This window comes from Streptomyces sp. NBC_00012 (assembly GCF_045040875.1).
Lineage (GTDB): Bacteria > Actinomycetota > Actinomycetes > Streptomycetales > Streptomycetaceae > Streptomyces.
In genome coordinates this window covers 1-228,281 of the sequence record NZ_CP108309.1, presented here as the reverse complement: position 1 = coordinate 228,281, position 228,281 = coordinate 1, and the positions used below count along the sequence as shown (strand labels likewise).

Annotated in this window: 210 protein-coding genes and 28 pseudogenes (1 of these 238 running past the window's edge); 127 read left to right on the top strand and 111 right to left on the bottom strand. The window is 68.0% G+C overall.

All coding sequences use genetic code 11. The annotated features are described in order from the left end of the window. From OHA19_RS01190 to OHA19_RS01170, 5 genes are all read left to right on the top strand, one after another. Positions 1-194, top strand: partial view of an integrase gene (locus OHA19_RS01190; protein WP_405749044.1) — the 3' portion only. The gene continues 811 nt to the left of window position 1, outside the view; the window shows 194 of its 1,005 coding nt (coding positions 812-1,005); its start codon lies beyond the left edge, outside the window; its stop codon occupies positions 192-194. 594 nt (positions 195-788) lie between these two features. Continuing rightward, positions 789-953 (top strand): hypothetical protein, encoded by a 165-nt coding sequence (locus OHA19_RS01185; RefSeq protein WP_157840951.1) that lies wholly within the window; start codon positions 789-791, stop codon positions 951-953. A 1,033-nt stretch (positions 954-1,986) separates the two neighbouring features. Beyond that, positions 1,987-2,910 (top strand): recombinase family protein, encoded by a 924-nt coding sequence (locus tag OHA19_RS01180; RefSeq protein ID WP_405749041.1) that lies wholly within the window; start codon positions 1,987-1,989, stop codon positions 2,908-2,910. 314 nt (positions 2,911-3,224) lie between these two features. Beyond that, positions 3,225-4,463 carry an MFS transporter gene (locus OHA19_RS01175; RefSeq protein ID WP_405749038.1) on the top strand — a complete coding sequence of 413 codons (1,239 nt, stop codon included), beginning with the start codon at positions 3,225-3,227 and terminating at the stop codon, positions 4,461-4,463. 225 nt (positions 4,464-4,688) lie between these two features. Next, positions 4,689-4,838 carry a DUF4158 domain-containing protein gene (locus OHA19_RS01170; RefSeq protein ID WP_405749035.1) on the top strand — a complete coding sequence of 50 codons (150 nt, stop codon included), beginning with the start codon at positions 4,689-4,691 and terminating at the stop codon, positions 4,836-4,838. Between the two features lie 23 nt (positions 4,839-4,861). On the opposite strand, the gene OHA19_RS01165 is transcribed toward OHA19_RS01170, so the two are convergent. Then, positions 4,862-5,809, bottom strand: coding sequence for a recombinase family protein (locus OHA19_RS01165; protein ID WP_405749033.1), 948 nt, complete (start codon positions 5,807-5,809; stop codon positions 4,862-4,864). A gap of 304 nt (positions 5,810-6,113) precedes the next feature. Here OHA19_RS01165 and OHA19_RS01160 point away from each other — a divergent pair, with 304 nt between their 5' ends. Next, entirely contained in the window at positions 6,114-7,616 is a 1,503-nt protein-coding gene (locus tag OHA19_RS01160) for a carboxylesterase/lipase family protein (RefSeq protein WP_405749030.1), read from the top strand. Positions 7,617-7,756: 140 nt separating this feature from the next. Here the strand turns inward: OHA19_RS01160 and OHA19_RS01155 are convergent, their stop codons facing one another. Continuing rightward, complete coding sequence (locus OHA19_RS01155) at positions 7,757-8,050, bottom strand: Tn3 family transposase (RefSeq protein WP_405749027.1); 294 nt, start codon at positions 8,048-8,050, stop codon at positions 7,757-7,759. A gap of 216 nt (positions 8,051-8,266) precedes the next feature. Here OHA19_RS01155 and OHA19_RS01150 point away from each other — a divergent pair, with 216 nt between their 5' ends. Next, entirely contained in the window at positions 8,267-8,833 is a 567-nt protein-coding gene (locus OHA19_RS01150; RefSeq protein ID WP_405749024.1) for a hypothetical protein, read from the top strand. A gap of 45 nt (positions 8,834-8,878) precedes the next feature. Next, positions 8,879-9,253, top strand: coding sequence for a PIN domain-containing protein (locus OHA19_RS01145; RefSeq protein ID WP_405749021.1), 375 nt, complete (start codon positions 8,879-8,881; stop codon positions 9,251-9,253). A 37-nt stretch (positions 9,254-9,290) separates the two neighbouring features. Here the strand turns inward: OHA19_RS01145 and OHA19_RS01140 are convergent, their stop codons facing one another. The 3 genes from OHA19_RS01140 to OHA19_RS01130 all read right to left on the bottom strand — a co-directional run bounded on the left by OHA19_RS01140 (position 9,291) and on the right by OHA19_RS01130 (position 11,734). Next, on the bottom strand, positions 9,291-9,563 hold the full coding sequence (locus OHA19_RS01140) for a DUF6225 family protein (protein ID WP_405749019.1): 273 nt from the start codon (positions 9,561-9,563) through the stop codon (positions 9,291-9,293). Between the two features lie 826 nt (positions 9,564-10,389). After that, a complete protein-coding gene (locus OHA19_RS01135; protein ID WP_405749016.1) occupies positions 10,390-11,139 on the bottom strand; it encodes a hypothetical protein in 750 nt (249 codons plus the stop codon). 97 nt (positions 11,140-11,236) lie between these two features. Next, positions 11,237-11,734 carry a hypothetical protein gene (locus OHA19_RS01130; protein WP_405749014.1) on the bottom strand — a complete coding sequence of 166 codons (498 nt, stop codon included), beginning with the start codon at positions 11,732-11,734 and terminating at the stop codon, positions 11,237-11,239. Positions 11,735-11,873: 139 nt separating this feature from the next. On the opposite strand from OHA19_RS01130, the gene OHA19_RS01125 reads away from it, so the two are divergent. Beyond that, positions 11,874-12,317, top strand: a complete 444-nt coding sequence (locus OHA19_RS01125) for a hypothetical protein (protein ID WP_405749011.1) — start codon at positions 11,874-11,876, stop codon at positions 12,315-12,317. Between the two features lie 168 nt (positions 12,318-12,485). Here OHA19_RS01125 and OHA19_RS01120 read toward each other — a convergent pair whose 3' ends face one another. From OHA19_RS01120 to OHA19_RS01110, 3 genes are all read right to left on the bottom strand, one after another. Continuing rightward, positions 12,486-12,710 carry a hypothetical protein gene (locus OHA19_RS01120; RefSeq protein WP_405749009.1) on the bottom strand — a complete coding sequence of 75 codons (225 nt, stop codon included), beginning with the start codon at positions 12,708-12,710 and terminating at the stop codon, positions 12,486-12,488. A 451-nt stretch (positions 12,711-13,161) separates the two neighbouring features. Further along, positions 13,162-14,366 (bottom strand): IS3 family transposase gene (locus OHA19_RS01115; protein WP_331734386.1). Its coding sequence is split into 2 segments (ribosomal slippage): positions 13,162-14,075 and positions 14,075-14,366, totalling 1,206 coding nucleotides; the frame shifts between segments, so codons are not numbered across the junction. A gap of 14 nt (positions 14,367-14,380) precedes the next feature. Beyond that, complete coding sequence (locus OHA19_RS01110; protein WP_405720860.1) at positions 14,381-14,926, bottom strand: hypothetical protein; 546 nt, start codon at positions 14,924-14,926, stop codon at positions 14,381-14,383. 482 nt (positions 14,927-15,408) lie between these two features. Here OHA19_RS01110 and OHA19_RS01105 point away from each other — a divergent pair, with 482 nt between their 5' ends. Further along, on the top strand, positions 15,409-16,386 hold the full coding sequence (locus OHA19_RS01105) for a tyrosine-type recombinase/integrase (RefSeq protein ID WP_405720862.1): 978 nt from the start codon (positions 15,409-15,411) through the stop codon (positions 16,384-16,386). 142 nt (positions 16,387-16,528) lie between these two features. Here the strand turns inward: OHA19_RS01105 and OHA19_RS01100 are convergent, their stop codons facing one another. Beyond that, positions 16,529-17,503: a DMT family transporter gene (locus tag OHA19_RS01100; protein WP_405720864.1), complete on the bottom strand. Its 975-nt coding sequence runs from the start codon at positions 17,501-17,503 to the stop codon at positions 16,529-16,531. On the opposite strand from OHA19_RS01100, the gene OHA19_RS01095 reads away from it, so the two are divergent. After that, a complete protein-coding gene (locus OHA19_RS01095) occupies positions 17,502-18,026 on the top strand; it encodes a MarR family winged helix-turn-helix transcriptional regulator (RefSeq protein ID WP_266773049.1) in 525 nt (174 codons plus the stop codon). The two genes, OHA19_RS01100 and OHA19_RS01095, sit on opposite strands and share 2 nt — an antisense overlap. A gap of 111 nt (positions 18,027-18,137) precedes the next feature. Here OHA19_RS01095 and OHA19_RS01090 read toward each other — a convergent pair whose 3' ends face one another. After that, on the bottom strand, positions 18,138-18,905 hold the full coding sequence (locus tag OHA19_RS01090) for an IS6 family transposase (RefSeq protein ID WP_405720868.1): 768 nt from the start codon (positions 18,903-18,905) through the stop codon (positions 18,138-18,140). A gap of 18 nt (positions 18,906-18,923) precedes the next feature. Between OHA19_RS01090 and OHA19_RS01085 the strand changes: the two are divergent. From OHA19_RS01085 to OHA19_RS01055, 7 genes and pseudogenes are all read left to right on the top strand, one after another. Further along, a pseudogene (locus OHA19_RS01085) lies at positions 18,924-19,181 on the top strand (IS701 family transposase); the annotation flags it as partial. 451 nt (positions 19,182-19,632) lie between these two features. Next, positions 19,633-20,076, top strand: coding sequence for a hypothetical protein (locus tag OHA19_RS01080; protein WP_405720871.1), 444 nt, complete (start codon positions 19,633-19,635; stop codon positions 20,074-20,076). A gap of 256 nt (positions 20,077-20,332) precedes the next feature. Then, positions 20,333-21,051 (top strand): annotated as a pseudogene (locus OHA19_RS01075) (IS6 family transposase). Positions 21,052-21,168: 117 nt separating this feature from the next. Next, positions 21,169-21,510, top strand: a complete 342-nt coding sequence (locus tag OHA19_RS01070) for a DEAD/DEAH box helicase family protein (RefSeq protein ID WP_405720874.1) — start codon at positions 21,169-21,171, stop codon at positions 21,508-21,510. A gap of 636 nt (positions 21,511-22,146) precedes the next feature. Then, the gene (locus OHA19_RS01065; RefSeq protein ID WP_405749007.1) at positions 22,147-22,716 is read left to right on the top strand and encodes a transcriptional regulator; all 570 of its coding nucleotides are present in this window, start codon (positions 22,147-22,149) and stop codon (positions 22,714-22,716) included. A 762-nt stretch (positions 22,717-23,478) separates the two neighbouring features. Then, positions 23,479-24,003 (top strand): ricin-type beta-trefoil lectin domain protein, encoded by a 525-nt coding sequence (locus OHA19_RS01060; protein ID WP_385339162.1) that lies wholly within the window; start codon positions 23,479-23,481, stop codon positions 24,001-24,003. A 541-nt stretch (positions 24,004-24,544) separates the two neighbouring features. After that, positions 24,545-25,726, top strand: coding sequence for a PP2C family protein-serine/threonine phosphatase (locus OHA19_RS01055; protein ID WP_405722154.1), 1,182 nt, complete (start codon positions 24,545-24,547; stop codon positions 25,724-25,726). 29 nt (positions 25,727-25,755) lie between these two features. On the opposite strand, the gene OHA19_RS01050 is transcribed toward OHA19_RS01055, so the two are convergent. The 3 genes and pseudogenes from OHA19_RS01050 to OHA19_RS01040 all read right to left on the bottom strand — a co-directional run. Next, the gene (locus OHA19_RS01050) at positions 25,756-26,568 is read right to left on the bottom strand and encodes a helicase associated domain-containing protein (RefSeq protein ID WP_405720877.1); all 813 of its coding nucleotides are present in this window, start codon (positions 26,566-26,568) and stop codon (positions 25,756-25,758) included. Positions 26,569-26,835: 267 nt separating this feature from the next. Continuing rightward, positions 26,836-27,318: pseudogene (locus OHA19_RS01045) on the bottom strand (ATP/GTP-binding protein); the annotation flags it as partial. A gap of 80 nt (positions 27,319-27,398) precedes the next feature. Beyond that, positions 27,399-27,527, bottom strand: a pseudogene (locus OHA19_RS01040) (helix-turn-helix domain-containing protein); the annotation flags it as partial. A 253-nt stretch (positions 27,528-27,780) separates the two neighbouring features. On the opposite strand from OHA19_RS01040, the gene OHA19_RS01035 reads away from it, so the two are divergent. The 5 genes from OHA19_RS01035 to OHA19_RS01015 all read left to right on the top strand — a co-directional run bounded on the left by OHA19_RS01035 (position 27,781) and on the right by OHA19_RS01015 (position 32,303). Next, entirely contained in the window at positions 27,781-28,233 is a 453-nt protein-coding gene (locus OHA19_RS01035) for a hypothetical protein (protein ID WP_365480482.1), read from the top strand. Positions 28,234-28,317: 84 nt separating this feature from the next. Further along, positions 28,318-29,112, top strand: coding sequence for an RICIN domain-containing protein (locus OHA19_RS01030; protein WP_405749005.1), 795 nt, complete (start codon positions 28,318-28,320; stop codon positions 29,110-29,112). A gap of 34 nt (positions 29,113-29,146) precedes the next feature. Continuing rightward, on the top strand, positions 29,147-29,467 hold the full coding sequence (locus tag OHA19_RS01025; RefSeq protein WP_405720883.1) for a hypothetical protein: 321 nt from the start codon (positions 29,147-29,149) through the stop codon (positions 29,465-29,467). 112 nt (positions 29,468-29,579) lie between these two features. After that, on the top strand, positions 29,580-30,332 hold the full coding sequence (locus OHA19_RS01020; RefSeq protein ID WP_405749003.1) for a transposase family protein: 753 nt from the start codon (positions 29,580-29,582) through the stop codon (positions 30,330-30,332). Positions 30,333-31,286: 954 nt separating this feature from the next. Continuing rightward, positions 31,287-32,303 carry a hypothetical protein gene (locus OHA19_RS01015; protein ID WP_405720893.1) on the top strand — a complete coding sequence of 339 codons (1,017 nt, stop codon included), beginning with the start codon at positions 31,287-31,289 and terminating at the stop codon, positions 32,301-32,303. A 222-nt stretch (positions 32,304-32,525) separates the two neighbouring features. Here the strand turns inward: OHA19_RS01015 and OHA19_RS01010 are convergent, their stop codons facing one another. The 4 genes and pseudogenes from OHA19_RS01010 to OHA19_RS00995 form a co-directional block, all read right to left on the bottom strand. Next, positions 32,526-33,224 (bottom strand): transposase family protein, encoded by a 699-nt coding sequence (locus tag OHA19_RS01010; RefSeq protein ID WP_405722157.1) that lies wholly within the window; start codon positions 33,222-33,224, stop codon positions 32,526-32,528. Between the two features lie 41 nt (positions 33,225-33,265). Next, positions 33,266-34,029: pseudogene (locus OHA19_RS01005) on the bottom strand (IS6 family transposase). Positions 34,030-34,049: 20 nt separating this feature from the next. After that, positions 34,050-34,940 carry an SCO0930 family lipoprotein gene (locus OHA19_RS01000; protein ID WP_405720896.1) on the bottom strand — a complete coding sequence of 297 codons (891 nt, stop codon included), beginning with the start codon at positions 34,938-34,940 and terminating at the stop codon, positions 34,050-34,052. A gap of 228 nt (positions 34,941-35,168) precedes the next feature. Then, positions 35,169-36,746, bottom strand: a complete 1,578-nt coding sequence (locus OHA19_RS00995; RefSeq protein ID WP_072489586.1) for a hypothetical protein — start codon at positions 36,744-36,746, stop codon at positions 35,169-35,171. Positions 36,747-36,904: 158 nt separating this feature from the next. On the opposite strand from OHA19_RS00995, the gene OHA19_RS00990 reads away from it, so the two are divergent. From OHA19_RS00990 to OHA19_RS00980, 3 genes are all read left to right on the top strand, one after another. Further along, positions 36,905-42,991: a putative T7SS-secreted protein gene (locus OHA19_RS00990; protein WP_331733856.1), complete on the top strand. Its 6,087-nt coding sequence runs from the start codon at positions 36,905-36,907 to the stop codon at positions 42,989-42,991. Between the two features lie 98 nt (positions 42,992-43,089). Then, a complete protein-coding gene (locus tag OHA19_RS00985; RefSeq protein WP_072489588.1) occupies positions 43,090-43,386 on the top strand; it encodes a WXG100 family type VII secretion target in 297 nt (98 codons plus the stop codon). Positions 43,387-43,498: 112 nt separating this feature from the next. After that, entirely contained in the window at positions 43,499-47,887 is a 4,389-nt protein-coding gene (locus OHA19_RS00980; RefSeq protein WP_405748999.1) for an FtsK/SpoIIIE domain-containing protein, read from the top strand. A 164-nt stretch (positions 47,888-48,051) separates the two neighbouring features. Here the strand turns inward: OHA19_RS00980 and OHA19_RS00975 are convergent, their stop codons facing one another. From OHA19_RS00975 to OHA19_RS00965, 3 genes are all read right to left on the bottom strand, one after another. Continuing rightward, entirely contained in the window at positions 48,052-48,678 is a 627-nt protein-coding gene (locus OHA19_RS00975; RefSeq protein ID WP_072489590.1) for a hypothetical protein, read from the bottom strand. Positions 48,679-48,755: 77 nt separating this feature from the next. Further along, positions 48,756-49,082, bottom strand: coding sequence for a hypothetical protein (locus tag OHA19_RS00970; protein ID WP_072489591.1), 327 nt, complete (start codon positions 49,080-49,082; stop codon positions 48,756-48,758). Positions 49,083-49,208: 126 nt separating this feature from the next. Continuing rightward, positions 49,209-49,679, bottom strand: coding sequence for a hypothetical protein (locus OHA19_RS00965; RefSeq protein ID WP_072489592.1), 471 nt, complete (start codon positions 49,677-49,679; stop codon positions 49,209-49,211). Positions 49,680-49,894: 215 nt separating this feature from the next. Between OHA19_RS00965 and OHA19_RS00960 the strand changes: the two genes are divergently transcribed. From OHA19_RS00960 to OHA19_RS00945, 4 genes are all read left to right on the top strand, one after another. Further along, complete coding sequence (locus OHA19_RS00960) at positions 49,895-50,830, top strand: CHRD domain-containing protein (RefSeq protein WP_072489593.1); 936 nt, start codon at positions 49,895-49,897, stop codon at positions 50,828-50,830. An 87-nt stretch (positions 50,831-50,917) separates the two neighbouring features. Continuing rightward, positions 50,918-51,916, top strand: coding sequence for a DUF1996 domain-containing protein (locus tag OHA19_RS00955; protein WP_256260402.1), 999 nt, complete (start codon positions 50,918-50,920; stop codon positions 51,914-51,916). 121 nt (positions 51,917-52,037) lie between these two features. Further along, the gene (locus OHA19_RS00950) at positions 52,038-52,610 is read left to right on the top strand and encodes a sigma-70 family RNA polymerase sigma factor (protein WP_072489594.1); all 573 of its coding nucleotides are present in this window, start codon (positions 52,038-52,040) and stop codon (positions 52,608-52,610) included. Further along, positions 52,607-53,314 carry a zf-HC2 domain-containing protein gene (locus OHA19_RS00945; RefSeq protein WP_405748996.1) on the top strand — a complete coding sequence of 236 codons (708 nt, stop codon included), beginning with the start codon at positions 52,607-52,609 and terminating at the stop codon, positions 53,312-53,314. The genes OHA19_RS00950 and OHA19_RS00945 overlap by 4 nt, the downstream gene beginning before the upstream one ends. Before the next feature lie 117 nt (positions 53,315-53,431). Here OHA19_RS00945 and OHA19_RS00940 read toward each other — a convergent pair. Further along, positions 53,432-53,665: pseudogene (locus tag OHA19_RS00940) on the bottom strand (nitrate reductase); the annotation flags it as partial. Between the two features lie 62 nt (positions 53,666-53,727). Further along, entirely contained in the window at positions 53,728-55,020 is a 1,293-nt protein-coding gene (locus OHA19_RS00935) for an IS256 family transposase (protein ID WP_405748993.1), read from the bottom strand. A 105-nt stretch (positions 55,021-55,125) separates the two neighbouring features. On the opposite strand from OHA19_RS00935, the gene OHA19_RS00930 reads away from it, so the two are divergent. Further along, complete coding sequence (locus tag OHA19_RS00930) at positions 55,126-55,881, top strand: helicase associated domain-containing protein (protein WP_405720912.1); 756 nt, start codon at positions 55,126-55,128, stop codon at positions 55,879-55,881. A 201-nt stretch (positions 55,882-56,082) separates the two neighbouring features. Here OHA19_RS00930 and OHA19_RS00925 read toward each other — a convergent pair whose 3' ends face one another. The 3 genes from OHA19_RS00925 to OHA19_RS00915 form a co-directional block, all read right to left on the bottom strand. After that, positions 56,083-57,354 (bottom strand): pentapeptide repeat-containing protein, encoded by a 1,272-nt coding sequence (locus OHA19_RS00925; RefSeq protein WP_405720915.1) that lies wholly within the window; start codon positions 57,352-57,354, stop codon positions 56,083-56,085. A 402-nt stretch (positions 57,355-57,756) separates the two neighbouring features. Beyond that, positions 57,757-58,983, bottom strand: coding sequence for a pentapeptide repeat-containing protein (locus tag OHA19_RS00920; RefSeq protein ID WP_405748990.1), 1,227 nt, complete (start codon positions 58,981-58,983; stop codon positions 57,757-57,759). Between the two features lie 715 nt (positions 58,984-59,698). Then, positions 59,699-60,466, bottom strand: coding sequence for an IS6 family transposase (locus OHA19_RS00915; RefSeq protein ID WP_405720868.1), 768 nt, complete (start codon positions 60,464-60,466; stop codon positions 59,699-59,701). 46 nt (positions 60,467-60,512) lie between these two features. Here OHA19_RS00915 and OHA19_RS00910 point away from each other — a divergent pair, with 46 nt between their 5' ends. Beyond that, positions 60,513-61,361, top strand: coding sequence for a hypothetical protein (locus OHA19_RS00910; protein ID WP_405720918.1), 849 nt, complete (start codon positions 60,513-60,515; stop codon positions 61,359-61,361). Continuing rightward, the gene (locus tag OHA19_RS00905; RefSeq protein ID WP_405720921.1) at positions 61,358-61,906 is read left to right on the top strand and encodes an integrase; all 549 of its coding nucleotides are present in this window, start codon (positions 61,358-61,360) and stop codon (positions 61,904-61,906) included. The genes OHA19_RS00910 and OHA19_RS00905 overlap by 4 nt, the downstream gene beginning before the upstream one ends. 122 nt (positions 61,907-62,028) lie before the next feature. On the opposite strand, the gene OHA19_RS00900 is transcribed toward OHA19_RS00905, so the two are convergent. Both OHA19_RS00900 and OHA19_RS00895 read right to left on the bottom strand, forming a co-directional pair. Continuing rightward, on the bottom strand, positions 62,029-62,337 hold the full coding sequence (locus OHA19_RS00900; protein ID WP_405720924.1) for a hypothetical protein: 309 nt from the start codon (positions 62,335-62,337) through the stop codon (positions 62,029-62,031). Between the two features lie 176 nt (positions 62,338-62,513). Continuing rightward, complete coding sequence (locus OHA19_RS00895) at positions 62,514-63,113, bottom strand: hypothetical protein (RefSeq protein ID WP_405720926.1); 600 nt, start codon at positions 63,111-63,113, stop codon at positions 62,514-62,516. Positions 63,114-63,321: 208 nt separating this feature from the next. On the opposite strand from OHA19_RS00895, the gene OHA19_RS00890 reads away from it, so the two are divergent. The 3 genes from OHA19_RS00890 (at position 63,322) to OHA19_RS00880 (ending at position 64,626) form a co-directional block, all read left to right on the top strand. Next, positions 63,322-63,891: a hypothetical protein gene (locus tag OHA19_RS00890; RefSeq protein WP_405720929.1), complete on the top strand. Its 570-nt coding sequence runs from the start codon at positions 63,322-63,324 to the stop codon at positions 63,889-63,891. Between the two features lie 10 nt (positions 63,892-63,901). Continuing rightward, positions 63,902-64,177, top strand: coding sequence for a hypothetical protein (locus OHA19_RS00885; protein WP_405720932.1), 276 nt, complete (start codon positions 63,902-63,904; stop codon positions 64,175-64,177). Positions 64,178-64,377: 200 nt separating this feature from the next. Then, the gene (locus tag OHA19_RS00880; RefSeq protein ID WP_405720935.1) at positions 64,378-64,626 is read left to right on the top strand and encodes a hypothetical protein; all 249 of its coding nucleotides are present in this window, start codon (positions 64,378-64,380) and stop codon (positions 64,624-64,626) included. Positions 64,627-64,643: 17 nt separating this feature from the next. On the opposite strand, the gene OHA19_RS00875 is transcribed toward OHA19_RS00880, so the two are convergent. Then, a complete protein-coding gene (locus tag OHA19_RS00875; protein WP_405720938.1) occupies positions 64,644-64,910 on the bottom strand; it encodes a multiprotein-bridging factor 1 family protein in 267 nt (88 codons plus the stop codon). 304 nt (positions 64,911-65,214) lie between these two features. Here OHA19_RS00875 and OHA19_RS00870 point away from each other — a divergent pair, with 304 nt between their 5' ends. Beyond that, on the top strand, positions 65,215-65,457 hold the full coding sequence (locus tag OHA19_RS00870) for a hypothetical protein (RefSeq protein ID WP_405720941.1): 243 nt from the start codon (positions 65,215-65,217) through the stop codon (positions 65,455-65,457). Between the two features lie 19 nt (positions 65,458-65,476). After that, positions 65,477-65,623 (top strand): hypothetical protein, encoded by a 147-nt coding sequence (locus OHA19_RS00865; RefSeq protein ID WP_405720944.1) that lies wholly within the window; start codon positions 65,477-65,479, stop codon positions 65,621-65,623. 30 nt (positions 65,624-65,653) lie between these two features. Here the strand turns inward: OHA19_RS00865 and OHA19_RS00860 are convergent, their stop codons facing one another. The 10 genes and pseudogenes from OHA19_RS00860 to OHA19_RS00815 all read right to left on the bottom strand — a co-directional run bounded on the left by OHA19_RS00860 (position 65,654) and on the right by OHA19_RS00815 (position 73,728). Further along, positions 65,654-65,863 carry a hypothetical protein gene (locus OHA19_RS00860; protein ID WP_405720947.1) on the bottom strand — a complete coding sequence of 70 codons (210 nt, stop codon included), beginning with the start codon at positions 65,861-65,863 and terminating at the stop codon, positions 65,654-65,656. Between the two features lie 75 nt (positions 65,864-65,938). After that, positions 65,939-67,237 carry a cytochrome P450 gene (locus OHA19_RS00855; RefSeq protein ID WP_405720950.1) on the bottom strand — a complete coding sequence of 433 codons (1,299 nt, stop codon included), beginning with the start codon at positions 67,235-67,237 and terminating at the stop codon, positions 65,939-65,941. A gap of 41 nt (positions 67,238-67,278) precedes the next feature. Then, complete coding sequence (locus OHA19_RS00850; protein WP_323181005.1) at positions 67,279-67,662, bottom strand: hypothetical protein; 384 nt, start codon at positions 67,660-67,662, stop codon at positions 67,279-67,281. After that, complete coding sequence (locus OHA19_RS00845) at positions 67,659-68,246, bottom strand: hypothetical protein (protein ID WP_405720953.1); 588 nt, start codon at positions 68,244-68,246, stop codon at positions 67,659-67,661. Before OHA19_RS00845 ends, OHA19_RS00850 begins: the two co-directional genes overlap by 4 nt. 180 nt (positions 68,247-68,426) lie before the next feature. Next, a protein-coding gene (locus tag OHA19_RS00840) for an IS3 family transposase (RefSeq protein ID WP_405720956.1) occupies positions 68,427-69,637 on the bottom strand; the annotation gives its coding sequence in 2 pieces (ribosomal slippage) (positions 68,427-69,346 and positions 69,346-69,637; 1,212 coding nt in all). Positions 69,638-69,705: 68 nt separating this feature from the next. Further along, positions 69,706-69,831: pseudogene (locus OHA19_RS00835) on the bottom strand (RacP protein); the annotation flags it as partial. A 5-nt stretch (positions 69,832-69,836) separates the two neighbouring features. Further along, positions 69,837-70,207: pseudogene (locus tag OHA19_RS00830) on the bottom strand (DUF6192 family protein); the annotation flags it as partial. A 139-nt stretch (positions 70,208-70,346) separates the two neighbouring features. Continuing rightward, positions 70,347-72,167 carry an alpha/beta fold hydrolase gene (locus tag OHA19_RS00825; RefSeq protein ID WP_405748988.1) on the bottom strand — a complete coding sequence of 607 codons (1,821 nt, stop codon included), beginning with the start codon at positions 72,165-72,167 and terminating at the stop codon, positions 70,347-70,349. Further along, positions 72,164-72,763, bottom strand: a complete 600-nt coding sequence (locus tag OHA19_RS00820; RefSeq protein ID WP_405720962.1) for a TetR/AcrR family transcriptional regulator — start codon at positions 72,761-72,763, stop codon at positions 72,164-72,166. Before OHA19_RS00820 ends, OHA19_RS00825 begins: the two co-directional genes overlap by 4 nt. Positions 72,764-72,888: 125 nt before the next feature. Beyond that, entirely contained in the window at positions 72,889-73,728 is an 840-nt protein-coding gene (locus OHA19_RS00815; RefSeq protein WP_405708033.1) for an IS5 family transposase, read from the bottom strand. A 449-nt stretch (positions 73,729-74,177) separates the two neighbouring features. Here OHA19_RS00815 and OHA19_RS00810 point away from each other — a divergent pair, with 449 nt between their 5' ends. Then, the gene (locus OHA19_RS00810) at positions 74,178-75,017 is read left to right on the top strand and encodes an IS5 family transposase (RefSeq protein ID WP_405720968.1); all 840 of its coding nucleotides are present in this window, start codon (positions 74,178-74,180) and stop codon (positions 75,015-75,017) included. A gap of 555 nt (positions 75,018-75,572) precedes the next feature. After that, positions 75,573-75,772 (top strand): annotated as a pseudogene (locus OHA19_RS00805) (ferredoxin). A 30-nt stretch (positions 75,773-75,802) separates the two neighbouring features. Here OHA19_RS00805 and OHA19_RS00800 read toward each other — a convergent pair. The 3 genes and pseudogenes from OHA19_RS00800 to OHA19_RS00790 all read right to left on the bottom strand — a co-directional run. Next, the gene (locus OHA19_RS00800) at positions 75,803-76,942 is read right to left on the bottom strand and encodes a lipid II:glycine glycyltransferase FemX (RefSeq protein WP_405720974.1); all 1,140 of its coding nucleotides are present in this window, start codon (positions 76,940-76,942) and stop codon (positions 75,803-75,805) included. A 217-nt stretch (positions 76,943-77,159) separates the two neighbouring features. Beyond that, the gene (locus tag OHA19_RS00795) at positions 77,160-77,906 is read right to left on the bottom strand and encodes a cation:proton antiporter (protein ID WP_405753184.1); all 747 of its coding nucleotides are present in this window, start codon (positions 77,904-77,906) and stop codon (positions 77,160-77,162) included. 187 nt (positions 77,907-78,093) lie between these two features. Next, positions 78,094-78,792 (bottom strand): annotated as a pseudogene (locus OHA19_RS00790) (ABC transporter transmembrane domain-containing protein); the annotation flags it as partial. Positions 78,793-79,660: 868 nt separating this feature from the next. On the opposite strand from OHA19_RS00790, the pseudogene OHA19_RS00785 reads away from it, so the two are divergent. Then, positions 79,661-79,934: pseudogene (locus tag OHA19_RS00785) on the top strand (IS5/IS1182 family transposase); the annotation flags it as partial. Between the two features lie 160 nt (positions 79,935-80,094). Here OHA19_RS00785 and OHA19_RS00780 read toward each other — a convergent pair. The 4 genes from OHA19_RS00780 to vanH are packed head-to-tail and all read right to left on the bottom strand — an operon-like array spanning position 80,095 to position 83,411. Continuing rightward, positions 80,095-80,766 carry a hypothetical protein gene (locus tag OHA19_RS00780; protein WP_405720975.1) on the bottom strand — a complete coding sequence of 224 codons (672 nt, stop codon included), beginning with the start codon at positions 80,764-80,766 and terminating at the stop codon, positions 80,095-80,097. Next, positions 80,738-81,346, bottom strand: a complete 609-nt coding sequence (vanX, locus tag OHA19_RS00775) for a D-Ala-D-Ala dipeptidase VanX (protein ID WP_266694163.1) — start codon at positions 81,344-81,346, stop codon at positions 80,738-80,740. Before vanX ends, OHA19_RS00780 begins: the two co-directional genes overlap by 29 nt. Further along, a complete protein-coding gene (vanA, locus tag OHA19_RS00770) occupies positions 81,343-82,383 on the bottom strand; it encodes a D-alanine--(R)-lactate ligase (protein WP_405720978.1) in 1,041 nt (346 codons plus the stop codon). Before vanA ends, vanX begins: the two co-directional genes overlap by 4 nt. Continuing rightward, on the bottom strand, positions 82,371-83,411 hold the full coding sequence (gene vanH, locus OHA19_RS00765) for a D-lactate dehydrogenase VanH (protein ID WP_405748985.1): 1,041 nt from the start codon (positions 83,409-83,411) through the stop codon (positions 82,371-82,373). The genes vanA and vanH overlap by 13 nt, the downstream gene beginning before the upstream one ends. A 441-nt stretch (positions 83,412-83,852) precedes the next feature. Between vanH and murF the strand changes: the two genes are divergently transcribed. Together murF and OHA19_RS00755 are read left to right on the top strand one after the other, a co-directional pair. Further along, on the top strand, positions 83,853-85,235 hold the full coding sequence (gene murF / locus OHA19_RS00760; protein WP_405720984.1) for a UDP-N-acetylmuramoyl-tripeptide--D-alanyl-D-alanine ligase: 1,383 nt from the start codon (positions 83,853-83,855) through the stop codon (positions 85,233-85,235). A 266-nt stretch (positions 85,236-85,501) separates the two neighbouring features. After that, positions 85,502-85,795: pseudogene (locus OHA19_RS00755) on the top strand (peptidoglycan bridge formation glycyltransferase FemA/FemB family protein); the annotation flags it as partial. A gap of 118 nt (positions 85,796-85,913) precedes the next feature. Here OHA19_RS00755 and OHA19_RS00750 read toward each other — a convergent pair. Together OHA19_RS00750 and OHA19_RS00745 are read right to left on the bottom strand one after the other, a co-directional pair. Further along, entirely contained in the window at positions 85,914-87,035 is a 1,122-nt protein-coding gene (locus tag OHA19_RS00750; protein ID WP_405720987.1) for a sensor histidine kinase, read from the bottom strand. After that, positions 87,028-87,723, bottom strand: a complete 696-nt coding sequence (locus OHA19_RS00745; RefSeq protein WP_317865726.1) for a response regulator transcription factor — start codon at positions 87,721-87,723, stop codon at positions 87,028-87,030. The genes OHA19_RS00750 and OHA19_RS00745 overlap by 8 nt, the downstream gene beginning before the upstream one ends. 86 nt (positions 87,724-87,809) lie before the next feature. Between OHA19_RS00745 and vanY-N the strand changes: the two genes are divergently transcribed. Together vanY-N and OHA19_RS00735 are read left to right on the top strand one after the other, a co-directional pair. Further along, on the top strand, positions 87,810-88,361 hold the full coding sequence (gene vanY-N, locus OHA19_RS00740) for a D,D-peptidase/D,D-carboxypeptidase VanY-N (RefSeq protein WP_266694172.1): 552 nt from the start codon (positions 87,810-87,812) through the stop codon (positions 88,359-88,361). Then, the gene (locus OHA19_RS00735; protein ID WP_405748982.1) at positions 88,342-89,247 is read left to right on the top strand and encodes an ATP-binding protein; all 906 of its coding nucleotides are present in this window, start codon (positions 88,342-88,344) and stop codon (positions 89,245-89,247) included. The genes vanY-N and OHA19_RS00735 overlap by 20 nt, the downstream gene beginning before the upstream one ends. 652 nt (positions 89,248-89,899) lie before the next feature. Here OHA19_RS00735 and OHA19_RS00730 read toward each other — a convergent pair. Next, entirely contained in the window at positions 89,900-90,094 is a 195-nt protein-coding gene (locus OHA19_RS00730; protein ID WP_405753183.1) for a hypothetical protein, read from the bottom strand. A gap of 288 nt (positions 90,095-90,382) precedes the next feature. Here OHA19_RS00730 and OHA19_RS00725 point away from each other — a divergent pair, with 288 nt between their 5' ends. From OHA19_RS00725 to OHA19_RS00715, 3 genes and pseudogenes are all read left to right on the top strand, one after another. Further along, the gene (locus tag OHA19_RS00725; protein ID WP_405748979.1) at positions 90,383-90,691 is read left to right on the top strand and encodes a hypothetical protein; all 309 of its coding nucleotides are present in this window, start codon (positions 90,383-90,385) and stop codon (positions 90,689-90,691) included. A gap of 479 nt (positions 90,692-91,170) precedes the next feature. Further along, complete coding sequence (locus OHA19_RS00720) at positions 91,171-92,226, top strand: helicase associated domain-containing protein (protein ID WP_405720998.1); 1,056 nt, start codon at positions 91,171-91,173, stop codon at positions 92,224-92,226. A gap of 1,486 nt (positions 92,227-93,712) precedes the next feature. Next, positions 93,713-93,820: pseudogene (locus OHA19_RS00715) on the top strand (IS481 family transposase); the annotation flags it as partial. A gap of 134 nt (positions 93,821-93,954) precedes the next feature. Here the strand turns inward: OHA19_RS00715 and OHA19_RS00710 are convergent. Further along, entirely contained in the window at positions 93,955-94,449 is a 495-nt protein-coding gene (locus OHA19_RS00710) for an AAA family ATPase (protein ID WP_405721001.1), read from the bottom strand. A gap of 181 nt (positions 94,450-94,630) precedes the next feature. Here OHA19_RS00710 and OHA19_RS00705 point away from each other — a divergent pair, with 181 nt between their 5' ends. The 3 genes from OHA19_RS00705 to OHA19_RS00695 all read left to right on the top strand — a co-directional run bounded on the left by OHA19_RS00705 (position 94,631) and on the right by OHA19_RS00695 (position 97,654). Next, positions 94,631-95,236: a helix-turn-helix domain-containing protein gene (locus OHA19_RS00705; protein ID WP_405748977.1), complete on the top strand. Its 606-nt coding sequence runs from the start codon at positions 94,631-94,633 to the stop codon at positions 95,234-95,236. 585 nt (positions 95,237-95,821) lie between these two features. Beyond that, positions 95,822-96,700, top strand: a complete 879-nt coding sequence (locus OHA19_RS00700; RefSeq protein ID WP_405721006.1) for an alpha/beta hydrolase — start codon at positions 95,822-95,824, stop codon at positions 96,698-96,700. A gap of 234 nt (positions 96,701-96,934) precedes the next feature. Continuing rightward, entirely contained in the window at positions 96,935-97,654 is a 720-nt protein-coding gene (locus tag OHA19_RS00695) for an IS6 family transposase (RefSeq protein ID WP_405748975.1), read from the top strand. Between the two features lie 858 nt (positions 97,655-98,512). On the opposite strand, the gene OHA19_RS00690 is transcribed toward OHA19_RS00695, so the two are convergent. After that, entirely contained in the window at positions 98,513-100,150 is a 1,638-nt protein-coding gene (locus OHA19_RS00690) for an ISL3 family transposase (RefSeq protein ID WP_405721012.1), read from the bottom strand. A gap of 124 nt (positions 100,151-100,274) precedes the next feature. Between OHA19_RS00690 and OHA19_RS00685 the strand changes: the two genes are divergently transcribed. Further along, positions 100,275-100,985: a hypothetical protein gene (locus OHA19_RS00685; protein WP_405721015.1), complete on the top strand. Its 711-nt coding sequence runs from the start codon at positions 100,275-100,277 to the stop codon at positions 100,983-100,985. An 83-nt stretch (positions 100,986-101,068) separates the two neighbouring features. After that, positions 101,069-101,785: a DUF6333 family protein gene (locus OHA19_RS00680; protein ID WP_405721018.1), complete on the top strand. Its 717-nt coding sequence runs from the start codon at positions 101,069-101,071 to the stop codon at positions 101,783-101,785. A gap of 131 nt (positions 101,786-101,916) precedes the next feature. Here OHA19_RS00680 and OHA19_RS00675 read toward each other — a convergent pair whose 3' ends face one another. From OHA19_RS00675 to OHA19_RS00665, 3 genes are read right to left on the bottom strand one after another with little or no spacing between them, the layout of a single operon-like run. After that, complete coding sequence (locus OHA19_RS00675; RefSeq protein WP_405721021.1) at positions 101,917-102,504, bottom strand: GNAT family N-acetyltransferase; 588 nt, start codon at positions 102,502-102,504, stop codon at positions 101,917-101,919. Between the two features lie 14 nt (positions 102,505-102,518). Beyond that, complete coding sequence (locus OHA19_RS00670; protein ID WP_405721024.1) at positions 102,519-102,752, bottom strand: hypothetical protein; 234 nt, start codon at positions 102,750-102,752, stop codon at positions 102,519-102,521. A 53-nt stretch (positions 102,753-102,805) separates the two neighbouring features. Continuing rightward, complete coding sequence (locus OHA19_RS00665; RefSeq protein ID WP_405721026.1) at positions 102,806-103,444, bottom strand: hypothetical protein; 639 nt, start codon at positions 103,442-103,444, stop codon at positions 102,806-102,808. A gap of 194 nt (positions 103,445-103,638) precedes the next feature. On the opposite strand from OHA19_RS00665, the gene OHA19_RS00660 reads away from it, so the two are divergent. The 3 genes from OHA19_RS00660 to OHA19_RS00650 all read left to right on the top strand — a co-directional run bounded on the left by OHA19_RS00660 (position 103,639) and on the right by OHA19_RS00650 (position 104,972). Then, entirely contained in the window at positions 103,639-103,866 is a 228-nt protein-coding gene (locus OHA19_RS00660; protein WP_405721029.1) for a hypothetical protein, read from the top strand. 63 nt (positions 103,867-103,929) lie between these two features. Next, a complete protein-coding gene (locus OHA19_RS00655) occupies positions 103,930-104,397 on the top strand; it encodes a hypothetical protein (RefSeq protein ID WP_405721032.1) in 468 nt (155 codons plus the stop codon). After that, on the top strand, positions 104,394-104,972 hold the full coding sequence (locus tag OHA19_RS00650) for a helicase associated domain-containing protein (protein WP_405721035.1): 579 nt from the start codon (positions 104,394-104,396) through the stop codon (positions 104,970-104,972). Before OHA19_RS00655 ends, OHA19_RS00650 begins: the two co-directional genes overlap by 4 nt. Before the next feature lie 84 nt (positions 104,973-105,056). Here the strand turns inward: OHA19_RS00650 and OHA19_RS00645 are convergent, their stop codons facing one another. The 3 genes from OHA19_RS00645 to OHA19_RS00635 all read right to left on the bottom strand — a co-directional run bounded on the left by OHA19_RS00645 (position 105,057) and on the right by OHA19_RS00635 (position 108,360). Next, positions 105,057-105,329 (bottom strand): hypothetical protein, encoded by a 273-nt coding sequence (locus tag OHA19_RS00645; RefSeq protein ID WP_405748972.1) that lies wholly within the window; start codon positions 105,327-105,329, stop codon positions 105,057-105,059. Positions 105,330-106,164: 835 nt separating this feature from the next. Beyond that, the gene (locus OHA19_RS00640; RefSeq protein ID WP_405721040.1) at positions 106,165-106,632 is read right to left on the bottom strand and encodes a hypothetical protein; all 468 of its coding nucleotides are present in this window, start codon (positions 106,630-106,632) and stop codon (positions 106,165-106,167) included. Between the two features lie 234 nt (positions 106,633-106,866). Continuing rightward, positions 106,867-108,360, bottom strand: coding sequence for a helix-turn-helix domain-containing protein (locus OHA19_RS00635; protein WP_331749843.1), 1,494 nt, complete (start codon positions 108,358-108,360; stop codon positions 106,867-106,869). A 402-nt stretch (positions 108,361-108,762) separates the two neighbouring features. Here OHA19_RS00635 and OHA19_RS00630 point away from each other — a divergent pair, with 402 nt between their 5' ends. Beyond that, positions 108,763-109,221, top strand: a complete 459-nt coding sequence (locus tag OHA19_RS00630) for a helicase associated domain-containing protein (protein ID WP_405721043.1) — start codon at positions 108,763-108,765, stop codon at positions 109,219-109,221. A gap of 262 nt (positions 109,222-109,483) precedes the next feature. After that, entirely contained in the window at positions 109,484-110,146 is a 663-nt protein-coding gene (locus tag OHA19_RS00625; protein ID WP_405721046.1) for a M15 family metallopeptidase, read from the top strand. Positions 110,147-110,173: 27 nt separating this feature from the next. On the opposite strand, the pseudogene OHA19_RS00620 reads toward OHA19_RS00625, so the two are convergent. Next, positions 110,174-110,917 (bottom strand): annotated as a pseudogene (locus OHA19_RS00620) (IS630 family transposase); the annotation flags it as partial. Here OHA19_RS00620 and OHA19_RS00615 point away from each other — a divergent pair. From OHA19_RS00615 to OHA19_RS00600, 4 genes are all read left to right on the top strand, one after another. Beyond that, positions 110,909-111,112 carry a hypothetical protein gene (locus OHA19_RS00615; protein ID WP_405721049.1) on the top strand — a complete coding sequence of 68 codons (204 nt, stop codon included), beginning with the start codon at positions 110,909-110,911 and terminating at the stop codon, positions 111,110-111,112. The pseudogene OHA19_RS00620 and the gene OHA19_RS00615 overlap by 9 nt on opposite strands. Before the next feature lie 348 nt (positions 111,113-111,460). Then, entirely contained in the window at positions 111,461-112,069 is a 609-nt protein-coding gene (locus tag OHA19_RS00610) for a hypothetical protein (protein ID WP_405721051.1), read from the top strand. 45 nt (positions 112,070-112,114) lie between these two features. Next, the gene (locus OHA19_RS00605) at positions 112,115-112,552 is read left to right on the top strand and encodes a hypothetical protein (RefSeq protein ID WP_405721053.1); all 438 of its coding nucleotides are present in this window, start codon (positions 112,115-112,117) and stop codon (positions 112,550-112,552) included. 396 nt (positions 112,553-112,948) lie between these two features. Next, positions 112,949-114,139, top strand: coding sequence for a PP2C family protein-serine/threonine phosphatase (locus tag OHA19_RS00600; RefSeq protein WP_405721055.1), 1,191 nt, complete (start codon positions 112,949-112,951; stop codon positions 114,137-114,139). A 120-nt stretch (positions 114,140-114,259) separates the two neighbouring features. Here the strand turns inward: OHA19_RS00600 and OHA19_RS00595 are convergent, their stop codons facing one another. Both OHA19_RS00595 and OHA19_RS00590 read right to left on the bottom strand, forming a co-directional pair. Next, positions 114,260-115,027 (bottom strand): IS6 family transposase, encoded by a 768-nt coding sequence (locus tag OHA19_RS00595; RefSeq protein ID WP_405720868.1) that lies wholly within the window; start codon positions 115,025-115,027, stop codon positions 114,260-114,262. Further along, positions 115,002-115,550: a helicase associated domain-containing protein gene (locus tag OHA19_RS00590; protein WP_405753181.1), complete on the bottom strand. Its 549-nt coding sequence runs from the start codon at positions 115,548-115,550 to the stop codon at positions 115,002-115,004. Before OHA19_RS00590 ends, OHA19_RS00595 begins: the two co-directional genes overlap by 26 nt. Positions 115,551-115,625: 75 nt before the next feature. On the opposite strand from OHA19_RS00590, the pseudogene OHA19_RS00585 reads away from it, so the two are divergent. From OHA19_RS00585 to OHA19_RS00575, 3 genes and pseudogenes are all read left to right on the top strand, one after another. Beyond that, positions 115,626-115,973: pseudogene (locus OHA19_RS00585) on the top strand (transposase); the annotation flags it as partial. A gap of 70 nt (positions 115,974-116,043) precedes the next feature. Beyond that, positions 116,044-116,301 carry a hypothetical protein gene (locus OHA19_RS00580; RefSeq protein ID WP_405721060.1) on the top strand — a complete coding sequence of 86 codons (258 nt, stop codon included), beginning with the start codon at positions 116,044-116,046 and terminating at the stop codon, positions 116,299-116,301. Positions 116,302-117,179: 878 nt separating this feature from the next. Beyond that, a complete protein-coding gene (locus tag OHA19_RS00575) occupies positions 117,180-118,064 on the top strand; it encodes an IS5 family transposase (RefSeq protein WP_331734343.1) in 885 nt (294 codons plus the stop codon). 105 nt (positions 118,065-118,169) lie between these two features. On the opposite strand, the gene OHA19_RS00570 is transcribed toward OHA19_RS00575, so the two are convergent. Both OHA19_RS00570 and OHA19_RS00565 read right to left on the bottom strand, forming a co-directional pair. Then, entirely contained in the window at positions 118,170-118,619 is a 450-nt protein-coding gene (locus OHA19_RS00570; protein WP_331734341.1) for a hypothetical protein, read from the bottom strand. A gap of 363 nt (positions 118,620-118,982) precedes the next feature. Next, a complete protein-coding gene (locus tag OHA19_RS00565) occupies positions 118,983-120,209 on the bottom strand; it encodes an IS701 family transposase (protein ID WP_405707965.1) in 1,227 nt (408 codons plus the stop codon). 206 nt (positions 120,210-120,415) lie between these two features. Here OHA19_RS00565 and OHA19_RS00560 point away from each other — a divergent pair, with 206 nt between their 5' ends. The 4 genes and pseudogenes from OHA19_RS00560 to OHA19_RS00545 form a co-directional block, all read left to right on the top strand. Continuing rightward, on the top strand, positions 120,416-121,849 hold the full coding sequence (locus tag OHA19_RS00560; RefSeq protein WP_405748970.1) for an IS701 family transposase: 1,434 nt from the start codon (positions 120,416-120,418) through the stop codon (positions 121,847-121,849). Between the two features lie 173 nt (positions 121,850-122,022). Further along, on the top strand, positions 122,023-123,276 hold the full coding sequence (locus tag OHA19_RS00555; protein ID WP_405721063.1) for an IS701 family transposase: 1,254 nt from the start codon (positions 122,023-122,025) through the stop codon (positions 123,274-123,276). Between the two features lie 411 nt (positions 123,277-123,687). Beyond that, entirely contained in the window at positions 123,688-124,074 is a 387-nt protein-coding gene (locus OHA19_RS00550; protein ID WP_331734335.1) for a hypothetical protein, read from the top strand. After that, positions 124,062-124,622 (top strand): annotated as a pseudogene (locus OHA19_RS00545) (transposase family protein); the annotation flags it as partial. The gene OHA19_RS00550 and the pseudogene OHA19_RS00545, both read left to right, overlap by 13 nt. A gap of 75 nt (positions 124,623-124,697) precedes the next feature. Here OHA19_RS00545 and OHA19_RS00540 read toward each other — a convergent pair. After that, positions 124,698-125,409: pseudogene (locus OHA19_RS00540) on the bottom strand (IS6 family transposase). 242 nt (positions 125,410-125,651) lie between these two features. Here OHA19_RS00540 and OHA19_RS00535 point away from each other — a divergent pair. After that, positions 125,652-126,032: a recombinase family protein gene (locus OHA19_RS00535; RefSeq protein WP_405748967.1), complete on the top strand. Its 381-nt coding sequence runs from the start codon at positions 125,652-125,654 to the stop codon at positions 126,030-126,032. 120 nt (positions 126,033-126,152) lie between these two features. Here OHA19_RS00535 and OHA19_RS00530 read toward each other — a convergent pair whose 3' ends face one another. Further along, positions 126,153-127,154 (bottom strand): helix-turn-helix domain-containing protein, encoded by a 1,002-nt coding sequence (locus OHA19_RS00530; RefSeq protein WP_331734677.1) that lies wholly within the window; start codon positions 127,152-127,154, stop codon positions 126,153-126,155. 60 nt (positions 127,155-127,214) lie between these two features. Between OHA19_RS00530 and OHA19_RS00525 the strand changes: the two genes are divergently transcribed. After that, the gene (locus tag OHA19_RS00525; protein ID WP_331734329.1) at positions 127,215-128,453 is read left to right on the top strand and encodes an MFS transporter; all 1,239 of its coding nucleotides are present in this window, start codon (positions 127,215-127,217) and stop codon (positions 128,451-128,453) included. A gap of 43 nt (positions 128,454-128,496) precedes the next feature. Here OHA19_RS00525 and OHA19_RS00520 read toward each other — a convergent pair whose 3' ends face one another. The 4 genes from OHA19_RS00520 to OHA19_RS00505 all read right to left on the bottom strand — a co-directional run bounded on the left by OHA19_RS00520 (position 128,497) and on the right by OHA19_RS00505 (position 131,179). Next, positions 128,497-129,576: a hypothetical protein gene (locus OHA19_RS00520; protein ID WP_331734327.1), complete on the bottom strand. Its 1,080-nt coding sequence runs from the start codon at positions 129,574-129,576 to the stop codon at positions 128,497-128,499. A gap of 9 nt (positions 129,577-129,585) precedes the next feature. Then, positions 129,586-130,041: a hypothetical protein gene (locus OHA19_RS00515; RefSeq protein WP_329585055.1), complete on the bottom strand. Its 456-nt coding sequence runs from the start codon at positions 130,039-130,041 to the stop codon at positions 129,586-129,588. 211 nt (positions 130,042-130,252) lie between these two features. Beyond that, positions 130,253-130,606, bottom strand: coding sequence for a hypothetical protein (locus tag OHA19_RS00510; RefSeq protein WP_331734324.1), 354 nt, complete (start codon positions 130,604-130,606; stop codon positions 130,253-130,255). A 24-nt stretch (positions 130,607-130,630) separates the two neighbouring features. After that, a complete protein-coding gene (locus OHA19_RS00505; RefSeq protein ID WP_329585061.1) occupies positions 130,631-131,179 on the bottom strand; it encodes a helix-turn-helix domain-containing protein in 549 nt (182 codons plus the stop codon). Between the two features lie 124 nt (positions 131,180-131,303). Between OHA19_RS00505 and OHA19_RS00500 the strand changes: the two genes are divergently transcribed. Both OHA19_RS00500 and OHA19_RS00495 read left to right on the top strand, forming a co-directional pair. Then, positions 131,304-132,050 (top strand): flavin reductase family protein, encoded by a 747-nt coding sequence (locus tag OHA19_RS00500; RefSeq protein ID WP_329585064.1) that lies wholly within the window; start codon positions 131,304-131,306, stop codon positions 132,048-132,050. Positions 132,051-132,189: 139 nt separating this feature from the next. Continuing rightward, a complete protein-coding gene (locus OHA19_RS00495; RefSeq protein ID WP_331734674.1) occupies positions 132,190-132,774 on the top strand; it encodes an alpha/beta fold hydrolase in 585 nt (194 codons plus the stop codon). A gap of 253 nt (positions 132,775-133,027) precedes the next feature. Here the strand turns inward: OHA19_RS00495 and OHA19_RS00490 are convergent, their stop codons facing one another. Together OHA19_RS00490 and OHA19_RS00485 are read right to left on the bottom strand one after the other, a co-directional pair. After that, the gene (locus OHA19_RS00490; protein WP_331734317.1) at positions 133,028-133,579 is read right to left on the bottom strand and encodes a TetR family transcriptional regulator; all 552 of its coding nucleotides are present in this window, start codon (positions 133,577-133,579) and stop codon (positions 133,028-133,030) included. Between the two features lie 24 nt (positions 133,580-133,603). After that, positions 133,604-134,416, bottom strand: a complete 813-nt coding sequence (locus tag OHA19_RS00485; protein WP_329585067.1) for a hypothetical protein — start codon at positions 134,414-134,416, stop codon at positions 133,604-133,606. Positions 134,417-134,446: 30 nt separating this feature from the next. On the opposite strand from OHA19_RS00485, the gene OHA19_RS00480 reads away from it, so the two are divergent. Further along, positions 134,447-134,620, top strand: coding sequence for a hypothetical protein (locus tag OHA19_RS00480; protein ID WP_331734315.1), 174 nt, complete (start codon positions 134,447-134,449; stop codon positions 134,618-134,620). A gap of 40 nt (positions 134,621-134,660) precedes the next feature. Here OHA19_RS00480 and ggt read toward each other — a convergent pair whose 3' ends face one another. Next, on the bottom strand, positions 134,661-136,433 hold the full coding sequence (gene ggt / locus OHA19_RS00475; protein ID WP_331734313.1) for a gamma-glutamyltransferase: 1,773 nt from the start codon (positions 136,431-136,433) through the stop codon (positions 134,661-134,663). 194 nt (positions 136,434-136,627) lie between these two features. Between ggt and OHA19_RS00470 the strand changes: the two genes are divergently transcribed. Next, positions 136,628-137,221, top strand: a complete 594-nt coding sequence (locus OHA19_RS00470) for a response regulator transcription factor (protein ID WP_331734310.1) — start codon at positions 136,628-136,630, stop codon at positions 137,219-137,221. Positions 137,222-137,283: 62 nt separating this feature from the next. Here OHA19_RS00470 and OHA19_RS00465 read toward each other — a convergent pair whose 3' ends face one another. Further along, positions 137,284-138,654: an APC family permease gene (locus tag OHA19_RS00465; protein WP_329585075.1), complete on the bottom strand. Its 1,371-nt coding sequence runs from the start codon at positions 138,652-138,654 to the stop codon at positions 137,284-137,286. Between the two features lie 223 nt (positions 138,655-138,877). On the opposite strand from OHA19_RS00465, the gene OHA19_RS00460 reads away from it, so the two are divergent. Beyond that, complete coding sequence (locus tag OHA19_RS00460) at positions 138,878-140,209, top strand: diaminopimelate decarboxylase (RefSeq protein ID WP_329585076.1); 1,332 nt, start codon at positions 138,878-138,880, stop codon at positions 140,207-140,209. A 139-nt stretch (positions 140,210-140,348) separates the two neighbouring features. Here the strand turns inward: OHA19_RS00460 and OHA19_RS00455 are convergent, their stop codons facing one another. The 4 genes and pseudogenes from OHA19_RS00455 to OHA19_RS00440 all read right to left on the bottom strand — a co-directional run bounded on the left by OHA19_RS00455 (position 140,349) and on the right by OHA19_RS00440 (position 141,643). Further along, complete coding sequence (locus OHA19_RS00455) at positions 140,349-140,762, bottom strand: transposase (RefSeq protein WP_329585078.1); 414 nt, start codon at positions 140,760-140,762, stop codon at positions 140,349-140,351. 223 nt (positions 140,763-140,985) lie between these two features. Beyond that, positions 140,986-141,114: pseudogene (locus OHA19_RS00450) on the bottom strand (winged helix-turn-helix domain-containing protein); the annotation flags it as partial. After that, the gene (locus OHA19_RS00445; RefSeq protein ID WP_405748965.1) at positions 141,071-141,400 is read right to left on the bottom strand and encodes a helix-turn-helix domain-containing protein; all 330 of its coding nucleotides are present in this window, start codon (positions 141,398-141,400) and stop codon (positions 141,071-141,073) included. The pseudogene OHA19_RS00450 and the gene OHA19_RS00445, both read right to left, overlap by 44 nt. Positions 141,401-141,463: 63 nt before the next feature. Continuing rightward, positions 141,464-141,643, bottom strand: coding sequence for a hypothetical protein (locus OHA19_RS00440; RefSeq protein WP_329585084.1), 180 nt, complete (start codon positions 141,641-141,643; stop codon positions 141,464-141,466). 369 nt (positions 141,644-142,012) lie between these two features. On the opposite strand from OHA19_RS00440, the gene OHA19_RS00435 reads away from it, so the two are divergent. The 6 genes from OHA19_RS00435 (at position 142,013) to OHA19_RS00410 (ending at position 147,174) form a co-directional block, all read left to right on the top strand. Beyond that, positions 142,013-143,269 carry an MFS transporter gene (locus OHA19_RS00435; protein WP_331734303.1) on the top strand — a complete coding sequence of 419 codons (1,257 nt, stop codon included), beginning with the start codon at positions 142,013-142,015 and terminating at the stop codon, positions 143,267-143,269. A gap of 28 nt (positions 143,270-143,297) precedes the next feature. Next, positions 143,298-144,350, top strand: coding sequence for a LacI family DNA-binding transcriptional regulator (locus OHA19_RS00430; protein ID WP_331734301.1), 1,053 nt, complete (start codon positions 143,298-143,300; stop codon positions 144,348-144,350). Positions 144,351-144,406: 56 nt separating this feature from the next. Next, a complete protein-coding gene (locus tag OHA19_RS00425; RefSeq protein WP_331734299.1) occupies positions 144,407-145,216 on the top strand; it encodes a DUF1868 domain-containing protein in 810 nt (269 codons plus the stop codon). 75 nt (positions 145,217-145,291) lie between these two features. Continuing rightward, positions 145,292-145,960 (top strand): DUF1868 domain-containing protein, encoded by a 669-nt coding sequence (locus OHA19_RS00420; RefSeq protein ID WP_329585101.1) that lies wholly within the window; start codon positions 145,292-145,294, stop codon positions 145,958-145,960. Then, positions 145,960-146,664 carry an MgtC/SapB family protein gene (locus tag OHA19_RS00415; RefSeq protein ID WP_331734297.1) on the top strand — a complete coding sequence of 235 codons (705 nt, stop codon included), beginning with the start codon at positions 145,960-145,962 and terminating at the stop codon, positions 146,662-146,664. Before OHA19_RS00420 ends, OHA19_RS00415 begins: the two co-directional genes overlap by 1 nt. Positions 146,665-146,922: 258 nt before the next feature. Continuing rightward, entirely contained in the window at positions 146,923-147,174 is a 252-nt protein-coding gene (locus OHA19_RS00410; protein WP_329585103.1) for a hypothetical protein, read from the top strand. 22 nt (positions 147,175-147,196) lie between these two features. On the opposite strand, the gene OHA19_RS00405 is transcribed toward OHA19_RS00410, so the two are convergent. Then, positions 147,197-147,466, bottom strand: coding sequence for a hypothetical protein (locus OHA19_RS00405; RefSeq protein WP_329585104.1), 270 nt, complete (start codon positions 147,464-147,466; stop codon positions 147,197-147,199). 508 nt (positions 147,467-147,974) lie between these two features. Between OHA19_RS00405 and OHA19_RS00400 the strand changes: the two genes are divergently transcribed. Both OHA19_RS00400 and OHA19_RS00395 read left to right on the top strand, forming a co-directional pair. Further along, complete coding sequence (locus OHA19_RS00400; protein WP_405721081.1) at positions 147,975-148,172, top strand: hypothetical protein; 198 nt, start codon at positions 147,975-147,977, stop codon at positions 148,170-148,172. Positions 148,173-148,401: 229 nt separating this feature from the next. Further along, complete coding sequence (locus OHA19_RS00395; RefSeq protein WP_405721084.1) at positions 148,402-148,527, top strand: helicase associated domain-containing protein; 126 nt, start codon at positions 148,402-148,404, stop codon at positions 148,525-148,527. 68 nt (positions 148,528-148,595) lie between these two features. Here the strand turns inward: OHA19_RS00395 and OHA19_RS00390 are convergent, their stop codons facing one another. Continuing rightward, complete coding sequence (locus OHA19_RS00390; protein ID WP_331734292.1) at positions 148,596-148,970, bottom strand: DoxX family protein; 375 nt, start codon at positions 148,968-148,970, stop codon at positions 148,596-148,598. Between the two features lie 97 nt (positions 148,971-149,067). On the opposite strand from OHA19_RS00390, the gene OHA19_RS00385 reads away from it, so the two are divergent. The 3 genes from OHA19_RS00385 (at position 149,068) to OHA19_RS00375 (ending at position 151,334) form a co-directional block, all read left to right on the top strand. Continuing rightward, the gene (locus OHA19_RS00385; RefSeq protein WP_331734291.1) at positions 149,068-149,718 is read left to right on the top strand and encodes a helix-turn-helix domain-containing protein; all 651 of its coding nucleotides are present in this window, start codon (positions 149,068-149,070) and stop codon (positions 149,716-149,718) included. Positions 149,719-150,303: 585 nt separating this feature from the next. Continuing rightward, on the top strand, positions 150,304-150,558 hold the full coding sequence (locus OHA19_RS00380) for a hypothetical protein (RefSeq protein WP_329585107.1): 255 nt from the start codon (positions 150,304-150,306) through the stop codon (positions 150,556-150,558). A 236-nt stretch (positions 150,559-150,794) separates the two neighbouring features. Further along, positions 150,795-151,334, top strand: coding sequence for a GNAT family N-acetyltransferase (locus OHA19_RS00375; protein ID WP_331734290.1), 540 nt, complete (start codon positions 150,795-150,797; stop codon positions 151,332-151,334). A 14-nt stretch (positions 151,335-151,348) separates the two neighbouring features. On the opposite strand, the gene OHA19_RS00370 is transcribed toward OHA19_RS00375, so the two are convergent. Then, a complete protein-coding gene (locus tag OHA19_RS00370) occupies positions 151,349-151,588 on the bottom strand; it encodes a hypothetical protein (protein WP_329585109.1) in 240 nt (79 codons plus the stop codon). 11 nt (positions 151,589-151,599) lie between these two features. Here OHA19_RS00370 and OHA19_RS00365 point away from each other — a divergent pair, with 11 nt between their 5' ends. Beyond that, positions 151,600-151,800: a DUF4190 domain-containing protein gene (locus OHA19_RS00365; protein WP_329585110.1), complete on the top strand. Its 201-nt coding sequence runs from the start codon at positions 151,600-151,602 to the stop codon at positions 151,798-151,800. On the opposite strand, the gene OHA19_RS00360 is transcribed toward OHA19_RS00365, so the two are convergent. From OHA19_RS00360 to OHA19_RS00320, 9 genes are all read right to left on the bottom strand, one after another. After that, positions 151,801-152,112, bottom strand: a complete 312-nt coding sequence (locus OHA19_RS00360; protein WP_405748962.1) for a hypothetical protein — start codon at positions 152,110-152,112, stop codon at positions 151,801-151,803. Between the two features lie 276 nt (positions 152,113-152,388). Next, the gene (locus OHA19_RS00355; protein WP_405748960.1) at positions 152,389-153,408 is read right to left on the bottom strand and encodes an aminotransferase class V-fold PLP-dependent enzyme; all 1,020 of its coding nucleotides are present in this window, start codon (positions 153,406-153,408) and stop codon (positions 152,389-152,391) included. 98 nt (positions 153,409-153,506) lie between these two features. Then, complete coding sequence (locus OHA19_RS00350) at positions 153,507-153,911, bottom strand: RidA family protein (protein ID WP_329585117.1); 405 nt, start codon at positions 153,909-153,911, stop codon at positions 153,507-153,509. Between the two features lie 45 nt (positions 153,912-153,956). After that, the gene (locus OHA19_RS00345) at positions 153,957-154,955 is read right to left on the bottom strand and encodes a zinc-binding dehydrogenase (protein ID WP_331734286.1); all 999 of its coding nucleotides are present in this window, start codon (positions 154,953-154,955) and stop codon (positions 153,957-153,959) included. Between the two features lie 11 nt (positions 154,956-154,966). Next, the gene (locus OHA19_RS00340) at positions 154,967-156,298 is read right to left on the bottom strand and encodes an aspartate aminotransferase family protein (protein WP_405748958.1); all 1,332 of its coding nucleotides are present in this window, start codon (positions 156,296-156,298) and stop codon (positions 154,967-154,969) included. A gap of 72 nt (positions 156,299-156,370) precedes the next feature. Further along, entirely contained in the window at positions 156,371-157,384 is a 1,014-nt protein-coding gene (locus OHA19_RS00335) for a transketolase C-terminal domain-containing protein (protein WP_331734285.1), read from the bottom strand. Then, the gene (locus tag OHA19_RS00330) at positions 157,377-158,324 is read right to left on the bottom strand and encodes a thiamine pyrophosphate-dependent dehydrogenase E1 component subunit alpha (RefSeq protein ID WP_405721092.1); all 948 of its coding nucleotides are present in this window, start codon (positions 158,322-158,324) and stop codon (positions 157,377-157,379) included. Before OHA19_RS00330 ends, OHA19_RS00335 begins: the two co-directional genes overlap by 8 nt. A 76-nt stretch (positions 158,325-158,400) precedes the next feature. Beyond that, positions 158,401-159,261, bottom strand: a complete 861-nt coding sequence (locus OHA19_RS00325; RefSeq protein ID WP_331734283.1) for an IclR family transcriptional regulator — start codon at positions 159,259-159,261, stop codon at positions 158,401-158,403. Further along, a complete protein-coding gene (locus tag OHA19_RS00320) occupies positions 159,258-160,538 on the bottom strand; it encodes a M20/M25/M40 family metallo-hydrolase (protein WP_331734281.1) in 1,281 nt (426 codons plus the stop codon). Before OHA19_RS00320 ends, OHA19_RS00325 begins: the two co-directional genes overlap by 4 nt. A gap of 345 nt (positions 160,539-160,883) precedes the next feature. On the opposite strand from OHA19_RS00320, the gene OHA19_RS00315 reads away from it, so the two are divergent. Both OHA19_RS00315 and OHA19_RS00310 read left to right on the top strand, forming a co-directional pair. Beyond that, positions 160,884-161,726, top strand: coding sequence for an acetoacetate decarboxylase family protein (locus tag OHA19_RS00315; protein ID WP_329585006.1), 843 nt, complete (start codon positions 160,884-160,886; stop codon positions 161,724-161,726). Positions 161,727-161,762: 36 nt separating this feature from the next. Beyond that, on the top strand, positions 161,763-163,082 hold the full coding sequence (locus tag OHA19_RS00310) for an MFS transporter (RefSeq protein ID WP_329585004.1): 1,320 nt from the start codon (positions 161,763-161,765) through the stop codon (positions 163,080-163,082). Between the two features lie 72 nt (positions 163,083-163,154). On the opposite strand, the gene OHA19_RS00305 is transcribed toward OHA19_RS00310, so the two are convergent. Beyond that, positions 163,155-163,826 carry a glycoside hydrolase family 3 N-terminal domain-containing protein gene (locus tag OHA19_RS00305; protein WP_405721098.1) on the bottom strand — a complete coding sequence of 224 codons (672 nt, stop codon included), beginning with the start codon at positions 163,824-163,826 and terminating at the stop codon, positions 163,155-163,157. Positions 163,827-163,866: 40 nt separating this feature from the next. Then, positions 163,867-164,685 carry an NAD(P)H-binding protein gene (locus OHA19_RS00300; protein ID WP_329585001.1) on the bottom strand — a complete coding sequence of 273 codons (819 nt, stop codon included), beginning with the start codon at positions 164,683-164,685 and terminating at the stop codon, positions 163,867-163,869. A gap of 74 nt (positions 164,686-164,759) precedes the next feature. Here OHA19_RS00300 and OHA19_RS00295 point away from each other — a divergent pair, with 74 nt between their 5' ends. Further along, positions 164,760-165,707 (top strand): AraC family transcriptional regulator, encoded by a 948-nt coding sequence (locus OHA19_RS00295; RefSeq protein WP_329584999.1) that lies wholly within the window; start codon positions 164,760-164,762, stop codon positions 165,705-165,707. 9 nt (positions 165,708-165,716) lie between these two features. On the opposite strand, the pseudogene OHA19_RS00290 reads toward OHA19_RS00295, so the two are convergent. Together OHA19_RS00290 and OHA19_RS00285 are read right to left on the bottom strand one after the other, a co-directional pair. After that, positions 165,717-166,525 (bottom strand): annotated as a pseudogene (locus OHA19_RS00290) (IS5 family transposase). Positions 166,526-166,880: 355 nt separating this feature from the next. Beyond that, a complete protein-coding gene (locus OHA19_RS00285; protein WP_405721102.1) occupies positions 166,881-167,150 on the bottom strand; it encodes a hypothetical protein in 270 nt (89 codons plus the stop codon). A 104-nt stretch (positions 167,151-167,254) separates the two neighbouring features. Here OHA19_RS00285 and OHA19_RS00280 point away from each other — a divergent pair, with 104 nt between their 5' ends. The 4 genes from OHA19_RS00280 to OHA19_RS00265 are packed head-to-tail and all read left to right on the top strand — an operon-like array spanning position 167,255 to position 169,813. Further along, positions 167,255-167,842 (top strand): hypothetical protein, encoded by a 588-nt coding sequence (locus tag OHA19_RS00280; protein ID WP_405720953.1) that lies wholly within the window; start codon positions 167,255-167,257, stop codon positions 167,840-167,842. Beyond that, positions 167,839-168,222 carry a hypothetical protein gene (locus OHA19_RS00275; protein ID WP_323181005.1) on the top strand — a complete coding sequence of 128 codons (384 nt, stop codon included), beginning with the start codon at positions 167,839-167,841 and terminating at the stop codon, positions 168,220-168,222. Before OHA19_RS00280 ends, OHA19_RS00275 begins: the two co-directional genes overlap by 4 nt. A 41-nt stretch (positions 168,223-168,263) precedes the next feature. Beyond that, a complete protein-coding gene (locus OHA19_RS00270) occupies positions 168,264-169,562 on the top strand; it encodes a cytochrome P450 (protein ID WP_405748956.1) in 1,299 nt (432 codons plus the stop codon). After that, positions 169,559-169,813, top strand: a complete 255-nt coding sequence (locus OHA19_RS00265) for a hypothetical protein (protein WP_329584988.1) — start codon at positions 169,559-169,561, stop codon at positions 169,811-169,813. Before OHA19_RS00270 ends, OHA19_RS00265 begins: the two co-directional genes overlap by 4 nt. Positions 169,814-170,900: 1,087 nt before the next feature. Here the strand turns inward: OHA19_RS00265 and ltrA (OHA19_RS00260) are convergent. The 3 genes and pseudogenes from ltrA (OHA19_RS00260) to OHA19_RS00250 form a co-directional block, all read right to left on the bottom strand. Next, positions 170,901-172,652: a group II intron reverse transcriptase/maturase gene (ltrA, locus tag OHA19_RS00260; protein WP_331734672.1), complete on the bottom strand. Its 1,752-nt coding sequence runs from the start codon at positions 172,650-172,652 to the stop codon at positions 170,901-170,903. Positions 172,653-173,308: 656 nt separating this feature from the next. Then, positions 173,309-173,575 carry a hypothetical protein gene (locus OHA19_RS00255; protein WP_405721109.1) on the bottom strand — a complete coding sequence of 89 codons (267 nt, stop codon included), beginning with the start codon at positions 173,573-173,575 and terminating at the stop codon, positions 173,309-173,311. A gap of 226 nt (positions 173,576-173,801) precedes the next feature. Continuing rightward, positions 173,802-174,593 (bottom strand): annotated as a pseudogene (locus tag OHA19_RS00250) (IS3 family transposase); the annotation flags it as partial. Between the two features lie 360 nt (positions 174,594-174,953). Between OHA19_RS00250 and OHA19_RS00245 the strand changes: the two are divergent. Next, positions 174,954-176,073: pseudogene (locus tag OHA19_RS00245) on the top strand (transposase); the annotation flags it as partial. Here the strand turns inward: OHA19_RS00245 and OHA19_RS00240 are convergent. Then, a complete protein-coding gene (locus OHA19_RS00240) occupies positions 176,033-176,560 on the bottom strand; it encodes a hypothetical protein (RefSeq protein WP_405721111.1) in 528 nt (175 codons plus the stop codon). The pseudogene OHA19_RS00245 and the gene OHA19_RS00240 overlap by 41 nt on opposite strands. A gap of 253 nt (positions 176,561-176,813) precedes the next feature. Between OHA19_RS00240 and OHA19_RS00235 the strand changes: the two genes are divergently transcribed. Both OHA19_RS00235 and OHA19_RS00230 read left to right on the top strand, forming a co-directional pair. Beyond that, the gene (locus OHA19_RS00235) at positions 176,814-177,062 is read left to right on the top strand and encodes a hypothetical protein (protein ID WP_405721114.1); all 249 of its coding nucleotides are present in this window, start codon (positions 176,814-176,816) and stop codon (positions 177,060-177,062) included. Between the two features lie 130 nt (positions 177,063-177,192). Then, on the top strand, positions 177,193-178,662 hold the full coding sequence (locus OHA19_RS00230) for a hypothetical protein (protein ID WP_331734268.1): 1,470 nt from the start codon (positions 177,193-177,195) through the stop codon (positions 178,660-178,662). 563 nt (positions 178,663-179,225) lie between these two features. On the opposite strand, the pseudogene OHA19_RS00225 reads toward OHA19_RS00230, so the two are convergent. Further along, positions 179,226-179,919, bottom strand: a pseudogene (locus tag OHA19_RS00225) (IS6 family transposase). Positions 179,920-179,970: 51 nt separating this feature from the next. Beyond that, complete coding sequence (locus OHA19_RS00220) at positions 179,971-181,227, bottom strand: hypothetical protein (RefSeq protein ID WP_405748955.1); 1,257 nt, start codon at positions 181,225-181,227, stop codon at positions 179,971-179,973. 269 nt (positions 181,228-181,496) lie between these two features. Between OHA19_RS00220 and OHA19_RS00215 the strand changes: the two genes are divergently transcribed. Together OHA19_RS00215 and OHA19_RS00210 are read left to right on the top strand one after the other, a co-directional pair. Further along, positions 181,497-181,619, top strand: a complete 123-nt coding sequence (locus OHA19_RS00215) for a hypothetical protein (RefSeq protein ID WP_329584981.1) — start codon at positions 181,497-181,499, stop codon at positions 181,617-181,619. A gap of 19 nt (positions 181,620-181,638) precedes the next feature. Further along, complete coding sequence (locus OHA19_RS00210) at positions 181,639-181,923, top strand: hypothetical protein (protein WP_405721117.1); 285 nt, start codon at positions 181,639-181,641, stop codon at positions 181,921-181,923. Between the two features lie 131 nt (positions 181,924-182,054). Here OHA19_RS00210 and OHA19_RS00205 read toward each other — a convergent pair whose 3' ends face one another. After that, complete coding sequence (locus tag OHA19_RS00205) at positions 182,055-182,972, bottom strand: NADP-dependent oxidoreductase (protein WP_329584978.1); 918 nt, start codon at positions 182,970-182,972, stop codon at positions 182,055-182,057. A gap of 260 nt (positions 182,973-183,232) precedes the next feature. After that, positions 183,233-183,529, bottom strand: coding sequence for a hypothetical protein (locus tag OHA19_RS00200; protein WP_329584975.1), 297 nt, complete (start codon positions 183,527-183,529; stop codon positions 183,233-183,235). 273 nt (positions 183,530-183,802) lie between these two features. Here OHA19_RS00200 and OHA19_RS00195 point away from each other — a divergent pair, with 273 nt between their 5' ends. From OHA19_RS00195 to OHA19_RS00175, 5 genes and pseudogenes are all read left to right on the top strand, one after another. Continuing rightward, positions 183,803-184,156: an effector-associated constant component EACC1 gene (locus OHA19_RS00195; RefSeq protein ID WP_331734265.1), complete on the top strand. Its 354-nt coding sequence runs from the start codon at positions 183,803-183,805 to the stop codon at positions 184,154-184,156. Continuing rightward, on the top strand, positions 184,153-186,411 hold the full coding sequence (locus OHA19_RS00190) for a caspase, EACC1-associated type (protein WP_331734263.1): 2,259 nt from the start codon (positions 184,153-184,155) through the stop codon (positions 186,409-186,411). The genes OHA19_RS00195 and OHA19_RS00190 overlap by 4 nt, the downstream gene beginning before the upstream one ends. A 719-nt stretch (positions 186,412-187,130) precedes the next feature. Further along, a pseudogene (gene ltrA, locus OHA19_RS00185) lies at positions 187,131-187,948 on the top strand (group II intron reverse transcriptase/maturase); the annotation flags it as partial. A gap of 153 nt (positions 187,949-188,101) precedes the next feature. Beyond that, positions 188,102-188,395 carry a group II intron maturase-specific domain-containing protein gene (locus OHA19_RS00180; RefSeq protein WP_405722168.1) on the top strand — a complete coding sequence of 98 codons (294 nt, stop codon included), beginning with the start codon at positions 188,102-188,104 and terminating at the stop codon, positions 188,393-188,395. Positions 188,396-188,562: 167 nt separating this feature from the next. Continuing rightward, positions 188,563-188,718 (top strand): annotated as a pseudogene (locus OHA19_RS00175) (transcriptional regulator); the annotation flags it as partial. Between the two features lie 308 nt (positions 188,719-189,026). Here OHA19_RS00175 and OHA19_RS00170 read toward each other — a convergent pair. Further along, positions 189,027-190,266: pseudogene (locus tag OHA19_RS00170) on the bottom strand (IS4 family transposase). A 6-nt stretch (positions 190,267-190,272) separates the two neighbouring features. Further along, on the bottom strand, positions 190,273-190,518 hold the full coding sequence (locus tag OHA19_RS00165; protein WP_331734262.1) for a hypothetical protein: 246 nt from the start codon (positions 190,516-190,518) through the stop codon (positions 190,273-190,275). Between the two features lie 517 nt (positions 190,519-191,035). Here OHA19_RS00165 and OHA19_RS00160 point away from each other — a divergent pair. Further along, positions 191,036-191,308, top strand: coding sequence for a hypothetical protein (locus tag OHA19_RS00160; protein WP_405721122.1), 273 nt, complete (start codon positions 191,036-191,038; stop codon positions 191,306-191,308). On the opposite strand, the gene OHA19_RS00155 is transcribed toward OHA19_RS00160, so the two are convergent. Then, the gene (locus OHA19_RS00155; RefSeq protein WP_331734259.1) at positions 191,283-192,302 is read right to left on the bottom strand and encodes a WYL domain-containing protein; all 1,020 of its coding nucleotides are present in this window, start codon (positions 192,300-192,302) and stop codon (positions 191,283-191,285) included. The genes OHA19_RS00160 and OHA19_RS00155 overlap by 26 nt on opposite strands. Positions 192,303-192,463: 161 nt before the next feature. Between OHA19_RS00155 and OHA19_RS00150 the strand changes: the two genes are divergently transcribed. Further along, a complete protein-coding gene (locus OHA19_RS00150; protein ID WP_331734257.1) occupies positions 192,464-194,122 on the top strand; it encodes an MFS transporter in 1,659 nt (552 codons plus the stop codon). Between the two features lie 111 nt (positions 194,123-194,233). On the opposite strand, the gene OHA19_RS00145 is transcribed toward OHA19_RS00150, so the two are convergent. Then, the gene (locus OHA19_RS00145) at positions 194,234-195,499 is read right to left on the bottom strand and encodes an IS701 family transposase (RefSeq protein ID WP_329584917.1); all 1,266 of its coding nucleotides are present in this window, start codon (positions 195,497-195,499) and stop codon (positions 194,234-194,236) included. Positions 195,500-195,935: 436 nt separating this feature from the next. Here OHA19_RS00145 and OHA19_RS00140 point away from each other — a divergent pair, with 436 nt between their 5' ends. Then, positions 195,936-196,919 carry a hypothetical protein gene (locus tag OHA19_RS00140; RefSeq protein WP_405721126.1) on the top strand — a complete coding sequence of 328 codons (984 nt, stop codon included), beginning with the start codon at positions 195,936-195,938 and terminating at the stop codon, positions 196,917-196,919. Positions 196,920-196,974: 55 nt separating this feature from the next. Continuing rightward, positions 196,975-197,715, top strand: coding sequence for an IS6 family transposase (locus OHA19_RS00135; RefSeq protein ID WP_405748952.1), 741 nt, complete (start codon positions 196,975-196,977; stop codon positions 197,713-197,715). Positions 197,716-198,093: 378 nt separating this feature from the next. On the opposite strand, the pseudogene OHA19_RS00130 reads toward OHA19_RS00135, so the two are convergent. After that, positions 198,094-198,345, bottom strand: a pseudogene (locus OHA19_RS00130) (IS1380 family transposase); the annotation flags it as partial. Beyond that, complete coding sequence (locus tag OHA19_RS00125; protein WP_124722569.1) at positions 198,317-198,943, bottom strand: TetR/AcrR family transcriptional regulator; 627 nt, start codon at positions 198,941-198,943, stop codon at positions 198,317-198,319. The gene OHA19_RS00125 and the pseudogene OHA19_RS00130, both read right to left, overlap by 29 nt. Positions 198,944-199,137: 194 nt before the next feature. On the opposite strand from OHA19_RS00125, the gene OHA19_RS00120 reads away from it, so the two are divergent. The 7 genes and pseudogenes from OHA19_RS00120 (at position 199,138) to OHA19_RS00090 (ending at position 210,786) form a co-directional block, all read left to right on the top strand. Continuing rightward, positions 199,138-200,298: a serine hydrolase gene (locus OHA19_RS00120; protein WP_331734247.1), complete on the top strand. Its 1,161-nt coding sequence runs from the start codon at positions 199,138-199,140 to the stop codon at positions 200,296-200,298. A 147-nt stretch (positions 200,299-200,445) separates the two neighbouring features. After that, a pseudogene (locus OHA19_RS00115) lies at positions 200,446-200,790 on the top strand (ABC transporter ATP-binding protein); the annotation flags it as partial. Positions 200,791-200,874: 84 nt separating this feature from the next. Further along, entirely contained in the window at positions 200,875-202,263 is a 1,389-nt protein-coding gene (locus tag OHA19_RS00110) for an aldehyde dehydrogenase family protein (RefSeq protein ID WP_331734244.1), read from the top strand. A gap of 894 nt (positions 202,264-203,157) precedes the next feature. Next, positions 203,158-206,049, top strand: coding sequence for an AAA family ATPase (locus OHA19_RS00105; RefSeq protein ID WP_405748950.1), 2,892 nt, complete (start codon positions 203,158-203,160; stop codon positions 206,047-206,049). Between the two features lie 391 nt (positions 206,050-206,440). Further along, complete coding sequence (locus OHA19_RS00100) at positions 206,441-207,937, top strand: ankyrin repeat domain-containing protein (RefSeq protein ID WP_328512629.1); 1,497 nt, start codon at positions 206,441-206,443, stop codon at positions 207,935-207,937. A 171-nt stretch (positions 207,938-208,108) separates the two neighbouring features. Continuing rightward, positions 208,109-210,385, top strand: coding sequence for a hypothetical protein (locus tag OHA19_RS00095; protein WP_405721133.1), 2,277 nt, complete (start codon positions 208,109-208,111; stop codon positions 210,383-210,385). After that, on the top strand, positions 210,382-210,786 hold the full coding sequence (locus tag OHA19_RS00090) for a hypothetical protein (RefSeq protein ID WP_124722573.1): 405 nt from the start codon (positions 210,382-210,384) through the stop codon (positions 210,784-210,786). Before OHA19_RS00095 ends, OHA19_RS00090 begins: the two co-directional genes overlap by 4 nt. Before the next feature lie 520 nt (positions 210,787-211,306). On the opposite strand, the gene OHA19_RS00085 is transcribed toward OHA19_RS00090, so the two are convergent. Then, a complete protein-coding gene (locus tag OHA19_RS00085; protein ID WP_331734231.1) occupies positions 211,307-212,068 on the bottom strand; it encodes a GNAT family N-acetyltransferase in 762 nt (253 codons plus the stop codon). Positions 212,069-212,259: 191 nt separating this feature from the next. Here OHA19_RS00085 and OHA19_RS00080 point away from each other — a divergent pair, with 191 nt between their 5' ends. Continuing rightward, positions 212,260-213,018: an IS6 family transposase gene (locus tag OHA19_RS00080; protein ID WP_405748947.1), complete on the top strand. Its 759-nt coding sequence runs from the start codon at positions 212,260-212,262 to the stop codon at positions 213,016-213,018. 108 nt (positions 213,019-213,126) lie between these two features. On the opposite strand, the gene OHA19_RS00075 is transcribed toward OHA19_RS00080, so the two are convergent. After that, positions 213,127-213,480 carry a MerR family transcriptional regulator gene (locus tag OHA19_RS00075; RefSeq protein ID WP_331734227.1) on the bottom strand — a complete coding sequence of 118 codons (354 nt, stop codon included), beginning with the start codon at positions 213,478-213,480 and terminating at the stop codon, positions 213,127-213,129. A gap of 64 nt (positions 213,481-213,544) precedes the next feature. Here OHA19_RS00075 and OHA19_RS00070 point away from each other — a divergent pair, with 64 nt between their 5' ends. Beyond that, positions 213,545-214,774, top strand: coding sequence for an MFS transporter (locus tag OHA19_RS00070; RefSeq protein WP_405721140.1), 1,230 nt, complete (start codon positions 213,545-213,547; stop codon positions 214,772-214,774). 185 nt (positions 214,775-214,959) lie between these two features. Here OHA19_RS00070 and OHA19_RS00065 read toward each other — a convergent pair whose 3' ends face one another. Then, a complete protein-coding gene (locus tag OHA19_RS00065; RefSeq protein ID WP_405721143.1) occupies positions 214,960-215,448 on the bottom strand; it encodes a GntR family transcriptional regulator in 489 nt (162 codons plus the stop codon). A 132-nt stretch (positions 215,449-215,580) separates the two neighbouring features. On the opposite strand from OHA19_RS00065, the gene OHA19_RS00060 reads away from it, so the two are divergent. From OHA19_RS00060 to OHA19_RS00050, 3 genes and pseudogenes are all read left to right on the top strand, one after another. Next, complete coding sequence (locus OHA19_RS00060; RefSeq protein WP_331734223.1) at positions 215,581-216,363, top strand: enoyl-CoA hydratase-related protein; 783 nt, start codon at positions 215,581-215,583, stop codon at positions 216,361-216,363. Positions 216,364-216,493: 130 nt separating this feature from the next. Then, positions 216,494-216,985 carry a GNAT family N-acetyltransferase gene (locus OHA19_RS00055; protein WP_331734220.1) on the top strand — a complete coding sequence of 164 codons (492 nt, stop codon included), beginning with the start codon at positions 216,494-216,496 and terminating at the stop codon, positions 216,983-216,985. A 146-nt stretch (positions 216,986-217,131) separates the two neighbouring features. After that, positions 217,132-217,794 (top strand): annotated as a pseudogene (locus OHA19_RS00050) (aminotransferase class I/II-fold pyridoxal phosphate-dependent enzyme); the annotation flags it as partial. 280 nt (positions 217,795-218,074) lie between these two features. Here OHA19_RS00050 and OHA19_RS00045 read toward each other — a convergent pair. Then, entirely contained in the window at positions 218,075-218,563 is a 489-nt protein-coding gene (locus OHA19_RS00045; protein WP_331734217.1) for a helix-turn-helix domain-containing protein, read from the bottom strand. A 323-nt stretch (positions 218,564-218,886) separates the two neighbouring features. Between OHA19_RS00045 and OHA19_RS00040 the strand changes: the two genes are divergently transcribed. The 5 genes from OHA19_RS00040 (at position 218,887) to OHA19_RS00020 (ending at position 224,628) form a co-directional block, all read left to right on the top strand. Beyond that, on the top strand, positions 218,887-219,720 hold the full coding sequence (locus OHA19_RS00040) for an acyl-CoA thioesterase II (RefSeq protein ID WP_124722575.1): 834 nt from the start codon (positions 218,887-218,889) through the stop codon (positions 219,718-219,720). Next, on the top strand, positions 219,717-220,133 hold the full coding sequence (locus OHA19_RS00035) for a hypothetical protein (RefSeq protein WP_331734208.1): 417 nt from the start codon (positions 219,717-219,719) through the stop codon (positions 220,131-220,133). Before OHA19_RS00040 ends, OHA19_RS00035 begins: the two co-directional genes overlap by 4 nt. Beyond that, on the top strand, positions 220,123-221,568 hold the full coding sequence (locus OHA19_RS00030) for an MFS transporter (RefSeq protein ID WP_405748944.1): 1,446 nt from the start codon (positions 220,123-220,125) through the stop codon (positions 221,566-221,568). Before OHA19_RS00035 ends, OHA19_RS00030 begins: the two co-directional genes overlap by 11 nt. 642 nt (positions 221,569-222,210) lie before the next feature. Then, positions 222,211-223,263: an IS110 family transposase gene (locus tag OHA19_RS00025; RefSeq protein WP_405753179.1), complete on the top strand. Its 1,053-nt coding sequence runs from the start codon at positions 222,211-222,213 to the stop codon at positions 223,261-223,263. An 873-nt stretch (positions 223,264-224,136) separates the two neighbouring features. Further along, positions 224,137-224,628 (top strand): hypothetical protein, encoded by a 492-nt coding sequence (locus tag OHA19_RS00020; protein ID WP_405748941.1) that lies wholly within the window; start codon positions 224,137-224,139, stop codon positions 224,626-224,628. Positions 224,629-225,648: 1,020 nt separating this feature from the next. Here the strand turns inward: OHA19_RS00020 and OHA19_RS00015 are convergent. Continuing rightward, complete coding sequence (locus OHA19_RS00015) at positions 225,649-226,119, bottom strand: protein kilB (protein WP_331734196.1); 471 nt, start codon at positions 226,117-226,119, stop codon at positions 225,649-225,651. Positions 226,120-226,317: 198 nt separating this feature from the next. Continuing rightward, entirely contained in the window at positions 226,318-226,725 is a 408-nt protein-coding gene (locus OHA19_RS00010) for a helicase associated domain-containing protein (protein ID WP_331734194.1), read from the bottom strand. 330 nt (positions 226,726-227,055) lie between these two features. On the opposite strand from OHA19_RS00010, the gene OHA19_RS00005 reads away from it, so the two are divergent. Next, entirely contained in the window at positions 227,056-227,472 is a 417-nt protein-coding gene (locus OHA19_RS00005) for a hypothetical protein (RefSeq protein ID WP_331734192.1), read from the top strand. Positions 227,473-228,281: the final 809 nt, after the last annotated feature.

The following is a 228,281-nucleotide window of genomic DNA, read 5'->3' as shown; positions in this document are numbered from 1 at the left end:
AACGGGCCGGGATCGAGATCCGCTTCACCGGCCACAGCCCCCGCCGCGGGCTCGCCACGTCCTCCCGCCTCAAGGGCCACGACCAGATCGTCATCGCCAAACAGGGCGGATGGGCCCCCCACTCCAAGGTGCTCGCCGGCTACCTCGAAGTCGTCGACCAGTGGGAGGACAACGCCCTGCTCGGCGTGCTCTAGGCAAGGGCCTCATCCTCACACGCAGTCCCGAACGGTTGCCCCTGCTGTTATAATGGAGGAACGAAGAACAACGTAAGTTCACTGCCTTGCACGGTGCTTGACGCTTCATCAGCCGCGTGGCAGACTTGAGTCATGTCGAGGGGTACTTTCGGGTACTCCAAAAGTAGGGCCCTCCATCGCCATACGTGCGTCTGGGGCCCTTTTTGCTTGCCTAATTGAATGAAAACCAAGTGCCCTCCGGTGGCCGGCCGGGGGGTTTTCGCGTATCTGGAGGTCGTTCATACCCGTTCCATACCCGAAGCTCGCGTCACCTGCGGCCCGCCGCTGCTGGTGATCGCGACGCCAGCCGGGGACAGTTGCGGGGCTTGGCGCCCGGCTCCGTAAGTACGTCTAGCACCACCCGCCCCTGCCCTTTGCGCTCAAGCCTACGAACGAACTGCTCGGTCTGAACTTCCCTCCCCACCCCTACCGGGGTCAGGAGGTTGCATTCCGCCGCCGACCCGCTGACCGGGTAGGGGCACCTGCCTTCCGCACCGCCACCGCCCTACCCCCGTGCGCCCTGAAGCTGGGCCACGCCTACCGAATAGAGGACTCATGCAGCAGCAGCCCAACCCCAGCGAGCCGAACACTCGCATCGTGACCGCTCTCCTCGGCACGGTCGTAATCGGCCTCATCGCCGTGAGCTACCCCATGTTGATTCCCGCCCTCACGGTGGCGTGCGCCGCGTTCATGGCGCTCGCCATCATCCTCAAGTTGTGAGGCCCCAGCGCAGGCTTGCTGTCACCATCGCTGCCGCAAGTCGCCCGCAGAGAAGAGGTGCCCCAGAGCGGTGTGAGCAGCTGCTCCGGGGCACCGGCGCGACGTCAGATTCAGCGCCAACGAGGAGGACGGCGACTGACATTGAGTGGCCTTGTGGTACGGACCGTGGCCGCGAGTGCGCGCAGCACGGCCGCGGAGAGGCTGACCAAGGCCAGGGCCCGCAAGCTCATCACCGGCCTGGTCGGCCACGACTAGTCCGGCTCGCCCCGTCGTCGTCCTCGTCCGGCTCGGGCGCGTCCGGCTCGCGCAGCGGCCGTAGGGCGCCGGCGGCGGGGACCTGGACGGTGAAGCTGTAGCGGCCGAGCAGGTTCAGGGCCTGCGCCCCTTCAGAGGCCCGGAGGCTGTCGAGGATGGCGAGGAGGAGTGGAGCTGGTCAGTCTTCCTCGGGGACAGGGGCGATGGCCTCCATCGGAAGGCCGCTCCCTGGGTCCGGGGGAATCTCGCGAACATGCACTTGCACCTTGCCCGGACGCTTAAGGTCGGGCCGGACTAGAAGAACCTCCACGAACACTCGGTCACCCACGCTGACCTGCCCTGTCAGAAGAGACTCCTTCAATGGCGTGCTCATCGCCGTGTGATACAGCATGGCGGCGGACATACCCGGAAGCTGTGGGTATCCATCCAAGTCAAGCAGTATGAATGCTTTGTCGGGTTTGGGTCTCACCACCGTGGCCCACATGCGATCGGCGGTCGAGTAGGAACCATGCAGAGAGTGCAGTTTGCTGTCACATGATTTGACACTCTGCCACTGTGCTGCATGACAAGGGTGACCGTCTGGGTGCCGGTCGAATGACGAGCGGGGGCGGAAACGGTCGATTACGCCCCCATGCACCGATCCAATGACCAGAGACGGGTATATCGGGGCAAAAAGGTGTACTGATCCAATCAGGCTTGCCCTCTCGTTGCGCCTCCCCATTTCGCCCCCTTACGGTCATGATCCGGCGTCCGCCCGAACGACGAAGAGGCGCAAAGCGTGACTGATCGCCTGTATCTTCGGCACTCCACTGACAAGCAGACGAATGCTCGTCAACTTCACGCTCTGGGTGATCTGCTCAAGTCCGGCGCTCCGAAGTATGAGGACCCGGCGACATCGTCCCGCGTCTACGCGATCAGCCGGTCCGGGTTCCGGCAACTGCTCGATGAGGCGGCGGTCGGCGACACCATCCGCATCGCGGACGCCGCGCGGCTGTTCCGCTCGACCAAGGACGTCATCCAGATCCGGGAGGTCCTCCAGCGGCGCGGACTGCACTTGCGCATCGCGACCGGCGCCTGGTCCGGTTTCGATCTCGCGGCCGACGACCCGCAGACCAAGCTGTTTGTCACGATGCTCGCCGGGGTCCTGGAGTTCCAGCGCGACATGATCAGCGAGAACACGAAGGAAGGCGTCGCTGCCGCCGAGGCTGCGGGCAAGACGCTGGGGCGCCCGGCCGCGCTCGCCGAGGACAAGGTGGCCGACCTCGTAGACGCGTACGCCAAGGGCGCCGCGGTCAAGGTGCTCGCCAGGCAGTACAACGTCGCGCCCAAGACCATCCGCAGGGTGCTCGACGCGGCTGGCGCCCGCGACGTCGGCGACGTCCTGGAGGATCTCGACGGCGTGGCCGCCGATGTCGAGGACCAGGAGCAGGCGCTCGAGCAGCCGCACGCCATCGATGTGCCCGGCCTGCTCGCCGACCACCTTCAGGGCACCCGGGACACCGCCGTCCACGAGGCACTGCACAGCGGCCGGACCATCCGCCGCGGGCAGGGTCACTCGGTGCGCGTCACCGCCCCGCTCGCGCTCCACCAGGCCGCCCTGAAGCAGTGCGCCGCCCTGGCCGGCGACGGCTCCACCCCGGCCGGACGCAAGGCGTACCGCGCGTATGCCGACCGGATCGCCGCGGCGACGAGGAAGAAGTGACGGTCGGCCGTCACGGGTCTACAGCACGTCTCCCACGCGTTCCGGTTGACCTCCCGGTACGCGCGGCCTGGTGTCGACGCGGCCGCCTGGCACGTCGCCTCACGTGCCCCGGCCGCCGCAGCTGACCCGTCCGGACGTCTTCATGGCGGCAAGCTGCCCTCCGCCCCGGACCACGATCGGATGGCCGAGCACAGCGTCGCCATGACCGGGCGGCAGCGGCGTATCTGCGGGCACTTCGGTAGGCAGCCCGACCCCATGGACTGGTACTTTCCGGCTGACCAGGCCACCATCATGGGCGGGGAGCAGGCAACCAGGTGACTTCTTCAGCCACGTCAACGGCTGCGGCACGGCGAGCGCTTGGCGCTGTCCTGGCAGCCGAGGCGGTTTCGGCCGCGGGAAACCGGATTGCCCTGATCGCGATTCCCTGGTTCGTGCTGGAGACCACCGGTGATCCCGCACGGGCCGGGCTGAGCGGGGTCGCCTACTTCGCTCCCGTGGTGCTGGCCGGGCTCTTCGGCGGCCCCCTGGTGGACCGCATGGGGTTCATCCGCAGCAGTGTCCATGCCGACCTGGCCAGCGGCATGACGGTGGCTGCGATCCCGGTCCTGTACATGCTGGGCCACCTGTCGTTCTGGCTGTTGCTGGTCCTCACGTTCGCCGGCTCGATGCTCGACGTTCCAGGCACAACAGCCCGCCGCTCCCTCGTGCCCGACCTGGCCGAAGCCGGCGGTATACGGCTGGAACGGGCGATGAGCGCGCACGAGACAGTGATGCGTATCGCCCAGCTCACCGGCGGATTACTCGGCGGCGTGCTCCTCGCAGCTCTCGGGCCAATCCTTGTGCTGTACATAGATGCGGCCAGCTTCCTGGTATCGGCCCTGATCGTGGGACTGACTGTGCCCCGAGCGTTGCCTCGCAAGTCTCCGCACCTGTCGAAAGGCACGTCACGGTACTTCGAGGAGCTCAGGGAAGGACTGCGGTTCATCCGCGCGGACACGTTGCTGCCCCGGATCCTCGTGGTGTTCATGTTCGCCAACATGGCCGACAACGCCCTGTTCGCCGTGCTGCTGCCCACCTTGGCCGAGCATGTGCTCGACAACCCGCTCGCCCTGGGGCTTTCGGTCGCTGCCTTCGGCGCCGGCGCCCTGGTGGGCGCAGTCTTGTTTGGTGCAGTTGGGCATCGGTTCAGCCAGCACGTAATCCTGACCGGCGCGTTGCTGATTTCCGGGGCCCCGAAGTTCTTCGTCATCGCTGCGATGCCCGGAACTCTCACGCTTGTCGTCACTATGGCTCTCGCCGGCATCGCTGCTGGACCTGTGAACCCGCTGTTGACCGCTGTCCAGTTCAGCCGTATTCCCTTGGAGCTCCGGGGACGCGTGTCCGGCGCGATCATGGCCGCGGTTGTGGCCGCGGTGCCGGTGGGCATTTTCGGCGCTGGCCTGCTGGTTACTATGACCAGCCTCACCACGGCTTTGCTCGTGATCGCGGCTGGTTATCTCCTGGTCAGCCTCTATCCCGCTTTGCATCCCGCGTGGCGAGCCGTCACCTCATGACCTCCAGATCGTTCGACCTGCCAGATCGGCGGTGGCAGGGCCGCCGTCGGCCGCCGAACCGCTGCTGCTCACCCGCGACACAGCGGTCGCCGGTCACCACCCGCTACACCGGGCAGTGACCGGCGACCGTCGGCCCCTCGCTGACCAGGGTTCCATCTCTGCCGATCATGTGACTTATGGTGAGCGCCGTCACAGCAGGAGAGTCGATGGGGAGGGGCGGGACGGGTGGCGTTCCTGACCGACGAACAACGCCGCAACTACGGCACGTTCACCGCCGTACCGGACGACGGGCAGCTGGCCGGCTACTTCCTGCTGGACCGCGACGCGCGGCTGCAGGCGACGGCCTGCCGGGGTGCGAGGTCGCAGCTCGGATAAGCCGTGTTCTCGTATAGCTGCCGCTACCCGTCATGTAGCAGAACGTGACTGACTGCCGAGATCCGTAGAGGGGGCATGCAGGTTGACGCGGTTCGCGTACTCACGGCGGGCCTTGCGCTGCGCCGGGACCGCCGCGGTGCCGTCGAGCGGCTGGCAGATGTCGAGGAGTCGGTGGTGGATCGAGAGCACGGCGGTGACGCGCAGGGTGTAGCCCTGGCCGCGTCGTACGGTGATGCCCTGGTCGAGCGCGGCCCGCTCGGCGGGCTCCAGGTTGGTGGCGCGGAGGAAGTCGGCGACCTTGCCCGGCATGTCGAGGACGACCGGAAGTTCCGGGGCCTGTGCGCCCGGGGCGACGGCCGTGTGCTCAGGAGGTCGGCGACGGCGGTGCGGATGGCGCCCCGGCTGACGTCGTGGTCGCGGGCGAGGGCGGCGATGGACCGGCCCTCCAGGTACGCGGTGCGCACGTCGTCGGTCTTCCGGGCTGGGACGGCCGGGCGGCGTCCGCCCTTGTTGCCCTTGGCCTCGGCGGCCCGCAGCCCGTCGTACGTCAGCTCCCGCTGGAGGTCGCGTTGGAGTTCGCCGGCGGCGGCGAGGGTCTGCACCATGAACTTCACCGTGGACAGCAGCTCGCCTGTGCGCGGGTGGCGGGCGGTGAGGTCCATCGCGGAGAACGCGCCGTCGTGGATACGCAGGGCGAGGCGGTCGCGGTGCAGGACGTCGAGCACGTCGAGGATGTGCCCGGTGCCGCGCACGAGGCGGAACATCTCGGAGATGTGCACGGTGTCGCCCGGCCGCGCGTACTTGAGCAACTCGCGGAACTTCGGGCGCTGGAGCGGGTGGAGGCGGCTGGAGGTGCCCGGGTCTTCCTCGAAGACAACCGGGTCCTCGATCCCGGCCTCGTCCAGGACGAGGTCCTGCCGGGCGGTCGACTGCTGGTCGGTCGAGACCCGCTTGTAGACCAGGTTCGCCACCGAGTGCCCCTTTCAGACGGAGGATCGGACCCTATCTGTCAGCAAACCCTGTCAGCAATCACCATCGGATCTGATTGGATTCGCACCGCCGCGAACCCCCGAATTACGCGGGTTCATTGGACGTGCTGACCTCCTGTCGTCATTCGTTCGTTTGCCGACAGGCGCGGACTAGTAGCAGCGGGGGATTGACATCACTGGTGCGTCAGTCGTCATGATCTTGGTGTTGGTCCTGGGGTGCCATGCGATGCAAAGCTGAAGTCTCCTCCTCCCGGCAATCTGGCGCGTAATGAGAGGCAGTCTTCCCATGGGCACCTTCAAGACGAAGAACGGTCAAGTCCAAGGTTTTCGGGCCTCTGCCGAAGTCGTCGCCGTCCTTGGTGTCCCCTATGCCGCCCCGCCGTTCGGCGCCAACCGGTTCCGGGAACCGTTCCCGGCACCGGCGTGGACCGAAGTGCGGGACTGCACGGCCTTCGGACCGGTCGCCCCGCAGTCGGCGCAGCTGCCCGGCGCACCGGTGTGGTCGCCCGACGACGAGGACATCCTCACCCTCAACATATGGACCCCGGTCCCCGAGGGCGGCCGTCTGCCCGTCCTGGTCTGGATCCATGGCGGTGCTTACACCTTCGGTTCCTCAGCTCAGCCCGACTTCGACGGCACCGCGCTGGCCCGCGCCGGTCTGGTCGTGGTCACCCTCAACTACCGGCTCGGTTTCGAAGGCTTCGGCCACATCCCCGCCGACGAAGCAACCGCCTACCCGGACAACCGGGGCCTGCTCGACCAAGTTGCAGCTCTGCGCTGGGTCCGTGAGAACATCGCCGCCTTCGGTGGCGATCCTGGCAACGTCACGGTCGCCGGCCAGTCCTCCGGGGCCGCTTCGGTCGCCTGCCTGATGGTGATGGACCGCGCCCGCGGCTTGTTCCACCGCGCGATTGCCCACAGCGCCGCCAGTCCCTGCTACACGCGCGAAATCGCTGCGGCAACCACCCGCGAGATCGCTGCCGCGGCGGGCTGCCCCGCCACACCCGAGGGCCTGACATCTGCGACTCCGCAGTCCCTGGTCACCGCCTCTGACCAGGTGGTTGACGACTACCGGCGGGATCCCGCCTCCGGGTCCCGCCACTACGACCCCTCGCTCTACGCCCCCGTCCTCGACGGCGACGTCCTGTCAACCGACCCCCTCACGGGGATGGCCGCCGGTGCGACCCGGGGAGTGGACCTGTTGGTCTGCCACACCACGGAGGAATACTGGCTGCTCGACGCCGTCGGCAGCAGCGCGAAGATCACCACCGATGAACAGCTGGCCCTCTTCGCCGAAGACTTCAGCCTCCCTGACGGCCTGGTGGCCGGCTATCGCGCTGCGATGCCCCACGCCCCGGTGCTCGACATCTACCTCGCCGTCTTCGGGGATCTACTGTTCGGCGAGTACAGCAACCGACTCGCCGAGCTTCACGCCCAAGCCGGCGGCCGGGCGTTCCTGTCGCGTTTCGATCGTCGGCGCACCGGCCCGAACGGGGTCGTGCGGGCCTGGCACTGTGCGGATATCCCCTTCGCCTTCGGCAACCTCGACACCGACTGCCTGGCATTCCTCATCGGCGGCGCACCCACATCCGCAGACCATGGACTGGCACGCCGCATGGTGCGCGCGTGGGCCGATTTCGCTGCCACCGGGAACCCGGGCTGGCCATCGGTCAACAACTCCACCACCCAGGCCAAGATATGGAGCACCGACGACAATCCCGTCGACGGCAGGGCCGCCTCTATCCGTGCTCTTTGGGTCAAGGTCAACTTTCCAGTCCTGTCTCCGTGAACTGGGGAACCACCCCGGCATCTCGAAGCCCCAAGTAGTCACTCAGCGCACATCCGCCTTGTCCCGTCCCGTGAGCTGCTCAACGACCGGCACGTGCACGGAGACTCGGTCTGACCGCACTGCCACCCGGTCTCGCCCGGTCAGGCCGCGGTCCCGAAGCCCTCGGCGCGCAGGTCCTGGTCGCGGAGCTGGGTGAAGTCGACGTCGAGTTTCGGGTCGTACGCGTCGGGCTGGATGCCGAGTTCGTGGGTCGAGTACTCGCCGAACCGTTTGATGTGCTCGGTCAGGTACGGCGAGATGTGGGCCAGGTCTTCCGGGTCGATCTCCCATCCCTCCTGAAGGAGCTGGCGGACGATCTCCGCGATGTCCAGGGCGTTGTGGAAGATCACCGCGTTCGTGAGCAGGGCGTTGAACTTCATCGCCTTCTCCTGCACCCGGAATCCTCCCTGCGCGCCAACACGAACCCCGGCACCGCGCCGGGGCTGGACGCTCTCGCATCCCACCTGGAAGTCGCGGACCTGTTCTGGGCAGGGCAGGACATGACGGCCCTGGCCATGCACTCAGGTGGACAGCTGGCCGCCACACGGTGGGCGACGGCGGACCGGCCGTCCCCATGCGGCCTGTTGTACTGGGACGAGGGTGTCGGGCACGTGGACGCCCAAGGGGTGCAGATTCCGGTCGAGGCGTGCGTGTGGGGCCCGTACGAGGGCGGACTGCTGCTCTGGCTGTTGATGTCACGCAGCCGCCTTGCCACCGAGGTCGCCCGGATCGGCCGCTACGAGGTCGCCGAGGACGCGATCCCGCCGCTGATCCCGATCTGCGCGGCGACCCTTCCCGTGACTACCGAACCGGCGCCTCTGGCCGAGGTCGATCCGCAGCTCCCGCAGCCGGTCGTCGCGGCCCTTGCCGCGGCATGGCTGCTGATGCAGCAGCCCCAGCTTGTCCACCGGACACGGGAGCGTGCGGACAAGCCCACGGCGCGCGCCTACGCCCGGGACGGGCTTCCCGCGCCCGAGGTGAGCATCGTGGACCTGCGCCGCCAGTACACCCCGCAGGACCAGGACGCGGATGAGGGCGGGGATTCGCCCCGACGGTACCGGCACCGCTGGGTCGTCTCCGGGCACTGGCGTCGGAAGACATGGGTTCCGGCCCACATGAAGGGGCCTGACGGGGCGCCACTGCTGGCGACGGAGAAGGTGAACGTGTGGCGTCGATGACCGCCGCCCGTACCTGATTCGCGCGCATCAGGGCGGCGCCGCCGCGTGAACCTGGTGGTAGTCCTGGACCACACCGCACTGACCGCTCTGTACCGTGCGGATCCCTTCTTCACCAGCCTGTACATCAAGGCCTCCCGCGGCACCGGCCGCGTCATCGTCCCGTCGCTGTCGGTCCTTGCCGCGGAGCGGCAGGTCACGGGTGCGGGCCGGCACGCGGCGTCCCTGCGGTTCGCGGAGAACGTTCCGTTCACCGCCGGGCATGCGGTGGACGCGATGGACTGGAGAGCCGTGGACTGGCCGGTGGCTCATGCTGCTGCGATTGCCTGGCACGCGGTGAAGGCGGGGGACCCGGTGACGGTCCTGTCGCTGGAGCCCGAGCTGTACGCGGGGACCGGCATCACTCCGCTGAACCCCACCTGACCCCTTACCTGGGCGAGGCGCCGCGGCGGGTACCGGTTCAGTCCAGGCGGTCGTAGGCGCCCCGCTCCCAGTCGGCGAACAGCGTCAGCGCCTCCGCCGTCTCGGTACGTTCCGGTGCTGTCGAGGTGGCCGGCCACCAGTTCTCCACCTGATGCGCGTCCACAAGGACGAAGTCCCGGTACCCGTCGAAGTCGCCGGGATCGCCTGCCACCCCGATATGGATGGGCGCATCATCGGGCAGGTCCTTGAGCGCGTCGCGAAGCCGCGCGGCATTCCAGACCTGCGGGGTGTGCTCGAAGACATCGGTCATGGGCACAGCCTGCCGGACCGAACCGCGCTGCCAGCGAAGACACGGCTGTGCCCCGGGCCAGAGCGCTGATCCGGGGCACAGGAGACTGGGGTGAAAAGCTGATCACCGGCGGTGAAACAGGCCCAGCCAGTGAACACGGTACCGGGGCGCGGCTGCGCGGATTTGCTCGGCAGGGAGCAGCGGCTAGGAGGCTGGCCTGTCGTACCGGTGTCCTGGATGGAAGCAGGTGTTCAGGCGAAGGCTGCCCGGTTCATCTCGGCGATGGTTTCCCGGCGGCGGTCGTCGAGGGTGCGGCCCCACTTGGTGTTGGAGTAGTACACGAGCTCTCCTGTGCTGGGCTCCCGGAAGTTGCGGTCAGTCCCGGTTGAGCATCAGAAACCGACGGATGCGACGGTGAAGCGGCTCTACGCCACCGCCTTCCGGTGCGGCAAGCCTGGGTGCAAGAAACCGCTCTACAAAATGAACAACGAGAGTGGATCCTTAACAGCAACGTGGCACACATTCACGCACGGAGCGAGGGCGGGCCCCGATGGAACCCGGAGATGACAGAGGAGGAAAACCGCAGCGCCGAGTGGGAGTTCCCGCTTCCGTGTCCGAGATGGTTCTCAGTCTGGCGTCCGGCCTTGGGCGCTGTGGGCCGGGCCGATTCGGGCGCTTCTATGGGGCGTTGAGCAGTGATGGCCAGGCACTTGTGCTGGACAAGCAGTGAGGATTGGCTGGTCACTGGGTGAGGATTACCTGGTCAGGGAAGTGAGAGCTCCCAGATAACGCCCTGACCCCGGCATCGCAACTGCCGGGGTCAGGGCCCCATTCCACTCGCTCGCGCTCAGTCCTCAGTGCGGGTGCACAGGTGGCCCGCCGGACACGCCTCACACCCCTTCTCGTCGACAGCACCGGACTCCAGCGCCGCGGCGAACAGCTTCTTGGCGTGCGCAGTGCCATTCACTCCCTCGTGCTGGCCGAACTTCTTGGGGTCGGGCTCCTGCAACTGGGACCGGCACATTCGCAGGTACATCACGGCCCCGGCAATCTCAGCGGGCAGATCCTCCCAGATGCCATCCGGGATACAAGTCTTCGCGGTGACCGCGTCAGGGTCTCCCTGGAACCGCCAGGGCCCTCCGGGTTCCCCGGGTTTCTGGGCAACCACGCGGATGACGGCGATGTCGTGGTCGTTGTCCGTGTCCAGGAGCAGCATTCCCGCCGCATGCAGGTTGTGGAGCGACTCGCGAAGGTCACCATCCTGGGAACCGAACCTCGACGCAGCCTCTGCGAGGGGTAGGAGCGTGCCCTTCTCGCCGTCCCCGAAGATCGGCAGCTGGCCGGTGTCGATCAGATCGTCCAGATACAGGGCTGCCTTCGGCACCTTGTTGCCGTACAAAGGGCCGAGCCGAACCAACCGTTTCATCAAGGCGAGGGCCTCATCGCTGACCCGCGGATCGTCGATCCGGTCAGGGTTCATGCCAGCGGTCACCCGAATCCACTCCTCGTAACCCTCACCAGGCGGCTGGAGCTCCTGGAGGGTGTACTGACGCGGCACACGTGGCCGACGCGCCTTGCCCGGCTTCTTCCTACCCATCACGACTCCTCATCTGATGCCTGTACGCGGATGCATCAACACAACGGTCAGGAGCACGTCGAGGTGCTGCGCCATCCGGCTGTACTCCATGCGGTCCTCACCAGCGGCCGCAGGGGCGGTCAGCACCGAGCTGGACCTCGCGCAGGCACTCACGGCAGTCCGGCAGGCCCTTCACCCGCCAGCCTTCCTCCGCCGACCACCTGAAGCCGCACAGCGAGGTAGGCAGGTCCGTGAAGTCGTCTCCGGTGGCGTGGGAACCGTAGCCCGGAACGTTCCACGTGACCGTCGTCCCGCCGTCGTAGGGGGCGCCCTCCGGCCATTCGTAGACGTCCTCGGTAGTGGTGCAGCGCAGTCGGAGGTCGGGGCCCTCCAAGCGGGAGCCTCGCCGGGCCTTGGTGCCAGCGTCGACGGCGTCGGCCAGGCGCTCGAAGGACAGGTCATAGTCGTCCATGTGCTCCCAACTGCCCGGCTCCTGCTTACGGACCAGCGAGCGGAACTCCAGCAGCAGGCGCTCCAGGTCGTGCCGCCCGACTCGGACGGTGTCGGTCTCCGGGGCGTAGCCGTACGGGTTGTCGGGGTCGGTCTTCTTGGGCATCACGCTTCTCCTTGCCTGCACGCCGCTCGTGTGGTTGTCGAGTGTGGGCGGCGGCCGGGCGGGGGAGAACCTCACCGTTCAACCTGCGCGGCAAGTTGACGGACAGCGCAGGGGCCACGACAGAGTGAAGGGTGACGACATGCCCAGGCACGCTCATGCACCGACGAAGAAGAAGGCATACGTCTGCCCCGAGTGCGGCGCCAGGACCAAGGCGAGCCTGAGCAGCGGCCGCCTCTACGAGCATCCGGTGCCCGGCCTTCCCGACCCGTGCCCGAAGTCCAGGCAAGTCGTCCTGTCCGGCAAGGAGCTGACGGGCAACTGCGAGTGTGCCTGCGGCACCTGGGCCCGCATCACCCATAAGAAGACACTCGCCCAGCACCTCATGCCCGAAGGCGAAAGGTGCCCACTGTCCGGAGAACCGATACAGACCCCCGCCGCCCGCCCCGCCGTGGACGGACTGCTGCGCATGGTGGCGCCCGCACCGGCCCAGGGGTGGCGGGCGGAGCCGGTCCCCAGCACCGGTGGCTCCAGCGTGTACGCGATCCCCGCCGGCCTGCCCGGCCACGGCCGAAGGCGCCGCTAACGACCCGCCTGCGGCGACTCCCAGACGACGTAGCCACGCCCAGGAGTGCCCCTGTGCGGCCCCGGAGGGCCGCGGGCGAGGCCGTGGAGAAGGCCGAGCCGACCGCGCAGCCCACCGGTGTGGTCGACCTGATGGAGGAGGCCCTGCGTGCCAGCGTCGAGCGGGCCCTCAGCCCGAAGGACACAGGGGAGAGAGCTGGCTCCAGTCCTGCTTCTTCTGTGCCTCCAGCGCCGCGGACGCCCACAGCCTGCGCATCGGCCAGGTGGGGATGCGCAGTTCCTGCACCAGGCTCTGTGTGATTTCCCACCGGAGGCACAGACCCGTGCCCTGCAGCAGCTTGGAGACCTTGGACTTCGCCCATCCCGTCCGGCCGTGGAGATCGCTGATGGTCATGCCGCTGGAGAGGAACTTCGCGCGAAGCGGTTCCAGCCAGGCTTGGTGGGCGCTGCCGACGCTGTCGGCGATCGGCCCCAGCCTGCAGCCCGGCTTCCCGGGCGCTCTCCCCTCGGGGCGTTGAGGGCTGTCGGAGTGGGAGTTCAGCGGTGCGCGCTGTGGTCCGCCGGGCCGTCCGCGACATCCGCACCGCACCGCCGCCCACCTCCTCGCCCCACTGTGCGAAGAGATCGGCGAACGCCCTCGAAAACGGCCTCGCCGCCCGCCCCACCTCTGCGAGGGCGTGAAGGACGAGACGCAGTTCGGTGTCGTCCAGAACGTGAACGCCGTGCAGCAGATCGATCGCCCGCTTACCTATCAGGGACGCCGCGACCTGAAGCATGGCGGATTCGCTGGACGATGCCTTGGGCCAGTTCCCGGCAGGGCCTTGACCCCGAATCCTGAACACGGTTTAGGCGGCTGGTGCCAGCGTAGTTGGTGTGTGGTGGAGGGTGTTCTCGAAGGCGATCGGTGATTGTTGTCCGAGGCGGGAGTGTCGGCGCCGGGTGTTGTAGCGGTGGAGCCATCTGAAGGCGTCGAGTCGGGCTTCGCTCTCGTCTGGCCAGCTCTTTCGCCCTTGGAGAGTTTCGCGTTTGAAGGTCGCGTTGAAGGACTCGGCGAGTGCGTTGTCCGCGCTGGAGCCGACCGCGCTCATGCTCTGCCGAACCCCTGCTGACCTGCAGGCTTCGGCGAAGGACCTGCTCGTGTATTGGGCTCCGTGGTCGGTGTGCATGATCGATCCGGCGAGGCTGCCTCGGGTGCGGACGGCTGCGGCCAGGGCGTCGGTGACGAGGTCCGCACGCATGTGGTCGGCGATCGCCCAGCCAGCCAGACGTCGCGATGCGAGGTCGATGACGGTGGCCAGGTAGCAGAACTTCCCGCCGTCGATGGGCAGGTAGGTGATGTCGCCGACGTATTTCGTGTTCGTAGCGGCGGCGGTGAAGTCGCGGCCGATCAGGTCGGGCGCCCTGGCCGCGGCCGGGTCGGGAACGGTGGTGCGGTGCCGGCGGCGCAACCGGACCCCTTCGATCCCGAACGTCCGCATGATCCTCGCGACCCGCTTGTGATTGACCGCCTCACCGCTCGTCTCGCGGAGCTCGGCGGTGATCCTCGGGGCTCCGTAGGTGCCGTCCGATTCCTGGTGCACCGCCCGTATCCGGGCGGCCAGCCTCGCCTCGGCCGCCTGCCGGGCAGCCCGGTCCACAGCCGTCCGGCGCCAGTAGTAGAAACTCGAGCGGGCAACGCCGAGGATGCTGCACAGCCGCTTCACGCCATAGCGGCGCTGGAGGTCGGCGACACACTGGAAGCGGTTCACCAGCGCGTCTCCCCGGCGAAATACTTCGCCGCCTTCCGCAGGATCTCGCGTTCCTCCTCCAACTCGCGGACCTTCTTGCGCAGGGCTGCGTTCTCCGCCTCCAGCGGGGTCGGAGGCTGGGCCGGTTCCTGCGTCCGGCGTCCCCGGGGCCGACTCACCCCGGCCGCCCTCACCCAGTTCCGCAGTGTTTCAGGGTTGATCCCCAGATCGGCGGCGACCGACCTGATCGTCGCCTCCGGCCGCGACTCGTACAGCGCGACCGCATCCGCCTTGAACTCCGGCGGGTAGTTTTTCATGACCACGAGATGTCCGTTTCTCAGATCCTCAGGATCCAGTGTCTCGTGTGTCCAACATCAGGGGTCAAGGCCCAGCCCTTGCGGCCGAAGGCCCGGATGCGGGCCACCTCGTCGTCGCAGTGGGCGAAGAAGGCATGTAGCTCGGCCTTGGTGAAGGCGCGCTTCTTCGCATCGGACTCGTTGTCCTGGACGTGTACCGCGGTGTTCCACTCGTGCACGATCTGGACTGGATGGGAGCCGAACCGCTCTTCACACGTGGTGGCCCACTCGTAGAGGGGGTCGGTAGCGAAGTGGCAGAAGGAGCGGATGGCTTCGGAGTACGAGCGGATCGTCGAACGCTTCAGATCACGCAATGAGCGCAGATCACCGAGCCATTCGTCCACCATGGCCGGCGTCCACTGCCACGGGAAGGCGTTCACGTAGGCGGTGAACGCCTTCACCGTGTTCTCCCGACCTTCGACAGTCGAGCGGGCCAGGTTCCGTGCGAGCTGCTGATTGGCGAATCCGCCCAGCATCGCGGAGAAGACCTGTTCCTCCGGCCGCAGCAGTGCGATGCCGTCTGTCAAGTGCAGTCTCGCCGCCCCCGGGACGGGCCCGTTGAACCTCACTGTCCACCACTCTCCGTAGCTCGCATCCAATGCGAGAAAACCGCATCGGATGCGAGTCGGCGGCGAAACCGCAGGCCGTCCATCCGGACGAGTGACAGTGGCTGGCCAGCAGGCCTCGCCAGCCGCTACCGTCGCGCGACGCAACAGAGCCGGACGTCCCTGCTCAGCGAGGTGTCGTCCGCCTTCGCCGGCGTCGCCACATCAACTGTCGCCAGCTCGCATCCGATGCAATTGGCGGCGCTTGGAACATCGGAACGAAAACCGGCGCTAAGCCTCGATCGGCCCTGGTGGGCGGCTGACGGATCGTCGGCGGCCGGACCCGTCTGAAGTCTTCCCGCAGATAACGCCCTATTATCTGTGGCACAACCGATCATGACCTGCGGTGACGTTCTCGGGGCTGTGCGCGAAGCGGCCCCGTTATCTGCGGCAAGGGGGAAGCGGTGCCGACCGTCGTACGACTGCCCGCCGGGAAGGCGTTGACCGTACGGAGCGCGGCGGACGCGTTCCTCGACTCGCTCGACAACGCAAACACCCTCCAGTCGTACGGAATCGGCGTCGGCAAGACCGCCGAACACCTCGGCGAGGTCCGGCCGCTCGCCTCGGTCGCGGACGACGAGATCGGCGGCGCCCTCGAACAGCTGTGGGGCGAGGCGGCGGTCAACACCTGGAACGCCCGCCGGGCGTCGGTGCTGTCGTGGCTGGGCTGGTGTGCCGAGCGCGGGTACGACGGCCCGGCGGTCCCGGCCTGGGTGAAGCGGATGACCCCGCCGGACTCCGAGACCCCGGCCCGCTCGAAGATGGCGGTCGACCGGCTGATCGCCCGCCGCGAGGTCCACCTGAGGGAGAAGACGCTGTGGCGGATGCTCTACGAAACCGTCGCCCGGTCGGAGGAGATCCTCGGCGTCAACATCGAGGAGCTGGACCTCGCCGCCCGCAGGGCCCCGGTGAAGGCCAAGGGCGCGAAGCCGCGTACCCGCCGCCGCGGCGCCCCGCGCGAGGACTACGTCATGGAGCCCGTGTACTGGGACGCCGGCACCGCCCGTCTGCTGCCCCGGCTGATCAAGGGCCGTACGCGGGGGCCGGTGTTCGTCACCCACCGCAAGCCGGGCCCCGGCAAGGTCCTCGCGCCGCGTGACGTGTGCCCGAACACCGGGCTGGTCCGGCTGTCGTACGGCCAGGCCCGCGCCCTGCTGGATGCGCACACGGCCGTCGGCGGAGTGCCGGACACCGGGTGGGACCTGCACGAATACCGGCATTCCGGGCTCACGCACCTCGGCGAGGCCGGGGCCAGCCTGCCGATGCTCATGGCGAAGTCGCGGCACAAGAAGCCGGAGAACGTTCGGCGCTATTTCCACCCCTCGGCGGAGGCGATCGCCGAAGTCACCAGTCTGCTCGCGCCCGGCGACAGCAGACGGTGAACCCAACACCGCTGGCCGATGGGATCGTTGGTCGGGCCGGGATGGAGGACAGATCGATCCGTGACGGCGGCACCCCTCCCCACCTGCTCACTCATCCCGGCCGACTATCGGCGCCGCTCCCTGCTCCCGTGTCCCCTGACCCTCACAGGGGATTGCAGGTGGAGGACTCGCGGGCGGGACGCTTGTCGGGTGCAGGTTGGAGAGGAGTCCGACTGCCGCCGCGTCGTCCTGCGCGTTTGGGCCGTCCCAGGACGACTCCGGTCAGGACGAGCGCCAGCCCGCACAGCTGCTGGGCTGTCAGCACCTCTCCGGCGACCGCCGTGCCGAGCAGGACACCTGTGACGGGGTTGAGGAGCCCGACAAGGCCCACGGTCCCCGCGGGCAGGTGCCGTAGCCCGGTGAACCAGGCGGCGAAGGCCAGCGCGGTGGCGACGAGGGTGACGTAGCCGAACGCGAGGAGCGCCGGTGTGGAGAGTGCGGGCGGAGGGCCCTCCACGGCTGCGGCGACCGGCAGCAGGAACAGTCCTCCGGCGGTGAGCTGCCAGGCGGTCGAGGCGAGCACATCGGTACCGGCGTTCCACCGCTTGGTCAGGATGTGGCCAAAGGACGACACGAGCATGGCCGCGGCCGAGGCGAGGACTCCCGGCACGCTCACTCCTCCCGTTCCCGTGAGCAGCATGAGGCAGACCCCGCCGAGCCCGATCGCGGCGCCGGCCAGGTGTGCGATGCCGGGCCGCTCGGAGACGAGTGCCCAGGCGATGAGCATCATCGCCAGCGGGGACACCGCCATGACGGTTGAGGCGATGCTCGTCGGCAGTAGCTGGGAGGCGGCGTAGACGAGCACGAAGAACACGCTTACGTTGAGCAGCCCGAGCACCGCGGACCGCCACCACCACGCACCGCGCGGTCGCTGCCTGCACAGCCCCAGCAGGACGAGACCGGCGGGCAGCGCTCGCAGAGCCGCCCCGTAGAGGGGGCTGTCGGGCGGCAGGAATTCATGGGTGACGTAATAGTTGGCGCCCCAGGCCACCGGTGCGACAGCGGTCAGGGCCACCCACCGTAGATTAGCTTCCACGGAAGACAATATAGCTTCCCGGGAAGGTATCGTGGTGTGCATGGACGACCCGCAACCGCTGGACCGCGTGGCCCGCATCCAGACCGACTGGCGCCGCGAGCGGCCCGACCTCGACATCTCCCCGCAGGGCGTGATCGGCCGGCTGCACCGCCTGGCCGACCATCTCACCGAGGAACTCTGCCTCGTCTACGGGCGCTACGGACTCAGCGAGGGAGAGTTCGACGTCCTGTGCGCACTGCGCCGCGCCGGTGAGCCCTATGAGCGCGCGCCCGGCGAACTCGCCGCACACACCATGGTCACCACCGGCGCGATGACGAAGCGAATCGACCGCCTGGAGCGGGCAGGACTCGTCACCCGCCGCCGTTCCGACGACGACCAGCGTGGCCGGATCGTGGCCCTCACCCAGCCCGGTCGCGAACTGATCGACCAGGCATTCACCGACCACATGCGCAACGAACGCCGCCTGCTGAGCCTGCTGACGCCCGCCGAGACCAAGGCACTCGAAGGACTGCTCACCACCTGGATCTCACACGTGGAAAATCCGCGTCCGTCCGACAGCAAGTGACCCGCCCGGCGCTGGGAGGCCGAGCGGGTACGGGGGCTCTGTCACGTTGTTGGGTGTGTGAGTGTCTGATGGGGCGTCGGGGTGTGGTGGGCTTGCGTTTCGGGCCTGGGGTCAGGCCGTGGTGGGCCGGCTTGCAGCGCCGGTGATCTGGTCCCAGATGGCGAAGCGGGTGGTCATCTCGGCGCGGTAGTGGGCGGCGGTCATCAGGTGGCGGCGGGGCCGGAAGTGGGGTGAGATGCCGCTGAACGCGGACAGGAACCGCTGTGCTCCACCGATGCTGCGGAATCCCTTCATCGCGCGTTCGCGCTGGCGGGTGGGCTGGTGGCTGTTCTCGGCCCGGTTGTTCAGGCCCTTGTGGGAGCGGTGCTCGGCCGAGGGCATCACCTCGCGGTGGGCCGCCCCGTAGGAGCGCAGCTTGTCCGTGACGACTACCCTCGGCACCGAGCAGGTCGTCTTCAGCAGGCGGCGGAAGACGCGCCTGGCCGCAGCGGTGTCCCGCCGGTTCTGGACCAGGATGTCGAGCACGTTGCCGTCGGCGTCGACGGCTCGCCACAGGTACTTCTGCTCTCCGTTGATTTTGATGAAGACCTCGTCCAGGTGCCACTTGTCGCCGGGCCGGGGTCGCCGGCGGCGCAGGCCGTTGGCGTAGGCCTGGCCGAACTTCGCGCACCAGCGGCGGACGGTCTCGTGGGAGACGATCACGCCGCGCTCGAGCATCAGTTCCTCGACCTCGCGGAAACTGAGCGGGAAGCGGAAGTACAGCCACACGCAGTGGGAGATGATCTCCACCGGGTACCGGTGCCCCTTGTACGACGGCGACGCGCTCCCCACGGACGATCCCCCTCCACCATGATCAACTCGAAGATCCTCCCACGCCATTCGCCAACGTGACAGTGCCTCGAGGAATGCTTCCAGAGCGCGAAGAACGAATGCGGCCTGGACCAGTACGAAGTCCGCCGCTACGTGGGCTGGTACCGGCACATCACACTCGCCATGCTCGCGCACGCTTTCCTCGCTGTCCTGGCCAGCCAGGAACGAGAAAAGGGGGCAGTGAGCGGGACACACCCGACCTCGTGGACCTCACACCGGCCGAGATTCGACGTCTGCTGGCAGTTGGACCCTACCGCCGTGCTCCGGACCGCGACCACGCGATGACGTGGTCCCACTGGCGTCGCCGCCACCAAGCACGCGCCCGCCGTTGCCACTACAGGCAGCGCGGCCATGCCTTCGTGGGACGGCCCGGCAAAGACCGCCCCACCCCCATTCCAGCCCGCTACACTCCCCACACCCAAGCCGCTGACCAGCACGAATGAAGAAGTCCGGCTGGAGTATTAGCCATCTGGGACCAGATCACCGGCGCTGCCCGCCAGCCCACCACGGCCTGAACAAAGGCCCAAAACCCGACACCACCATGCCCCGACACACCGTCAGACACCCACACACCCAACAACGTGACAACGCCTCCTGGACAGCTTGATCTTCACCTTGGCGAGTTTCAACTGACATTCATGGAGGCTAGGAGCGATTTGATGCCATCATCAGCGCCGATTATTCAGCTTGTTACCGCTGATCCCGTGTTAAACGCGATCATTCAAGGGAGGCCGCAATGACGCGGCTTGCTGGGTTGCTCGATATGGCGCGCGCGGATCTTGAAGAGTCGCCGAAGAATGCGCTCGGTGAAGAACGGGACTCGCGCTGGCGCGGGCGGCGCATTGTCCGGGTCGGTTCGGCTTGGCATCTAGGTGTTCTCCTGCTGACTGAGGACGCAGTCTTTGCCACTGCGGACGTGCTCAAGGTCGTCCAACCTGACAGGCGCGGCCAAATATCGGAGGCCGCACAGCAGCGGGCAGAGCTCATTCGCCGCTGTCTTCTCGGAGGATTCCGCGTGGGAGAGATCGTCCATGTCGGCTGGGAGGCTATCGATCTTGATGAGGGTGGTGGTCCACTGAAGATGCACGATGGCGTTCCGTTCGTGCAATTGAGCAGCACAGGAAGGTCCCTTCCTGCGGAATCATATCTCGCCGAGCAAGTTGCGATCCTGCGGCAGTAGTGGGTGCTCAGCCATCCTGAAGTCAACGCTCCGTCCATTTGTGCTCAGCGGGCGCACCTAACTTGACTCTGTCGGGGATCTTGGAGTTTCTCGGTGCGCCAGCGTGATCAGCGGGCATGCTCGAGGCTGTTTCGCAGGCCGATGCAATGTTGAGGTGCCCGTTGTCGCTCCGTCCCCGTTCCGGTGGGGACTGTCCACATTGACGGTCGGGCTGGGATGATCTCCGGGTTGGTGGGTCCGGGGAGGGGAGCCGATCATGCCTTCCACTGCACCGTCGTACAAAGGCCACCGGGCCCGGTGGAGGTCATCTCGCACTGCGTGTGGCTGTACTTCCGCTTCCCGCTCAGCTTCCGCGAGGTCGAGGAGCTGATGCTCGAGCGCGGAGTGATCGTCTCCTACGAGACAATCCGCCGCTGGTGTCTGAAGTTCGGTCAGGCCTATGCCAACTCGTTGCGCCGGATGTGCCCCCGGGCGGGTGACAAGTGGTATCTCGACGAGGTCTTCATCAAGATCAATGGTGAGTGGAAGTACCTGTGGCGGGCCGTGGACCAAGACGGGATGGTGCTCGGCATCCTCGTGCAGGCCCGTCGTGACAAGGCCGCGGCCAGGCGCTTCTTCCGCCGGCTCCTCGAAACGACCGGGGCGGTGCCCAGGGTGATCGTCACGGACAAACTCCGTGCCTACGGCGCAGCGCACCGTGAGGTGATGCCCTCGGTGGAACATCGCTCGCACAAGGGGTTGAACAACCGGGCGGAGAACTCCCATCAGCCGACGAGGCAGCGTGAACGCGCGATGAAAGGATTCCGCAGCATTGGCGGGGCGCAGCGGTTCCTGTCCGCGTTCACCGGGATCTCACCCCACTTCCGACCCGACCGCCACCACATGACCGCCGGCCGCCACCGCCTCGAGATGACCATCCGCTTCACTATCTGGAACCACATCACCGGCAGCACCGGCCTGCCCGCCAGGGTCTGAACAACAGCCGCCCCGGCCCCCGCTCGCCCTCAGACGATCACGCCCCCGACAACGTGACAACGCCAGAAGCACAGTTGCCCGCACCTGTCGTTTCGCACCCCGAGGTCCTTCGTCGCGATGACTACCCGCCCCACCGCAACGCCCTCTCTCCGCCCGGAAGTCCGTCGCACGCTGCGCCTCGATCAGCAGCATGCGGTGGACAGCGCGGTGCGGCATCTGAAGCGCCCGGGTTCGCGCGGTCACATCGTCTCGGCGTGCGGGACCGGGAAGACCTTGACCGCGCTGCGCACCGCCGAGGCCTTGGACACCCGCCATCTCCTGGTGGCGGTGCCGTCTTTGGACCTGATTGGTCAGTGGGCGGCCGTGGCCCGCGCTGACGCCTGGGGGGACGTCATCGGCGGCCTCGGATCCCAGTGGGGCCAGTACGAGTACGTCACCAACAGCGGCTTCGCCGCGTAGAGCGCCCCGGCGCCCGTTAGTCGCCCCGGGGCCCCCAGACCGGGGCGGTTCGCGTTCGGCCGACAGGCCGTCAGGTAGGCGCGCGTTCGCCTTCCTCTTGCGCCCGTGAGGCCCTGCCGAACGATCCAACCGTCCTGGGGGCGGAAACGGTCGAGCACGGCAGAGGCTGGCACCCCCACGACAGCGGGCACCCCCAGATACGACATCACTGCATACAGATCCATCTCTCGCCCCCCGTCGGACCGGGGCGCCTGCTGCCCCGGGCCCCTTTACGATTGCGCCGCCGCGGAGGATGCGGGAGAGGGAACGCTGTTGCCACCCACCCGGGAACGCCGCAAGTCACCCGCCACCGACGCCGAGCCGAAGCCCACCGTGGCCGTGCGCCGGCCGGAGGTGGGCCGCAGGCCCCGGGCCCGACCATGATCACGGCCCCGGCCTGGGGCACCCCTGAATTGGGGGCGCCGTCCGCCGGGCACCGGACCGACGACGAAGCACGACCAGGAGCAGCACGGAGCCGGCTCCGCGCCCGCGACTGCTGTCCGCCGAGCGGACCGAGCACGATGCGCTCCTGGGCACTGCTGACGCCGAGCAGCTGCCCGCTGATGAGCAACCAGTTCGCATGACGAGGAGGAGCAGATGCCGGAGAGGAATATCGACTTCGGGAAGTTCGGCGCCCGGGGCATCAAGGGCAGCGACGCCGTGGCACGCAAACTTGACGAGCTGGCGGACGGGATCGTCACCCCGGTCACCGCGAAGCGTGGCCTCATGGCGCGCCTGCACTACCTGACCCGGACCGACCACAGCCGCCAGGCGGCCCGCGATGCCGGGCTCACGGTCAGCGACCGCACGCTGAAGGCGTGGCTGGACGAGAAGCGCCGGCCGTCGAGCGCCAACCTGGAACGCATTGACGCCGCCTACCGCCAGGTCCGCCGCCACAACGTCGCCCGGCACCTCCTGCGACGCCTGAACTCCGCCGGCGGCACCCGGGTGGAGATCCACCCGCTCAACCAGTCACAGGTGCCGCGCCCGCTCCAGCGGCTGGTGGAGTACCGCACGATGAACGTCCGCCGCTGGGACCGCATAGTCGAGACCTGGGCATCAGGCGACCACCAGGGCCTCGACGACGCCTGGGCGAACGTCATCGTCGACCTCGGATCCCAGTGGGGCCAGTACGAGTACGTCACCAACATCGGCTTCGCCGCCTAGAACGCCCCTGTACGCGCTCTCTGAGCGCCTGCCAGTCGGGGCGACTCGCGTTAGCGGCACAGGGGGCGTACGGCGGTTTCGCTGCGTCAGGTGCCCGCCGTGCGTGCCGTGGTGACGGCCCGTTCCTGGCCGAAGGGGGCTCTCCAGAGAAGTAGTCGGCGTTCGCCGGTCTTCCGGATCACTGGTCTGACCTGCGCGTTTGTGTGATCCGGGCTCGTCGTCCGATGCGACCAGAGGCGCGACCAGGAGCGCGACTAGAGACGCGACCAGAGGTGCGTCCAGGAGCGCGACCAGAGGCGCGACCCCGACCCTGGCGAGCGGGACGCCCTGTGCGCCTCGGGATTTGGCGGCCGGCCAGTCCCCTTACGCGTCGGCGGGGCCGCGCGGTCGCTCGTTGTGGTGACGCGTCTGCTGGTCTCGCGATGCGGGGTAGGGCCGCGCGCGCGGCTGTTTCGAACTGCGGGGCGAGTCCACACCGCCATGTGCGGGTTCGCCAGCGGGCCTGCACAGGCCGGAACGGCCCGCCGGGGCGCGAAGCCGCCCACCCTCCCCGTCACGACGGTCGACGGCCCTGCTCTGCCGGAGGCGTCACCGTGAGCTGCTTTTCGCTCCCACGGGTGGGTGATCATCTTCGCTCTAACGGAGGCTGTCTGGAGCTATCCGCTACCGGCGGCCGAACCGGGGCATCCAGGATGCGTGGGCACCGACTGCTGGTCTCGTGACGGTGCTCTCGCTTCCCCATCAACGATTGGGATTGTGCTCATGGCTTCGCTCCTCTCTCCTCGCTGTCTCGGCTCCGTCACTGGCGCGGCGCTGCTGCTCGCCCTCGGCGCGGGTGTGCCGTCCTCCGCGGCGGCTCCCGCGTCCCGGGCTGCCCATGAGGTGTGCCTGGACGTGGGCAACACCCGCAACAACGGTGACCAGGTACGCCTCTGGAAGTGTGCCGGCCACAAGAACCAGCGGTTCGTGATCACCAATGGACAGATCAAGGTTGAAGACACGATCGGCGACGCCAAGGAGATGTGCCTGGACGCCGGCAACACCCGCAACAACGGCGACAGGACCAAGATCTGGGAGTGTGGCGGCACCAACACAAACCAGAAGTGGATCGTCCGCAACGCGCAGATCGTGCTCGCCGACACGATGGGCAAGAGCCGGGAGATGTGCCTGGACGCCGGCAACACCCGCAACAACGGTGACCAGGTACGCATCTGGCAGTGCGTCAACCACACCAACCAGAAGTGGGTCATCCAGCAGGGCTACATCAAGGTCGCGGACACGATCTGACCGGATCCTCAGCCGCCTCGGCCCTGGCATCCCTTCCCAGGACCGAGGCCCGGTGGGCAGTCCGGCGCTCCTTGGCTCCGCCAGATTCCATCCCGGAGCGGAAGGCGACCCGGCGTCGTGGAGGCACACCGCCGTGCCGGGCGTGCTCTCTCTCCAGCGCTGTACGGACCACCGTTGCGCACGGGCCGTCGAAGAGGTCGGCGAGTCGGGCATCGCCCTGCGGCCTCACCGCGATGCGGAGTTCGGCCGACTCGATCGCGGGCTCACGCAGGAGCACCACAAGCTCCAGGAGCGGCTCGAAGGCGCCCGCTCCGACCTCCGATTCGCAGGGAAACGCATCGCCGCTGCGGCTTTTAGGGCGTCTTGTTGCGTTTCGGGGTGTTGATCGCGCCTGGACGAGGCCGGAGCGGTCTTTACTGTGACTGGTCACAGATTGACGCTCCCCGTGGCGGTTCCCAAGCTGATATGAGGGGTGCTGGTAGGGAGCGTGGTCGTGGGTGCTGAGCACAGCGAACTTGCCCGGTTGCTGGCGGCTGCGGAGATGGCGGCGCCGGTGGAGGCCGTCGAAGTGGTCGCGGAGGACCTGCGGCGGCGTTTCAAAGCTACGAAGGTCTCGTTCCTCATCGTGGACCTGACGGGGAAGGCGGTGGCGCGGCTGCCCGTCGCCGGCACCCTGGGGCGGGAAGCGGAGCGGGTCCCCCTGTCCGGCAGCGTCTACGAGCAGGTGATCCGTACCCAGCGGCTGTATCAGAAGGCGACCGGTCAGGAACAGCGGGTGATCGCGCCGGTCACCAACCGAGGGGATGCCATCGGGCTGCTGGAACTGTTCCTGCCGGCCGACCCCGGCGAGGACTTCCTCGATGCGATCAGGGAAGCCGCCCACATCCTGGCCTACATCGTGATCGCCAACGGGCGGTTCACCGACCTCTACGCCTGGGGCAAACGCCCCAGGCATTCCACCCTGGCCGCAGAAATCCAGTACCAACTGCTGCCCATGTCACTGTCGTGCGAGGCAGCACAGTTCACACTGTGCGGGAGCCTGGAACCCTCCGAAGACCTCAGCGGCGACACCTTCGACTACGCCCTGGACCGCGACACCCTGCACCTGTCGGTGACCGACCCCATGGGCCACAACATCGACGCCGCCCTGGCCGCCACGGTCCTGGTGAGCGCCCTGCGCAGCGCCCGCCGCGCAGGAGCCGACCTGGCCGAGCAAGCCCACCGGGCCGACCAGGCCTTGGCCGACCACGCCCACGGCCACGCCACCGGGCAGCTACTGCGCATCAACCTCCACACCGGCCAGGCCCAGCTCGTCAACGCTGGCCACCCCTGGCCCCTGCGCATGCGCGAGGGGGCTCCGGAGGTGATCACCTGCGAGGTGGACCACCCCTTCGGCCTGTCCCTGCCCGCCCCCCACCCCTACCGCGTCCAGGACATTGATCTGCGCCCCGGCGACCGTCTGCTCATGCTGACCGACGGCATGCTCGAACGTCATGGGGAGAACGTCGACCTGTCCGCCCTGGTGGAGCGCACCCGGGACCTGCATCCGAGGGAGACCGCACTGACGCTGACGTCCGCGGTCTTGGACGCCGCTGGCGGCCGGCTCGAAGACGATGCCACCGTGATGTGCCTGGACTGGCACGGCCCCCAGGAGACCCAGCGGCAAGATGCCGGCTCCGGCGCGGACACTCAGCAAGCCTCAGCAGGCCGCACGAAGTCATAGCCGTGACCAGGGCGCTCTCCTGGACGGTTTCAGGCGGCCGGCGAGTACCTCTCGCTCTGGACGACGACGTCGCCCGCTGCGTCCGGGAGTGTGCCGCCGGCCTGGATGTGGTTCTGGACGAGCCGGTAGCAGCGCTGCCACCCGGTGTCCCATACCGGGCACCAGCCCGGATCGATCGCGTCCAGCTCCTCCTGCCGCGCCTGGGACATCGCCCCGGCCGCCGACCGCACGGGACGGCCGGCCGCGCGCAGTTCCTCGTTCTCCCGCGCCCTGCGGGCTGCCGCGCGGGCGTTCTTCGCCCACACCCCGATCGGATGCCCGTCCCAGACTGCAGTGGTCGGGGGGAGGAAGTGGCCGTGGGCTGCGGCGTATTCCTTGGCGACGGCGATTCCGTCCGCCCAGGCCGCGTCCTGTTCGGACCACACCATCCCGAGCTTTTCGAGCTCGGCGACCCGCCCGGCCTCCAGTGTCCCGGCCGTGTAGGCGCGGCGCTGGTCGGCGATCCACTGCCCGAGTGGGTATCCGCCGACGCCGCCCCAGCTCTCCGGGGTAACGACGGTGTACGGCACCCGCAGCACGGTGTTCCCGGTCTCGCGCAACCACCGCCCGGCCGCCTCGATCCCACGCCGCCAGTACGCCCCTTCCGGGTCGATGACCCGCAGCCGCACGAACTGCGCCAGCACGGCCGGGTCGCGTTCCTCACTGAACCGCAGCACCCCGGCCGCCGCCCCACTCACCCGCACCTCCGCCCCGTCTCCGTCCCCGTCCTCCAGGACGTCCTCGGCGTCATCGCCGTCGTGCTCCTGGTCCTGGTCGTCGATGTCCTCCCGGCCGCTGCGCACGCGGGGATCGGCCAGCGCCTCGATCGTGTTGTCGTTTCGTGGGGTGTAGTTGAGGTACGGGGAGGGGTGTGTGCTGGGGATATCCGGGATTGGTTGAGACTGTGTGAGCGTGGGTTCGCGGGGGCGTAGGTCTGCTGGTCTGGGGATGTCTCTTCTTCGTTGAGATCACCTTGGCGTTCCTCAGATAGCGTCAACTCCTAAAGGCCCAGGTGTGTTTTCCCTGGTCACAGCCTTCTGCATCGACCGCTGGGCAGAAAAGGAGAGGGGCTACCGGCGGGGTGCGCGGGACCCGTTCGGGGCGGGGCGGCGCTGGGTTTCGGCGAGGTGGTCCAGGCGGACCTGGTCCAGGGACGCCTTGGTGATGCGTTCGGTGCCGTCGAGGATGCTCGTGATCGCGGCTTGGCGGATCAGCCGGGTCAGGCTCCCGATCCGTCCCGCGGTCCTTTGGCGGAGGTAGGCGGCGTGGCGGGGGAGTGTCCCGGCCCGGTGCGCGCGGAGATCGAGTGCGGCCTCTACGCCCGCGATCAGTTCTCTGAAGGGTTCGCGTGTGCCGAGGCGTGCCGGGAACGCCCCGCATTCCACGAGGGAAGCCCGCCCGGCGAGCTGGGCCCCGCGCACACCGCTGAACAACGCGGTGGTGGTGACGTCGATGCCCGCGTACACGAACGTCGCACCGATACGTTCGGTGAGGTCTTTGAGCAGGTCGGTGGTTTCCGCGCCGGTGGTGGTGCGGGGGTTGAGCCGGTGGATCCCTGATGGCCCGACGGGCAGGAGGGCGTCCCGTCGGGCGGGGACGGTGCGTTCAGCCGGAATCCGGCGGCGAGCAGGTCGTCTACCGGGATCAGCCAGCCCTGCGCGGAATCCTGTACCGCGCCAGGCAGATCGCCCGCCTCACGGCGGCGGCGGATAGTCGTGCGGCTGACGCCACACGCGGTGGCGGCCTCCCGCTGGGTCAGCATCGGACGCTTGCTCATGCGCCCATCCTCGCTGTACCTGTGCCCAGCGCCAGACCACCCCTGCTCGCCCGCCTGTCGCAGCCGCGCGACGGAGCGCCGTTCATGCCGTGAGGGGCCTTGGAGTAGGGCGGTGCCGAATGCACGTTTCGGCCTTGCCCGAAATTGCTTTTCCTCCGTTCTCCGACGCGGCAACATGGACGCGTCAACGGGGAAAGGCGCCGGCCCCTTAACTGCGGTGCGGAACACGGGAATACACATGCATACGACCCGGAAGATTCTCGTCGGCATGGGGGCCGCCGCCCTGCTCGCGACCGGCGGCATGAGCGCATCCGCGGCCGATGGTGCTCCCGGAGCGAATCCGGCTCAGGACGGTCATGCCTCAGCGTCAGCCGACGCGACGGTCGCAGCCCTGGGATCCCCGCCTGAAACGACGGCCTCCCAGGAAGCCATCGGTGTGAAGGGAATGTGCCCGGGTGACCGGTGGGCCAGGGTGGCCGAGGCGGACAAGAACAACATGAATCTGAAGAAGAACTACTACAACGCCTCTTCCACTCTCGTGACCCTGAGTGCCGGAACGATCATGAGCTACTACGGCAACGACAGAAACAGCTACGGAAATCTCTGGCACCACGTGCAGTACTCCAACAGAGAGAACGACTGGTGCGGCTGGGTGTCGGACAACTGGGTCAAGGTGTACGTCCCGGGCTGAGCCGGCCGGTCCCGAACAACAAGCGCTGGCTCTGTCGCTGAGCAGGACGGTTCGCATACGAACCACCCCGACGAAATCGCTCCTGTGCCGCTTCCCCCGCCCCCTGGCCGTGACACCAAGCGGCGGCGACTCGTCCTCTCCCTGATCGCGGTCGGTGTCGTGGTCGTCTCCCTCGCTGTCTATGCCGGCACTCAGCTGCCCGGCGACCAGGACGACCACAAGGACAACGCGGACGGCAAGCCGGACCAGGCGTCCACCCTCAGGCCTTCAACGGACGGCTCTGCCTCACCGGGCCGTTCTCCCCGCACCTCCGTCACAGCAACACCCCACCAATCCGCAGGCGGCAGCTCCACAGCCAGCGGCGGCTCCACAGGCGGCGGCAACTCGTCGAATGGCGGTAGCTCGTCGAACAGCGGCGGGGCCGGCACGGACCCCACCAAAGGCGCAGCTGGCGGGTCGGGTGACGCGGGCAGCTCCCACGGAAGCAATGGTTCCAGTGGGGCGTCGAACCCGGCGACACCGCCCGCGTCCAGCGGCCGCTTCCGGCTCAGGGACGTCGGCTACGGCAAGTGCCTGGCCGTGTCCTACAGCGTCGTGTTCGACACCTGCGCGGACACCCCGGCGACCAACTGGACCGCAAAGGCCGGTTCGGACGGTTCCTACATGCTGTACAACGAGTCCGCCGATCAATGCCTGCATGTCGGCATCAATCAGCTGTCCATGGCCGACTGCGGCTCCAGCGGCCAGAGCTGGCGCACGGGTACCAGCAGCACCGTCGTGAACCTGGACAGCAGCCTGTGTCTTGAGGAGAGGTCCGGCTGGCCGGTCATGGGGTCCTGCGAGCCGTCGAAGTCGACTCAGCACTGGGCGAAGGAGTGATCGTGCTCGATGACCTGGGAAGAGGGTGACAATGATGGGATCGGCCGAGGAGGTCAAGCCGCATTTGACCATGTATGTGGGGGGAGTCCCGGTTGGTCGCCTGTACGTCATCACCCCCGACATGTTCTGGAACAAGTGCAGGTTCGAGCCTCTAGATGCCTGGGAATCTGTCCGGCCCTTGTTTGAACAGCACGAGGAGGCCGCGAAACAAGGATTCCCTATCGACAAGATTGCAGCCACAAAGGAAATACTCGATCGGGGGGTGGAACTACACCCATCGCCACCCGAAGCGGGGCCGCCGTTCAAGCCCTTTATGGTCTACGTTGACGGCGAAACAGCCAAGTACCGTCACTGAGCCGTTTCCAACCTGACGGGTGGTCGGATGGGTGACCCCGGCGGCGGGCGTGAAGAAAGCTCCTGGTAGACGGGTTCACGACCAAGATCACCAGTCCGCCAGGAGCTTCCGCGTGCTTGTCTACCCGTCCGGCATTGATCTGTCCAGCCGCGCCCTGCAACACCTCTCCGGTCTCCTCGCAGGTCACCGCCGCCGGATCGGCTCCCGGTGGCGTCGCCTCACCTGTGGCCGGCAGGCCCTGCTCGTCCTGGCACACCTGCGCTGCGGCGACACCTACGCCCGCCTCGCAGCAGGTTTCCACGTCGGGATTGCGACGGTCTACCGGTACATACGCGAGGCCGTTGACCTCCTGGCCGCTCTCGCGCCCACGCTGGAACAGGCCATGACGGCCGTGCGGAAGAAGGCGTACGTGATCCTCGACGGCACCGTGCTGCCGATCGACCGCATTGCTGCCGACCAGCCCTACTACTCGGGGAAGAAGAAGCACCATGGGATGAACGTGCAGGTCCTCGCGGATCCAGCCGGCCGGCTGATCTGGGCCTCGGACGCGCTACCTGGAGCCATGCACGATCTGACCGCGGCCCGGACCCACGGCATTCCCGCCGCCCTGACCGCCGAAGACATCAAGTGCTGGGCGGACAAGGCGTATCAGGGCGCAGGCCCTGCTGTCCGTGTCCCGTTCCGGGGCAGGATTCTGCGCGGCTGGCGCCGGCGTCACAACCGCGATCACGCCGAGATCCGCAGCGTCGGCGAACGCGCCATGGCCACCCTCAAGTGCTGGCGGCTCCTGCGGAAGCTCCGCTGCAGCACCACCCGGATCACCGGCGTCGTCCGTGCTGTCGTCGCCCTCGAACTCGCCACCTGATCAAGATGAAAAGGCTCCTTCACTCCGGCTTCCGCGCTGACAGTGACGTTGGTATCGGACCTGAACTCCGTTGACATGCTATTCGTGACACCGACTTACCAATGATCACTTTCGCGCCTACTCCTGGGGACAATTGCCAAGCACGTGAAAGGCGCCAAGGAATCAGATATCCCCGACGCCCGACTCGAACCATGGATCACTCGCAGTAACGCGACGCACTTCGCGGGGCGTGAGGTCACCCCACCAGGGGAGTGAAGAGAATTATTCGTGGCTCTGTGGCGAAGTCTTGCCCAAGCGGCGCCGGCTGGGCCGACCATCAGCGGCCGAATCCGTGGCGCTGTACCGACGCGAGGACGGTTCGGTTCGGAGTGGGGCATGAATTGATTCGACCCGTCATTCGCCGATTGCGCGGGAGTAGACGCAGGCGGCCAAGTCGATGACCGAAGGCCAGATGTTCCATCAGCCGGACGTCCCCCCTGCTGTGGCCCTATAGTCGGCAGATAGGGATCCGGATGGGCGGAAGCCCCCCTACGTGAGTCGTGCCGACAGCTGGTGGGTGTCCGGGTCCAGCACTGTCGGCCCGCACCCGTGGGCCGACCGGTTCCCTGCACGACCGTCGTGTCGGGGTGTTCGGTCCTGCTCGGGGGGCATGAATGATTCCAGTCGTACAGCGTTTCGTGGGAGCGGTGGGGGCGGTGGTAGTCGCCGCAGCGGTAAACGTGGCCACCGGATTCCTCACTGATCACCGATCAACGGCGTGGTGGACTTCTGCGGCGGTGTTACTCGTAGTGGGGACCGTGGTGCAGTGGTGGCTCCCTGTGGCACCGGAGCAGGGCAGAAGCCAGCGGGCCGATGACAACGAGATCGACGGCAATTTGACCCAGGCGGCCACCGGGCCCACAGCGCAGGAAGCGCACCGGAACAACGTCAAGGGAGATTTCCGGCAGGACCAAAATGGGTGAGCCGCAGAGGGAACCCCGAGGGACGTTCCGTCGGCGCACAGCCCGTCAACCCGAGACCACGCAGGGCGCGGACGGCAACTACGTCGGCGGGGACCTTCGGCAGGAATTCACCATTAACGTCGGTACCGCGGCCGACGCCAAGAAGGTACTGGGCACCTCGCGTACACCGAGTCGCCGCACGGTCCTACTCGGCGGCGCCACACTTGCCGCGACGGCCGGCGCACTCGTCGCCGTACGCCTCACCGGCACGGACGGCAAGAAGGCGCAGGGCCCGAGACCGTTGAGCGATTTGTTCGCTTTCAATAATCGAGATTTTCCCCCTTTCGATAAAGCAGGGTTCACAAAACAAATCGATGCCGTAATGCAGACGCCGGATAAAAAAGACAGGTATTGGCTCTTCTCCGGGAAAAATTTCACCCTCATCCAGGTGACCCGCAAGGAGAGAAATCTCGCTGAAGTGGTGCAGAACCCAGGACCCTTGACCGACTGGAGTTCCCTCCAGGCAGTCAAGGGCGAAAGTTCTCCACCGTTCAAGAAGATCGATGCCGTGATGCAGTGGCCGGACGACCGCAACAAGTACTGGATATTCTCGGGTTCACGTTTTCTTCGCATCAACGTGGCCAACAAATGGCCCCATATGGATACCAGGATTCCGAAAGATTCGAAGCCAAGCCCGCTGAGTGGCTGGAGTTCCCTCGACAACACTTCTCCATCATTCAAGAAGATTGATGCCGTAACGAGGACGCCGGATGACGACAACGAATATTGGGTCTTCTCGGGTTCACATTACCTTCGCCTCAAAGTGAACGACGGACAGTACCATAACGATATCGTGGTACAGAAACCAAAGCCGTTGAGCGAATGGGGAGGGCTCGGCCATTACCCGAGCTTTGCGGCAGGAATCGACGCCGTGATGCAGATGCCGGACATCCCGAAGGAATATGTTGTCTTCTCGGGGCAGCAATACCTTCGCACGTCGTGGACGGGATCGGAGTGGCTGGTCAAATAGATCAGCGTTCAAACGACGAGCGGCGCCCCAGGGCGGGCCCCGGGGAGAATCCCGTCGCTCCCGGTTTGACCGGTTGATCGTCGATACCCGGACATGAGACGAGCACGGCTTTTGTGGATCATGGAGTCCTACCTTCTTGATGTGGGACTGAACTGGTCATTCGTAAGATCGGCTAGGCCCAGGGGTTCCGGGTATGGCTGTCATGGAGCCTTTTCATCTTGATCAGGTGGCGAGTTCGAGGGCGACGACAGCACGGACGACGCCGGTGATCCGGGTGGTGCTGCAGCGGAGCTTCCGCAGGAGCCGCCAGCACTTGAGGGTGGCCATGGCGCGTTCGCCGACGCTGCGGATCTTGGCGTGATCGCGGTTGTGACGCCGGCGCCAGCCGCGCAGAATCCTGCCCCGGAACGGGACACGGACAGCAGGGCCTGCGCCCTGATACGCCTTGTCCGCCCAGCACTTGATGTCTTCGGCGGTCAGGGCGGCGGGAATGCCGTGGGTCCGGGCCGCGGTCAGATCGTGCATGGCTCCAGGTAGCGCGTCCGAGGCCCAGATCAGCCGGCCGGCTGGATCCGCGAGGACCTGCACGTTCATCCCATGGTGCTTCTTCTTCCCCGAGTAGTAGGGCTGGTCGGCAGCAATGCGGTCGATCGGCAGCACGGTGCCGTCGAGGATCACGTACGCCTTCTTCCGCACGGCCGTCATGGCCTGTTCCAGCGTGGGCGCGAGAGCGGCCAGGAGGTCAACGGCCTCGCGTATGTACCGGTAGACCGTCGCAATCCCGACGTGGAAACCTGCTGCGAGGCGGGCGTAGGTGTCGCCGCAGCGCAGGTGTGCCAGGACGAGCAGGGCCTGCCGGCCACAGGTGAGGCGACGCCACCGGGAGGCTCTGTCACGTTGTTGGGTGTGTGAGTGTCTGATGGGGCGTCGGGGTGTGGTGGGCTTGCGTTTCGGGCCTGGGGTCAGGCCGTGGTGGGCCGGCTTGCAGCGCCGGTGATCTGGTCCCAGATGGCGAAGCGGGTGGTCATCTCGGCGCGGTAGTGGGCGGCGGTCATCAGGTGGCGGCGGGGCCGGAAGTGGGGTGAGATGCCGCTGAACGCGGACAGGAACCGCTGTGCTCCACCGATGCTGCGGAATCCCTTCATCCGCGTTCGCGCTGGCGGGTGGGCTGGTGGCTGTTCTCGGCCCGGTTGTTCAGGCCCTTGTGGGAGCGGTGCTCGACCGAGGGCATCACCTCGCGGTGGGCCGCCCCGTAGGAGCGCAGCTTGTCCGTGACGACTACCCTCGGCACCGAGCAGGTCGTCTTCAGCAGGCGGCGGAAGAAGCGTCTGGCCGCAGCGGTGTCCCGCCGGTTCTGGACCAGGATGTCGAGCACGTTGCCGTCGGCGTCGACGGCTCGCCACAGGTACTTCTGCTCTCCGTTGATTTTGATGAAGACCTCGTCCAGGTGCCACTTGTCGCCGGGTCGGGGTCGCCGGCGGCGCAGGCCGTTGGCGTAGGCCTGGCCGAACTTCGCGCACCAGCGGCGGACGGTCTCGTGGGAGACGATCACGCCGCGCTCGAGCATCAGTTCCTCGACCTCGCGGAAACTGAGCGGGAAGCGGAAGTACAGCCACACGCAGTGGGAGATGATCTCCACGTACCGGTGCCCCTTGTACGACGGCGACGCGCTCCCCACGGACGATCCCCCTCCACCATGATCAACTCGAAGATCCTCCCACGCCATTCGCCAACGTGACAGTGCCACTACTTGGCCAGCTTGCCGTTGGGCCGCACGGTGAACCAAGTGCCGTTCACGCCCTGGCCGTTGGCGTCGCCGGGCTTCTCGTCGCCGGTGTACCAGTAGAGCGGCCAGCAGTCGATGCTGAGCTGCTTCGTGCCGTCGGAGCGGGTGTACGGGCTGAGCAGCTTCGGGTCGATGCCCTTGATGTTCTTCTTGTCGACGAGCCCGGCGGGTTTCCACTTCTCCAGGCAGGCGCCCCGGCAGTTGGACTTCATCGGCCAGGCGGTGTCCTTGGTGAAGCGGTAGAGCGTACGCCCCTTGCCGTCGCGGACGATCGTGCCGCGCTCCTTGTCGTCGACCGTGGACAGGGCGGGCAGGTCCTTCGGCTCGCTCCGGGCCTCCTGCGCCTGTGCCTTTGCCTTCGTGCCGTCGGGCGCGGCCGAGAACCAGGTACCGCCGACGCCCTGCCCACGGGTCTGCCGGGGCGCCGTGTCCTGCGCGTAGCGGTACAGCGGCCATCCCGCGAGCGTCAGCTGCCTCGTGCCGTCCGCGCGCTTCACCGAGCCGAGCAGCCCGGGGTCCACGCCGCGGCCCGCCTTCGCACCGTCGGCGAGCACCGGCGGCCAGGCCGCGGCGCAGTCGCCCGCGCAGTTGGAAGCGGGCGGCTTCGCCGTGTCCTTGTCGAAGCGGTAAAGGGTGAAGCCCGCGCCGTCCGTCACGACCGGGCCCAACTGCCGGCTCTTCCAGACGCTGAGGCGGCCCGCCTGCGAGGGCTGCGCACCGTTGCCCGTCGCGGCGGCGCGCCCGGCGGAGCCGGTGGTGGTCGCCGCCGTGCCCTGGGAGCTTGCGCAGGCCGCCGTCAGCATGACCGCGGCGAGTGTGAATACGACCGGGACGCAGGTGAATTTACGCATGGGTATCCCTCTTTCGGAAGTCTTGGAGAATTTGCTTTTCGCTGAAGTGCTGAATGCTGAAGTGCTGAAGTAATGGCCCGCCCCGGCAGCAGGGGAGGAGTCGGCCGACTGCCGGGGCGGAGTTTCTGGTCCCGGAATTCCTTCTGGCCGGGCAGTATCGCTGTGAAAACGGCCGCTGTGGCGGGTAGGTTCAATTCCCGGAAGAATCTTTTACCGGGTCGCGAGCCGTCAGACCCGCCCCGTACCCGCCCCGGCCAACGTCTGCGTGGGAACGACCACCCGCAGACCGAGTACGCCCAGGTCGACGCTGCCGTCGTTCTCCGCGTACCACCGCCAGTGCGCCCCCGGTACGTCGCCCACCGTCAGCACGATCCAGCCGCCGCCCTCGGACCCGGTGAGGTCCGCGAGCGCCCGCGCCTCCTCGGCGGTCGGCGCGTCCTGGAGGACGACGAACCCGGTGACCTCGCCCGTGCGGGCGGCGCCACGCACCAGGCCGACGCCCAGTTCCTCGGCGGAGTTGAGGATCTCCTCGGGGGCCTTGCCCTTCACCTCCGACACGGAGCGGACCCGGACCAGACCATTGAGGCCGGGCAGGGCACTCGCGCCCGGGTCCACCGAGACCACCACCGTGCTCTGCCGCGGCAGTTCGAGCAGCCCGCGCACCAGCGCCGCCACGGTGTCCTGGGCGACGACGAGGTCACCGCTGACGCTCAGCGCGCCGTTGATCTGCCCGAGGTCCACCATGACCTGCGCGCCCCGCTCGCTCACCCCGATCCGGGCGAGATGCGGCAGCGCGAGCGTCACGTCGGCCGCCGGACCGCCCTCGATGACGGAGGGCAGTCCGGTGCGCTCCCAGCGATTCGGTTCGACCGCGGTCCACGGCACGGGCGCCGTGTGCGCCCCGGACACCGACGCCAGCAGCTTCGTTGGTTCGGCGAGGACGCTGTAGACCCGTACCGGACGCTCCACCTCCGCCGCGTCGGCTGGGATCAGTTCGCGCAGCGCCTGCCGCACCACCACCGGCGTACGGGTGTCCGCCGCGAGCCGCCGCGCGAGCGCGCCCCGCCGACGCCGCCGCAGCGCGAGCGCCAGGCCGCGCGGCAGCCGCGGCCGCAGCACCCGGGCGGCCCGCGCGATCCCGGAGCCGGTGGCGCGCACGGCCCGGCCGATCGGACGCCGCGCGACGATGACCACGGTCAGTACGGCGACGCCGGCGACACCCCCGATCAGCCAGGGCGACCCGACCCGGTCGCCCAGCCCGGCGAACGGTCCCGAGCCCCGGCCGGCCGCGGCGCGGGGCGCGGGGGAGGCGCTCCGTGCGGGGGGCTTCGCCGCGTCGGCGTTCTCCTCGGGCAGCACACCGAACTCCACGCCGGCTCCGTCCGCGTCCTCCGGCAGGATGAGCGGGAAGCCCGGGGTCAGCTGGTCGGGACTCACGAAAGCCGAACCGTCCGGCAGCTGGCGCCCGCTGTTGAGGACCAGGATCTCCTCGAACCGGTCGCCGTCGCCGAGGGTGCGCTGTGCGATCCCGAACAGCGTCTCCTGCTCGCCGCCGTTCTCCTGCGCGGACTTGACCACGTAGTACTTCGTCACCTCGTCGGCCCGCAGCGCCCGGGAAGGCTGCGCCTGCACGGCTGCCAGGACCGGTACGGAGTCCGGAGCCCGTACCGGTCCCAGAGCCTGCGCAGATGCGGGCAGTGCCAGCCAGGTGACGGCCACCAGGCCGCACACCGCCGTCACCCGTGCCGTCGTGCGCCACGGCGCCGGCCGCCGTGCTTCGTTCGTCGTCCTCGGGGCGTCGCGCATCCTTCTCGTCCTCCTCCGTACGGGGCCTGGTGACGCGCACTGCTGATGCGTCGGCCGTCACACGCACGGAACCCCGGGGCGGTTCAACGAGCTGAACCGAAACGTCGAACACCCCGTTAGGAGGTGCCGAACGGGCTTGTAGCCGGGAGGAGTTGGAAATGGCGCGTCGGCATGCCACGGGCTGGGAGGTGCTCGGGTTCGGGGAGGATCCGACCCCCGGGAACCCGGAGGCGATCAGAACACTGGCCAAGACCTATCAGGAGCTGAGCGACGGGGCGGGCGAGGCGGTCGAGCTGCTGCGCGACGACGGGGCGCTGCGCCGCGGCAAGGGCCAGGCGATGGACGCCCTGAAGACGCGCATCACCAAGGACCTGCCGGGGCTCCTGGAGAAGACCAGGGACTCCTTCCGCACCGCTGCGGGTGCCTACGACGAGTACGCGAACACCCTGACCACCGCCCAGGACCTGCTGGACCGGGCCATCGACCAGGGCCAGGAGGTCGCCGCCACCGCGAAGACGGAGGTCCCGGCGCTCGCGGCGGACGCCACTCCGGAGCAGGCCGAGACACACCAGACGCAGCAGGGCGAGGTGAACGCCGCGAAGGAGGCGCTGTCCGCTGCCGAGGAGCTCGGCCGCATGGCGCAGCGGGTGCGCGAGGAGGGGTCCGAAAGGGCGACGATCATCCTCGATGACGCCGCTGAACAGGCCATCCCCGCACGGGACTTCGTGAAGGCGTTCGGTGACTTCCTCGCGGACAACCCGCTGGTGGAGATCATCGCCGGTGTCATCATCGGCATCGTCGCCGTGTTCTTCCCGGTCGTGGGTCTCATCCTGGGCGCGATCCTGTTCGCGGTGTCGGTGATCCGGATGGTGTCGCAGGGCAAGATCGACGCCGGTGAGATCATCATCGGCCTGCTCACCCTCGTACCCGGTGGCGTGCTGCTCGGCGGGCTCGGGAAGATCGTCGGGGCGGCGGGCAAGCTGGCGAAGCTCGCGCCGTTCCTGGCCAAGGTGGGCAAGGGCGTCGGGACCGCTTCGGGGGCGGTCTCGGCGGCCCTGAAGAACTCGACGTTCATCCGCAAGATCATCGACCCGCTGTCCAAGGGACTCGTGGGTCTCAAGACGTCCCCCGGTTTGGCCCTCGGTGCCAAGTTCGCGATCGACGTGACCACCGAGTTCAGCCTCGGCTTCCTGGCGAGCGGGCTCACGGCGTGGATCGACGGGAAGAAGTTCGACGCGGCCTCGGCCGCCAAGGGTGCCGCGCTCGGCGCCGCCACGGCCGGTGCCCTCACCCTGTTCGGCGGGACGAAGTTCGCCACCAGCATCAAGGACGCCTTCACCACCAAGGGCAAGTTCAAGAGCAACATCGACAAGGCGTTCTCCGTGAACAGCCTCGGTGTCGTCGACGGCAAGTTCAAACCCGGCAACGTCCTGTTCAACGACACCAAGGGCGGGCAGAAGACCGGCTTCCACGGCATCAACGGCCAGACCAAATCGGACCCCACCACGGGCGAGGTCAAGACGAAGGTCACGACCCCGGACGGTGCGAAGACCGAAACGAAGATCACTCCGCCCGGTCCCAAGGCCGACCAGGTCGAAGCCCCCGACGACCTGCCCTTCGGAGTCCCGGGGCCCGAGACGTCGACGACCACCACGACACCGGACGGGTTCACGTCGACGACCGCGAACGGCACGAACACCATCAAGAGCCCGGACGGGGACGTCATCACCTCGAACGGCAACACGACGACGATCAGCACCCCGGTCCAGGGCCCGACCACGAAGGAGCAGATCACCGGCGGGCTCGCCGGCGAGTTCGCGCCCGCGCAGTCGGAGAAGCCCGCGCTCTCCACGGAGCTGGGCCCGGACGGCGGCTTCACGACCTCGGGACCGTTCGGCGAGGTCTCCAAGGGGCCGGACGGCACCACGACGTTCAGCTCGCCCGGCGGTGACGGCGGTGGTCCCACGCCGGAGTTCACCGTGAACAACAACACGATCTCCACCCCGAACGGCCTCACCCTGACCGACAACGGCGGCTCCACGACGGTGGGTGGTGGTGGGCTCACCACGGACAACACGAACGGCGTCAACTCGGTCTTCAACGGCCCCCCGGCGGGTCAGCCGGTGGCGACCCACAACCCCGCCGACGGCAACGTCGACATCAACTTCGGCAACACCACGCTCAACGGCAACACGGGGAACCCCGGGGGTGGATTCGCCCTGCCGGACGGCACGCAGGCCGACGTCGGCAACAACGGCAACGTGAGCGTCGTCAACGGAGACGGCGGCGGCCAGAACGTCAACCTGCCCCCGGCCAACGCGGGCGGCCCGGTCACCTTCACCGACACCAACGTCAGCACCAGCATCCCCCCGGCCGGCGGCGCCACCATCACCACGCCGGGCGGCCCCGCCACCACGCTCGACCACACGGGGTTCACGGTGAACACCGGCGGCCCCACCCCCGACACGGTGCAGTTCAACGGGCCGGGCAACTCGCTCGACGTGACGCCGCCCGGCGGTCAGCCGCAGGTCTCGGTCGGCCCGGACGGCTCCATCACCACCGGCAACATCAACACCGACGGGGGTGGCGGCGGTACGGCCACCGGCGGCGGGGGGAACGTGGCGTTCTCGCCGACCGACATCAAGTTCAGCACGCCCGACGGCGGGACGTTCACCGTCAACCCGCAGGGCCAGTTCGACCTGAACCCCTCCGGCACCCAGCCGCCGGTCACGGTCAACCCGAACGGGGACATCGCCGTGGGCCCGTCCGGCGCGGCCCCGGTCACCTTCAACGGCCCCGATGGCACCGCCGTCACCACCAAGCCGGGCGGCGGCCTCGACGTGACGCCGCCCGGCGGTCAGCCGCAGGTCTCGGTCGGCCCGGGCGGCGGCGTCGCCGTCAACGGCATCACCACGGACGGCAACGGCGGCGGCACGGCCACCGGCCCCGGCGGCAAGGTCGACTTCTCGCCGCTCGACATCAAGTTCAGCGCCCCGGACGGCACGACGTTCACCATCAACCCCAACGGCAAGTTCCACGTCGACGGGATCAGCCACGGGGCGGACGGCGTCACCATCGGCGGCTCGACCACGGTCAACAACGACGGCTCGGCGAGCATCGCGCACGGCGACCAGGAGATCAACGTCGCTGCCGACGGCACCATCACGGCCAACGACGCGCAGGGCAACCCGGTCCCGCCGGCCGTGCCGCAGCCGACCCCCGGAAATCCGGTGAACGCGGGCAACACCACCATCTCCGTGGACAACGGCGGCGGCCACTCGGTCACCGTCCACGGCCAGAACGGCACCACGGTCACGGTCGCCGGCAACGGCACCACGACCGTCAGCAATGGCACGATCCAGGCGAGTCACGGCCCGAACGGCATCAGCGGCAGCGTGGGCACCGGCAATCCGATCCAGGTCGGCCAGGGCCCGAACGGTGTCACGACCGTCAGTCAGAACGGTACGTCGGTGAGTACGGGCGGAAACGGCCCGACCACGGTCGGACCGCAGGGCGGGCCCGCCTCGGTCACCGTAAAACCGCCCACGGGCCAGAACCCGGCCCAGGTCACCACCGCCGACGGCAGCACCACCAGCGTCCACGGCGACGGCACCGTCACCAAGTCGGCGCCCGCCGGAGCCGGCAGCCAGACGGTCAACACGGGCGGTCCGGGCAACACCACGGTGACGGTCGCCGGCAACGGCACCACGACCGTCAGCAATGGCACGATCCAGGCGAGTCACGGCCCGAACGGCATCAGCGGCAGTGTGGGCACCGTCAACCCGGTCCAGGTCGGCCAGGGCCCGGACGGTGTCACGACCGTCAGTCAGAACGGTACGTCGGTGAGTACGGGCGGAAACGGCCCGACCACGGTCGGACCGCAGGGCGGGCCCGCCTCGGTCACCGTCAATCCGGCCGACGGAGCCAACCCGACGCAGGTCACCACCTCCGGCGGCAGCACCACCACCCTGACGGGGAACGGCGCCCAGACGGACGTCAACGGCACCAACACCGCGAACAGCACGATCAACAACGACGGCACCATCAGCAACAACGCCCCGGCGGGCCCCAACAGCACGGTCACCACCGGACCGAACGGCACCACCGCCGCCGACAACAACGGCAACTTCGGCGTGGACAACACCGGCACCGTCACCAACGGCCCGGTCACCATCACCGCCAACACCGACGCCGCCAACCACCCCGTGGCCACCTTCACCGACACCGGAGCCGGTGCGCAGGCCGATGTCGGCACCAACGGCGTCAGCACCCAGGGCGTCTACACGACGCTCGACCCGGGCGGCGCCGTCACCTTCACCCACCACCAGACACCCGGTGGTCCGGCCACGACCGTCAACTCGGGCCCCGACGGCACGATCACCGCGCAGACCCCCGACGGGGCCGAGGCGAAGGTGCCGCCGCCCCCGAACCCCGCGGGCGGCGGACCTGCGCCCGCACCGGCCCCCAGCACGATCACCAACAACAACGGCGCTGCCATCTCGTCGGACGGGCAGACCACCACGTTCACCGGCGACGGGTTCACGACCACCATCGGCAACGACGGCACCGGTCCGGCCACCACCACCGTCCACCAAGACTCAGGCGTCAGCCACACAATCGACAACAACGGCCAGGCCACGGTCAACAACTCGCCGAGCGGCGCCGGCATCACCGGCACCAACACCCAGGTGACGGTGAACACCCCGCAGCAGGAGGGCTGGGGCCTGTTCGGTAAACCGGACATGACCGGTGGCCAGAACACCCTGTCCAACGGCCCGGACGGCCCCACGATCACCACACAGGGCGCCGACCCGGTCCACGAGCCCGGCAGCACCGTCGTGCACGGCCCGAACACGGGCGGACCCGAGGGTGAGTTCTCCGTCACGTACGGACCGGCCACCGGCACCTTCGCGCCCGGCGGCGTCACCGGCCTCGGCCCCTCCGGCACCCACGTCGACCCGGTCACCAACCTTCCCGTCGACACGGCGGGCAACCCCATCGGCAACAACCCCGGCGACACCACCATCAGCACCGTCACCGGCGACGGCAACAGCGGCATCACCGTGCCCACGCCCGGGGGCGGCCCCGTCGTGCACCACGACGGCTTCTACGGCGGCAACACCAGCGTCGGCACCGGCAACAGCTCCCTCGGCAAGAGCCCCGGCGACGTGGAGAACGCCGGTACGCCGGGCCAGAAGTCCGACATCCTGGACGGCCCGCACAACCCCTTCAACCTCGGCCCCGCGCCCGGCCCCGAGACCTTCACGGTGGGCGGCAACGGCGGCGGGCCCTCCGTGGACGTCCCGGTCGGCGGCAAGGGCGACTCCACCGTCCACAACGGCCCGTTCGACGTGAAGGCCAACGGCGACGGCTCCTTCGACGTGTCCGTGCCCGGCAGCAACCAGCCCGGTGACAAGGTCACCGTCGGACCGGACGGCACCCTCACCGGGCCCGGCGTGGCTCCGGGGGCGCAACCCGGAGCAGGACAGGAGGGGCCCGCCGGACCCCCGCAGGTCACCTTCAGCAACAACACCACCGTCACCGGCGGGCAGGGCACGGCGCCCGTCGTCACCCCCGACGGCGGCGGCGCCACCACCACCTTCGCCAACGGCGCCGCCACCACCAGCCAGGCGGGCAACGTCACCATCACGCAGAACCCCGACGGCAGCACCACGTTCAGCAACACCGCGGGCGGCGAGAACACCACGTTCACCATCACCAAGGACGGCGTGGAAGGCACCGTCACCACGACCGACAACCACGGCAACCAGACCACGTTCGACGTCCTGGTCAACAACAACGGCTCCGTGCAGGTGAAAGACGCCAACGGCAAGACCCTCACCGAGGTCGACGCGAACGGCTCCTTCAACGAGCAGCACACCCCGATCCACGACTACCACGCCTACGCGGGTGGCCCCACCTCTGTCACCGAGCTCCACGAATACGGCTACGAGGCCCTCACCAGCATCCTCAAGGGCGCCGTCGGCCAGGCCGTCAGCGTCGGCTACGAGGTGGGCGCCAACGGAGCCGACGCACAGACCACCCTGGAGAACGCGGGCATCAAACTCGGCTACGGCGTGGGCAATTCCCTGGCCGGCAAGAAGGTCGAGAACGACCACGGATTCAAGACCAAGGGACCCGAGGTGCCCCTCGCCTCGCTTCCCACGAAAACCATCGGCGCCGTCAACTCCAACCAGGACACCGAATTGGCGAATCCGCCGGAAGAAGCCCCCATCAAGGTCTGAACCGAATGACCGCACCCCTCGTGTGTAGGGCGCGGGTCCACGAACCGCTCCATGAAATACCCATCCGCACAACCGACTTGGAAACAGGAGAAATTCCGATGGCCGATTACATCGTCAACGACGAGAAGACCAGCGCCGCCGCCACGCAGACCATGAACGAGTACGAGATCGCGGTCGCCCAGCTCAACAAGATCAAGGCAGACCTGGACGCGCTCACCGCCGACGGCTACAACACCCCGTCGGCGAGGAACGACTTCCAGCCCTTCGTGCAGGAGTACACGGACAACTACGGCAAGGTCACCGAAGGCCTCACGGGCATCTCCGAGTACATCAAGAAGTACGGCGAGGGCATGACCCAGTTCGACTCCGAGATGGGTTCCAGCCTCCGCAAGTGACCCCGCCCGGACGTCGGCCGGGCCGAGCCGGCCCCCTCTCCGGCCCGGCCCGGCCGACGTTCCCGCACCCCCGGCAACCCCTGGTGACCCCCGTGCCCAAGGAGCACTGACGATGCGTCTGACCGTCACCGCCGTCGACCCGGAGCAGGGTCAGACCGCGGACATCATGATCGAGGCCGACCCCGAGGCCCCCGCAGGCGAGCTCGCCGAGCAACTGCACCGGCAGCTGCGCGGCGGCACCCCGAAAGCACCGCCCGTCCTGTACCACGGGGCCACCCCGCTCCCCGCCGACCAGCCGGTGGCCGCGGCCGCACTGCGCTCCGGCAGCCTGCTGTCCCTGGACGCTCCCGCGCCCGAGGCGGGCCCGGAGCCGGACGGCGTCGTGGAACTGCGCGGCGTCGGCGGCGCCGACGCCGGAGTGGTGTTCCGGCTGCCGCCCGGCGACTACGAGATCGGCTCCGCCGCGTCCTGCCGCGTCCAGCTCCGCGCCGATGGGCTCGCGAAGACCGCGGCGCGCCTGAAGGTGCACGCCGACGCCACCGCGACCGTACGTTCCGTCGACCAGGACGGCGTCACATGCGACGGCACCGAGGCGCGGGACTGGACCACATGGCCGCTCGGCGGCGTCCTCGCCATCGGCCCGGCCCTGCTGGAACTGGCCGCGCCCTCCGTGCCCGACGCCGCTCTCCAGCCCTCCGGCGACGGCGTGGGGCTCGACTACAACCGGCCGCCCCGGCTGCTGCCCCCGCCCGTGAACAACCGCTTCCAGCTCCCCGTTCCGCCCGGCAAACCCACCCGCAACAAGCTCCAACTCATGCTGATCTTCGCACCGTTGATGATGGCCGGTGTCTCGTTCATCATCTTCAACAACCCCAGATTCCTGGTCTTCGGCTTCCTCTCCCCGGTCGTCGCCCTCATCTCCCAGTTCTCCAACAAGCGCCGGGGCAAGGAGAGTTACGAGGACCAGCTCAAGGAGTACGAGGAGAAGAAGGCCGCACTGGAACAGGACGTGGACGAGGCGGTGCTCGCCGAACAGCACGCCCGGCGCCTCGCCGCCCCGGACCCGGCGTCGGCCCTCCTGATCGCCACCGGCCCGCGTCAGCGGCTGTGGGAGCGCCGTTGGCGCGACAGCGACTTCCTGCTGATGCGGCTCGGCGTCGCCGACCGCCCCGCCTACGTGGAGCTCCAGGACCCCGCCGAGCCTGAACACCGCCGCAGGGTCGACCGCACCACGCACGCCGTGCCCGTGACCGTGCCGCTACGCGCCGCCGGCGTCATGGGCGTCGCCGGCGGCGTCACCGCCGAGCCGCTGGTGCGCTGGCTTATCGCCCAGGCCGCCGTTCTGCACAGCCCCTCCGACCTACGGATCTGTGTACTGTCCGGCACCAGCGGCGCAGACCGCTGGTCCTGGGTGCACTGGCTGCCGCACTGCGCGCCCCTCGGTGAGGACACCATCTCCCTGGTCGGCGCGAGCGCCGAGTCCGTGGGCCGCCGCATCGCCGAACTCACCGCCGTGATCGCCGCCCGGCAGGGGGCCGGCGACCGGGCACCGCGCGGCGGCGCCGCGGGCGAACCCGACGTCCTGGTCGTCCTCGACGGCGCCCGGAGACTGCGCTCCCTGCCCGGCGTCATCCAGATCCTCCGCGACGGACCGGCCGTCGGCGTGTACGCGCTGTGCGTGGACGACGAGGCCCGGCTCCTGCCCGAGGAATGCCGCGCCGTGGCCGTGGCCGGGCCGAAGTGGCTGCGCGCCGAGCAGGACAGCGCCGACCCCGTCGACGAGGTCCGCATGGACGCGCCGACCCGCTCCTGGTGCGTGGGCGTGGCCCGCGCGCTCGCGCCGATCCGCGACGTGGGCGACGACGCCGACGAGAACCTGCTGCCCGCCTCCGCCCGGCTCCTGGACGTACTCGGTCTCGAACCACCCACCCCCGACGCCGTCGCCGCGCGCTGGGTGATCGCCGCCCGCAGCACCCGCGCCGTGCTCGGAGAGGGCGTGGACGGTCCGTTCGCCGTCGACCTGGCCGCAGACGGGCCGCACGGCCTGATCGCGGGCACCACCGGATCAGGCAAGTCCGAACTGCTCCAGTCCCTCGTGGCGAGCCTCGCCGTCGCCAACCGGCCGGACGAGCTGAACTTCGTCCTCGTCGACTACAAGGGCGGTAGCGCCTTCGCCGAGTGCGAGGACCTGCCGCACACCGTCGGCATGGTCACCGACCTGGACACCCACCTCGTGGAGCGGGCCCTGGTGTCCCTCGGCGCCGAACTGAAGCGACGCGAGCACATCCTCGCGGAGGCCGGGGCCAAGGACATCGACGACTACACCGACAAGCGCACCCGCCGTCCCGAACTCGCCTCCATGGCCCGGCTCGTCCTCGTCATCGACGAGTTCGCGTCGATGGTGCGGGAACTCCCCGACTTCGTCTCCGGACTCGTCAACATCGCCCAGCGGGGCCGCTCCCTCGGCATCCACCTGATCCTCGCCACCCAGCGGCCCTCCGGCGCGGTCACCGCCGACATCCGCGCCAACACCAACCTGCGGATCGCGCTGCGCACCACCGACACCGGCGAGAGCCGCGACATCATCGACGCCCCCGACTCCGGGCAGCTCTCGCCCCGCACCCCCGGCCGCGCCCACGCCAGACTCGGCCACGCGGCGCTGCTGCCGTTCCAGACAGGGCGGATCGGCGGCCGCCGCCTCGACGCGTCGGCCACGGACGAGGACCGTCCGGCGCCGGTGCTCACCGAACTCCACTGGGAGGCCCTCGGCGCCCCGATGCCGAGGCCGGAAGCCCAGGAGGACACCTTCCAGCCGGTCACCGACCTGTCGGTCCTGGTCGACGCGGTACGCGACGCGGCCACCCAGCTCTCCGTACCGCCCGCCCGCCGCCCCTGGCTGCCCCCGCTGCCCGACGTCCTCACCCTCGCCGACCTGCCCGTGCGGCCCGAGGCGGCCGAGGACGGGCGGCTCACCCCGGTGGCGTACGGCCTCGTGGACGCGCCCACCGAGCAGGCGCAGCGTCAACTCGTCCTCGATCTCGACGAGATGGGCCATCTGTACATCATCGGCTCGCCGCGCAGCGGCCGCTCCCAGGCGCTGCGGACCCTCGCCGCCGCTCTCACCGGCGCACACCGCTGCGCCGACGTCCACCTGTACGGCCTCGACTGCGGCAACGGCGCTCTCCAGGCCCTCGGCGGACTGCCGCACTGCGGTGCCGTGGTGGACCGGGGCCAGGTCGAGCGGGTGACCCGCCTCCTGAACCGCCTGGTCGCCGAGGTCGGGCGGCGCCGTGAACTCCTCGGCAGGCGGGGCGTCGCCGACCTCACCGAGTTGCGCCGCGTCCTGCCCGAGCCGGAGCGGCCCCCGCACATCCTGCTCCTCGTCGACCGGTTCGAGGCGTTCGAGCGGGACTTCGCCAACTACGACCAGGGCAGCCTGATGGACGCCATGACCCTGCTGATGCGCGAGGGCGCGAGCGTCGGCCTGCACCTGGTCCTGACCGGCGACCGCATCCTCGGCCAGAACCGGTTCTCCTCCACCACCGAGGACAAGCTGGTCCTGCGCCTCAACGACCGCACCGACTACTCCATGGTGGGCCTCCACTCCCGCGACGTCCCCGAGGACCTCCCGGCCGGTCGCGGTGTCCTCGCCAAGGACACCAACAGCGCTCAGATCGCGTTGATCCCCGGGAGAGACGGAACCGACGCCACCGGCGCGGGCCAGGCCCAGGCACTCGGCGTACTCGCCGAACGGGTCAGGGAACGCGACGCCGACGTGCCCGCCGAGCGCAGGCCGTTCCGCGTGGACGTCCTGCCCGACGAGCTGGACTTCGCGGACGCCCTCGCCCGCAGGCCGCACACCGTCTCCCCGCTGTGGGCGATGATCGGCGTCGGAGGCGACGAACTCGCCGCCATCGGCACCGACTTGTCGCAGGTGCCGTCCTTCGTGGTCGCCGGTCCGCCGAGGTCGGGCCGCAGCACGGTGCTGCTCACCATGGCGAAGTCGCTGACCGCGGCCGGCACGAAGATCGTGGTCATCGCGCCGCGCAACTCGCCGCTGCGCCACCTCGCCGGACAGCCCGGCGTCGTGGAGGTCTTCACCGACGCCGACGTCGCGGTCGCCGACTTCCGCGCCGCACTCGGCAAGGTGGACAGCCCCGCCGGAGCCATCCTCGTCGACGATGCCGAAATGATGATCAACTCCGAGCTCGACACCGACTTCGTCGCGCTCGCCCGCGGCAGCGCCGGGGACGGCTGGGGCCTGATCATGGCCGGCAACAACGAGGCGCTGCTCGGCGGCATCGGCGGCTGGCAGGCCGCCGTACGCCGCAACCGCTGCGGCGCCCTGCTCGCGCCCCGCCTGATGGGCGACGGCGAACTCGTCGGCGCCCGCCTGCCACGCGGCCTGATGGGACAGGACAGCGAACCCGGCCGCGCCCACCTGCAGCTCGGCGACGGCCGCTTCACCACGGTCCGAGTGCCCACGACGACGGTCGACTGACCGACCGCACGGCGTACGGCACCACAGAGCAAGGTGACAAGGCCTCCGCTCCCGTCCGGCCACCGGGGGAGCGGAGGCCTTGCTGCGGCCTCCGGCACACGCGAAGAAGAGGGCCCGGCCGTTCCTCCCAGGAACGGCCGGGCCCTCTGCGAGGCCGGCGCCGGTCAGGTGGTCGCTGCGCCGACGGCCACCGGCTCCTTGTCGCCGAAGGCGAACGTCGACGTGATGGCGTCGAAGAGGTCGTACAGCGGCTCGGCGAGCGGGATGTTCGGGCTGAAGCAGGTGATGATCAGGACCCGCTCACCACCGGGAACCGGCACGAACGTGTGCGTCACCACCATCTTGTACGAGACACCGTCGGCGATTTCCGTCTCCTCGATGCCGGCCATCCGGCCGACCGGACCGACACCGGGCAGCGTCGCCGTCGTGAGGGTCCGGGTGGTGTTCTCGCGGCGGCGGCCCCCGGTGGCCGAGAACTGCTCGGCGATGCCCTTGGCGGAGAAGTCCTCACCGGGCGGCGGCTTCACGCTGAACACCATGAGCCCGGCCATCAGCAGGCCGTCCTCGTACATGGCGGTGGTGCCCGCGGCATAGACGGCGCCGCGCCTGCGGGCGCCCTCCATGATGCGCCGCGCGCTGCGGAACGTGTGGTTGATGGCGTCCCGGGTCTCCTTCTGCGGGGCGTGCCGCAGCATCTCGGCGCGGCGCTCGGCGAGCGTGTCGCCGTGGAGGTCGTACTCCGTCCAGTTCTCCGGGATGGCGATCCCGAAGGTGTGCGAACCAGTGGTCATGGGACCGTACTCCTCAGTTCGTTTCGGGCCGGGCTCGTGTCGGGCCGGGCCGATGGGGGATCGATCAGGCCGTCGTCCTAGGACGGCCGGGTGCCACTTCCGGCGGGTGTCGCGTCGCCGCCCTGGCCGCCGCCTTCCTTCAGCGAAGAGCCCATCTTGGTGTCGAAGTCGTCGAAGGCCTTCACGATGGCCTCGCAGGCGTCCTTGAGGTCCTTGCTGTTCCGCTTGACCTGCACGCGCCCGTCCTTCCACGCGTCGTCGAAGTTGGTGCCGGGGCGCACCAGTGGCGGGCCGACGTCCTCGGGGTCGTAGCCCGAGGGCCGGGTGTCGATGAGATCCATCACCCGGCCCAGGAGTTCACCGAGACGTTGCACCTCGTCTCCCGGCATCTCGATCTCGGCCAAGGCTCCTCCCTTGTACGCGTCGTCCGGCGGACATGTCCCGCCCCGCTCCAGGAACGACCGTGGACGCGGGACGGTTCAACGGCCCGCCGGATCAAGGGCGTACGGGAGGCGGAGCCGCAGGGAGGGTCACGCGGCCTTGCGGACGAGCTTGCCGTCGGGTGCCACGGCGAACCACTCGCCGTCCAGGCCCTGGCCATTGACGTCACCGGGCCCCGTGTCGCCGACGTAGTAGTACAGCGGCCAGTCCCCGTACGTTACGTGGACGGCACCCCCCGAGTGCTTCGCCTCGCGCAGCAGCGACCTCCTGATGCCCTGGCCCGCGGTGGCGGGGGCGGGGCTGGTCAGCGCGGGCCATACGGCGATGCACTCCGCGTCGCAGTTGCTTGCGGCGTCCTTGTCCTTGGTGAAGGCGTACAGGGTGCGGCCCTTGCCGTCGACCAGGATGGAGCCGAGTCCGACGTCCGCCACGGTGACCTCGGTGCCGGGCGCGGTCTTGACCGGCCTCCTGCCGCCGCTGGTGTCGCCGTCGTTCCCGGCACCGCAGGCGACAAGTCCCAGGGCCAGCGGGATCGCGAAAAGAGCATTGCGTGCACGCATGGTGATGACCTCTCTCGTACGTCGTGAAACGCGACGGGGTGAGTGCCCCGTGCCCACACGTGCTGCCTGCCCTCCGGGTTCAGCGCGCGCCGCCCCTTCAGCCCTCCGGCCCCCGACAACGCGGATCGCGGGCGCGTTGAACCGCTCGGCCTGTCCGTTCGTTCGTCGACGCGAAGGGCCCGAACGCAAGCCCCACTCCCGGAAGGATGAAAGACATGCGCAGGCTCACTGTTGCGGCGGCCGCCGCCGTGCTCGTCGCCGGTCTCACCGGTTTCGCAGCGACCCCGGCGTCGGCCGAGGACGGCCCCGACGCCGGGGGTTCCCGTGGCGCCGGAGTCTCACCGGCCACCGCCGAAGCGGCGCAGGCACCGGCCGTCTCCCTGGTCGCCCGGCTCACCGGCGACCAGGACGGGCCCACCGCGGGCGACCAGGACGGCAAGGCCGTCGCGCTCGTCAAGGTCAGGGGCGACCGCGTCACCTTCGCCCTCACCTGGAACGGCATCGGCAGGCCGACCCGCGGCCACCTCCACCGGGGCCGGCCCGGCAGCGACGGCGGGGTGAAGGCCGAGCTGTTCGGCACGGCCATGCCCGCCTCGGTGAACTCCGCCGCCGGGCAGACCTCGATGTCCTCCGCCGCGCTCGCCCGACAGCTGCGCACCGATCCCGGCGGCTTCTACGTCGACCTGCACTCCGAGGAGTTCCCCGGCGGCGCGGTGCGCGGCCGGCTCCGGATCCTGGAGAAGCCGGTGAACCCGCTCAGCATCATCAGGGGAGGAAAGCTGCGCGCGCTTGCGGACGGTGGCCAGGAAGTCCCGGGCGACGACCCCGGCAAGGTGGGCGACCCGGACGGGCACAGCACCACGTTCCTGCACCCGAGGACGGACCGCGTCGACTACTCCATGGCCTGGGTGAACATCGGAGCGCCGCTGGCCGGACACATCCACGAGGGGGTGCTCGGCGAGAACGGCGACGTACGGCTCCCGCTGTTCGTCACTCCCGTACCGAAGAACGTCTTCGCGATCTCTGGCAGCGTCAGCGTCCCCGACGCCGAGGTCATCGCACGCCTCAAGGGAAGCCCGACCGGCTTCTACTCGAACGTGCACACCCAGGAGTTCCCCGACGGCGCCGTACGAGGGCAGTTGTTCCGCTGACGCTCACCGGCAAGGGGTTGACGGAGGTTTCGCGGGTGGCTTGTGGGCAATCTTGATTGCCCCGGCCCCCGGTGACACTCTGCTTCCGTGCGCATCAAGCTGCCCTTCCCCAACTCCCTTCTGTTCTGGGGGATTCTGCCCGTGACGCTCGGGCTGATCGTGTTCCTGGGCGTCATGACGTTCGGCGCCGGCAGGGCCGCCACGGTGTCCGGCGCACCCGCCGACGACAAGTACGTGGACATCGGGACCGTTCTGCCGACCCGGGCGCCCGCAGCCGGACCCGACGCGTCCACCGGCTCGTACACCGTCGACTGCGGACGCAACGAACAAGGCCACTACAACATGGACAACGTCGTGATCTCCCCGGGCGTCGTGAACGGCGCCCACCACACCCACGACTACGTCGGCAATCTCTCCACCGACGCACTGTCCACCGATCGGAGTCTGGCCGCCGCCGACACCACCTGCGCGGGCGGTGACCGGTCCACGTACTACTGGCCGGTGCTGCGCCGCCTCGACCGCACCGGTGACGCCCACAAGGCCGGCGTCGGCGCCCACGGCAACACCGGCGAGGTCGTCACCGCCTCCTCGGTGCGGGTGGAGTTCCGCGGCAACCCGGTCAGCTCGGTCGTCGGCATGCCCCGCTTCATGCGGCTGATCACGGGCGACCCGGTCGCGGCCACCACGGACGGAGCGAACGTCCGTGCCCAGTGGGGCTGTTCCGGCTACCCGGACCGGTTCACCCAGAACTATGCACGCTGCCCGCAAGGCAGCGGACCGACCCGCACCCTGGACTTCCCGAGCTGCTGGAACGGCCTCGCTACCGACAGCCCCGACCACCGCGCGCACGCACAGTTCCCCGCCGCCGACGGCACCTGCCCGCGGGCCACGTTTCCTGTGCCGCAACTGCGCGTCACCCTTACCTATGAACTCCCGGAGGGCACGCCGTTCGCCGTCGACTCCTTCCCGGAGCAGCTGCGCGATCCGATCACCGACCACGCGATGTTCGTGAACGTGATGACCGGGGACCGCATGGCGGAGCTGGTGCGCTGCATCAACGAGGACCGGCAGTGCAAGTCCGGGTGACCAGGCCCTCGCACGACGCCCCGACTGGCCTGTGATTCAGTTCACATCCGCCCCGGATTGAACCGGCCCGGCCCGCCGTCCGTGTTCAGCGCATCGGCCCAGGAGAGGACGGAGAGAATGGATGGCGGCATTGTGGTCCCGCAGTCGGCAGAGACAGGACACCGGTGACGAGGCACTGATCCGGTCCCTCTACGAGGAACACGGCAGAGCCCTGCTCGCGTACGCACAACGCCTGACCGGTGATCGCAGCGCCGCTGAGGACGTGGTCCAGGAAACCTTGATCCGGGCCTGGAAACACCCGGACGCGCTGGTCAACGGCAAGGGCTCGGTGCGTGGCTGGCTGCTCACCGTGGCCCGCAACATCATCACGGACCGGTACCGGGCCAAGGCCGCGCGCCCCACGGAGGTCGCCGAGTCGGTGACCACCCAGCCCGTCGAGCAGGACCACGCGGACGCCGTGGTCGACTCGATGGTCGTCATGGAGGCGCTCGACCGGCTCTCCCCGGACCACCGGGACGTGCTTATGGAAATCTACTTCCAGGGCAGGAGCGTTGCCGAGGCGGCGAACAGACTCGGGATACCACCCGGGACGGTCAAGTCCCGGTCACACTATGCGTTGAAGGCCCTGCGGGACATGTACGCGGACAGACCGAAGGCAGTGAAGCTGGTGGCGTTGAAGGGGGTGGCGGTGTGAGCACCAAGGAACATGACAGTGAACTGCTCGGCGCCTACGTCCTCGGCGCGCTCGATGAGCAGGAGGTGCGAACCGTCGACGAACACATGGCGTCGTGCCAGAAGTGCCGCGACGAACTGGACGGGCTGCGGGAGATGGAGTCCGCGCTCGGCGAAGTACCCCCGGAGGCGTTCCTCGACGGGCCCCCGGAAGGTGGTGACCTGCTGCTCCAGCGCACGCTGAGGCAGGTCCGCAGCGAACGCGCCGGGCAGACGCTGCGGCGAAGAGCGGTCCTGGGCGCGGTCGCGGCGGCAGCCGTCCTCGGTGGCGGCGTCCTGATCGGCCAGAACACCGGCGAACGCACCCACGAGGCGATCCCCCCGGCCCCCTCGGTCGCGGCGACCGTGCCACCGGCTCAGCCGGGCGGCATGAAGGTCGTCGAGGGCCGCAGTGCCTCGACCGGCAGCGAGATGAGGCTCCGGGTGACCCCGGCCGTCGACTGGATCCGCCTCAACGTCTCGGCCATGGGCATCCCGGCGGGCGAGCGCTGCCGCGTGGTGGTCGTCGCGAAGGACGGCAGCCGCGAGATCGCGGGCAGCTGGCTCGTCGCCGACGAGAAGAAGGGTGCCAACCTCGACGGCTCGGCGGCCGTCCCCATGGACGACGTACAGAAGGTCGTGATCGAGAACGACAAGGGCAAGGAGTACGTGTCCGTCGACGTCTGAACCCCGCGGGCCCGGACGTGGACCGCGACCTGCCGGGTGGTGTACGGATCGGTGTGGCGAACAGATCAGTGAGGCCGTTCCCCGTCGGAGGGGCCTCACTGATGGTGGCGCCTGCGATCACGATCCGCCCGGCACGCCTCGGTCGTACCCAGCATTGTCCGGTTCGAGGAGCGGAGGCTCGTCCGTCATGCGGGCGGGAGCCATGACGCGCAGGGCGTGGTAGCCGATGAGGACGATCAGCGTCCCCAACGCGATGCCGCTGAGCTGGAAGTTGTCCGTGAGCTTCAGGCTCACATTGCCGATGCCGACGATGAGACCCGCGGCCACCGGCACCAGGTGCAGGGGGTTGGAGTGAGGTTCCCCCGAGAGGGGATGGGTCTGTCAATCGAACGGTGTATCAGGGGTGTTTGGGGTTACTGACGGGGTGCGGAGAGGCGGCGGTCGAAGGTGATGTCGAAGGCGTTCAGCGCGGTCTTCCAGCGCAGGGTCCAGCGGGTTTGCCCCTTGCCGGTGGGGTCGAGGGACATGATCGCCATGTAGACGCATTTCAGGGCGGCCTGCTCGTTGGGGAAGTGGCCGCGGGCCTTGACCGCCCGCCGGATCCGGGCATTCACCGATTCGATCGCGTTGGTCGTGCAGACGATGCGGCGGATCTCGGTGTCGAATCGGAGGAACGGGGTGAACTCCTCCCAGGCGTTCTCCCAGAGTCTGACGATCGCCGGATACTTCCTGCCCCACGTGTCGGCGAGCTCGGCGAATCGTTCGAGCGCGGCCTCCTCGGTCGGCGCCGTACAGACCGGCTTGAGAGCCCTGGCGATCTTGTCCCAGTCCTGGCGGGCGGCATATCGGAAGGAGTTCCGCAGCAGGTGGACCACGCAGGTCTGCACGATCGTCCTCGGCCAGACGGTCTCGACCGCGTCGGGCAGGCCCTTCAGCCCGTCGCAGACGAGCATGAGGACGTCGTTGACGCCGCGGTTCTTGATCTCGGGGAGGATGTGCATCCAGTGCTTGGCGCCCTCGCCGCCGTCCCCGGCCCACAAGCCGAGGATCTCGCGCCGGCCCTCGACGGTGACGGCCAGGGCCACGTAGATCGGCCTGTTGGCGACGGCGCCGTCGCGGATCTTCACGTGGATGGCGTCGATGAACACGACCGGACAGACCGGGTCGAGCGGGCGGTTCTGCCATTCGGCCATGCCCTCGAGGACCTTGTCGGTGATCGTGGAGATCGTCTGGCGGGAGACGTCGGCGCCATAGACCTCCGCGAGGTGGGCCTGGACCTCGCCCGTGGTCAGGCCCTTCGCCGACAGGGAGATGACCATCTCGTCCACCCCGGACAGGCGCTTCTGCCGCTTCTTGACGATCTTCGGCTCGAACGCCCCGTCCCGGTCGCGAGGGACGGATATCTCCACCGGACCGACGTCCGTCAGCACGGTCTTCGTCCGGGTGCCGTTGCGGGAGTTCCCGCCGTTCTTCCCGGCCGGATCGTGCTTGTCATAGCCGAGATGGTCGGTGATCTCGCCCTCCAGGGCGGACTCCAGCAGCCGCTTCGTCAGCTGCTGGAGCAGTCCGCCCTCGCCGGTCAGCTGCAGTCCCTCGGCCTGAGCTCGGGAAACCAGCTCGTCGATCAGCCGGTCATCCACCACCCTCGCCGGCTGCGGCTCTACCGCCTCGCTTATCTGGGCCTCGGCCACGTTCTCACTGGTCATCGATGCATCCTCCATGATCGGGAGTTACACCGAACGATTTACAGTCCCGCTGCCCACGGTGAAGTTAACGGTGCAGACCCTCGCCGTCGGCCGGAGCAACTGGGGATGGTGTGGTCGGAGCAGGAGGCGGCCTGGGCGGACGGGGTCGCTGTCGCCCGCGCCTACGCCGTGGTGCACGGCCACTTCCTCTCGCCGACCACCGCGCTCTGGGAGGGGCATCCGACCGGAGTGTGGGCGAAGAACGGGAAGGCGGCAGCGCGTAGGGCGCGGGAGAATGTAGAGCTGCGCGCGGCCGGCCTCCCCATCCCCTCGGCGGCCGGGGCGATGACCGAGACCCGGCAAGATCAGCTGGATGCGATTGATCCGGGGTGGTGCCCGGTATGGGACACCGGGTGGCAGCGCTGCTACCGCCTCGTCCAGAACCACATCCAGGCCGGCGGCACACTGCCGAAGACCGTGGGCAACGTCGTCGTGCAGGGCGAGGACCTCGGACGCTGGGTCACGGCGCAGCGGTACGGGTGGGAACAACTCCTGCCCGCACAGCAATGGATCCTGGAGAACACCCTCGGGCTCCAGGCGGCCGAGGAAGACGAACGGCCGGTGAAGCAGACGCAGGATACGAAGTGGGCGGCCAACCTCGCGGCGGCACGGCAGTTCCACGCCCGTGAAGGACACCTACGGGTGCCTCGGAAGCACGTCGAGCACTTGGAGACGGAAGTCGGCCCGACAGGCCGTCAGGGCGGCGCTGACGGCGGCCTGGTGGTCAAGCTCGGCACCTGGCTCGACAACGTCCGCAAACGCGCCGCCAAACTCCCCGAACAACGCCGAACCGACCTCGACCAACTCGGCATGCGCTGGTAGACGGGCACAGAGCGCGGGAAGGGCCCGGATCCCATGGGCCCTTCCCGCGGTCGTCGGCCCTATCGCTGCCAGTCACCCGGAACTGATTCCTGCCCTCGGTGTGGCGCTCGCCGCTTTCCTGGCGCTCGCCGCCCTCCTGTTCCTTGTGACCTTCCAATGGGAAACGGGGGCGGAAACGACCGATTAAGCCCCCTGGGGGTCCTATGGAGCTGGCAGTAGCCAAGCGGAAGGCAGGGTGACCTCCGCAGGAGTAGGTGTGCCGACGGCAGCAAGAAGCCCCTGAGGAGCCGGACTGGCCGCGTTGCGGAAGTCCACGGTGCTGCCGGAGAACACCGCGTCGCTGAAGTACACGCTGCCGCCGGAGAACCTCGCGCCGCGGAAGTCCACGCTGCCGCCGGAGAACACCGCGTCGCTGAAGTACACGTCGCCGCCAGAGAACACCGCGCCGCGGAAGTCCACGTCGCCGCCGGAGAACTCCACGCGGCCGAAGTACACGTTGCCGCCGGAGAACTCCACGCCGCGGAAGTCCATGCTGCCGCCGAAGTACGTCGCGTCGCTGAAGTACACGCTGCCGCCGGAAAACACCGCGCCGCTGAAGTCCATGTAGCCGCCGGAGAACGTCGCGCCGCGGAAGTCCACGCTGCCGCCAGAGAACACCGCGCCGCCGAAATCCACGTCGCCGCCAGAGAACGTCGCGCCGCCGAAATCCACGCTGCCGCCAGAGAACACCGCGCCACCGAAATCCACGTCGCCGCCGGAGAACACCGCGCCACCGAAGCCCACGTCGCCGCCAGAGAACACCGCGCCGCAGAAGTTCATGGGGCCGTCGATGGTGACGCTGGTGAGGTCGAGATCGCAGCCTTGCCAGGATCGGCGGGCTCCGTGGGGGCGTCGATAGTGATCGCCGATGAGGCGCAGGATGGTGTGTCGGACCTCGCGGAGGGCGAGGTAGTGGTGGTGCTCCTCCAGGTGGGCGGGGCCCTCGCCGGGGTCGGGGCTATAGCGGAGCCGGAGGTAGGCGCACAGAACGTCGATGCAGGTCTGGCGAAGACTGATGTCGGGGGCGTCGTCGGCCAGGCCTGCGAGTGCGTGGACGCCGCCAAGTCGGACGGCTGGGGAGTCGGAGCCGAGTTTGTCGACGGCTTGGGAGAAGCGCTCGGTGTGGAGTCGGGTGGCTTCGCGGTGGGCGCCGGCTTCGTCGACGCGCTGGCGGCGGTAGGCGACGACCAGGGCAACGAGCGCACCGGCTCCGGCGACCACACCGAAAGAGAGCTTCACCAAGTCGAAGAGCGTCTTCGCGTCGAGCTTCGCGGTGCTGTCGATCTGCTGGACGTCCAGCAGGACTACCAAGCCGTAGAAGACGCCGCTCGCGACCAGGACCGCGGCGACGAACGTGAGGGTGAGAGCCCGGCCGACCCTCCACAACCGCAGTTCCCGTTCATTCAGTGATCGTGGCCTTCGCCTGGGCGTCATGACGATAAAGACAAGGTGCTGAGGTCAGCGGTTGCAGCCAGCACGGTAACTGAAGAACCCCGCCCCATATGACCGTTTTAGTCCCCCGCTGGAATGGATCGCGGACGACCGGTGTGCGGGCCCCTTACCCGTGACCTCGATCTGTCGTTGAACCGTGCAAGATCCGAGTGAGTGGAGGACACGATGGATGCTGTGGATCTGGGGATTACGCCGACGAAAGGGCCGAGCTGTGGGGCCGTCCGCGACCTGATCGTGGACCTTCTGGCGTCGCACTCCCTTGTCAGTCATGTCGCTGCGGTGCAAGCGCCTCCGGGTGAGATCGGGATTCGGCTGGAGATCGGAGGGCTGGACTTCGAGGTCTGGGTCGAGCCCGCGTAGGGGACCGTTTCCGCCCCCGTGGCGCTATGGAACAAAGGGCAACCAGGAAGGAGGAAGGACCACCCCTGGAGGAGCGGGTGTGCCGACGGCAGCAAGAAGCCCCTGAGGAGCCTGACCCGTGGCGCTGTCGAAGGACACCGTGCCGTCGGAGAACACCGCTCGGTCGAAGATCACCCTGCCGCCGGAGAACTCCGTCCCGTCGAAGGACACCTCACCGCCGGAGAACTCCGCTCGGTCGAAGGACACCGTGCCGCCGGAGAACTTCGCTCGGTAGAAGGACACCTCGCCGCCGGAGAACACCACACTGTCGAAGGACACCCCACCGCCGGAGAACACAGCCCCGGCGAAGATCACCTCACCGCCGGAGAACTCCGCTCGGTCGAAGGACACATCGCCGGAGAACACAGCCCCGGTAAAGATCACCTCACCGCCGGAGAAACCAACCCCGTCGAAGGACACCGTGCCGTCGGAGAACCTCGCGTGGGTGAAGGAAACCGCGCTGTCAGAGAACACCGCGCTGTCGAAGATCACACTGTCATCGGAGAACACCGCCCAGTCGAAAGACACCCTGCCGCCGGAGAACACTGCCCCGGCGAAGGACACCCTGCCGCCGGAGAACTCCGCTTGGTAGAAGTCCATGTCGCCGTCGATGGTGACGCCAGTGAGGTCGAGATCGCAGCCCTGCCAGGAACGGTGGGTTCCCTTGGGGATTCGGTAGTGGTCGCCAATGAGGCGCAGGATCGTGTGTCGGACCTTACGAAAGGCCAGGTAGCCGTGCCGTTCCTCTTGGTGGGCGGGGTCGTCGCCGGGGTCGGGGGTGAAGGGGAGCTGGAGGTAGGCGCATAGGACGTCGATGCAGGTCTGGCGCAGGTCTTGTGTGGGGGCGTCGTCGGCAAGGCCGGCCAGGGCGTGGACCCCGCCGAGCCGGACTGCGGGTGAATCAGATCCGAGTTTGTCGACGGCCTGGGAGAAGCGCTCTGCGTGGAGCCGGGTGGCTTCGCGGTGGGCGCCGGCCTCATCGACGCGCTGGCGCCGGTAGGCCACGACCAAGGCGACGAGCGCGCCAGCCCCGGCGACGACTCCGAAGGAGAGTTTCACCAAGTCGAAGAGCGTCTTGGCATCGAGCTTGGCGGTGGTACCGATCTCCTGGACATCAAGCATCCTGTACAGCCCGTAGAAGACGCCGCTCGCGACGAGGACCGCAGCAGCGAAGGCGAGGGTCAGCGCCCGGCCGACCTTCCACAGCCTCAACTCCCGGTCATTCGGGGCGGATCGAGGCCTTCGGTTAGGTGTCATGACGATGAAGATACGGCCGGGGGAGATCAGGGGTTGCAGCCAGTCCAGTGCGCCGGGGTCGGCAGCTTTAAGGGGGCGTAGGCAACCGTTTACGCCCCCGGGTACCCATTGCTGCCTAGGGCGCTCCATCCTCACGCAGACGGCGGAACACCGTTCAGGTGTGCGCGGGCCGCCGTGACAAACGCGGGGATCGCGGCCTCGACCTCCCCGTACGCCCGTAGCAGGTGGTTGTTTCGCTCCCTGCGCTCCGCCGGTGTCCGTCCGCAATTGCTCCAGTTCCTGTAGGCGGCCAGTCGGAAAGCCTCCGCGCGTTGCTCGATGGCCTCAGCGAGCGGTACCAAGTGCTCAGGGCCCTCCAGCGACACGACTGCTACCGCATGACGCACAGGTTCCAGGTCCGCCTGGGCCCGGAAGCGCACGATTCGATCCTGCCGTTCGGAATTCGACAACTCCCGGAGGACGCCCTCAAGTCCGAGTTCGCGCGAGGCAGCGTTGTGCTCGGTCCTGCGTACGTACGCGCGCGCCGCGCTGAGCAGACCGGCGTAGGCATCCCTCTGGGCGCTACGACGGACCGAATCCACAGGCCCGCGGAGGGCTCTGTCACGTTGTTGGGTGTGTGAGTGTCTGATGGGGCGTCGGGGTGTGGTGGGCTTGCGTTTCGGGCCTGGGGTCAGGCCGTGGTGGGCCGGCTTGCAGCGCCGGTGATCTGGTCCCAGATGGCGAAGCGGGTGGTCATCTCGGCGCGGTAGTGGGCGGCGGTCATCAGGTGGCGGCGGGGCCGGAAGTGGGGTGAGATGCCGCTGAACGCGGACAGGAACCGCTGTGCTCCACCGATGCTGCGGAATCCCTTCATCGCGCGTTCGCGCTGGCGGGTGGGCTGGTGGCTGTTCTCGGCCCGGTTGTTCAGGCCCTTGTGGGAGCGGTGCTCGGCCGAGGGCATCACCTCGCGGTGGGCCGCCCCGTAGGAGCGCAGCTTGTCCGTGACGACTACCCTCGGCACCGAGCAGGTCGTCTTCAGCAGGCGGCGGAAGACGCGCCTGGCCGCAGCGGTGTCCCGCCGGTTCTGGACCAGGATGTCGAGCACGTTGCCGTCGGCGTCGACGGCTCGCCACAGGTACTTCTGCTCTCCGTTGATTTTGATGAAGACCTCGTCCAGGTGCCACTTGTCGCCGGGCCGGGGTCGCCGGCGGCGCAGGCCGTTGGCGTAGGCCTGGCCGAACTTCGCGCACCAGCGGCGGACGGTCTCGTGGGAGACGATCACGCCGCGCTCGAGCATCAGTTCCTCGACCTCGCGGAAACTGAGCGGGAAGCGGAAGTACAGCCACACGCAGTGGGAGATGATCTCCACCGGGTACCGGTGCCCCTTGTACGACGGCGACGCGCTCCCCACGGACGATCCCCCTCCACCATGATCAACTCGAAGATCCTCCCACGCCATTCGCCAACGTGACAGTGCCGCCCAGGGCCATCCGGTGCGGCCGCGGGTGAACTTCCGCAGCGAGCTGGTGTTTGTCCGGGCGTTCTACCAGGACATCGCCCGCTGGGCCGCCGACGATCCGGCGCGGTGGGCGCCGTGGGTGGCGCCGTGTCCGATCAAGGCGAACGAGTGCGCGGCGAAGAAGTCCAGGTCCGGGGTGAAGTCCCGGATGGACCAGCGGACCAGGACCCAACTGCCGCTGCTGCCCGCGCTGCTTCGCGCTGTCGACCGGCAGCGCAAGGACGCCGAGGCCCGCATCACCGCGGCTCGGGCGACGCCGGCCGGTGGACGGTTCCTCGTCGCCGGGGAGGAGTTCGAGCGCTGCGGGTCCGGGCAGGCCCGCCGCGTCTACGTCACCGAGGTGGCCGCCGGCAGGCGGCGGAACCTGACCCACGAGGAGGAAGCGGCGTTCTGGTCCTGGGCGACGGTGGAAGTGCTGCGGCACACCGGCATCCGGATCGAGGAGATGCTGGAACTCACCCACCACAGCTTCATCGCCTACACCCTGCCCACCACCGGCGAGGTGGTGCCGATGCTGCAGGTCGCCCCGTCCAAGACCGATTCGGAGCGCCTGCTGCTGGTCTCCCCGGAGCTGGCCGAGGTACTGACCGCGGTCATCTTCCGGGTCCGGGCCGGGAACGCCGCCCTGCCGCTGGTGTCGGCCTACGACGTGTTCGAGCAGACCTGGAGCCCGCCCATGCCGTTCCTGTTCCAACGCCGGTACGGCACCGAGGACCGGCCACTCACCCGCAGCTTCATCCGCGAGTGCCTGGTCGCCACCTCGCAGTCCGCCCAGATCACCGTGGCCGGTGACCCGCTCGAATGGCGCCCCACGACTTCAGAAGGATCTTCGTGACCGACGCCATCCGCTCCGGACTGCCCCCGCACATCGCCGCGAAAATCTGCGGCCACGCCGCTTTGGACACCACCATGGGGTATGCCGCGATCTACCCGGAGGACGTGATCTCCCATCACCGGGCCTTCATCGCCCGCCGCAGAACCGAGCGGCCCAGCGAGGAGTACCGCGAGCTCACCACCACCGAGTGGGACGAGTTCCTGGCCCACTTCGAACTCCGCAAGGTCGCACTGGGGACCTGCGGCCGCGACTACGCGACCCCGTGCCAGCATGAAAATGCCTGTGTCAGATGCCCCTTACTGCTCGTGGACCCGGCCCAGATGCCACGCCTCCAGGAGATTCACGCCAATCTCGTCGACCGCCTCCAGGAGGCCAGGGACCAGGGCTGGTTGGGCGAGGTCGCCGCGATCGAGACCACCATGGCCGCCGCCGCGCAGAAGCTGGAGGCCATGCGTGACCGTGCAGCACAACCGTCCACCGTTCACCTCGGCATGCCCGACTTCCGCCGCGATGCCGGACGAAGCAGCGCCGAGTCCGGACACTGACGACGCACTCAATGAGTGGTTGCACACAGGATTCACGGGACACTCCCGCCGCATGGCGCTGCTTGAAACTGCCCGAGAACCAGGCGACCCGCGACACGAGCACGGGCCGCCCCCGCCGGGCATCAGTAGCGTCTGTCCAGAGCATCGACAAGGTGGCGGAGTTCACGCGCACGTCGTCGGGACATCGCCAGCATCACCGCTTCGAGATGCTCGCGGGCCTGCCAAGGGTCTCCGCAACAGGCCCATTCCGTGCAGCCGCCGCCCTCGTAATCCCACAGGCGTCGGTTCGGTTGGTTGACGAAGCTTCTCCAGCGCACCATGGCCGACCCGATCGAACCTGGCCACAGGTACTTCTTCTGACGTTCTATCCGTCGAACTTCAGCGAGCGCTGCCGAGGAGAGACCATGGATGGTCGTGGTGTCGTCTTGCATCCGGGGCCGGCGCTGAAGCTCGGTACGGACGCGGCCGGGCCGTCTACGCGGCATCGGCCTTTCTGATGATCGTCATGCTGGTGATCATCCCACCTGTGGGCGCTTCGCGACCAGACCGGGTCGGCCCCACGGCCCTGACGAGCAACCGCAGGCACCTTCGCGGCTCGCGCCCGCAGCTACCGATCAGGCTCGGGAACGGCAGGCGGCGTGACCTCGATAATCGTGGCCGTGCCCACAGCTGGCATGCCCTCATGCATGGTGATCACATCGCCGGGCTGAAGATGGTGCCACTGTTCGGGGCAGAGAGGAGCCAAGCGGACCGTGGCGCTCTCTCCCGGCGCCAACCCAGGCGCACCCTCCACCCACAGCCGCGCGATGTTCGCGGCCTGCTCGCCGCAGGGTGCGCGGTTGCCGATGTCCCACAGCGGCCTGAGCTGCCCTTGCCCGGAGAACGCGGTCTGACGCCCGCCCTCCTCCGCCCTCAGGAGACTCAACCTGGCCCGGATAGCACCGTGCTGCACCTCCCAGGCCCGCCACTCGCACCAGCGCGCGCTGTGCTCCAGCATCATCTGCCGAGCAGCGTCTGTGAGAAGCGACCAGAAGCCCAAGGGAACGGGGTGCTCGTCCCCAATCTCCATCAGAAGATCCAGCACGAGCTCCCACTCCTGGTGCCGCTGGTAGTCGCGCACGTCTTCGAGTGTCACGCCGTTTTCGGCACGGGCGCCCCCGGGGAGCAGATCGGCTGCCTGCTGAAGGAGCGTGAAGGCATCATCCATGCCGGGCATTCTCCACGGCGCTGACCGCCTCCTCGTCGGCACCCTGACGACATCGATCTCCGCGACCGCCTGTCCACAGGAATCCTGGCCGCTACTCTCCGCGACCCGCTGGGAGTCGACCTGAACCTGACGATCAGCCAGGCATCGGCGAACGAAAGACAGATATGCTCTGGCGACTCAGCGTATCGGGAGCGAAGTCGGGGGTGCCATGAGTCGACCGTTGCTGTTCCTCGATGTGGACGGCCCCCTGAATCCCTATGCAGCGAAGCCTGAGAAGCGACCCGAGGGCTACACCACTCTCCGCGTCTCAGCAGAAAGTAGGGTTGCCGGTGAGCCCAGGGGGCCACGAGGCCATCGGAAACCACTGCGGGTGTGGCTCAACCCCGACCACGGGCCGGCCTTGATGGCTCTCGGCTATGAGTTGTGCTGGGCCACGACGTGGATGAGCGACGCCAACCGGTGGATCGGACCGGTGCTTGGCCTGCCCGAGTTGCCGTTCGTCGATTTCGGTGACGCTCTGTTCAATGAGCGTGCGGACGGGGTTCATTGGAAGTCCCAACCGTTGGTGGCGTATGCCAGTGGTCGGCCCTTTGCCTGGGTGGACGACGAGCAAGGCGACGCGGATCATGCACACGTGACCGCAAGCCACAGCGCACCCGCCCTTCTCCATCACGTCAATCCGCGGATCGGTCTGAGGAACGCCGACTTCACTGCCCTCGCCGCCTTCGCAGCATCCATTGGCCCGTCCGCGATCGTTAGGGGGTCCAGTGGGACGTAGCAGGTTCCCCGTGGAGAACGTAGGTGACAGCGTTGTCTGCCTCTTCATCGAGCCCTACGGTGAGGACTACTGGATGAACCCGGGCGAGGTCTTCACGGTCGGGCCGATCACCGAGGGGATCGACGTCTGGTTCTCTACCTTCGTCTCACGGGACTGCATCACTGTCTGGCTATACGAGGACGGCGACCCCACCAAGGTCGTACTCGACTACGCAGTCGTCGATGCCCATGGCGCCCGGCTGGATTGCGGACACCAGAGACCCGAGAGGTCGGCTGAGGCGGGCTGAGCCGAGGGAGTGCCGTTTCGATCACTTGCTTTTCACATACATCCCCATGCCGTGAAGGGCCTGCTCATCAAAGCCTGCCGACAGGCCGCCGCGACACGCCGAACGCTGCAACATCACACGATTCGTGACGGTCACTCACGGTCAACGCGCGAGGTCGATTTCCCCGAGATCCGCTTCAAGATCAGTTCGGTTAAGCTTGCGTGCGATGTTCGCTCCTCCGGCCCGAGCCGTCCCAACGAGACCGTCTGATCGAGATCCGCGACAACCTGCTCGATCGGATCGCCGAGGCTCAGCGTGAAGGCTGGCTCGGTGAGGTCGAGGGCCTGGAGATCAGCCTGGCCGGCGCCGAGGAGAAGCTGGCCCAGCTCGATGCCGCACTCAAACCCTCGGTGATTCACCTGGGCCTGCCCACCTTCGGTCAGATCGCCGGGCGGTCCAGCACCCTCTGACCACCTGATCTCTCGGACTACCCAGTGCCAGCGCCGGAGTCCGGCGGAAGCTCGAGGTCCGTCGTCTCGCTCGAATCGGTCGGGATACTGCCCGGTGCCCAGCCGAGTACTTCCTCGAAACGACTGGCCGCGATGGGGACTGGCGGGCGTCCGTGATCGCTCTCGTGGAGCCGGATGGTTGCCTGGCTCAACTGGGTGCGATGCGCGAGCTCCCTCACGGAGATGCCCTCGGCTTCCCGGAACTCGATGAGTGCCTTCGCCAGCCGCTCGGATTCTTCGCTCATGACCAAAGCATTCCGCATTACGAACGCTCGGTCACCATCCCGGCCTGGTCCGCACGCAGCTTGTGCTTCTCGCCGCTCCATCAGGAGCCGAAGGGGTTGTCGACGGACTGAACCGGTGCGACGTGGCCCATCGCACCGGTAGTTCGGAGAAGGCCCGCTCTGCGGCAGCTGCAACACCCGGGAGGGCAAGGCCACGCCGTATTACTTCCTCCAGCTCGAAGGCGGTGCGCTGCACCTCCTGGAGTGCCGCGGCTGCCTCGAACAGCGGACCCTGCCGCGTCGTTTCCACCTTGGTGTGGTCCGCGTGCACCTGGAGCAGACCGAACGGCACGGGCGTTGCCGCGATCAGCCGTACGCTCGCGAGCTGGAGCACATGCACGGGGTCCACCGGTTCCGGATGGAGTGCAGCGGCTGGCACGGGGCCAGCGGCTGGACGAAGGACGTCACGGCGTCTGAGGTGGTCGCGCTCGTGCGGGCCTTCGTTGACACGGCGCTTGCCGCGCAGGACGGCCGGTCTTCTTCCGGCACCTCCACGGGCGCGGGGTGACCGGCGCGAGGCTGCATCGTTGACCACGGCATCGCGTGCACGGCGAAAGTCCCGCCCGTCGCCGAAACTCTTCAACTGGGTGGGCACCAAGCTCCGCTGGAATCTGTCCGCGGACTCCAAGGAACGGGCCGCACTGGACAAGATCGCCACCGGCTCACCGTCGTGAAGTACCGCCTGACCAGTGGGCACGGCATCCTCACCGCATCCGGGTCACGGTGAGGGTGCCGTGCCGGCCGGACCCGGCCAGCACCTCCACGACCAGGTCCGTCTCCACTCGTGTGTACAGCTCGCCCTCCGCCCGCCGCTCCCACACCACCGCCGCACCGCTCAAGGCCTCACCGACACGAGCCGCGAGAACCGGCTCCAGGCGCGCGGACACCCTGGCCGGCCCGCCCTCGTCCCCCATCGCAAGGACCAGATGAGGTCGACGGTGCGGTGCCTTCGGCCGGGCTGTCCACGTCGATGGCGGGTGCGGGGGCGTTCACTGCCGGGCTCCTTGAGGGCATGTGTCGGTGGCCGTGGTGTTGGGGCGGTGGTGGTTCAGGTAGGCGGGGAGGGCCTGGACGGAGTTGGAGATCAGGGACGGCACGGGCACGAGCGATTCGGGGTTGGTGGCGAGGGAGAGACCGGGGTACTCGCTGAACAGTGCTTCGAGAGCGATCGCGGCTTCCATGCGTGCCAGGGGTGCGCCGAGGCAGACGTGGGGGCCGCCGCCGAAGGCCAGGTGCCGGGCCTGGTCGCGGGTGATGTCGAACCGGTGGGCGTCCTGGCCGTGCTGGGCGGTGTCGCGGCCAGCCGTGCTGTAGGGGGCGAGGACGGCGTCGCCGGCGGGTATGGTGACGCCGCCTATGCGCAGGTCCTCGCGGGGGTAGCGGGCGAGGAAGTTGCCGATGGGGGCGTCCCAGCGCAGGGTTTCCTCCACGACGACCGGCCAGACGGACGGGCCGCCGCTCAGCGCCAGGTCGAGTTGGTCGGGGTGGGTGAGCAGGGCGCGCTGCGCGTTGGTGATGAGGCTGAGGGTGGTTTCGTGACCGGCGGCGATCATCAGCCAGAGGGTGCCAGTCAGCTCTGTGTCGCTGAGGAGGTCGGGGTTGTCCCTCTGGACGACGATCAGGTTGCTGGTGAGATCGTCGCCCGGTGTGCGGCGTTTGTGCGCGACGACCTTGTCGAGGAGTTCGTAGATGAGGTGTTGTGTCGAGAGGACTTCCTCAGGCTCTGCGGTGGAGTCGAAGATGGACCGGACCAGGCGCCGAATCTGGGGACGGAGCGGTCCGGGGACTCCGATGACGTCGCAGATGACGGTCATCGGCAGCGGGTAGGCCAGGTGTTCACGCAGGTCGACCGAGCCGTCCGGGCCGGTGCGCTCGGGCAGCGCCTGGACAAGTGCGCGGGCGAGTTCGGTGATGCGCGGGCGCATGGCCCGGACACGTTCGGGGGTGAGGACCTGGGTGACGACGCGGCGCAGGCGGCGGTGGTCGTCGCCGTCGGCCGTCACCATGTTGGTGACCTTGACCATTCCGGTCAGCGGCCAGTCCTCGGGAATCCGGTTGGTGCGGATGTCCGTCCACCGGTGCCAGTCCTTGCTGACCCGGGGGTCGTTCACCAGCTCCGTCAGCAGCTGGTGTGTGGTGACGGCCCATGCTTCCACGTCGCCGGGAAGGATCACCTTCACGACCGGGCCGAGCTCTCGCAGCCGTGCGGCTTCGCCCTGGTGGTCGGCGCCGGTCGGGTCCAGGCGCAGGACGGGAACGTGCTGAGTGGTGCGTTGTGGTGCCGTCATGATCTACCTCCGGTACACGGTGCGAGAGCGGGCGGACTGGGCTATCGGACGGAAGAGTCGGGGGCGGTGTTGCCGGCCGGGGCGAACGTCACGGGCAGGGATTCCAGGTGACGCATCCAGGGAGAGGGGCTGGACGTCACTGCGTCGGCGGGGACACCGAGTGTGATCCGTGGCAGGCCATGCAGGGCCTGTTCGACAGCGACGCGGGCGATCAGGCGGGCGGGAGTACGGGCCGGGCACTGATGCGGGCCCGCGCTGAACCCGAGGTGGGACCGGTTGCCGATCTCCCGCTCCGGGTCGTTGGTGTGGATCCGCGGATCGGTGTTCGCCGCAGCCAGTCCCAGGATCAATGGTTCGCCGCGGATGATCCGCTGGCCGCCCAGCTCGGTGTCGACCAAGGCGTAGCGTGCGGGCATGTGCGTCATGCGGGCGTCTCCGGGTCCAGCCCGTCTTCCGTCAGGCGGTCGATGTAGCCCGGCCGTGGCGGCGTGATGGGGCCGGTGTCTAAACCCTGGCCCTTGAGGGCCTCGATGGTGCGGCGGGTCGCATTACTGAGAAGGGCAAACCTCATTGTCACCTCAAGCGCGGCCTCGGCTACCGGGCGGGTGGCGTCCAGGTAGAGGACGGCACGAATCTTCTGGATCTCGTTCTGCCGGTATTTCAGCACCTGATTCCAGCGCTTGTGCGCCTTCTCGATCCACTCCTCGCGCTGGCTCGGAAAACGCTCGATGCGAGAGAGCGGGATCAGCGTGGTGGACAGCAGGTCCAGGTAGCGCTCATGCGCCTCGGCGAAGGCGAGATAGGTGGCCCTGCGCGACTCCCGCAGGGCTCGCATGTTCTCGGCCCTGACCTGATGGCGAGCCGTGCTGCGACCCAGCAGAGCCGCTGCGAGACCCGTCGCCCCGGTGCCGAGGGCACCAACCGTGGCGCCGAGAACAGCGGCGAGTCCTGAGTCCATCGCGCCACTGTGACGGATCGGCGACGGCCGCACGAGATGATGATCAGCCATCTGTCGACGATGTTCCGCAGGCCGGGCCTTCAGCCGTCGCGCACCGAGGGATCCTCGCAGGCGACATCGTTTGGGCACTACCGGCGGGCATCGCTGTCGACGGTGTGTCGAGCGGTACAGCGGCCCGGCTCAGTCCACGTGTTCGTGATGCCGGGCCTTGACCCCGGATCTTGAACACGTCTATGCGGCTCGGGTCAGGGTAGTTGCTGTTGAGTGGAAGGTGTTCTCGTAGGTGATCGGGGATCGCTGGCCGAGCCGGGAATGCCGGCGTCGCGTGTTGTAGCGAAACAGCCTTCGGAAGGCGTCAAGTCGGGCCTCACGTTCGTTTGACCAGCCCTTTCGCCCCTTCAGCGTCTCTCTTTTGAAGGTCGCGTTGAACGATTCCGCGGCGGCGTTGTCCGCGCTGCTGCCGACCGCGCTCATGCTCTGGCGGACGCCGGCCCGGCGGCAGGCGTCAGCGAAGGCCCGACTCGTGTACTGGGCCCCGTGATCGGTGTGGATCACCGCTCCGGCGAGGCTGCCGCGGGTCCGGATAGCGGCCGCCAGGGCATCGGTGACGAGCTCTGTGCGCATGTGGTCGGCGATCGCCCATCCGGCCAGACGTCGTGAATGCAGATCGATGACGGTCGCGAGGTAGCAGAACCTCCCGCTGCCGACACTCAGGTAGGTGATGTCGCCGACGTACTTGGTGTTCGGGGCCTCGGAGGTGAAGTCACGGCCGATCAGGTCCGGCGCCTTCACCGCTGCCGCATCCGGGACGGTGGTGCGGTGCCGGCGCCGCAGACGCACTCCCTGAAGGCCGATGGCCCGCATGATCCTGGCAACGCGCTTGTGATTGACCGTTTGACCGCCCTCGTCGCGGAGCTCGGCGGTGACTCTCGGGGCTCCGTAGGTGCCGTCGGAGTCCCGGTGGGCCTTGCGTATCCGGGCCGCGAGCCGCTCATCGTCGGCCTGTCGGGCCGCACGGGCCGGGGCGGTGCGGCGCCAGTAATAGAAACTCGAGCGGGCGATGCCCAGGATGTCGCAGAGCCGCTTGACGCCGAACCGGCGCTGGTGATCCTCAACGAACTGGCAGCGGTTCACCAGCGCGTCTCCCCTGCGAAATACCGGGCTGCCTTGCGAAGGATGTCCCGCTCCTCCTCCAGCTCGCGAATCCTCTTCCGCGCGGCCGCCAGCTCCGCCTGAACCGCATCACCACCAGGCCGCGGCGCCGCCGCGGGCGTGGAGTGAGCACCGGACCGACGTCCGTCAGCGGCCCTGATCCAGTTCCGCAGCGTCTCAGTGTTCACCCCGAGGTCGGTGGCGACCGACCTGATCGTCGCTCCCGGACGCGACCGGTACAGCGCGACGGCGTCCGCCTTGAACTCGGCGGGGTAGTGCTTCATCCCCACAGGGACTCCGTTCTCCTGGACCATCAAGATCCAAGTCTCTCCGGTGTCCAAAACCCGGGGTTAGGGCCCGAAAGCCCGGAAGCGCGGGTCAGCTGGTAGAACAACAACCCGGCGGGCCGGGCCTCGAACAGCACGAACCGCAGGGTGTCCGCATGCCGCTTGGCGGCGTCGCCCCGACGCCGTGAGGCGCGGGGCGTGCCTACTCGCCCTTCAGCAGACGGGCCAGCTCGCCGTCCATGTCGACCTTGCCCGTGTCGACCGCGGTCTCGATCCAGTCCAGCGTCGCCCGTACCTTCGCGACGTTCTCGTGCACGATCGTGCGCTCGTCCTCACCGAGCGTGCGATCACGCAGGCCCGGGACCGCACGGCCGGCCGCGGCCACGAACGAGTGGCAGGCGGTGACCAGGTCTAGGAACTCCACCGTCCGGTCGATGTGACGGACCGCCGGGGCGACCGGACTGGTGTCCTTGAACTGGTCGCGGGCTTGCCGACTTCGCTCCACCTGGGCATGGTTGACCTGGAAGCGAGCGGTGTCATCGCTCATCCCTTGAACGCAACGTCCGGCCTGCGCGCAGCAGGTTCGTGGCAGCCGAGGGCTTCCCGGTTGGAGAGCTCGGGGTGCTCGTGGAGGTGACGTGGCCACCGCACCAGGTCGGCAGTCGCATCCAGGACTGCCTTGTCGATGCGGGCGCGGATGCCCGTATCCCTGTCAGTGGCTGAAACCTCGGGCGTCTTTGTCACGCGACCGTCCCTTGAGCAGATCGACGAGAGCATCGCTATGGGTCAGCTGCGGATGGTGCCCGGCACCCCGCACCGAGATCAGCTCAACGTTGGGAAGTGACTCGAGCTGCTCAACCGCGCCCGGGGCGATTGGGTCGTCGCTTCCCGTGATGATGCGGACCGGGCCGCTGAATCGCCCAAGCGCTTCCTGGAGTTCGGCACGCCACTGCTTCGATCCCGCAAGGGCGAGATACTCGGCCACCCTCCTGGCGCTGCTTCGCTTGAGGTCACTGACACTGGATTCGAGAGCAGCCGCGCTCGCTTCTGATCTGGTCAGTTTGTGTGACAGCCGTGCCGGTTCGGTGTGTCGCAAGTAGGTGCATACGAGCGGCCGCAGTCTGGCCGAGGCGCCCATCGGGGCTTGGAGGAAGAACGGTGCGATCAATGTGAGGGACTTGACCTGCGCCGGGAACCGGTCAGCCGCGACTACTGCCGCAGCCGCACCGATGGAATGGCCGATGAGGTCAGCGCGTTCCCCACCCAGCACAGCGGGCAGCCACTGTTCCCAGTCCTGAACGCCCGTTCCGCCGCTGAGGCCAAGTCCGGGCAGGTCGACGACTCGCGCGCCGATGCCCGACGTCACTTCGGCCCATGTGTCTGCGTTGACTGGCAAGCCGGGAAGGATCACCCGGCCGGATCCGGGTACGCCGAGCTCGAATGTCCTCAGACCGCCAGCGTCGACGAATCGACGGCCGTCGGTCGTGACGGCACCAAACCGATGCGCGGCCAGGTAGTCGGCCCACCGTTCGAGGGACACCAGCACGTCGGGCGTCTGGATCCCGTGTCTGTCGGCGAACTCGATGGCGGACTGTGTCGGATAGCGGTCGGCGGACATGAAGGTGAGCGTCTCGGGATCCGCCTTGGTGATCCGCTGCGGGAGCCGCTTGATGACACCGATCGGCATCCTTACCCGGGGGACCTTCGCGCCGAGATGCCGGCCGACGTGCGTGAGCAGGTCAGCCAGAGGCGGGGTGGCGTCGTCGAGAACCCAGTAGGCCATGCCCGCAGCAGCCGGATCGACCGCTGCTGCCGCCATGAACGCCGCCAGATAGTCGACCGTGACGACCGGGAGGAACGTCGATTCGTTGCCGGGCAACGCCGCTGCCGTGCCGTCCCAGATCTGCTCGATGGTGGTGGCCAGCCCGATGTGCTGGTCGGACTCCCCGGTCAGGCTATCGCCGATCACGCTGGACGGATTGACGATGGTCCAGGGGACTCCGCGCTCCAGGGCTCGGGCCTGGAAGATGGCGTCGGATTCCACCTTTGACGCTTCGTAGGCGCCGAGTTCCTTATAGACCGCGGTGCGGTGGTCGTCTGACCACGGAACGGTTGTGGGGTCCTGTCCGCCGACGCGGTAGCCCGACACGTGGACGACGCGCTGCAGGTTGGGGAGGTCCTTGGCGAAGTCGAGCAACTTCTCGACGATGCCGACGTTCGCACTGCGTGCCTCCTGGGCGGTCATCCCGAACCGGTAGGACCCGGCGCAGTTGTGGATCTCGGTGATGAACGGGAACGCCGATGGGCCGCCCGCGACGATCTCAGGAGCATCGAAGTCGACGATCGTCGTGCTGATGCTCCGTGTCAGGCCATGCTCCCTGACCCATCGCTCGACACGCGCTGCGGACTCGGCGGTCCGAACTGCCGCCGTGACGTTCGCACCAGCCTCGGCAAGGGTCAGGACGAGGTGCCGACCGACCAGTCCCGAGGCCCCGAAGACCAGGGCGTGGCGGGAGTCTTCGTGTGGCGTCATCGCGTGCTCCCAATGGTCTGGCAGCGCTGGTTGACGAGCTCCGCCACGACGTCAGCGGCCGCAATGAGCGGTTGGGTGCTCTGCATGGCACGAGAGACGATGACCGCCCCCTCGATCGTCGACACGACAACGGTCGCCAGAGACCGCGCCTCCCCGGCGTCAACGCCGCTGGCCTCGAGCAACGCGGCCGTCGGCGCGATCCACGACTCGAAAGCAGTGACGCACGCCTGCCGCAGTCGCTCGCTCTCCGCGCCCATCTCCAGGGTGACGACGGAGACCGGGCAACCCAGCCGGAAGTTGCTCTCGCTGACGATGGTCGTCAGGGCCTCAATCGCGGCGCGGGCAGCCTCGGCCGCACCGCCCGCGGAAACTGCGGCCTCTGCGATCAGCGTCTCGAACTGCTTCCCGGCGAGTTCGACCGCTGCGACGCCCAGGCCCTCCTTCCCGTCGGGGAAGTGGAAGTAGATCGAACCCTTTGGCGCTGCGGCGTGTTCGATCACAGCGTTCAGGCCCGTGCCGCTGTAGCCGCTGGTCTGGATGAGCTCGAGCATGGACTCTGCGAGCCGGGCCTTTGTCAGGTCTCCTTTGGATGTCATAGTCCCATGATAGACCGGTCTACATATTTTTCAACCGACGAGAATGCGTCAACAACGTCATGGCCAGCAACAACTAGGGCCTGTCCTGAGAGGGCGTTTGATCTAGGCGGATTGCCCTTTCTGCTCTAGTAGGTTCCTTGCCAGGTGGGGGTGGCTTCGTCCGTTATGCGTTTGGCGAGGTTGTCGATCGAGGCGATGTGGATCATGGCTTCGGAGCTGGTGGTGAGGGTCTCGTAGTCGCGGGCGAGGCGGCGGTGCATCATGAGCCATCCGATGCTGCGCTCGACCACCCAGCGCCTTTTGACGACGTGGAAGCCGCGTTTCTCTGGGTTGCGGTTGACGACCTCGACGTCGATTCCGAGGGTGGCGCCGTGCTCGATGACGGCGTTCTTGAAGCCGGTGTCGACCCAGCTTTTCGCGATGGTCGGGTACGTCTTCTTGGCCTGGTCGAGGAGACGTATTCCCATGGCGTTCTCCGAGAGGCCGGCACCGGCGACGGTCACGGCGAGAATGAGGCCGATCGTGTCGGTCAGGATGCCGCGCTTTCTCCCGACGATCTTCTTGGCGGCGTCGGTTCCCTGGCTGGTCAGATGCACGTTGGTGGAGGTCTTGATGCTCTGGGTGTCGATTACGGAGGCGGTCGGTTCGGGCTTGCGTCCGTCCTTTACGCGCGCCAGTGCGGTGAGGTCGTAGTTGAGTTGGTTGAAGATTCCCTCGTCGCGCCAGGCGGCGTAGTAGAAGTAGACGGTGCCGTGTCCAGGGAAGTCGTGCGGGAGGTATTTCCAGGGTATTCCGGTGCGGTTGAGATAGAGGATCGCGTTGAACACGTCACGCAAGTCGACTTTCGCGGGCCTTCCGGTGGGTCTGCGTTCGAGTCGGGCATTTCGCCAGGCCGTCAACGTCGGCTCGATCAGGGCCCATCGGGCGTCGGACAGATCGCTCGGGTACGGCTTGCGCTCACTCACGACCCAGCGTGATCACGGCCGAGCCGGAAGGCTCCGTTCCGCAGGAGGTTGGGAGGTTCTGTTGAATTTCTACGTCAGACGGGTTTACGAGAACAGAAGCGGATGAGACGGGCGGCGAGGTTCGTGCCTTGCTGAGTGAAATTTAGCGCCTATAGGGCAAGCCATGCTGAAGTGGGGCACTCGCATAAGACGCATATGGGCCTTGACCTGCATAAACGCCCTCTGAGAGGGCGTTTAGAGATGATCTGCGTCGTCGGGTGACCTTTGCGCTTGCCCGTTTTCAAGCTATTCACCCTCATATACGCGTCTTCATGGCCGCCGAGCTACCGACCTGGCCACCCGTTTGCTTCGGTTCTCGTGCATGAAGTCCGTCTGGTTTGAAGATGAGGTAGAAACGCCCATCAGTAGAGGAACGGCATCGTCCGCCGCGTCCATGCCAACGCTACGGCGTGAGCCAGCGCAAGCCGTACCCCAGCGACCTGTCCGACGCCCGATGGGCCTTGATCGAGCCGACGTTGACGGCCTGGCGGAAAGCCCGGCTCGACCGCAGGCCCACCGGCCAGCCGGCCAAGGTCGACCTCCGCGACATATTCAACGCAATCCTCTACATCAACCGCACCGGAATCCCCTGGAAATACCTCCCGCACGATTTCCCGAACCACGGCACCGTCTACGCCTACTACGCCGCCTGGCGCGACGAGGGAATCCTTGCCCAGCTCAACTACGACCTGACCGGCCTGGCCCGAGTGAAAGAGGGTCGCAAACCCGAACCCACCGCCTCCGTCATCGACACCCAGAGCGTGAAGACCTCCACCAACGTACCCCTGAACAGCCAGGGAACGGACGCCGCGAAGAAGATCGTAGGCAGGAAGCGAGGCATCCTCACCGACACGATCGGCCTGATCCTTGCGGTGGCCGTCACCGCCGCCAGCCTCTCCGAAAACGCCGTGGGAATACGCCTCCTCGACCAGGCCAAGAAGACCTACCCCACCATCGCCAAGAGCTGGGTCGACACCGGCTTCAAGAACGCAGTCATCGAGCACGGAGCGAACCTCGGAATCGATGTCGAAGTCGTCAACAGAAACCCGGGAGTTCGCGGATTTCACGTAGTCAAAAGGCGCTGGGTTGTCGAGCGAAGCCTGGGTTGGATCATGATGCACCGGCGCCTCGCCCGCGACTACGAGACCCTCACCGCCAGCTCCGAGGCCATGATCCACATCGCGTCGATCGACAACCTCACCAAGCGCATAACGGACGAGACCACCCCTACCTGGCGAGGAACCTACTAGGGCAGAAAGGGCAATCTGCCTAGATCAAACGCCCTCTCATAGCGATCAGCAGCAAACCGACCACCACACCCCGCAAAAACGACAGTCACTCATCGGCATCCACTGTCAGAACCCAGCACCCCGCACCACCAGCCCGGACACCACACCAACCCACTGACAAGACGATGACGAACACCCACCGACAAAGCGACACCGATCACCAGCCGGTAGCCAGGCAGGGCGATTGCAAAGCCCCGGGGATCTCGTGAGTGCGCAGGTCACAGTAGCGAGACGATGATGGATGGATGCGCAACCACACGCAACGAAGCTTCTCCGTTGCGGAGGTGACCTTCCCAAGTCCCCTTCGCGCAACGGAGTCATCCCCGGCCCTTCCAGTGCCCGCCCCGTACCGAACTGCGGATCGTCCTGCCCGAGCTCTTCCGGCACCTCCCGACCTGAAGATTGCCGTGCCCCGGAGGGAGATCGACTTCAGGCAGGGCTCCATCGTCTACGGCGTCGAGTAAATACCCGTCATCTGGTGACGGGCCCCGCACAGAGAAACAGGGAAGAACCATGATGCGTGTTGAGGTCGACGTTCCCAGGTGTGTTGCCTCGGGCCAGTGCGTGATGCTCGCCCCGACGTCTTCGACCAGCGGGACGAGGACGGCATGGTCGAACTCCTCGATGACACTCCGCCCTCCGAACTCCATGACGCCGTACGCGAGTCGGCCACGATATGCCCCGCGGCAGCGATCCGGCTCGGGGAGTCGTCGTGACCGCCGCACCGATCGAGTCGTGTGTGCGGTTCAGCGTCCGCGCCGCCTCATATAAAGATCGAAGGCCCGGTAAACCATCGGTCGCAGCGGCAGGTCCCACTCGCCGATGTACCGCATCGCCTGGCCGCCGGTGCCGACTTTGAACTGGACAAGGCCGACGTGCGGGTCGTCGGCGTCGAGGGTGGGGGTGATGCCACGCAGATCGTAGACGTCGCAGCCGGCCGCGAGCGAGTCGCGGATCATCGCCCACTGGCAGGCGTTGGAGCCGCGCACCTCGCGCTTCGCGGTGGAGGAGGCGCCATAGGCGTACACGGCGTGGGTGCCGACGCGGACCAGGAGAGTAGCGGCGGCCAAGTCGCCCTGATGGCGGGCCAGGTAGAGCTTGATCCGCTCGGGGTCCTCGGCACTCAGCGCCGCGAACATGGTCTCGAAGTAGCGCAGCGGCCGGGGTGTGAAGTGGTCGCGCTCGGCGGTGTGGACGTAGAGGTCGTGAAACGCCTTGAGGTCCTCCGGGCCCCTGTCGCTGACCGTGACCTCGACGCCCTCCTTAGCCGCCTTCTTGATGTTGCGACGCCACTGCTGGTTCATACCCCTGAGCAGCTCGTCCTCGGTCCTGCCTACCATCGGGATCTCGTACTTGAACTGTGGATGCCCGACCCCGAACCCGTCCTCCGGGCTCTGCGGCAGCCAGCCGGCGTCCCGGAACCAGCTGGCCACGCGGGCACCGACCGGGTCGGCCCAGTGGCCGGAGATGTCGGTGAGCCGTTTGCTGCCCGGGTCGGCGATGCCCTCCTTGACCTGGGCGGCGCTCCAGGTGTGTGTGCGCACCGGCGGGCCGAGCCGGATCGCGAACGCGCCGTGGGCCTTGAGATGGATCGCCAGCGGATCGAGCCAAGCACCGATCTCGCCGCTCCAGTCGATGACCGGGCCCTCGGGTAGATACGCCAGCGTGAAGCGGTCGAGCCGCGGCACCGGGCGGTGCAGTACGAGCCCAGCACCAACCAGGCGCCGACCCTCGAACCAGCCGAGGGACTCGCTGCGCCACTCGGTCTTGACGCGGCCCCACGCCGGGGTCTGCAGAAAGCTGACCGACCGCTGGGCCCGCACGAACGCCATATGCTCGGCGGCGCTGATCGGCCTGACGACCGGATTCCGGGCTGCAGGTCGCATTGGTTCGCTGGAGGGGTTGAAGGACATGCCACCAGTCAATGCAGCAGGGTGTTGCCCGGGCGTATGCGATTCTCGATACGCCGACGATATGTCACCACCCGGCGGCTCACTATCTGGTTCTGGCCGCCACCAGCCGGTGGCTGCCGGGATGTCCTCGGCCCGACCATGGGTCTGGACCTCCGGCGGGTACTTGCACATCAGTGCATGTCGGTTGTCGTCAGGGGGCGTGGTGCCGGCGCCGGAGTGGGCGCTTCGCTGCCGAGTGCATCTCCAGGTGTTTCGGGAGCGCCCGGCGGTACAGCGGCAGGGCTGGGGTGCTCGTGATGACGGCGACCATGACGAGAACGGAGAACACCGGCTTGGTGATCAGGCCCTGCGCCAAGCCGATGTTGATGAAGATGATGATCATCATGCCGCGGGCGTTCATCAGTCCTCCCACAGCGAATGCCTCGCGCCAACTGAAGCGGAGTGTCTTCATGGCCAGGGTGCTGCCGAAGTATTTGCCCGCGAGTCCCGCCAGGAGCGCGGCGACGCCGAACAGCAGGGTGTCGGCCGAGATGCTCCGCAGGTCGGTGGTGAGGCCGGACAGGGCGAAGAAGACGGGCAGCAGTAGCGTGGAGACGGTATCCATCATCCGGCTGTGCAGCGCTTGGCGGAACTGCGGGTCACGGGGCATGGCCAGGCCGGCGATGAAGCCGCCGAAGACCGAGTAGATCCCGATCAGGTCGGTGAGGTATCCGCAGACGATCGGGACGATGACGACGACGTACATCACGCCGGGGCTCAGCGTGCCCTGTCGGCCGACGTGCCGCGCCAGCGGCCGCAGCAGCCGGGACACTCCGAGCAGCATCACGGCGGTGAACAGGATGCTGTAGCCGATCACGGGCAGAGCGTCGGCGGCCCCGGAACCGGTGTGCACGGCCGTCAGCGTGGCCAGGAAGCACCAGGCCGCCGCGTCGTCGATCGAGGCGGCGACCAGGGACAGCCGCCCCAGGCGGGAGTTCTGCGGTGAGGGTTCCGGCCTGCACGTGAAAACTCACGTCGCGCAGGACATCCGGCGCCGCTTTCCCGTGCTCGCGATCGGTCCGCAGATGCTCCAGAGACGCCAGTGAGACCTCCTCCGCGGTGGGATAGCGGAAGAGCGAGGCCATCAGCGTCATCATCACGAAGGCCATCCGGCCCCAGACGGCAAGGTTCACGCCGATCTTGCGGATCCTATTGGCACGATCCGCGTATTCGGCCATCTCCTCGTCCGGACGGCCGAAGAGCTTGGAGAGCATCGCCCCCTGTACGTTGAACCGCTCCTGCAGCCGTCCGCCGAGGCCGGCGTTCTCGTCCATCTGCCGTTGGGTGCGCCGCTGTATCACCCGCCCCACGTGAACCCAGGGCACGATGAATATCGGAACCAGCGCCAGCGTGATGACGCCGACAAGCCACGACAGGTAGAACAGCTCGGCCAGCACCACCACGACCATGACCGCACTGGTGGCCGCCATCAGCAAGCCGCTGAACTGCTGCTGTGCCATGATCAGTTCGGTGTGCAGCCGGCCGACCAGCACCCCCGTCTGGGTGCGGGTGAAGAACGCGAGCGGCAGCCGCCGGACGTGGTCGAGCGCCTGAACCCGGAGGTCGTAGCTGACCACCTGCCCGATCCGCCCGGAGATGTAGGCGGACACCAGCGACAACCCCGCGCCCAGCACGGCAAGGCCGACGGCCAGGCAGGCCGTCAAGATCACGACCCCGCGATCATTCTTGACGATGCCGTTGTCGACGAGCTCCCTCAGCAGCAAGGGAGTTGCGGCGACGGTCAGCGCCTCCATCGTGGCGACTACGACGAAGAGCGCCACCATGCGGATGTGCGGGCGGAAGCAGGCGAGCACTCGGCGCACCGTCCCCGGGTGGATCGTGGTCCGCCAGGGATCGGGATCGTCATCGCTCTTCCTCACCCCCTGGTAGCGCAACACGATTCCCACGCAGGTGCCCCTCTCACACGGCTCACGAAGTCAGCGAATCTCAATCGTGCTGAACCAAGTCGATGTCCACGAGTGAGTCCAACTGAAGACTTCGGGCACTTGGACGCATCTGTCTGTGTCCGTGCCGCACGGCTGCCGCGGCGCGGGGGACCACCGCGATCACCCTCTCGCCCCGGGGCTCGTCGGCTTGCCGCCGTGACGTGATCCCGCTTTTGCCGACGGTGAGCCTCTTCGAGGTGGCCGCGTCAAGTGACGGTCTGCGAGCCGCCACGAGCGAGGCCCCGGGGCTGTTGATCGAGATGTCTGATGTCTCCATCATGCTGCCCGGGGGGCCTCGTTGGTCATCTGTCCTGCCGTACTCGACCCTCTGCCGGGCGGCGCCCTCGCCGAGTGCGACCGGGTCGCAGTCTCACGCGCGGACTGCTCCCCCACGCGCCGCCGGCACGGGGTGCAGGTGCGGGCAGTCACCGGGCGGCCGGCTTTCACCTTCATGCCGGGCAGCCCGGAACAAGCCCTGGTCCTGATCCCGAGGGTCGTGCAGCCCACCACCGAAGTGGTCGGCCCCGACTGCAGTGAGGCACCGCCGCGAACAGGGCCCCGATGATCGCCGTACCGCAGGGGTCGGACCGGTCCGACAACACGGACCGGCCGGTGGAGCTGGGTGTGGAGAAGGCCGTGTACGGGGGGGGCGGCCCGATCCCCGTGGTACATCTCAGCGACCGTCGTGGGGTATTCCGCCCGCACGCTGTCGGGCCGGGCTCACGACCTGACCGCGCCCGCACTCACCGGATCATCCGCATCTGTGAGGGCCAGGCCGTTTCCGTCCTGGCCGATCCCGCCGACCCAGGGCGCCGGCCCCTGGCTGAGCGCGGGCGTCACCGGGGCCCCCGGCGGGCCCGGGCACCGGTCGAGCGCGGCGCCGCCCGCCTGACGTCCTGGCGGGTCGTCCGCAGATACCGTGGCAGTCCCACCGCAGGACGTCAATCGCCGAAGCGGTCTCCAGCCCGCAGCGGCAGCGCCGAAGAAGCTCAACTGGAGCTCTTTCAGGCCGACCACGGCTCGGGGGACGGGCCGTGAGGGACCACACTCCTCCCGCGCCCGCCCGGGCCGGGCTGATGCCGGCTCAGCAGACCCTCAATCGTGCGCTCGCAGCGGCGCGCGGTGCCGGTTCGCCTGGCCTCACGGTGTCACACTGACCAGGATTCCTCGTCCTGCGTGGAAGCGCTCGAATACGCGCATGGGCAGCGATGCGGAGTCCGCATTGTGGGAGTAGCCCGACGGATTATGGAACCGCACCGTCCCGCCATGGACCTCATGAACCAGCACAAGATGCCCTCCCCGCCGCGGTTTATAGGTGCTTGGGTCGCGAATCTCAGGAGACACTGAAGCGATCAGGGCTTGCCCGGGGCGCACCGCTCGGGCGGATGCTTGAATCGGTGTGTTCTCGACCAGTTGGCATTTGAATCCGAAGTGTGAGCTGACCCAAGCCATGAATGGCCGGTATATCAGTCCTTGGACCTTGCCCTGGGGTTCCACCACGTAGCAACCCCAGTCGAGGGCCAGCGCAAGGAGTTCACGCATCAGCAGTCGGGTGTCCGTCCAGCCGTGGAGCAGGGACTGCAGACATGCCAAGCCGCAGACTTTGCGGGACCAGAACAGGTACTCCTCGCGCGAGTGGTACCCGTCGGAGGTCCAGTCGTGCAGTTGCGATGGATCGGTGCGCCTCAGGAAGACGTCGATCCTGGATGGGGCGGCACGCCGCATGACGACCTCGTCGTTCCGGTCCAGGCTTCCCCACTGTGAGACGTAAGGGAGGCTTCCATCATGTGATGGGAAAGTCGAAATAGACATCTGAGTAAGGCTCGCTTTCCAGCGTGTAGTGCCACCACTCGCAGGCGTAGCGAGCAAATCCGCAGTCCTCCATTACGGAGCAAAGGTGCTCGCGGTTTTCCGCTTCGATGGGTCTTATTCCTGCTGCTCCATGATGTGAGATCGAGTCCATGAGGTCGTGGTCACCACCCATGCAAGCATTTTCTCCGGTGGCAAGGGTGTAGAGCGTCAAGTCGACGGAACTGCCGCGGCTGTGGCCTGACTTGGCAGCCACGTATCCCTTGTCGAAAAGCTCGGACCTGTCGATATTGGGGTAGTGCCGCTGCTTTTTCCGGCCGTCCTCCGACTGTTCGGACCAGCGCATGAAGCAGTCGACGGCGCGTTGCGGACGGTATCCGTCCCAGACAAGCAAGCCGAAGCCGCGGGACGCGGCTTTTTCCTGCGCTCGCCCCAGGGCTGCGCACAAGGCTCTGGTGCCGACTATCCGATTCACCAGGTATCCGTCTACCGGCTTTCCGGTGAAGTTGTCCCCGGTGGCGTACTTGGCATCCCAACGGATGCCGGGCACCAGCTCGTCCAGGTACCCGAAGTCGCCGTTCATCGCTTTTTCCGGTGCAGTGTCATTGACACGAGCCGGTCGATGACGTCGGAAAGCGGCATTCCTGCGGCGCCCATCATCCGGGGATAGCGGCTGTAGGAGGTCATGCCGGGAAAGGTGTTGACTTCGTTGAGTACCACCTGGCCGTCGTCCTGGAGGAACACGTCCACGCGGGCAAGCCCCTGGCAGCCCAGTGTGCGGTAGATGGTCTTGGCGCTCTCTTGGACGAGCCGACGCGATTCTTCGGAGATGTCGGCGGGAACGATGAACGTCGAGTTCTCCGAACCACTCTCGGGTGACTCCTCCTGGTGGATCCTGAAGAATCCGTGGGAGAGGGCTACGCGGTCCACCTCGCCCGCGATCGGGTTGGATGGGTCCCCCAGGATCGCGCAGCCGACCTCGCTCCCGGCCACGGCCTCTTCGATCAGGACCTTCGAGTCGTACTGCCGTGCGGCCTCCAGCGCGCTCGGCAAGTCCTCTGCTCCGGCGACTTTGCTGACGCCGAAGGATGAGCCCGAACGGGCCGGCTTCACGAAGACGGGATAAGGAAGCTGTTCGGCGTCGACCTTCTCGTCTCCCGCGACCACCCGGAAATTTGGCGTGGCGATGCCCGCGCTCTTGGCGACGGCGTAGGTCAGGGATTTGTCCATGCAGATGGCAGAGCTCTGGATATCGCAGCCTGCATAGGGGACGCCAGAGAGCTCCAACAGGCCCTGGATCGCCCCGTCTTCGCCGAGTGTGCCGTGCAGGACGGGCAGCACGAGGTCCAGACGGATCACTTCGAATCGGTCCTGTTCCAGGACGAGCAGTCCGTGGACGCTTCGGTCGGGTGACAGCATGACCGGCCGAGCGTCGGTGTTCTCCCAGTCTGTGCCAGGGGAGTCGCAGAGCTGCCAGGCACCGGACTGCGTGATGCCGATCCAGTACGGCTCGTATTTACCGGTGTCGAGGTTCTTTGCGACCTCTTGGGCGGACTTGACGGAGACGGGGTGTTCTTCGGAAGAGCCCCCGAAGATGACGCCGATCTTCAACCTGTCCATGTTTTCCCGCTTTCAAAGTTGAGGCAGTTGATGAGGCTGTTTCTGATGGTCTCGCTCAGCGCGTGGTCGGTGTAATAGGCCGTGTGCGGGCTGATGAGCACATTCGGCAGATCCTGTAGTCGCAACAGCTGGCGGTTCTCTATGGGCTTGTTCCGGCAGTCGGTGTAGAAGATTCCTTCTTCGCCGTCGAGGACGTCCAGCGCCGCGCCGCCCAATCTGCCGTTCTCCAATGCCGATAGAAGGGCTTCGGTATCGATGAGTGGCCCGCGTCCGGTGTTGACGATGAACGCGCCGTGTTTCATCTGGTCGATACGTCGGCGATCGACGAGATGGCGGGTTTCTGCGGTGAGCGGGGTGTGGAGCGTGACAATGTCGCTGTGCTGAAGCAGCTCGTCGATCGGCGTGTAATCGGCGGGGGTCTTGGGGCGATTGTCGTAGGCCAGCACGCGGCAGCCGAAGCCTCGCAATCGGTCGATGACTGCTGTGCCGATACGCCCCGTGCCGACCACTCCGACAGTCAGGTCGCGCAGCTCTTTGCCGCGTATCTCACTCAGCCGGTAGTCATGAGCATCGGTGCGGCGGACGGTGGCCTTCGCGTGGCGCACGGCCATCAGCATCAGCATCAGCGTGTAGTCGGCAACGCTGTCGGGAGAATACGCCACGTTTCCGACGGAGATACCGACGCTGTCCGCGTAGCTCACGTCGATGTGGTTGCATCCGACGCTTCGTGTGGAGAGATACTCCACACCGGCGCGGCTCAGTGCGCTGAGTGTGGCACGGGTGACGTGCGTCTTGTGGCCGATGCTGATGCATCGGTTCCCGACTGCCAGGTCGATATTGGCTTCAGATACCGCTTCCTTTGTGATGGTTGGCGCCATGCCAAAGCGAGGTGCCATTTCTCGGAATAGAAGGGCCTCGTCCTGCTCGCACCCATAGACTGTGATTCCCGTTGCCGAGACAGCCCGTGAGGGCGACGCTGGCGCTCGGGTGTTGCACGCCGCTGCTCGTGTTGGTCCGCTGGAACTCATGCCTTCCAGTCAAGAGAGCGTGGTGTTGCCAGCGCGTATGCATTTTTTGATACGCCGACGATACGTTGCCGGCCAACACCCTGCGCGAGCATGGATGCGGCTGGTCGGCCGCGCTGGCTTCGCCCGTGGGATCGACCGGAGCTCTGCGGGCGACACGCAGCGTGTTGTGCATTCGCCTCGCCGGCACCTCTACGGGCTGGGGACTCGTCCTTGAAGATCAGGACGAGCATCGTCCTGCGCCTGTAGCGGCCGGCAACATACATATCGTCGACGTATCGAAAACTGCATACGCGCCGGCAACACCACGCTCTCTTGACTGGAAGGCATGAGTTCCAGCGAATCAGCCTCTGCCATCCTCTACTTCGCCAGCCCGCCCCCGATCGCCAGCACAGCGACCGGACGGTTGTTGATGTGCTTCGCCGATCCTTGCGTGGTCCGGGCATGATCCCGCTCAGCCTCGGTGAGATCGCCACAGTTGTCGGCGGGACGGTCGAGGGCGACGGCGCCGTGACAGTGACCGCGCCGGCCGTGCTCGACGGCCGGCAGGCCGAGCCGGGCGGCCTCTTCGTGGCCTTCGCCGGCGAACACGTCGACGGCCACGACTACGCCATCCAGGCCGGCCGGGCCGGCGCGGTGGCCGTGCTCGGCTCCCGGCCCACGGCGCTACCGACCGTCGTGGTCGAGGACGCCAAGGCCGCGTTGCAGGCGCTCGCCACCCACGTCGTGGCACGGCTGCGCGACGGGCTGACTGTCGTCGGGGTGACCGGATCCCGCGGCAAGACCAGCACCAAGGACCTGCTGGCGGCCGTGCTGTCGAGCGCCGCGCCGACGATCGCCACGATCGGCTCGCTCAACAACGACCTCGGCGTGCCGCTCACCATGCTGCGTTCCAACGCGGCCACCCGGTTCCTCGTCCTTGAGATGGGAGTCCGCCGCATCGGCGACATCTCCAAACTCACCGGCCTGGTCGCGCCCGACGTCGGTGTCGTCCTCAACGTCGGCCAGGCCCACCTCAGCCATCTCGGGTCGCGCGAGGCAACCGCCCAGGCCAAGGGTGAGCTGGTGCAGGGTCTGGCGCCCGGCGGCACCGCGGTCCTGAGCGCCGACGATCCCCGGGTGGTCGCGATGCGCTCGCTCACCGACTGCCCGGTGCTGACGTTCGGCCAGGCGGAACACGCCGACGTTCGCGTACTCGACATAGTCCTTGACCGGCTCGCCCGGCCGTCCTTCACACTGCGGACCGCCGCCACCTCGGCTCGCGTCGGGCTGCCGCTCGTGGGCACTCACCAGACGCTCAACGCGTCGGCTGCCGCGGCGGCAGGGCTGGCGGCCGGCGTTCCCCTCGATGGGGCCGCGGCAGCGCTGCCCACGGTCTCGCTGTCGAAGTGGCGCTTGGAACTACGTGACCTCGTCGGCGGCGCAACGCTGCTCAACGACTCCTTCAACGCCGACCCCGACTCGACCCGCGCCGCCCTGGACGCGCTGGCGGCGTTCGAGGGCGGGCGCCGCATCGCCGTCCTCGGCGAAATGCTCGAACTCGGCGACGACAACGAGGCCGAGCACCGCGCCATCGGGGAGTACGCCGCCTCCCGGGCCGACGTGGTGGTCGCGGTCGGCACCCGGCCGCTCGCCGACGGTGCCGGAGAGCGGGCGGTGGCGCTGGCCGACAACGCCGCGGCCGTCGAGTGGCTGCGCGGTCGGCTCACTGCCGGCGATGTGGTGCTCGTCAAGGCCTCCCGCGGGGCGCGCCTCGACAAGGTCGCCGCCGCGCTCGCGTCCGGACCCCACGATGTGCTGGTAGGTCGACCGATGGACGACAGGTAGGAGCGGCTGTGGCTTTTCGGGTACGTGCCATCACGGTGAGCGATCACGCCTCGTCCAACGCGACCCAACCTGCGGTGGCGGCTGCCCGGGTTCAAGACATCGCTGGCGTACCTGCCCGAAGGGCCGGTGATCGACTGGGCCTCGGATGATCTGGCCGGCTGGCTCGACCCATTGGTGGACCACCTGAAGCACTCTGGCACCTTCGCCCTACGCATCGGGTCGACGGCGGTGGCCCGCATCTGGAGTGCTGCGAGCTGCGGGCCCGGGTCGGAGAACACGCCTGGTACAGCTACGGCGCCTCCGCCACGGCCGAACGGGAGGTATGTGGGTCGAACGCCGTGCAGCGGAAGATGATCACTGATGCTCTGGCTGCCGGATGTACGGTCCACGACCTGCGCGGCATCACCGGCGCCGTGGACGACAACTTCCTGCACCTGGGCCTGATCCAGTTCAAGGTCGGCACCGGCGGCGAAGCCTTGGAGTATCTCGGCGAATGGGATCTGCCGCTGAATCGCCTGCTTAGTAAGGCATTCGACGTCTCCATATCCCATCGAGGCTGAGGCGGCCTGTCGGTGGCAGAACTCGGCGGGCGAGACGCGAAGTGGGCGTGGAAGCAGCGACCGGCGTAGTTCGGGCGTGAGCAGGCAGCGGGTTTCCCCTGTGAGATTCGGACGTTCTTCAGGCCTGATCGCCATCTGTTTGTGTGTGCGCTGGCGCGGCGGGCAGTTGCACCGTGACGCGGAGCCCGCCGGCGGGGCGGGGGGTGAGGGTGAGGGTTCCCTCGTGTGCCTGGGTGATGGTCTTGACGATGGCCAGGCCGAGGCCGACACCTGCGTGGCTGCTGTGTATGCGTTCGGTGCCGCGCTGGAATGGCTCGGTGAGTGTCGAGACCAGCTGTGAGGTGAGCTTCTCGCCAGTGTTCTCGACAGTGAGCACAACAGTGTCGGGGCGGACGCTGGTATGCACCCATACGGTGCCCTGTTCAGGCAGGTTGTGGCCGATCGCGTTGTGCAGAAGGTTCATGACCATCTGCAGCAGGAGCGCCTGTGAGCCGATGGTGGTGCTCATGTCGCCGGAGGTTTCGATGGTGACGCCATGCTTTTCTGCCAGGGGGAGGAGCGTTTCAGTGGCTTCTTCCGCCAGGAGGGACAGGTCGACGTCTTCCCTGGTGAATGACCGCTGGTTGGCGCGGTTGAGCAGGAGCAGTGCTTCAGTGAGGTCGATGGCTCGGGTGTTGACCACGCGGAGGCGCTCGACAAGCTCACAGGTGTCGCGGTTCGGATCGTTGCGGGTCGCGTCGAGAAGCGTCTGCGTGACCGCCAGCGGGGTGCGCAGTTCGTGAGAGGCATTGGCCGCGAATCGCTGCTGTTCGGCGACGTGGGCTTCGAGCTGCGCGAGCATGGTGTCGAAGGAGTCGGCGAGTTCGCGGAACTCATCTCGGCGGCCCGGTAGGCGGATCCGGTGGGAGAGCGGTCCGTTCGCCACCCTGTGTGTGGCGTCGGTGATGCGTATCAGCGGGGCGAGCATCCGGCCGGCCAGAATCCACCCGCCCACGAGACCGAACACCAGCAGGAACCCCAGCGCCAGGATTCCCGCCGGGACGAAGACGACTGGGCCGAAATTGCTTGGCTTGAAGACGCGTAGGAAGTCGGACCAATCGGGGACGGCCAGGCTGTTCGACCTTCCCCGCAGAAGAAACACCCACACGGCGGCGAGCAGCAATGCGCCCGCGATCACGAGGAACCCGGCATAGCTGAGGGTGAACTTGAGGCGGACGCTCAACCCTTGACGCCTATCCACGCACCGCTCCCCGGTCATCGGCGTCCGGTCCTGCGTCGATGCGGTAACCGACCCCGAGCACGGTGGCGATCAGCCAGGGCTCGCCAAGGCGTTTGCGCAGGGCCGAGACCGTGATGCGCACGGCGTTGGTGAACGGATCGGCGTTCTCATCCCACGCTCGCTCCAGCAACTCTTCTGCGCTGACGGCACCGCCTTCGGCAGCGACGAGGACTTCGAGCACAGCGAACTGCTTCCTGGTCAGCGCGATGTAGCGGCCCTCGCGGTAGACCTCGCGGCGGAACGGATCCACACGTAAGCCTGCGATCTCTCGCACAGGTGGTCTGTTGTGGGCTCGCCTGCGGTCGAGTGCTCTGAGCCTGAGCACGAGTTCGCGGAGTTCGAAGGGCTTGGTGAGGTAGTCGTCGGCGCCGATCTCGAACCCGGTGGCCTTGTCGTCGAGCCGGTCGGCAGCGGTCAGCATGAGGATCGGCATGCCGCTGCCGGAGGCGACGATGTGTTTGGCGATCTCGTCACCGGTAGGTCCGGGGATGTCCCGGTCGAGGACGGCGATGTCGTAAGCGTTGGTGCTCAGCAGTTCCAGAGCGGTATCACCGTCACCGGCGGTGTCGGCCGCGATCGCTTCCAGGCGCAGCCCATCGCGGATCGCCTCTGCCATGTAGGGTTCGTCCTCGACGACTAATACACGCATAGTCCGATGTTACGAGCCGGTACGTATCGTCGGTATATCGAAAACTGGATACGGGCTGGCAACATCACGCCCCCTTGACTGGAGGCATGAACGAGCCACACGTTATCCCGCTTCGGCCCCGTGACCGGCTGTTCACCGTACTTGCGGTGGTGCTCGCCGTGCTCCTGCTCCCCGTTGCGTTCGTCCGCGATCCCGGCCGCGCCCGTGAACTGGCCTGCCACTGGGCGTTGGGGATCCGATTTCCTGCCGAGGATCTCACCGGGCTCACCGACGGTGCCAGGGCGGCGTTCACCGCTGCACGCGCTGAGGCGCTCTGGCGTCATGGGCAGCTCGTCGGCCTCACCTCGGGATACCGCGATCCCCTCGTCCAGCAGCGGTTGTTCGACGAGGAGGTGCGCCGCGTCGGCTCACCGGCCGCGGCCCGGATGCTCGTACTGCCACCGGCGGAATCCAGGCACGTCAAGGGCACCGCGCTGGATGTGCGCCCGTTCGAGGGCGCGCGCTGGCTCGAGGAACACGGTGCCCGCTACGACCTCTACCGCATCTACGACAACGAGTGGTGGCACTTCGAGTACCGCCCGGACGCCGACGTGCCACCAACGACCCAGGAGATCCGCGATGCCCTGCAAGCTCGTTGACGAGGGGCAGCATGCCAGGCGCCTGGAGGGGCGTCTCCAGGCCGCGAGGCAACGTGCCTTCGTCGGACGAAAGGAAGAGCTCGCTGCCTTCGAGGAGGCGCTGTGCACCGGCGGCCGAGTGCTGTTCATTCATGGCCCCGGCGGTGTCGGCAAGTCGGCGCTGCTGAGACGCTTCGCCCAGCGGGCCGCAGCAGCGGATCGCACCGTACTGATGCTGGACGGGCGGAGTCTCGAGGAGTCCCCCGCAGCCTTCGTGGCCGAGGCCAGGGCGGTGCAGCGCCTGCGCGCAGGCCACCGCACACAGCGCCATCGTCCCCGAACCCACGACGCGCGCGACGGCACCCCACCCCGACGCTCTCCCAGAACGCCGCAAGCAACGGAAGCGCGGGCCAGGGGCGGCAGTTCGGATCCAGGAAATGCTCAGCTACCTCGCAGCCGCCCTCCCCTCCGAGGTCGGTGCCGCTGCGCGGCTGCTGGCTCTGCAGTGCGCGCTGCGGGCAACTGTCTCCGGCCGGCTCTGGATGCCGGCAGGGTTATTGCGAGGCCTGCGCATGAATCGTCATTCGTCTCTCTGGCAAGAGCCGGAGCAATCCGGCTGGCTCACGCGTCTGGCTACGAACCCGCCTTGGGCAAAGCAGCGCGGGTTCGCGGTGCAACTTCTCGACGCTGCTGTCCTGACACAGGCCCCTGGGCGCCGGGACCGTGCCCATGCCGCCGACGCAGCGCTGCGCCTGACATCCTGCCCGGCGCTTCGCAGCCTGTCGGCCTCAGAACAGCTCGCCGGACTCGCGCTGGCCACCTACCTCTCCCCCGGCCACGTGCACGGCATCATCGAGGCAGACCGACTCGGGCGCGTGTGCGCAGCAGACACACCAAGGCGCCCTGACTGCCACCCTCGACCGGCTGGTTGCCGCCCGGGTAGCGGACGGGTGGTCGTACGACCCGGGATCCGACGACATCACGTGGGTTCTAGGGCCCGCGTTGGCCAGGCGGTACCAGAGCATGACCGCCGGGAATGACTCTGCGGTCACGTGACGAACTCTCGCAGCATGCGCGTGCAACTCGCCCCCGCCACCAGGTGACCAACCCGCCCCGCCAGCGCTGCCCTCACCCACCAGACCAGCATTCAGGAATCGGGCGTGCGAGCCCCGGGTCCGACCCGTCGAGCCTCGCGACAGCGATCGTGCAGCAGCTCAGAGAGCCATGAGGCGGTGATAGTCCTGGACCTGCTGGGCCAGGTCGTCTTCAGGAATACCGGTCCAAGCGCTCATCTGGGCATAGGGCAGGCCGCTTCCGCGTCCGACCAGCGCGGATCCAGCGGCACGGACCGGACCGGCCATGAGGTTTCCCCGGTGTGCGGGAGGTGCCGATCAGCTGGTCAGGGCGGGTTGACGGGGTTTCAGGTTCAGTTGTTCGACCGTCACCTGGCCGACGCAATACTTCTCCTCAAACTCGACGGGACTGAGCCAGCCAAGCCGCTGCGGCGGCCGTTGCTGGTCAAGTACGACGCACGACTGTTCGTAAGCGGGTGTGGCCGGTCAAGCGCCTGTGTGGCTGGGGCGAGGGATCCAGCGCATGTCGAGGGCCTCGGGGGCGGCGATCTGCTCAGCTCTGAGCTGGGTTACGTTCCGGCGTCGTTCCGCGATCCAGCGCCCCAGATGGAGGCTCTGGCCGTCCTCCTCATGCAGGTAACCGTAGGGGACGTCGAAGTGTTCGTGGCGGCGCCAGAACATGTAGGCAGCATGCAGGCCCTTGCTGAAGGCACGTTGCGACGCCCCGCGGGGACGGCGCAGCAGATAGGCGAGGGGGTGGCGTTGGCGGGAGTGGTTAGTGGCTTCTTCCTCGGTCGGCGGCAGGTCAGGGACCAAGCTGCGGTTGAGCACGGCCAGTGGCTCCGTGGACAGCGTCAGGACGCATACGTTGCACTCCTTGATGCCTGGGACACCGCGGTGAAGGAATTCCAAGAGGAGATCGACCAGGGAGAGTACTTCGACGAAATAGCGGCGCATGAGGAAGCTCGGATGGGCGACAGCTTCTGGGAGGACCACGAAGAGAGTACGGCGGCCCATGTGGATCGGATCTCTGAAGGTGTGCAGCGTCCCCTGGAGCGGGTGCTGCTTCTCGGCCCGGACCTTGTGGACAAGGCGTGCATCAACCTTGCCGAGGCGCTGGAGGCCCTGGGATCTTCGGTGCGCTCGAAATCCGGAACCTCGGGCTGGCCCAACTACGACATGTATCGCGACATGTACAGGAATGCAGGGAAAGCTCGCAGTGCCTTCCTGGACGCGTCACGCGAATCCATGCGCGCGGCACCACGCCCCGGCCGCTGACCCATCGGACGGCCACGGAGGAGACGGACAGATCCACTCTGCCGCACACTCAATTCGACCTTTCACCGGCTCGCCGTGATCAGCGGTCCGTTCGCCACCTTCACCGGGATCGGACACCCGCCCACACCACACCACTGACCAGCACGAACACCCCACCCTCGTAGCGATCAGCAGCAAACCGACCACCACGCCCCGCAAGAACGACAGTCCTTCATCGGCATCCGCTGTCAGAACCCAGCACCCCGCATCATCAGCCAGGAAACACCACCAAGCCACTGACAAAACGATGACGAACACCCACCGACAAAACGACACCGATCACCACGAAGGTCCTCGGGGCGCTGCGGGCGCACGACACCGAAACGATCGAACACCTCGCGGATCCCCGTATCCGGAGCGGGAGTTGGCACCCGGAGGAAGCCGAGGAAGGCGAGACGGTAGCTGAGCGGGAAGAGCCGGAGGGTGAGCGGGGGCCGAGTGTGCCCGCGCGGGAGCTGCTGAAGTTCAGCACATCCAGGGATCCGGCGCTGCTGGCACGGTTCGTGAAGCTGCGGGTCATCGAACCCGAGAACACGTTCTGGAGGCGCGGTATCCAGGCGTGCGTGCGGTACGTGAAGGAGACCGGGGCAGGGCAGTTGCGGGTGCCGTACGACTACGTCACCCCCGATACCTGGGTGCCGGCCGGGTTCCCGCTCGGGACCTGGCTTGCTGACCAGCGGAAATCCCACAAGGCCGGACGTCTGGATGCGGGGCGGGTGGAACAGCTGGCTGGGTTGGGCATGGTGTGGTCGCATCAGGACGTCGCGTTCGAGGAAGGCCTCACCGCTGCCCGCGCCTGGGCGAAGGTGCACGGGCACCTGTTGCCGCCCGCGACTGCGGTCTGGGACGGATACCCGGTCGGGACCTGGGCCAAGAATCAGCGGTTCGCTGCCCGGGCTGCGGACACGAATGCGGAACGCCGTGAGGCCGGCCTGGCTGTCGAGAGCAGTGCGGGTGCGTTGACCGAGGCGCGGCGGGCGGCGTTGGAGGAGATCGATCCGGGATGGTGTCCGGCATGGGATGCGGGGTGGCAGCGGTGCTTCCGCCTCGCCCAGAACTTGCTTCAGGACGGCGGGGACCTGCCGGTGGTGGTTTGCAAGGTGATCGTGCAGGGCGAGGACCTTGGGCGGTGGGTGGCGGCACAGCGGCACGGGTGGGAGCAGTTGCTGCCCGCGCAGCAGTGGTTGTTGGAGAACGTCCTGGGGATCGAGCCCGCCGATGAGGCGGAGCGGCCGGCGAAACGGACGCAGGACGATATGTGGGCCCTCAACCTGCGTGCGGCACGGCAGTTCCACGCCCGCGAAGGGCACCTTCGCGTACCCCGCAAGCATGTCGAGCAGGTGGAGACGGAAGCGGGCTTGGTGGGCCGTCAGGCAGGCGTTGACGGGCCCGTCGTGGTCAAGCTCGGCACATGGCTCGACAACGTACGCAAACGGGCCGGGAAGCTCGCCGAGCAGCGACGGGCGGAGCTGAATGCCCTCGGTATGCGCTGGTAGAGGTGAGCGTGCAGGAACCGTCCTCTGACCGGGCGGGGCTGTTCTTCGCTGTTTTGCCGGACGCCCTGATGCCACTCGGACCAGTCTGGGTGCCCAGGTAACAGCGAGAGGGGTGCAGGTGTCTGACGGTGGCGGGGCTGTCCGTTCCGGCGGTGTGGTGTCTGGGATCTTTCGTGTCGCTCCTTTTGCCGGGGAGATGACATCGTCGCTGATCGGCCGTGTCGCGGCCTCCTACGGGATGGAGGCGAAAGCCCTGTGGTCGTGCTGGCGGTGGCGCGGTTCCCGGCCCCGGCATGAGAGCGGGGGTGTGCGGGCGGATGGCGAGGTGGTGCTGAACGCGGCGGGGCGGGAGGTTCTGGCCCGGTTGTGCGGGGTTGGGCAGGAAGTGCTTGGGCGGACGTTGCCGTCCTGGGAACGGGAGGACGCCAGGTTCCCCGTGGGGGAGGGTGGGGTGCCGTTGGCGGTGTGGCGTGCCGGGGGTGCGGTGGTGGGGCCGGTCGCGTTCAGGTGCCGTCTGTGTACGGCCCGGCGTACGGGGGCGGCGGTGCGGGTGGTGCGGTACGCACCACGGTGGGAGCGGGTGTGTGTCCGGCACGGGCGGTGGCTGCTGGACGCGGACGCCGACCAGCCCCACGAGTACCTCGACCTGCGGGGTCTTCCGGAAGTGGCCGCGGCGCAGCAGCGGTGGGCTGGTGTGGCACGCCGTGCGGTGCGGGCCGGTGTGGGGCCTGGAGAGGTGTTCGCGCTGGCTTATGCGGTGGTGGCGCGGTGGTGGGAGGGGGCGTACGGGTGGGAGCGGGAGGAGTTCTGGCCGCGTCGTCTGCACCGGGTCGCCGGGGGTGACGCGGGGGTTGATCTGGAGTGGTGGCGGGTGGTAGGGCGCGATGCGGTGATCTTCCCGGAGGTGGTGGCGGTCGCGGATGCGCTGCTGGACCCGATCATGGCGCAGTTGGTGTGGGCGGATAGCGGGGCCGGGCGGCCGCGGTCGCTGCCTGCGGGCGGGGAGTTCTGCCGTCGCCTCGGGGAGCGGGTGGGACGGGGCTGGTTGGGGCCGCTGGTAGCGGTCGATTACGACGGGCCGCTGATCGCGTGGATGGGGACCGTCATTCGTCTGCGCCGCCATCCTGAGGGCCGGTCTGGTCCGTATGCGCGGTTCGAGGAGAACGTGTGGTGGGTGCGGCAGGAACACCAGCCCGCGACTATGGCCGCCGGACTGCGGGTCTTGACCAGGGAGAAGAAGATGCCCGGCTCGGGGACGAACTGGCGGGCCGTGGTGCCCGCCGAGCAGCGCTTCGTGATTACCAATCTCCTCGGCGAGGCCGAGGAGCAGCTGCAGCAGTTGCGCGGTGCGCAGGTCGGCACTACCGCCGGGGTGGCCCGGTCCATGCTGGAGGGCTTGAGCCGTGGCACGGATCTGCTCGACCGGGTGCTGCTGCGGGTCATGGTGGCTGCGGTGAACGCCGGGGTGAGGGTGGACGAGGTGGCCCGGGTCACCGGCGAGCCCGTTCGCCGCTACGAACGCGCCCGGCCCGGCGAACTGGTCCACATCGACGTCAAGAAGCTCGGCCGCATCCCCGACGGCGGCGGCCATAAAGCTCCGAGACCTTGATCGCCTGGGCGGCCATCACCCTCATGACCCGGCGGCTCGCCCGGAAAGGCGCCACCCCCAGCTGGCCGAGAAAACCGGCGCGGGTCGACGGCTGACCGGGCTGCATCGCAAGGGTTCGGTCAGCCGCGTCGTCCCAAAGGCGGGGTGTCGAAGAGAGCCAGCTCGTCATCGTCAGGCGCCTGGAAAAGCTTCACATACTCCTCGAGCAACTCGCGGCTGACTGGGACAGTCCCCGGCCCACCCTCCCGGCTCCGGGCTTCGAGTCGGCGGCACAACTCATCAATCGACGCAGCAAGGTAGTGCAGTTCAACGGGGATCTCGATTGCGCGCGCCGCCAAACGCTTCTCATCCCGCTCAGAGCGTCCCCAGAAGCCGAACTCCAAGATCACAGTCTGTCCGAGCCCCAGCAGGTCCTGGGCATGAGCCCAAAACCGCCTCTCAAGCCGGTCACGCAGCCGCTCATCGAACAGGTCGACACCGAGATCCGCCAGCCATTCGTCCGGACACAGACGCACCGCTGGAATCTCTCTCGCCATGCGCTTGGCCAGCGTCGTCTTCCCAGAACCGGGAAGCCCGCACAGCAGAATCAGCCTGGGCTCGGGACTCACATCCATCAAGGCCCTCCACAGCACCGCAGCAAGGTCATTCCGGCATGCTCGCGCAACCGCTCCGTGCAACGGAAATGGTTTTCCGAGCCCGTGACTGCACTCTCCGCACGCTCGCCTCAGCCCCGCCCGCGTTCGATCTCCCCCTATCCCGGCCCAACGATCCCTTCACCAGGCCCGTTACGAACCAGTGGCTACACTCCTGCCCGCGGACAGCCCGCACCCCGCCCTCCGAGCCCAGGGCAGGGTGCACCCACGTACAGGGCCGCTACGGCAACCCTCACGACAGCACCAGACCCCCGCAGTTTTCTGCGGGGGTTCTCGTCGTCAGACCGCAGCTGCGCCTGAACGGCGGGTCACAGAAGCCGGTCCAAGACATTCGCCGACAACGCTGTGGCGGCGGCCGTGTCGTGCTCGCGAGGAGAAGGCTGGCCATGTGGTGATCGCGATGGACCAGGCCACCCTGGGAAAGCTCCTGGGGCTGAGCCGGCCGAGCGTGAATGCCGCGCTGCGAAATCTGGAGCTGGCCAAGCTCGTCAAGAAGGTCCGCAACGGCATCTACCAGATCAACCCGATGCTCGCCGGCTACACCACCCCCGAGGATGCTGAGGCCACCATCAAGGTGATACCCACGGCGGCCCGCCTGGACAACAAGAACTATGTGGCGAGCTACCACAAGGCCGTCGCCGCCTACCAGGACCAGTTCGCCAAGCAGCGAAAGAAGCGGGCCGCCCTCGCCGCCGCCAAGAAGGCGGCCGCGGACAAGCACCGCGGCTCGCTGCACGCTGTCGGCTGACCCCGGCCGCCGGTCTCGTACGGGCATCATGGCGCTGTACGTTCAGGTGCAGCGCCGCTTTCGTGCGTGTGGCCCAGGGCGATACATCGTTTCCCCCGGAGGGAAACTGCAGCTGGGGCGGCCCTTCGTCGAGACCTTCTACAACCGACGTCGCCTGCGAAACACATCCACTGGGGCTACCTCACGCCCCACGAGACACGCCTGCGCCACCAACAGAACCAGGCCCTCGCGGCGTAACAACTACGTGTCCGAGATCACGGGGAAACTTCACTCCCTCGTGAACTACCCGAACTCGTCGCAGAGTTCAGGATCGCGAAGAGGCCGCCCTCCTACCCTGCGATCACTCCGAAGAGTGACCACATGACCGGGCCAAACAAAGAGGATCACGCTCAATGGTGGCTGGCAATTCGGTGGCAGGTGCGCCGGGCGGGGTCTAACGTCCCGATCATGTACTCGGTCATACACAACTGGCAGTCCCTGCGGATCCGCTCGGTGTCCCGGACTCGGTGCTGACGCGAGCGTTCGTCGGCACCTGGTCATCCGCGCACTGTTCACCGTTCGCCTCAGGATGACGAGGATTCCTTCATGCGCACCACCTCACACCCCACCTTCGTGTTCGTTCCCGGTGGATCCAGCAACGCCCGGGCCTGGGGACCGTTGCAGAACGGACTGGCCCTGCACGGGCACCGCTCGTACGCCGTCGACCTGCCCGGTCACGGCGACACAGCCGACCACCCGGCCGCCTACTACCGGCAGCCGCAGGACCTGGCGGCGCTGGCCACCGCCCCCTCCCCGATGCGCGGCATCACGTTGCGGGACAACGTGCGCCACGTAGTGGACGTCCTGCACCGGCTCGCCCCATCGGGGCCCCTGGTCCTGGTGGGCAACAGCTTCGGCGGCCTGACTGTCACCGCCGTCGCGAACGCCGTGCCCGAACTCCTCGACCGTGTCGTCTACCTCTCCGCGGTCTGCCTCAGCGACCCGGCAATGGTGACCGGGGAGTGGGACGTACTCGACAACAACTTGCTGGACGCCGCAGCGGAACGGATCACCGTGCCGGGCACAGGAAACCAGGGGGTGGTGCGGCTGAATTGGCGCGCTGCGCATGCCGACCCCAAGCTGTTCTCTCAGCTCAAGGCCGCCGTCATGGCGGACTCCACCGACCACCAGTTCCGGATGCTGCTGGACTCCATGGACCCGGACGAGAATTACGCGGTACTGGAGGAGGGCGCGGTGGCCCGGGCTGCACAATGGGGGAAGGTTCCGCACACCTTCGTGCGCCTCTCCCAGGACCTGAGCATCCCTCTGGCAGTGCAGGACTACATGATCCGTAAGGCGGACGAGCTGACGCCCGAGAACCCGTTCGACGTCCGCACACTGGCAGCCTCGCACGTCGGATACTTCAGCCGCCCGCACCTCTTCGCGGCGCTGCTGGCCGACCTGGTCCGAGTAGCGCCGATGTAACAGGGCCTCCCGTCCCGGTCTCCGGGCGGTGGATCAGTCGCCGAAAACGTCCCCGTCGGCGCCACGGAGTACTCCGACGGGGACGATCAGGAACGGGCCGGATATCGCACGCGACTGGAAGGGGCCGGGTGAACACCTTCCGCTCAGCCCGCGCGAGGGCCTTCAGGAGGCACTGTCACGTTGGCTGATCAGGTGAAATGATCTTCGGGTTGATCATGGTGGAGGGGGTTGTCCGTGGGCAATACGCCGCCGTCGTACAAGGGGCACCGGTACCCGGTGGAGATCATCGCGCACTGTGTGTGGCTGTACTTCCGGTTCCCGCTCAGCTTCCGTGAGGTCGAGGAGCTGATGCTCGAGCGCGGTGTCATCGTGTCCCATGAGACCGTCCGCCGCTGGTGTGCGAAGTTCGGGCAGTCCTATGCCAACGCGCTGCGCCGCCGGCGTGTGCAGCTGGGCGACAAGTGGCACCTGGACAAGGTCTTCATCAAAATTAACGGAGAGCGGAAGTACCTGTGGCGGGCCGTCGACGCTGACGGCACCGTGCTCGACATCCTGGTCCAGAACCGGCGGGACAAATCCGCAGCCCGGCGCTTCTTCCGCCGCCTGCTGAAGACGACCTGCTCGGTGCCGAGGGTGATCGTCACCGACAAACTCCGCTCCTACGGCGCGGCCCACCGCGAGGTGATGCCCTCGGTCGAGCACCGCTCCCACAAGGGCCTCAACAACCGGGCCGAGAACAGCCATCAGCCAACCCGGCAGCGCGAACGCGCCATGAAAGGCTTCCGCAGCGTCGGCGGAGCCCAGCGGTTCCTGGCCGCGTTCAGCGGCATCTCACCCCACTTCCGGCCCCGCCGCCACCTGATGACCGCCACCCACTACCGCGCCGAGATGACCACCCGCTTCGCCATCTGGGACCAGATCACCGGCGTCGCCGGCCTGCCTGCCGCGGCCTGAGCACGGAGCCGGAACCCGCCCCCTCCACACCCGACACACCATCAGGCACTCACTCCCTCAACAACGTGACAGCACCTACTGGACGGCTTTTGAAGTCGACTGACATCCCCACCAAGGCCAAGCACGGGCGGGGCCCCTGGACGGAGTTCAAGCAAGCCGTTACCCGCGCGTCGCGTCCGCTGGTACAGCCGTGGAAGGCTCCCCGCATCCCGGCGGAGGGTAAGCCGCTGGACGGCGCAGCGCTCGCCGTGCTGGACGCCGATGGGGTATGCGCTGAGGTTGTGGCAGCGCCCGGTGTGTGGCTTCCTCATGCGGCTGTCTATGTGGCCGAGACGGCTGCGGCCAACGGGTGGACTGTCGCAATGGAGCGGCGGGGGTCCAGCACCGTCATCGTGCATGCGGCCGGAGTGCTCGCACGGGCCGGCGGACCGGTGGCCGGTGAGATCGTCGCGGTGTGGACGGATGGCATGTACGACGCTTGCCGGTCGGATGCGTGTGTGGGCGGCCGATGGCTGGGCAGCTCTGCGGAGCTGTCGCGGGTGCTGACCACGATCGGCCAGGCCCCGGAAGCCGTGGAGATCGTGACGGCCGGTATGCCCAAGGGAGCCAGTGCGCCGGCGCCTGCAGGCGTGTCCGACCCGGGCAGCGCCGAGGCGTGGGAGAGCGACGGCGGTGCGGTTCCGGGTGTCGCCGTTCCCCGCCCGGAGGCGGCAGAACCTGTATCCGACGCGCCCGCAGCGCCGATGCGCGTCAAGGACGACCGAGCTGGAACTGACGTGTCTCGGTACCGGTTCGGGCGGTGTCGGCGGTCTCTGAACCTGGGTTCTGGATCACTTTCCGTGCTCAGGCCACGGAGGGTCACCACAACCGCAATCGTGAACGGCTTCCCGCCGCGAGGAGGACCCGCTTGCGGAGCAGATCGAAATTGGCCCGGCCGAACATCTGTCGCTTGAGCATCTTGATCTTGTTGTTGTGACCTTCGACGGCGCCGGAGCTGTAGCGGAGGCTGAGGCCGGCGACGACGGCGTCGAGGTCCTGGCCGAGGCCGTTGACGAAGGTGTGCAGGGCTGGCAGTTCGTCGGCCTGGACGTGCTCGATCCACTGGCCCAGCTGCCGACCCTGGCGGTTGTTCATGAGCTCGGCGAACGCGCGCACGTGTTCGGCGGTTCGGTCGAGCTCGGGGCAGCGGGCGAAGATCTTCTTGAGCTGCTGGGCCTGGTCGTCGTCGAGGCGGTCGGGGCGGCGGGTGATCCAGCTGGTCACGTCACGCGTGGACGGGTTCTTGCGGGGCGGATCGTCGTGCGGGAAGGCTTCCCGGAGCCGTTGCACGTACTTCTTGACGACGCTTTCGCCGCCGCGGTAGCCGCGCTCGCGGAGTTCCTCGAACAGGCGACGGGCGACGGTGCAGCCCTCGGCCCACCGCCGGTGCAGGTAAGGCTTGTAGGGATCGAGGATGCTGGTGCGGCCGGTCCAGCGTCCGACGAGTAGTTCGTCCGCGGTAGCCGCATGGGCGAGTCGGCGGACAGTATTGCGAGCCAGGCCGAGCCGGCGGGCGATGACTCGCAGCCCGAGTCCCTCGTCCAGCAGGTTGTGAACGGTCGCGTGCTGCTCGCGCACCCGATCGGACAGGCGGCCGGACTGCCGCGCCTCGGCCGGAAATTCCGGTGCCAGTTCCGTGGTCTTGGAGAGCACAGCGGTGCGAACCGGGGCGATGTCCTGCGGTTCACGCCGAAGGGCGCGGTGCTGGGTGACCGTCTTCTCGACGGCCTCGGCAAGGTTCTTCCAGATGTGCCAGCGGTCTGCGACATGGATCGCGTCCGGGGCGCCGAGCCGTCCGGCCTCGGCATAGGCACTGGAGCGGTCCCGGCAGATCACTTCGACGCCGGGATGGTCGGTGAGCCACCGGGCGACTGTCGCCGTGGTCCGGTCAGGCAGCAGATCGACGGGACGGCGAGTATCGATGTCGATCAGGATGGTGCCGTAGTTGTGGCCCTTGCGCAGCGCGAAGTCATCCACGCCCAAGACCCGCGGAGTGTGCGCTGCAGGGTCCGGCAGACGGCGTATCAGCCGCAGGAGCGTCGACCGGCTGGCCCGGACGGCGAGTGCGTGTGCCAGGCGGGCACCGGCTCGGCCGGCCAGCATAACCGCCAGCCGCTCAAGCACCGACTGCAGCCCGGCGCTGCGTCTCCCATGCTGGAAGGTCAGCCCCTCAACCTGCTCGGCGAACGTTGTCTGCGGGCAAGCGTCCTGGCGGCAGCGGAACCGGCGGACCCGTAACTCGATGACCACGGGACGGCCGCCGACCGCGCTGTCGGCGAGCCGACGCACGTACCGGCTGTGCACCCGGGCCGCCGTCGTTCCGCAGGCAGGGCACGCAGCCCGGTCCGCTGACGCGCGGGCCTGAACGACCACGAACTCACCGTCGGATACGACGTCTTCGATCACAGCGCCTTCGACCCGGTGGAACCACAGGTCCTGGAGGAGTACATCAGCCACGGCCGTTCATGATTGCGGTTGTGGTGACCCTCCGTGGCCTGAGCACGGAAAGTGATCCAGAACCACGGTTCAAAGCACGCCGACAGGCGGTATGACGACCGGGGACGCTGCCCGGTGGCGGTCGATGGCGGTCGATGGCGAGTTGGTCGGGCACGTCTACCGAATTCGCCGCACGTGGCATGCCATTGGTCTTTCCGAGAAGTACGCGACCAGTCACACCAGCCGCGCGGCAGCAGCAACCCGCCTCGTGGCGCTGATTGACATGCGAGCGGCTGCTGAAGCCGATGTGGCGCGCAAGATGCGGCGGCGTACCGAGGCGCCCCCGGGATGGCGCTTCACCACATGGGACGTTGTCGGTCCGGGCGACATCGTCCGGACTCCGGTTCGGTGCCGGCCCGTACGGGGAGCGTCTTTGGCCGACAGTCCGTTGTATCCGGAAGTGTGGGGCGTCCCGGTGACCTTGACCGGTGTCGACTATCTGTCCAACGGGGCCGTTGTGTCGCGCGGGAAGGAGGAGGGCGCGCCCGCGTGGTCCGGAATGGGTGTCCTCCTGTCCACGCCGGAGTTCGCTGAAGTTGGGATCCTGGTGCCGGCGGCGACCCCGGCGGCGACCCCGGCGGAGGCGACCCGGGAGCGGGCGCCGCCGGTGGGCCGGCGCCCAGGCCGGGGGGGAAGAAGAAGGGTGCTCTTCCCCTTCAGGGAAAGAGGTGTCGGCGTCTGCGTCGCGCTGACCCACGCCGCTGACCTGCGGGAACAGCGATTAAGCGAATCCACCCTTGGCAACCTGTTAGGCAACCCGTTGCGCAACCTGTTGAGCAACCGGCAGGCCCGCTAGGCCGTTTCGTTTGGATCTTTGGTTCACACCCGTCAGTACGCCGTCAGCTCGGACTGTCAGTGCCCGTCGCTACGGTGCCCCTTATGACCGACACCACTTTTTGGGCCTGCCCACCCGACCGAGAAGTTCGGGGATATGGCGATGACTACACCCTCACCCTCCTCCTTCCCCCCTTCCCCGCAGGCACGGTGAACGTTTCTCCCCACGACTCGGAAGAAGCCCGCCACTTCGCCGAAAACTTCGACACCGTCGACGAGCTCCTCGAAGAGCTGCCCCCCGGCTCCGCATGCGACTCGCTGGCTCTGGAGACGCGGGCGGACCTGGACATCATCAAGGTGGGCTGCTGGGGCAACGTCATCTCCATAACCGACCCGGCCCTGGCCGACAGCATCGGCGATTCGCCGCTGCTCGGGGCATCCAACACTCTCCGCGAGCGCTACCCAGACGCCAGGATCGTCGGATCAGCCAATGTTCACTGCGGAGGAGACCACACCGAAGACATCATCCAGCTTCCCGGCGGCTTGATGCTGCACGCCGAAGGCTGGTCTGGCGTGGAACCGTTGGAAGTCACCGGCGACCCTCAGGCCGTAGTACGCGCCCTCGGCATCAGCTCCGAGACCCTCGCCGAGGAAGCGATCGACCTGGACGGGGAGTCCGATGAAGTCGACTGGCGGGCCCTGGGCCGGCTTGCGCTCGGACCGTGCGACCCGTGGGGCCGCGTGGACCTCCGGATGTCCGTCTTCCGCGTCCGCCACACCAGCAGCTCCACGTTCCGGATGGAAGAGTCCTGGTTCCTTTAACCGGTAACGATCCAGAAGCTGGCTCCAGGTCGCCCACGTGTCTTGATCGATTCGCATTCCCCTGCAGTCCGCATCAGGCGAGGTGATCGGGGCTGGGTGACCGGCGACGCTCATGATCGAAACGAAACGGCCTAGGCCTTTACGGTCGGAACGGTGGGTCCGTGGTCTGGTGGGAGGTCCAGCAGCATGGAGTGGAAGAGTGGCGCGTGCGGGATGCGTGGGCGTAGGTCGCCCAGTGTCTGCCAGCCCCATGATTCGTACAGTGCCCGGACCTTGGGATGGTCCTTCAGGACCAGGAGCGTGGCGCGTTGCTCGGGTCGGGCGGCGAGCAGTTCGCCGTGGAGCCGGCGGGCGGTGCCGGTCTTGCGCCAGGGGGTGCGGACCATCAGCTCGCTGAGTGCGTAGGTGCGTGTGCCGGTCTCGGTGATGGTGCCGGGGGGTACGTCGGTGAGCAGTCCGCGCCACCATCCGCTGGCGGGATGCAGCGTAGCTCCGTAGGCGTAGCCGACGGGCTGTCCGTGGTCGTATCCGACGATGCAGGTCCAGTTGGGGTGGGTCATCCAGCTGGTGAGTCCTACGGCGAACCGGTCGACGGCGCAGAACGGGTCGGTCTGCGCTTCTTTCGCGTACACCTCGGCGTAGACGTCCAGCAGGAGCGTGCGCAGCTGGGCGGTGCGGTGGTGGGTGGTGTAGTGGCGGAGTTCTATGTCAGTGGTCACTTCGGGTGGTTCTCCTATGCGGCGGCGAGGGTGCGGTGGACGGTGGCGAGTCGGCCGGTGATGGCGCGGCTGCCGACGTGTGTGGTGTCGATGGCGGCTGCGGTGGTCCGGGCGTCCGTGGTGTTTCCCTGGGCAAGTTGGAGTTCGGCGAGCTGGACGCTGTAGTAGGCATGGCTGCGACGCAGGCCGGGTTCGAGGAGGGTGAGTGCCTGGGTGGTGGCGGTCTCGGCGTCGGCGAGGTGTCCCATCGCCTGGTGGGTGATGGCGGTGAGACCGCTGATCTCTGCGGCCGTGAGGAAGTTCAGCCACCTTGGCGTGGGCTCGGCGGGGTCGATCCGATCATGTGCGCTTGGGCGGCGAGCAGGGCGCGGGCGGCGGCCGGGCGGTCGCCGACGTGGGCGTGGCTGATGGCCAGGCGGGATTGGAGCAGGGCGGCGTAGCGGGGGTCCTGGCGGGCTTCGCGGCTGGTGAGGGCGGTCTGGCTGATGCGTAGGGCTTCGCGGTGGTGGCCGCCGCGGCAGGCGTGGATCGCGAGGTCGGACCAGGCGCGGGCCTGGGCGCGGTGGCTGGTGCCGAGGATGGCCCTTTGCAGTGCGGTGGTGCGCCACTGGTGCGCGGCGTCCAGGTCTCCGGCGTCGTCGGCGGCCCACCCGGCCGAGCTGCACAGTGATGCGATCGCGGTGTGGAGTGCCTGCTCGACGCGGGGCCCGTAGGTGCAGCGGTCGGCCGCGGTGGTCAGGCGGCCGAGGTAGGCGGTGGCAACGGTCAGGAGGGGTTCGCCTCCGATGGCGCTGAAGTGGGCGTCGAGGCGGTCGATCCGCCCGCGGGCGCGGTCGACGTCGCTCATCGACAGCCGGCCGCCGATCGGGGTTTCGTCGATGCTGAGGGCGAGAGCGACCGTCGTGGTGGCGGTCGCGGTGATGAAGCGGCGGCGGCGCACGGGCGCCTCCTTCGTCGGTGCGGGAGACCGCGGCGGGGCCGGTAGGCTCGCGCTGTTCCTGCCTCTCGGGATGAAGCCAAGTGCCTGCGCCGGGCGCTCGAAGAGCTGTTCCAGGGCGTGAAGGTAGCGGATCCAGGTCCATCGGACCTCGCCGCTGACCCAGCGCCTGACGTGGCGGTCGGTGCACTTGCGGGGTGGGACTCTCCGAAGATCCGGGCGGTAATCCGGTTGATCTCGTCGGCCAGGCCCTGGTGCGTGAAGCCGTACTCGGCCATCGCGGCTTCGAGTTGAGTGTTGCGCTGTCTGTCCATCGGTTCCCCCGCAGGTTTCCGGTCGCGGCACAGACGGTAGTCCTGCCGCTCTTCTGCCGTTTGGTAAAACTGTCCGGTCCCTGTCCGGTACTTGCCCGCTTTCTGGCCTGAGTCCACCTGAACGTGTCGCGGTTATCTGGGAGTACGCCGACAAACCGTCTCGGAGAGGCCCCCATGCCGAACTCGTCCCACCAGACCACCGCCCGGCCCTTACCTGCCCGGGTGCGCAGGAGGATCGCAGCCCTCCGTGCCCCGGCAGTGGACGGGGCCCCTGTCGCGCCGGTGACCGCGGTGGCGCTGTATGCCGTGGTCCCGGTGCCGGGCACGGAGCACCTGGTGACGGCGCCCCTGGCCGCACACGCGCAGGCGCAGGGCTGGGCCGTTCCGGCCGGCTGCGCGGTGACCGACACCGGGCCGCTCGACCAGGACACGGAGCTGCGGCCGGGCTGGGCACGGATCCGCGCAGCGGTGGACGGCAGCCGGGTCGCCGGGATCGTCGTCCCCGCGTTCGCACACATCGCCTACCGCTGGCACGACTGGAACACGCAACGGTCCTGGCTGCTGGACCGCGGGCTGTTCGTCATCGCCACCGACCCGACCAACTTGGTCACGGGCCTGGAACCGGAGGAGCCACGGTCATGAGCGCGGTGCTGTACGACCCTGAGGCGCTCCTGGCCGAGGAGCTGCCGCTCGATCGCGCGCCCATGATGGCGCTGGTCGATGCGATGCTGGCGAGGAAGGACGCGAGCGGTCTGCGGGCGGGCGACTGCGCGCAGATCGCTCTGCTCCTCACTGGGCACGCCCGAATCGTCGCCGCCGAAGTCAGCCGGCACGTCGAGGCCCTGCCCAAGGACAGCAAGCTGCGGCCGGTGGCCGAGCAGGTCCTCCAGGAAGCAGAGCACCGCCTGTCAGTGACCTCCCAGACCAGCAGACCTACGCCCCCGCGAACCCGCGCTCACACGGTCTCAACCAATCCCGGATACCCCCAGCACACACTCCTCCCCGTACCTCAACTACACCCCCGCGAAACGACACGTGTGCCCCGGAAGCACGTCGAGCAGGTGGGGACGGAAGCGGGCTTGGCGGGCCAACAGGGAGGTGTTGACGGGGTCGTGGTGGTCAAACTCGGCACATGGCTCGACAACGTCCGCAAACGCGCCGGGAAGCTCGCCGAGCAGCGCCGGGCGGATCTCGATCAGCTCGGGATGCGCTGGTAAAGGCGGGTGGAACAGTGGCAACACGGGGACGCTCGGCGCGTTGTGCTCCTCGCCGCCGCTGTCTTCCGGGACGAGCTCGGGGTTTCAGCCGACGTAGATCCAGGACCCGATCGCGAGGCCGGTGGTGACCGGGCAGGTCAGGGTGCCGGTGAGGAGCAGACGGCCCGCCCAGTGCAGGCGGCGCACTCCGGGGGCGAAGGCCAGAGCGATCACGGCGACGACGGCGCCGGTGACGATCAGCACGAACTGCAGGACGAAGCCGCCGGCTGCTGTCCCTTCCGCAGCGCCCCAGAGCGCGGTCAGGGCCACGAGGAACGTCAGCCAGGCCAGCGACGCCACGTTGAGTATCCATAGCATCCAGGCCAGCACGACGACGCCGGTCCGCCTGGGGCGCGGCGCCAGCTGCGGGGCCCGTACAGGCGGGCGTAGGTGCTGGGATTCATCGGATTTCCTTCCGTGCGCGGTACGCACGATCCTCACCGCGCAGACAACACCCCAGCATGGGCCCAGATACTCATCTCCGCCCGAGCTCATACTCAGCCCGTACGCCTTGTGGCTCGGACCGGCCGAACCAGGGCGATCCAAGAGCGCATACGGAGTGGAAGCCACCGAAGAAGGCCTCGCCGCCGCCCGGGCGAGCAACCCCAGGAGCACCACAGCGATGGCCATCCGCGACCACCTCAACGGCCTGTGGAGCGACGAGGACTTCGAGGAGGGTATCCCCGGGACGGCAAGCCAGGCCTGTCACCCGCCCAACTGGCCATTGTCTCGGTCTAGCAGTTCCTGCTGGAGCTGTCCGACCGGCAGGCGCCGACTTCCACGAGCGCCTGGCCGAAGAGGGACGGGCGGACAAACTGCTCGAGCTCGAGCTGGAGAAGATCGGGGACCCCTCGTCCAACCCCGGGGCACAGGGCGTGTGGTTTCCCTGCGCCCCGACACGTTGGTGCTTGTCCGCGAGTACCTGACGCTGTCGGCCGCTCTTCGTCGCACATGGCGGCAGTCCGCTGCGTGAGCCTTTGCGTAGGCGGACGTCGACAGCTGCTGGTTGCGCATCCAGGCCACCAGCCGACCCAGCGAGGCGACGAAGTTGTGGCAGGTGATCAGGCCATGCCCGCTGTGCCATCCCCGCTCAAGGCGCGTCCACCCGGATCAGTTAACAAACACCACCACGACTTTTCCGACGCCCTGAGGCTCAGACGTGTTCGCCATTACTATCTTCCGCATACCATTTACCACAGTGCTTCTTCTCGCCCGGGTAAAGAATGCAAACCCGTACGGAATGGTCCGCATTATTGAAATGCCCGAAGCGGCGGCCTATGCCAATGTCGGAGATTTCAGTCGGCCCGCACACCATGTTGGGTTTACTGTTCGGGAGTGCGTTGCCGAGCGTCCTCTCCAGGGAGATCTTTGCGTCGGGGCGTTTGGTCGAGGTGACTTCCGCGTAGGTCTTGTCGGAGATCCTGTACTGCCAGAGGCGGACGTGGGTCGACTTGTAGGATGCGCCGTACCCCTTTAGGCGGGCGTTCAGGTCCCCCAGAGGGGGCGCGTCACAATGACGAGTCACTTCACGGGTTGCTGCGGGATTAGCTGGGGCACTCGTGGCCGGGATGAGCAGCGTGGCAGAAACAGCTGCGACACTCAACACAGACTTGACGAACATTTATGACTCCTCTCGCTGTCTCCGGGGCTTGGGGACCGTGGGCTGCCGCCGTGACGGCCCCGGTTGTGGTGGTCTGCCTTCTGATTCGAGCGCCCCGGTTCTTCGGTCTCTGAATTGTCCGGCAGGCCTTGCCCGTATTAAAGGGCCGGCCGAACCACTAAGACGTTAGGGCGCACGGTTTTCTTGGACCAGCGTGCACGGTGCTCAATTTCGGGTGCGGGTTGTGCACGGTGCTCAGACGGCCCGGATGTTGGCGATGTGGAGCACGTGGACGACGTCGTGGATACCGGTGCCGGCGGTGAGCAGATCGAGGCCCAGGACGGACTCAACCGTGCGCAGGTGCGTGCGGATCGTGTTGCGGCTGATGCCCAGGGCGCGGGCAGCCTGCTGGGCGTCGGTGTTGGCGTCGATCCATGCCTGGAGAGTGCTGCGGTGCCGAGTCTGAAGGGGGCGAAGGGTGGCTGTGGCCCAGGCAGCGGCGCGTTCGGTGCGCAGCAGGTCGTCCAGGGTGGAGAGTGGTTGGTCGTAGTCGGGTTCGGGGGCGGGGTGGGAGCTGCTGAGGACGAGGGCGAGGTGGAGGGCGGCGCGGCAGCGGATGTCGGTGAGGTCCAGGCCGAGGGATGTTTCGGTGCGTTTGAGGTGTGCGGTGACGGTGTTGCGGCTGAGGCCGAGGAGCTTGGCCACGGCGGAGCGGGGCATGTTCATGGTCAGGCGGGTGATGTCGGTGCTGGTCTTCGTGGCTGTGTCCAGCGGTCGCAGGAGTGTGCGGGCCCATTCTTGGGCGGCCTGGTGGGGGAGGACGCCTTCCAGTGGAGTCCGGCCGTGGTAGGAGGCCACGCGGCCGGGTGCGGTGCGGGCGGCGGCCAGGGCGTGGGCCGCCTGGCTGTAGGCCTCGGCCGCCGCGTGAAGAGGATGGCCGCCGCTGACGCCCATCACGTAGCGCGGGTTGTCGCGTACCAGCCGGTGCAGGGTCTCGGCGTGACCATGTAACTTGCCGCCGACGCGATCTGGTTCCTCGTCGTCCGTGAGGAGGCAGATGAGGTGGCTCTTGAAGACCGGGCACTGCACCATCAGGCCTGAGCCGTGGTAGCCGGAAGGGTCCTGGTAGGTCCGGACGATCTTGTCGCGGTCTGCCGGCGGGCACTGCAGCAGGTAGAGCCGCAGCCGGTCGGCGTCCAGCAGCGGCGGAATGGCGCCGGTGGTCATCCGCCGGGCCAGTACCGGCTCCCCCGACAGGAGTGCCGACAGCACCGCGAACCGTAACTGGCGTGTCCCGTGCTGGTAGTCGTGCCAGATGCGATCACTGCGCCCTGCGCGGCGCAGCAGTGTGAGGACGCTGCCGGTGTGCGAGATCAGAGCGATCGCGTCCGGGGTCGGTTTCGAGGGGGCGGCCACCACCAGGACCGGACGGGGCTCGTGTGGCCCGAGAGCCTCACATCGCACGTGCAGCGGCCCGGATTGGGTCACGGCTGCAGCCAGCTGCCCGCCGGACATGCGTACCAGCAGCGGAGCGAGCGTTCCCAGCACCTCGCGGGGAAAGCCTGCCGTGGACGACTCCACCGTGCCCGCGTCGTCGGTGACCAGCGCGACGTGGACGCCGGTCTGCCGGTGCAGCCATTCGAGAACCTTCCGTACGTCAGGGCCGACCCCACGTGACGCCTGTAGCCCGACTTCCCGCAGCAGTCCTTCCAGGGCTCCGACCTGCCACTGCGCTCCGGCATCCCCCACGGTTCCACGCTCCTCTGCCCGACAGCCCGTTTCTCTCCGGCTCACCGTGTCCGGGGCATGGCCCGCACATCGGTCATCCCTGCCACCCTGTGCTCACCGGCACAAGTTTTCGCGCGGCCGTCGACGGGCGACCCAAGGGGCCCGCTGCGCCCCGCGCTGTCCAGCAGCTTCGGCGCCAATGGGGTCCTGTCCGGGCTGCGCGGGCTGGCCACGCTTAGCGTCTACCGTCTGCGGCGGGGTGGGCCCCGCGCGTTGCCTCTCGTTTCGCCATGGTCCGCACCGTACTGAGCGCCGGTCAGTCCAGCCGGGACTTCGCGAGAACCGGCCAGGCAGGTGCCTGTGTTCAGCCACCACTTTGAGCACTATGGCCGAGTTCGGTATGCGCAGGTAAGAGCGGACCGGGTGGCAGTTGCCCGCGCGTACGCCGCGGTGCACGGCCGCCTCCTTCCTCCGACCACCGCGGTCTGGGACGGGCATCCGATCGGGGTATGGGCGAAGAACGCCCGGGCGGGGGCCCGTAGGGCGCGGGAGAACGAGGAGCTGCGCGCGGCCGGCCTCCCCGTCCCTTCGGCGGCCGAAGCGATGACCGAGGCGCGGCAAGATGAGCTGGACGCGATCGATCCGGGGTGGTGCCCTGACTGGGACACCGGGTGGCAACGCTGCTACCGCCTCGTCCAGAACCACGTCCAGGCCGGCGGGACACTCCCCATGGCCGACGGCGAAGTCGTCGTCCAGGGCGAGGACCTCGGACGCTGGGTGAACGCGCAGCGGTTCGGGTGGGATCCACTGCTGCCCGTGCGGCAGTGGATCCTGGAGAACACCCTCGGCTCCAGGCGGCCGAGGAAGACGAGCGGCCGGTGAAGCGGACGCAGGACACCATGTGGGCCCTCAACCTCACGGCAGCACGGCAGTTCCACGCCCGTGAAGGACACCTGAAAGTCCCCCGCAAGCACGCCGAGCACCCTGGAGGCGGAGGACGCGCTGTCGGGCCGTCAGCGCGGCGCTGACGGGCCCGTGGTGGTCAGGCTCGGGACGTGGCTCGACAACGTCCGCAAACGCGCCGCGAAACTCGTGCTGTGACCGGGTTGGTTCGCCGGGGTGAGTCCTGCGGGATGATCGCGTCATGACTGAGATCGTGTTGATGTCGGACCCGAAGATCGCTGCCATACCTGTTGCTGAGTGCGGTGAACGTCTTATGGACGTCCGCCGAGGCGATTCGCTGTTGGTCGATACGCGCGAGCAGGACCCGGCAGACGCCTTCGCGTACCTGCGGGAAGGCGTGCTGGAACGGCTGGTCAAGGCCCAGACAATGCTTCCGCAGGGCTTGCGGCTGCTGTTCGTTGAGGGGTACCGGCCTCCTTCTCTTCAGCGGGAGTACTTCGAGGAGTACGCCGAACATCTGCGAGCCGCCCACCTCGATTGGTCCACCGAGCAGATCCACTCGGCGGCGAGCCGGTATGTGTCACCACCCGACATCGCTCCGCATAGCGCTGGCGCAGCTGTCGACCTCACTCTGGCCGACGCCAACGGGCACGAACTGGACCTGGGCACGCGCATGAACGCGGACCCGGAGGAGAGCGAGGGCGCCTGCTACACCCATGCCGCCAACATCAGCGAGGAGGCCCGCGCCAACCGGAAGCTGCTGGGCACTGCGCTCACGGCTGTGGGGCTGGTGAACTACCCCACGGAGTGGTGGCACTGGTCGTTCGGGGACCGCTACTGGGCCTTGATCACGGGAGAGGCCGCTGCCCTCTACGGTCCGAAAGAGATTGGCCCGTGCAGCTGACCGACCCGACCTTGCCGGACTGATCAGTCACACGACGGCGGGACGTCCACCCCAGCGGATGCCTTTCTCGCTGCGGACGGGAGCGCGTTCGCGTCGTTGGGCGGCCAGGACGTCGGGGTGGCGGGCGTTCGCGTTGCGCCACCGCAGGTAGGCGTGCAGGACGCGAGTCTGGACGGTGTGGTTGCGGTGGTGGGAGTTGTCGATGGTGAACTGCCGCAATGGTCCGAAGTGGGCCTCGATCGGGTTGGCCCAGGAGGCGTAGGTCGGGGTGAAGCACAGCTCGACCCGGTTCTTCTTCGCCCAGCGCCGGATGGTCTCGCCCTTGTGAGCGGAGAGGTTGTCCAGGATGACGTAGATCGGGGCGCCGTCCGGGCGGGCCGCGCGGATCGACTTCAGGGCGGCCAGGGTGTTCGCGGCGCCCTTCTTCCTGCGGTTGACGCCCCACAGGGTGTCGTCGCCGACGGAGTAGCAGCCGTGGAAGTACCGGACACCGTGGGTGCGGTGGTAGGTCGCGGGATGACGCTCGGGATGGCCGGCGCGGGCCCAGCCGGCTCCGGCGGTGGGGCGGATGCCGAGCGGGCCGAACTCGTCGTACGCAAACACGCGGTCCGGGAAGTGCTCCAGCACGTGCTCGATCCGGTCGAGCTTGGCGTCGCGCTCGGGATCGGGGGATTCCTTCCAGGTCTTGGTGCGCTGGAAGGTGACGCCGCGGCGGGTGAGCAGGCACCGTAACGCCTCGCGGCCGATCCGGATCACACGGCCGTGTACCTGCCCCACATCAAGACCCCCACTACCGACACGGCCACGCTGCAGTTGCCGCCCTACTCCGGCGAGTTCACCACCTGCCAGAAGTGTGGCTACGACAGCACCGCCACCCGATACCGGGCCGCGGGCGAACACAGCACCCACGACCGGCAGACCGTTCGCCCCTCCGCCGAGGGGGAGCGCCTGGAACGGCAGTGCTAGCGCTGCGACTTCGCATGGGACGAAGCCCTCTCCTCACCCGGGACCGGTCAGCCCGATGCCATTCCAGGGCCCGCCGCCTCGGTGACCGTCACTGAACTCGCCGAGGCCCTCGCCGAATCCCATAGCGGGTGGGCCCTCGACCTCTCCCGGAGTGCGCGCACGTCATGGCCGAGTACCTGCTGGCGACGCTCCTCATCAGCCAGCGCCCCACCGCACCGGCCGGCACCGAGACCGGCTGACGAACGCGATCGAATAGAACCCAGCCTTGGCGAGCCCGACGCCTGGGCGGAGACCCCGGACCCCGAAATACCTCGGCCCCCGAAGGACTAAGACCGATACGGTCGGCGCATGGAGAAGATCCCGACCCTGTTCGTCCGAGACTTCAGTGCCCGCCCCGCATTCGTATTGCCGGAGATCTCCCCGGGGTGCGAATGGGTGATCAACGGCGAGGGCGAAGCGACCCGGAAGTATGACGGCACATGCGTCATGCTCGACCCGGCCGGGCAGTGGTGGGCACGCCGAGAGGTCAAGCCTGGCAAGACTCCGCCGCCCGGCTACGTGACGATCAGCACCGACGAGGAAACGGGTAAGACCGTCGGCTGGGAACCTGTCGCACAGTCCGCCTTCGCGAAGGTCCACGCCGAAGCCGTCAAGAACACCGCCGTCGAAACGGCCGGCACCTACGAGCTCCTCGGCCCGAAGATCAACCGGAACCCGGACGGTTACGCCGACCACGTCCTGATGCCCCACGGCTGGTCCATCACGTCCATCCGACAGGATTTCGCCACCGCCCCCCGCGACTACGACGGCCTGCGCGAGTGGCTGCACGCCCGACCGTACGAAGGCATCGTCTGGCACAACCCCGACGGACGCATGGTCAAGATCAAAGCCAAGGACTTCCCTTCACCCGAGCACGCGGCGCCGACCCCGGCAGCCGGACAGCGGACACCCTCCTGACCAGACCGGACACCGACGGCTCCACCACAACCTTCGAGGAGAACCGTGGCCACCCACCAGCCCCCGGGCGACGTGCAGATCACGCACCCGTACACCTACATCCGCGTCGGCAACACCCAGCTCGCCATCCGGCCCGAGAGCGACGGAGCGCTCGACCCCTGCGTAGCAATCGAAGCCGATCAACTGGTTCCCGGTGGTAAACAAACGAGCGTGTGGCTGACAACAGAGCAGGCCAGAGACCTTGAAACCGCCCTCGCCGCCGAGCACGCCACGGTCACACTCACGGACCACGTCGGCGACGCCCTCACTATCACCCTCACCAGCGACGAGATCGCGATCACGGTGACCCGGTCCGCGGAGAACGACATCCAGGAGCCGGCCTCGGTGCACATGTCCCTGCCGACCACGTGCCGCACGGAAGTACGGGCTGCATTGATCGCGGCAGCCGACCAGTCACAGCAGGAAGCCGGGATCAGCGAATAGTCCGCCGTCTGACCGCCCCGGTCGTCCTGCGCGGCACGCCCCAGCAGGACCCCGGTGCCGATCAGCAACGGCCGCCCCCGCCGCTCCATACCTCGGGCCCACCGCCCCGCCACTCGATCAGCCCGGACCGTACGACGTCCCCCTCGTCCAGCCCCTCCAGCCCGGCGAAGGCGATCTTCGAGCATCACGGAGACGCCGGCGGCGGCCAACCCAGCCGCACCAGCAGGGCCCCGCTGGCTCTCCGGGCGGGGCCCGCCGCCCGCTCACGACGGCCGTGTCCCGGGCTCGGTTACGACGAACTTCTCGCCGGTCCAGCGCCTGTACGCCCTGGGAGAAGACCCGACTCGTGCTCGTCGGCTGGCTGGGGGTGCGTAATCGATGGAGCATAAAGGATATATGGGTGTGCGACGTTCGTGGGATCACCTCCTGGAGCTGCCATCAGGCCGTGGCTTGGTGGCGATCCCGTTCGTGCTGATCGTGACGATCACCGTGTTGGACATCTACACCGGTCGCGATGTCCAGCTGGGCCCACTGCTGGTCATCGCGCCCGCTCTGACCGCCTCCCTCGCCGGGACACGGCTCACCGCTCTCGCCGGGGTCCTGGCAGTGGCGGCCCAAGTGTTCATCGTTGTCTCCCTCGACGGACTGACCACGCCCAACCGCCTGGCGCAGATCATCGCGCTGACCGTGCTCTCCGCCTTGGTGGTGTTCATGCGGTTTGTGCGGGAGCGACGCGACCGGGCGCTGAGCCTGGCACGCTCCGTGGCGGACACGGCTCAGCGGGTGCTGCTTCGGCCTCCGCCACGCCGGATCGGGCCGTTGCAGGTGGCATGGTTGTATATGTCCGCGCAGGACGAGGCCGAGATCGGGGGTGATCTGTTTGCGTTCGCCCGCGCCGCGCACGCCGCGACCCGGGTGGTCATCGGCGATGTCCGGGGCAACGGGCTGGCCGCCATCGGTGAGGCCTCGCTGGTGCTGGGGGCATTCCGTGAGGGCGCTCACCGGTATACCACCCTCCCCGAGCTGGTAGCTGCCCTAGAAGACAGCGTCTCCCGGAACCTGGAGGACGTGTCGGACACCGAGCACGACCCCGGCGAGCACTTCATCACCTGCCTCGTTCTGGAGATCCCCGACGATGCCCCGTCGGCCGCCGAGATGATCAACTGCGGGCATCCCCCGCCTCTGCTGGTGCACGATCAGCGGGTCACGGTCCTGCATGCCCGACAGCCGCTGCCTCCGCTGGGCGTGTGCGAACGACCGATCGAGGGCGACCGCATCGACCCGTTCACCTTCACATATGGTGACATGCTCGTCCTCTACACCGACGGAGTCATCGAAGCCCGCTCGCCGTCCGGAGCGTTCTACCCGCTCGCCGAACGAGTCGCCTCCTTCCCCACCACCAGCCCCGATACTCTGCTGCACCACATCCACCGCGATCTGCTCACCCACATCGGCGGCCACCCCGCCGACGACGTCGCCCTCCTGGTCATCGAATGCACCCCGTCCCACCGGCCGCACCTCACGCCCCATCCCATTGGTCACCACCGGCACCACCTCAGTGGATCGCCCCCGCCCCCAGGCCGCTGAACCCAAGATCCGGGCGACCCAGGCGCCCAACACCTCTGAACAGGGCTCTGTCACGTTGTTGGGTGTGTGAGTGTCTGATGGGGCGTCGGGGTGTGGTGGGCTTGCGTTTCGGGCCTGGGGTCAGGCCGTGGTGGGCCGGCTTGCAGCGCCGGTGATCTGGTCCCAGATGGCGAAGCGGGTGGTCATCTCGGCGCGGTAGTGGGCGGCGGTCATCAGGTGGCGGCGGGGCCGGAAGTGGGGTGAGATGCCGCTGAACGCGGACAGGAACCGCTGTGCTCCACCGATGCTGCGGAATCCCTTCATCGCGCGTTCGCGCTGGCGGGTGGGCTGGTGGCTGTTCTCGGCCCGGTTGTTCAGGCCCTTGTGGGAGCGGTGCTCGGCCGAGGGCATCACCTCGCGGTGGGCCGCCCCGTAGGAGCGCAGCTTGTCCGTGACGACTACCCTCGGCACCGAGCAGGTCGTCTTCAGCAGGCGGCGGAAGACGCGCCTGGCCGCAGCGGTGTCCCGCCGGTTCTGGACCAGGATGTCGAGCACGTTGCCGTCGGCGTCGACGGCTCGCCACAGGTACTTCTGCTCTCCGTTGATTTTGATGAAGACCTCGTCCAGGTGCCACTTGTCGCCGGGCCGGGGTCGCCGGCGGCGCAGGCCGTTGGCGTAGGCCTGGCCGAACTTCGCGCACCAGCGGCGGACGGTCTCGTGGGAGACGATCACGCCGCGCTCGAGCATCAGTTCCTCGACCTCGCGGAAACTGAGCGGGAAGCGGAAGTACAGCCACACGCAGTGGGAGATGATCTCCACCGGGTACCGGTGCCCCTTGTACGACGGCGACGCGCTCCCCACGGACGATCCCCCTCCACCATGATCAACTCGAAGATCCTCCCACGCCATTCGCCAACGTGACAGTGCCCCCCGGATCGATCGCATCCAGCTCGTCCCGCCGCGCCTCGGTCATCGCCCCGGCCGCCGAGGGCACGGGACAACCGGCCGCGCGCAGCTCCTCGTTCTCCCGCGCCCTGCGGGCCGCCGCTCTCGCGTTCTTCGCCCACACCCCGATCGGATACCCCTCCCACACTGCGGTGGTCGACGGGAGGAAGTGGCCGTGCACCACGGCGTATTCCTTGGCGACGGCGATCCCGTCCGCCCAGGCCGCGTCCTGCTCGGACCAGACCATCCCGAGCTTCTCCAGCTCGACCACCCGCCCGGCCCCCAGCGTCCCGGCCGTGTAGGAACGGCGCTGCTCGGGGATCCACTGCCCGAGCGGATACCCGCCCACCCTGCCCCAGTCCTCCGGCGTGACGACCGTGTACGGCACCCGCAGCACGGCGTTCCCGGTCTCGCGCAGCCACCGCCCGGCCGCCTCGATCCCACGCCGCCAGTACGCCCCTTCCGGATCGATGACCCGCAGCCGCACGAACTGGGCCAGCACCGCCGGATCGCGGTCCTCACTGAACCGCAGCACCCCGGCCGCCGCCCTGCTCAGCGCCACCGGAACGGACTGCCGCTGTCGCTGGGTATATCCGGCGCGAACATGCACGACAGCCTCGGCCTCCAGCCGCTCGTGCGCGGCATCCCGCCCATCCGATCCCGCCGAGATCCACGCCGCCGAAGGCCCGAAAGGCTCCACGCGGACAAGGGCTACGACTACGACCACCTGCGCCGATGGCTCGGCACCCGCGGTATCCGACACCGCATTGCCCGCAAGGGCATCGAGTCCTCACAGCGACTCGGACGCCACCGCTGGCTGGTCGAGCGGACCGTGTCCTGGATGGCTGGCTGCCGACGTCTGCACCGCCGCTACGAACACAAGGCCGAACACTTCCTCGCTTCCAACGCGCGGTCACCCCCGCCAGATTGGAAAGGGCTCAGTGGTGTCCACACCGCCGGGGTCACCTCACGTCAGAGACGTGACCTACGGCGAGGACGCCTCACGCGTGCGCACCGGCACCGCGCCGCGCGCCATGGCCACGATGCGGAATCTGGCCATCGGCCTCATGCGCCAAGCCGGCTGGACCAACATCGCCGCCGCAACCGACCACTACCGGTCACGCCCCGAGCACGCAACCGCCCTCTCGATCTCACCGCCTGAGAGCGCATTCGCCCTGAACTCCAGGGTGTTAAATGTGAACCATTTGCCAGATTCGTTCCATTGGCGAAGTGGCTGAATATTGGGATGGGTTTCGATGCCATTCGGTAAGCACTTGAGGGGTACTTGAGGTTCAGTCCCATCTCTATTTCACCGGAACCCTCACTGGCCCTCCCGCCGACGCCCGTTTGCGTGAAATCAGAGACGTGATCAGGGCTGTGTGGTAAAGTCGGTTTCGACCAAGATCGATGTTCGTGAAATGATTCGATTTTCGAATCGAAACGGGGAGGAAATCGTGAAGCGTGGCCTGAAGAGCATAGGTGTAGGGGCAGCCGTCGTTGCTTCCATCCTACTTTCTTCTACTTCGGCGCAGGCGGCTACGACGGGTAAGGGGAAGTCGTACTACGGCTGCACCAACACGGTGAAGATGTGGCGCTCCGGGGGTACCATCTATGCAAACGCGAAGCAGGTTTGCGCGCATAAAATGAAAACCCAGAGGCCGTCCATTGCGCTTTCGGGTAACAATGGAAAGACTTTCGTCAGCAAGATAGCTGGATGCAAAAAAACCAAGACGTGTTCGACCCCTACGGTCAAGCTCAAGGCGACGAAGAAATGGACCTACCGGGCTTCGAACTCCGGGACCGGTTCGTTCGCTTCGCAGGGCCCGGGTGACTTTTGGTGGCCTGTAAACACGGTGGCTCACGCCACGTACAAGTACAAGTAGCCTGGGAAATGCTCCGAGGGATTCCGTCGGCCTGGTGATCTGGGTGGGATTCCGTGTGCGTCTCGCGGCAGAGAGCACGGGTACGGAGCAGGGGCTGTACAGGTCGGCTGGCGTCCCGGGCCCACCCTTTACGTGGGCCTGGGACACAGAGGTGCGGGTCCTGAGTGGGAGTGGGGTTAGGTCGTGTCCGATGGGTCGCGTGACGCTCCTGCTGGGTACTCGTTCCGTGAGGCATGGGGCGGGGAGATCTTTCGGATGAAGAGTGGGCTCGGCTGGAGCCGCACTTGCCGACGAATCGCGGGCGAGGTGGACGCTGGCAATGCCACCGTCGTGTGATCAACGGGATTCTGTTCCGGCAACGGACCGGCCTCCCCTGGCGGGACCTTCCTCCCTGCTTCGGCAGCTGGAAGACGGTTCACGACCGTCATCGAAGGTGGTCGGCAGACGGCACGTGGGAGAGAATCCTGCGGGCCGTCCAGGCCGACGCCGATGCCGAGGGCCGGATCGACTGGAGCATGGTCAGCGTCGATTCCACGACCTGCCGCGCTCATCAGCACGCGGCCGGCGCCACCACTCGTGCCCCGAAGGTCCCGGACCGGCACACGAGTCCGGAGCGTCACCGTCCCGATGAGGCCCTGGGACGCTCGCGAGGCGGGCTCACGAGCAAGATCCACCTTGCTGGGGAAGGTGGGTGTCGCCCGCTTGGGTTTGTCATCACGCCCGGCCAGTGGGGAGACGCACCGCAGATGATTCCCGTCTTGCAAGAGATCCGCGTGCCCCGGCAGGCTGGTGGACGACCGCGCACCCGGCCCGACCATGTCGGGGGAGATAAGGCGTACTCGTCACGCCGTAATCGGCGTCACCTGCGCAGACGTCAGATCAAGCACACGATCCCCGAGCCGAGAGACCAGCGGGCCAACCGCCGGCGCCGCGGCAGCCAAGGAGGCCGGCCCACAGGCTTCGACAAGACGGTCTACCGCCGCCGCAACGAGGTCGAGCGGACCATCAACCGGCTCAAGAACTTCCGAGCCGTCGCCACGCGCTTCGACAAACGGGCGTATGTCTTCCACGGGACGGTCACCGTGGCGGCGATCCGCCTGTGGCTACGCCCGGAGTGAAGCGCCCGTTCAGAGGTCCTCGGCGCCCGGGTAGTGGTGGCGAAGTTCGCTGAGTACGCGCTCGTCGACAGCCCTGACGTCCCAAGATGAGTCGTCGAACTCGCTCTACCAGGGTGAGCGGGTGTCGCGGCGTGCTTCTGGGGTCTGCTCGGGCAGAGCCGTGTTCTGGTCGATGCGCAGCAGCATGCCCGGGTCGGGTTCGAAGTCCTCATTGGGCGGTGCCGGCTGGTGGAAACGCTCGGTGCGCGGAATGGTGACTTCCACCAGCCGGCCCTCCTGGAACATCCATAGCCCGAAGCAGTCGTCGTCCTGGTCGCGAAGCAGAACTTGCACCGTATGGGGATGCGGCCACGGCAACGACTCCAGGTGCCTGAGCAGGCCCTTGCGGGCACGCATTTTCTCGAACTCCAGGGCCCACCCGAACTCGTAGCCCCAGTGCCCCGCTATCGGGACGAAGCGGCCTCGCCACGTGCGTTCCGGGTCGTCCTGGGTCAGCGGTTCCATCACCTCGTCCGCCCAGCGGGCGAGCACGATGACCTCGGCGTCTCTACTCATGCCGGAGTATGACCGCATCCGCCTGATCCACCGCAACCAAATTCCTCAGCCGGCCAACGCAGGCAAGGGGCCGATTGGCGACGAGCTCTCAGCCTCAGCGAGCCCGACGACGGCGTCTTCGGAGAAGCTCATCTGCGCCTATGTCACGGCCCTGGTCAGTTCGCACGACCCACCGGACAGCCCCTAATACTCCAGCCGGACTTCTTCATTCGTGCTGGTCAGCGGCTTGGGTGTGGGGAGTGTAGCGGGCTGGAATGGGGGTGGGGCGGTCTTTGCCGGGCCGTCCCACGAAGGCATGGCCGCGCTGCCTGTAGTGGCAACGGCGGGCGCGTGCTTGGTGGCGGCGACGCCAGTGGGACCACGTCATCGCGTGGTCGCGGTCCGGAGCACGGCGGTAGGGTCCAACTGCCAGCAGACGTCGAATCTCGGCCGGTGTGAGGTCCACGAGGTCGGGTGTGTCCCGCTCACTGCCCCCTTTTCTCGTTCCTGGCTGGCCAGGACAGCGAGGAAAGCGTGCGCGAGCATGGCGAGTGTGATGTGCCGGTACCAGCCCACGTAGCGGCGGACTTCGTACTGGTCCAGGCCGCATTCGTTCTTCGCGCTCTGGAAGCATTCCTCGACCTTCCAGCGGCAGCCGGCGATGCGTACGAGGTCGGCGACGGTGGCTTCCAGGGGTGCGCTGGCGAGGTAGTAGGCGAGTTCGTCGGGCTTGGCGATGCTGCGGCGGGCCAGCATCCAGCGTTGCCGGGTGGGTTCGTCGCCGTCGAATTCCCACACAGCGGGCAGGCGGGCTGCGGCCCAGTCGTAGAAGCGCTCGCCCTTCGCGCCGCTTCCTGCGGATAGCCGCTGCCATGCTTCGGGCGGGGCCTGGCTGATGAGGTGGTCGATGCGCGGGCCGTGGACCTGCTGGGACTTCGGAACGGCCACGACGTAGGAGAGCTGGTGGTCTTCCAGGAAGCGGCGGAAGTGGGAGTCCTGGCCGTAGGCGGAGTCCGCGGTGACCCAGCCGACGGGCAGGGGTGAGGCGAGGGCCCGCAGGATGATGGCCCGCGCCAGTTCGCCCTTGGTGGCGAACACGCGGTCGTCGGGGACACGGGCGGCCCGACAGCGTTCGCGGTCCTCGGTCCAGGACTTGGGCAGGTAGAGCTCGCGGTCGACCAGGGTATGGCCGCGGAAGGTGGCGTAGGCGGCGAAGACCCCGATCTGGCAATTCTCGGTGCGGCCTGCGGTGCCGGAATACTGGCGCTGGACCCCGGCGGAAGTGGTGCCCTTCTTCACGAAGCCTGTGTCGTCAATGATCAGCACGCCGTTCTTCGCGCCGAGGTGCTCGGCGACGTAGGCGTGCAGGTCGTCGCGGACCTCGTCGGCCTCCCAGCGGCTCCGGGAGAGCAGGTGCTGCAGCCCGTCGGGGGTGGCGTGGCCGGCGTATTCGGCGAGCTGCCAGCCGTTCTTGCGGCCCACCGGGCCAAGGAGCCCACGGACGTAGTCCCGCATCCGTCGCCGGGATTCCACCCGGGCAAAACGTCCTCCGATCCGCAAGAGCAGCTCAGCAAGTCCCTCTTCCCACAGGCCCGTTGGTACATCACTCATGCGAGCGGCCTGCCCGGAAGGTTGCCACTACAAGCAGCGCGGCCACACGTTCGTGGGGCGACCCGGCAAAGACCGCCCCACCCCCATTCCAGCCCGCTACACTCCCCACACCCAAGCCGCTGACCAGCACGAATGAAGAAGTCCGGCTGGAGTACTAGCCCTTCAGTTGTAGTTCGGTGATCAGATGCGTCGGGTAATTGCCGGTCATGGAGAATTGGTCGGCTGAGGTGGCCCAAGTCACTGCGTGGGACGCCCAGTTGCAGGAGCTATTGCTGCAGATTGCTGATGTCTTCCCGCGGGCGGATCTGCGATGGCGGGCTACGGCGTGCGTGCGTGGGTTGTTGGGTCCGGTCTCCCGGAAGAACGGCTGGCAGCTGGCGGAGTACGCCGGCTGGCGGCGTCCCGACGGACAGCAGCACCTGCTCGACCGGGCGAGGTGGGACGTTGACGAGCTGCGCGAGCGGGTCTGCCGTTACACGCTGGAGGGGCTGGCCGACGGGGCGGGCGGGGTGCTGGTCATCGATGAGACCGGGTTCGCGAAGAAGGGCGAGACGTCCGTCGGTGTCGCCCGGCAGTTCTCCGGCAGCCTCGGCGGTGTCTTCCCCTGCCAGATCGGTGTGTTCGCGGCCTGGGCCACCAGCCGTGGGGCGGCGCTGGTCGACCGGGAGATCTACCTGCCCCGCACGTGGGCCGACGACCGTGAGCGGCGTGTGACCGCGCAGGTGCCCGAGACCGTCGGGTTCGCCACCAAGCCCCGCCTCGCCGAGAAGATGATCGACCGGATCCGTCCCCTGCTCCCTGAGGGCACCTGGCTGGCCGCTGACGAGGTCTACGGCCGTGACGGTGGATTCCGCTCCTTCGCCGAGCGCCGTCACCTGCCCTACGTGGTCAACGTCTCCAGCGCCCAGACAGTGCTGCCCCGACCCGGCTGGCGGCGGATCGACAAGCTGGCCGCCGCGGCGGACGAGAGCGAGTGGCAGCTGATCGAGGCAGGCCCCAGCCGGACCGGCTCCCGCTGGTGGCAGTGGTGGATCCGCCCGGTCATCGACCCGGAGGAACCCATAGGCGCCGCGGCACCAGGGCAGCCCTGGTCCAGCCGCTGGATGATCGCCCGTCGCCGTCCGGAGCATCCCGACAAACGCGACTACTACCTGGCCTGGGGGCCCGCCGGTACCCCGCCACAGCACCTGGCCCAGGTCGCCGGCGCGCGCTGGAGGGTGGAGGACGCGATCAAACTCGCCAAGCACGAGTGCGGACTGGCCGACTACGAAGTACGCCACTGGCACGGCTGGTACCGCCACATCACACTCTCCATGCTGGCCGCCGCCTTCCTGGCAGTCCAGGCCGCCCACGCCTCAGACGACTCCCACACCCCCGTACCCCCGCGGCAGACCGCCGCCAACGAAGACGAAACAGCACCCGGAACGAAAAAGGGGAACGTCAGGACACCACCCGTCCCGCGCGACTCAGCCCCTACACCGCGGCCGAGATCCGCAAGCTCCTCACCCTCGTCCACCCACCAGCCCCACCGCGCAACGGCAGAGTTGCGCACGGCCTGCACTGGTCACACTGGAGACGGCAGCACCAGGCCATCGCCAACGAACACCACCGCAGACGCCGCAACCTCGAACTCGCCCTGAACTACAACTGAAGGGCTAGTACTCCAGCAGGATTTTGCAGTCTGACCTGCGAGGTTCGCTGGGCGGCTGGAGTGTAGCGGGCTGTGGAGTGGTCAGGGGCGGCTTCACAGTGGCCGCCCCTCGATCGTGCGACAACGCCGCACGTAATGACAGCGGGTGGGAAAGCTTCCCACGTGATCACCGAGCATGTTGCCGAGCAGTGGGACCTTGAACTGGACGACCTCTTCGTGACCATCGGTCATCGCTTCAGCCGTGTGGAACTTCGCCGCCGCATGCGTGACTACGTGCGCGGGCTGCTCGCCCCGGTGGCCCGGAAGAACAGCTGGCAGCTGGCTGAGCAGGCAGGCCACGCCACCCCCGACGGTCTGCAGCATCTGCTTGCCGGCGCGAAGTGGGAGCCCGACGACATCCGCGATGAACTGCAGGAATACGTCGCCCACAAGCTTGGCGAGGAGGACGGAGTCCTCATCATCGACGACACCGGGTTCATCAAGAAGGGCACCACCTCCGCCGGGGTCCAGCGCCAATACTCCGGGACCGCAGGTCGCACCGAGAACTGCCAGATCGGCGTCTTCGCCGCCTATGCCACCGCCTGCGGCCGGGCCTTGGTCGACCGCGAGCTGTATATCCCCAAGTCCTGGGCCGAGGACCGCGAACGCTGTCGCGCAGCCAAGGTCCCCGACGATCGGGAGTTCGCCACCAAGGGCGATCTGGCCCGGCACATGGTGCTGCGTGCCCTCGGCTCGCCGCTGCCCATCACCTGGGTCACCGCGGATTCCGCCTACGGACAGGAGAGCCGCTTCCGCCGACTGCTGGAGCAGTCGGGCGTCGGCTACGTGCTGGCCGTGCCCAAGTCCCAGTTCACCGTGGGTTGTCCCCGCATCGAGGGCCTGTTCGCACAGGCCCCGGACGAGGCGTGGGAGAAGATCTCATGCGGCAACGGCGCGAAGGGACCGCGCGTCTACCACTGGGCGGCGGTGCGACTGCCGGCCGTCGCCGAGTTCGACTACCAGGGCGAGGTCCCTCACCGGATGCGGTGGGCGCTGGCCCGTCGCAGCATCCGCAAGCCCGACGAGATCGCCTACTACCTCGCCTACGCCCCTTTGGAGACCACCGCCCAGGAGCTGGTGCGAATCGCCGGGACGCGGTGGGCTATCGAGGAGTGTTTCCAGGCCGCGAAGAACGAGTGTGGCCTGGACCAGTACGAAGTCCGCCGTTACCCGGGTTGGTACCGGCACATCACCCTGGCGATGCTCGCGCACGCCTTCCTGGCAGCCACGGCACACCAGGCCCGGGAAAAGGGGGCAGAAGGGGTGAGGCAGCCGGGACCATCGAGCTCACAGTGGCGGAGGTTCGGCGACTCCTGGCAGCTTGTCGGCCCCGGCCCCCGCACCTGCACGGACGTCGAGGCCGACACCACGCGGTGAGCTGGTCGAACTGGCGCCGACGACGCCAGGCAGTCGCCCGCCGCTGTCATTACGTGCGGCGTTGTCGCACGATCGAGGGGCGGCCACCGTGAAGCCGCCCCTGACCACTCCACAGCCCGCTACACTCCAGCCGCCCAGCGAACCTCGCAGGTCAGACTGCAAAATCCTGCTGGAGTACTAGGCGGTTGCCTCGCGATCGTGCTCGACTACAGCTACTTCCTAAGACTTGTCCCGTAAGTGATGGTCGAGGCAGGTGAGTCATGACCGGCCCGGAGTCCGCTGCGACGAAGGTCTAGTGGCGGGATGGCGGCTTCGACCATCTTGAGAGGCCATCCTCGTGCCCACGCCTGCCGACTACCTCGCACTGGCACGTGCCGAGAGAGACAGCTTGGTCCTGCAGCGTCTCGCGAAATGTCCGTACCCTTTTATCTGGCAAGCCCTGGCCACCATCCCCACACGCCGCCCGAAGCCCTCCAGGAACTGAGCGCGGCCCGCGACAGCGTCTGGAACGACAACAAGCTTCTTCGCCTGCTCGCAGACCATCCCAATGCGAACCCTGTCGTTCTTCGAGCTGTCCTCGAAGCCGTTGCAGCGAAGCTCGATGAGGGCGAGCGGCCCTACGCCGCCGTGCTCGCTCTCGCCGACCGGCTGGAGCTTGAGGTGGATGAGGTAAGGAAGCTCGGAACCCTTCGTGGTGCCTCTGCTCGTCTACGCCATCTGCTTAACCTGCGGCTGAGCACCGCATCTGAGGCACCCCCTCTGGTCACGGGTGAGATGATCTTGTTGTGGCTGGTGTGATCACGGCGTCTGAGCTGTCCTGGATAGCCCCGTTCACCGGGCTGAGCCCGCGTTCATTCGGCAAGCTGGTGAACGCTCTGCGCCGTGAGGGTGCAGATCCGGTCCGCAAGGGCCGCCCGTGGTCTCTTCCCCTGGAGGACCGGGTGCTGCTCGTGGCGGCCTACTGGCGCACGAACTTGACGATGCGCCAACTCGCACCGCTCTTCGGCGTTTCGAAGTCCGCGGCCGACCGCATCATCGACCACCTCGGCCCGTCACTCGCGCTGCAGCCCCGCAAGCGGTTCGCCAAGGACGCCGTGCTCATCGTGGACGGCACCCTGGTGCCCACCCGCGACCACACCATCGCCGAGCAGTCCAAGAACTACCGATACTCCACCAACCACCAGGTCGTCATCGACGCCGACACCCGGCTCGTCGTGGTGGTCGGCCGGCCCCTGCCAGGCAACCGCAACGACTGCAAGGCATGGAAGGAGTCCGGCGCGAAGGCCGCCGTCGGCAAGACCGTGACCATCGCCGACGGCGGCTATCCGGGCACAGGACTCGTGATGGCGTTGTCACGTTGTTGGGGTGTGGGTGTCTGACGGTGTGTCGAGGTGTGGTGGGGCCGAGTGCCGGCCCTGGGCTCAGGCGGCGGCAGGCCGGCCGGTGACGCCGGTGATCTGCTCCCAGATGGTGAAGCGGACGGTCATTTCGGCGCGGTGTTGGGTGCCGGTCATCAGGTGGCGGCGGGGCCGGAAGTGGGGGTGAGATGCCGCTGAACGCGGACAGGAAACGCTGCGCGGCGCCCACGCTGCGAAAGCCTTTCATCGCCCGTTCGCGTTGCCGGGTGGGCTGATGACTGTTCTCGGCCCGGTTGTTCAGGCCCTTGTGGGAACGGTGCTCGACGGAGGGCATGACCTCGCGGTGGGCCGCGCCGTAGGAGCGGAGCTTGTCCGTGACGATCACCCGCGGCACCCCGCCCGTCTTGGTCAGCAGCGTGCGGAAGAAGCGCCTGGCCGCAGCGGTGTCCCGGCGGCTCTGCACCAGGATGTCCAGCACGTTGCCGTCCTGGTCGACAGCCCGCCACAGGTACTTCTGCTCACCGTTGATCTTGATGAAGACCTCGTCCAGATGCCACTTGTCGCCGGGCTGGGGCCGCCGGCGGCGCAGTCCGTTGGCGTACTGCTGACCGAACTTCAGGCACCAGCGGCGGACCGTCTCGTACGAGACGATCACGCCGCGCTCCAGCATCAGCTCCTCGACCTCACGGAAACTGAGCGGGAACCGGAAGTACAGCCACACGCAGTGCGAGATCACCTCGACCGGATACCGGTGCCCCTTGTACGACGGCGACATGCCCTCCACGGACGGCCCCCTCCACCGTGATCAGCCCGAGGCTCCTCCCACCCTGTCAGCCAACGTGACAGCGCCTTCTCGAACGAGGAGATCAGCCCGCACAGCAGATCACCGCTGAAGATCTCCCTCAAGGAGCTTGACTTGATATACCGGCCGCTCCTCCTCGCTGGCGGTTCGATCCCGAGGACGTTCTCCAACAGCCACTGCTGTGCACGCGTTCCTGGCCGAGGGGCGACACCCCCGTGGTGCCCCCCCTCGACCGCTACGGCCGCTCCCTCAAGGACCTCGTGACGATGGTCGCCGAGCTGCGCGAGCGCGGTGTCGGCTTCACCTCGCTCCACGAGAACCTGGACACCACCACCCCCGGCGGGCGTCTGATCTTCCATGTCTTCGCCGCGCTCGCGGAGTTCATCCGTGAGCTCATCGTCGCGGGGACGAACGAGGGCCTGGCCGCCGCCCGCGCCCGCGGCCGGACCGGCGGGCGCCCCTCGGTCATCACGCCCGAGCTCTTGCGCGCGGCTCGCGACATGCTGCCCAATGCGGAGAACAGCATCGAGTTCGTCGCGAAACTCCTCGGCGTCTCCGCCGGTACCCTCTACAACCACATTCCCCGACCTGCGTGAACTGAGCGCCTCCCGCGTTCCGCGCCAGCTCGAAGGCAGTACCTCGTAGGTCACGGCAGGGCCGTTGTGGCTTTTGGCCTACCTTGGCTGGACCCTTATAGGAGCAGCTTCAGAGTCAGGCTAGGAGTCCTGCGCCTGCACCAGCGCGTTGCCGGCCGCTGTGCGGTAGTAGAGGACAGAGCGTCCCGTACGGCGGCGGCCGACCAGCCGGGCGTCCAGGAGTACCTTGAGGTGGCGGCCCACCGAGCCGAGACCCTGGCCCGTCATCGCCACCAGGTGCGTCGTGCTCATCGGGCTGTTCAGGAGCACCAGCACGCTTGCCCGCCCGGCGCCGAGCAGCCTGGCCAGTGCCTCCGGGGTGGCGGCGCGCTCCGGCTCCGCCAGCGTGCCCGAGCACGGGTAGACCACGGCGTTGCGGTGCACCGCGCCGTGGGGGTCGGGCCGGTCTATGGAGATCCATCCCCTGCGCGGCGTGACCGGCGCGAGCAGTAGCTGTGCTCCCATCAGTTGCCGGGGTGGGAAGGCGCGGGTGTTGATCTGGAGCCGGTTGCCGCCCAGCCACCGCATCTCCGGATGCATGTCGTCCAGAGCGGCAGCCCAGCCCGCCCGGCTCAACTGGCCCGTACGCGCGACGACGTCTGCTTCGATGACGCGCCGTCGTCGCGACCAGTCGGGCGCCACGGTCTCCCGCCACACCCATTCCAGCAGGTCGGCGATGCGCTCCGGCAGATCGGGGCGCAGCAACGGGTCGGGCAGTGGTGCGCGGTGAGCGATCTCGAGGTCGGTACGGGCGGTGTCGGCCGGTGTCTCGCGGATCCGTGCGAGCTCGTCGTGGAACTCCGCACCGCCCTGTGCCTCACCCTCTCGGGACGGAACCGGTGTCAGGAAGTCGGCGATCCACCGGTGTCTGCCCAGTGCGACGCGCACCAGCAGGGCGGTGACCGGATCGGCGGTCAGCCGTTCTCGGTAGGCGGGTCCGTGGCTGTCCAGCCAGTGGCGCTCGGCTGGATGCGCGGGCGAGTCCTTCTCCAGGACCATCAGGCTCGCTGTTGTCTCGCAGAGGGGCGACACGACGAATCGGCTGCTCGCGAGCGTATCCGCGTTGACTTCCCACCAGCCCATTAGTTTCGCCTCCCCGCGAAACATTACCTCCGCGACCGGCCGTCCTCCGACACTGCGGCCATGCGCACCTACCAGGAGCTTTTCAGAACCCCGGAGTTCAAACCCCTGCTCACGGCCACCGCCGCACACGTGGCGGCCCAGACGGTGAGCAGGATGGCGCTGGGGACACTTGTCTACGAGGCGACCGGCTCACCGCTCCTGGCTGCCCTCAGCATGTTCGGCCCGTTGCTGGCGCAGATGGTCGGCGCGAGCGTCCTGCTGTCGGCGACGGACCGCTTGCCGCCGCGCGCCGCAACCATTGGCCTGGCGCTCTTCTTCGCCGTGGCCACCACCGCTCTGGCGCTGCCCGGCATGTCCATGGGGGTGATCTTCGCGATCCTGTCGGTGCAGGGCATGCTTGGCTCGGTCGGCGGCGGAGTGCGCTACGGACTACTCACCGAGATCCTCCCCGCAGAGGGCTACCTGCTCGGCCGCTCGGTACTCAACATGTGCGCGGGAAGCCTGCAGATCTGCGGTTACGCCGTCGGCGCCGTACTCGTCAACGTACTGACCCCGCGCGGGGCCCTGCTCACCGGCGCCGCACTCTTCGTCGTCTCCGCGGCCGTCGCCCGCATCGGTCTCGCCAAGCGGCCGCCGCGCGCGCAAGGCCGTCCGTCCGCAAGCGAGACCTGGCGGACCAACGCGCGCCTGTGGGCGGCGAAACCGCGGCGCCGCGTCTACCTCGCCCTGTGGGTGCCCAACGGACTCGTCGTCGGCTGCGAGTCCCTCTACGTCTCCTACGCACCACGCCACGCGGGACTCCTGTTCGCCTTCGTCGCGGTGGGCATGCTGGCAGGAGACACCCTGACCGGCCGCCTCCTGCCCGCCCGCTGGCGCGACAGACTCGGTGCGCCGCCACTGCTGCTGTTGCTCGCCGCCCCGTACCTGATCTTCGCCCTGCACCCCGCGCTGCCCGTGGCCCTCGCCGCCGTAACCATGGGGTCGATCGGCTTCTCCGCCAACCTGCTCCTCCAGGAACGCCTGATCTCCCTGGTCCCGAGCGAGCTAAGGGGCCACGCCCTCGGACTGCACTCCTCGGGGATGTTCACCATGCAGGGCGTCGCCGCGGCGGTCGCAGGCGGCGTCGCACAGCTCACCTCCCCAGCGACCGCCATGACCGTGATGGCCGCCGCCTCCGCCGCGATCACCCTCGCCCTCACACCCGGTCTCCGGCGCATGGGAGGCGTGTTGGCCGGAGCTGACGCCGACCGTGAGCTTACCGATACGGGCAAGTGCCTCAGGTCGACGGATACGGCCTGAGGCTCGTGGCAGGCGGCGAGCGTACCGACGCGGCTGTCGTTACTCAGGAGCAGTTTCGGTGAAGGGGGTTTATTCCCGTCGTACTTGGAGGGGCGTTCCACGGCTGCGGGCTGGGGGGCTCCGCAACCATCGCCCACAGCTTCTTCAGATTCTTGGCGTCGTCGCTGGTCAGAGCGAGATCACGGGCGAGGGATGTCACCTCATATGGTGGAAGGCGCCGCAGCTTTGTGGCGTGGAGCAGCCGTACCTGCTTGATGCAGTGGGCGGCCGCGTCGTGCAGGTGCGCTGCGGCCATGTCCTGCAGCCGCAGGTGCCGGGTGACACGCTGACCGATGTGCCGTAGCCGCTCTCGCTGAGTCCTCTCGGGCGCGGGAAGCTCCGCCCACTCCGGTAGAACCAGGGCCGGCATGCACGCCGCCAGAACCTCATCGGTGTTCTTCTCGGTGTCCACACAGTCGAGAAGCACGTGCTGGACCGACTGCCCGCACGCATCATCCTTTGCCAGCTCCAGCCACCACTGCGGGCACCGCTCCAGCACCATGGCCACGGACCCGTAGGCCGGCCACCCGGAAGGCCCCCAGTACCGTCCCTGCGACGACGCCTGGCCGTTGACGGCGGCGAAGGAGTTCAATTCTGCGGCCACCAGGCTCAGGCCACGGCGCACGACGGCTTCGAGCAGCCACTCCGGTACCTCCGGCAGACGGCTCAGAATCGTCGTGGTGGGGACGCTCCGCAGACAGAACAACCCCGAAAAGATGTTCCAAGTGCTGTTCTCGATGAGCCCAGTGATCACCTCCCGGTGAACAACATGCTGTGCCAGCGCTGCGAGAAGCTCGCCGTCGGCCGGGTGATGCCGAAGGACAGCCGGAACATCCCGCAGACAAAGCACACCCCGGCGAACGAGCCGGGGAACCCGGCTGCTCGCCGCCGCGATCAACCGATCGCGAAGCCCCTGCTCCTCGACCCGGCGAAACATGGACAGCAGCGTCTCCTTGAACACATCCTCCTGCCACCCCGGCTCGAAGCGACCATCACCGGGAAGCAGCCCGTCGACGACTGCGGCGAACGCCGCATCCGGTAAGTCCTCCCGCTGCGCCAGCCGCGCCCACACCAAGTCGGCCAATCTGCCGTTCTACGAGCACTTCGACTTAACTGCGTACGAGGACCTGCGGCTTCCGCACAACGGACCGCCGCTGTGGACGATGTGGCGTGAGCCGCGCCGCCCTACCGGCGCGTAGAGGGTGGTGGTCAACAAGCACTCGCTGAAACCTGTGACCAACACCGTCGCTGTGGGGCGGACGTGAGCCTGCCGTATCCGGTGGCCGCGGCGGGAGAGCAGGACCGCTCCCGCCACCTGCGCGTCGGCGGCGAGTTGTGCCGCGTACCAGGCGCCCTCGCCGTGTCCGGCGACCAGGAGAGGGAGACCGGCGGCCCGGTCGGCGAGCCAGGTGAGCGCGGCCCGCGCGTCGGCGAGCCCGTCCCCCACACCGTCGCTGTCCCCGACGCCGCACTTGTCGTAGCAGAGTGTGGACACTCGGTCCTTCGCCATGGTGTCCGCGACAGCGCGGGTGATTCCGGTCCTGAGCATCGGCCCACCGGGCAGTCGTGCGATCGCGGTTCACCCTGCCGGATCCGGGGATCAACAGCGCGGCGGCGACGGGGTCGGCGGCCGCGGTGAATGTCCAGGCCAGTGAACAGCCGTGGCTGTTGATGACTACCGGAGTTCTTTTCAGTCTTCCTGGGCGCCGTCGGCTTCCGCGTCACTACGGAGAGCGGCCTCGGTCTGCGCGTGGGCGGGGTCAGTTGGGCAGGGCGTCTTCAACGAGTGCCACGGTCGCGCGGGGATCGGAAGCCTGGATCACGAGGCGGGCGTAGCGTTCGTCGGTCAGTTGGATGACCACCGCCTTGGCCGGGTCGCGGACGTCCCAGAAGACCCGTTCGCCGTCGACGTGGAAGGTGCCGGCGGTGACGACGCCCGGGAGATGGGCGCCCGGGGATCGGAGCCCCTTGGGCTCCTTGACGATTCCAGGATCAGCCGTGGCGCCGCGTACGTGGGCCAGCGGAATGGTCAGGCGGCTCTTGAGCGCCCAGAGTTTGTCCAGCCCCTCGATCTCCACGATCAGGTTGCCGTCGTCGATGCTGATGTGTGCCATGGTGCTTCCTTTGCTGTGAGAGTGTCAGGGCCGGCCGAGGCGCTGCGCCAGGCCGACGCCGGCTCGGATGATGCCCTCGTCGGTCGTGCCGGATCTGGCGCGTGTGCGTAGCCCGATGAGCAGTGCGGTGGCCGCTGCGGGAGCGGCGCGGGCGTCACCGCTCTCGGCCGCGCGGCCCGCGTCGCCGACTGCCTTGTCCAGCGCGGTGAACGCCTCGCCGACCAGTCGTGCCACCTCGGCGTCCACTGGTGCCCGCTCGACCGCTGCCAGCAGGACCAGGTCGAGTTGTGTTCCGGTGACCGCGTCGGCGAGGACCTCGTACGCCCCTTCCGCATGGCCGCCCGCTTCGGCGACGCGTTCGGCCAGCCTGGCGACCTCGTGGTCCAGGGACCACTTCAGCGCGGCCAGGTAGAGCCCGCGTTTGCTGCCGAACGTCTTGTACAGGCTGTTTCGGTGCACACCGAGGTGCGACACCAGGTCGTCCACGGATGCGCCGTCGTAGGTCCGGCTGGCGAACAGCTTTGCCGCCGACCGGACTGCGTCAGCCTCGTCGAATCCTCTCGGTCGTCCCATGGCGTGACCGTACACAGTTAAGGAACGACCAGTCAAGAACGATTGTTCCTTAACCGTGCTCCGGGTCTCACGGGACGGGAACGGTTCGGCGGCTGCCGAAGTGATCTGCTCCTACGCTTCAGTCATGAAGATCGTTGAGCCCCTGGTCCGGCCCGGCTCCGGCACCGACGCCTGTGTCCCCATAGAGCCGAGCGTTCTGTATTTCGGTACTCCCGTGGTACTTCTGTCCACCGAGAACCCGGACGCCTCCGTCAACCTCGCGCCGATTTCCTCCGCATGGGCACTGGGACAGGTGATCGTGCTCGGCCTGGGCCCGGACGGCCAGACCGCGCGCAACCTCACCGCCCGCCCTGAACTCGTGATCAACATCGCCGCCCCCGGTCAGTGGCAGGCCGTGGAGCGTCTGGCCCCGCTCACCGGCCGCCATCCGGTCCCCTCAACCAAGCACGACGGTTGCCTCTTCGAAAAGGACAAGTTCGGCGCGGCGGGGCTGAGCAGCCGCCCGTCCCACACGGTCCGGCCGCCGCGGGTCGACGGATGCCCGCTCCAGTTGGAGGCGCGTGCCGAGCGCATCCGGCCGGATGCCACCGGTGAGTTCCTCATCGCCGAGGCCCACGTGCTGAAGGTGCACGCCGACCCCCACATAGTCGTCCCCGGTACCGATCACATCGACCCGGCCGCGTGGAGCCCGCTCATCTACAACTTCCGGCACTACTTCGGCCTCGGCCCGGAACTCGGCCACTCCTACCGCTCCGCCACACCACGTGAGCAGATGACCGGAGGTCATGTCCCGCCGCGTGGTGTAGCAGCGAGCAAGGCCAAGCTGCAGGTCACGCCTCAATCAGCCCGCCCGTCGCCGCCGATGACCTGACTACTCGTCAGGCAAGAGCGGCCGTCGTGACCGGCGGCGCGGAGCCCGTGGGCCTGACCTCGGTGAAAGGCACGTCAATACTGACACCTCGTGGCGTCAATTCTGTCTGACGGGCTGCCACTCGTAACCGGCCCGCGAGCTGCACCCGGCGCCGCACGTCCATTACTACGGTGCAGCAAAAGGGCCTGCGCTGCTCGCGCTGCACGGGATCAAGGGGCACGGCGCTCGCTGGCGGCGCCTCGTCGAGACGCCCTTGTGTGACTTCTCGGTCATCGCGCCGGACCTGCGTGGGCATGGACGCTCCGACCACGCCCCACCGTGGAACACCGAAGTCCACGTGGCGGACATGCTCGCTGTGCTGGACGCCCGCAACCTGGACCGTGTGGATCTGCTTGCGCACTCGTACGGCGGGTCTGATCGCGCTGTGTCTGGCCCACGCGGCCCCGAACGCGTGGGCCGCATCGTCCTGCTCGACCCCTCGTTCGGCCTGCCCGCCGGGCAGATGCACGATCAGGCCCGCCGGATGCTGAGTTCCGGTTTCTTCACGGACCCGGAACAAGCGCGCGCGGAGCGGGGGTCGGCCTGGCCGACCGCCTCAGCCGCGGCCGTGGACGAGGAGGCCGCCGAGCACCTCGTACGACGCAGCTACTCCTTCGCCGTCTGTGCCGAGTCCCCCGGCCAGGTGCCGTCGACCTGGCCGCCGCTAGCCTCTTGCCCGGCGTGAACTGACCTTCACAGCGCGTCGCTCTCGCCAAAGCCCCGAACTGCGACTCTCCCCGCCGTGCCAGCCCCATCAGCTCCGGCTGCAGCCGCAGCGGATCCTTCATCAGGCGCCTCTGGGACGACAGGCCGGGTGGTGGTCGGGCAGTCGGCGGCGGTGATGAGGTCGGCGACGGTCAGGGGCACCCGGCGTCGGGGTGGCCGTGGACTCGGTCGCGGCTTCGGCGGTGAGGCCGTCGAGCGCCAGATCGAGGTGGCTATGGAGGAGATCCCGTCGGGGTCCAGGCCGTCCAGGCCGCCCGCGGGAGGGGGCGGGACAGCCAGATCGACAGCAGCACGAGATCACCCATGCCCACGTCGCGGCGGAGCCGGCCAGCCTCGGGCGCGGCTTCGATTAGCGCCTCAACTGCGCTCGCCGTGCGGGTGCAGATGCCCACCAGCTCCGCATCGACGACGAGGCCTTCGAGTAGCACGAGGATGACGGCGCCCATCCGCAGGTCCGCCGCCGCGTGGACGAAACGGCGTACCGCCGCGAAGGCGTCGTCGTCCACTGCCGCGGCCTCTTCCGCGGCGTCTTCCAGCCGGGCAAGCAGGTCGCCGATCAGATCCCGGACCAGCGCCTCGCGGTCGGGGTAGCGCCGGTACAGCGTGGCGGGTCCGACACCGGCCCGCCGCACGATCAGGTCGAGTGAAGCGTCGAGGCCGCGCGGGCGCCGGCCTGAGCCTCTACCAAGTCGTCCGCGAGCTGCAGTTCCTACTTGCAGCCTGGACCGGCGCCTGCCCCACCTGCCCCCGCGACATACCAGCACTCGCGCCGACCTGACCAAGCTCTACTAGGCGGAGACAGGGAAGTCCTTGCGCTTGATCTTCGCGCGGCGACCGTCCGGGTGGTGGAAGACGATGCCCTCGGCCAGGGTGCCGGGGACGAAGCGGCTCTCCAGTTCGGCGAGGAAATCGCGGAGGCCGACGTAGTCGCGCGGCACGCCCTGGTAGACCGGCACCTCCAGGTTGAACGGCACGCACCGATGGTCGTCCAGCCGCAGGGGGTTGCCCTGGATGCGAGGGCCGAGCGCTTCGCAGGAGTGCTCGCCGTCCGGCCACGAGGTGACGTCAGTATTGCGGGCGGCGGCGAGAACCCACTTGTCCTCCGCGGCACTCTCGGCGGTGTCGACGTACCAGCCGTCCTTGATCCCCTGTTCCTTCTGCAGCTTGCTCGGGTTGCGCCGCTTCTCCACCCGTACCAGCTGGCCCGCCCGGACGGTGAGACGGACGTTGGTTCCGTCGAGCTTCTCCGTCGGGGTCCCCTCGCCGTCGAACACCCATGCACACTCCACTCGCGGCCGGTCGACGACCCGAAAGTTGCCGTCCCGCTCGAACAGCGTGGGGATCTTCTCCATGGCCTGCATGCCCTTTCTGACGTGGCCGATCAGTTCCTCGTGAGTGATGGCACCAGACGCCAGGCCGCCCGCCAGTGCGCGGACCAGGTCCGCGACCGAAACTTCAGCCTCGACGGCAACCCGCTTCAACGCCTTCTTCTCCGCGGGCGAGACCCAGGCGACCAGCCGGGACCAGCCTTCGGGCGGTGTCCATCGCGCGAGCTGCTCCGGATTCTTCCGGGGCCGACCGCGTCCTTTGCGCTCCTCCATGGGCAGGACCCTAGGTCAGCATTTAATAATGTGTCAATTGGCATAACAGAAAATGGCAGACCGGACCTTCGGGCGGTGTGGCCGGGCCTGCCAGACTGGCCAGAACAACGCGACAACCACCGCGGTGCCTTCGCCTACGTGGAGGCGGAACTGGCCGACGGTGAGGAGATCCAACTGATGCGCCTGCTCTGCGACGACCGCTAGAACGGAGGACGGAGGCGTGGGGGCCTTTGTCGTCGGGGCGCTACTGCGCCCCAGTGGGGCGGACGACGCCGGCGGCGCCGCCGTGGTAACGCTCAGGCTCCGCGGCCGCCAGCATGGTGCCGTCGGGCAGGAACGACACACCCGTCGCGTTGTTCATCACCACGTTCTGCGACACCTTCTGACCCCGTGACCTCAGGGCGTCGGCTGTCGGGGAGTTGTACAGCGGCGGTTCCAGCTCGGTGGAGGCGGTGTTGCGCTGCGAGATCCGCGGTGCGGCGATGGCCTCGGGCAGCGTCATGCCGAGCTCCAGATGGTTGACGAGCAGCTGCAGCACCGTGGTGACGATGCGGGAACCGCCCGGGGTGCCGAGCGCCACGTACGGCTCCCCATCCTTCAGGACGATGGTCGGGCTCATGCTGGAGCGGGAGCGCTTGCCGCCCGCGGGGGCGTTGGCGGGGTGCTTGGGGTCGAAGCTGAAGTCGGTCAGTTCGTTGTTGAGCAGGAAGCCGTAGCCGGGCACGGTGATACCGCTGCCGGCGATGCCCTCGATGGTGAAGGTGTAGCTGACGATGTTGCCCTGGTTGTCGGCGACGGTGAGGTGGGTCGTCTGGCCGCCGGCGGGCGAGTTGGCGGCCAGATCCAGGCCCACACCCGCGCCCCCGTCGTACGGCCACGGGTTGCCGGAGGGCACCGGCTTGGCCGAGGCGGCGTTGGTGATCAGGGCCTGGCGCTCGGCGGCGTACCCGTCGGAGATCAGGCCCTTGTACGGCACCGAGACGTAGTCGGGGTCGCCGAGATAGGCCTCACGGTCGGCGAAGGCCAGGGCCGAGGCCTCGATGACCTTGTGGAGGATCTCCTCCTCGGAGAGGCCGGACAGGTCCGTCGGTTCGAGGATGTTGAGGATCTCGCCGACCGTCGTACCGCCGCTGGAAGGACCTGCCATGCCGTAGATGTCATAGCCGTTGTAGTCGGAGTGCGTCGGGGCGAGTTCGGTGGCTCGGTAGGAGGCCAGGTCCTCCGTTGTCATCTTGCCGGGGCATACCTCGGTGGGCGAGGTGCCCGAGACCGGGGGGTTGGTGACGGCATCGGCGATGGCCTTCGCGAGCGGGCCCTTGTAGAAGGCGTCGGCACCGTCCCTGGCGATCGGCTCGTAGGTCCTGGCGATGTCCGGGTTGCGGAAGACCGTGCCTTCCTTCGGCGCCGCACCGTTGACCAGCCAGGTGTCCTGGCTGCTGGTGAAGGCGTTCAGATAGCTGAAGTTGTCCTGGGTACGGGCCTGGTACTCCGCGTCGACGACGAAGCCCCGCTTCGCGATCCTGGTCGCCGGATCAAGCACCTCGTCCAGGTTCATCGTGCCGTACTTGCCCAGCGCCAGCTGCCAGCCCGCGACGGTGCCGGGGACGCCGACGGAGAGCCCGGAGCGGCGGGCCTCGGTGAACGACAGGGGCTCGCTCGTCGCCGGATCCAGGAAGTGCTCGGGCGTCACCTGTGAGCCCGCGGTCTCGCGGGAGTTGATGGTGGTGATCTCGCCGGTGCTGCCGTCGCGCAGCACCATGAAGCCACCGCCGCCGATGCTGCCGTCGTAGGGGCGTACGACGCCGAGTGTGGCGGCTACGGCCACGGCGGCGTCGACGGCGTTACCGCCCGCGCGCAGGATCTCGAGCCCGGACTCGGTCGCGTACGGGACGAGCGAGGCGACCGCGCCGCCGGTCCCGATGGCCACCGGCTGCTTGTCCGGTGTCCGTGCGGATGCGGCGACGGTGTGGTGGGCGGGGACGAGCGCGAGAGTCACGGCGCAGGCAGCGGTGGTCACCGCGACTCGAGGACGCCAACTAGTCAGTAGCAAGGCAACTCCCTGTAATTTTCGGGGATTTGAGGGCCGCTTTTCCGTGCGGAGCGTAAGTCTGTGCTGTCATGCACATCTTCATCCCTGAAGGATGAGGGGGCGGCCACGGCCCGTGGTGCCCGATGCGGCAGTACACTGCCGTCACTTTTTTGGGGGCTGAGATGCGCATCCTGCTGGTGGAGGACCACCCGATCGTTCGGCTCGGACTGCGGGCAGCCGTCGAGATGGAGCCGGATATGACCATCGTCGGCGAGGCGGGCACCGTCGCCGACGCGATCGCCGCCGCGCACGCGCTGACGCCGAGCGTGCTCATCCTGGCGCTCCGGCTCGAAGGCGAGCTGCGCGGCGCGGAGGTGTGCCGGGTCGTCAAGCGGTTGCCGCAGCCGCCGGCCGTGCTGGTCTACACCGCCTTCGATTCGGCGGCGGACGCCTCCACCTGCTTCCTCGCGGGCGCCGACGCTTTCGTGCACCGGCGCACCGACCGGCGCCAGCTGATCACGAGCATCCGGGACACCTACCGTGGCCGACGGGTGTGGATGCCGTCGGCCGCCCCCGCGGAAGGCGCCGCGCGCGCCCGGCCGCGCGGGGCACCAGGGCTGACGCCGCGGGAGGAGGAGGTGCTCGGCCTGATGCTGCTGCGCTACAGCAACGCGCAGATAGGCGAGACCCTTCAGCTCCAGCTGCCCACGGTCAAGACGCATGTACGCGGGCTGCTGCGCAAGCTCGGCCTCGCCAGCCGGCGCGATCTCTTCTGATCCGTGGCCGGGGCCGGCGGACGGCGGGAATGCCCGCCGGTCGCCGGCCCCGGCCACGGATCTCAGTCGTTCGCTCTGCGCAGGACCAGCTTGTTGACGCCCCACAGAGCGATGCCGATGGCGAGCAGTACGCCGGCGCGGATGTAGACCCCCGCGGCACGGTCGGCCAGCGGGCTGGCGAGGATGGCCGCCGTGATCGCGCCCACCACGGGGACCCAGGTCGGCGCGCGGTAGTGGCGGTGGCCGGCCTCGTCCTTGCGGAGCACGAGCACGGCGACGTTGACCACGGCGAAGACACAGAGCAGCAGGAAGGCCGTCGTATCGCCGAGGCCTTCGATCTCGCCGGTGGAGACAAGGCCGATGGCCAGCGCGGTGACGAAGAGGATGCCGGCGATCGGCGTGCGGCGGCCGGGCAGGACCCTGCCCATGGCGCGTGGCAGCACGCGCTCGTTGGCGAGGCCGTAGCACAGCCGGGAGGCCATCATGATGTTGATGAGGGCCGAGTTGGAGACGGCGAAGAGCGCGATGAGGGCGAAGAGTTTCGGCGGGAACTCGACACCGCTCTCCTTGACGACCAGGAGCAGCGGACCCGAGGACTCGGCCAGGTCGGTGTGGCTGACCATGAGGGAGGAGACGACGGCGACCAGCAGGTAGATCGTGCCGGTGACCGCCACGCCGAGGAAGATCGCACGGGGGAAGCTGCGGGTCGGATCCTTCGTCTCTTCGGCCATGTTGACCGAGTCCTCGAATCCCACGAAGGCGAAGAAGCCGAGCGCCGTGGCGCCGAGGACACCGGTGATCAGAGCCGTTCCGGTGCCGCTCGCCTCGAAGTCGGTCAGCCGGGAGGCATCGCCCTCGCCGGTGACGACAGCCGCCACACCGATTCCGATGATGACGAGCAGGCCGGTCACCTCGACGATGGTCAGCACCACGTTCGTCTTGACCGACTCCGCCACGCCGCGGACGTTGAGCGCCGCGAGCGCGACGATGAAGAGGATCGCGACGAGCGTCGGCGAGATGTCGACGAATTCCTGCAGGTAGGCGCCGCTGAAGGCGCGGGCCGCGGCGCTGGCCGAGGCCAGGCCCGAACACATCACCATGAAGGCGATGATGAAGGTCAAGAACGGGGTCTTGAAAGCTTTCTGGGTGTAGAGCGCGGCACCCGCGGCCTTCGGGTACTTGCCGACGAGCTCCACATAGGAGGCGGCGGTCAGTGCGGCGACGACGAAGCCGATCGCGTACGGCAGCCAGATCGCGCCGCCTATCTTTCCGGCGACCTTGCCCGTGGTGGCGTAGATGCCGGTGCCGAGGATGTCTCCGATGACGAAGAGGATCAGAAGTTTGGGGCCGATGGCTCTCTTGAGCGGCGTGCTGTCATCGGGTCTGCCCGTAGCGGCAGTTGGGCCGGAGGGGGAAGTTGGCGGTGTAGTCATGGGAAGGCGTCGCCCCGTTCGGGATCTCGAAGAAGGTGTGAAGTACCCGTTGTCACGCCGCGCCTCGGGTCCGCGCGGTGGGGCCGGAGAAGGGGGTCTCCGACTGCCGGGGAACCATATGACGGGCCTCGGTGCGGCCGGATCATCCCTGCAGGATGACCGCCAAGGGATCTGCCGTAACCACGTTTTTGGGCTGTCGGCGCGCTGTGCTTGGCTCGCCGCCATGGACTACGTCACCGGCACGAAACAAGCCCCTGCTCCCACCCGGTACGACCTGATGGTCGGCTCCGCCGTGGGGCACGGGCTGCTCGACGAGGACCGACCACTCGTCTCCCTGCTGGACCTTTCGGCCGTCCGGGCTTCGGCCCGAGCCCTGCACGAGGCTTTCGCGGAGGTGGCCGCTCAGCCACAGCGCATTCAGCACACGTTCGCCGTCAAGGCGGCCGCGCTGGTGCCCGTACTGCGGCAGCTCAATGGTCTTGGCATCGGCTGCGAGGTGGCCAGCCCGGGTGAACTGGCGCTGGCCCGGGCGGCGGGCGTACCCGCAGAGCGAATCGTCCTCGACTCCCCATCCAAGACCGTCGCCGAACTGGAGACCGCCCTCACCCAGGGCATCGCGGTGAACGTCGACAACCCGCAGGAGCTCGCCCGGCTCGACTCCCTGCGCACCGCCGGCGCGCCCACCGCGCCGATCGGCATACGCATCAACCCGCAGCTCGGCGCGGGCAGTATCGACGCGATGAGCACCGCCACCGCCACCTCGAAGTTCGGCGTGGCGCTGCGGGACGAGGGCGCGCGGGCTTGGTTTCTGGAGGCCTTCGCGGCCCGCCCCTGGCTGAACCGACTGCACTGTCACACCGGTTCGCAGGGCATCTCCCTCGCCCGGTTGGTGGACGGCGTCCGGGTCACGTACGAACTGGCCGAGGAGATCAACGCGGCCGCGGGCCGGCAGCAGATCAGCACGCTGGACATCGGAGGTGGGCTGCCCGTCAACTTCGATTCCGACGCCGTCACGCCCTCCCACCGCGACTATGCGCGGCTGCTTGCCGCGGAGGTGCCCGGGCTCTTCGACGGCCGCTACGGCATCGTCACCGAGTTCGGCCGTTCACTGCTGGCCAAGGCGGGGCTGCTGCTTGCCCGGGTCGAGTACACCAAGTACGCGGGCGGCCGTCGAATCGCGGTCACCCACGCCGGTGTGCAGGTCGCCACCCGGACGGTGTTCGCCCCCGAGTCCTGGCCGCTGCGGGTCGCGGCGTACGGGCCCGACGGCCGGCGCAAGACCGGACCGGTGATCCACCAGGACGTGGCCGGGCCTGCTTGCTTCGCGGGCGATCTGATCGTCCGGGACCGCGCCTTGCCGGCGCTGGAGCCGGGCGATCTGGCGGCGCTCCTGGACACAGGCGCGTACTACGCCTCCACGCCCTTCGGCTACAACAGCCTGCTCCGGCCCGCCATTTACGGTTTCGACCTCGACGCCGCCGGTGCACCGCACTTCACGGTCATCCGCCGGGCGCAGACCATGGAGGAGCTGATCGCCGAGTCGGGCGGCAATTGAGCACCCGTCACCTGATGGAGCGGCTCCGCGTTGCGGCCGCGTGCAAGGACCGCAGCGCGAGCAGCAGGACGCCGATGTCGTCCAGATAGACGGGATCGGGCAGCAGGTCCAGCGGTGACACCAGATATTGATCAGAAACTCAAGGGGTTCGCGTTGAGGGTGCAGCGGACGTGGGGGCCGTGGAAGTAGCCGCGGACGATGTGGGGCTGGCGTTGGCGGCGGAAGAACCGGTGGTCTCGGCGGCGAGTTGGTCCTGGTTGCGGGCCTGGTGGCTCTTGGGGAGCCTGTGCTTGAGGTCCGCGTTGACCATCTCATCGGGGTTCAGCTCGGGCGAGTACGGCGGCAGGAAGTGCAGCTCGATCTCCTCGGCGTGGTCGGCGAGCCAGTCCTTCATCTTCTTCGAGCGGTGCGCGGAGTGCCCGTCCACCCCCAGTTGGATCTTGCGGTCGAAGTGTCCGACGAGCTGGTCCAGAAAGCGGCACATCATGGCCGAGTCGAAGGACTCGGTGAAGACCATGAAGTACATCCGGCCCCTGGTACTGATCGCGGACATGGAGTTGGCCGAGAACCGGTTGCCGGTGCGCCCGCACGATGATCAGGGTCCTGCCCTTCTTGCCCCAGGTTCGGCCAGTGACCTGGTCGGAGCGCACTCCGACCAGGTCGGCGAAGAGGATCTCGCCACCGTCGGCCCCCGCCCGGGCGCGGATCTGTGGCCAGGTCTCCTCATGCCAGCGGGCCATTTTCTCGGGATCCTGCTCCACGGCCCGCTTGCCGGGCCGCTGGAAGGAAAGGCCCCACCGTTTCAGGTGCTTGCCCACTCCCGGTTCGGTCAGCCGCACCCGGTACAGCTTCGCGATCAGGTCACCGACCAGACGGCGTCCACAACTGCCCCACCAGGCCCACATCACACGGACGGTGGTCGAGCACCGCCCGGCGCACCGCGGCCTGCTCGCCCTCCGCCAGGACCTGGTGAACCCCCACCGGCCGGCCCTTCGGTCGTGCCAGCAGCGCGTCGCGACCACCGGCCTGCCACCGCGCCCACCAGTTGTCCATGGCCTTCAGCGACACTCCCAACCCTGCCGCGACGTCCTCCCTCTCTCGCCCCGCCACCAGCGCAACCACCGCCCGAAGACGCAGCACCTCCTGCGCCGACGGCGACAAGTGCCGTGCGTCCCCCACCAGATCACTCACACACAGCTCAACAACCCGGAATCACAAGCGCTTCGGATCAATACTGTCAATTCCCCTTCGTGTTCAGGACACAATCCCGAGCGAAATAGGCAGCTGCCCGGGCAGGATCTCGCGCTCCAGCTGCCACTCCTGCTCGGCCTTGAGCAGCCGGACGTTCTCCACCCGCAGCCGAGCCAGCTCCTCGGCAGCGCTCACGCTGCCGTCGCGGCCCTCGGGCGTGGCCTGGGTCTCGTCCTTGCGCACCTACGTCCGCAGCGATTCCGAGGTGATACCGAGATCGCGACGGCGTCCTTCCTGAACTCCTCCGGATAGGAGACTTGCCTCCCACCTGGATGTCCCTCCCTGGACCGTCGAGATCCATTGTCAGGGTGTCCGCCACGTGGGTGGGAATTCCTGGTGAACACACCCCTGGTCTACCGAGGTCTACACGAGTAGCGTCCGCGGAAGTCCTGACGGAGTGAGCAAGAGGCGGTGCGATCAATGGCACTCGACATCCCTGGCCCTGAAGCCCCAAGAACGGGTGCATCCCCTTCCGGGGATGTGTCCGCTGGCACGGCCGGAGGTAGCGGGCAGGGGCGGAAAGCCGTCCGGGCCACCATCGGGTCGGTCTGGATGGGGACCACCCTGGAGTACGTCGACTTCGCTCTCTACGGACTCGCCGCGGGTCTCGTCTTCGGCCCTGTCTTCTTCCCGGACACTGCGCCCGCGCTCGCGCTCGTCGTGAGCTACGCGACGTATGCCGTGGGGTTCCTCGCACGCCCGGCCGGCGCCCTCTTCTTCGGTCGGCTCGGCGACCGGCGCGGCCGCAAGACCGTGCTGCTCGTGACGATCGCGCTCATGGGCCTCGCGACCTCTGGCATCGGCCTCCTGCCCAGCTACGCGACGGCCGGGTACCTCGGCCCGGGACTGCTTCTGCTGCTCAGGATGGCGCAGGGTTTCGCGGCAGGCGCGGAGCTGTCCGGCGGTGCCATCATGCTCGCCGAGACAGCCGAGCCGAAGCGGCGGGGGCTGGTCACCTCGGTTATAGCCATCGGCTCCAACGGCGGTGTCCTGGTGGCGTCCGGTGTCTGGCTCGCGATCTCGGCGATGCCCAAGGACGACCTGCTCGCATGGGGCTGGCGGATACCCTTCCTGGCGAGCATCCTGCTCGCCGCGGCGACCATGATCATGCGCCGCAAGATGCCGGAGAGCCCCGTCTTCGTCGAGATCTCCGAGCAGTCCGAACAGCCTGCAGCGAAGGCGGTCAAGGCCGCTGAGCCGGCTGCTCGCGGGCACCGCGCGTTCCTGGCGCTCCTCGGGCTGCGGATCGCGGAGAACGGTCCGTCCTACCTGTGCTCGACCTTCGTCGTTGGATACGTCGCGACCTACCTCAGCGTCAGCCCGGGCGTCCCCTCCCTCGCCGTGTTCATCGGCGCGCTCCTCGGTATGGCGACCGCACCGTTCGTCGGGCAGCTCTCCGACCGGCTCGGGCGGCGCGTGGTCTACCGCGTGCTCTGCGCCTTCCTTGTCGTCTATCCCTTCGTCGGCTACGCGCTGATGGGCACCAAGAACCCGACCGTCGTCTTCGCTGTCATCGTCGTCGGCTTCGTCATCGCCTCGGTGTGCATGTTCGCCGCGCAGGCCGCGTACGGCGTCGAACTCTTCGGCAGCCGCAGCCGCTACAAGCGGATGGCGCTTGGCAAGGAGGTCGGCTCGGCCTTGTCCGGCGGCATCGCCCCGCTCGTCGCGGCGGCCCTGCTCGGCTGGTCCGGCCACTGGTGGGCCATCGCGGCGTACTTCGCACTGATGGCCGCGATCGGTTTCGTCACGACGTTCTTCACCCCCGAGACGGCCGGGCGGGACCTGCACGACGCGCGGGACGCGATGTGAGGGCGCCCTTGAGCGGGGAGGCTCTGCGGTGAGAGGGGCCCGGCAGACGACGCGGAACGACGTGGCGCGGATCGCGGGGGTCTCGACCGCCGTAGTCAGTTACGTTCTCAACGACGGTCCGCGCCCCGTTTCGGAGTCGGCCCGCCGCCGCGTGCTGGCCGCGGTGGAGAAGACGGGGTATCGCGTCAATGACGTCGCCCGCGCCCTCAAGAGCGGGCGCACCCGGGCCTTCGGGCTCGCGGCACCGAGTCTGCTGAACCCCTTCATCGCGGAGATCGCCCGGTCCATATCACTGGCCGCCGCGGAGCGGGGCGCCCTGGTCCTGCTCGGCGACACCGGGGAGGACCAGAACCGCGAGGACCAGGTCCTGACGTCGTTCCTCCAGCGCCAGGTCGACGGCATCGTGTACATGAGCACGAACGAACGGCTCAGCGCGGACATCGCGACCGGCTGCGACATCCCGATCGTCGTCTTCCAGCTAGCTGACGACAACCCGTTCCTCGCCTCGGTACGCATCGACGAGGCCGCTGCCAGCCGGGCCGTCGGTGAGCACCTGCTCTCCCACGGATACCGACAGTTCGTGGCCGTGGTCGGACCGGAATCGATGCGTAACTCCAGCCTCAGGCTCGAAGGATTCGGCCAGGCCCTCGATGCCGCCGGCATCGCGAACGAGCAGTGGCACCACCTCTACGCCGGTACGACACGACAGGCCGGCTGGGCCGCGGGGCACCGCCTCCTGGTCGAATATCCCGGAACCGAAGCGGTCTTCGCGGGCAACGAGTCCTTGGCCATCGGTGTCATCGCGGCGGCGCACGCCCTCGGCCGCCGGGTGCCCGAGGACCTCGCCGTCATCGCCTTCAACGGCAGCGAGGAGTCACGCTTCCACGTCCCGGCCCTGTCGATCTCACGGCAGCCTGTCCAGGACATGGCTACGAAGGCCATCGACATCCTCAACGCCTCCACCTACCAGCCCGACGACCACTACTTCGCAGCGAGCCTCATCCCCCGCAGGTCGTGCGGGTGCGACGGCGGACCCCCTCTCGACGACGGAGCGGGACCGGACTTCTCGTACTCCCCGTGATCTCCGCACCGCGCACCTTCTCCACTTCCGTGATCCACGTACCGAAAGGAACCGACGTGCCCGCATCACGTTCCCTCTCCCGCCGCATGTTCGCGAAGGCCGGCGGCGCCGCACTCGCCGGCGCCGGAATCGCTGCTGTCCCGAGCCGGGCGTCCGCCGCAGTACAGTCCGCCCCTCTCCGGCCCCCGCTCCGTGCCCGACAGACCACCGCATCCGCCCAACCCGGCGGAAAGTGGTACCCCGACGGCTCCCCGCGCCGCTTCCCCGGGCTGACCTTCACCACGCCGGTCGCGTCGGGTGCCTTCAAGGACGCGCTGACCCAGGTGCGGGACAAGATCCGGCAGGCCCCGCTCGGGGCGCTGTTCGCGACGCTGCCGCACGACACTTACCACGCGACGATCCTCGAAGGCCCCGTCGACCAGCCGCGCTCCGCGACCACCTGGCCCAAGGACCTGCCGATCGACACCCCTCTCGACGACGTGCTCGCGGCATTTCTCGACAAGCTCCGCGGATCGTCGCTCACCGCGCCCCGGACGCTGACCTTCACCCCCCGGGAGGTCAACGACATCACCAAGCCGAACAAGGTGTTCTCCATCAAGCTGCAGCCAGACGCGGCGACGGCCACCGCTCTCGCCTCCTTCCGGGCCGCTCTGGGCAGCCTGCTGCAGATTCCCGCGCCGACCTCGTACGACTTCCACGTCACGGTCGGCTACCGCCTGTACACGAACACGGAGGACGAGGTCGCCCGACTCCAGGCATGGCGCACCGAATGCCTCCAGTTGATGCCCCCGACCGTCACGCTCAGCGGGTGTCAGTTCACGGTCTTCGACAACATGACCGGTTTCCCCGTCGTCAGAGACCTCTGAGCCTGCGCCTGCGCCGACCGGCCTCTTCCGCCAAGGAAGTCGTACACGCCCAGGAACAACCGAAAGTTGCTCACCATGACCGAACCCTCCCTGCGCGGCCACCGCCTCCCCACCGCCGAGGCCGGGCCCGGCGGCAAATGGCATCCGGACGGGTCGCCCCGTCACTTCCCGGGAAACACCTTCATCTCGATGGTTTCCGAAGGCCCGTTCCAGCACTCCCTCGGCCTGATCCACAAAGATCTGGCCGAGGATCCTCTGTCGGAGCTCTTCGCGCTCCTGCCTCCGCCGAGCCACCACATCACGCTCCTTGACGGCACGCTGGCACACTCCTCGCCGGACCAGGGGATCCGCGAGCTCACGCTGGAGCACGCCGACCGGTTGCGGCGCGCGGGCATACGGGCGCCAAGAACGCTGACTTTCGCGGTGCAGGACATCTCCGACATCACCCGGGCGGACACCCAGCTCTTCGTCCTGCTCGAACCGGACGCCGAGGCGGCGCAGGCACTCCTGGACTTCCGGAGGCAGGCTATCGGGCTGCTCGGACTGGTGGCGGAACCCGCCGGCCATGTCTTCCATGTCAGCATCGCCTACCGCATTCTCGAGGAGCTTGAGCACGAAGTCCCCGCCCTCGCCGGCCTGAGAGAGCGCCTGGGGCAGCATCTGCCGGACTCGGTGACCTTTGACGGGTGTGACTTCGCGTCCTTCGACGACATGACGGCCTTCCGCCCGGTGCTCGCTCTGTGATGGACACAGCGGGCGCACTCAGCCAGCTCATGGGACTGGCCAACCTCGTTGTCGGAGCCGTACTCAGCCTCATCATCGGTCTGGAGCGCCAGTACCACAGCAAACCTGCGGGGGCCCGGACCCACGCACTGGTGGGTCTCGGCTCGTCCATCTTCATGGTGGTCTCCAAGTACGGCTTCCTCGACAGCCCCACAGGCGCAGTCGACGGATCGCGGATAGCGGCACAGGTCGCCTCCGGCGTCGGCTTCCTCGGCGCGGGGCTGATCTTCGTCAAACGCGACACGGTGCGCGGTCTCACCACGGCCGCGAGCATATGGGTGGTCGCGGCCGTCGGGCTCACGGCCGGCGCCGGCCTGTGGATCGTCGGAACAGGCGCGGTCCTGATCTATCTCGTCCTGGTCGCGACCCTGACCCGGATCAGTGGCGTCCTGCCGCATTCGAGCAACGGGTTCCACAGCGTCGTCGTCGAATACGAGGACGAGGCCGGGGCGTTGCGGGACATTCTCCGGGCGATCACGACCCGTGGGTTCACCGTTCTCGACTTCTCGGTCGCCGATGCGGACCGCGCGGAGGACGGAGAGGGCAAACCGCTCCTGAAGGCAGCTCTCGAAGTCAGCAGCAAACATGCCGACCTCGATGACCTGACCAGCGGCATACGCGACCACGAGGCAATCCGCTCGGTCGAAGTCGTCGAGAGCGTGTGAGTCCGGCTTTCCCCAGTCCGATGAGCGGCACCCTGTGGGCGGTGGCGACGCGTCCTCTTCGACGACGGCGTCGCCCCTCCTGCCGGACTGTAAGCCCAGGCTGCTCGGTCAGGTACCTGAGCGCATCATCCATGTCCCATTGGGCGGCCTCGGGTACGCGGCGGTGGTCGACGGTCAGAGCCGGCTGCGGAGCTCACTGGGAGGTGGCCCAGCCGTCGGCTGGAGCGGCGCTACGCCCACAGGTGGAGAAGCCGGGGCATGACCGCCCTCATCCCGGTCGAAGCCCCGAGCCCCGGCGCCGGCCTCTTCGTGCCCACGCTTCCAGAGGCGACACCGGGGCGGCATCATGGCGGCATGCTGGCGGTCTTCCGCGGCCTGACAGGGTGCGCCGACAAGACCGAGCGACCGTACATCCACGCTCGTGTCACCAAGCCGACCCACGGAATGGTGACCGCCAGCATGACCGGGCCCGACATCGTCGACTACCGGTCCTCACGCCAGGGCGGATAGCCACACACCACTACGGTCATGATCAGGCCCGGGCGTACCTGCCAAACCTGTGAGCCATCTGGGAGCTGACCCCCGGCGGGCAGGCGACCTCGACGCCTGAGTGATCGCGGAGCCAGTGGCTGAGTTGTTCCGTGTCGCGTCCTTCCCAGAGCGTGAGCGGGAGCCGGGTGGCGGCGTCGACCAGGAGAGTTCCGTAGGCGCCGCCGTAGAGCGCGAAGTCGTCCACCCCCAGCACCCGGGGTGTCTCCAGAGGGGGAGCGGCACCCGCATCAGCTGGGACAGAACGGTGCACCGCGACAGCGTCACGTTCAAGATCCGCAGCATCCGGGCACCGCCCCGGCTTGCCAGCACGACACCGACAGCCTCCACCAGGCGCTGCAACTGTGGTGTTCGTCGCTGGTAGCGCACGATCAGCCCCGGCACTTGCTCGCCGGAGGTCACCTTCGGACAGGCCGGGTTCACGCAGTACAGGCGCCCTACGGACAAGTCGATGCGCAGCGGCCGGCCTCCGAGAGCAACATCTGCGAGGTGCCGTACATACCGGCTGTGGACCCAGTCACTCGGGACGCCACACCCGCTACATCCTGCTGGAGCGCGGGAGCGCGTACGGGCCTGGATCACCACGATGGAACATCAGTATTCCGGCCAAGTGCGGTAACAACTCGGGCAGTTCAACAGAACGCACTCGAAGGCTACCCACCCCGCAGAGCAGACTGCCGCGGCACCAGGATGATCTCCGACTACGAACTTCTTGCCAGAGCCACGTTCACGTGTAAGCCGACCAAGCCGAGGGCCTGCCAGTGGAGTCGTGCTCCGGAGCGCTGTCGGAGGAGCGGCGCGAGCAACTGGAGGAGATCAACCCGTCCTGGTGCCCCATCTGGCCCGTCGAATGGCAGCGGGCTTGCCACCTCACGAGGCTGCACCTGGAGGCGGTCCGCGGTGAGTTGCCCACCGAACCTGGCGTCGTCGTACACCAGGGCGAAGACCTCGGACGCTGAGTGAAGACCGTGAGACTGGGCTGGGACAAACTCACCACGGTGCAGCAGTGGATGTGCGAACCCATCCTCGGAATCGAACCCGCCAGCGAGGACGAGAAGCCGAAGCCGCGCACCAGCCAAGCGGAGAAGTGGGCGCTGCACCTCACCGCTGCCAAGCAGTTCTACGAACGCGAAGGCCACCTCCGAGTCCCACGCAAGCATATCGAGACCATCGTGGTTAAGGCCGACGTTGGGGACCAGGAACAGCGGCCCTCTCCGGCTGGGAGCCTGGGTCGGCAACCAACGCTCCCGGGCGGCATCGCTCACGCCCGAACGGATCGAGCAGCTATCCATCATCGGAATGCGCTGGACGTAGGACGAGCGTCGCACCTGGCTGCCACCCCCACATAACCAAGGCAGCAGACGAAGGATGTGAGGGAGGGATCAGTGGGAGGAGAGGGAGCGAAGTGCTCCCCAGGCGGTCAACAGAGCCACCACGAACACGGTGATGTTGCCGATGCTGTGGGGATATTCACCTCGGGTGACATGCACGACCGCGCCGCCGGCCATGATGCAGGCGAGGCCGACCGCGGCGGCCGGGGTGAGTACCGGGGCGATGTTCGTGGCGCGGGGAAGGATCAGCCCCACCGCACCAAGTACTTCCAGTGCTCCGATCGCTTTGATCGTCTCGGGACGGAAGTCCACGACCCACGGCATGAGTGGGACCATGGCGTCCGGGGACATGACCAGTTTCATCCCGCCGGCGGCGGTGAACAGTGCGGCGAGGAGGGCCTGGGCGACCCACAGGACAACGAGCACAGCACACTCATTCCATAAGCGAAGGGACCCCTGCGGTTTGTTGTGACGCTCAAGCTACCAGAACCGCAGCACCGCCTTCACTTGTAGGATCCAGGTCATGGGATCCGAGCAGAGCCGAAGGCTGCGCAGGGACGCCGAGGTCAACCGGCAACGCATCATGGCGGCTGCCCGCACCGTGTTCGCCGAGCGCGGGCTGGGTGCGCCCCTGGAAGACGTCGCGCGACAGGCCGAAGTCAACATCGCCACGCTCTACCGGCGTTTCCCCGAACGGGAAGCCCTGATCGAGGCGGTGCTGAGCGACCGCATGACCGATCTGGCCCGCCTTGCCGAGGAGGCGATGCTCACCCCCGACCCCTGGGAAGGCTTCAAGGGCTTCGTCGAGCGCATCTGCGCCATGCAGGCCGCCGACCGCGCCGTCACCGAGGCCTTTACCGCCTGCTTCCCCGACTCACCGGCCATGGAAGAGCCACGTTCCCGCGCCATAGAAGCCCTTGACGCCCTGATCCGCCGCGCACAGCAACAACACCGCCTGCGCCCCGAGATCACCAGCAGCGACGTCATCCTGTTCCTGATGGCCAACACCGGCGTACTCTCCTCCACCCGCCACGCCGCCCCCGGCGCCTGGCAGCGCCTGGTCTCCCTGCTGCTCGACTCCTGCCGCCCCGACGGGCCCACGTCACCGCTGCCGCCCGTTCCCGGCCCCGAGGAACTTCACGACGCGATGCTCGCAGCACGGCCGCGTCGCTGATCGAAGCCCGTACGACCCAGGCGCCAAGCCCTCCACACCGCCCGCACCCACACCGCCGACCGGCCCCTGGACACCACGACCGACCCCGGCACCCTGCCCACAGCCACCTCGAATGACTGTTCACCCAATGCGCCAGCTACAACAGCACGAGCAGCGCCAGCTACTGGCTGGCATCGGCCTCACCGCTGAACGCACCCGCGGCCTGGCCCCACCTCCGAAGCTCGCTCCTCGACCCCGCTCCCGATACTCGAGCCGGAGGCCTCCACGGGCGCCCCGGCACGCCGTTGCGCCTGAGATGCCGTTTCGGCACCGGCACACCGCCCTGCTCGACCAGCTGAACACCGGAGGCGGGCCGGCCGATGGCGTCCCTGTGGGCAGCGGAAGGCAGCTCCCGTTCCACCCTCTCCGTGCAACGCCTCGCCGACCGCTACGCTCCTCGGAATCGAGCGCGACAATCTCACCGTCCAGTACTGCGGGTCGGCCGAGCACAGATCCAAGCCCGGTGAGTTCCGGGTAGCCGGCGGTGGTGTCCGCGCCGGACGGGCCTTGGCGTTGTCGGCGGAGCCAGTGGGGATGGAGCTCCCAGTGGCCCGCACGGGAAAGGGCCCGGGCCAGTTGGCTGGCCGACGCCACGAAGGGGAAGCGTTCGGCATACGCGGCGCGGGCGGCGTCCAGGGCCTCGCCCTGCGGGCGGCGGCAGACGCCCAGGCCCTGGAGACCGGTGATGGTGATCCAGGCCTGGTCGTCCGCTCGGGCGGTGAACGCAACCCGGGTGTGCGGCTCCTGGGCGGCCAGGGCGCGGCCGTGGAGGGTGGAGCCTGCGGCGAGGAAGACCAGTGAGGTGAGCGAGCCGTCGCAGCTCGACCCGGGCGGCGGGTGTGCCGGGCGGGGTGGACCAGAACCGATGCCACAGCAGGTAGGCGGACAGGTCCAGGAGGCGGCGGCGCAGGGCGGTGGTGTGGCGGGGGCGGGGCGCGGCGAGCTGCCGGTAAGTGCCTGCCTGAGATCCGCAGGAGAAGCGGAGGGGTGGAAGGAGTACTCATCGCTGTTCGAGGACCAAGTCCTACTATCGGTAAATGACACCTTCCGTATCGAAAGAGTTCAGTAGTCGTGGTGCAGTTGCCTTTGATGTGTGTGAGTTGCAGCTGGCAGACGATGTCGCGGCCGCGAGTGTGCATCGGATTGGGCGTCGTGCTTATGCGGTCGAGGCTGAGCTGATCGGCTTCGATGGGATCCCAGCCTTGCAAGAGAGCATGGATGAGATGCGAGGTCAGCCGTTGCGTTGGCTCGGAGCCATCGCGGACGGCGGACGGATCGCTGCGTTTGTCGCCTGGCAGGTCCCGGCCGGAGAGGGCATTGTCGACATTGACCGCGTCTGTGTGGACCCTGAGTGGTTCCGCTGCGGTCTGGCGACACGATTGATCCGCTGTCTTCTTGCCGATCTGGCACCCAGTGGCGACGTCCATGTAAGTACGGGTGCTGATAACAGTCCGGCCGTCGCGCTTTATGAAAGTCTCGGTTTCTCTCGCATCGGCACCATTGAGCCCGTCCCCGGGCTGCGCCTGGCTCAGTTTCGGCTGAGACGGAACCAAATTGGGCGGGTTCGCGCTAGATGATCGATTCCAAGGGGTCAGTGATCGTAGGCGGTCACTGATCGCAGGATGAACTGGCCCGTATGGTCGTTGTGCCAGGCATCTGCGTTCTCCCGCATGCCCTGTTCGCGCTCGGAGGGGGCGGGGACACGCTCGGGTTCGATGCTCTGGCGCGAGGCTTCGCCATCACGGGCACGGTGGTGATCATCATCGGGGTCGTGGTCTTCGGTCTCAGCGTCCTTCAGGCCGTGCTGTCCGGGCGGTGGAACCGTAGTCAAGGGAGGACGCGTTGGTCCTCGCGGTCCTTGCTTCGGTCGTGGGATTGGTGCTCGGGTACGTGGCCCGCGCTCAGAGCAAGAAGGCAGGGGTCCCGAACGGATTCGCCGTGGCCGCCATCGTCGTGGGCTGGATCACGGCTGCCTTCACTGTTCTGCTCTGGGCGCTGGTGCTGCTGGTGAGCAACTACGCCGCGAGCGTCCAATACCCCTGATCACGGTCTGATCACGTCATCGACCGGGTCATCGAAGAAGGAAGAAGAAGGAAAGAGAGCGACATGGACACGTCGCGGGACAACGCCGTCCCCAAGAAGGGAATGGCCTGGCAGTTGAAGGCTGTTCTGGTGCCTCCTCGTGGTCTGGCTCGGGTGGCTGATGTGCTCGATGGTCGCGCTGAACGCCTCGAGAACGCGGGCGCTGGCGGGGAGCAGCGGGGGCATGATCGCGATCGATGTCCTCATCATGGCGATCACTGGCGACAGCACCGTGTCTTGGGCACTGACGGGATCCCGTGTCGGAATCGCCATGGTCCTCATGGTGCTCGGTCTGCTCATCCAGTACGAATTACACTGAATACCCAGGGCTGACATGGAAGAACGTCTGGGGCTAGAAGAAGCATCCAGCTCGTCATGCTCTGAGACGTCAGCCGCCGGACGCAGATCTGCGTCCGGCGGCTACGAGGGGCACGATTCCTCTCTGTGCCACAGAGATCCCCGCTCCCGGCCCTCGCAGAGCAGCCACAGCAATTTTGCGGCAGGCAGGGCAGCTGGGGCGGCATCGGCAGGAGCCGGGAGCGGGAACTATCAGGTGGATACGACGAGGGCCTTGTGCGCGACTTCCGCCGCGTAAGCGGCATCCGCCTCGTCATTGAAGTAATGAAATCCGACTCGGAGACCACCGTTCGCGGTGATCGTCGCGCGTACTCGGGCGTCGTACAGCCGCGCTGGGTCAACCCGGTAGCCCGATGGCGGTGCGGTCACGACAATGTGCGATCGGGCACCGCAATTGAGTTCTCTGAAACCATGGCTTCGCATAACGGCTATGTACTGCTCCGCAAGCCGCAGGGTATGACTGCGACTGTCGTCACCGTCGACTTCTGCCAGCAGGCTGAGCGCGGCCAGGGCCCCGATCCACGACATCCAGGCGGGCGACGAGTTGAATCGGGCCATCGCCCCGGCCTCGCTGTACGGTCCGCCAAAGAAGCGCTCAGGGTCCGCGGCTGACTTCCAACTGGCAACGGTCGGTGCGATGTTGATCCGGCTCGGGTCGGCCACCAGCCAGCTTGCCCCGCGCGGGCAGAGCAGCCACTTGTACCCATGGGCTGCGACCAGGTCGGCCGGGTGCCGCGACAGATCAGAGCGCACGACCCCGAGCGTCTGCGTGAGGTTCGCGAAGACGAGTGCTCCGTACTGATGGGCCACCGCGCAGATTGCGTCGATGTCGACCAGCTCGCCGTCGTTGGTCAGGACTTCGCTGACCATGACCAGCCCCGTGTCGGGGCCGATCGCGTCCATGATCGCCGCCGTGCGGCTCGCGTCGGCGCTGCGCTTGACGAGCTTGATCCTCGCTGAGGTCGTCGCTGCGTGGGCCATCACTGGGAACAGCACGCTGCGGAACTCGTCTTCGGCCACGACGATCGTCGAAGCCTCGGGAGCGCAGCGCACCGCGACCGTCGCCGCCTCGGACAACGAGGTCTGCGAAGCAACCCACTCAGGGGGCACCTGGGTGTAGCCGGCGAACGCTATTCGCGCGGCGTCGGCAGACGCATCCCACTGCAGCCAGTCGTAGGAGCCTGACTCCCAGTCATCGAGCGCGCGCCGCACGGCCCTGATGACCGGGACTGCGCCAGGGGGGCCACCGGGCGTGTCCAGCCAGGTCCAGGACTCGAGCGCTGGGAATTTCTGGCGGAACCTCTGCGATGTCATGACGGCAGAGCCACGACGGCTTCGACCTCGATGCGCAGATCCGGGGCCGCCAAAGCGGTCACGGTGGCGGCCGAGTGCGCAGGGTAGACGCCGTCCGGGAACCAACGGGCGAACACCTCATCGCGAGCCCTGGCGAACTCGGCGAAGCCGTCGTCGCCGACGACCAGGGTGAGCATCTTGATGATCGCCGACGCCGTCACGCCGAGATCGTCGAGCACCTTTTCGAGATTGTCGAACACCTGTTTGGTTTGCTCGTAGCACGAGCCCGAGACGATCTTCCCGTCCTGGTCGGCCCCGATCTGCCCGGAGATGTACGCGGTGCCGAAGGTGGCAGGAACGACCGCGACATGGCTGAACTTGCCGATCGGGGGCGCGATGGCGGCCGGATTGAACTTGGACATGAAGACTGCCCTTCTTGGGGAAAATGAGTGTGTCGGTCGCTGGTCTCAGAGCACGAACACGGTCTTGCCGACGCCGCGCCCGGCTTCCATGTCGCGGAAAGCGTCCGGTGCTTCCTCAAGCGGTCTGCACGCGTGGACAGTGGGGGTGATGGAATGCTCAGCGACGAAGCCAAGCATCGCGGCGAACTCTCCGGCGCTGCCCATGGAGGTGCCCTCAAGGCTGATCTGCCGGAAGAACAGGTCCCGCAGGGACAGCGTGACGTCCGGTCCGGTCGTTGCGCCGAACGAAACGATCTTGCCTCCCGGGCGCACTGATCGGACCGCGGTCGGGAACGAGTCCGATCCGACGCTGTCGAGGACGAGATCGGCCGGGGCGTGGAGACGCTCGTCGAAGTCGGACACGCCGACGACGACATGGGCCGCGCCCAGGGAGATCGCCTCGGCGGCTTTGGCCTCGTGCCGGGTCACGACTGTCACTTCAGCGCCCAGTGCCACAGCCATGGCCAGCGCCAGCGTTCCGGCACCGCCAGTGGCCCCGGTGAGGACGACGTGGTCACCGCGTCGGACCTTTCCCTTGGTGACCAGAGCCCGGTAAGCAGTGAGGCCGGCCAGAGGGAGCGCAGCAGCTTCCGCGTCGGAGAGATGGGGTGGAACCTGATGGACGTTGCTGGCCGGGATCCGGACGAATTCAGCGAACGTCCCCTGGACCGGACCGCCGAGGATCGTGGGCACTTCCGGCACGTTCTCGATGTCGGTCCATCCGAGGCAGGGGTTGACCATGGCCCGGCATCCGCCCAGTTCTTGCCCGGCGTCGTAGCCGGTGCTGACCACGGTGCCTACGGCGTCGGCACCGACGATCTTCAGATCGTCACCGGTGTGCCCGGCGATGGCAAACAGCTCGTGTCTGTTGAGTCCCGCGGCGACGACTCGGATCAGGACCTCGTCATCGCCGGGCTCGGGTCGAGCCACTTGCTCGACCCTCAGTCCGTCCGGGCCGGGTGCGCTGGAATGGACCAGTGCTCGCATGGTGGAAGGGCGGGACATCAGCTCTCCTTTCAACGAGACGGCCGGACAGCCGACGACTGCCTCGCCTCGACTGTGGCCAGGACTTCTTCGAGGATGCCCAGAGCCTCGCGGGCCTCCTCTTCGGTCACGGTCATCGGCGGCGTGACCCGAAGCACGTTGCCCGACAGCCCGCCCTTGCCGATGAGGAGCCCGACATCCCGGGCCTCAGCGAGCACGGCGTCAGCGATCGCCGGTGCCGCGGTGCGCGTCCCGGGCTCGACCAGTTCGACCCCGATCATCAGACCCGCGCCGCGCACCTCGCCGATGAGCGAGCACCGATCGGCGATTGATTCGAGGCCCTGGCACAGCTGCCGGCCGACCCTGTCGGCATTCTCCTGCAGGTCATGGGAGTCGATGTAGTCGACCACGGCGCTCGCTGTGGTCATGGCGATCGGATTGCCGCCCGCGGTCGAGATCGAGTTGGCCGACACGCAGTCCATCAGGTCCGCTTCCGCGACGACTCCGCCGATCGCGAGCCCGTTGGCCAGCCCCTTGGCGAAGGTGATCGCCTGCGGTCGGACGCCGTAGTGCTCGATGCCGAAATACGAGCGTCCTGTCCGCCCCCATCCGGACTGAACCTCGTCGGAGACGAACGGCACGTCGTAGGCATCGAGAACCGTCTTCGTCTCCCGGAAGAAGTCATCCGGCGGAGTGGCGAACCCGCCCGCGCCCTGGACCGGTTCGGCGATGTAGCAGGCGATGTCGCCCGAGGTCGATGTCTCGATCATCGTCTGCAGCTCGTCGCGGCACGCTGCCGTGAACTCCTTGTCGGAGAGGTGGCCGAACGGGCTCCGGTACTTGTAGCCGGAATGCGCGTACGTCACCTGCAGCGGACTGAGGCTCGACGCAGACCACCCCCGGATGCCGGTGGCGGCCACCGTGCCGAACGAGCGGCCATGGTAGCTGCCGCGCAGCGCGATCACCTGGTTGGACCGCCGTGCGGTCGTGGTGAGCAGGAACGCCGTCTCGACCGCTTCAGACCCGGAGTTGACAAAGAAGACCTTCGGGTTGTCCACCGGGGCCTTGGCCGCGATCTTCTCGGCCAGCTCCACCTGGCTCCGGATGAGGTACAGGGTGCTGGAGTGCAGGATCTTGCCGGCCTGGCGCTGCAGTGCCTCTGTGATTTCGGGTATGTCGTGCCCGACCATGGTGGCCAGAAGGCCGCCGAAGAAGTCGAGATAAGTGCGGCCGTCCCCGCCCACGACATGCCGACCCTTGCCTGATTCGAGTTCCAGGGGGTCGGAGTAGTAGCACTTCATCCAGGCCGGCATGACCGTCATGTGGCGGTCGTGCAAGGTCGGTTCGAGGTCAGATGCGCTCATGGCGCGGTGTCCCTCCTGGGCGAGCTGTGCAGGTCACATGCGTGCGAAGAAGATCCGATCGCAGACCGGAAGTCATTGGGTCGCAGCCGGCTGCGCGATGTGCTGGTGGACCCGGGCGACGATGTCGTCCACGCCAGGTACGACGGCTTCGAGCAGCGTCGGGGCCGCGGGGATCCTCACGTCGGGCGTGGCGATCCTCAACGGAGGACGGCGCATCTCGATGCCCCGCTCCACGATCGAGGCGACCAGCTCCGCTCCGAGCCCGGCGAATTGGGAAGCCTCGTGAACCACTGCCAACGCGCCCGTGCGGCCGACGCTTTCGGCGACGGAGTCCACGTCGAGCGGCCGCATCCAGCGCATGTCGATGACTTCGGCGGAGATGCCGTGCTCGGCCTCCAGCCGTTCGGCGGCCTCCAGCACCTTGTGCTGCATCGCGCCCCAGGTGGCCACGGTGAGATCGGTGCCGAGCCGGCGGACGACAGCGCCTCCCACGGAGGGTATGGGCCTGCCGAGCGTTACTTCCTCCTTCGCGCCGTGGTAGAGATTGCGGTTCTCGATGACGATGGCCGGATCATCGGCCGCGATGCTGGCCAGCAGCAGGTCGTGGGCGTCCTGGTGAGTCGTCGGCATGCAGACGTGCAGACCCGGAATGTGCGCGAAGAGCGTTTCGATACTCTGCGAGTGCTGGGCGCAGGCCCCCGGTCCGGTTCCTTGCTGAGTCCGGATGGTCAGAGGCGCGGTCAGCTTTCCGCGGTTGAGATAGCGGACGTTTGCCGCCTGGTTGACGATCTGGTCGAAGGCGACGAACGCGAAGTCCGCCCACATGATCTCGACGATGGGACGCCGTCCCACCATCGATGCGCCGACCGCGCCGCCCAGGATCGCGGATTCCGAGATGGGGGTGTCGAAGACCCTCTCGCCGAATCGCTTCCGGAGCCCCTTGGTCACACCGAAGACGCCCCCCGGCACCGCGACGTCCTCGCCGAACAAGAGGGTCGTCGGATCGTCGGTCAGTGCCCGGCGCAGTGCGTGGTTGACGCTCTCGGCGTAAGTCAGCTTCTTCTGGGTCAGGGCGCTCTCAGGCATAGAGGTGCTCCAGGGCGGTCGAAGGGTCGGCGAGCGGGTACTGCTGGGCCAGCTTGCTGGCAGCGTCGACCTCGGAGTGCGCGTGCTGGACGATCGCCTCGATCCGCTCCTCGTCCACGCCGCAGCTGATGAGAAGGCCCGTCAGTCGGCCAATCGGCTCGGCGGCCTCGATCCGCTCCATCTCGCCGGGGAGCCGGTATTGCTGGACGTCGCCGATGTAGTGGCCGACGAGACGGTCGGTCATCGCCTCGATGATCGTTGGCCCATTGCCTTCCCGGGCATAGGCCACGGCCTGCTTCATCGTCTGGTAGACGCCCTCGGGGTCATTGCCGTCGATCCGCGCGCCCTTCATCCCGTAGCCCGAGGCACGCTTGAACAGCCGGTCCGAGACCGTTGTCGCGGTGATCGGTGTGAGCTCGGACCAGTGGTTGTTCTCGATGACGAAGACGACCGACAACTTCATAACGGCCGCGAAGTTGAACGCTTCGTGCACCGAGCCCTGATTGACTGCGCCATCGCCCATCGCGGCCACGGTGACGCGATTGGAGCCGTCGAAGCGCCCTGCGAGAGCAGCGCCACAGGCGATGGGCGCGCCAGCGCCCACGATGGAATTCTCGCCCATCATGCCGACATCGGGCACCGACAGGTACGCGGATCCTCCGCGGCCGCCGTTGACGCCGCCTTGGCGTCCCATCAGTTCGGCGAACATCGCGGTCAGTCCGGCTCCGCACGCCAGTGCCCAGCCGTGGCCGCGGTAGGTGGGGTACACCAGGTCGCGGGGAAGGTCGAGGGCCGCGGCAGCGCCGGTGTAGATCGCTTCCTGGCCGCTGCACAGGTGCACCGAGCCCACGACGGTGCCCAGGCCCCGCAGACGGGCGATCTCGGTCTCGAACGCCCTGATCTGGGCCATGGTGCCGAGAAACCCGAGGAGCCGGTCCACGTCGGAGTCGGAGTAGGCACTGGGCTGGAGGGGTGGTGCAGTCATCGTGATCCTCAATTCGTCGTGAATGGAGTTCTCAGTCAAAGGAAGAGTCCGAGTCCATCGGAGTCGCCGGAAGCGCGAGCCGCCCGGTCTTCAGCAGGTTCGTCGCGAGCACGCCGGCTTCCCGGACGGCGATAGAGAGCATCACGCGCAGCTGCGGGAAACGGGAGACGGGCACCGAGACCGTGAAGGATCCGACCGGCGTCCCCGATCCGTCGAAGAAGGGCGCTGCGACGCAGCAGATGTCGTTCTCGAATGCTTCGAAGTCGATGGCGTATCCGCGCCGGCGGATCGCGTCGAGCTCAGCGACCAGATCGTCGAACGTGCTGATGGTGTTGTGCGTGAGCTTCGCGAAAGGGGTCCCGTCGAACATGGTCTCGACCTGAGATGTGGGCAGATAGGCCAGCACCGCTTGGCACGACGCACGGGCGTGCATGTTGCCGACGTAGCCGACGTCGAGGTTCTTGATGGTCAGCGACTGCCGCCCGGTGATCACCTGCTGCCGCAGGATCGTCCCGTGGAACCAGCCGCACACGTACACGGTCTCACCGGTCTTGTTGTGCAGACGGCTGAGAATGGCAGCGATGTCCGGCGCGGGCGCTGTACGAGCCGAAAGACCCTTGCCGAGCGCGTTGCCACGCGGACCGACGTCGAACTGCCCGCCGGGCAGCCTGACGACATAGCCCTCGGCGCGCAGCGTGCGCAGAAGGTGATAGCACGTCCCCTGCTTCAACCCCAACTGGCGAGCCAGCAGCTTCGGCGTAGCGCTGCCGTTGTACTCCGCGACGGCCTCAAGGACCGCGAGTCCTCGGGCCAGGGTCTGCAGAATGTTCGCCTCGGCCGCAGCCGGGTCTTTCGGCTCGGCGACCGCGGGGGAGTCTTCGCCGATCGTCACGACTGCTCCGGCTCAAAGAAGTCGCTCCAGGCCAGCAGGGCATGGGCGATGACCTGAGTGGCTTCGAGGACATCGGCTTCGGCGATCTTCTCGTTGGGGCTGTGCGCATAGCGCATGTCGCCCGGGCCGAAGACGGCCGTCGGGATGCCTGCATCCCGGAGGATCCCGGCATCGCAGCCCGCAGTCATGCCCTCGATCCGTGAATCGAGACCTGCACGACGGCGTCCTCGGTCGAGCGCGATGACCACCTGGTCCGACTCGGGCGTCTCCCAGCTCCGCAGGCCCTCGTTGTCCCAGCACACGACCGGTGGGTGATCGACCAGCCAAGGATCGGCGGCGGCGACCGATTCCACACAGGCCGTCAAGGCAGCCCGGACGTCCTCCACGTTTTCACCAGGCATGATCCCGATACGTCCCGAGAGGCTCCCTCGTGCGGGGACCGCTGCGCGCCACCCTCCGATATCGACCGTGCCGATGGCCAGCGGCACGGCGCTCGGGAACGGCATCCGAACGTCCGTGAGGGCGGCCGCTCGCTCATCGCCGAGGCGGGTGAGCGCCTGGTAGATCTGGAAGACCTTCGGTCCGGTGTCGACCCCGTACCACGGCACCGAGGTGTGCGCCGCGCGACCGGTGACCTCCACCGTGAAGAACAGGAGGCCCGAAGCGACGGTGACGACTGCCCCGCTGGTGGGCTCCAGGACGATCGTCCCCAGGCGATTGGGCAGTCGCTCGAGCGTGGCCCGGGTGCCGACTCCGGTCGTCTCCTCGCCGACGACCAGCTCGACTGCGACGTCGAAGGGCAGCTCGACTCCGGCCTGATCGAGGCTGTCGAGCGCCCACAGCGCGGCCGCGATGCCGCCCTTGGTGTCGACCGCGCCCCTGCCGTGCACGAACCCGTCGGCCCGGTCTCCTGAGTAGGGCTCCCGGTCCCATTGGCCTTCGTCGAAGACCGGGACGACATCTATGTGCCCGTTGATGACCACGAGGGGAAGCCCGGGCCGGTGGACGCGGTAGTAGCCGATGAGGTTTTCCCGTTCGGTGACACGGGGTTCATCGCCCGCCGAGATGGCCGCCGCGGTCGTCGCCAGCTCTTGTCGTTCCACTGGCCATCCGCGCGAACTGAAGAAGTGAGCGTACAGATCGATGACCTGGTCCTCATGACCGGACACGCTGGCGCACTTCACCGTGTCGGAGAGGAACGACATCTGCCGGTCAATCGACACGTCCGCAGAGATCAGCGAAATCTGACCGGGAACGTTGTTGACATCGGGAATCATCTCAGTCCTTTCACCAGCGGGTCGACCCGTCGGGTGTGCCTCATGGTGTTCGGTCCTGCTGCGAGATGTCCAGGATCTGCACCACGATGTCGACTATCTGAAATGAATCGACCGGACCCGGCTGTGACCTGGGAACATGCTTGAACCCGCTGCCGATGCGAGCTGCACCAGGCTGATCTTTTTCAGATAGTCCACATCCAGTTCGATCCTCTGGTGCAACAGCTGCTTGTCGGCCATGTTGTCCGGATCACAGCAGAGACCACCATCGAATGCGGTTGAGGATGCAGATGGTGACCACCGCCAGCAGTGAGCTCCCTCAAGGCGGATTCGAGAACGGACACCTCGATGACGGACGCGCAGACAAGTAGGGCCGTCGATTCGCTCGACAGCTCCCCGAACTCGCACCGCCGACGCCCGGCAGGATCCATGCCGGCGTTCGCGCCGCTCTACGTTCCCGGGACCGAAGAGGTATCGGTCCGATGGCTATCGGTGACCTATCCGCTGTCCCCGAACGTCGTCGATCCCGTGCTTCCGCGCCCGTTGACAACGCCCGATGCGCCTGGTGCGATCATCTGGATCGCGGAATTCTACGACGCGCGCTTCACCGACAGCGCAGGACGCGTCGAGACCCGTCCGCCCTACATGCAGGGCGGGGTCAACCTGAAGTGCCGGCATGACGGCATTCCAGGTGCTTATGCAGTCGAAACGTTCGTCGAAGGCCTCAACCACGGCATCCTCGGGCGTGAGATGTTCGGACTGCCGAAGAAGCAGGTCACCCAGGTATCCCTGGAGAACACCCGCAGAGGTGTCCATTTCGGAATCGTCGACGCCCACGGGCGCAGGATCCTCAGCGGATCCGCACTCGACGAGACCGACGCCGGCCAGCTGGCACCGGAATGGTTCGGGACCCAGTTCACGGCCAAGCTCATTCCGCGTGCCGACGGCCCGGGCTACGACGTCCGGAAGCTGGTCCGCATCCCGTTTCACCTTGGTGCCGCAGGCCCACTGCGTGGCGGACACTCCGAAATCGAGTGGCACCCCTCGCCGAGCGACCCGCTCGATCTGCTGGCACCGACTGGCCCCGTGCGGGCCGCATGGGGAGAGGCCGAGCTCGCGATCGACTACGGCACCTATGTCGCCGACCTCAACCCCGATGAACTGCCTGTCTACGGCACCCCCAGCTGGTAGCAAGGGACAAAGATGAACAGAACAGGACAACACGTTGTGAACGCACCCGCCGAACCACCCTCCGTGCTGACCCCGGAGCGACGTCGGGCGATCGTCGCCGCATGCATCGGCAACTTCCTCGAATGGTACGAGTTCGTACTGTACGGGTACTTCGCGACGATCTTCGCCAAGCTCTTCTTCGTCAACAGCGACCCCACGGTCGCGCTGATGCTGACCTTCCTGGTCTTCGGGATCAGCTTCGTCGTGCGCCCGCTCGGCGGGATCATGTTCGGCTACATCGGTGATCGCTACGGCCGGAAGGTGACGCTCTCGGCCATCATCCTGACCATCTCGGTGGCCACGTTCCTGATAGCCGTCGTGCCGTCCTATGCCAGCATCGGCATCGCCGCACCGCTCCTGATCCTGCTGCTACGGTGCCTGCAAGGAATCTCGGCCGGCGGCGAGTGGATGGGGGCCGCCGCCTACGTCATCGAGTCCGCGCCCTCTCACCGCCGCGCCTACTACGGGAGTTGGCAGACGATCACGATCACGCTCGGGATGCTCACCGCCGCGTTGACCACACTGCTGCTGTCGACATCACTGACCAGCCAGCAGCTCGAGTCCTGGGGTTGGCGCATCCCGTTCCTCGTCGCACTGCCCCTCGGGATGATCGGGCTGTATATGCGGCTGAAGCTCGAAGAGTCCGTCGAGTTCGGCGAGATGAGCCAGGACGAGGACCGGGAGAAGTCCCCTCTGCTCAAAGCAGTGAAGGAGAACTGGTCCTCGATCCTGCTCGTGTGCGGCCTGGTCTGTGCGCCGACCATGTGCACGTACGTCCTGCTCGTGTTCGGGCCGCAGTTCCTGGCCGACGACGTGGGGATGAAGGCCTCGTCGGCGAAGGCCGCGGTGATGGTCTCGATGGTGTTCCTCGTCGTCCTGGTCGTGGTCTTCGCCAAGATCTGCGACCGCGTCGGGCGCAAGCCGTTCATCGTGTGGGGCGCTGCGGCTGTTCTCGTCACCACCCCGGTCGGATTCCTGCTGATCCACCAGAAGGCCTTCGTCCCGGTCGTCCTCGGGATGATGCTCATCCTGATCGGCGACGCGATGATGCTGGCACCGCAGCCGGCGCTCTTCTCCGAGCTGTTCCCCACCTCCCGCCGGTACAGCGGCCTGGCGATCGGCTACAACCTCGGAGTCGTGCTCTTCGGAGGTGCCGGCCCGCTGATTAACACCGCTCTCATCGCCGCCACCGGGTCGACGTACGCGCCGGCCATGTACCTCGCGGCGGGCGCGGCCCTCAGCCTGCTCGCGGCTCTGCTGGTGCGCGAGACCCTCGGAGTCTCCCTCCGCACCGGAAAGATCGAATCCGCGGCCTGATCGGCGGGTTACCGCTGGCTCGCGCGAGCAGCGGGCACCCAAGCCCGCTGCTCGCTGTCTGACAAACCTCATTCAAGAGTCGGCTCTGCTCGATTTCTCGCGCGCTCTGCAAGGCATGGCCCGCCCCTGGGTCGATCCATTCCCATGCCCCCACCATGCCGGAACGGATGACCCACATGTCCACATTGCAGACCTCGTCGAGGTCCTCTCCCGCACCGGGCACGAAGCAGATCTCGTATCCGTCACGTCTGACTCGGTAAAAGGGGCCGTCCCACATGCTCGCTCCGTAGCGCTCTGCCTCACGCCGCCTTCATCAATCAACCCAGACGGCCGACCAGTACACCAGGTCCCGTAGTTGAGGGCGAGGACCATGCCGTCGGCCGCGGCCTCGCGCCGCAGGTCCACGATGGCGGTGTCGTCCCAGGGCTCGACCGGGGCGGCCGCGGGACCGCTGTCGAGGGCGCCGACGCGCGAGGCGAGCAGAACCAGCCGGGCGACCTTCTCGTTGATCGCGCTCTGCCGGACCCGGCCGGCCTTCACGGCCTCGACGAGCGCGTCGCCCCAGGGACCCTCCGGACCGGGCATGACGAGGTCCTGTCCCGAGTTGGCCGACGGCTCGGTGTCCCGCACCGCCGTCCAGTCGGAGATGACGACGCCGTCGAAGCCCCACTCTCCCTTCAGCGGGTTGCGCAGCAGCGGGTTGGCGGACATCGTGACGCCGTTGACGGAGTTGTAGGCGGACATCAGCCGATCTTCGAGACCGCCCCTTCGGGTGCCCGACCGGTCAGGGGTTCCAGACCCCCGTGGGCGCTGCCGTACGTACGTAGTCCTCGAAGGAACGTGGGGCGCGGCCGAGGGCTTCCTGTACGCCAGTGCTGATGTAGTCGTCCTCGCCGCGGCGTATGCCGTCCAGGAAGGCGGCGACGGCTTCGGCGTCCACGGCGTGGTGGCCTGCGGCGACCTGGGCGGCGACGTAGGCGGCCGGGTCCTGATGGCGGTGGTGCAGTTCGCGGCCGATGGCGGTGCCGATGACGGCGAGGGCCTCGGTGAAGGTGAGCGCGCGGGGGCCGGACAGTTCGTAGGCCCTGCCCGCGTGGCCGTCGTCGGTGAGGGCGGCCACCGCCACGTCGGCGATGTCCTCCACGTCGACGAAGGGTTCACGGCCGTCCCCGGCGGGAGTCGCGAGCTCGCCGCCCAGGACCGCCGGGAGGAAGAAGTCCGGTGCGGAGAAGTCCTGCGAGAACCAGCAGGGCCGCAATATCGTCCACTCCAGGCCCGATTCACGGACCGCCGCCTCTGTCTCCGGTATACCGCCGTCGGCGTCGAGGCCGCGTACAGACAGCTGGACGATCCGCCGGACACCGGCTGCCTTCGCCCGGTCCACCAGCTCGGCGCGTTCGGGCAGGCCGAGCGTCTCGGTCGGGACGAAGTACACCGCCTCCGCGCCGGCCAGGGCCCGGTCCCAGGTGGAGCGGTCGGCCCAGTCGAAGCGGGTCTCCGTCGAGCGGGAGGCGGAACGGACGCTGTGGCCGTGGGACTTGAGGCGGGGGACGATGCGGCTGCCGGTCTTGCCGGTGGCGCCGAGGACGAGGATCTGTGTCATGTCCGCCATTCAACAAGGGGTCGACGGGACGATCCATGGCCGAGACGGCCGGATCCATGTGCGATCGTTCCAGCATGGATCTTCTTGACGACTATCTCGCCGGGTTCAGGGCGCGCGGGGCGGCGTTCTGCAGCACGGTGAGCGTGCCGCCGTGGGGAATGCGGTTCACCGATCCGGCGCCACTGACGCTCGGTGCGATGCTGCGTGGCGACGCGTGGCTCGTGCCCACCGAGGGCGAACCGGTGGGGCTGCCGCAGGGCGCTGTCGCGCTCGTGCGGACGCGGTCGCCCTACAGCGTCACGGACCGTCCGGACAGCAGGGCGCGGGTGCTGGTGGACGGTGACGACCGTTGCACCCTCGTCGGCGATCCGGAGGAAACAGGGCGCAATTGGAGGGTGACCGGCCGCACCGTCGGGAATGAGGCGGACAGCGCGGCGGACCTGCTGGTCACGGCCGGGTACCGGGTCGGAGGCGATCTGTGCCGGCCGCTGCTCGACGCGCTGCCGCCGGTCACGATCGTGCGCCCAGATCCCGGCCTGGCCGCGCTCCTCGGCCTGATCGCCGCCGAGGTCGAGCACGACGAGCCGGGTCAACAGGTCGTCCTGGACCGCTTTCTGGACCTGCTGCTGGTCCGGGCCCTGCGGATATGGTTCGCACACCCGGGCGCCACCCCACCCCCCGGCTACCGGGCCCTCGCCGATCCGGACATCGGGCACGTACTGCGCCGGATGCACGAGGAGCCGGCGCGGCCGTGGACGGTCGCCTCGCTCGCGGACGAGGCCAGCATGTCCCGTACCGCTTTCGCGCGTCGCTTCTCGGCGCTGGTGGGGAGACCGCCACTGGCCTACCTCACCGAATGGCGGATGACTCTGGCCGCTGACCGGCTCCAGGAACGGGGTGCGTCGGTGGCGGAGGTGGGCAAGGAGGTCGGGTACGCGGACGGGTTCGCGTTCAGTGCGGCTTTCAAACGGGTGCGGGGGGTCTCGCCATCCGCCCATCGGGATGGGGTGATGTGCTCCTAAGAGGTCATCTCATTTGGCGAGTCTGCGGTAACAGATGAGGGTGCAGGCGATGCTGGTGAAGGCGAGGAAGTGGTCGGCTTTGCGTTCATAGCGTCGGTGGAGGCGGCGGCAGCCGGCGAGCCAGGCCATGGTCCGTTCGACGGTCCAGCGGTGGCGGCCGAGTCGTTGCGAGGACTCGACTCCCTTGCGGGCGATGCGGTGGGTGATGCCTCGCTCGCGTAACCATCGCCGCAGGTGAACGTAGTCGTAGCGCTTGTCGGCATGGAGCTTGCCGGGCTTGCGCCGTCGTCGGCCGCGGCGGGAGCGGATTGGCGGGATGCCCCGCACGAGCGGGACCGGGGCTTGACTGTCGTGGAGGTTGGCCCCGGAAATGCCGACGGATATGGGCAGACCCGACCGTTCCGTGACCAAGTGGGTCTTCGAGCCGTACTTGCCCCGGTCGACAGGATTCGGACCTGTCAGGTCCCCCTTTTCAGGGCCCGCATGTTCACCGAGTCGATCGCGCACCGCGACCAGTCCAACTCGCCGCGGGCACCGAGCTCGTCGAGGACCAGGCGGTGCAGCTTGGCTCACACCCGGGCCTTCGACCACTCCGAGAACCGCCGGTGGGCAGTCGCGCCGGACGGGCCGAACGATGCCGAAGGCAGCTGCTGCCAGGTACAACCCGACGTGGCCACGAACACAATGGCGGCCAGCACCTCCCGGTCGCCGTGCCGACGCCGACCACCGCCCTGAGGTCTCGACGGCGCCTCCGGCACCACCCGCTGGAACAGCTCCCACAACTCATCCGGCACCAACCGCTCAACGATCCTCACCATGGCCAACACCCTACCCAATCGCCCAAATGAGATGACGTCTAAGGGTGAAAGTACGGCACGCGGACACACTCGACGCCCTGGTCCTGGGGTTCACCGGTCCCCGACTGAGACCGCAGCATCTGGTCCTTGCGGTGGGGGACGAGGGGGGCCGGTGAGGGTGCCGGCTCGCCTGGAGCCGGTTCTCGCGGCCCGTGTCGGTGAAGTTCTGGACGGTGCGGTGGTGGTGGGGGAGCGGCGGGCGAGCCGTATACCCGGGTGGAGACGGACCTGGTCGTGGAGGTGCTGGTCGGGTCCGGCCGGCACGGCACCCTCACCGTGGTCCGGATGCGGTGAGGGTGCCGTGCCTGACTGATAGTCAGGGGGCGACCTCGTATTTCACGACGGTGTCCGCGCAGTTCTTGGCCAGCTTCTCCAGGGCCGCGCGCTCCTTGTCGTCCGCGATGAGCTTCCACCGCAGCTTGGCGCCCACCCAGTCGGCACCGTACGTGCACTGTGCGGACACGGCCGGGGGAAGCCATTCGGCCGGGTCCCGGTCGGCCTTGGACCGGTTGGCCTTCGCGGTGACGGCGACCAGCGACCGATCGAGAACACGTGGACTGAGCCGGGCCGCTGTACCGCTCGACACACCGTCGACAGCGATGCCCGCCGGTAGTGCCCAAACGATGTCGCCTGCGAGGATCCCTCGGTGCGCGACGGCTGAAGGCCCGGCCTGCGGAACATCGTCGACAGATGGCTGATCATCATCTCGTGCGGCCGTCGCCGATCCGTCACAGTGGCGCGATGGACTCAGGACTCGCCGCTGTTCTCGGCGCCACGGTTGGTGCCCTCGGCACCGGGGCGACGGGTCTCGCAGCGGCTCTGCTGGGTCGCAGCACGGCTCGCCATCAGGTCAGGGCCGAGAACATGCGAGCCCTGCGGGAGTCGCGCAGGGCCACCTATCTCGCCTTCGCCGAGGCGCATGAGCGCTACCTGGACCTGCTGTCCACCACGCTGATCCCGCTCTCTCGCATCGAGCGTTTTCCGAGCCAGCGCGAGGAGTGGATCGAGAAGGCGCACAAGCGCTGGAATCAGGTGCTGAAATACCGGCAGAACGAGATCCAGAAGATTCGTGCCGTCCTCTACCTGGACGCCACCCGCCCGGTAGCCGAGGCCGCGCTTGAGGTGACAATGAGGTTTGCCCTTCTCAGTAATGCGACCCGCCGCACCATCGAGGCCCTCAAGGGCCAGGGTTTAGACACCGGCCCCATCACGCCGCCACGGCCGGGCTACATCGACCGCCTGACGGAAGACGGGCTGGACCCGGAGACGCCCGCATGACGCACATGCCCGCACGCTACGCCTTGGTCGACACCGAGCTGGGCGGCCAGCGGATCATCCGCGGCGAACCATTGATCCTGGGACTGGCTGCGGCGAACACCGATCCGCGGATCCACACCAACGACCCGGAGCGGGAGATCGGCAACCGGTCCCACCTCGGGTTCAGCGCGGGCCCGCATCAGTGCCCGGCCCGTACTCCCGCCCGCCTGATCGCCCGCGTCGCTGTCGAACAGGCCCTGCATGGCCTGCCACGGATCACACTCGGTGTCCCCGCCGACGCAGTGACGTCCAGCCCCTCTCCCTGGATGCGTCACCTGGAATCCCTGCCCGTGACGTTCGCCCCGGCCGGCAACACCGCCCCCGACTCTTCCGTCCGATAGCCCAGTCCGCCCGCTCTCGCACCGTGTACCGGAGGTAGATCATGACGGCACCACAACGCACCACTCAGCACGTTCCCGTCCTGCGCCTGGACCCGACCGGCGCCGACCACCAGGGCGAAGCCGCACGGCTGCGAGAGCTCGGCCCGGTCGTGAAGGTGATCCTTCCCGGCGACGTGGAAGCATGGGCCGTCACCACATACCAGCTGCTGACGGAGCTGGTGAACGACCCCCGGGTCAGCAAGGACTGGCACCGGTGGACGGACATCCGCACCAACCGGATTCCCGAGGACTGGCCGCTGACCGGAATGGTCAAGGTCACCAACATGGTGACGGCCGACGGCGACGACCACCGCCGCCTGCGCCGCGTCGTCACCCAGGTCCTCACCCCCGAACGTGTCCGGGCCATGCGCCCGCGCATCACCGAACTCGCCCGCGCACTTGTCCAGGCGCTGCCCGAGCGCACCGGCCCGGACGGCTCGGTCGACCTGCGTGAACACCTGGCCTACCCGCTGCCGATGACCGTCATCTGCGACGTCATCGGAGTCCCCGGACCGCTCCGTCCCCAGATTCGGCGCCTGGTCCGGTCCATCTTCGACTCCACCGCAGAGCCTGAGGAAGTCCTCTCGACACAACACCTCATCTACGAACTCCTCGACAAGGTCGTCGCGCACAAACGCCGCACACCGGGCGACGATCTCACCAGCAACCTGATCGTCGTCCAGAGGGACAACCCCGACCTCCTCAGCGACACAGAGCTGACTGGCACCCTCTGGCTGATGATCGCCGCCGGTCACGAAACCACCCTCAGCCTCATCACCAACGCGCAGCGCGCCCTGCTCACCCACCCCGACCAACTCGACCTGGCGCTGAGCGGCGGCCCGTCCGTCTGGCCGGTCGTCGTGGAGGAAACCCTGCGCTGGGACGCCCCCATCGGCAACTTCCTCGCCCGCTACCCCCGCGAGGACCTGCGCATAGGCGGCGTCACCATACCCGCCGGCGACGCCGTCCTCGCCCCCTACAGCGCGGCTGGCCGCGACACCGCCCAGCACGGCCAGGACGCCCACCGGTTCGACATCACCCGCGACCAGGCCCGGCACCTGGCCTTCGGCGGCGGCCTCCACGTCTGCCTCGGCGCACCCCTGGCACGCATGGAAGCCGCGATCGCTCTCGAAGCACTGTTCAGCGAGTACCCCGGTCTCTCCCTCGCCACCAACCCCGAATCGCTCGTGCCCGTGCCGTCCCTGATCTCCAACTCCGTCCAGGCTCTCCCCGCCTACCTGAACCACCACCGCCCCAACACCACGGCCACCGACACATGCCCTCAAGGAGCCCGGCAGTGAACGCCCCCGCACCCGCCATCGACGTGGACAGCCCGGCCGAAGGCACCGCACCGTCGACCGCGCGGATCACGCACTGGCTGCTCGGCGGGGAACGCCACCACCAGCCCGCCGACCGCCGCCTGGGCACTCGCGTGCTCAACGCAGCCCCGTGGACCGAAGCGGCTCTTGAGAAGCCGTATCTCAACCGATCTTGGAACGTGTGGTTCGAACAGGGTTCCTGGTCGGGTGATCTTCCGGTCGTACGCGCATGAAGGCAGGGCCTCCTGGTGGCTCGGGGGTGCGACCCCATTCCGAGCGGATCCCGGAGGCCCTGTTGTCGTTGTTGTACGCGCCCGCGCCCGCTGACTTCAACTCGCCTGCCGTTTCGTGCGATTGCCTCGCGCACGTGTACGGCAACGCGGCCGATCACCTCGATCGGGTGCGCTGGTATCCGTCGGACATGACGGACGCGGAGTGGACGTCCGTGCGGCCGTTGCTGCCGGTGCCGGCCTGGCTCCAGGGCCGAGGCGGGCAGCCGGAAGGCTACTGCCACCGTCAGATGCTGGACCAATGCCACGAAGTTTAGGCCCTGTTGACGGTGCCAAGGTTTCAGGGAGGGTGATCTTGTAGGTGCTTGGCGCGGTGCGGATGAGTCGGTTGTTGCGGGCCCAGTAGCAGAGTTGCGCGGTGAGGCTGCTGAGGGGGCGCCCCGAGGTGGGGAGCCCGAGATGCCGTGCGATGTCCCGGGTGTGCATGGCCTGGTTGGAGTTCGCGGCCAAGAGCTGGCAGACCTGGCCCAACGGCCGGAGAGGGCCCGGCTCGGGTCCTGCGTGCTGGGCAGGGCTGGTGGGTGCACGGTGATCTCGATGGCGGTGATCGGTGTGCTGGCGCGTGGACGGCCGTCGCGGTTCCAGATGTTGTAGCGGGAGGTTCTGCACTTGACGATGCGGGCGGACAGGCGCATCCGGCGCCCGGGGAGCAGCGCGTGCAGAACGCGGGTGCCGATGTGTCCCACCAGGTCGGAGGGGCTGCTCGGCCCTGAGGTCGCGGTCGTTCCGACGAGGCTGACCACCGTGTCGCGGGCGGCTTCCAGAGCGACGGTGAAGCCGGCTCGGTCGGGATCGCAGCCGGGCAGTGTCTCCACCGCGGTCACCATGACCGAGCGCAGGGCCTGGTAGAGGGTGAGCAGTCCCCACATCTCCTGGTTGAGACCCACCGGGTCCTTCGAACGTAGGACCCGGCCTCTGAGAAGGGTGTGACGTAGAGCAGGTAGGTGATCTCGATCTGTCGGGTAGGTGCGGCGCATTGCTGCGCCGCACCCCCCTCAGAACCGGACGTGCGGCGTTAACCGCATCCGGCTCAAGCAGGCCCTGAAGGCCCACGGGCAGCCAGAATGGCTGGTCGCCGTGGTTCACTGCCGCCGCGCCAGCGGTGGCAGTGAACGTGGGTGAGTCGGAAGGCGGCGGGATCGTCGGACTGGCTTCTGTCCGGGTCGGTGGTGAGCGCGTTTGCGTGTACCGCCGTCCGGATCGCCCGCAGCCACTGCTCCCATTCCTGGGGGCTCTGCGGCTGCTGGTCGGCGTGTAGGAGAAGGGTTCCGCAGAGCGGGCACCTGCCGTGCTGCCCCTGGAGCAGACGTAGCAGGAGCGGGCTGAGCGGGGGCTTGTTCCTGCGTCGCCGTGAGGCCCAGTACTCGGTCAGCACCGGGTCGTCCACGGACGCCCCTTTGATGACGAGTTGATGTCTGACGATCCTGGTCCAGGCGAACTTGGTGAGATAGCGGCCGCTCTCGCGGTCGCCGAACACCCACCGGTCCTGCCGGGACTCGTTGAACCGGCCGAAGTACCGGGAGGTCACCCAGCCGTTCGGCTTGTTCGGGTGTGTGTGCCGGGCCCACTTGTAGACCAGCCTCCACACGTGGTTGTCCAGCGAGGTGAACACCTCGCTGGAGACCACTCCCCGATAGTAGGCAGCCCAGCCCCTGATGATCGGGTTGAGCTTGGCGATCACCGCTGCCGCATTCTGTCCCCGAAGGGCCAGTACTTCGGCGGTGAGCCGTGCCCGGATCCGTCGCACGGATGCCTTGCTCGGCTTGATCAGCAGCATGCCGTGACAGCGGCGGACGGTGAAGCCCAGGAAGTCACAGCCCTCATCGAGGTGCGCGATGCGCGTCTTGTCCTCGTTGAAGGCCAGACCTCGGGGCTTGAGCCACCGCGCGAGCCGCTCCTTGACCTGCTGGGCCTCGTCACGGCTGTGACAGAGAACCACCAGGTCGTCGGCGTACCTGATCAGAGTCGGCGAGCCGACTGCCAGTTCACCAGCCCGTGGGCCTGTGAGCCGGTAGCGGACTCCGGCAGCCTCTTCCATCCCGTGCAAGGCCACGTTCATCAGCGCCGGGGAGATGATCCCGCCTTGCGGAACCCCCTCTTCGGTCGGGGCGAAGACGCCGCGGTCGATCACTCCTGCCTTGAGCCACTGTTCGATCAGACCCCGTGCGGGGAACTGTCCGATGGAGGCCATGAGGCGGTCGTGGTCGATGCGGTCGAACGCCGCTGCCAGGTCCGCGTCAAGGACCCACTGGCGCTTCGGGCTCTTGCCCTTGGCGGCCAGGAAGATTGCTCCGATCGCGTCATGACAGCCACGGCCGGGACGAAATCCATAGGATCGCGGCTCGAACCGTGCCTCCCACTCGGGCTCCAACGCGTTCAGCGTCACGGCTTGAAGACACCGGTCGATGATCACGGGAATCCCGAGGCCGCGCTGACGACCGTTGGCCTTGGGGATATAGACCCGCCTGACGGGCAAGGGCTTCCATGGAGCTGTCCGGTGCTGCATCCAGTCGGCCAGTTCGGCCTTCCCCTGGGGCAGCAGGACGACCCGTCCGTCGATCCCTGCCGTCTTGCGGCCAGCGTTGATCTCCGTCGCCCGCCGCACGCTCACCAGCGTGTTGGAGCGGGAGCGGAGCATCAGTTTCTGGAGATTGCGGACCCTCTTGAGGTCCCCTGCCTGTGACGCCGTGAAGATCCGCTGCCTCAGCCGCCGTACTTCGTCCTCCGCGTTCTGCCAGTCGATCGACTGCCAGTCGGTGGACTCGTCCTCAGGTCCGTTCATCGTGGTGACGTTGTCGTCCTGGACGGTATCCGCCACGGATGATGTTGTTGCCACGGTGTCTAACTTGCCCTTCGGTTCCGGCGCTGTTGATCATCGAGCCCCCACAGGCCCACCTGACCCACGTCAGCACCCTTGCAGGTCCGGGCAGTGCCCGTATCCGGCCGGTTATGCGAGGCGACCAGCGGAGGTGCTGGCCATCTGCCCCGGTTTCCCGCTGCCTTTCGGCCACCGGCGTTGGCTTCTTGGGTCATCCTGTGCCCGCTGGGGAGTTGGGCCTTCCTTACGGTCGGCTGACCGGACGCTGTCGCGCCTGGACCCCAGCGGGGTTTCCACGTTCCACACGAGTGAGATACGACCGGGGTGGGTGCCCCCTAAACTCCGGGACCGCGATGCTCTCCCGGCTGACGTTGGGTCTTCAGCCGGCGCCTGCCGCTTCTCAGCGGCCAGTCCTGCACCCCGCTGAAGCAATCCATCGGCGGGGCTCACGATCACGAGGCATCATCAGGGGTTCACTTGCGTTCACCCGTCCGGTCTTCCCCTTGCCTGTAACCCCCGGATGGAACAGGGGTCCTTGGGCTTCTCCTTCGAGCTTCACACCCCGCCGTTACCAGCGACGCATGTCGAAGTGGGGACGGGCCTTGAGCACTGGCCCGGAACTACGCTGTCGACATCAAGTCGATCCTCCGATCAGGTAATTCACTCAATCTCGTGCGACTTCGTGTCGCACCCCAGCGCTCGTGGTAGAGACGCACCAGGTGGTCGGCTGGATCAGTGCGGTGGTCGTTGAGCGTGGTCAGCAGGCGGTAGGTCCCGCCGAAGTCGCCGCCGTCAGCGGTGCGGGAGTGGATCTCGGCCTCGATCACCCGCAGCGGGAGGCCACCTATCCGGGTCAGGTAGGAGCCGTCGGGCAGCAGCGCCAGCACCGGCGGTCGTCGGGTGCTGGTAGCACGTATCAGGAACTGAGTCCCTTGAGCGAGTAATTGTCAAGACCTGTGGATCGGTGGCTATGTGCGGGGGTCTGACTTTGGTGTCGTTGTAACCGTGCAGGGGTTTCAGGCGAGGCCCTCAAGGAAGTCCGCGAGCGCGGTGTGCAGAATCTCGGGCTGTTCCAGGTGCAGGTCGGGCCTTGACCCCGGATGTTGAACACGTCTATGCGGCTTGGGTCAGGGTAGTTGCTGCTGCTTGGACGGCGTTCTCGTAGGCAATCGGAGACCGCTGACCGAGGCGGGAATGCCGGCGCCGGGTGTTGTAGCGGGTCAGCCAGCGGAAGGCGTCGAGCCTGGCCTCACGCTCGCTCGACCAGGCTTTGCGGCCTTTGAGCGTCTCTCTCTTGAAGGCGGCGTTGAAGCTTTCCGCGGCAGCGTTGTCGGCGCTGGACCCGATCGCTCCCATGCTCTGCCGGACCCCAGCTGACCTGCAGAGTTCCGCGAAGGCCCTGCTCGAATATTGAGATCCGTGGTCGGTGTGCATGATCGCTCCGGTCAAGTTTCCGCGGGTCCGTTCGGCGGCCGTGAGGGCGTCGATGACGAGTTCTGTCCGCATGTGGTCAGCGATCGCCCACCCGGCGAGACGGCGTGAGGCGGGGTCGATGACGGTCGCGAGGTAGAGCGGCTTCGCGCCGCTGACCGGCAGGTATGTGATGTCGCCGACGTACTTTCTGTTGACTGCGGCCGCGGTGAAGTCACGGCCGATCAGGTTTGGCGCCTTCGCTGCGGTCTGGTCCGCGACGGTGGTGCGGTGCCGGCGGCGCAGACGGACTCCCTCGAGCCCGATGGACCGCATGATCCTCGCGACGCGCTTGTGGTTGACCACCGGGCCGCCCTCGTCGCGGAGTTCTGCGGTGATCCTGGGGGCTCCGTAGGTGCCGTCGGAGTCTTGGTGGACCTTGCGTATCCGGGCCGCGATCCCGGCTTCTGGCGGGCCGCTCTCGCGGATGCGGTGCGGCGCCAATAGTGGAACGCGATGATCTCCACCGGGTACCGGTGCCCCTTGTACGACGGCGGCGTATTGCCCACGGACAACCCCTCGTCTGGCGCCACATCGGCACCCACGAAATCCTCGCTGGCCCGTGACCGGGTCAGGTGCTCAGGCCCGTCATCGGGTGCGCAAGGTGAGGGCAGCTCTCAACGCCGCTGTACCGTGCGAGCACCACCACGCTCGCCGCTCCTCTCCTCCGCAGCCGGTTGCCCAACAGGTTGCCTTACAGGTTGCCTTACAGGTTGCGCAACGGGTTGCGAAGGCTCCTGCCCCGGACGCTGCTACGTCGCAGGTCACCGCCCGTGGGTCAGCAGCGTCCCAAGGGGCAAGCTGCTGGCCAAGTGCAGGATCAAGGACGATCTGGACGGCTACCGGCTGCTGCTGGTTGGTCGCCACACTGCGGCAGGGCCCTCGGAAGATCTACGCGGTCAACCCGATGGCTGCCTCCCGCTACCGCGACCGGCATGGAGTCAGTCGCAAGAAGTCCGACCCGGGCGACGCCCTGGTGCTCGCGAACATCATCCGCACCGACGCGCCGATGCACTGGTCGCTGCCCGCCGATACCGATCTGGCCCAGGCCGTCGCCGTCCTGGCCCGCGCGCAGCAGGACGCGGTCTGGAACCGCCAGCAGGTCGCCAACCAGCTGCGGTCCCTGCTCAGGGAGTACTTCCCAGCGATGATCGAGGCGTTCAGGGACAAGCCAGGAACCCTGACCCGACCTGATGCCCGCCGCATCCTCTCCGTCGCGCCTACACCTGCCATGGCCGCCAAGCTGCAGATGCGGAAGCTGACCGCCATGCTCCGGCGCGCCAGCCGCCGCCGCGGCATCGAAACCGGCGCCGAACGAATCCAGCAGCTCTTCCGCCAGGAAGCCCCGCGGCAGCTGCCCCTCGTCGAGGACGCCATGGGCAAGCAGGCACGAGCCCTGCTCCTGCAACTCGATGCCGCCTGCGAGGCGGTCGACGACCTGGCCCGTGCCACCGAGGATGCCTTCCGCTCACACCCGGACGCGGCGATCATGCTGAGCTTCCCCGGGATCGGTCCCCAGGTCGGTGCCCGCATCCTGGGCGAGATCGGCGATGACCGGAGCCGGTTCGCCACCGCCGGAGGACTGAAGGCGTACGCCGGCTCGGCCCCGATCACGCGGGCCTCCGGCAAACGACGCTAAGTCGGGCGCCGGTTCGTCAAGAACAACCGACTCAACCACGTCGGCCACCTGTGGGCCTTCGCATCCCTCAGTGGCTCATCCGGCGCGGACGCCCACTACCGGCGCCGCCGGGCAGGAGGAGACTGGCACATGCAGGCCCTGCGGCACCTGTTCAACCGGATGCTCGGCCAGCTCCACCACTGCCTTCAGGCGCGGAGTCTGTTCGACGAAGCGATCGCTTTCCCGCCAAGCACCGCTACGGGTTCACTGACGGGAGCTCCTCCGGCACAACCATGACGAGACCCGAGCTGACGGGACGCTCGTCGTTGACAAGAATGAGCCGGTTCCCGGCCCAGGTATCGAGCCGGTCGCATGCCCAAGCGGGGTCATACGCTGCCGTGGGCAGCTGGGGTATGCGCTTTCGACCAGTGTCGTCGAGCCGGTAGGGAACCTCGAAGGCCGTGTTCCAGTCGTCCAGCATCGCGGCGAACCGCTCTTCCGCCTCTGCCGGACCGATGCCCAGGTACTGGGCGATCTCCGTCCAGGAGCTGCCTCGCTCGCGTTCGTAGATCACGGCCGAGACCAGAGCACGCTCAGCGAGCTCTGCGAGCTGGAATGCCTGGCTTACCCGGCCTCCGGGACCGGTGTCAGGGTCGTTACCGGTGGCGACCAGGCCGACGGCGCCGTCCGCAACGTCCGCTGCGTGATCGCACAGGACGAGGCGCGCCAGCGCCTGGCGGGTGAATCGGGCACGGGCGGCGTCATAAGGGGTCGTCTCAGTCACCCCCACAGCCTCGCAGGCCCTTGCCTGCGGCGAGTACCCGATTTCCGCGAGGGGCCGGTCTCCGTTTGACGGCTTAACTGCATGAGGTGTCTTTGTGCGCGATAGCCGTACCAAGAGGTCGAGCGTTCGGAGCCGGGCGGCGAGGTGGGATGCCACTGCGCATAGCAAGACCGTCAGCCGTCACTGCTCCTGGACACGATCCCGCCCGGCCGCCGGGGCGGCCCGGAGACGCGCTCCCCGTACGATGACCGGCGTGACCGTCCGCCGTGCCCTTGGCTCCGGCCCCCAGGCTCCCGCGCCCAGCATCCGCGCCGCCCAGGCCGACCTGCTCGACACTCTCCCCGGAGAGCGCCTGTCCGACCTCGACGAACTCCGAGCCCGAGGCGTACTCGGCACACGCCCCGCAGCGCCCCCGTCCCCGCGGCGGACCCTCGGAACCGGCGGCCACGCCGACGAGGAACTGCCCCAGGGCTCCGTCGTTCTCGCGATCGGTGAGGAATGATCACGTGAGTCCGAGGGCGGCCGGCGGCCGGGTCATGTCCCGCCCGTGATGGCGCAGGCCCTCGGCGATGTTGCCCCACCCAGGTGTGTCGCTTCCGAGACGGTCATTCCGACACAGTCACCCTGAGTTCGTGAGCAACCACCCTCTCATCGTCGTGGAGGCCCCGGACGCACGGGGGCTGCGGGTCGTGCGCGTCCGAGGAGAGACCATCGGACGGGTCTCGTCGGCGCGCGGGCTGAGACGCCTTCTCCGGCGGGCCGGCTTGCCTCCGGACAACCTTGATGCCGACGACCCCGGCCGGGTCGACTGGGAGGCGGATTCCTGGCCCGACCGTCCATGGCGAAGACGCGCCGCCGGCGCCTTGATGGCGCTGGGCCTCCTGGTCTCGGCCGCGGTCCTCTTTCGTGTGGGCACTACGGACGCGTTCAACGCCCTCGCGTACGGCGGTCGCGTCGTGGGCGTCGCCTTCATCGCCGCGGCACTGGCCGAAGCGGTCGCAGCGCTGGCCGTGTGCGACTACTGGGGCAAGAGGGCCGTCCAATACTCGGGCCCGGTCGTCCTGGCGGGCGTCGGCACCGTGCTGGTCACGGATCTGATGTTCCTGATCACACAGATCCAGGGCCGGGATTACACCCCGTTCCTCTGGCTGTGGATCGGCCTGGTGCTTTGGGCGGCCTGGGCCCTGTGGACTCTGACACGACAGAAGGTGTGGCAGGCGATCCAGCATCCCAGGGGCATCGCACTGAGCGTCGTGGTGTCCGGAGTCATCGGGCTGGCGAGCCTGACCTATTCACAGATGTACGTCCCGTACTCCACTCCCGTGAAAATCCCGTTCAGCATCACGTTCGGCGAATCCACCTTAAGTGCGGACGGTACTGCGCTTCACGTTCCGGCACATGTGGAGTTCCGCAACACCGGTTCGGTAAGGGTCTATGTCGTCGGCACCATGTGGACGGTCCTAGGGTGGCCGACTCAATACTCAGAAAAGGGTATCGGGGAGAGCGAATGGAAGCGGGAGACATTGAATTACGACCGAACATTCAGGCACGTAAAGTATGGGTACTCGCACATGTTGGGCACCGGGAAGTTCGCCGACCCGGGCGATCGGCTTGACCCAGGGATGAACCTCTCGCACGACTTCGTCATCGATGTGCCGCTGCGATCCGGGCTAGGTCGCATCGAGATCGACGCGACCGCCTCCTTCGTCCGAGCCGACCGAGGCAAACTGGGAAACAGCTATGCGAGTTCGATCGAAGTCTCCTGGGACCGGGAAACTGGGAGGCATCTCCAGGATGCCCCGGACTGGCTCACACCAAAAGGAGACGATTTCTATCGCTTCCACTCCAAGATTTACCACAGCAGCGAGATGCTGAACCTGACGCATTCCACGGACTATGCCACGGGCTGGTGGGTGTTTCCGAAAGGGGAAAACGACGTAGCCAAGGGAGACACCAAGCCCTACCTGTACGTCTCAATTTTCCGAGACTCGGAAGGCAAGGAAAGACTGAGCGATTCAGAGCAAGAACCATATGGAATGACCACAGAAACCCGATCGACTGAACGCACAGTCGATCAACTCCTTCGGGCCGCGAAGAAGTAGCGCTCCACGGCCCAAGGCTCTGTCGTTCTTGCGATCGGCGCGGAGTGATCACGTGAGTCCGAGGGCGGCCGGCGGCCGGGTCATGTCCCGCCCGTGATGGCGCAGGCCCTCGGCGATGTTGTCCCACCCGGCCAGGCGGAGCGCGCCGATAGCCAGATTCCGTCGCCCGCGGCGCGCCGCCGGTCCGCACCCGCGAGGCGTCCTCCCCCGCAGGCGGGACCGAGCTCGCTGACTGCCCCGAGCACCGCCTCACGCCCGCCCAGGCGTTTCACTGGGCGGCCGAGTGCCCCGGTCGGCCCGGCCGTTGAGCCTCCAACCCCCGGATCAGCGGGCGGCGGGTGTTCACCGGGCGATTCCCGCCCCGGGCTGGACCACGATCCACGAGCAGGTATTCAGCTCTGTGGGAGTGCTCGCTTCCGTGTCCGAGATGGTTCTCAGCCTGGTGTCCGGCCTTGGATTCCGTGGGCCGGGCCGATCGGGGGTGTTCTATGGGGTGATGAGCAGTGATGGCCCGGCGCTGGTGCTGGACAAGCAGTGAGGATTGCCTGGTCACTGGGTGAGGATTACCGGGTCAGGGAAGTGAGAGCTCCCAAGCGGACGGTCATCTCGAGGCGGTGGTCGGGTGCGGTGCGGTGGTATCGGCCGGGTCGGAAGTGGGGCGAGATGCCGCTGAAGGCGGCCAGGAATCTTTGGGCGCCACCGATGCTGCGGAACCCTTCATTGCGCGCTCGCGCTGCCTGGTGGGCTGGTGCGAGTTCTCCGCCCGGTTGTTCAGTCCTTTGTGGGAGCGGTGCTCGACCGAGGGCATCACCTCGCGGTGGGCGGCGCTGCAGGAGCGGAGCTTGTCGGTGACGACCACCCGCGGCACCGTGCCGGTCTCTTTGAGGAGTCTGCGGAAGAAACGCCTGGCCGCGGCCTTGTCGCGGCGGTTCTGGGTCAGGATGTCGAGCACGTTGCCGTCGACGTCGACGGCCCGCCACAGGTACTTCACCTCGCCGTTGACCTTGATGAAGACCTCGTCCGGGTGCCATCTGTCGCCGGGCCGAGGACGGCGGCGCCGCAGGCTGTTCGCGTAGGCCTGGCCGAACTTCAAACACCACCGGCGCACCGTCTCGTAGGAGACGATGACGCCGCGCTCGAGCATTAGCCCTCGACCTCGCGGAAGGACAGCGGGAAGCGGAAGTACAGCCATACCGCGTGCGCGATCACCTCCACCGGGTACCGGTGGCCCTTGTACGACGGCGACGCGGACGACACGAACGACGCATTCCAGGCCCCGGGCCCCGGGCCCCGTTGGCTGCGGGAAGATCAGCTTCCGACGATGTCGAGAAGGTCCTGGAAACGGCGGTTCACGTGCTCGTTCTCACACGAGCGCCGGACATCCTTATCGGACTGGAGAGCATCGACGATCCTCTGGATGTCGCCGCGGCTATTGAGGAAGAGCTCCTCGATGATGGGGGCGGCCCGGTTGCTGTAGAAGACCTTCCGATTGAGACCGGCTCCGTATCCACCGGGCTCGCCGATGTAGCAGCGCACCATCCACTTGACGATCCCGGGCTTGATGTCGTCGGGAATTTCGGAAAGACCGCCGAACTCCTCAAACAGCCGCAGCGCGGGGCCGTGCTCCTCGTGGCGCTTCCAGTGGTGGCCGATGCCGTTGAGCTTGTCGAGCTGCTCCGCGAAGAAGTCTTTCCGCTGCCCCTTGTGCAGGTATGGCAGCAGTCCAGCAGCGTGGGCCACACGCACGGTGAGTTCGTCCAGGGAGGCACGCCCGAGCCGGTCCAGAAGGAGCTTGGCGACGGCCAGGCGCACGCCATTTCGAGTGAGTTCGCGCAGTTCTTGGAGCACCAGGTAGGCGTTCTCACGGACGACATCGGCTTCGGAGTTGCTCAAGGCCGTGCTCACCAGCACCTGGACGATCTCCTGCTGCCGCTGGTCCGGGGCTTGCTCGAAGTCGGCCAGAAGGCGGGTGTCCAGCGTGATGGGGCCGGATGCCTCGATGATCTGCTTGACCTCGTGCACCTCGATCAACGTGATCGGGTCCTTTGACAACACGGCGTCGATGCATGTCGCGAAGGTGTACACGACATCCTCGAAGGCCGCTTCGTAGTCGGAGTCCTCATGCTCAAGGTCCTTGCGGATGTCGTACACCCGCGTCATCTTGCGCCACTCGGCACGGTTGAGAAGCCCGATGCGGTAGGCGAGCTTGATCAAGTTAGAGGTCGTGTAGTGCTCGACGTCCTCAGCGTTCTGGATCGGCGGGAGCTTTGGGCTCGCAGCCCTGGCGGCCTCGCCCGCGATGCCGACACCTACGATCAGGATCTTGTCCTTGAGGTCCCGGATGGCGGCGTTGAACAGACGCTGACAAGCACTGCTCGGATCGACAGGCAGGATGCGGCGCACCCTCTCGATCAACTTCTTCGCCTGCCAGTCCGGCCGAATCCTCTGCATCAGGCCGGGTACTTCGTCGATGGTCGTGACCGCAACGGAGGTGGCTACGACGACAACGCCTTCTTCGCTCAACTTGCCCTCACCTGGAATGAATTGAATCTCTCGTTCGTCCAAGGGTACGGACTCAGCCGCCCCAGGCCGCAGGCGATTTCCGGGCGGGCAGTGCAGGGGATCCCACCCGAGGAAGCCCCGCATTGCTTTGACACTATGCAGCCGCCCACTTCAGCCCGAGGGCGGCCAGCGCCTGGAGCTTGTCGGCGGTCAACTTGGCGCGCCGACGGGTTGCTCAGCTGCCCATCGCACCTCGCTTCTCCCCTTGGCCGAGGAGGCCCGGAAGGGGGTTGAGGACATGAGCCGACCTATATGCCTCCTATGGTCAGCCCATGACCACTTATTCGGAGAGCCCGGACTCATTTCTTCCAGGCGAGCACGGTGAACTGCTGCGCGCACTGGCCAAGCAGCGGCAGTTGCTGCTCATCACGGTCCGCGGCATCACTGACGCGTAGGCCTGCGCAGCGCACAACCGTGAGTGAACTCACGCTGGGTGGGATCGTCAAGCACATGGCCCGCGGCGAGCAGGTATGGACGCAGATCCTGGTCAAGGGGGACGGAGAGCGGCCGGACGGCATGCTCGACACCGGGCAGTACCGCAAGGCCGAGGGCGAAAGACTCCCGGGGTTCCTCCGCCGCCGCGCCGCCGCCGATCGGCGGGGAGGGCGTCGCGGCCCGGATGGCGTCGGCGTCCAGCGCCTCTACAGCGACCCGGGACCCGGGACCACTGGTAGGACGACGCGTCCGGGTCAGGGATGAGGCCGGTGTGCCGGGCCCATCGGAGGGCTGCTGCGGGCGCCTTCAGGCGCTTGGCGGCCTGGCCCGCGTCGTACTCGGTTCGTCGCATGAGATCACCTCTCGCTCGTTTGCCGGGCCCGCCGCACGAGTCCTCACGGACGAACGCGGATGATCGTCTTCCCCTGGCGTCGCTCGGTCGGGTTGAGGGCGGCGACGGCATCGTCGAGGGTCGCGACGTTGCCGATGTTCGTGCGCAGTCGTCCGTCCCGCACCCGCTGGACGATCTCACCCAGTTGAGCACGATCGGACTCGACAACGAAGTCGATCGCCAGGCCGTGGGCGGGCCGCGCCTCAGGCGGCCCAACGACGGTTACGAGTGTTCCTCCAGCCCGGATCAGGCCTGCGGATCGCTTCTGGATGCCGCCGCCGATGACGTCGAAGACCAGGTCGACTTCGCCGATGTCTTCCAGGGTGTCGTTGTCGAGGTCGACGAACTCCATTGCGCCGAAGTCGAGTGCCTTCTGACGGTCAGCGGCACGTCCGGTGCCGATGACATAGGCGCCGGCCTCTCGTGCGAGCTGCGTCACCATCGTCCCGACTGCGCCGGTCGCGCCGTGCGCGAGGACGCTCTGCCCCGCCCGGAGGCGGCCGTGCTGGAACAGTCCCTGCCACGCGGTGAGGCCTGAGATCGGAAGGCTAGCGCCCACGGTGAAGTCGACGTCGCCCGGCAGCGGCGCAAGGCTGCGTGCCTCGACGGCCGCGTACTCGGCGAGGGTGCCGTCGCGATGCCAGTCGGTGAGGCCGAACACGCGCTGTCCCACCGAGAGACCCGTCGTGCCGTAGCCGAGGGCGGTGACCACTCCGGCCAGCTCATGTCCGGGGATCGACGGTGTTCGGCCGCGGTCGAGGCGATCGGTCCAGGTCGAGGGCCACGCCATCTCGGTCGGGACGAATCCCGACGCATGAATCTGAACGACGACATCGTTTGTCGCCGGCTCCGGCTCAGGCCGCTCCGTCAGCGTCATCCCGGCCGTTCCTGCGGCCTGGTCCGTCACCACGATCGCTTTCATTTGGACACCTCTCTGTATCAGTTCTCGCCCGCACGGCGCCTACGGTTCATGAGTGTTAGTGGTGTCAGACCTCGGCGTCTTACCCCGCTGATCGGCACAGGTGTGGGGGGAGGAAATCGTTGCCAAGCGCCGCTTCGAACCGGCTCACCGCTTCCCCGGCACAGGGGCACGGCCGGGCCTCCGCCCGTAGTCCGATCCTTGTGCGGGGTGGGAGTGATCGCATCACGAAGACGTCGGCCCGGGGCTGCGGGCGGCCTTGCTCATGACGACGGTGCCTCGGGTTCGGTGACGACGAACTTCGTGCCGGTCCAGCGCACGATCAGCTCCCGTACGCCGTCCGGCCCGCTCTGGGCCGCCCGGGACAGCTCGACCCGGCCCGCCAGGCTCCGACCGTGTTCCGCCCAGTAGGGGTGGGCGCCGATCAGACAGGACAGCCGGATCAGCACCCGCTGCAGCTCGGCTGCCCCGACGGCGGGGCGCAGAGCGAGCCGGTTGAAGATGCGGATCTGGCGGCGCTTGAGGTCGATCAGGTCGCCAGGGAAGCGGAAGGACGTCACTCACTTAGTAGATCAGACGTTCGAATTGCGGCGCGATTCCACACCACCAGGGAGCACAGGGTCAGTGGCGATCGTCTCGCCAGGGTGCGGGGGCTGGGACTCGTACCGGTGGTGGGACGATCGGCTCGGTCCGATTCCCAGGGCATCCCCGGGAGGAGTTGTTGACCGACAACTCCTCCCATCAATCCCGGTGAGCTTCGCGAGAGCCGTGCTGTGGCGGAGAATGGGCGCGCATCGTCGTAGGGAGGGTGCACGGGAGATGGGGAGGTCCGGGTGCGGTTAGAGATGCGGGTCGAGTCCGCAGCAGAACTGCGGTCGTTGCAGGGGTGGTTGCGGTCGGACCCCGAGGTACGCAGGTCTGCCACGGTCGAGGTGCGGGGGACTGCGCCGCGGCCGGGGGAGATGGGCACGGCGCTGGATGTGCTCGATCTGGTGACGGGGAACGGATGGAGTGCGGCGTCGTTCGTGCTGGCCCTGGTCGCATGGCGGCAGACCCGGCCGCAACGGGGCCGGTTGGAGATCCACCGCGGGGACACGGTCTACGTCCTCACCGGCCATTCCGACGAAGAGGTCGAACGGCTGATCCGGGCACTCGACACCGACCACGATGAGGACGCGAGCCAGTGAGCGTGCTGCCCGACCCAGGGGCGTCACGAGCGGTCCTGGTAGGGACGAGCCGCTACCAGCATCTAGAGCAGCTGCCGGCCGTCTCGAACAACCTGCAAGCCCTCGCCGGAATCCTCTCAAGCACTCTGTCCCTGCAACTGCCGACGCAGCACGTCGCCGTCGTCGAGAATCCGGCCGCCGCGCACACCGTGGTGAGCGAGGTGAGACAGGCTGCCGCCGAAGCCACCGACACGCTTGTCATCTACTTCGCCGGGCATGGGCTGATCGACCCGCAGGACACACTCAGCCTTGCCCTGCCGCACACCGAGTTCGGCCGTATCGAGACCGGCCTGCCCTACGACTGGCTCCGCCAGGCCCTTCTTCTGGACTCCCGCGCCGAGCGACACATCGTGATTCTGGACTGCTGCTACAGCGGCCTGGCCCTGGGACGGATGAGCGCATCGCCCGGCCTCGCCGACCAGGCCGCCGTGGAAGGCAGCTACCTCCTCGCCGCCGCAGCCGAGACCCGCACCGCCCTGGCACCGGTCGGGGACACCTACACCGCCTTCACCAGCGCACTGCTCGACACGCTGCGCCATGGCATCCCCGGCGGCCCCGCACTGCTGGATCTGGAAACCATCTACCAGCATCTGCATCTGACGCTGCAAGCCCGAGGGCATCCCGTACCCCAGGCCAGAGGCCGCAACAGCGGTGCCCGGGTAGCGCTCGGACGCAATCACGCAGATCTTCCCGCTTCACCGGCGACCGCTACGCCCGACGCGGAAGCCACCCGCCGTCCATGGCCGGATCCGTCGTCGATCCGCACCGTCACAGGGTTCTCCACCGGCCTCGCGGACGTACGCGTCATCAGTGGACTGACCCAACAGGCGGTCAGTAGACGCTCGGCCGGACGGATATCGGCCGCCACCGTCAGCAGCCTGCTCAATCGCACCACGCTTCCCACCACCTGGGGTACGACAGCTTCCTATCTGTCTGCCTGCGGAGTGCCCGACGACCAGATCACACACTGGCAGACCGCCTGGCAGCAGTTGCGTGAGAAAGGGCCGTCAGCGGACGGAGCAAGCCCCACAGAGCCCGGGACCGGGGAAACGTCGACCACCTCGGGTGGACCGAGCCGCCGCACCGTCCTGCTCGGCGGCGGCGCCACCCTGGCCACGGCGGCCGGCGCACTCGTCGCCCTGCGCCTCACCAATGACAGTTCCGACGCCAGTCGCAGTCCCGACACCGGCAGCCCCGACACCGGCAGCCCCGGCACCGGTGGCAGCGCCGACGCCGATGACTATTCCCTGGCCGCGCATACGGGCGACGTGAATTCCGTGGCGTTCAGCCGCGACGGCATCGTGGCCAGCGGCAGCGTCGATACAACCGTGTGGCTATGGAACATTGCCGATCGGGGACAGAAGCCCCGTCGCCTCGAAGAAGGCCACAGAGACAAGGTGAATGCCGTGGCGTTCAGCCGCGACGGCAAGACCTTGGTCAGCGGCGGCATCAATGAAATGTATTTCTGGGAAGCGGACGGCGCCAAACTAGGTCCAGCCGAAGACGACGTCACCTGGGTGATGTCGGTGGCGTTCAACCACGACGGCAAAATCCTGGCCAGCGGCGACTACGACCACACCGTGAAACTGTGGGACGTCGCCAGACGGAAACAGATCGGCACCCTCAAAGGCCACACCGACGCCGTGACTTCGGTGGCATTCGACCACGACGGCAAAATCCTGGCCAGCGCCAGCAACGACAACACCATCCTATTGTGGGACCTCGCCGACCTGGCCAGCGCCAGCAACGACAACACCATCCGGTTGTGGGACCTCGCCGATCGGAAGAGGCAGCTCGTCAAGCTCACCGTCGGCCCCAAGGCCGGGGAGGAGGACGACGGGCTGAACGGCGTGGCGTTCAGCCCTGACAACAAATACCTGGCTGCCGCGAGTGGCAACCACGATGTGCTGTTGTGGGAGGTCGCCGACCTGAAGAAGGATCCCACCCCGGATCCCACCCCCCTCAGACGCCATTCGAGCCCTGTGCTCTCGGTGGCGTTCAGTGGCGACAGCAAGACCCTGGCCAGCTGCGGCCGCGACAACACCATCCGGTTGTGGAACGTTAAGGACAGGGAGCTCATCGTCACCCTACCCAGTACCGACTGGGTGAAATCGGTGGCGTTCAGCCCCGACGACAAAACCCTGGCCAGCGGCGGCGACGACGACAAAGTCCGGGTGTGGAAGCTTCCACGGCCAGCCAACGGAGACACCCGATGACGATTGAATCGTCCCTCATAGAGCCGATGAGACCACGGCGGCAGCCAACCAGCTTCGTTGTTCACTACCTCGATAGAGCCAGACCCAACGAACCCGGCTGCTCCTATGTGGCACACAGGCCGTTTCCCCAGGTGTTGCGTCCTGAACGCGAGAAGGAGTTGGTAGTAGGACAGCTTCCAATAGCGATGCTGTGCGAAAGATGAAGGATTTGTGGCCCTTCGGAGTCGCCCTGTGGGGGGAGGCTTCAAACCGCCTCATGCTGCGTTGGCTGAAGACCGTCGTGGTGAGCGATGAGGAAAAGGCGTCGTAAGAGGCGTCAGGTGGGGACCGGGAAGACGAACGTAAGTGAATCGCTGCTGACGTGTCGCAAGGAAAACAGACGACATCAAAACCGGGGTGTTACCTGAACTCTGGGATGAGCCTGGCGGGTGCCCGCTTATTGGCCAGGCGGTGTCCGGCATGCAGGCGATGTGAGCCCGGTCTGCGGCTTTCGCACGGAACAGGAGAAGGCGCGCTCTGGTGCTGCCCGCCGCACTGTGGCGGCGAGAGGGAGTGCCCCGAGCAGACGCAACTGTGAGGGGTTGAGTACCGAGGCAGAGCACGCCGGCGGACCGGCTCGTAGTAGCGCTGAGGCCCCTGTAATGGGGGCGGAGCGAAGGGGTCGGGTCGTTCGTGGCTGAGTTGATCACATCAACCGGACGGTGTCCGGGAGGAGTGCGATGAGCCAGTTGAAGTCATCGACCAAACCGTTTGATATCTCGAAGTGGGAAGTCAAGGAGGCGTGGGAGGAAGTCAGGGCAAATAAAGGCGCACCAGGCGTGGACGGACGGAGTATTGAAGACTTCGAGAAAGACCTGAAGAGCAACCTTTACAAGGTCTGGAACCGAATGTCGTCGGGCTCCTACTTCCCGCCGCCGGTGCGTGCGGTGGCCATTCCCAAGCCGCATGGTGGGGGCACGAGAATGCTTGGCATTCCCGCTGTCGCCGACCGTGTGGCCCAGACCGTGGTGGCACGGCATCTGATGCGAAGGGTGGAACCTGTTTTCCATCCGGACAGCTACGGATACCGGCCGGGACGGTCCGCTTTGGACGCAGTGGAACGGTGCCGGGAGCGCTGCTGGAAGCGGAATTGGGTGGTGGAGTTCGACATCGCCCAGTTCTTCGACAGCGTGCCCTGGGACCTGCTGGTCAAGGCGGTGGAAGCGCACACCGACGCCGTCTGGGTGAACTTGTATGTACGGCGGTGGCTCGAAGCGCCGCTCGCCATGCCCGACGGTTCCCTGCTGGAACGGGAACGCGGGACCCCGCAAGGGGCCCGGTGTCTCCCGTCCTGGCGAACCTGTTCCTGCACTACGCGTTCGATGCCTGGATGGACCGGGAGTTCTCGTCCGTCTGGTTCGAACGCTATGCGGACGACGCGGTGCTGCACTGCGTCACCGAGCGCCAGGCCCGCCAGGTGCTGGCCGCGCTCGCGGACAGGATGGCCGAGGTCGGGTTGCGCCTGCACCCGGCCAAGACCCGGATCGTCTACTGCAAGGACGGATTGCGCCCGGGCTCCTACGAGCACACGGCGTTCACCTTCCTCGGGTACACGTTCCGCGCCAGGAAGAACCGGAGTCGGCACGGGAACCTCTTCCTGTCCTTCGAACCGGCGATCAGCAAGGACGCCCTGAAGAAGATCAGCAGGGAGGTGCGGGGCTGGCACCTGCACACCCGCACCGATCTGACCTTCCAGGAGCTCGCTCGCAGGGTAAATCCCAAGGTTGCGGGCTGGATCAACTACTACGGCCGGTTCCGGCCCTGGGAGCTGATCCCTCTTTTGGCGCGCATCAACACCTACCTGTTGCGCTGGATCCGCAAGAAGTACAAACGGCTCGCGGCCAAGCGGAAGGCGCTTGCGAAGTTGCAGGAGATCGCTCGGCGATACCCCCGCATGTTCGCGCACTGGCGCCTCTCTCCGTCCCAGAGTGCCGTGTTGGTCTGACGATCAGGACGACAAGAGCCGTGTAACGGGAGACTGTTAAGCACGGTTCTGTGAGGGCCGGGGGGTGAGATTCCCCCGGCTACTCGGCGGCGAGCGCGCTGTAAGGATGTGAGGTGTGAGGCGAGGGCCTGCGGCAACGTGACGCCGCTGCTCCTGGTCGTGCTGCTCGCGCGATGAACGTTCGCCGCTGGGACCGGATAGTCGAAGCCTGGTCGGCCGGCGACCAGCAGGGCCTGGACGACTCCTGGGAGGACGTCATCGTCGACCTCGGATCCCAGTGGGGCCAGTACGAGTACGTCACCAACATCGGGTTCGCCGCCTAGAACCGCCCTGTAGGGCGTTCTGAGCGCCTGTCAGTCGCCCCGGGTCTCCCAAGGGCCCGGGGCGGCGCGTGTTCGCGGCGCAGGGGCGCGCGTAGGGGGTTCCCTCTCTAGGCGCAATACCGGTGTTTTAGGGTTTCGTCCGTGGGGTTGGGGCTGTTTTGGTGGGCTTCGCGAGGGTGACGGCGGGGGTGTCCGGACGCAGTTGGTTGTTGTGTTCGGTGCGTTTGAGTGCCCAGTTGGACATTTTGCGTTTGATGACTCGCGGGTTGGACCGTAACCGTCGTGGTTCCAGGAGACGTTCGGTGACTTCATGCAGGGTCTGCGTCAGCGCCCGGGTGAGCCGGGCGGGGGGAAAATCCCGCCTGGCTGGTGGTCTGCCGGCGGACGACGCGCAAGGTGCGGATGAAGGACATCCGGTCCGGATCCTCTCTCTCGTGCTGGGCGGCCTGGTGCATGAGGTCGCGCAGGGCGTGGTGCACCAGGAGGAACGCGAAGATCTCCTGCTCGACCCCGACCGGATGCTGGGAGCGCAGAACGAATCGGGGACCGCCCAGGTGGGTCTTGATCTCGTCGAGGGTCGTCTCGATCTCCCAGCGCTCGGCGTAGAGCGCGGCCAGGTCCTTGGCCGGCGCGGTGGCCGGGTCCAGGAGCGTGGTGACCAGACGGTAGACGGTGCCCTCTCCACGTGGGCCCAGGGTGTATTCGATGACGCGGACCGGTGCCGGGTCGGCCCGCCGGTTCTTGTCCCGGGCGGCAATGATCTCCGACAGGTAGGAGCCATCGGGCAGCGCGGTCACCACGGGAAGGACCGCATTGCTCCTGACCCGCCACAGCAGGTCCGCGCCGGTCGCCGCGGCGGCCCGCCACAGGTCGAAGCCGAGGAAGCCCCGATCTGCCAGGAGCAGCATTCCTCTGGTCAGCGAGGGGAACAGGCGGCGGGCCAGGACCGTTTCGTGCACCGCCAGCGGTGCGACGTCGGCGGCGAACGCGGCGTGGGTACCGCACTCGACCAGGGCCACGGCCCTGGCCTGCGGATAGGCGCTCCTGCCCTGGGCCGCGCCCCGTTCCCGGCCGTCCGAAGAAGGCGGCGTTCGTCTCCGTATCGGGAAGGTCGAAGGTCGTCCCGTCCACCGACACCAACCGCAGACCCCGAAACCAGGCTCCCATCGTCGCCGGGACCGCCACGGGCCGGCAGACCCGGGCGAACAACACCTTCACCGGTTGTGCCCCCAGCCGCAGCCGGGCCCGTCCGATCGCCCCGCTGGTGGGCACCCGCCACGTCTTCGACCAGCGACGTTCCCGTTCCAGGCCCTGCGTGAGAAGCCGTCCGACCTCCTCGTACCCCTGCCCCGAGAACAGGCACATCGCCAGCACGAAATACATCACCACCCGTGCGGGAAGCAGGCGCCGACGTTCCTCAGTGCGTCCGCACTCCGCCACCACCTCATCGACCAGCTCCGGCGGAAACGCACGCGTGAGCACTCCGAGAGCGATGCGATCCGAAAACCGATCACCCTCAACTACCTTCAACTGCCCGGGCCTTGGCACACCAACTCAACGAGCCAGCACCACCAAAGTCACCGGTATTGGGTTTAGCAGGTCCTGGGTAAAAGGGGTGCCGCGGTGGTCGATGTCGGTGCCGGGGGTCAGTGAAGCCAGGTAGGTGGCACGGTCTGTGTCGGACAGGTGGGCAAGGCATGCGGTGTGGCCGGGAATGCGGCTGCCGCGGCAGCCGACGTGATCGGCGGTGGGGTCCGCACCGTGTGCGCAGTACGTCCAGGGCGGCGGGGGTGTGCTCATGGCGTGGCTGCTCCGCTGTCATGTACCGGTTCCGGTTCCGGTTCTCGGTGTCAGGCAGGACACACGTTTGGTCCCGGTCAGTTCCCCCTGTGGTGGAAGGGGTTGTGCGCCGTGTATGGGCTCTCGTCGAATCACTGAGTGAGGAATACGTGGTCAGCAGGGCGGGATTTCCAAGAGAGGTGGGCCCCCGGCATCAGCCGGTCACGGGTGTCCCGGTTTTTCGAGTCGCGCACGCCCTGGGCGGCATCCAGGTCGTCGTGGCCGCAGGAGTCCCGCGTGCGAGACAGCGACGTGACGACCCTTCAGGACGGTGTCGTCCAAGAGCGTGGCGTCGCCGGGCGGCCCGTAGAGCGCGGGCAGCGTGACGTCTAGGACTTGTCCGCCCGATCATGTGACTATCGCCTGCCTGGGTCGTTGTTCCGGGTATGGGGCGGGGTGATCTCACGGATGCCGAGTGGGAACGGTTGCGGCCGTTCCTGCCGGTCAGTAACAGGCGTTGTGGCCGGCGATGGAGGCGGTGCGTTCCCGTACCCGGGGGACGGACCCGTATGTCTGCAAGATCTTCGCCAGCGGGCGGCCCTTCCGGATCGACGAGCTCCTGGAGGTGGCCGAGCGTCTCTTCGACCGGCTGGTGCCCGTCGCGCACGAGCCCGTGGCAGCGGGTCCGAACGTCGATCTCTCGGTCACCTCACGGGTGTGGACGGATCTGGCGTCGTCCCCGTTCCTGAACCTCGAGGAAGGAATGCGGGCCGTCCGTTCCGATCTCAGGTACCGGCTCGCACTGAACTGACCGGCTCCGGCGCGCGCTCGTCGGGCAGGGGCACCCCGACGTCGAGGCGGCCGATCACCTGGCGGGCCGCTTTGGCGAGTTCGGGCGGGCCTTCGACGGTGAAATGGCAGTTGAAGGTGACGAGGAAGCCGATGAGCGCCGACCAGGACCACGCCCCCATCCGGATCCGGGTGATCCGCTCGTCGATCGCTTCGAAGCTCGCCGCGCCGGGAGCCCACTTCGCCACCAGCGTCGCGGGGCACTCCATCAGGACGGTGCCCCAGCACGGCCAGGTGTCCGCGGTGTCCCCCCGGTCGGGCTGGCTCTGGACGAAGCGGGTGATGTCCGCCTCCGGCACTTCCCGAGGACCGAACCGCCAGGCGGTGGAGGTCAGTTGCCCGATGCGGTCGAGCCGATAGGTGTGCCAGGAGTTCCTGCGCTGGTCGTACGCCACCAGATACCAGCGCCCGGACCAGACGACGAGCCGATGGGGTTCGGCCAGGACCTCGTCGTCCTCCTCCGGGTCGCGGTCGATGGACCGGTAGGCGAACCGCACCAGCTCACGCTGCTGCGCGGCAGCGCTCAGCTGCGCCAGCAGCGCCGGATCGACCTGCGGCGGGGCCAGCTCCCAGGCGTTCTCTATCTGCTCGATCGAGAAGGTCGCCAGCCTGCGGGCCAGGTGCGGAGGCAGGAGCTCCTTGATGGAGTTCAGCGCCCGCTTCGTGGCGTCCCCCATGCCGGTCACCGAGGCCGGAGCCGTCTGCAGGGCCAGCCCGATGGCGATGGCCTGCTCGTCGTCGACTATCAGCGGGGGCAGCCGCGCTCCGCGGGACAAGCGGTAGAAACCGGAGGGGCCCTTGCGCGCCGTCACGGGATAGCCCAGTTCGCGCAGTCGGTTGATATCGCGCCGGACCGTCCGCGGGGACACCCCCAGCCGCTCGGCCAGACCGTCGCCGGTCCACTCCTTCTGGGCCTGAAGCAGGCTGAGCAGTTCCAGCGTTCGGTTGGCGATCACGGATTGCCCTCCGGATTGATGTCAGTAGAGGTCAGAATACGTCCTCTTCTTCTGGCAGGGTGCTACTGGCTCGGAGGCAGGACGCCTCCCCGACACCCCCAGCACCTCGCCCTCTGCGACCGAACCGGGTGCACCCCCATCGAACAGAACGGAGGAACGCTGTGTCCGAGAATCCGGCTCGGCCCTCACCCACCAACCGGGACGCCTGGTTGGGCCTGGTCGCCATTTCCCTCGGTGTCTCGCTGGTGGTCGTGGACTTCACCATCGTCAATGTGGTGATGCCGCCGATCATCGACGACTTGGAGATCTCGGCCTTCGGCGCCCAGTGGATCCAGGAGTCCTACGCGATCATCCTGGCCGCCCTGCTGCTGGTGATGGGCCGCTTCTCGGACATCCTGGGAGCGCGCAGGCTGTTCATGATCGGGACCGTGATCTTCGGGCTGGCCAGCATCGCCGCGGCGGTGTCGCCCACCGGGGAGCTACTGATCGCCAGCCGGTTCGCGCAGGGTGTCGGTGGCACGATCATCATGCCGACGTCACTGGCGCTGCTCAATCTGACCTTCCGGGGTCCGGACCGCGGCAAGGCGTTCGCCATCTGGGGCTCGACGATCGGGGCGGCCGCCGCGGTCGGACCGCTGCTGGGCGGCTGGCTCGCCGACTACTCCTGGCGGTGGGCCTTCGGCATCAACATCGCAGTCGTCGCGCTGATCCTCGTCGGCGTCATGAAGTTCCTCCAGCCCTCCCCCCGCCAGCCGGGACGGATCGACGCCGTCGGCGCGGTGCTGTCGGTGCTGGGCCTCGGGCTTCTCGCGTTCGCGCTGATCGAGGGACGCAACTACGGGTGGTGGGAGCCGCGCAAGGACTTCGGTCCCTTCGGGGACGGCACGGGCCTGTCGGTCATCCCGGTCGCCCTGGTCGTCGCGGTGGTGTGTCTCGCTCTCTTCCTGTTCCTCCAGGTGCGGCTCACCCGGGGCAGCGGCACGGCGCCGCTGATGGACACCTCGTTGTTCGGCATCAAGTCCTTCAGCACGGGCAACATCGCGACACTCATCATCGCCCTGGCCGAGTTCGGCATGCTCGCCGTGCTGCCACTGTGGCTCCAGTACGCCCTGGACTACTCCCCGGTCCAGACCGGCCTGCTGGTCTTCGTCGTCGCGGTCGGCAGCTTCTTCGCGAGCGGTGCGAGCTTCGGCATGGCCGAGAAGACCGGGCCGGTCGGCCTGGTCCGGATCGGTCTGGTCCTGGAGGCCGCCGGCCTGCTGATGTTCGGCCTGCTGGCCGACAGCGACTCCCGGTGGTGGGTCATCGCCATCGCCCTGTTCCTGTACGGCATGGGGGTCGGCTTCGCCACCGCCCAGGTCACCAACGTGGTCCTGGCGGACGTGCCGCCGCGGCAGGCCGGCCAGGGCTCCGGAATCCAGAGCGCCGCGCGCCAGCTCGGCTCCGCACTCGGTATCGCGGTCCTGACCTCGACGTTCTTCACGGCACTGGACTCCGACCTGTCGGACCGGCTCGTCAAGCAGGGAACGCCCGAGGCCGGCGCAGACCAGCTGTCCTCGGCGGTCTCCGACAGCGCCGGCGCGATGATCTCCGGGCTGGGCGACAACCCGCAGACGGCGTCCGCCGCCGACGCCGCCCGCGACGCCATGTCCCACGCGATCCAGATCAACGGCTACACCTGTGCCGCGCTGCTCGCCCTCGGCATGCTGGCGACCTTCCTCATCCCCCGGCCCAAGCAGGGCGCCCAGCAGAGGGGAGAGGGCAACGCCGCCGACGCGGCACCGGACGCCGAGGTCAACGCCGGCCGGACCCATGCCTAGTAGTGCTTGGTCAGGTCGGTATTGGGGCGGGTATGTCGCGGTGGCAGGTGGGGCAGGCGCCGGTCCAGATCGCGAGCAGGGTCTGCAGTTCGCGGACGACTTGGTAGAGGCTCAGGCCGGCGCCGCGTCTTTTGGGGCCCGGGCCAGCCGCTGCAGGGTGCAGAAAGCGTGCGCGGCGGACACGAGGGTGACGTGGTGGTGCCAGCCGGCCCAGGTCCGGCCCTCGAAGTGGGCCAGGCCCAGGGCCTGCTTCATCTCCCGGTAGTCGTGCTCGATCCGCCAGCGGAGCTTGGCGAGCCGGACCAGGGTGGTCAGCGCAGTGTCGGCGGGCAGGTCGGACAGCCAGAACTGGACCGGCTCGCTCTCACCGGCGGGCCACTCGGCCAGCAGCCAGCACACGGGCAGCTCCGGGCCGTCGGTGGCCTGCCGGACCTCGCGTCCGGCAGGCCGGATCCGCAGGGCCACGAACCGGGAGTACATCCGTTTCACTCCGGAGCGGCCCGTGCCGGGCCGGGAACCCTCCCGCCATTGCACGGGCCTGGCCGCCTTCCGGCCAGCGGCGACCACCAGCTCTTTCACCGACTGCGGCTTGTCCGGGTACTTCGCCACCGGCGGGCGTCCGGTCCCGGAGTACGGCTCGGTCACCGGCGCCGCGTCGTCGGGCTGGGCCGACAGCGTGGTGGAGATCCCCACCACGTAGTTCAGGCCGCGGGCCTGCACCCCGTGCCGGAACGCGGCGGCGTCGCCGTATCCGGCGTCCGCGATGGCCAGCGGCACCTCGATGCCCCACGAGCGGGTCTCATCCAGCATGTCCAGGGCCAGCTGCCACTTCTCCACGTGCCCGACGTCCTCGGGGATCTGGCAGACGGCACGGCGGCCGGTTTTGTCCGGGTCGGCCTTCGGCGAGTCGGGGTCCCACGTCTCGGGCAGGAACAGCCGCCAGTTGACCGCCGCCGAGGCGTGGTCATGGGCGAGATGCAGCGAGACGCCGACCTGGCAGTTGGTGACCTTGCCCGCCGTGCCGGTGTACTGCCGCGACACACACGCCGAAGCGGTCCCGTCCTTCAGGAACCCCGTGTCGTCGAAAATGAGCGCGGACGGCCCGATCGCGGCCTCCATCCGCCAGGCCACCCTGGCTCGCACATGCGCCGGATCCCACGGACTGGTGGTCACGAAGTTGGCCAGCGCCTGCCGATTCCCGTCCTCACCCAGCCGGGCCGCCATCGGCTCGACCGACTTGCGCCGACCGTCGATCAGCAGCCCCCGCAGGTAGACCTGCCCCCACCGACGCTGGTCCTTCCGCGCGAACGGCTCGAACACCTCCACCGCGAACGCTTCCAACTCACCACGCACCGCCGCAATCTCGTCCGGAGTCACACACTCACAACGCCACCCGAACCCAACAGACACGCACCACCACAGCCGACCTGACCAAGCACTACTAGGCGGGTGCAGCGATGACTCGGGCGAGGATGACCAGTCACGCTCCAAGGGGTCACCGACGCGGCCAGCCCAGTTGGCCTTACCAGACGCATATGACAACGGGCGCGGCTGGGACGCGACCCTTGACTGGATTCCCCAGCGCGCAACTTCGCTGCCAGTCACAGTGCTCCGCTCCGGGGGTGTGGGGCTGATGGACAAGTCCTCAGGCCGGTACTCGGTACGACTGCGGGAGGCGGCTACCGGGAAGATCCGCTGGTCAGCGAAGGCATGGACGCCTCCTGCCTCTGTCGAAGGTGCAGAGGGAGATGCGGAGAAACCTGCGGAGACTCCAGGGCTGGTCTCGGTTGAGCAGAGTGGCCGGGAGTATCTCGTGGCGTGGGCGCACGGCGTGCAGGGCCAGGACGAACTGCACGACGGTAAGGAGGTGGTGCGGTTGGCCGTGTATGCAGCCGGCTCTCGAGGGGACGCAGTGAAACCGCTGCGTGAAGTCTCCGTTCCCGTCGCTGCCGACCCTGGAAATACACACGTGCTCGATGACGGGCATCGCCTCATGGTCACCTGGGGCAGCAATCGAGGGGGCCCGCACGGCACGGAGGCCGCGGTGGTAGACGTGGCGAGCGGAAAGGTGGATCTGCGGGAACACGCCAACAACGAAATTGAGGTGTGCCCTCCCGGCCGGTCCTGTTCCGGCGCTGTATTCGTCGGCATCAGCAAGGCCGGACCAGTACTGGCGAACGACAACAATGAGGGTGGCTTCGGCGTCCCCGGCACATGGAAGAGTCCCGATGTGACGCCCAAGGGCATTGAGCGCACGACTGGCCCCTTGGACGAGTTCAACGGACGTGCCTACGGCGTTGTCGGAACGCATCTTTTGACAGCATGGGAGGACGGCAAGCATCCCGATGGGAGCGGCCTGGTCATTATGGTCCAGGACACGGCCACGGGCCGCGTCGAGGCTCAGGTTGAGTGTGTAGTGTATTTCGAGGAAGTGGCTGAATGGGGGCACCAAATCACGGCCTCACCGAACGGCCGGTACCTTGCAGCAGGGCCCGTAGCGTTCGACCTCCAGCAGGAGAAGGGAATCTGTCTGCAAGGGGATGGGGACCGCAAAAATGTCTCGCTGACATCCATCACCGACAACGGCATGGGCTATGGAACGGTTGACGAGACTGAGTCATCAGACCGACCTACCCGTGTGCAGGTTCCGTTCGAGACAGCTCGCCCCAAGGCTCTCAGAACAGGCACAGTCATCCCCTTCGCCCAGGGCAACGAATACGGGATGCTGACCCAGCGAGCCGCTGACGGCCCGGTAAAGATCTACGTCCGTCCACTGCGCTCCGCTGCCACCGACTAATTTAAGTGGGCACTGTCACGTTGGCGAATGGCGTGGGAGGATCTTCGAGTTGATCATGGTGGAGGGGGGATCGTCCGTGGGGAGCGCGTCGCCGTCGTACAAGGGGCACCGGTACCCGGTGGAGATCATCTCCCACTGCGTGTGGCTGTACTTCCGCTTCCCGCTCAGTTTCCGCGAGGTCGAGGAACTGATGCTCGAGCGCGGCGTGATCGCCTCCCACGAGACCGTCCGCCGCTGGTGCGCGAAGTTCGGCCAGGCCTACGCCAACGGCCTGCGCCGCCGGCGACCCCGACCCGGCGACAAGTGGCACCTGGACGAGGTCTTCATCAAAATCAACGGAGAGCAGAAGTACCTGTGGCGAGCCGTCGACGCCGACGGCAACGTGCTCGACATCCTGGTCCAGAACCGGCGGGACACCGCTGCGGCCAGACGCTTCTTCCGCCGCCTGCTGAAGACGACCTGCTCGGTGCCGAGGGTAGTCGTCACGGACAAGCTGCGCTCCTACGGGGCGGCCCACCGCGAGGTGATGCCCTCGGTCGAGCACCGCTCCCACAAGGGCCTGAACAACCGGGCCGAGAACAGCCACCAGCCCACCCGCCAGCGCGAACGCGCGATGAAGGGATTCCGCAGCATCGGTGGAGCACAGCGGTTCCTGTCCGCGTTCAGCGGCATCTCACCCCACTTCCGGCCCCGCCGCCACCTGATGACCGCCGCCCACTACCGCGCCGAGATGACCACCCGCTTCGCCATCTGGGACCAGATCACCGGCGCTGCAAGCCGGCCCACCACGGCCTGACCCCAGGCCCGAAACGCAAGCCCACCACACCCCGACGCCCCATCAGACACTCACACACCCAACAACGTGACAGAGCCTCTTCAACCGCATGCTCGGCCAGCTCTACTACTGCCTCCAGCACCACACGCTGTTCGAGGAACACACGGCCTTTCCGACCGCTCTCGCCGTAGCTGCTTGACACGTTGAGCGCCTGAGGTGTCTACACAGCGATCGAATCGCGTATCCCAATTTAGCGGTCGAGTCGTCGCGGGGCTCCGGGCGGCCAAGTTCTTTGAGCTATCCAACGGCGACAAGCTCACAGCCATACCCAGAACCCCCGGGCCCGCCGATCTCACGAATGGCCGGCTCAAAACCCACGCTTGGAAGGTAGAACAAGCTCAGAGTTTTCGGTCCGGCTGCGGCCAGGGCGTCGATGAGGCGGGAGACTGTCGGATCAGGGGCCACCAGGCCGAACACAGCCAGTTCGGCTCGAAGCATGGCGACGTCGGCCAGGCAGTTCCCGCCGAGAGCTGTCGCGAGCGCGATATCGAGGAAGACCTTCCCCGGATGGTGCACAGCCTGCGGCTTGCGCCACGGCGCCAGCGCCGTCGATACCGCCCGGTCAACCGCGGACTTGCGGACCGTCTCGACCAGCGGGGGAGCGGTCGAGGGGGCGTACGGCGAAGTCGATGGCGCGGTCCGTTCGCGCGCGGTCCCCGGAGACGAGGAGATCGAGCTGCAGGCCCCGCACCTGTGCGAGGACAAGGGTCGACAGAGCGGAGGCGTCCTCGGGCGGCCAGCCGTCCGCGACAAGTCTGTTGGCGATGATCCCGATCCAGTCGTGGACGATCGACCGGGAGAGTTCCTCATCCTCCCCGGACCCTTCCCCGTGATGGCCGACGAATTCGAAAAGCAGGAGGAACTGGCGCTGCTCCTGCGGTTCGCACAGCCGACGCCACAGCGCCCTGACGAGTTCGGCCGTCGAGTGCGCCTCGCGGAGCTCCGCGTCCGACGTCAGCCATGCTGCCAGATCCGTGCGGACCTTCTCTGAGACGGCCAGGAGCAGCGCGTCCTTCGAGGAGAAGTGCCGTAGCAGTGTCGCGTGGGTGACACCGAGCGCCTGCGCCACGGGACGCAGGGACAGGCCGCTGATGCCGTGTTCGAGGATGTACTCGGTCGCCGCGGCCAGCAACTCGGGCCGCCGGTGCTGAAACCGGAGGGTGCGCCCGTCGACGTGGGATGAACTCATCGCCGCCTTCCGCTGTTCTGCGTTGATGGAGACTTAACAGTACCACTCGGTTGCCCTAACCAAGTGGTACTGCTACTTTTCTAGTCATCGCAGCCGGTCACTCCGGCCCCAGGACGAGCCCGCCCCGGCAGGGGTGTCGGCTCGCCCACCCTCCATCTCCTTCCGGATCCCCCGTTCCCACTCGAAGGACGGCAATGACTGATCAGAAGCGCATGACCCTGGTCGACCTCGGCCTCTTCACCGGCGTGCCGCAGCACGAGCACTTCTGCCGGATGAAGGACCTCCTCGACACCCGTGAGATGGCGCCCTCCGCACACCCCTACGTCTGGCCACGCAGTGAGGCGGCCCCGCTGCCGGAGAGCTTCGACTACGACGGCACCGCACGAGTGACCAAGGAGTTCCTGGCCCGCACCGACACGTCCGCACTGCTCGTGCTCGTCGACGGGGTCATCAACCACGAGAGCTACTTCCTGACCGGCGGCCCGGACGTGCAGTGGCTGTCCATGTCGGTCTCCAAGAGCTTTGTCTCCGCGCTCGTCGGCATAGCGGTCGACGAGGGGCACATCACGGGTATCGACGAGCCCATCAGCTCCTACGTGCCGGTGCGGCCCGGTTCCGCGTACGACGGTGTGTCCATCAAGGACGTGCTCCAGATGTCCTCCGGCGCCCGGTGGAACGAGGACTACAACGACCCGGCCTCCGACATCTACCAGCTCACCGCCGCGACGGCGGGCATCGGCGGCACGCTCGACGACTTCGTCGCCCGCATGGTGCGCGAGACCGGGCCCGGCACCGTCTGCCGCTACAACTCCGGTGAGACCCAGATACTCGGCGCCCTGATAGCCCGGGCCACCGGCCGCCCGATGGCCGACTACATGCGCGAGAAGCTGTGCGAGCCGCTCGGCATGACATCGGCGGGTTACTGGCTGGTGGACCCCGCCGGGACGGAACTCGCTTTCGGGGGGCTCAACCTGACCGCCCGCGACTTCGCCAGGCTCGGAGAGCTGTACCGCAACGGGGGTGTGTGGCAGGGCCGGCAGATCGTGCCCGCACAGTGGGTGCGCGACTCGGTCACCGGGACCGCGCCGCACCTGCAACCCGGCCGCCCCCTCGTCGGCGGCCAGCAAGCCGATGGAGTCGGCTACGGCTACCAGTGGTGGCTCCCGGCGGGAGACCGTGGCGAGTTCAGCGCAGTCGGCGTCTACAACCAGTTCGTCTATGTCGATCCGGTCAGCCGGACCACCATCGTGAAGCTCTCGGCCAGCCGCCTGTACGGGACGTCCCTGGACGAAGCCATCAGCGGCGAGGAGGAGACCATCGCTTTCCTGCGCGCGATCGCCCGGCACGGCCACTGACCCGCGAATTGTACGCGGATGCTGTGCCGCGTGCGTGGGGGGCGGAGCGGGTTTCCACGCGGTGCCCGGCGGGCTCGGCGACAACATCACCACCCGTCAGCAACAGCCCGCCCCACCCAACCGACGGTGTGCAGCCGCTGGCCACCGGGCAGCGAACGCCAGCGCCTGACCATCGCCCGGATGCTGCTGGCCCGCCAGCGCGTCGTCATCCTCGACGAGGCCACCGCCCACCTCGACAACACCTCCGAGGCGGCCGTCCAGGAGGCCCTGACCGAGGCGCTCGCCGGCCGCACCGCCGTCGTGATCGCCCACCGGCTCTCCACCGTACGGGCGGCCGACCTCATCCTGGTCGTGGAGAGCGGGCGGATCGTGGAGCGGGGCACGCACGAGGAACTCCTCGCGGCGGGCGGCCGGTACGAGGAGCTGTACCGGACCCAGTTCGAGAACCCCGGTACCGAACACGGGCAGCTCGACGCGCAGCCCTCGGCGTGACGGGCGTCTCCGGCACCCGAAAACTAACAACGCTAATTCAAGTGCGACCGATCTCGTCCGTAACCGTGTCCGGGAGGAACAGCGATGAAGGCCCACGACGGCATGTACATCGACGGAGCCTGGCGGCCCGCCGCGGGACGGGACACCATCGCGGTGGTGAACCCGGCGGACGAACAGGTCATCGCCGAGGTCCCGGCCGGCGGGGCCGAGGACATCGACGCCGCGGTACGGGCCGCCCGCGCCGCACTCCCCGCCTGGGTGGCCACCGCCCCCGCCGAGCGGGCCGCGCGGATCGCCGCCCTGCGCGATGTGCTCGTCGCCCGCAAGGGCGAGATCGCCGCGACCGTCACCGCCGAACTCGGCGCGCCGCTGCCGTTCTCGCAGGCGGTGCACGCGGGCGTGCCGATCCTGGTGGCCGGCTCGTACGCCGGGCTCGCCGCCTCGTACGCCTTCGAGGAGAAGGTCGGCAACTCCACCGTGTACGCCGAGCCGGTCGGCGTGGTCGGCGCGATCACCCCGTGGAACTACCCGCTGCACCAGATCGTCGCCAAGGTCGCCCCGGCGCTCGCGGCGGGCTGCACGATTGTCCTCAAGCCCGCCGAGGACACCCCGCTGACCGCCCAGCTCTTCGCCGAGGCCGTCCATGAGGCGGGCGTCCCCGCGGGCGTGTTCAACCTGGTCACCGGCCTCGGCCCGGTCGCCGGACAGGCCCTGGCCGAGCACGAGGGCGTCGACCTGGTCTCGTTCACCGGCTCCACCGCGGTCGGCAGGAAGATCGGCGCCACGGCCGGCGCGGCCGTCAAGCGCGTCGCCCTCGAACTGGGCGGCAAGTCCGCCAACGTCATCCTGCCGAGCGCGGACCTGGCCAAGGCGGTCGGCGTCGGCGTCGCGAACGTCATGGGCAACTCCGGCCAGACGTGCAGCGCCTGGACCCGGATGCTGGTGCACACCTCGCAGTACGACGAGGCGGTCGCGCTCGCCGCGGAGGCGGCCGCCAAGTACGGCGACCGCATCGGCCCCCTCGTCAACGCCAAGCAGCACGCACGGGTGCGCGGCTACATCGAGAGGGGCGTGGCGGAGGGCGCCCGACTGGTCGCCGGCGGCCCCGAAGCCCCGCGCGAACAGGGCTACTTCGTCAGCCCGACCGTGTTCGCCGATGTCACCCCGGAGATGACCGTCGCCCAGGAGGAGATCTTCGGTCCGGTCGTCTCGCTCATCCGCTACGAGGACGAGGACGACGCCCTGCGCATCGCCAACGGCACCGTGTACGGCCTCGCGGGCGCCGTCTGGGCGGGCGACGACGCGGAAGCGGTGGCGTTCGCCCGGCGGATGGACACCGGGCAGGTCGACATCAACGGCGGCCGGTTCAACCCGCTCGCCCCGTTCGGCGGCTACAAGCAGTCCGGCGTCGGCCGCGAACTCGGCTCCCACGGGCTCGCGGAGTACCTCCAGACCAAGTCCCTCCAGTTCTGACCGCTCCGCGTTCCCGCGGTTCCGACCGTTCCGCCCCGTTTCCCCGCTGCCGACCCTCAAGGAGCCTGCTCGTGGTCCGCGCCGCCGTACTGCCCGCCGTCGGAGCTCCCCTGGAGATCACCGACATCGAACTCCCGGAGCCCGGCCTTTTGTGTTGGCCGCGAAACAGTTCGGACGGTTGCCCTCGACATTGGTGAAGCGCAACTCGGCGCCGACGTAGGGCACTCTCTGCAAACGCTCAAGCGCATCCCCGTGGGCCAGGAGGAGCGGTCGGGAATATCGGTGACCTCTGCCGACCCGGGTGCCGGGTTCGTTCGGTTCCGCCGAGGGCTTAGGCCGACGTCCACGCCTTCCTCGGGATCTTCAGCGCAGCCTGGTGGATATGGCAACGGTGATGGTCATTCCGAGGAATACGACCGCCACCGGCCCGTCTCGACAGCCAGTCAAGGAAGGCGTGGGTGCCACCGGCGGAGTCGGGACGGATGAGCTCCTGCCGTCCTCGCCAGAGCTTGAGCAGTTGAGCCGGAGCGAGTTGGGTGATTCAGGCGTTCATACGCAGCCGGGAAGACATCTTTGGCTCCCGCGTTCTGTTCCTTGGTACGCCGGGAGCCTGACTCCCAGCCGATTTACATGATGGTCCGCTGCGGGCAGTCCGGCGTATCGCTGCCCGTACGTCGGTCACCATGCGCCCCTGACCGGCGCGGGCCGGGCCCGCCACACAGGGGCAGCGTTGTCGTACTCGTGCTGTAGAACGCTGTCTGACAGCGACAGTCGCCCAGCCCCGTGTCGTAGCCACCGGGGCCCTGGCGTGCCGTGGCGGCGTTCGTTCCGAGGGAGATCGTGGTGGTTGAGTTGTACAGGGGGCCGGGCAGGCGCATGAACAGCGTGCCGTTCGTGAGCAGGTCAGCCGAGCTCCGCCGGCTCGATGCGGCCCTGCAGCACATGGGAGCCGGTGGTCCGGCCCTCGTCGATGTCACTGGTGAGGCCGGTATCGGCAAGAGCCGGTTGCTGGCGGAGTTCAGTACCCTCGCCCGCCGCCGCGGGGCGGCCGTGTTGCGCGGCCGGGCTACAGAGTTCGAACGGCACAGCCCGTTCCAGCCGTTCGCCGACGCGTTCGCCGACCTCGACCAGCGCGTGCTCGGGGTGTTCCCGTCGCTGCGGGAGCTCCTTCCGGCGCTGCGGGGAAGGACCGAGCCCTCGGGCGAGCCGTGGAACAGGGACCGTTTCGGCCTCTACCAGGCCACCTCGGACGCACTGCGCCGCATCCGGGGCGCGCGGCTCGTCGTGGTCCTCGACGACCTGCACTGGGCGGACCCGGCGTCCCTGGAACTCGTCGACCACCTCGTGCGGCACCCCGTGAAGGCCCCCTTCCTGCTCGTCGTGTCGCGCCGCGACCGCCAGGCCCCGGCGGCGCTCACCACGGCGCTGGCGCGCGGGGCCGACACCGGCGCGGTGCTGCGGATCTCTCTCGGCCCGCTCGACGAACGGGACTGCGTCGAGGAACTGGCCCACGACCTGCCGCAGCAGCGGGCGGCCGAGATGTACGCCGCGAGCGAGGGCAACCCGCTGTACTTCCTGGCGCTCCTGACGGCCCATCGCACCGCCCGGCTGCCCGGACCCCCGGTCCGGGACGGTGGTCCGCCCGCGGGCCTGGAAGCACTGCTGCTCGACGAACTCGCCCCTCTGGACCCAATCGAGCGCGGCACCGTAGAAGCCGCCGCCGTACTCGGCGACCACGCCACGGCCGACCTCATCGCCGCTCTCACCGGCTCACCCGTCCCCGACGTCGTCGAGGCCCTGCGCGGGGCGATGCGCCGCGATCTGATCCGCACGGACCAGGCCGGACGCCGTCTGGCACTGCGCCACCCGCTGATCCGGGTGCTGGTCCACGACAGCACCGACCCCTGGCGGCGGCAGGAGCTCCACCGCAGGGCGGCGGCCGAACTGGCCGAGGCCGGCGCACCCCTCGCCGAGCGGGCGCACCACATCGAGCATTCACTGACCGGCTGGGACCCGGAGGCCGCCGCGATTCTGACCAGCGCCGCCGAACAGACCGCCGTGACGGCCCCGGCCGCCTCGGCCCACTGGCTCGGTGCCGTCCTCGCGATCCTTCCCAACACCCCCGGACACCTCGACAAACGCCGTGAGCTGATGCTGATGCGCGCCGGGGCGCTCGGCACGACCGGGGCGCTGTGGAAGAGCAGAGACCTCTTCCACCGAGTGATCGACATGCCCGCCGGCAACGAGGACGGCGAGGACGGCGAGGACGCGCTCCGTACCTCCGCCGTCGTGCAGTGCGCCGTCATCGAGCGTCAGCTCGGGCGCTACGCCGAGGCCGACGCGCTGCTGCGCCGCGAACTGGACCGGAGGCCCGAGCCGTCACCGTCCCGGCGGATCGGTCTCGTCATCGAATGGTGCTGCCGCGCGCAGTTCGTCGCCCGCTTCCCCGACGTACGGGAAGAACTTGCCCAGGCGTTGCGCGGCGCCCGCGATCTGGGTGACGGACTCGGCGAGATGGGCGCCCTGACGCTGGCCGCCATGAGCGAGGCGTACGAGGGTGACACGGCCGAGGCCCGTCGGCTCGCCCGGACCGCGGCGGGACTGGCGGACGCGCTCACCGACGGCGACCTCGCCGGGCTGTGCGAGCCCCTGGTCAGACTGGGCTGGGCCGAGGTGATGCTCGACCGGTACACGGACGCGGAACGGCACAGCGACCGGGGCGTGGAGATCGCCCGGCGGACCGGCCGGCCCTACATGCTGTCGCAGCTCCTGCTGTGCAAGGCGTACACCCACTTCCTGACCTGCCGGGTCACCACGGCGCTGGAGCTGGCCGACGAGGCCGCGACCATCGCCCGTGCCCTGGGCAGCGGCGAACTGCTCGGCTTCACCCTCGCGATCCGGTCCCTGTTCCTCATGCAGGCCCGCCCGCCGGGCGATCCGGACGTCCTGGCCGCCGCGGAGGAGGCGGCGGCAGCTGTGGAAGGCGCGGGCCAGAGCTGGTGGTCCACGCTGGCACGGTCCCTGCTCGCCTTCGCCGCGATGGGCGCCGGTGACCCGCACCGGACACGGGACATCCTGCTGGAGACGGGCGGGAGCAGGGACCTGTCCCGGATTCAGCCCTCACTCCTCCCGGAGTTCCTGGAACTGCTCGTCGCCGCAGCCCTGGCCGTCGGTGAGACGGAAGAAGCCGAACACGCGGCCGAACGCGCCCTCAAGGAGGCCGAACAGATCGACCTGCCGACCCGCCGGGCAGCGGCGCTGCGCGCCCTCGGCCGGATCGAGGCGCACCGCGGGGACCCGGCCGCGGCAGCACGGGCGTTCACCGAAGCCGCCCGGGAGAGCGCGCTGTCCGGGGCGACCCTCCGGGAGGCCCAGAGCCTGCTGCTCGGCGCCGCGTTCACCAGAGCCGCCGGTGACGGCGCCAGCGCGGCCGCCATGTGGCGCCGCGCCCGCCAGCAGGCCGCCGAGGGCGGGGCCACGCTGCTGGTCGCCCTGGCCGACCAGCAGCGCCCGGAGGTGCTGGGTGACACGGACGGGGCGGCGGAGCCGTCCGGACCGGCCGCCGGGCTGGCCCAGCTGACCTCGCGGGAACGGGAGATAGCGGAACTGGTCGCAGAGGGTCTCACCAACCAGGCCGTGGCCTCCCGGCTCTGCCTCAGTCCGCGCACCGTCGAGAGCCACATCGCCCGCGTCTACCGCAAGACGGGCGTCCCGTCCCGCGCGGCCCTCGCCACCCTGGTGGCCCGCCACACGGCTACGGCACCGGGCACGCCACCACCCGCGTGACCAAGTGCCGTCGGCCGGACGCGGACCGGAACGCTCCTCGGCCGAGCGTCCCGGAGGGCCTCCGTGCCGTGGAGTGCGGGTCGAATAACCACCGCCGGTGTCGCCTGGGGCGAGCAGCTCGTCGAATGGCAGCCGGGCTGTCTGGACGAGGCGACCCTCTCCTTCGTGATGTGGCGGGCCTGCGGTGCCGGGCCCATCCGAGCATGGCGCCGTCTCTCCCGTGTGCGTCTCGACCGGCGCCGGTGTCAGTAGAACTACGCAATCAGCCACGGAAACCACCGGAACCTTCCTGCTCATGACCAACGGCCTGGTCACATGTTCTACGTTCTGTCAGGTCCGGCGTCCGGCCTGCCGGGGTCCGTTGTCAGTGCACCGTCCAGGAGTCCTCACCATGAGCGAAGTCATGAGCAAATCCCTTTTTGCTGCTGTCGCGCCTGACCGTGGCGGTGACCCCGCCGAGGGTGCCGCACTGGTTCGTTCACTGATCGCTGACGGGGCGGATGTCTCGGCGCACGACGAGCAGGGCGCCACCCCGCTGCACCGGGCGGTGAAGGCCCCGTACAGCGCCGACGACCCGCTGCCTTCCCTTGAGGTGATACGGGCGCTGCTGGAGTGCGGCGCGGATGTGCACGCCGTCGACAACCACGGTGTCACCCCCGCCGCGTGGGCCGTGGCCTTGAACGACTCCGAACCGGCGGCCTGGGCGAAGCGTTCCGTGGAGGTGCTGGCCCTGCTCGTCGAGCACGGCGCCCGGCTGGACGGCAAGATCCGCTCCGCCACCGGCGGGTCCCTCGCCCACGAGAGCTGCGCAGCCGTACCGGTCTACGCCTTCCTGCTCGACCACGGCGCACCGACGGACGCGGTCGATGATCGCGGAGACACTCCGCTGCACGCGACCGTCGGCTCGGCGCGACCGGGGCTGGTGAAGCTGCTGCTGGAGCGCGGCGCCGACGCCGCCGCGGTCAACGGCCTCGGCAGGACCCCGCTCGGGATCGCCCTGCGCCTGCCGGATTACAGCGAGAAGCAGCGGCAGGCACGGTCGGAGATCGTGGCTCTGTTGGAGGCTGCGGGGGCCCCGGCGCATGTGCGGTATCCCGTGGTGGAGGGCGGGCCGCTGCCCATCGACATGGAGGCGCTGCGGCAAGCGGCCGGGGTGATGCAGGCCGAGCTGGCCGAGGTGTGTGAGGCCGCCGGGATCCCGGACGACAGCGGCTGGCTCACCAGGCGGGTGGAGCCGGACTTCGACAGCTACCAGGACTTCGTGGCCGGACTGGGCTACGGCTGCGATCCCGACCATCTGCCGCATCTTCCCGAGTTGTGCGCCAGGGTGCTCGGCGGGACGGGTGCGACGCGCACCCTGGTCGGCGACCAGTCGGTGGACACGCCGTTCTTTCATCACGGCGACCTGGTGGTGAAGGGCGGCCTGGATGTGGTGGCCCCCTTCGTGGTCACCGGCTCCCTGGCGGTCGAAGACGTGCTGGCGGACGGCGGCCCGGATTCGGTGGTGGCCATCCGCGGCGGGGTGACGGCCCGAGGGGTGTTCACCGACGGCGAGATGTCCGTCGACGGAGACATCGAGGCCGACGTCGTCTATGGCTACTACAACGACAACACGCTCCAGGCGGGCACCATCCGCGCCCGCCTGGTCATCGAGGACGAGCACGCCACGATCGCGACCGTGGAAGCCGACCTCCACTTCGACCTGGACGACTTCCAGCAGGGGCACGGCGACGGCGTCCAGGAGCAGTTGCGCGAGCTGCTGGTGGACGAGGTCTTCGCCGTCGACGAGGACGGGGGCAGGGAAATGATGGACCGGGGTCTGCTGTTCGCCCGGCTCCGCGAGGGTCTGCCGGTCTTCCGCGCGGACTCGCAAGCCGAGGCCCACTGAGCGCATGTACCCGTCGGCCTGGCGGCCCGCCCCAGCCGACCGCGCCTCGCACTTCCCCCACCGAATCCGCCTTACCGGGCACTTCACCCCACGGAGCAACCACAGATGACCGATGACGAATCCCAGAGCGGCCCGTCAGTACCCCCCGCCCTCACAACGGTGCACTCACCGGTGGGGTACCGCCTCATCAGCGCCCAGGAGGCGGAGGAGCGGTTCCGGGTCTCCGCCGATGTCGGCTACCCGTACGCCGAGTTCGCCGACGAGCAGGAGATCCGCTTGTACGAGGGCGGTCTGCATGTCGCGGGCCATCTGGAGCCGGAGGGCGACAGCGACTGGGTGCCGTACAACACCGTCGTGGACGGTGATCTGACCGTCGACGGTGACCTGGACTGGTGGGACGACTGCGACGGCAACTTCCTCATGGTGACGGGCAGTCTGCGGGCCCGCAACGTGTTCCTGTCCGGCTGCCCCAACGTGGTGGTGCGCGGGGACCTGGAAGTGACCGGCGGCATCTGCGGCTCATACGGGGACGGCGGTTGGCTCGTGGTGTGCGGGCGGACCCGCGCCCGGATCGTCATCAGCGTGTCGTACTTCGGCATGACCTTCGCCGAGCAGCCGCAGGCACTGCTCGTCGCCGAGAACGGGCCGTCCAACTGCCCGGTGGACTTCACCGACGAGGAACTGGACACCGTCCTGCTGCCCGAACTCCTCGACGATGACGGCACGGCCGACGAGGGGAAGATCGCGGAGGCCTTGCGCGAGGGGCGGCAGGTGCTGCGCGCCGGGGCCCGGCCGAGCCATCTGGCCGCCCTGGAGGAGCTGGACGCGCTGCTGGTGCGTGCGGAGGAGGTGACAGGACTCGACCTGTCCGGACGCAAGCTGAGGCACTTCCCCGAGCAGCTCCTCTCCTTCCCCAACCTGCGGGTCCTCTCCCTGGAGGGCAACGCCGAGCTCAAGACAATCGACCCGCGCATCGGCGAGCTGGCCGCCCTCGAAGAACTCCACCTGGCCGGGACACAGCTGACCGGGCTGCCCGAGTCCATCGGCCGGCTGCGGAACCTGCGGCTGCTGGACATCTCCGACAACGCCTTCACAGCCCTGCCGGACTCCCTCGGCGACCTGGACCGCCTGGAGGTGCTGCGCGCCGCACGGCTGACCTGCCCGCTCCCCGACACGCTCGCCCGGCTGCACACGCTGCGCGAACTGGACCTGTCCCGCCAGCACCAGGGCCGCTACCACTGCGACACCCTGGTCGACTTCCCCCCGATCGTCACCCGCCTGACCGGACTGAGGACACTCGACCTGTCGTACGTCTGGCTGGCCTCCGTCCCCGACGAGCTGCTGAACCTGACCGAACTGGAGGAACTCAACCTGAGCAACTCCCTGTCCGCCCGACTGACGCGGCTGCCCGACCTGGCCCGGCTGCCCCGGCTGCGCGTCCTGCGCCTGAACGGCAGAGCCCCGGGCTCCAACCAGCCCCCGCCCAGCCGCGACCTGCTCTCCGGAATCTGGGACATCACCACCCTCGAACACCTGGAGATCGACCGCTGGGGCAAGAAAACGTTCGACGGCCGGAAGGCGCGCACCGCCTTCCGCGCGCTGCCCGACGACGCGTTCACCCACCTGTCGAACCTGCGGCACATCGACCTGTCGTTCAACGAACTCACCACCCTCCCAGAGTCGTTCTTCGGACTGCGCCGGCTCGAGTTCGCGGGCCTGCGGTACACCAAGCTCGACCGGCCCACGCTGGAGCGGCTGCGCGCGATGTTTCCGCGGACCCGGCTCGACCTGCGAGACACCGGCACCAAGGAGGTCGTCCACGACCCGAACTGGCAGTCCGTGCACGCCCTGGTCAGGACCGGCGCCGAGAAGCAGGCCGCACAGGACCACGCGGCGGCCGTCACCGCCTTCGAGGAAGCCGTCGCGCTCTGCGTTCCGGGCGCGTGCTACTCCGACTACGACCGGCTCTACGCCCACTACGGCCTGGTCAACGCCCTCGGCCAACTCGCCGACAACGCCCCGGACGCCGACCGCCCCGAACCGGCCACGAAGCTCATCCGTTACGCCGAGCAGACACTCTCCCTGATACCCGGCACGATCTGGCACTTCACCGACGAGGGCGCCTTCCAGGAAGAGGTCAAACGCCGCACCGGCAACGCCCTCGCCTGGCATCTGCTGCACAGCGGCGAACCCGAGCGCGCGCTCGCCGCCGTCGAGCAGGCACTGACCGTCGCCGACGCCCCGGAGTACGACTTCGTCCGCGACACCCAGGTCCGCGTCCTGCTCGCCCTCGGCCGCACCGACGACGCCTACCGGGTCGCCGACCAGATCCTCACCCGCGACCCCTCCTTCGGCGACCTCACCGACATCGCCGCCCTACCCGAATTCCAGTCGTGGCGGCAGACCCAGCGCACCGCCGCACCCGAGGCCCCGGGGAGCGCCCGGTGAGACCCGACCGCGCCGTACCGTCGCCCGGCACCCGCCCACTCGACGAACTCGACCAGGCGCCCTGGGCCGAACTCCGCCACGCCTACGGCCCGGCGACCGACGTCCCGGAGCAGCTGCGCGCTCTGGTCTGCGGCGACGGGGAACACCGGACCCAGGCGTGGGACCGTATGTGGTCCGCCCTCTACCACCAGGGAAGCGTCTACGAGGCCACGCTCCACGCCGTGCCGTTCCTGTTGCACATGCTCGCCGAGGAGACCACACCTCACCCGGCCCGCGTCCTCGTCTCCCCGCCTTCGTCGCCGAATGCCGAGCACGGCTTCAGGCAATCCTCGCCGACGCCGCTACGCGTTGAGCGGTATCCCCGGCACACGAGGAAGCGCAACACAGCGCAGGTTCCATGACACACAGCGGAACGCCGCACGGAATGAAGCACCTTCACCGACACGCTCTCCACTCAGTTCGTCTCACCGAAACTGCACCGCCCAGGTCGCACGTCATCCACAGGCACTCCGGTCTGACTTACCTCGGTGAGGCCGGGGCGATCCTCCTGGCCGCGGAGATGCAATTCGTCCGCGAGAGCGTCCCGCGCATCCGCAGCTACGCCACCACCAAGATGGGGTCCAGCCAAGGTGAGGCCAAAAGCCACAACGGCTCTGCCGTGACCTACGAGGTACTGCCTTCGAGCTGGCGCGGAACGCGGGAGGCACGCAGTTCGCGCAGTCGGGGATGTGGTTGTAGAGGGTATCGTCGGAGACGCCGAGGAGTTTCGCGATGGACTCGATGCTGTTCTCCGGGTTGGGCAGCATGTCGCGAGCCGCGCGCAAGAGCTCGGGCGTGATGACCGAGGGGCGCCCGCCGGTCCGGCCGCGGGCGCGGGCGGCGGCCAGGCCCTCGTTCGGTTTGTCATCCGGTGTCTCGCAATCAGTCCCGTTCAAAGCAGTGAGAGCGGCCGATGACGGAGAAGCCGCGGCGCTCGTACCAGTGCCGTGGCCAGTCCGTCGCATCCGCGGTCAGGAACCGGGTATCGCAGTCCTTGTCGGCGGCCAGGCGCAAGGCGGTGGTCAGGACGGCATCGGCGTAGCCGCGCCTGAGGTGGGCCTCCGAGGTGACCAGGTCCTCGATCTGGGCGGTGCCAGTTGCCGGGTCCAGATAGAGGTCGGCCCATGAGGCGACCTCGCCCTCCTCCGTGCGGGCACCGAGGAAGTGAACGACATCGGCCCCGCGGCGGCGAGCCTCGCGGCGGTCGACGAGGTGGCGTATGACCTCGTCGTCGACATCCGGGAGGAGGCCCCGCCATCGCCGGGCGAGTGGGATACGTATCGCGTCGAGGTCCACCTCCTCCGCAGGCCCGTCGGCTGGCACCGGGCCTGCGTGCAGCATGACCAGATAGGTGGAGTGGGTGTATCCAGCCCGGATCAGCGGCCCTGCGCACGCCATTCCGACTTCGTCGTCAAGGACGGAGATCAGTCGGTGAGGCAGATGCGCCAGTGCCTCCTCCGCGATGGCGGGCACCGCCTCGGAGTCAACGGCCGTGTCGATGACGACCTGATTGTTCGCGTGGGAATACGCGAAGGCGTCGTCATATACAACGAACCCGCCCGGGAGATCGACGATGCGCGCGGCCTGGCGGCGGGCGAAGGCCGACAGGAAGGAGTTGATCCGCTGCAGCTCTGAGTTTGGCATGGGAGGAGCGTAGGCAGCCGTGGACTATGGCCGCCTACGAATTACCCCCGGTGGGGCGAAGGCTTCCCGGGGACCTTCAGGCCGCCATTTCCGCTTCAGGGCTTGCGTCGGCGTCGAGCTGGGTGAAGTCGACGTCGAGGTGCACTTCGTACACCTCTGGCGGCGTTGTCACGTTAACTGACCGGCCTGGGATGATCTTGGAGTTGATCGTGCCGGGGAGGGGTTCGCTCGTGTCGTCCGCGTCGCCGTCGTACAAGGGGCACCGGTACCCGGTGGAGGTGATCGCGCACGCGGTACGGCTGTACTTCCGCTTCCCGTTGTCATTCCGTGAGGTCGAGGAGCTGATGCTCGAGCGCGGCGTGATCGTTTCCTACGAGACAGTGCGCCGCTGGTGTCTGAAGTTCGGGCAGGCCTATGCCGACGGACTGCGCCGCCGTCGGCCCCGGCGCGGGGACAAGTGGCACCTGGACGAGGTCTTCATCAAGATCAACGGCGAGCTGAAGTACCTGTGGCGGGCCGTGGACGCCGACGGCGCCGTCCTGGACATCCTCGTGCAAAACCGGCGGGACACCGCTGCGGCCCGGCGCTTCTTCCGCAAACTGCTCAAGAAGACCGGCTCGGTGCCGCGGGTGGTGGTCACCGACAAGCTGCGCTCCTACAGCGCCGCCCACCGAGAAGTCATGCCCTCGGTCGAGCGCCGCTCCCACAAAGGACTGAACAACCGGGCGGAGAACTCCCACCAGCCCACCAGGCAGCGCGAGCGCGCGATGAAGGGCTTCCGCAGCGTCGGCGGCGCCCAAAGAATCCTGGCCGCCTTCACCGGCATCTCACCCCACTTCCGACCCGGCCGTTACCACCGCACCGCACCCGACCACCGCCTCGAGATGACCGTCCGCTTCACGGTCTGGGACCAGATCACCGGCGCTGCCGGCCTGCCCGCGACGGCCTGACCGACAGCCGACAGCCGCCTCGACCACGCCCTGACGCACCGCCAGACGCCTATACCCCGACAACGTGACAACGCCCCCGGAACGCCTCCTCGGACGACGCGGCAGGACTCAGGAGCGGGGTCCGAGGTAGTCGTGGATCGCGTCGCGGTTGCGGGTGAGGCAGTCGATGCGTTCGTTGAGCTGGTCCAGTTCGCGCCGGAGCAGGGCGGTCAGTTCCGGCCCCGGGGCGGCCGGGAGAGTCACCGAGCCGTGTAGGCAGGGGACGACCGAGCGCAGGGCGCGCGTCGACAGACCGGAGTCGAGCAGCCCGCGGATCTGCTGGACGCACCGGACCGCGTTGTCCGGGTAACTGCGATAGCCGTTGCCCTCCTCCCGGACGGGGTCGAGCAGGCCCTGTTCCTCGTAGTAGCGCAGCAGCCTCGGGCTCACCCCGGTGCGCCGGGACAGCTCGCCGATCCTCATGTGTGCCACCTCACACGGCTGGGATTGACTTTCACATCGATGTCAGAGTCCTAGCGTCCCAGTCATGTCGAAGACAGCACAACCCTCTTCCTCCTCCGTCTCCTCCACTCCTGTGAGCCCCGCTCCGGGCTGGCCCGTCGCCGGGCTGCTCAGCCTGTCGGCGGCGGTGTTCCTGGCCCTGACCACCGAGATGCTGCCAGCCGGGGTTCTCCCCTCGACGGCCCGCGATCTGGGCGTGTCCGAGGACGCGGCCGGGCTCTTGGTCACGGCGTTCGCCTACGCGATGGCCCTCGGGGCGATACCGCTGACGGCGCTCACCCGAGGCCTTCCCCGACGCTCGCTGATGGTCGCCCTCATGGCCGGGTTCGCCGTGGTCAACGTGCTGACGGCGGTCTCCGGCAGCTTCGTGCTCACCGCCGTGGCGCGGGCGGCCGGCGGTCTGCTCGCCGGGGTGTTCTGGTCGACGGCCGCGGCCTACGCGGCCCGGCTGGTCGCCCCCGAGCGGGTCGGCCGGGCGGTGGCGATCGTGTTCGCGGGCCAGGCCGTCGCGCTGACGGCCGGCCTGCCGCTCGGGGCAGCCGTCGGCTCGGCGGTCGGCTGGCGGACGGCCTTCGGCGGCCTGGCCGCGCTCGCGCTGCTGCTCGCCGCGCTGGTGGCGCGGTCCCTGCCCGCGCGGCCCGGCGACCGGGCACGGGGCGGGAAGCAGGTGGCCGCGGTGCTGCGGACGCCCGGTGTCCTGGTGGTCTCCGGCACGACGCTGGTCGTGATGCTGGGGCAGTTCGCGCTCTACACCTACGTCGCACCGCTGTTGGAGCGCGCCGGGCTCGGCGGGTCCGCGATCGGCTGGGCGCTGCTGGCGTACGGCGCGGCGGGCGCGGCAGGCGTCGGGGCGGCCGCGGCACTGGTGGACCGCCGGCCGCGCGCGGCGGTGCTGGGCGGGCTCGGCCTGCTGACCGGTGCCGTGCTGCTCCTCGCGGCGGCCGGACGTTCCACGCCGGTCGTGCTGGTGGCCCTTGCCGCGTGGGGCCTGGCCTTCGGGGCGCTGCCCACGCTGCTGCACGCGGCGGTGGTGCGGGCGGCCCCGGCCACCCCCGAGGTCGCCGACTCCGTGCTCAACTCCGGTTTCAACATCGGTATCGGCACCGGCGCGGTCCTCGGCGGCCAGGTCCTCGCCCGGGCCGGGATCGGGGCGGTGCCATGGAGCGCGCTCGCCCTGCTGGTGGTCGGCGCGGCAGTGGCACTGGCGGCCCGCCGAACGGGGTTCCCCGAGCTTCGGGCGGGGGCGGCCGACTGAGAACGACCGCCCCGGCCGGTTTCCAGGACCTCCGTCCGCCCCGGACGGCGGCCCTTCGTGCCGGCTTGTCCGGGGAGGTTGCCTTCGTGGCTGGGGTGCTGGGCGCGGAGCCGGTCGAGTGCAAGCCTTGTCCGCCGCGTACACGGAAAGGCGCGGCCAGCCCTGGGCTGCTGCGCGGGTCCAGGTCATGGGGGGATGGCGTCGAGCGTGTCCTTGACGTTGGCCGGCACCGTGTCGATTCCCCGCTCCAGCAGGTACGTGGCCACGATGGCCCGGTCGTGGCGGTGCCCGCCGGGCGGGTGCTGGCGTAGCAGCGCCTCGACGTCTCCCGAGGCCGCTATCGCGCGAAGGGCCTGCCGCAGCTGGTCGCCCTGCCCGGGGGCCAGGGGCTGGTTGAACGACAGGTCCGCCACCCTGGGCACCGGCAGAGCGCGTGAGGGTTCGAGCCCGTTGTAGCCGGAGCGTACCCGGACGAACGTGCCCCGGCCCGGCTCTCCCACCACCAGGCCCAGGGCGGCGAGTTCGGCATAGACACGGGTGGCCGTGGCCAGCGCGATCCGCCGCTCGCGGGCGAGAGTGCGGTGTGTCGGAAGGCGGGTGCCGGCCGGGATCTCACCGGAGTGGATGGCTGCGGCGAACTCGTGGACGACGGCCTCGTACGAGGACGGTCTCATTCGGCCACCTGCTGTCCGTCGCGGAGGGATAGGGGAACGGGCTCCATTGCATCTGGGACAATTAATGGATCGTCCTGGATTACGGCTCGTAGCCTCGGTGCGTCCGAACCCAGGCGAAACGGAGCAACCGGCATGACCGTGCGTATCGAGCGGGACGACCAGGTCGTCGTGATCACCATCGACCGGGAGCAGAAGCTCAACGCCCTGGACTATCCGACGATCGACGCGCTGCTCGCACAGCTCGACCTCATCGACTCCGACGACAGCATCCGGGCGGTCATCCTGACCGGTGCCGGGCACAGGGCCTTCAGCGCGGGGGCGGACATCCCCTCGCTGGCGGCCAGCATCGCCGGCGGGCCCGAACGAGCACTTCGCGAGATCGTGCGCCGGGTCCACACGCTGACCCGGCGGATCGAGGAGTTCCCCAAGCCGGTGATCGTCGCGGTCAACGGCCTCGCCTACGGCGGTGGCTGCGAGATCACCGAGGCCGCCCCGCTCGCGATCGCCGCAGAGCACGCGACCTTCGCCAAGCCCGAGATCACCCTCGGCTTCCCGCCGCCCTTCGGCGGCTCCCAGTGCCTGCCGCGGCATGTCGGCCGCAAGCGCGGCCTGGAGATGATCCTGACCGGCGACCCGATCCCGGCCGCCCGAGCCGCCGAGCTGGGCCTCGTCAACACCGTCGTACCGGCCGACGGGCTCCTGGACGCCGCGAAGGACCTGGCCGGGCGGATCATCCGGCACGCACCGACGGCCGTAACGGCCTGCCTGCGCGCGGTCACCCGCGGCATCAACCTGCCGATCGACGAGGGCCTGACGGTCGAGGCGGCATGCTTTGCCGCCACCGTCCCCACCGACGGAGTACGGACCGGCCTGCGACGGTTCCTCGACCGGACGGGCCTAGCCGACCAAACCTGAAGCGCTCGACCGCGGCCGCCTCGGGTGCGCCGGGACGTGCGAGGACCTGCCGACCTTCAAGACGTTGGGCGCCTGCGGGGAGTGGGGCCGGAGGCCGGCGGGGAACCAAACCCGAAAGGAAACGTGCCTGATGTCGTACACCTCTGCTCCCACCGTGGTCTCCTCGATCGCCTCACAAAGTGATGCCGACGCGTTCCGCGCGTTGAACGAGGAGTGGATCTCGCGCCTGTTCGCCCTGCAGGAAGAGGACCGGGCGGTTCTCGGAGATCCGTTCGCCCGCATCGTGGGCCCCGGGGGTGATGTGCTCCTGGCACAGGAGCACGGCAGCGGCGCCGTCGTCGGGTGCGTCGCACTTCTGGCCTATCCGGAGGCCGTGTTCGAGCTAGCGAAGATGGCCGTGGCACCCGCCGCGCAAGGACGCGGCATCGGCCGACAACTCGTAGCCGCAGCGATCGGCCGTGCCCAGGCACTTGGTGCGGCCCGGCTGTTCCTCGGCACGAACGGCAAGCTGGCTCCCGCCATCCACCTGTACGAGGAAGCCGGGTTCGTCAGGATCACCCGCGACGGTCTCCCGGTGGCCGACTATTACGCCCGCGCCGACATCCTCATGGAACTGAAGTGACGCTCCGTCCGGAGCTCGCAATCTGATCGAGGCTGAACTCCCGCTCGACCGCGGACCGTAAGCGAGCTCGTCGAAATGGCGGCGCCACTCCACACACGCACCCGGACGCCGTGCCAAAGTGATCAGCCCTCCGGACGGCGCTGTCCCTGCTGACCCCCGCGCACCAGTTCCCGACGGGCGTGCCGTTCCACCCCGACCGGCGGGCGGCGGTCGACTGGGCGCGCGGCACTGGCGGGCTGATTCTGGAGGACGACTACGAGGGGAGTTCCGCTACGACCGGCAGCCGGTCGGCGCGCTCAGGGGCTCGACCCAGAAGGCGTCGTCCACCTGGGGACGACGAGCAAATCCCTGGCGCCGGGCTGCGGCTGGGGTGGATGGTGCTGCCGGAGAGCCTGGTGGAGGAGGTGATCGAGGCGAAAGGGCTGAGCGACTGGTCGTCGAGCGCGCTGGAGCACCTGACGCTCACGGACTTCATCGCGTCGGGCGCGTACGACCGCCATGTGCGGGCGATGCGGCTGCGCTACCGCCGCCGACGCGACCAACTCGTCGCGGTACTCGCGGAACGGGCCCCCGGTGTCCGGGTCAGCGGTATCGCCGCCGGCCTGCATGCCGTGCTCGAACTCCCGGAGGGCGGCGAGGAGGCCGCGCTCCGGGCGGAGGCCTGGCAGGGGCTCGCGCTGGACGGGATCTCGCGCTTCCGGCACCCGCAGGCGCCGCCGGGGCGCGACGCACTGGTCGTCGGCTACGGGACACCGACCGACAGCGCGTGGGCGGGAGCGCTGGAGGCTCTCTGCCGGGCGCTCTCCTGAGGCCGGGTACCGCGGAACCCCGGGTACGGATCACTTCTCCGAGAGGGGGCGTCCGGCCGCTCCGTCCCGCGTCTGCGGCCTCCCGGTGGCCGCGGTGGCTGGACGGGAACGAGTGATGGTGCGGCCAAAAGAGCGGGCCGTCATGTGCGGCGCCCGCAGCCTTCCGATCCGCAGACCGGACCGGAAGAGCCGGCTCAAGGATCCGACGGTGATACCGGAAGCGGCGGCCGGCAGGGGGCGCCGGCGCCCGGTACGGGCGTCCGGCGAGGGTTCCGGATGATCACGTGTCCGTCGGCGACGGTGCGCCGGGGGAGTCTGCCGCGGAGCGCTGGGGGACGCCACCGATGCGGACCGCGCGGGCGCTGTCGGGAGGGACGGGCCGGCTGCAGGCGTCGCAGACGGTGCGCGGATGGAGGACCGCGCCGCAGTCGTGCCGGAACACCGTCGGGGCCTCTCCCTCGGTCACGTAGTGGTCGCCCCACTCCTTGAGGGCGAGCAGGACCGGGTGCAGCGCGAGTCCGGCCTCGGTCAGCGTGTACTCGTAGCGCGGCGGGTGGGCCTGGTAGAGCTCCTTGGCCAGGACGCCGTTCTCCACGAGCTTCTTCAGCCGGGCGGTGAGGATGTCCCGGCTGGCGCCGGTGTTCGCGGCGATCCGGTCGAAGCGGCGCACCCCGAAGAACACCTCCCGCAGCGCGAGCAGGCTCCAGCGCTCGCCGATGACGGCGAGCGAGTTCGCGATGGAACAGGGGCGCGGGCGGGCGACGGTCATGGGTGTGGACCTCCGGGGAGTGGGCGCCGTGCCGGGGCGGCACGGCGCATGCGGGCGTCGCTCCGGGTGCGGAGCTCGTCGGCCGCCGGGAGGTTCCGGGCTCACCTGCCGCCCCGCAGTACGTCGTCCATCGTCTGCCTCCCGGGCCGGTTGACCTCTCATCCTAGACCAGTGGGTTGGAAAAAAAGACCCATGAGGCGGAGCCTGGGGGCGGCCCGGATCAGAGTGCATTTGTTTTTCAAACTAACTCCCTTATAGTGAGTCCTGTTTTCCAACTATCTGGCTCGGGCATTCCTCGGGCCCGACCGAACGAGGAGACCGGAATGAGGACTTCACCACCCGGCAGCACGTCTGTCACCGATGAGGCGGTGGCCCGGATCGACCCCCTGTGGAGGTCCTGGGCGGGCGCGCACGGGGGGCATGTCGCAGCGGCGGCGCTCACCGCCATGCGGGAACAGGGCGTCGGGCAAGGCCGCCCGCTCCGCGCCCTGACCGCGCACTTCCTCGCCCCTGTCGACACCCGTCCGCTCGGCCTGTCCCTGACCGGACCCCGTAGGGGACGTCGGGCCTCCACCTGTCTCTTCACGGCCCATCAGGACGGAGCCGCGGTGCTCGCGGGGTCGGCGCTGTTTGGCTCCGGCCACCCGGGGCCCGGCTATGACGGGCGGGCCTTCCCCCAGGTACCGGGTCCGGCCGACTGCGTGCCCCTCGACCTGCCCGGCGGATTCGTGGCCTTCGCCCAGCAGGTGGAAGTGCGACCCGCCACCGAGGCGCTGCCCCTCGCCGGGGGCGAGCTGGCCGAGCTGGTGGCCTGGGTGCGATTCACCGACGGGCGGCCGCTGGACGAGGCCGCGGTCGTCACCCTCACCGATGTCCTCCCGCCCGCCCTGTTCGCGTGCTGGCGCACCCCGCGTCCGGTGCCGACCGCCGAGCTGACCATCCACTTCGCCGACACGCCGGCCTCCGAGGTGCTCACGGACCGGGCCCTCGTCCGGATCCGTACCGAACAGGCCGGCGGCGGCTGGGCGGTCGACGACAGCGAGGTGTGGTCGGCCGACGGCCGACTGCTGGCCCTCGCCCGGCAGGCCCGCGTCGTCCAGGACGCCCCCCCGGAGAACGCCCCCTCGCCCTCGGCAGCCCCCCGGGAGACCTCGTGAACACCGGCGGAGCCATCGCGCTCGTCACCGAAGCAGGCCGCGGACCGGGCCGCGCCGTCGCCCCCGTCCCCGGAAGGAACGGTGGCGGGGCCCCGGCCGACGTACTCCCCGTGCTCTCCCGGCACACGCTGCCGCAGACCGGCTCGTACGGCACCTTTGAGTCGGCGGCCCGGCCGATGACCAATGTGGTGCGCGAGGAGCTGCGTGCGCAGGGCACCCGCACCGTCGCCGTGCACCCGGAGTTCATCGACACCGACATGGCCGCCCACGTCGACCGGGCCGGGATCATCCCTGCCGACGTGGTCGACCAGGTCCTCGACGCCGTCGAGGCCGCCCGCGAGGAACTCCTCGCCGACGACGTCCCCCGCCAGGCCGGGGCCATGCTGTCCGGAGGAGCGAACCATGACCACTGAGCTGCGTGACACAACGGCCGAGGAGCGCGACGACGCCCGCGGCAACCGCCCCGGGCCGGTCCTCGTCGCCGCGTGCCTGGGACTGTTCACGGTGTTCCTCCAGACCACCCAGACCATCGGCACGCTCGGCGCCGTCCAGGCCGATCTGCGCCTCGCCCCGGCCGACATGGTGTGGGTGCCGAGCATGTACACCCTGGTCGTGGCATCCTGCGTACTCGGCGCGGGCGCCCTGGCCGACCGGTGGGGTCGCAAGCGCGTCTTCCTGACCGGGACCGCGGCGATGGCCGCAGGCGCTCTGGTGCTGGTCCTCGCCGACAACCTGGCCACCCTCCTCGTCGGCCAGGCGATCGCCGGTCTGGGCGGTGCCCTGATCACCCCCAGCTCTCTCGCGCTGATCACCCACGCCGTCCGCGACCCGCGCCGCCGTGCCGGGGCGATCGCCGCATGGGCGGCCACCTCCGGGCTGGGCCTGGCCGTCGGCCCCCTTGTCGCGGGCCTCGCACTGCGCTGGTGGACCTGGCACGCGGCCTTCTGGCTCAACCTCGTCATGGCGGGCTTCGCAGCGATCGTCGCGCTCGGCCGGGTCGCCGAGTCCCGCAATCCGGCCCAGCGCCTGGACTGGGCGGGACAGTTCACCGCGATCGCAGGTCTCGCGCTCCTGGTCTTCTGGCTGATCGACGGCGGTCACCACGGCTACGGCTCCGCACGGGCCCTGGCCGCCGTTGTGGCAGCGGTCCTTCTGCTGGCCGCCTTCGCTCTGGTAGAACTGCGCCGTACCGCCCCCATGGTCGACCTGCGGCTGATGCGTGATCCCTCCTACAGCGTCTCCCTCCTGCTGGCCGGGACCGTCCTGTTCGGCTTCGTCGGCCTCAGCCTTCTCCAAGTGCTGTGGCTGCAGCGGGTACGGGGCCTGACCGCCCTGCAGGTGGGCGTTCAACTTCTTGCGGAATTCGGTGCGTTCATCGCCGCCTCGGTCCTGGCTGGCATACTGGTGAGCCGGCTCGGGCCGCGCGTCCTGATCACGGCGGGCCTGCTGTTCGCGGCCGTCGGCGCCGTCCTCTTCGCGCAGGTCGGACCGGGCACCGCGTTCGCCGGGTACGCCGCTGCGTTTGTCCTGTTCGGCTTCGGCTGCGGTCTCGCCAACGCCCCGTCCACCGCCCTCGCCGTCGGCCACGTGCCACCGGGCCGCGAGGGCGAGGCGGGCGGCACCGTCAACGCCGCCCGTCAGATCGGCGCCGTCCTCGGCACCAGTATCCTCGGCACACTGGTCACCACCCGCTTCGAGGACCGCGTCGCCCACGTCCGCGACCCGCGCATCGCCTTCACCGACGCGGTCACCCACACCACCTGGGTCGCGGTCGCGGTCCTCGGCGCCGGCGCCGTATTGGCACTCGGACTGTCGGCCTGGTCCCGCCGCAGGGCAACCGCCGGGTGACCGGGGCGAACGAGGCAGGGCGGGAAGCTGAACGCCACCCGGGCCGACGAACCTGAACCGCCTGCCCGCCCGTTTGCCCGCCTGCCCGTCCGGCGCGGTTCGCGAGGGCGGGCGGGCAGGCGCGGGCGGGGCGGGTTCAGACCGGTTCGGGGGTGTCCTGCGGCGCCTCGCCGAACCGGGCCAGGGCCAGCGCGCCCGCCACCGCCACCACGAAGCCGACGACGGGCCGCGCCGTCGCCAGCAGTCGTGCCACCCCGTCGGCACAACCCGACAATCTCGGCCTTGAACTCCGGCGTGAATGAACGGCGAGGGCGGCGAGGCTTTTTCTTCCCCATGCTCTCCATGAACAGAGCCGAGCCTGCCAGTTGATCATGCTGCCCCGCCGGGGATCCCCAAGATCCCCGACTGTGAGGATGAGGCGGCACCGCTCGAGGGTCTGACCCGATCCCCGATTGACGCTTCGGCTGTCCTCACTCTGAATCGTCGGCCTTCCGAGCGGTGCCAATGCGTGTACCGGCCGGAGATCGTGACCTCATAGAAGCTTGACCCAAGCGGTCCCATCACAGTCGTGTCCGTCTGTCGGCCAGTGCGCGCGAACCCACTCGCCGCGCACGGAAGGAACCCGGCCACCATGTCACAGCGATCGAGGTGATCGGCGGGATCGACACCCACACCGATCTCCACCAGGCCGCCGTCATCGACACCATCGGCCGACACCTGGCCACGGAGGCGTTCCCCACAACGCCCACGGGCTACCGAGACCTGCTGGAATGGCTGCACTCCCACGGCCAAGTACTGGTCGTGGGCATGGAGGGCACAGGCTCCTTCGGTGCCGAACTTTCCCGCTATCTCCATACCAACCAGATCACTGTCATCGAGGTGGACCGACCCGACCGTCGTGCTCGTCGCGCGGCTGGGAAGTCCGACCCCATTGATGCCTACGCCGCCGCCACCGCAGTACTCGCCAGCCGCGCCACAGGCACCCCGAAGCACCGCGATGGCGCGGTCGAGGCAATCCGCGGACTGCGCGTGGTACGCGCCAGCGCCGTCAAGGCCCGCACCCAGACCATCAACCAGATCAAATCACTGATCATCACCGCGCCCGCTGCGGTACGCGAAGCACTGCGCTCGCTGACCACCACCGAGCTGGTCCGACGACTGGCCGCCAGCCGTCCGGGCACCGACCTGGCTGCCCCGGCCACAGCCGTCAAACTGGCCCTCAAGCGTCTGGCCAAACGCTACCGGCACTTGAGCGAGGAGATAGCAGAAGCGGACGCCGACCTGCGCGTCCTGATCACTCGCACCGCCCCCGGCCTGCTCGCGCTGCCGGGCGTCGGGACCGAGACCGCCGGGCAGCTACTGGTCACCGCCGACGACAACCCCGACAGGCTCGCTTCAGAGGCCTCATTCGCCCACCTGTGCGCCGCCTCACCCGTGCCAGCCTCATCCGGGCGCACAGACCGCCACCGACTCAACCGTGGTGGAGACCGCCAGGCCAACCGCGCGCTGCACACAATCGTGCTGGTCCGCATGCGTCACGACCCGCGCACCCGCGACTACGTCGCACGACGCACCCTCGAAGGACTCAAGACGAAGGACATCTTCAGATGCCTCAAGCGCTTCGTCGCGCGAGAGGTCTACCGCCACCTCACCAGCGCATTCACCGGCGCACCCGGGCCGTCTCCTGCAGCTTGACGATCTATAGAAGCTTCAGCGTCAGGCACTCAGGTGGCCTCCATGACATCTGCGCATCGTCAAGGAGACGGACAGATCGAGCCCGCTGATGCCACGGTCGGAGCCCTTCCGTCTACCGGGCCGCAGGACGCTGGGACATGGTCGGCTGACCGACGACAGCGGGGCCGGACGAGATCACCCTGTCCGGCCCCGCTGCTCACCAGCTGAAGCGAATACGAGGCTCGCCGAACGAACGCGCAATCGCTTTAAGGCCAGTCTGAGTCGTCATCAGCGTGAGTGAAGCCAGACACCGCTGTACGCCACGAGGGCGCCTCCAGCGGAAGTCGCTGCGCCGCGCAGCAGGTAGAGGCCGGCCTCGTTGCGTATCCGTCGTGCTCGTGCCACCCACCAGGATGTATTGGGGGGTTTCGATGCGGAGGCCGGAGCCGTAGTCTCGTTCATGGACTTGAGCTTCTCTTCCGTTGGGAATGTTCGGTCTTCTGCAGACGGCTCCCTGCCCACCAGGGGGCCGTCGCCGTTTCCGGTGACGGCACTGCCGTTGTCCGCCTGTTGAGACGTCACTGCGTCCTGTGGGGCGGATGACGTCAACGAAAGCACTCTGAATAGCGCCCTGACCAGCGAAAACGGCTCATTGGTAGAGAAAGTTCTTCTGTGTTTTCGTGGGACAAAGCAGGAAGAAGACGTGTCTTGCTGCGTCCTACTCTGTCCTGGCTGGGCGAGGCTGGCTTCTAGCTGTTTTCAATGGGTGTCATGCCGTGTCTAAGCTAGGCTCGTTGAGTTCAAGCAGGCTGTAGTGAGCTGGAGTTGGGCATGCCACAGATGTTGCGAATGCCGAGCGAGGATGAGCTCCCGCGTGGGCCCAAAAGGGCCTTCGTGGGCGAGCTGTACACCTACTTCCGTGCAGCAGGGCGCCCCTCACCGGCCAGCATCGCGGCAGCCGTTGCTCAGACGCACGACCCCGCCTCAGTGACTGTCAGTCGTGAGACAGTCCGCAGGCTCCTCAAAGGCGAGACCACCAGCACCTGGCCCAAAGTGAAAGCAGTGCACGAGGTTCTCTGCCACATGGCAGACCATGACCCGACGTGGAGAAGGTTCTCCAACTCCTCCGACTACGACGAGGACAACGACACCCGCACGCTTCGCGGATACATCCGCGATCTGTGGAACGACGCCATCGACGGTGTTGAACCTGATGACGAACTGGGCCTCCCTCAATTGGCGCCGGTTCCGCAGGCGTCTCCGCCGCCGGCCCCGACAGGGGGCTGGGGCACTCCGCAGCAGCCGCCGGATGATCCTTGGGCCACCAGAACACCGCAAAAGAAGACCAGCAGTCAGCAGGCGTACAGCGACGAACCTCCCTTCTGAACGCGGACGACTCGGCCTGCCCTGCTCCCCTGCGCTCGGGACCGCCGTGGCTATGCCCAGCGCATGCCGATGGCGGAAAGTTGCTCCATTCGGGAGGCGCTGACGCCTGGAAGCGGGGCTGTCTGTCGATGGCTTCGGACGGCGTTCTGCGGCATCGCCCCTCGTCGTTGTCGGACCACGCCCGCTCTCGGAGGTGACTCCAGGTGGTCGGGCCCGCCCCGACCACGGGCCGGCGTAGGCCGACCACAGACCCGACCACCGCAGGCCAGGGCCCACGCTGCTCCTGGACCACGGTCCCGGCCGCCGCACCGGCACCCTCGTTGCGCGGGGGCCCGGCGGCCGGGGCGGTCGGTGATGCGCTGCCCGTACGATGACCGTCCGCCGGGCCCTTGGCGCAGGCCCCCAGGCTCCCGCGCCCAGCATCCGCGCCGTCCAGGCCGACCGGCCGGGGTCTTCTACCCGCATGTAGTGGATGGTCGCGGTGTGCCGCATCGGCACCAGCGGCGGCGCCGTTTCCCACCCGAGGGCGGGCAGCAGCGGCTCCAGCTCGCCCGGGGTGTAGGTGGAGACCAGGACCAGGTCCGCCGGAAGATCCATGAAGGCCCGGCCGACCTCGGCGTTCAGGGCGAGCCGTAGACCGCGCGGGCGGGGGTAGACCATCGCGGCCCACCCCTGCCAGGCGGCCGACTCTGCTTCGTGCACGGTGTACCCGGCGGGCAGCGGCCCTCCGTGCGGGGAGAGCACACCATCAATCTCTACTGCAACATATGGACGCATATCCGAAGAATACGAAACAAAAAAGGCGCTCCACGGCCAAATACCCTTATTCCCTTGCGAGTTGGGCGATGACGTACGACCGGCGACCCGAGGACACCGCAGCAATCTCCCGACCCCCGGCGCCGCGGCCGGCCACTCCCTCTCGCGCGACGGCGGGGCCGCGCACGTTGGCGCCCCGGTGCCTCGGCGTTCACCGCGAGGCGGTGCACAGAGCGCCAGAACGCTGGCAGCGGTCACCCTCAGTCAGCGGCCGTTGGGACTCAGCAGCGTGGCGGCCGCGGCGACAAAGGCGACGGATGCTTCCTTCGCCGCATGCCGCCGGGCGTCCAGCTCGGTCCGGTCGATGGCCTTGCGCAGCGCGTACGTGGCATCTGCGGCCTGCTGGGCGGGGCCGGCCAGCCCGGGGACCAGGACCTGAAGGCGGATGTGGGGCGCGGTGATTGCCGCCCGGGTGTCGTGGGATCTCGTCTGGGCCTCCAACTGGTGCTCGGTGCCTGCCTCGGCCAGGGCCAGACGCTCCCGATGGAACATCGCTGAGCGGTGCGCGTCCAGGGCGGCCGCGAAGTCGGTGACGGCGCCGAGCTGATCCTGACGGTGGCTGTCGGCACGCTCCTCGACGCGTGCGGAGCGTGCCGAACGGTGCTGGAGGAGTCCGGCGGTCAGAGCACCGGCGAGGGTACCGAGTACGGCAACGATCGAAGGCCATATGGACATCAGGTGTTGGGGCCCTTCAGGTAGTCGGTTTCGGTGGTGAGGCCAACGGAGAGCGAGATACGCGGCGGTGCCTCCGGTGGCTGGGTTACGCCTGCGGCGCTCCGGACCTACCCTGGCGGCTAGTCTCCGGCTGGGCCAGAGATGGGCCCGGATCCCCATCGGATCCCGGCCCCTTCTCGGGTCCTGCGTCCTGGCCGTCTACCAGCGCATCCCGAACTGATCGAGGTCGGTTCGGCGTTGTTCGGGGAGTTTCGCGGCGTGTTTGCGGACGTTGTCGAGCCACATGCCGAGCTTGACCACCACACCCCCATCAACGCCGTCCTGACGGCCTGTCGGGCCGTCTTCCGTCTCCATGTGCTCGACGTGCTTACGGGGGACTCGTAGGTGTCCTTCACGGGCGTGGAACTGCCACTTCGTATCCTGCGTCTGCTTCACCGGCCGTTCGTCTTCCTCGGCCGGTGTGATCCCGAAGGTGTTCTCCAGGCCTTTTGATCCGCCCACTGCCTCTCCACGCTCGTTCACAGCGGCCTTGAGGCCCTTGACCCGGCCGCTGTGCACGCGGTGGTCCGCCAAGCCGTCCGCGACATCCGCCCCGCCCCCCGCCATCGGACGCACCGTCGGCGGACCGGGCAGCGAGGCCGTGGTCGAGGCCGGTTCCGTTTTCGCTGCAGAACGGGGCGAGGACATCGGCGGCCTCGCGGTCAGGGCGGTAGGGCTGGGGCCAGCGCTCTCAGGTGAACTTGGAATTCATGAAGAAAACGGGTTCGGCAGGAGTGATTAGCGGACGCGCCCAGATGCCCGCCAAGTGTGTGCGCGAGGAGGGTGTCGTTTATTCGACGCGGCGAGCCCCGACTTCCGTGACTCATCAACCGTGTTAAACCTCGTGCGGGTCTGCGCCGATGCGCGGATTTTCCGAACGAGCGAAAGAGAAAGACTGTGCGTAAGAAGCTCGCAGTAGCTGCGATTGCAGTCATGATGGTTGGAACGGCCGGCGTGGCGAACGCCGCTGCGCAGAGCGGCACCCCAGGGGAGCGCGCCTTGCCGGCCGACGCCTCGATTGCGGTCCCGCACGTCGTGCAGGGCAGCCCTGTGTCGATCCCGGTGGCCAGCGGCGGCTACCCCGGTAGGGCCGCGGCTGTCGCCGAGTGCCCCAAGGGGGAAGTCCTCACCGGGGGCGGGGTCAATGTCACAGCGGGCAACTCGCATGCCGAGCGGTACGTGCTCCATTCGACCGTGCCGATCAGCGGGGAACGGTGGTGGGGCTTCGGCACCAACACTGACACCACCAACCCGGGAACGATTCAGGCGTACGCCCTCTGCGCAAAGGTCATCAGGGTTCACGTTCTCTCCTGATGCGGCCTCGCCAACAGACAGATGCAACGGGCCGGGTACGGCTGAACCCGGGCCTCTTTGAAGCCGACGCAGCCCCGTCAATCCGCCCAGACCGACGGGGCTGCGCTGGGAGTCTTCGCTTCCTTGTCCGGGGCGGTTCTCGGTTCGGTGTCCGGTCTTGGGTGCTGCGGACCGGGCTGATTCGGGTGTTTCTATGGGGCGTTGAGCGTTGTCGGCCAGGTGCTGGCGTTGGACAAGTCGTGAGGATTAGCCGGCCACTGAGTGCGGATTACCTGGCCAGGAAAGTGAGAGCTCCCACCGCGCTTTTCTGATTACCCCGGGGTGGCTCGTAATTGGGGGAGGGTGTGCTTGCTGATTCCGTAAAGGAGACGGGCTGATTTTTGACGCATTCTCAGAGTGTGAATTTCTGGACGGATGAGGTTTCTGTTTTGATTATCCGTCAGTACTCTGATTCGGCCGAGATAGGGTTTTCGAGGGGGGTGGGGGAGGCTCCAGGTGGTGTGTGCTGGGTCCTAAAGCTAGCCCGATGTAAGAAGTGACGCACATATGGTGAGGGTGCCTGATAGTGGGTCAAAGCCCGGCCGATCATCCGTCAGTTCGAGGAAGGCGACAGGATGCCCCGTCCAGCCAGCAGCCCGCGCAGCGGGCAAACTACCAGGCGCGGAGCGGCTGGTAGTGATCCGCCTGGGCGGATCGTCATGGTCTGCGCGGAGCGCCGACCATGACCCTGGGCCACGGAGTGGCCCAGCAACCGAGGTGCGAAGCACTCCGGGAAGTGCCGCGTAGCGGCACCGCGTCGCGTCTGCGAA

Bases quoted from the DNA above. Each gene is read 5' to 3' on its own strand.
- OHA19_RS01185 (WP_157840951.1), top strand. From the start codon at position 789: ATGCAGCAGCAGCCCAACCCCAGCGAGCCGAACACTCGCATCGTGACC.
- OHA19_RS01160 (WP_405749030.1), top strand. From the start codon at position 6,114: ATGGGCACCTTCAAGACGAAGAACGGTCAAGTCCAAGGTTTTCGGGCC.
- OHA19_RS01140 (WP_405749019.1), bottom strand. From the start codon at position 9,563: ATGACCGATGTCTTCGAGCACACCCCGCAGGTCTGGAATGCCGCGCGG.
- OHA19_RS01135 (WP_405749016.1), bottom strand. From the start codon at position 11,139: ATGGGTAGGAAGAAGCCGGGCAAGGCGCGTCGGCCACGTGTGCCGCGT.
- OHA19_RS01130 (WP_405749014.1), bottom strand. From the start codon at position 11,734: ATGCCCAAGAAGACCGACCCCGACAACCCGTACGGCTACGCCCCGGAG.
- OHA19_RS01125 (WP_405749011.1), top strand. From the start codon at position 11,874: ATGCCCAGGCACGCTCATGCACCGACGAAGAAGAAGGCATACGTCTGC.
- OHA19_RS01120 (WP_405749009.1), bottom strand. From the start codon at position 12,710: ATGACCATCAGCGATCTCCACGGCCGGACGGGATGGGCGAAGTCCAAG.
- OHA19_RS01095 (WP_266773049.1), top strand. From the start codon at position 17,502: ATGGACGACCCGCAACCGCTGGACCGCGTGGCCCGCATCCAGACCGAC.
- OHA19_RS01100 (WP_405720864.1), bottom strand. From the start codon at position 17,503: ATGCACACCACGATACCTTCCCGGGAAGCTATATTGTCTTCCGTGGAA.
- OHA19_RS01090 (WP_405720868.1), bottom strand. From the start codon at position 18,905: ATGGCGTGGGAGGATCTTCGAGTTGATCATGGTGGAGGGGGATCGTCC.
- OHA19_RS01080 (WP_405720871.1), top strand. From the start codon at position 19,633: ATGACGCGGCTTGCTGGGTTGCTCGATATGGCGCGCGCGGATCTTGAA.
- OHA19_RS01070 (WP_405720874.1), top strand. From the start codon at position 21,169: ATGACTACCCGCCCCACCGCAACGCCCTCTCTCCGCCCGGAAGTCCGT.
- OHA19_RS01065 (WP_405749007.1), top strand. From the start codon at position 22,147: ATGCCGGAGAGGAATATCGACTTCGGGAAGTTCGGCGCCCGGGGCATC.
- OHA19_RS01060 (WP_385339162.1), top strand. From the start codon at position 23,479: ATGGCTTCGCTCCTCTCTCCTCGCTGTCTCGGCTCCGTCACTGGCGCG.
- OHA19_RS01055 (WP_405722154.1), top strand. From the start codon at position 24,545: ATGGCGGCGCCGGTGGAGGCCGTCGAAGTGGTCGCGGAGGACCTGCGG.
- OHA19_RS01035 (WP_365480482.1), top strand. From the start codon at position 27,781: ATGCATACGACCCGGAAGATTCTCGTCGGCATGGGGGCCGCCGCCCTG.
- OHA19_RS01025 (WP_405720883.1), top strand. From the start codon at position 29,147: ATGGGATCGGCCGAGGAGGTCAAGCCGCATTTGACCATGTATGTGGGG.
- OHA19_RS01015 (WP_405720893.1), top strand. From the start codon at position 31,287: ATGGGTGAGCCGCAGAGGGAACCCCGAGGGACGTTCCGTCGGCGCACA.
- OHA19_RS01000 (WP_405720896.1), bottom strand. From the start codon at position 34,940: ATGCGTAAATTCACCTGCGTCCCGGTCGTATTCACACTCGCCGCGGTC.
- OHA19_RS00995 (WP_072489586.1), bottom strand. From the start codon at position 36,746: ATGCGCGACGCCCCGAGGACGACGAACGAAGCACGGCGGCCGGCGCCG.
- OHA19_RS00990 (WP_331733856.1), top strand. From the start codon at position 36,905: ATGGCGCGTCGGCATGCCACGGGCTGGGAGGTGCTCGGGTTCGGGGAG.
- OHA19_RS00985 (WP_072489588.1), top strand. From the start codon at position 43,090: ATGGCCGATTACATCGTCAACGACGAGAAGACCAGCGCCGCCGCCACG.
- OHA19_RS00980 (WP_405748999.1), top strand. From the start codon at position 43,499: ATGCGTCTGACCGTCACCGCCGTCGACCCGGAGCAGGGTCAGACCGCG.
- OHA19_RS00975 (WP_072489590.1), bottom strand. From the start codon at position 48,678: ATGACCACTGGTTCGCACACCTTCGGGATCGCCATCCCGGAGAACTGG.
- OHA19_RS00965 (WP_072489592.1), bottom strand. From the start codon at position 49,679: ATGCGTGCACGCAATGCTCTTTTCGCGATCCCGCTGGCCCTGGGACTT.
- OHA19_RS00960 (WP_072489593.1), top strand. From the start codon at position 49,895: ATGCGCAGGCTCACTGTTGCGGCGGCCGCCGCCGTGCTCGTCGCCGGT.
- OHA19_RS00950 (WP_072489594.1), top strand. From the start codon at position 52,038: ATGGCGGCATTGTGGTCCCGCAGTCGGCAGAGACAGGACACCGGTGAC.
- OHA19_RS00935 (WP_405748993.1), bottom strand. From the start codon at position 55,020: ATGACCAGTGAGAACGTGGCCGAGGCCCAGATAAGCGAGGCGGTAGAG.
- OHA19_RS00930 (WP_405720912.1), top strand. From the start codon at position 55,126: ATGGTGTGGTCGGAGCAGGAGGCGGCCTGGGCGGACGGGGTCGCTGTC.
- OHA19_RS00925 (WP_405720915.1), bottom strand. From the start codon at position 57,354: ATGACGCCCAGGCGAAGGCCACGATCACTGAATGAACGGGAACTGCGG.
- OHA19_RS00915 (WP_405720868.1), bottom strand. From the start codon at position 60,466: ATGGCGTGGGAGGATCTTCGAGTTGATCATGGTGGAGGGGGATCGTCC.
- OHA19_RS00900 (WP_405720924.1), bottom strand. From the start codon at position 62,337: ATGCAAGACGACACCACGACCATCCATGGTCTCTCCTCGGCAGCGCTC.
- OHA19_RS00895 (WP_405720926.1), bottom strand. From the start codon at position 63,113: ATGGATGATGCCTTCACGCTCCTTCAGCAGGCAGCCGATCTGCTCCCC.
- OHA19_RS00890 (WP_405720929.1), top strand. From the start codon at position 63,322: ATGAGTCGACCGTTGCTGTTCCTCGATGTGGACGGCCCCCTGAATCCC.
- OHA19_RS00875 (WP_405720938.1), bottom strand. From the start codon at position 64,910: ATGAGCGAAGAATCCGAGCGGCTGGCGAAGGCACTCATCGAGTTCCGG.
- OHA19_RS00860 (WP_405720947.1), bottom strand. From the start codon at position 65,863: ATGGGGGACGAGGGCGGGCCGGCCAGGGTGTCCGCGCGCCTGGAGCCG.
- OHA19_RS00855 (WP_405720950.1), bottom strand. From the start codon at position 67,237: ATGACGGCACCACAACGCACCACTCAGCACGTTCCCGTCCTGCGCCTG.
- OHA19_RS00850 (WP_323181005.1), bottom strand. From the start codon at position 67,662: ATGACGCACATGCCCGCACGCTACGCCTTGGTCGACACCGAGCTGGGC.
- OHA19_RS00845 (WP_405720953.1), bottom strand. From the start codon at position 68,246: ATGGCTGATCATCATCTCGTGCGGCCGTCGCCGATCCGTCACAGTGGC.
- OHA19_RS00825 (WP_405748988.1), bottom strand. From the start codon at position 72,167: ATGACGCCACACGAAGACTCCCGCCACGCCCTGGTCTTCGGGGCCTCG.
- OHA19_RS00820 (WP_405720962.1), bottom strand. From the start codon at position 72,763: ATGACATCCAAAGGAGACCTGACAAAGGCCCGGCTCGCAGAGTCCATG.
- OHA19_RS00800 (WP_405720974.1), bottom strand. From the start codon at position 76,942: ATGCGACCTGCAGCCCGGAATCCGGTCGTCAGGCCGATCAGCGCCGCC.
- OHA19_RS00780 (WP_405720975.1), bottom strand. From the start codon at position 80,766: ATGTCTATTTCGACTTTCCCATCACATGATGGAAGCCTCCCTTACGTC.
- vanX (WP_266694163.1), bottom strand. From the start codon at position 81,346: ATGAACGGCGACTTCGGGTACCTGGACGAGCTGGTGCCCGGCATCCGT.
- vanA (WP_405720978.1), bottom strand. From the start codon at position 82,383: ATGGACAGGTTGAAGATCGGCGTCATCTTCGGGGGCTCTTCCGAAGAA.
- vanH (WP_405748985.1), bottom strand. From the start codon at position 83,411: ATGAGTTCCAGCGGACCAACACGAGCAGCGGCGTGCAACACCCGAGCG.
- murF (WP_405720984.1), top strand. From the start codon at position 83,853: ATGATCCCGCTCAGCCTCGGTGAGATCGCCACAGTTGTCGGCGGGACG.
- OHA19_RS00745 (WP_317865726.1), bottom strand. From the start codon at position 87,723: ATGCGTGTATTAGTCGTCGAGGACGAACCCTACATGGCAGAGGCGATC.
- vanY-N (WP_266694172.1), top strand. From the start codon at position 87,810: ATGAACGAGCCACACGTTATCCCGCTTCGGCCCCGTGACCGGCTGTTC.
- OHA19_RS00735 (WP_405748982.1), top strand. From the start codon at position 88,342: ATGCCCTGCAAGCTCGTTGACGAGGGGCAGCATGCCAGGCGCCTGGAG.
- OHA19_RS00730 (WP_405753183.1), bottom strand. From the start codon at position 90,094: ATGTTCTGGCGCCGCCACGAACACTTCGACGTCCCCTACGGTTACCTG.
- OHA19_RS00725 (WP_405748979.1), top strand. From the start codon at position 90,383: ATGGGCGACAGCTTCTGGGAGGACCACGAAGAGAGTACGGCGGCCCAT.
- OHA19_RS00710 (WP_405721001.1), bottom strand. From the start codon at position 94,449: ATGGATGTGAGTCCCGAGCCCAGGCTGATTCTGCTGTGCGGGCTTCCC.
- OHA19_RS00700 (WP_405721006.1), top strand. From the start codon at position 95,822: ATGCGCACCACCTCACACCCCACCTTCGTGTTCGTTCCCGGTGGATCC.
- OHA19_RS00685 (WP_405721015.1), top strand. From the start codon at position 100,275: ATGGCGGTCGATGGCGAGTTGGTCGGGCACGTCTACCGAATTCGCCGC.
- OHA19_RS00680 (WP_405721018.1), top strand. From the start codon at position 101,069: ATGACCGACACCACTTTTTGGGCCTGCCCACCCGACCGAGAAGTTCGG.
- OHA19_RS00670 (WP_405721024.1), bottom strand. From the start codon at position 102,752: ATGGGACACCTCGCCGACGCCGAGACCGCCACCACCCAGGCACTCACC.
- OHA19_RS00655 (WP_405721032.1), top strand. From the start codon at position 103,930: ATGCCGAACTCGTCCCACCAGACCACCGCCCGGCCCTTACCTGCCCGG.
- OHA19_RS00650 (WP_405721035.1), top strand. From the start codon at position 104,394: ATGAGCGCGGTGCTGTACGACCCTGAGGCGCTCCTGGCCGAGGAGCTG.
- OHA19_RS00645 (WP_405748972.1), bottom strand. From the start codon at position 105,329: ATGCTATGGATACTCAACGTGGCGTCGCTGGCCTGGCTGACGTTCCTC.
- OHA19_RS00640 (WP_405721040.1), bottom strand. From the start codon at position 106,632: ATGTTCGTCAAGTCTGTGTTGAGTGTCGCAGCTGTTTCTGCCACGCTG.
- OHA19_RS00625 (WP_405721046.1), top strand. From the start codon at position 109,484: ATGACTGAGATCGTGTTGATGTCGGACCCGAAGATCGCTGCCATACCT.
- OHA19_RS00610 (WP_405721051.1), top strand. From the start codon at position 111,461: ATGGAGAAGATCCCGACCCTGTTCGTCCGAGACTTCAGTGCCCGCCCC.
- OHA19_RS00600 (WP_405721055.1), top strand. From the start codon at position 112,949: ATGGGTGTGCGACGTTCGTGGGATCACCTCCTGGAGCTGCCATCAGGC.
- OHA19_RS00595 (WP_405720868.1), bottom strand. From the start codon at position 115,027: ATGGCGTGGGAGGATCTTCGAGTTGATCATGGTGGAGGGGGATCGTCC.
- OHA19_RS00575 (WP_331734343.1), top strand. From the start codon at position 117,180: ATGGGGCGGGGAGATCTTTCGGATGAAGAGTGGGCTCGGCTGGAGCCG.
- OHA19_RS00570 (WP_331734341.1), bottom strand. From the start codon at position 118,619: ATGAGTAGAGACGCCGAGGTCATCGTGCTCGCCCGCTGGGCGGACGAG.
- OHA19_RS00565 (WP_405707965.1), bottom strand. From the start codon at position 120,209: ATGAGTGATGTACCAACGGGCCTGTGGGAAGAGGGACTTGCTGAGCTG.
- OHA19_RS00560 (WP_405748970.1), top strand. From the start codon at position 120,416: ATGGAGAATTGGTCGGCTGAGGTGGCCCAAGTCACTGCGTGGGACGCC.
- OHA19_RS00550 (WP_331734335.1), top strand. From the start codon at position 123,688: ATGTCCGTACCCTTTTATCTGGCAAGCCCTGGCCACCATCCCCACACG.
- OHA19_RS00530 (WP_331734677.1), bottom strand. From the start codon at position 127,154: ATGGGCTGGTGGGAAGTCAACGCGGATACGCTCGCGAGCAGCCGATTC.
- OHA19_RS00525 (WP_331734329.1), top strand. From the start codon at position 127,215: ATGCGCACCTACCAGGAGCTTTTCAGAACCCCGGAGTTCAAACCCCTG.
- OHA19_RS00515 (WP_329585055.1), bottom strand. From the start codon at position 130,041: ATGCTCAGGACCGGAATCACCCGCGCTGTCGCGGACACCATGGCGAAG.
- OHA19_RS00510 (WP_331734324.1), bottom strand. From the start codon at position 130,606: ATGGCACACATCAGCATCGACGACGGCAACCTGATCGTGGAGATCGAG.
- OHA19_RS00505 (WP_329585061.1), bottom strand. From the start codon at position 131,179: ATGGGACGACCGAGAGGATTCGACGAGGCTGACGCAGTCCGGTCGGCG.
- OHA19_RS00500 (WP_329585064.1), top strand. From the start codon at position 131,304: ATGAAGATCGTTGAGCCCCTGGTCCGGCCCGGCTCCGGCACCGACGCC.
- OHA19_RS00485 (WP_329585067.1), bottom strand. From the start codon at position 134,416: ATGGAGGAGCGCAAAGGACGCGGTCGGCCCCGGAAGAATCCGGAGCAG.
- OHA19_RS00470 (WP_331734310.1), top strand. From the start codon at position 136,628: ATGCGCATCCTGCTGGTGGAGGACCACCCGATCGTTCGGCTCGGACTG.
- OHA19_RS00465 (WP_329585075.1), bottom strand. From the start codon at position 138,654: ATGACTACACCGCCAACTTCCCCCTCCGGCCCAACTGCCGCTACGGGC.
- OHA19_RS00460 (WP_329585076.1), top strand. From the start codon at position 138,878: ATGGACTACGTCACCGGCACGAAACAAGCCCCTGCTCCCACCCGGTAC.
- OHA19_RS00455 (WP_329585078.1), bottom strand. From the start codon at position 140,762: ATGTCCGCGATCAGTACCAGGGGCCGGATGTACTTCATGGTCTTCACC.
- OHA19_RS00435 (WP_331734303.1), top strand. From the start codon at position 142,013: ATGGGGACCACCCTGGAGTACGTCGACTTCGCTCTCTACGGACTCGCC.
- OHA19_RS00420 (WP_329585101.1), top strand. From the start codon at position 145,292: ATGACCGAACCCTCCCTGCGCGGCCACCGCCTCCCCACCGCCGAGGCC.
- OHA19_RS00415 (WP_331734297.1), top strand. From the start codon at position 145,960: ATGGACACAGCGGGCGCACTCAGCCAGCTCATGGGACTGGCCAACCTC.
- OHA19_RS00410 (WP_329585103.1), top strand. From the start codon at position 146,923: ATGACCGCCCTCATCCCGGTCGAAGCCCCGAGCCCCGGCGCCGGCCTC.
- OHA19_RS00385 (WP_331734291.1), top strand. From the start codon at position 149,068: ATGGGATCCGAGCAGAGCCGAAGGCTGCGCAGGGACGCCGAGGTCAAC.
- OHA19_RS00375 (WP_331734290.1), top strand. From the start codon at position 150,795: ATGACACCTTCCGTATCGAAAGAGTTCAGTAGTCGTGGTGCAGTTGCC.
- OHA19_RS00360 (WP_405748962.1), bottom strand. From the start codon at position 152,112: ATGGCGATTCCGACACGGGATCCCGTCAGTGCCCAAGACACGGTGCTG.
- OHA19_RS00350 (WP_329585117.1), bottom strand. From the start codon at position 153,911: ATGTCCAAGTTCAATCCGGCCGCCATCGCGCCCCCGATCGGCAAGTTC.
- OHA19_RS00345 (WP_331734286.1), bottom strand. From the start codon at position 154,955: ATGTCCCGCCCTTCCACCATGCGAGCACTGGTCCATTCCAGCGCACCC.
- OHA19_RS00340 (WP_405748958.1), bottom strand. From the start codon at position 156,298: ATGAGCGCATCTGACCTCGAACCGACCTTGCACGACCGCCACATGACG.
- OHA19_RS00335 (WP_331734285.1), bottom strand. From the start codon at position 157,384: ATGCCTGAGAGCGCCCTGACCCAGAAGAAGCTGACTTACGCCGAGAGC.
- OHA19_RS00320 (WP_331734281.1), bottom strand. From the start codon at position 160,538: ATGATTCCCGATGTCAACAACGTTCCCGGTCAGATTTCGCTGATCTCT.
- OHA19_RS00315 (WP_329585006.1), top strand. From the start codon at position 160,884: ATGACGGACGCGCAGACAAGTAGGGCCGTCGATTCGCTCGACAGCTCC.
- OHA19_RS00305 (WP_405721098.1), bottom strand. From the start codon at position 163,826: ATGTCCGCCTACAACTCCGTCAACGGCGTCACGATGTCCGCCAACCCG.
- OHA19_RS00300 (WP_329585001.1), bottom strand. From the start codon at position 164,685: ATGACACAGATCCTCGTCCTCGGCGCCACCGGCAAGACCGGCAGCCGC.
- OHA19_RS00295 (WP_329584999.1), top strand. From the start codon at position 164,760: ATGGATCTTCTTGACGACTATCTCGCCGGGTTCAGGGCGCGCGGGGCG.
- OHA19_RS00280 (WP_405720953.1), top strand. From the start codon at position 167,255: ATGGCTGATCATCATCTCGTGCGGCCGTCGCCGATCCGTCACAGTGGC.
- OHA19_RS00275 (WP_323181005.1), top strand. From the start codon at position 167,839: ATGACGCACATGCCCGCACGCTACGCCTTGGTCGACACCGAGCTGGGC.
- OHA19_RS00270 (WP_405748956.1), top strand. From the start codon at position 168,264: ATGACGGCACCACAACGCACCACTCAGCACGTTCCCGTCCTGCGCCTG.
- ltrA (WP_331734672.1), bottom strand. From the start codon at position 172,652: ATGAACGGACCTGAGGACGAGTCCACCGACTGGCAGTCGATCGACTGG.
- OHA19_RS00215 (WP_329584981.1), top strand. From the start codon at position 181,497: ATGACCACTTATTCGGAGAGCCCGGACTCATTTCTTCCAGGCGAGCAC.
- OHA19_RS00205 (WP_329584978.1), bottom strand. From the start codon at position 182,972: ATGAAAGCGATCGTGGTGACGGACCAGGCCGCAGGAACGGCCGGGATG.
- OHA19_RS00165 (WP_331734262.1), bottom strand. From the start codon at position 190,518: ATGAGCACACCCCCGCCGCCCTGGACGTACTGCGCACACGGTGCGGAC.
- OHA19_RS00135 (WP_405748952.1), top strand. From the start codon at position 196,975: ATGGTGGAGGGGGGATCGTCCGTGGGGAGCGCGTCGCCGTCGTACAAG.
- OHA19_RS00125 (WP_124722569.1), bottom strand. From the start codon at position 198,943: ATGAGTTCATCCCACGTCGACGGGCGCACCCTCCGGTTTCAGCACCGG.
- OHA19_RS00120 (WP_331734247.1), top strand. From the start codon at position 199,138: ATGACTGATCAGAAGCGCATGACCCTGGTCGACCTCGGCCTCTTCACC.
- OHA19_RS00110 (WP_331734244.1), top strand. From the start codon at position 200,875: ATGAAGGCCCACGACGGCATGTACATCGACGGAGCCTGGCGGCCCGCC.
- OHA19_RS00100 (WP_328512629.1), top strand. From the start codon at position 206,441: ATGAGCGAAGTCATGAGCAAATCCCTTTTTGCTGCTGTCGCGCCTGAC.
- OHA19_RS00085 (WP_331734231.1), bottom strand. From the start codon at position 212,068: ATGCCAAACTCAGAGCTGCAGCGGATCAACTCCTTCCTGTCGGCCTTC.
- OHA19_RS00080 (WP_405748947.1), top strand. From the start codon at position 212,260: ATGATCTTGGAGTTGATCGTGCCGGGGAGGGGTTCGCTCGTGTCGTCC.
- OHA19_RS00075 (WP_331734227.1), bottom strand. From the start codon at position 213,480: ATGAGGATCGGCGAGCTGTCCCGGCGCACCGGGGTGAGCCCGAGGCTG.
- OHA19_RS00070 (WP_405721140.1), top strand. From the start codon at position 213,545: ATGTCGAAGACAGCACAACCCTCTTCCTCCTCCGTCTCCTCCACTCCT.
- OHA19_RS00065 (WP_405721143.1), bottom strand. From the start codon at position 215,448: ATGAGACCGTCCTCGTACGAGGCCGTCGTCCACGAGTTCGCCGCAGCC.
- OHA19_RS00060 (WP_331734223.1), top strand. From the start codon at position 215,581: ATGACCGTGCGTATCGAGCGGGACGACCAGGTCGTCGTGATCACCATC.
- OHA19_RS00055 (WP_331734220.1), top strand. From the start codon at position 216,494: ATGTCGTACACCTCTGCTCCCACCGTGGTCTCCTCGATCGCCTCACAA.
- OHA19_RS00045 (WP_331734217.1), bottom strand. From the start codon at position 218,563: ATGACCGTCGCCCGCCCGCGCCCCTGTTCCATCGCGAACTCGCTCGCC.
- OHA19_RS00040 (WP_124722575.1), top strand. From the start codon at position 218,887: ATGAGGACTTCACCACCCGGCAGCACGTCTGTCACCGATGAGGCGGTG.
- OHA19_RS00030 (WP_405748944.1), top strand. From the start codon at position 220,123: ATGACCACTGAGCTGCGTGACACAACGGCCGAGGAGCGCGACGACGCC.
- OHA19_RS00015 (WP_331734196.1), bottom strand. From the start codon at position 226,119: ATGTCCATATGGCCTTCGATCGTTGCCGTACTCGGTACCCTCGCCGGT.
- OHA19_RS00010 (WP_331734194.1), bottom strand. From the start codon at position 226,725: ATGGCGGGGGGCGGGGCGGATGTCGCGGACGGCTTGGCGGACCACCGC.